Source organism: Streptomyces sp. NPDC001700 (assembly GCF_053596435.1).
In genome coordinates this window covers 397,782-624,517 of the sequence record NZ_JBSFGE010000001.1, presented here as the reverse complement: position 1 = coordinate 624,517, position 226,736 = coordinate 397,782, and the positions used below count along the sequence as shown (strand labels likewise).

At 71.2% G+C, this 226,736-nt stretch carries 208 protein-coding genes, 1 tRNA gene and 1 riboswitch (2 of these 210 cut by a window edge); of the genes, 79 read left to right on the top strand and 130 right to left on the bottom strand.

Annotation, left to right across the window (positions count from 1 at the left end; translation table 11 throughout):
• Positions 1 to 171 carry the final stretch of a BTAD domain-containing putative transcriptional regulator gene (locus ACWC5C_RS02855; RefSeq protein WP_450873016.1) on the top strand. The gene continues 3,021 nt to the left of window position 1, outside the view, so 171 of the gene's 3,192 nt are visible here — the last part of the coding sequence; the start codon falls outside the window, past its left edge; the stop codon is at positions 169 to 171.
• On the opposite strand, the gene ACWC5C_RS02850 is transcribed toward ACWC5C_RS02855, so the two are convergent.
• The 5 genes from ACWC5C_RS02850 to ACWC5C_RS02830 all read right to left on the bottom strand — a co-directional run bounded on the left by ACWC5C_RS02850 (position 137) and on the right by ACWC5C_RS02830 (position 7,914).
• Positions 137 to 1,372 (bottom strand): cytochrome P450, encoded by a 1,236-nt coding sequence (locus tag ACWC5C_RS02850; RefSeq protein WP_450873014.1) that lies wholly within the window; start codon positions 1,370 to 1,372, stop codon positions 137 to 139. The two genes, ACWC5C_RS02855 and ACWC5C_RS02850, sit on opposite strands and share 35 nt — an antisense overlap.
• A gap of 81 nt (positions 1,373 to 1,453) precedes the next feature.
• Complete coding sequence (locus tag ACWC5C_RS02845; protein WP_450873012.1) at positions 1,454 to 3,577, bottom strand: WD40 repeat domain-containing serine/threonine protein kinase; 2,124 nt, start codon at positions 3,575 to 3,577, stop codon at positions 1,454 to 1,456.
• Positions 3,578 to 3,684: 107 nt separating this feature from the next.
• Entirely contained in the window at positions 3,685 to 4,710 is a 1,026-nt protein-coding gene (locus ACWC5C_RS02840) for an MsnO8 family LLM class oxidoreductase (RefSeq protein ID WP_450873010.1), read from the bottom strand.
• Between the two features lie 57 nt (positions 4,711 to 4,767).
• A complete protein-coding gene (locus ACWC5C_RS02835; RefSeq protein ID WP_450873008.1) occupies positions 4,768 to 6,210 on the bottom strand; it encodes an alkaline phosphatase PhoX in 1,443 nt (480 codons plus the stop codon).
• Positions 6,211 to 6,384: 174 nt separating this feature from the next.
• The gene (locus ACWC5C_RS02830) at positions 6,385 to 7,914 is read right to left on the bottom strand and encodes a hypothetical protein (protein ID WP_450873006.1); all 1,530 of its coding nucleotides are present in this window, start codon (positions 7,912 to 7,914) and stop codon (positions 6,385 to 6,387) included.
• A 260-nt stretch (positions 7,915 to 8,174) separates the two neighbouring features.
• Here ACWC5C_RS02830 and ACWC5C_RS02825 point away from each other — a divergent pair, with 260 nt between their 5' ends.
• The gene (locus ACWC5C_RS02825; RefSeq protein ID WP_450873004.1) at positions 8,175 to 9,995 is read left to right on the top strand and encodes an endonuclease/exonuclease/phosphatase family protein; all 1,821 of its coding nucleotides are present in this window, start codon (positions 8,175 to 8,177) and stop codon (positions 9,993 to 9,995) included.
• 597 nt (positions 9,996 to 10,592) lie between these two features.
• Here ACWC5C_RS02825 and dapD read toward each other — a convergent pair.
• The 11 genes from dapD to ACWC5C_RS02770 all read right to left on the bottom strand — a co-directional run bounded on the left by dapD (position 10,593) and on the right by ACWC5C_RS02770 (position 19,275).
• Positions 10,593 to 11,585 carry a 2,3,4,5-tetrahydropyridine-2,6-dicarboxylate N-succinyltransferase gene (gene dapD / locus ACWC5C_RS02820; protein WP_450873002.1) on the bottom strand — a complete coding sequence of 331 codons (993 nt, stop codon included), beginning with the start codon at positions 11,583 to 11,585 and terminating at the stop codon, positions 10,593 to 10,595.
• Positions 11,586 to 11,646: 61 nt separating this feature from the next.
• Positions 11,647 to 12,186: a TetR/AcrR family transcriptional regulator gene (locus ACWC5C_RS02815; protein WP_450873000.1), complete on the bottom strand. Its 540-nt coding sequence runs from the start codon at positions 12,184 to 12,186 to the stop codon at positions 11,647 to 11,649.
• Positions 12,186 to 12,506 (bottom strand): DMT family transporter, encoded by a 321-nt coding sequence (locus ACWC5C_RS02810; protein WP_450872998.1) that lies wholly within the window; start codon positions 12,504 to 12,506, stop codon positions 12,186 to 12,188. The genes ACWC5C_RS02815 and ACWC5C_RS02810 overlap by 1 nt, the downstream gene beginning before the upstream one ends.
• Positions 12,507 to 12,626: 120 nt before the next feature.
• Positions 12,627 to 12,965 carry a metal-sulfur cluster assembly factor gene (locus ACWC5C_RS02805; RefSeq protein WP_385445210.1) on the bottom strand — a complete coding sequence of 113 codons (339 nt, stop codon included), beginning with the start codon at positions 12,963 to 12,965 and terminating at the stop codon, positions 12,627 to 12,629.
• A complete protein-coding gene (gene sufU / locus ACWC5C_RS02800) occupies positions 12,962 to 13,426 on the bottom strand; it encodes a Fe-S cluster assembly sulfur transfer protein SufU (protein WP_385445208.1) in 465 nt (154 codons plus the stop codon). Before sufU ends, ACWC5C_RS02805 begins: the two co-directional genes overlap by 4 nt.
• A 10-nt stretch (positions 13,427 to 13,436) precedes the next feature.
• Positions 13,437 to 14,693, bottom strand: a complete 1,257-nt coding sequence (locus tag ACWC5C_RS02795; protein WP_450872996.1) for a cysteine desulfurase — start codon at positions 14,691 to 14,693, stop codon at positions 13,437 to 13,439.
• Positions 14,690 to 15,454: a Fe-S cluster assembly ATPase SufC gene (sufC, locus tag ACWC5C_RS02790; protein WP_450872994.1), complete on the bottom strand. Its 765-nt coding sequence runs from the start codon at positions 15,452 to 15,454 to the stop codon at positions 14,690 to 14,692. The genes ACWC5C_RS02795 and sufC overlap by 4 nt, the downstream gene beginning before the upstream one ends.
• Positions 15,455 to 15,461: 7 nt before the next feature.
• Positions 15,462 to 15,785 carry a bifunctional 3-phenylpropionate/cinnamic acid dioxygenase ferredoxin subunit gene (locus ACWC5C_RS02785; protein ID WP_385445203.1) on the bottom strand — a complete coding sequence of 108 codons (324 nt, stop codon included), beginning with the start codon at positions 15,783 to 15,785 and terminating at the stop codon, positions 15,462 to 15,464.
• Positions 15,782 to 16,951: a Fe-S cluster assembly protein SufD gene (gene sufD, locus ACWC5C_RS02780; RefSeq protein WP_450872992.1), complete on the bottom strand. Its 1,170-nt coding sequence runs from the start codon at positions 16,949 to 16,951 to the stop codon at positions 15,782 to 15,784. The genes ACWC5C_RS02785 and sufD overlap by 4 nt, the downstream gene beginning before the upstream one ends.
• A gap of 78 nt (positions 16,952 to 17,029) precedes the next feature.
• Positions 17,030 to 18,451: a Fe-S cluster assembly protein SufB gene (gene sufB / locus ACWC5C_RS02775; protein ID WP_450872990.1), complete on the bottom strand. Its 1,422-nt coding sequence runs from the start codon at positions 18,449 to 18,451 to the stop codon at positions 17,030 to 17,032.
• Complete coding sequence (locus tag ACWC5C_RS02770; protein WP_450872988.1) at positions 18,448 to 19,275, bottom strand: helix-turn-helix transcriptional regulator; 828 nt, start codon at positions 19,273 to 19,275, stop codon at positions 18,448 to 18,450. Before ACWC5C_RS02770 ends, sufB begins: the two co-directional genes overlap by 4 nt.
• A 206-nt stretch (positions 19,276 to 19,481) precedes the next feature.
• Here ACWC5C_RS02770 and ACWC5C_RS02765 point away from each other — a divergent pair, with 206 nt between their 5' ends.
• The 3 genes from ACWC5C_RS02765 to ACWC5C_RS02755 all read left to right on the top strand — a co-directional run bounded on the left by ACWC5C_RS02765 (position 19,482) and on the right by ACWC5C_RS02755 (position 22,349).
• Positions 19,482 to 20,408 (top strand): ABC transporter ATP-binding protein, encoded by a 927-nt coding sequence (locus ACWC5C_RS02765; protein ID WP_450872986.1) that lies wholly within the window; start codon positions 19,482 to 19,484, stop codon positions 20,406 to 20,408.
• Complete coding sequence (locus ACWC5C_RS02760; RefSeq protein WP_450872984.1) at positions 20,405 to 21,196, top strand: ABC transporter permease; 792 nt, start codon at positions 20,405 to 20,407, stop codon at positions 21,194 to 21,196. Before ACWC5C_RS02765 ends, ACWC5C_RS02760 begins: the two co-directional genes overlap by 4 nt.
• Positions 21,197 to 21,281: 85 nt before the next feature.
• Positions 21,282 to 22,349, top strand: a complete 1,068-nt coding sequence (locus ACWC5C_RS02755) for a COX15/CtaA family protein (RefSeq protein WP_450872983.1) — start codon at positions 21,282 to 21,284, stop codon at positions 22,347 to 22,349.
• Here the strand turns inward: ACWC5C_RS02755 and ACWC5C_RS02750 are convergent.
• The 3 genes from ACWC5C_RS02750 to ACWC5C_RS02740 all read right to left on the bottom strand — a co-directional run bounded on the left by ACWC5C_RS02750 (position 22,247) and on the right by ACWC5C_RS02740 (position 24,841).
• Positions 22,247 to 23,392, bottom strand: a complete 1,146-nt coding sequence (locus tag ACWC5C_RS02750) for an amidohydrolase (protein WP_450872981.1) — start codon at positions 23,390 to 23,392, stop codon at positions 22,247 to 22,249. The two genes, ACWC5C_RS02755 and ACWC5C_RS02750, sit on opposite strands and share 103 nt — an antisense overlap.
• 83 nt (positions 23,393 to 23,475) lie before the next feature.
• Positions 23,476 to 23,811: a hypothetical protein gene (locus ACWC5C_RS02745; RefSeq protein ID WP_450872979.1), complete on the bottom strand. Its 336-nt coding sequence runs from the start codon at positions 23,809 to 23,811 to the stop codon at positions 23,476 to 23,478.
• A 64-nt stretch (positions 23,812 to 23,875) separates the two neighbouring features.
• Positions 23,876 to 24,841 carry a heme o synthase gene (locus ACWC5C_RS02740; RefSeq protein WP_385445191.1) on the bottom strand — a complete coding sequence of 322 codons (966 nt, stop codon included), beginning with the start codon at positions 24,839 to 24,841 and terminating at the stop codon, positions 23,876 to 23,878.
• A gap of 349 nt (positions 24,842 to 25,190) precedes the next feature.
• On the opposite strand from ACWC5C_RS02740, the gene tkt reads away from it, so the two are divergent.
• From tkt to pgl, 5 genes are read left to right on the top strand one after another with little or no spacing between them, the layout of a single operon-like run.
• Entirely contained in the window at positions 25,191 to 27,269 is a 2,079-nt protein-coding gene (gene tkt / locus ACWC5C_RS02735; RefSeq protein ID WP_450872977.1) for a transketolase, read from the top strand.
• Positions 27,270 to 27,316: 47 nt separating this feature from the next.
• A complete protein-coding gene (tal, locus tag ACWC5C_RS02730; protein WP_450872975.1) occupies positions 27,317 to 28,435 on the top strand; it encodes a transaldolase in 1,119 nt (372 codons plus the stop codon).
• 5 nt (positions 28,436 to 28,440) lie between these two features.
• Complete coding sequence (gene zwf / locus ACWC5C_RS02725; protein ID WP_450873256.1) at positions 28,441 to 29,967, top strand: glucose-6-phosphate dehydrogenase; 1,527 nt, start codon at positions 28,441 to 28,443, stop codon at positions 29,965 to 29,967.
• Entirely contained in the window at positions 29,964 to 31,199 is a 1,236-nt protein-coding gene (gene opcA, locus ACWC5C_RS02720) for a glucose-6-phosphate dehydrogenase assembly protein OpcA (RefSeq protein WP_450872973.1), read from the top strand. The genes zwf and opcA overlap by 4 nt, the downstream gene beginning before the upstream one ends.
• Positions 31,196 to 31,978: a 6-phosphogluconolactonase gene (gene pgl, locus ACWC5C_RS02715; protein WP_450872971.1), complete on the top strand. Its 783-nt coding sequence runs from the start codon at positions 31,196 to 31,198 to the stop codon at positions 31,976 to 31,978. Before opcA ends, pgl begins: the two co-directional genes overlap by 4 nt.
• 67 nt (positions 31,979 to 32,045) lie before the next feature.
• Here pgl and pgi read toward each other — a convergent pair whose 3' ends face one another.
• From pgi to ACWC5C_RS02650, 13 genes are all read right to left on the bottom strand, one after another.
• Positions 32,046 to 33,698, bottom strand: a complete 1,653-nt coding sequence (gene pgi, locus ACWC5C_RS02710) for a glucose-6-phosphate isomerase (protein WP_450873254.1) — start codon at positions 33,696 to 33,698, stop codon at positions 32,046 to 32,048.
• 52 nt (positions 33,699 to 33,750) lie between these two features.
• Positions 33,751 to 34,977, bottom strand: coding sequence for an MFS transporter (locus ACWC5C_RS02705; RefSeq protein ID WP_450872969.1), 1,227 nt, complete (start codon positions 34,975 to 34,977; stop codon positions 33,751 to 33,753).
• Between the two features lie 149 nt (positions 34,978 to 35,126).
• On the bottom strand, positions 35,127 to 35,462 hold the full coding sequence (locus tag ACWC5C_RS02700) for an RNA polymerase-binding protein RbpA (protein ID WP_385445181.1): 336 nt from the start codon (positions 35,460 to 35,462) through the stop codon (positions 35,127 to 35,129).
• A gap of 216 nt (positions 35,463 to 35,678) precedes the next feature.
• Entirely contained in the window at positions 35,679 to 35,906 is a 228-nt protein-coding gene (gene secG / locus ACWC5C_RS02695; RefSeq protein WP_385445179.1) for a preprotein translocase subunit SecG, read from the bottom strand.
• A gap of 128 nt (positions 35,907 to 36,034) precedes the next feature.
• Positions 36,035 to 36,811, bottom strand: a complete 777-nt coding sequence (gene tpiA / locus ACWC5C_RS02690; protein ID WP_385445177.1) for a triose-phosphate isomerase — start codon at positions 36,809 to 36,811, stop codon at positions 36,035 to 36,037.
• Positions 36,812 to 36,816: 5 nt separating this feature from the next.
• Positions 36,817 to 38,019, bottom strand: a complete 1,203-nt coding sequence (locus tag ACWC5C_RS02685; RefSeq protein ID WP_450872967.1) for a phosphoglycerate kinase — start codon at positions 38,017 to 38,019, stop codon at positions 36,817 to 36,819.
• A gap of 122 nt (positions 38,020 to 38,141) precedes the next feature.
• A complete protein-coding gene (gene gap / locus ACWC5C_RS02680) occupies positions 38,142 to 39,146 on the bottom strand; it encodes a type I glyceraldehyde-3-phosphate dehydrogenase (protein ID WP_450872965.1) in 1,005 nt (334 codons plus the stop codon).
• Positions 39,147 to 39,321: 175 nt separating this feature from the next.
• Positions 39,322 to 42,333, bottom strand: coding sequence for a M14 family zinc carboxypeptidase (locus ACWC5C_RS02675; RefSeq protein ID WP_450872963.1), 3,012 nt, complete (start codon positions 42,331 to 42,333; stop codon positions 39,322 to 39,324).
• Between the two features lie 194 nt (positions 42,334 to 42,527).
• A complete protein-coding gene (gene whiA, locus ACWC5C_RS02670; RefSeq protein ID WP_009718797.1) occupies positions 42,528 to 43,517 on the bottom strand; it encodes a DNA-binding protein WhiA in 990 nt (329 codons plus the stop codon).
• Positions 43,508 to 44,521, bottom strand: coding sequence for a gluconeogenesis factor YvcK family protein (locus tag ACWC5C_RS02665; protein WP_385445214.1), 1,014 nt, complete (start codon positions 44,519 to 44,521; stop codon positions 43,508 to 43,510). Before ACWC5C_RS02665 ends, whiA begins: the two co-directional genes overlap by 10 nt.
• Positions 44,522 to 44,523: 2 nt before the next feature.
• Positions 44,524 to 45,462: an RNase adapter RapZ gene (gene rapZ, locus ACWC5C_RS02660; RefSeq protein ID WP_450872961.1), complete on the bottom strand. Its 939-nt coding sequence runs from the start codon at positions 45,460 to 45,462 to the stop codon at positions 44,524 to 44,526.
• Positions 45,459 to 47,543, bottom strand: coding sequence for an excinuclease ABC subunit UvrC (gene uvrC, locus ACWC5C_RS02655; protein WP_450872959.1), 2,085 nt, complete (start codon positions 47,541 to 47,543; stop codon positions 45,459 to 45,461). Before uvrC ends, rapZ begins: the two co-directional genes overlap by 4 nt.
• 40 nt (positions 47,544 to 47,583) lie before the next feature.
• Complete coding sequence (locus ACWC5C_RS02650; protein WP_450872957.1) at positions 47,584 to 48,009, bottom strand: Rieske (2Fe-2S) protein; 426 nt, start codon at positions 48,007 to 48,009, stop codon at positions 47,584 to 47,586.
• Between the two features lie 209 nt (positions 48,010 to 48,218).
• Between ACWC5C_RS02650 and ACWC5C_RS02645 the strand changes: the two genes are divergently transcribed.
• Complete coding sequence (locus ACWC5C_RS02645; RefSeq protein ID WP_450872955.1) at positions 48,219 to 49,298, top strand: LacI family DNA-binding transcriptional regulator; 1,080 nt, start codon at positions 48,219 to 48,221, stop codon at positions 49,296 to 49,298.
• A complete protein-coding gene (locus ACWC5C_RS02640) occupies positions 49,295 to 50,260 on the top strand; it encodes a carbohydrate kinase family protein (protein WP_450872953.1) in 966 nt (321 codons plus the stop codon). Before ACWC5C_RS02645 ends, ACWC5C_RS02640 begins: the two co-directional genes overlap by 4 nt.
• 41 nt (positions 50,261 to 50,301) lie before the next feature.
• Here ACWC5C_RS02640 and uvrA read toward each other — a convergent pair whose 3' ends face one another.
• Positions 50,302 to 53,352 (bottom strand): excinuclease ABC subunit UvrA, encoded by a 3,051-nt coding sequence (gene uvrA / locus ACWC5C_RS02635; protein WP_450872951.1) that lies wholly within the window; start codon positions 53,350 to 53,352, stop codon positions 50,302 to 50,304.
• 339 nt (positions 53,353 to 53,691) lie between these two features.
• Between uvrA and ACWC5C_RS02630 the strand changes: the two genes are divergently transcribed.
• Positions 53,692 to 54,348: an MBL fold metallo-hydrolase gene (locus tag ACWC5C_RS02630; protein ID WP_450872949.1), complete on the top strand. Its 657-nt coding sequence runs from the start codon at positions 53,692 to 53,694 to the stop codon at positions 54,346 to 54,348.
• A gap of 184 nt (positions 54,349 to 54,532) precedes the next feature.
• Complete coding sequence (locus ACWC5C_RS02625) at positions 54,533 to 55,843, top strand: MFS transporter (RefSeq protein ID WP_450873252.1); 1,311 nt, start codon at positions 54,533 to 54,535, stop codon at positions 55,841 to 55,843.
• A 35-nt stretch (positions 55,844 to 55,878) separates the two neighbouring features.
• On the opposite strand, the gene ACWC5C_RS02620 is transcribed toward ACWC5C_RS02625, so the two are convergent.
• The 4 genes from ACWC5C_RS02620 to uvrB form a co-directional block, all read right to left on the bottom strand.
• Positions 55,879 to 56,883, bottom strand: a complete 1,005-nt coding sequence (locus ACWC5C_RS02620; protein ID WP_450872947.1) for a TerC family protein — start codon at positions 56,881 to 56,883, stop codon at positions 55,879 to 55,881.
• A gap of 252 nt (positions 56,884 to 57,135) precedes the next feature.
• Positions 57,136 to 59,148: a TerD family protein gene (locus ACWC5C_RS02615; RefSeq protein ID WP_450872945.1), complete on the bottom strand. Its 2,013-nt coding sequence runs from the start codon at positions 59,146 to 59,148 to the stop codon at positions 57,136 to 57,138.
• Positions 59,149 to 59,267: 119 nt separating this feature from the next.
• Positions 59,268 to 59,846, bottom strand: coding sequence for a TerD family protein (locus ACWC5C_RS02610; RefSeq protein WP_450872943.1), 579 nt, complete (start codon positions 59,844 to 59,846; stop codon positions 59,268 to 59,270).
• A gap of 190 nt (positions 59,847 to 60,036) precedes the next feature.
• Complete coding sequence (gene uvrB / locus ACWC5C_RS02605; protein ID WP_450872941.1) at positions 60,037 to 62,184, bottom strand: excinuclease ABC subunit UvrB; 2,148 nt, start codon at positions 62,182 to 62,184, stop codon at positions 60,037 to 60,039.
• 181 nt (positions 62,185 to 62,365) lie between these two features.
• On the opposite strand from uvrB, the gene ACWC5C_RS02600 reads away from it, so the two are divergent.
• The 4 genes from ACWC5C_RS02600 (at position 62,366) to ACWC5C_RS02585 (ending at position 65,546) form a co-directional block, all read left to right on the top strand.
• Positions 62,366 to 63,244 carry a glycerophosphodiester phosphodiesterase gene (locus ACWC5C_RS02600; protein ID WP_450872939.1) on the top strand — a complete coding sequence of 293 codons (879 nt, stop codon included), beginning with the start codon at positions 62,366 to 62,368 and terminating at the stop codon, positions 63,242 to 63,244.
• A 58-nt stretch (positions 63,245 to 63,302) separates the two neighbouring features.
• Entirely contained in the window at positions 63,303 to 63,881 is a 579-nt protein-coding gene (locus ACWC5C_RS02595; protein ID WP_450872937.1) for a methylated-DNA--[protein]-cysteine S-methyltransferase, read from the top strand.
• A 303-nt stretch (positions 63,882 to 64,184) separates the two neighbouring features.
• Positions 64,185 to 64,826 (top strand): DUF4360 domain-containing protein, encoded by a 642-nt coding sequence (locus tag ACWC5C_RS02590; protein WP_450872936.1) that lies wholly within the window; start codon positions 64,185 to 64,187, stop codon positions 64,824 to 64,826.
• Positions 64,827 to 64,886: 60 nt separating this feature from the next.
• On the top strand, positions 64,887 to 65,546 hold the full coding sequence (locus ACWC5C_RS02585; protein ID WP_385445146.1) for a DUF4360 domain-containing protein: 660 nt from the start codon (positions 64,887 to 64,889) through the stop codon (positions 65,544 to 65,546).
• A gap of 39 nt (positions 65,547 to 65,585) precedes the next feature.
• Here ACWC5C_RS02585 and ACWC5C_RS02580 read toward each other — a convergent pair whose 3' ends face one another.
• Positions 65,586 to 66,233, bottom strand: coding sequence for a uridine kinase (locus ACWC5C_RS02580; RefSeq protein ID WP_450872934.1), 648 nt, complete (start codon positions 66,231 to 66,233; stop codon positions 65,586 to 65,588).
• Positions 66,234 to 66,309: 76 nt separating this feature from the next.
• On the opposite strand from ACWC5C_RS02580, the gene ACWC5C_RS02575 reads away from it, so the two are divergent.
• Positions 66,310 to 66,861: a DUF1697 domain-containing protein gene (locus ACWC5C_RS02575; protein WP_450872932.1), complete on the top strand. Its 552-nt coding sequence runs from the start codon at positions 66,310 to 66,312 to the stop codon at positions 66,859 to 66,861.
• 32 nt (positions 66,862 to 66,893) lie between these two features.
• On the opposite strand, the gene ACWC5C_RS02570 is transcribed toward ACWC5C_RS02575, so the two are convergent.
• Positions 66,894 to 67,355 carry a type II toxin-antitoxin system PemK/MazF family toxin gene (locus ACWC5C_RS02570; protein ID WP_385445140.1) on the bottom strand — a complete coding sequence of 154 codons (462 nt, stop codon included), beginning with the start codon at positions 67,353 to 67,355 and terminating at the stop codon, positions 66,894 to 66,896.
• Positions 67,356 to 67,433: 78 nt separating this feature from the next.
• Between ACWC5C_RS02570 and ACWC5C_RS02565 the strand changes: the two genes are divergently transcribed.
• A complete protein-coding gene (locus ACWC5C_RS02565; protein WP_450872930.1) occupies positions 67,434 to 68,654 on the top strand; it encodes an FUSC family protein in 1,221 nt (406 codons plus the stop codon).
• Here ACWC5C_RS02565 and ACWC5C_RS02560 read toward each other — a convergent pair.
• Positions 68,639 to 69,772, bottom strand: coding sequence for an ADP-ribosylglycohydrolase family protein (locus ACWC5C_RS02560; RefSeq protein WP_450872928.1), 1,134 nt, complete (start codon positions 69,770 to 69,772; stop codon positions 68,639 to 68,641). The genes ACWC5C_RS02565 and ACWC5C_RS02560 overlap by 16 nt on opposite strands.
• Positions 69,773 to 69,888: 116 nt before the next feature.
• On the opposite strand from ACWC5C_RS02560, the gene ACWC5C_RS02555 reads away from it, so the two are divergent.
• On the top strand, positions 69,889 to 70,170 hold the full coding sequence (locus ACWC5C_RS02555; RefSeq protein ID WP_385445134.1) for a DUF6343 family protein: 282 nt from the start codon (positions 69,889 to 69,891) through the stop codon (positions 70,168 to 70,170).
• A gap of 12 nt (positions 70,171 to 70,182) precedes the next feature.
• Here ACWC5C_RS02555 and ACWC5C_RS02550 read toward each other — a convergent pair whose 3' ends face one another.
• The 4 genes from ACWC5C_RS02550 to rpsA all read right to left on the bottom strand — a co-directional run bounded on the left by ACWC5C_RS02550 (position 70,183) and on the right by rpsA (position 74,033).
• Positions 70,183 to 70,551, bottom strand: a complete 369-nt coding sequence (locus ACWC5C_RS02550; RefSeq protein ID WP_385445132.1) for a tetratricopeptide repeat protein — start codon at positions 70,549 to 70,551, stop codon at positions 70,183 to 70,185.
• A 166-nt stretch (positions 70,552 to 70,717) separates the two neighbouring features.
• The gene (gene coaE / locus ACWC5C_RS02545) at positions 70,718 to 71,323 is read right to left on the bottom strand and encodes a dephospho-CoA kinase (protein WP_450872925.1); all 606 of its coding nucleotides are present in this window, start codon (positions 71,321 to 71,323) and stop codon (positions 70,718 to 70,720) included.
• A gap of 47 nt (positions 71,324 to 71,370) precedes the next feature.
• Positions 71,371 to 72,318, bottom strand: coding sequence for a PAC2 family protein (locus ACWC5C_RS02540; RefSeq protein ID WP_450872923.1), 948 nt, complete (start codon positions 72,316 to 72,318; stop codon positions 71,371 to 71,373).
• 206 nt (positions 72,319 to 72,524) lie between these two features.
• Positions 72,525 to 74,033: a 30S ribosomal protein S1 gene (gene rpsA / locus ACWC5C_RS02535; protein ID WP_385445127.1), complete on the bottom strand. Its 1,509-nt coding sequence runs from the start codon at positions 74,031 to 74,033 to the stop codon at positions 72,525 to 72,527.
• A 362-nt stretch (positions 74,034 to 74,395) separates the two neighbouring features.
• Here rpsA and ACWC5C_RS02530 point away from each other — a divergent pair, with 362 nt between their 5' ends.
• Both ACWC5C_RS02530 and ACWC5C_RS02525 read left to right on the top strand, forming a co-directional pair.
• Positions 74,396 to 75,256, top strand: coding sequence for a class I SAM-dependent methyltransferase (locus ACWC5C_RS02530; protein WP_450872921.1), 861 nt, complete (start codon positions 74,396 to 74,398; stop codon positions 75,254 to 75,256).
• 14 nt (positions 75,257 to 75,270) lie between these two features.
• Positions 75,271 to 78,114, top strand: a complete 2,844-nt coding sequence (locus tag ACWC5C_RS02525; RefSeq protein ID WP_450872919.1) for an ATP-dependent RNA helicase — start codon at positions 75,271 to 75,273, stop codon at positions 78,112 to 78,114.
• Positions 78,115 to 78,120: 6 nt separating this feature from the next.
• Here ACWC5C_RS02525 and ACWC5C_RS02520 read toward each other — a convergent pair whose 3' ends face one another.
• From ACWC5C_RS02520 to polA, 6 genes are all read right to left on the bottom strand, one after another.
• A complete protein-coding gene (locus ACWC5C_RS02520) occupies positions 78,121 to 78,495 on the bottom strand; it encodes a hypothetical protein (protein WP_385445122.1) in 375 nt (124 codons plus the stop codon).
• Complete coding sequence (locus ACWC5C_RS02515; RefSeq protein ID WP_234357101.1) at positions 78,492 to 78,710, bottom strand: hypothetical protein; 219 nt, start codon at positions 78,708 to 78,710, stop codon at positions 78,492 to 78,494. Before ACWC5C_RS02515 ends, ACWC5C_RS02520 begins: the two co-directional genes overlap by 4 nt.
• Positions 78,711 to 78,759: 49 nt before the next feature.
• On the bottom strand, positions 78,760 to 79,761 hold the full coding sequence (locus ACWC5C_RS02510; RefSeq protein WP_450872916.1) for a DUF3068 domain-containing protein: 1,002 nt from the start codon (positions 79,759 to 79,761) through the stop codon (positions 78,760 to 78,762).
• A gap of 17 nt (positions 79,762 to 79,778) precedes the next feature.
• Positions 79,779 to 79,913, bottom strand: coding sequence for an SPW_0924 family protein (locus tag ACWC5C_RS02505; protein ID WP_385445119.1), 135 nt, complete (start codon positions 79,911 to 79,913; stop codon positions 79,779 to 79,781).
• Positions 79,914 to 80,091: 178 nt separating this feature from the next.
• Complete coding sequence (locus ACWC5C_RS02500) at positions 80,092 to 81,906, bottom strand: lytic transglycosylase domain-containing protein (RefSeq protein ID WP_450872914.1); 1,815 nt, start codon at positions 81,904 to 81,906, stop codon at positions 80,092 to 80,094.
• 150 nt (positions 81,907 to 82,056) lie between these two features.
• Positions 82,057 to 84,795, bottom strand: coding sequence for a DNA polymerase I (gene polA / locus ACWC5C_RS02495; protein WP_450872913.1), 2,739 nt, complete (start codon positions 84,793 to 84,795; stop codon positions 82,057 to 82,059).
• A 144-nt stretch (positions 84,796 to 84,939) separates the two neighbouring features.
• Here polA and ACWC5C_RS02490 point away from each other — a divergent pair, with 144 nt between their 5' ends.
• The 7 genes from ACWC5C_RS02490 to ACWC5C_RS02460 all read left to right on the top strand — a co-directional run bounded on the left by ACWC5C_RS02490 (position 84,940) and on the right by ACWC5C_RS02460 (position 93,960).
• Positions 84,940 to 87,246 carry an FdhF/YdeP family oxidoreductase gene (locus tag ACWC5C_RS02490; RefSeq protein WP_450872911.1) on the top strand — a complete coding sequence of 769 codons (2,307 nt, stop codon included), beginning with the start codon at positions 84,940 to 84,942 and terminating at the stop codon, positions 87,244 to 87,246.
• Between the two features lie 77 nt (positions 87,247 to 87,323).
• On the top strand, positions 87,324 to 87,794 hold the full coding sequence (locus ACWC5C_RS02485) for a hotdog fold thioesterase (RefSeq protein ID WP_450872909.1): 471 nt from the start codon (positions 87,324 to 87,326) through the stop codon (positions 87,792 to 87,794).
• A gap of 534 nt (positions 87,795 to 88,328) precedes the next feature.
• On the top strand, positions 88,329 to 89,558 hold the full coding sequence (locus tag ACWC5C_RS02480; RefSeq protein WP_450872907.1) for a branched-chain amino acid ABC transporter substrate-binding protein: 1,230 nt from the start codon (positions 88,329 to 88,331) through the stop codon (positions 89,556 to 89,558).
• A gap of 111 nt (positions 89,559 to 89,669) precedes the next feature.
• Positions 89,670 to 90,602 carry a branched-chain amino acid ABC transporter permease gene (locus ACWC5C_RS02475; protein ID WP_385445107.1) on the top strand — a complete coding sequence of 311 codons (933 nt, stop codon included), beginning with the start codon at positions 89,670 to 89,672 and terminating at the stop codon, positions 90,600 to 90,602.
• 12 nt (positions 90,603 to 90,614) lie between these two features.
• Positions 90,615 to 92,357, top strand: coding sequence for a branched-chain amino acid ABC transporter permease (locus tag ACWC5C_RS02470; protein WP_450872905.1), 1,743 nt, complete (start codon positions 90,615 to 90,617; stop codon positions 92,355 to 92,357).
• Positions 92,354 to 93,247, top strand: a complete 894-nt coding sequence (locus tag ACWC5C_RS02465; protein ID WP_450872903.1) for an ABC transporter ATP-binding protein — start codon at positions 92,354 to 92,356, stop codon at positions 93,245 to 93,247. The genes ACWC5C_RS02470 and ACWC5C_RS02465 overlap by 4 nt, the downstream gene beginning before the upstream one ends.
• Positions 93,244 to 93,960 carry an ABC transporter ATP-binding protein gene (locus tag ACWC5C_RS02460; protein ID WP_450872901.1) on the top strand — a complete coding sequence of 239 codons (717 nt, stop codon included), beginning with the start codon at positions 93,244 to 93,246 and terminating at the stop codon, positions 93,958 to 93,960. Before ACWC5C_RS02465 ends, ACWC5C_RS02460 begins: the two co-directional genes overlap by 4 nt.
• A 61-nt stretch (positions 93,961 to 94,021) precedes the next feature.
• On the opposite strand, the gene ACWC5C_RS02455 is transcribed toward ACWC5C_RS02460, so the two are convergent.
• Entirely contained in the window at positions 94,022 to 94,654 is a 633-nt protein-coding gene (locus ACWC5C_RS02455) for an ANTAR domain-containing response regulator (protein WP_450872899.1), read from the bottom strand.
• 90 nt (positions 94,655 to 94,744) lie between these two features.
• Here ACWC5C_RS02455 and ACWC5C_RS02450 point away from each other — a divergent pair.
• Both ACWC5C_RS02450 and ACWC5C_RS02445 read left to right on the top strand, forming a co-directional pair.
• Positions 94,745 to 94,827, top strand: a tRNA-Leu gene (locus ACWC5C_RS02450).
• 85 nt (positions 94,828 to 94,912) lie between these two features.
• Positions 94,913 to 95,692 (top strand): helix-turn-helix domain-containing protein, encoded by a 780-nt coding sequence (locus tag ACWC5C_RS02445; protein ID WP_450872898.1) that lies wholly within the window; start codon positions 94,913 to 94,915, stop codon positions 95,690 to 95,692.
• 36 nt (positions 95,693 to 95,728) lie between these two features.
• On the opposite strand, the gene pyk is transcribed toward ACWC5C_RS02445, so the two are convergent.
• Complete coding sequence (gene pyk, locus ACWC5C_RS02440) at positions 95,729 to 97,159, bottom strand: pyruvate kinase (RefSeq protein ID WP_450872896.1); 1,431 nt, start codon at positions 97,157 to 97,159, stop codon at positions 95,729 to 95,731.
• A gap of 158 nt (positions 97,160 to 97,317) precedes the next feature.
• Entirely contained in the window at positions 97,318 to 98,007 is a 690-nt protein-coding gene (locus ACWC5C_RS02435) for an SIMPL domain-containing protein (protein WP_450873250.1), read from the bottom strand.
• A 185-nt stretch (positions 98,008 to 98,192) separates the two neighbouring features.
• Here ACWC5C_RS02435 and ACWC5C_RS02430 point away from each other — a divergent pair, with 185 nt between their 5' ends.
• Complete coding sequence (locus ACWC5C_RS02430) at positions 98,193 to 99,995, top strand: bifunctional metallophosphatase/5'-nucleotidase (protein ID WP_450872894.1); 1,803 nt, start codon at positions 98,193 to 98,195, stop codon at positions 99,993 to 99,995.
• A gap of 14 nt (positions 99,996 to 100,009) precedes the next feature.
• Here ACWC5C_RS02430 and ACWC5C_RS02425 read toward each other — a convergent pair whose 3' ends face one another.
• From ACWC5C_RS02425 to ACWC5C_RS02410, 4 genes are all read right to left on the bottom strand, one after another.
• Positions 100,010 to 101,470 (bottom strand): lysine N(6)-hydroxylase/L-ornithine N(5)-oxygenase family protein, encoded by a 1,461-nt coding sequence (locus ACWC5C_RS02425; protein WP_450872893.1) that lies wholly within the window; start codon positions 101,468 to 101,470, stop codon positions 100,010 to 100,012.
• On the bottom strand, positions 101,467 to 102,858 hold the full coding sequence (locus ACWC5C_RS02420) for a pyridoxal phosphate-dependent decarboxylase family protein (protein WP_450872892.1): 1,392 nt from the start codon (positions 102,856 to 102,858) through the stop codon (positions 101,467 to 101,469). The genes ACWC5C_RS02425 and ACWC5C_RS02420 overlap by 4 nt, the downstream gene beginning before the upstream one ends.
• 400 nt (positions 102,859 to 103,258) lie before the next feature.
• The gene (gene pepN / locus ACWC5C_RS02415; RefSeq protein ID WP_450872890.1) at positions 103,259 to 105,814 is read right to left on the bottom strand and encodes an aminopeptidase N; all 2,556 of its coding nucleotides are present in this window, start codon (positions 105,812 to 105,814) and stop codon (positions 103,259 to 103,261) included.
• 111 nt (positions 105,815 to 105,925) lie between these two features.
• On the bottom strand, positions 105,926 to 106,285 hold the full coding sequence (locus tag ACWC5C_RS02410; protein ID WP_450872888.1) for a chorismate mutase: 360 nt from the start codon (positions 106,283 to 106,285) through the stop codon (positions 105,926 to 105,928).
• Positions 106,286 to 106,498: 213 nt separating this feature from the next.
• On the opposite strand from ACWC5C_RS02410, the gene ACWC5C_RS02405 reads away from it, so the two are divergent.
• Entirely contained in the window at positions 106,499 to 106,876 is a 378-nt protein-coding gene (locus ACWC5C_RS02405) for a VOC family protein (protein ID WP_450872887.1), read from the top strand.
• Between the two features lie 78 nt (positions 106,877 to 106,954).
• Here ACWC5C_RS02405 and ACWC5C_RS02400 read toward each other — a convergent pair whose 3' ends face one another.
• Positions 106,955 to 107,752 carry a S1 family peptidase gene (locus tag ACWC5C_RS02400; protein ID WP_450872885.1) on the bottom strand — a complete coding sequence of 266 codons (798 nt, stop codon included), beginning with the start codon at positions 107,750 to 107,752 and terminating at the stop codon, positions 106,955 to 106,957.
• A 233-nt stretch (positions 107,753 to 107,985) separates the two neighbouring features.
• Here ACWC5C_RS02400 and ACWC5C_RS02395 point away from each other — a divergent pair, with 233 nt between their 5' ends.
• Together ACWC5C_RS02395 and ACWC5C_RS02390 are read left to right on the top strand one after the other, a co-directional pair.
• The gene (locus tag ACWC5C_RS02395; RefSeq protein ID WP_450873248.1) at positions 107,986 to 108,825 is read left to right on the top strand and encodes a hypothetical protein; all 840 of its coding nucleotides are present in this window, start codon (positions 107,986 to 107,988) and stop codon (positions 108,823 to 108,825) included.
• 59 nt (positions 108,826 to 108,884) lie between these two features.
• Positions 108,885 to 109,364: a PPOX class F420-dependent oxidoreductase gene (locus ACWC5C_RS02390; protein ID WP_450872883.1), complete on the top strand. Its 480-nt coding sequence runs from the start codon at positions 108,885 to 108,887 to the stop codon at positions 109,362 to 109,364.
• Positions 109,365 to 109,368: 4 nt separating this feature from the next.
• Here ACWC5C_RS02390 and ACWC5C_RS02385 read toward each other — a convergent pair whose 3' ends face one another.
• From ACWC5C_RS02385 to hisI, 16 genes are all read right to left on the bottom strand, one after another.
• The gene (locus tag ACWC5C_RS02385) at positions 109,369 to 109,959 is read right to left on the bottom strand and encodes an ATP-binding cassette domain-containing protein (RefSeq protein WP_450873247.1); all 591 of its coding nucleotides are present in this window, start codon (positions 109,957 to 109,959) and stop codon (positions 109,369 to 109,371) included.
• Entirely contained in the window at positions 109,890 to 110,330 is a 441-nt protein-coding gene (locus ACWC5C_RS02380; protein WP_450872882.1) for a GntR family transcriptional regulator, read from the bottom strand. The genes ACWC5C_RS02385 and ACWC5C_RS02380 overlap by 70 nt, the downstream gene beginning before the upstream one ends.
• Positions 110,331 to 110,452: 122 nt before the next feature.
• On the bottom strand, positions 110,453 to 111,913 hold the full coding sequence (locus tag ACWC5C_RS02375) for a glutamate synthase subunit beta (RefSeq protein WP_450872880.1): 1,461 nt from the start codon (positions 111,911 to 111,913) through the stop codon (positions 110,453 to 110,455).
• A complete protein-coding gene (gltB, locus tag ACWC5C_RS02370) occupies positions 111,906 to 116,450 on the bottom strand; it encodes a glutamate synthase large subunit (protein ID WP_450872878.1) in 4,545 nt (1,514 codons plus the stop codon). The genes ACWC5C_RS02375 and gltB overlap by 8 nt, the downstream gene beginning before the upstream one ends.
• Before the next feature lie 313 nt (positions 116,451 to 116,763).
• Complete coding sequence (locus ACWC5C_RS02365; protein WP_450872876.1) at positions 116,764 to 117,495, bottom strand: VIT1/CCC1 transporter family protein; 732 nt, start codon at positions 117,493 to 117,495, stop codon at positions 116,764 to 116,766.
• Between the two features lie 186 nt (positions 117,496 to 117,681).
• Entirely contained in the window at positions 117,682 to 118,647 is a 966-nt protein-coding gene (lgt, locus tag ACWC5C_RS02360) for a prolipoprotein diacylglyceryl transferase (protein WP_450872875.1), read from the bottom strand.
• A 71-nt stretch (positions 118,648 to 118,718) separates the two neighbouring features.
• Positions 118,719 to 119,495, bottom strand: coding sequence for a DsbA family protein (locus tag ACWC5C_RS02355; RefSeq protein WP_450872874.1), 777 nt, complete (start codon positions 119,493 to 119,495; stop codon positions 118,719 to 118,721).
• A gap of 56 nt (positions 119,496 to 119,551) precedes the next feature.
• Entirely contained in the window at positions 119,552 to 120,367 is an 816-nt protein-coding gene (trpA, locus tag ACWC5C_RS02350) for a tryptophan synthase subunit alpha (protein WP_450872873.1), read from the bottom strand.
• Positions 120,367 to 121,602 carry a tryptophan synthase subunit beta gene (gene trpB, locus ACWC5C_RS02345; protein ID WP_450872871.1) on the bottom strand — a complete coding sequence of 412 codons (1,236 nt, stop codon included), beginning with the start codon at positions 121,600 to 121,602 and terminating at the stop codon, positions 120,367 to 120,369. The genes trpA and trpB overlap by 1 nt, the downstream gene beginning before the upstream one ends.
• Positions 121,603 to 121,906: 304 nt before the next feature.
• Positions 121,907 to 122,044 (bottom strand): tryptophan biosynthesis modulator TrpM, encoded by a 138-nt coding sequence (trpM, locus tag ACWC5C_RS02340; protein ID WP_385447467.1) that lies wholly within the window; start codon positions 122,042 to 122,044, stop codon positions 121,907 to 121,909.
• 7 nt (positions 122,045 to 122,051) lie between these two features.
• Positions 122,052 to 122,861 carry an indole-3-glycerol phosphate synthase TrpC gene (trpC, locus tag ACWC5C_RS02335; RefSeq protein WP_385447465.1) on the bottom strand — a complete coding sequence of 270 codons (810 nt, stop codon included), beginning with the start codon at positions 122,859 to 122,861 and terminating at the stop codon, positions 122,052 to 122,054.
• Positions 122,862 to 122,997: 136 nt separating this feature from the next.
• Positions 122,998 to 123,435: a DUF2752 domain-containing protein gene (locus ACWC5C_RS02330; RefSeq protein ID WP_450872869.1), complete on the bottom strand. Its 438-nt coding sequence runs from the start codon at positions 123,433 to 123,435 to the stop codon at positions 122,998 to 123,000.
• A gap of 101 nt (positions 123,436 to 123,536) precedes the next feature.
• Entirely contained in the window at positions 123,537 to 123,776 is a 240-nt protein-coding gene (locus ACWC5C_RS02325; RefSeq protein ID WP_385447462.1) for an HGxxPAAW family protein, read from the bottom strand.
• 100 nt (positions 123,777 to 123,876) lie between these two features.
• The gene (locus ACWC5C_RS02320) at positions 123,877 to 124,554 is read right to left on the bottom strand and encodes a TIGR02234 family membrane protein (protein WP_450872867.1); all 678 of its coding nucleotides are present in this window, start codon (positions 124,552 to 124,554) and stop codon (positions 123,877 to 123,879) included.
• Between the two features lie 173 nt (positions 124,555 to 124,727).
• Complete coding sequence (locus ACWC5C_RS02315) at positions 124,728 to 126,236, bottom strand: anthranilate synthase component I (protein WP_450872866.1); 1,509 nt, start codon at positions 126,234 to 126,236, stop codon at positions 124,728 to 124,730.
• Positions 126,237 to 126,278: 42 nt separating this feature from the next.
• Positions 126,279 to 126,644, bottom strand: a complete 366-nt coding sequence (gene hisI / locus ACWC5C_RS02310; RefSeq protein ID WP_450872864.1) for a phosphoribosyl-AMP cyclohydrolase — start codon at positions 126,642 to 126,644, stop codon at positions 126,279 to 126,281.
• Positions 126,645 to 126,888: 244 nt separating this feature from the next.
• On the opposite strand from hisI, the gene ACWC5C_RS02305 reads away from it, so the two are divergent.
• Together ACWC5C_RS02305 and ACWC5C_RS02300 are read left to right on the top strand one after the other, a co-directional pair.
• Complete coding sequence (locus tag ACWC5C_RS02305) at positions 126,889 to 127,602, top strand: hypothetical protein (RefSeq protein WP_450872863.1); 714 nt, start codon at positions 126,889 to 126,891, stop codon at positions 127,600 to 127,602.
• Between the two features lie 67 nt (positions 127,603 to 127,669).
• The gene (locus ACWC5C_RS02300; RefSeq protein ID WP_385447454.1) at positions 127,670 to 128,302 is read left to right on the top strand and encodes a TIGR03085 family metal-binding protein; all 633 of its coding nucleotides are present in this window, start codon (positions 127,670 to 127,672) and stop codon (positions 128,300 to 128,302) included.
• Positions 128,303 to 128,326: 24 nt separating this feature from the next.
• Here the strand turns inward: ACWC5C_RS02300 and ACWC5C_RS02295 are convergent, their stop codons facing one another.
• Complete coding sequence (locus ACWC5C_RS02295) at positions 128,327 to 128,650, bottom strand: DMT family transporter (RefSeq protein ID WP_385447452.1); 324 nt, start codon at positions 128,648 to 128,650, stop codon at positions 128,327 to 128,329.
• A gap of 119 nt (positions 128,651 to 128,769) precedes the next feature.
• Between ACWC5C_RS02295 and ACWC5C_RS02290 the strand changes: the two genes are divergently transcribed.
• Positions 128,770 to 129,687: a LysR substrate-binding domain-containing protein gene (locus tag ACWC5C_RS02290; protein ID WP_450872860.1), complete on the top strand. Its 918-nt coding sequence runs from the start codon at positions 128,770 to 128,772 to the stop codon at positions 129,685 to 129,687.
• 6 nt (positions 129,688 to 129,693) lie between these two features.
• Here the strand turns inward: ACWC5C_RS02290 and ACWC5C_RS02285 are convergent, their stop codons facing one another.
• Entirely contained in the window at positions 129,694 to 130,713 is a 1,020-nt protein-coding gene (locus ACWC5C_RS02285) for a LacI family DNA-binding transcriptional regulator (RefSeq protein WP_450872858.1), read from the bottom strand.
• A gap of 155 nt (positions 130,714 to 130,868) precedes the next feature.
• Between ACWC5C_RS02285 and ACWC5C_RS02280 the strand changes: the two genes are divergently transcribed.
• Positions 130,869 to 131,903: a Gfo/Idh/MocA family oxidoreductase gene (locus ACWC5C_RS02280; protein WP_450872856.1), complete on the top strand. Its 1,035-nt coding sequence runs from the start codon at positions 130,869 to 130,871 to the stop codon at positions 131,901 to 131,903.
• Positions 131,900 to 132,679: a TIM barrel protein gene (locus ACWC5C_RS02275; protein WP_450872855.1), complete on the top strand. Its 780-nt coding sequence runs from the start codon at positions 131,900 to 131,902 to the stop codon at positions 132,677 to 132,679. Before ACWC5C_RS02280 ends, ACWC5C_RS02275 begins: the two co-directional genes overlap by 4 nt.
• Positions 132,680 to 132,685: 6 nt before the next feature.
• Here ACWC5C_RS02275 and ACWC5C_RS02270 read toward each other — a convergent pair whose 3' ends face one another.
• The gene (locus ACWC5C_RS02270) at positions 132,686 to 133,054 is read right to left on the bottom strand and encodes a hypothetical protein (RefSeq protein WP_450872853.1); all 369 of its coding nucleotides are present in this window, start codon (positions 133,052 to 133,054) and stop codon (positions 132,686 to 132,688) included.
• A 155-nt stretch (positions 133,055 to 133,209) separates the two neighbouring features.
• Between ACWC5C_RS02270 and ACWC5C_RS02265 the strand changes: the two genes are divergently transcribed.
• Complete coding sequence (locus tag ACWC5C_RS02265) at positions 133,210 to 133,851, top strand: RNA polymerase sigma factor (RefSeq protein WP_450872852.1); 642 nt, start codon at positions 133,210 to 133,212, stop codon at positions 133,849 to 133,851.
• Positions 133,848 to 134,864, top strand: a complete 1,017-nt coding sequence (locus tag ACWC5C_RS02260) for a CU044_5270 family protein (RefSeq protein ID WP_450872850.1) — start codon at positions 133,848 to 133,850, stop codon at positions 134,862 to 134,864. The genes ACWC5C_RS02265 and ACWC5C_RS02260 overlap by 4 nt, the downstream gene beginning before the upstream one ends.
• 57 nt (positions 134,865 to 134,921) lie before the next feature.
• Here the strand turns inward: ACWC5C_RS02260 and hisF are convergent, their stop codons facing one another.
• The 8 genes from hisF to hisD form a co-directional block, all read right to left on the bottom strand.
• Positions 134,922 to 135,692: an imidazole glycerol phosphate synthase subunit HisF gene (gene hisF / locus ACWC5C_RS02255; RefSeq protein WP_450872848.1), complete on the bottom strand. Its 771-nt coding sequence runs from the start codon at positions 135,690 to 135,692 to the stop codon at positions 134,922 to 134,924.
• Complete coding sequence (locus tag ACWC5C_RS02250; RefSeq protein WP_450872846.1) at positions 135,689 to 136,126, bottom strand: RidA family protein; 438 nt, start codon at positions 136,124 to 136,126, stop codon at positions 135,689 to 135,691. Before ACWC5C_RS02250 ends, hisF begins: the two co-directional genes overlap by 4 nt.
• Positions 136,123 to 136,854: a bifunctional 1-(5-phosphoribosyl)-5-((5-phosphoribosylamino)methylideneamino)imidazole-4-carboxamide isomerase/phosphoribosylanthranilate isomerase PriA gene (gene priA / locus ACWC5C_RS02245; RefSeq protein ID WP_009718700.1), complete on the bottom strand. Its 732-nt coding sequence runs from the start codon at positions 136,852 to 136,854 to the stop codon at positions 136,123 to 136,125. The genes ACWC5C_RS02250 and priA overlap by 4 nt, the downstream gene beginning before the upstream one ends.
• Positions 136,855 to 136,937: 83 nt before the next feature.
• Positions 136,938 to 137,582 (bottom strand): imidazole glycerol phosphate synthase subunit HisH, encoded by a 645-nt coding sequence (gene hisH, locus ACWC5C_RS02240; protein WP_450872844.1) that lies wholly within the window; start codon positions 137,580 to 137,582, stop codon positions 136,938 to 136,940.
• The gene (locus tag ACWC5C_RS02235) at positions 137,579 to 137,743 is read right to left on the bottom strand and encodes a hypothetical protein (RefSeq protein WP_450872842.1); all 165 of its coding nucleotides are present in this window, start codon (positions 137,741 to 137,743) and stop codon (positions 137,579 to 137,581) included. Before ACWC5C_RS02235 ends, hisH begins: the two co-directional genes overlap by 4 nt.
• Positions 137,744 to 138,337 carry an imidazoleglycerol-phosphate dehydratase HisB gene (hisB, locus tag ACWC5C_RS02230; RefSeq protein ID WP_385447433.1) on the bottom strand — a complete coding sequence of 198 codons (594 nt, stop codon included), beginning with the start codon at positions 138,335 to 138,337 and terminating at the stop codon, positions 137,744 to 137,746.
• Positions 138,334 to 139,440: a histidinol-phosphate transaminase gene (locus ACWC5C_RS02225; protein WP_450872839.1), complete on the bottom strand. Its 1,107-nt coding sequence runs from the start codon at positions 139,438 to 139,440 to the stop codon at positions 138,334 to 138,336. The genes hisB and ACWC5C_RS02225 overlap by 4 nt, the downstream gene beginning before the upstream one ends.
• Positions 139,437 to 140,762 carry a histidinol dehydrogenase gene (gene hisD, locus ACWC5C_RS02220; RefSeq protein ID WP_450872837.1) on the bottom strand — a complete coding sequence of 442 codons (1,326 nt, stop codon included), beginning with the start codon at positions 140,760 to 140,762 and terminating at the stop codon, positions 139,437 to 139,439. Before hisD ends, ACWC5C_RS02225 begins: the two co-directional genes overlap by 4 nt.
• A 155-nt stretch (positions 140,763 to 140,917) precedes the next feature.
• Between hisD and ACWC5C_RS02215 the strand changes: the two genes are divergently transcribed.
• From ACWC5C_RS02215 to ybaK, 3 genes are read left to right on the top strand one after another with little or no spacing between them, the layout of a single operon-like run.
• Positions 140,918 to 142,513 carry an oxidoreductase gene (locus ACWC5C_RS02215; protein ID WP_385447429.1) on the top strand — a complete coding sequence of 532 codons (1,596 nt, stop codon included), beginning with the start codon at positions 140,918 to 140,920 and terminating at the stop codon, positions 142,511 to 142,513.
• Between the two features lie 57 nt (positions 142,514 to 142,570).
• Positions 142,571 to 143,311 (top strand): LON peptidase substrate-binding domain-containing protein, encoded by a 741-nt coding sequence (locus ACWC5C_RS02210; protein WP_450872835.1) that lies wholly within the window; start codon positions 142,571 to 142,573, stop codon positions 143,309 to 143,311.
• 17 nt (positions 143,312 to 143,328) lie between these two features.
• Positions 143,329 to 143,841: a Cys-tRNA(Pro) deacylase gene (gene ybaK / locus ACWC5C_RS02205; protein ID WP_450872833.1), complete on the top strand. Its 513-nt coding sequence runs from the start codon at positions 143,329 to 143,331 to the stop codon at positions 143,839 to 143,841.
• On the opposite strand, the gene ACWC5C_RS02200 is transcribed toward ybaK, so the two are convergent.
• The 6 genes from ACWC5C_RS02200 to ACWC5C_RS02175 all read right to left on the bottom strand — a co-directional run bounded on the left by ACWC5C_RS02200 (position 143,838) and on the right by ACWC5C_RS02175 (position 149,548).
• Complete coding sequence (locus tag ACWC5C_RS02200) at positions 143,838 to 144,521, bottom strand: hypothetical protein (protein ID WP_450872831.1); 684 nt, start codon at positions 144,519 to 144,521, stop codon at positions 143,838 to 143,840. The genes ybaK and ACWC5C_RS02200 overlap by 4 nt on opposite strands.
• An 11-nt stretch (positions 144,522 to 144,532) precedes the next feature.
• A complete protein-coding gene (locus ACWC5C_RS02195) occupies positions 144,533 to 145,276 on the bottom strand; it encodes an SDR family NAD(P)-dependent oxidoreductase (RefSeq protein WP_450872829.1) in 744 nt (247 codons plus the stop codon).
• Entirely contained in the window at positions 145,273 to 146,049 is a 777-nt protein-coding gene (locus ACWC5C_RS02190) for an SDR family NAD(P)-dependent oxidoreductase (RefSeq protein ID WP_450872826.1), read from the bottom strand. Before ACWC5C_RS02190 ends, ACWC5C_RS02195 begins: the two co-directional genes overlap by 4 nt.
• A 25-nt stretch (positions 146,050 to 146,074) precedes the next feature.
• The gene (locus ACWC5C_RS02185; RefSeq protein WP_450872824.1) at positions 146,075 to 147,424 is read right to left on the bottom strand and encodes an MFS transporter; all 1,350 of its coding nucleotides are present in this window, start codon (positions 147,422 to 147,424) and stop codon (positions 146,075 to 146,077) included.
• A gap of 185 nt (positions 147,425 to 147,609) precedes the next feature.
• Positions 147,610 to 148,488, bottom strand: coding sequence for a polysaccharide deacetylase family protein (locus tag ACWC5C_RS02180; RefSeq protein ID WP_450872822.1), 879 nt, complete (start codon positions 148,486 to 148,488; stop codon positions 147,610 to 147,612).
• A complete protein-coding gene (locus ACWC5C_RS02175; RefSeq protein WP_450872820.1) occupies positions 148,481 to 149,548 on the bottom strand; it encodes an asparaginase in 1,068 nt (355 codons plus the stop codon). Before ACWC5C_RS02175 ends, ACWC5C_RS02180 begins: the two co-directional genes overlap by 8 nt.
• 218 nt (positions 149,549 to 149,766) lie before the next feature.
• Between ACWC5C_RS02175 and ACWC5C_RS02170 the strand changes: the two genes are divergently transcribed.
• Positions 149,767 to 150,792, top strand: coding sequence for a LacI family DNA-binding transcriptional regulator (locus tag ACWC5C_RS02170; RefSeq protein ID WP_450872818.1), 1,026 nt, complete (start codon positions 149,767 to 149,769; stop codon positions 150,790 to 150,792).
• 5 nt (positions 150,793 to 150,797) lie between these two features.
• Here ACWC5C_RS02170 and ACWC5C_RS02165 read toward each other — a convergent pair whose 3' ends face one another.
• The 4 genes from ACWC5C_RS02165 to ACWC5C_RS02150 form a co-directional block, all read right to left on the bottom strand.
• Positions 150,798 to 151,475 (bottom strand): ABC transporter permease, encoded by a 678-nt coding sequence (locus ACWC5C_RS02165; RefSeq protein WP_450872816.1) that lies wholly within the window; start codon positions 151,473 to 151,475, stop codon positions 150,798 to 150,800.
• Positions 151,476 to 151,534: 59 nt separating this feature from the next.
• Positions 151,535 to 152,377, bottom strand: a complete 843-nt coding sequence (locus ACWC5C_RS02160) for an ABC transporter permease (RefSeq protein WP_450873245.1) — start codon at positions 152,375 to 152,377, stop codon at positions 151,535 to 151,537.
• 169 nt (positions 152,378 to 152,546) lie between these two features.
• Positions 152,547 to 153,566: an ABC transporter ATP-binding protein gene (locus ACWC5C_RS02155; RefSeq protein ID WP_450872814.1), complete on the bottom strand. Its 1,020-nt coding sequence runs from the start codon at positions 153,564 to 153,566 to the stop codon at positions 152,547 to 152,549.
• 61 nt (positions 153,567 to 153,627) lie between these two features.
• The gene (locus ACWC5C_RS02150; protein ID WP_450872812.1) at positions 153,628 to 154,944 is read right to left on the bottom strand and encodes an NYN domain-containing protein; all 1,317 of its coding nucleotides are present in this window, start codon (positions 154,942 to 154,944) and stop codon (positions 153,628 to 153,630) included.
• 257 nt (positions 154,945 to 155,201) lie between these two features.
• On the opposite strand from ACWC5C_RS02150, the gene ACWC5C_RS02145 reads away from it, so the two are divergent.
• The gene (locus ACWC5C_RS02145) at positions 155,202 to 155,369 is read left to right on the top strand and encodes a hypothetical protein (RefSeq protein ID WP_385448934.1); all 168 of its coding nucleotides are present in this window, start codon (positions 155,202 to 155,204) and stop codon (positions 155,367 to 155,369) included.
• Positions 155,370 to 155,442: 73 nt separating this feature from the next.
• On the opposite strand, the gene dnaE is transcribed toward ACWC5C_RS02145, so the two are convergent.
• Positions 155,443 to 158,988, bottom strand: coding sequence for a DNA polymerase III subunit alpha (gene dnaE, locus ACWC5C_RS02140; protein ID WP_385448933.1), 3,546 nt, complete (start codon positions 158,986 to 158,988; stop codon positions 155,443 to 155,445).
• A 227-nt stretch (positions 158,989 to 159,215) separates the two neighbouring features.
• Between dnaE and ACWC5C_RS02135 the strand changes: the two genes are divergently transcribed.
• The 4 genes from ACWC5C_RS02135 (at position 159,216) to ACWC5C_RS02120 (ending at position 164,080) form a co-directional block, all read left to right on the top strand.
• Positions 159,216 to 160,541: a DUF2252 domain-containing protein gene (locus tag ACWC5C_RS02135; protein ID WP_450872810.1), complete on the top strand. Its 1,326-nt coding sequence runs from the start codon at positions 159,216 to 159,218 to the stop codon at positions 160,539 to 160,541.
• Between the two features lie 124 nt (positions 160,542 to 160,665).
• Positions 160,666 to 161,364, top strand: a complete 699-nt coding sequence (locus ACWC5C_RS02130; RefSeq protein WP_450873243.1) for a hypothetical protein — start codon at positions 160,666 to 160,668, stop codon at positions 161,362 to 161,364.
• Positions 161,365 to 161,428: 64 nt separating this feature from the next.
• Positions 161,429 to 162,259: a thioredoxin domain-containing protein gene (locus tag ACWC5C_RS02125; protein WP_450872808.1), complete on the top strand. Its 831-nt coding sequence runs from the start codon at positions 161,429 to 161,431 to the stop codon at positions 162,257 to 162,259.
• A 171-nt stretch (positions 162,260 to 162,430) separates the two neighbouring features.
• The gene (locus ACWC5C_RS02120; RefSeq protein WP_450872806.1) at positions 162,431 to 164,080 is read left to right on the top strand and encodes an alkaline phosphatase D family protein; all 1,650 of its coding nucleotides are present in this window, start codon (positions 162,431 to 162,433) and stop codon (positions 164,078 to 164,080) included.
• 6 nt (positions 164,081 to 164,086) lie between these two features.
• On the opposite strand, the gene ACWC5C_RS02115 is transcribed toward ACWC5C_RS02120, so the two are convergent.
• Complete coding sequence (locus ACWC5C_RS02115; protein WP_450872805.1) at positions 164,087 to 164,668, bottom strand: dienelactone hydrolase family protein; 582 nt, start codon at positions 164,666 to 164,668, stop codon at positions 164,087 to 164,089.
• A 104-nt stretch (positions 164,669 to 164,772) separates the two neighbouring features.
• Between ACWC5C_RS02115 and ACWC5C_RS02110 the strand changes: the two genes are divergently transcribed.
• Entirely contained in the window at positions 164,773 to 165,894 is a 1,122-nt protein-coding gene (locus tag ACWC5C_RS02110) for a mechanosensitive ion channel family protein (RefSeq protein WP_450872803.1), read from the top strand.
• 734 nt (positions 165,895 to 166,628) lie between these two features.
• On the opposite strand, the gene ACWC5C_RS02105 is transcribed toward ACWC5C_RS02110, so the two are convergent.
• From ACWC5C_RS02105 to ACWC5C_RS02090, 4 genes are all read right to left on the bottom strand, one after another.
• A complete protein-coding gene (locus ACWC5C_RS02105; RefSeq protein ID WP_450872801.1) occupies positions 166,629 to 167,114 on the bottom strand; it encodes a GNAT family N-acetyltransferase in 486 nt (161 codons plus the stop codon).
• Positions 167,111 to 168,052, bottom strand: a complete 942-nt coding sequence (locus ACWC5C_RS02100) for an RluA family pseudouridine synthase (RefSeq protein WP_385449157.1) — start codon at positions 168,050 to 168,052, stop codon at positions 167,111 to 167,113. The genes ACWC5C_RS02105 and ACWC5C_RS02100 overlap by 4 nt, the downstream gene beginning before the upstream one ends.
• A gap of 73 nt (positions 168,053 to 168,125) precedes the next feature.
• On the bottom strand, positions 168,126 to 168,707 hold the full coding sequence (locus ACWC5C_RS02095; RefSeq protein ID WP_450872799.1) for a signal peptidase II: 582 nt from the start codon (positions 168,705 to 168,707) through the stop codon (positions 168,126 to 168,128).
• A 72-nt stretch (positions 168,708 to 168,779) separates the two neighbouring features.
• Entirely contained in the window at positions 168,780 to 169,523 is a 744-nt protein-coding gene (locus tag ACWC5C_RS02090) for a TraR/DksA family transcriptional regulator (protein ID WP_450872797.1), read from the bottom strand.
• A gap of 593 nt (positions 169,524 to 170,116) precedes the next feature.
• On the opposite strand from ACWC5C_RS02090, the gene ileS reads away from it, so the two are divergent.
• Positions 170,117 to 173,248 (top strand): isoleucine--tRNA ligase, encoded by a 3,132-nt coding sequence (gene ileS / locus ACWC5C_RS02085; RefSeq protein ID WP_450872795.1) that lies wholly within the window; start codon positions 170,117 to 170,119, stop codon positions 173,246 to 173,248.
• 338 nt (positions 173,249 to 173,586) lie between these two features.
• On the opposite strand, the gene ACWC5C_RS02080 is transcribed toward ileS, so the two are convergent.
• The 16 genes from ACWC5C_RS02080 to rsmH all read right to left on the bottom strand — a co-directional run bounded on the left by ACWC5C_RS02080 (position 173,587) and on the right by rsmH (position 191,781).
• Positions 173,587 to 174,771 (bottom strand): DivIVA domain-containing protein, encoded by a 1,185-nt coding sequence (locus ACWC5C_RS02080; RefSeq protein WP_450872793.1) that lies wholly within the window; start codon positions 174,769 to 174,771, stop codon positions 173,587 to 173,589.
• Positions 174,772 to 174,820: 49 nt separating this feature from the next.
• Positions 174,821 to 175,117, bottom strand: coding sequence for a YggT family protein (locus ACWC5C_RS02075; RefSeq protein WP_055556344.1), 297 nt, complete (start codon positions 175,115 to 175,117; stop codon positions 174,821 to 174,823).
• Positions 175,118 to 175,191: 74 nt separating this feature from the next.
• On the bottom strand, positions 175,192 to 175,806 hold the full coding sequence (locus ACWC5C_RS02070; protein ID WP_385448279.1) for a cell division protein SepF: 615 nt from the start codon (positions 175,804 to 175,806) through the stop codon (positions 175,192 to 175,194).
• 123 nt (positions 175,807 to 175,929) lie between these two features.
• Entirely contained in the window at positions 175,930 to 176,649 is a 720-nt protein-coding gene (locus ACWC5C_RS02065; protein ID WP_450872791.1) for a YggS family pyridoxal phosphate-dependent enzyme, read from the bottom strand.
• A gap of 3 nt (positions 176,650 to 176,652) precedes the next feature.
• The gene (gene pgeF, locus ACWC5C_RS02060) at positions 176,653 to 177,384 is read right to left on the bottom strand and encodes a peptidoglycan editing factor PgeF (RefSeq protein ID WP_450872789.1); all 732 of its coding nucleotides are present in this window, start codon (positions 177,382 to 177,384) and stop codon (positions 176,653 to 176,655) included.
• Positions 177,385 to 177,427: 43 nt separating this feature from the next.
• Positions 177,428 to 178,663: a cell division protein FtsZ gene (gene ftsZ, locus ACWC5C_RS02055; RefSeq protein WP_385448287.1), complete on the bottom strand. Its 1,236-nt coding sequence runs from the start codon at positions 178,661 to 178,663 to the stop codon at positions 177,428 to 177,430.
• Between the two features lie 277 nt (positions 178,664 to 178,940).
• Positions 178,941 to 179,738 carry a cell division protein FtsQ/DivIB gene (locus ACWC5C_RS02050; protein ID WP_450872787.1) on the bottom strand — a complete coding sequence of 266 codons (798 nt, stop codon included), beginning with the start codon at positions 179,736 to 179,738 and terminating at the stop codon, positions 178,941 to 178,943.
• 13 nt (positions 179,739 to 179,751) lie between these two features.
• Positions 179,752 to 180,846 carry an undecaprenyldiphospho-muramoylpentapeptide beta-N-acetylglucosaminyltransferase gene (gene murG / locus ACWC5C_RS02045; RefSeq protein ID WP_009718661.1) on the bottom strand — a complete coding sequence of 365 codons (1,095 nt, stop codon included), beginning with the start codon at positions 180,844 to 180,846 and terminating at the stop codon, positions 179,752 to 179,754.
• A gap of 6 nt (positions 180,847 to 180,852) precedes the next feature.
• Positions 180,853 to 182,421 (bottom strand): putative lipid II flippase FtsW, encoded by a 1,569-nt coding sequence (gene ftsW, locus ACWC5C_RS02040; protein WP_450872785.1) that lies wholly within the window; start codon positions 182,419 to 182,421, stop codon positions 180,853 to 180,855.
• 60 nt (positions 182,422 to 182,481) lie between these two features.
• Positions 182,482 to 183,915 carry a UDP-N-acetylmuramoyl-L-alanine--D-glutamate ligase gene (gene murD / locus ACWC5C_RS02035; RefSeq protein ID WP_450872783.1) on the bottom strand — a complete coding sequence of 478 codons (1,434 nt, stop codon included), beginning with the start codon at positions 183,913 to 183,915 and terminating at the stop codon, positions 182,482 to 182,484.
• The gene (gene mraY / locus ACWC5C_RS02030) at positions 183,912 to 184,979 is read right to left on the bottom strand and encodes a phospho-N-acetylmuramoyl-pentapeptide-transferase (protein WP_450873241.1); all 1,068 of its coding nucleotides are present in this window, start codon (positions 184,977 to 184,979) and stop codon (positions 183,912 to 183,914) included. Before mraY ends, murD begins: the two co-directional genes overlap by 4 nt.
• Positions 184,980 to 185,038: 59 nt before the next feature.
• Positions 185,039 to 186,466 carry a UDP-N-acetylmuramoyl-tripeptide--D-alanyl-D-alanine ligase gene (locus tag ACWC5C_RS02025; RefSeq protein ID WP_450872781.1) on the bottom strand — a complete coding sequence of 476 codons (1,428 nt, stop codon included), beginning with the start codon at positions 186,464 to 186,466 and terminating at the stop codon, positions 185,039 to 185,041.
• Positions 186,467 to 186,528: 62 nt separating this feature from the next.
• On the bottom strand, positions 186,529 to 188,292 hold the full coding sequence (locus ACWC5C_RS02020) for a UDP-N-acetylmuramoyl-L-alanyl-D-glutamate--2,6-diaminopimelate ligase (protein WP_450872779.1): 1,764 nt from the start codon (positions 188,290 to 188,292) through the stop codon (positions 186,529 to 186,531).
• Between the two features lie 12 nt (positions 188,293 to 188,304).
• The gene (locus tag ACWC5C_RS02015) at positions 188,305 to 190,287 is read right to left on the bottom strand and encodes a peptidoglycan D,D-transpeptidase FtsI family protein (RefSeq protein ID WP_450872777.1); all 1,983 of its coding nucleotides are present in this window, start codon (positions 190,285 to 190,287) and stop codon (positions 188,305 to 188,307) included.
• A gap of 4 nt (positions 190,288 to 190,291) precedes the next feature.
• Positions 190,292 to 190,825 (bottom strand): FtsB family cell division protein, encoded by a 534-nt coding sequence (locus ACWC5C_RS02010; RefSeq protein WP_450872776.1) that lies wholly within the window; start codon positions 190,823 to 190,825, stop codon positions 190,292 to 190,294.
• Positions 190,822 to 191,781 carry a 16S rRNA (cytosine(1402)-N(4))-methyltransferase RsmH gene (gene rsmH, locus ACWC5C_RS02005; protein WP_450872774.1) on the bottom strand — a complete coding sequence of 320 codons (960 nt, stop codon included), beginning with the start codon at positions 191,779 to 191,781 and terminating at the stop codon, positions 190,822 to 190,824. Before rsmH ends, ACWC5C_RS02010 begins: the two co-directional genes overlap by 4 nt.
• Before the next feature lie 409 nt (positions 191,782 to 192,190).
• Between rsmH and ACWC5C_RS02000 the strand changes: the two genes are divergently transcribed.
• From ACWC5C_RS02000 to ACWC5C_RS01985, 4 genes are all read left to right on the top strand, one after another.
• Entirely contained in the window at positions 192,191 to 192,694 is a 504-nt protein-coding gene (locus ACWC5C_RS02000) for a beta-class carbonic anhydrase (RefSeq protein WP_385448309.1), read from the top strand.
• A gap of 205 nt (positions 192,695 to 192,899) precedes the next feature.
• Complete coding sequence (locus ACWC5C_RS01995; protein WP_385448312.1) at positions 192,900 to 193,949, top strand: AAA family ATPase; 1,050 nt, start codon at positions 192,900 to 192,902, stop codon at positions 193,947 to 193,949.
• Entirely contained in the window at positions 193,949 to 195,337 is a 1,389-nt protein-coding gene (locus ACWC5C_RS01990) for a DUF58 domain-containing protein (protein WP_450872771.1), read from the top strand. Before ACWC5C_RS01995 ends, ACWC5C_RS01990 begins: the two co-directional genes overlap by 1 nt.
• Positions 195,334 to 197,763, top strand: coding sequence for a transglutaminase family protein (locus ACWC5C_RS01985; protein WP_450872769.1), 2,430 nt, complete (start codon positions 195,334 to 195,336; stop codon positions 197,761 to 197,763). The genes ACWC5C_RS01990 and ACWC5C_RS01985 overlap by 4 nt, the downstream gene beginning before the upstream one ends.
• A 111-nt stretch (positions 197,764 to 197,874) precedes the next feature.
• Here the strand turns inward: ACWC5C_RS01985 and ACWC5C_RS01980 are convergent, their stop codons facing one another.
• The 3 genes from ACWC5C_RS01980 to ACWC5C_RS01970 all read right to left on the bottom strand — a co-directional run bounded on the left by ACWC5C_RS01980 (position 197,875) and on the right by ACWC5C_RS01970 (position 199,910).
• On the bottom strand, positions 197,875 to 198,270 hold the full coding sequence (locus ACWC5C_RS01980) for a DUF3040 domain-containing protein (RefSeq protein WP_385447802.1): 396 nt from the start codon (positions 198,268 to 198,270) through the stop codon (positions 197,875 to 197,877).
• A gap of 287 nt (positions 198,271 to 198,557) precedes the next feature.
• Positions 198,558 to 199,319: a methyltransferase gene (locus tag ACWC5C_RS01975; RefSeq protein ID WP_385447805.1), complete on the bottom strand. Its 762-nt coding sequence runs from the start codon at positions 199,317 to 199,319 to the stop codon at positions 198,558 to 198,560.
• Between the two features lie 111 nt (positions 199,320 to 199,430).
• Positions 199,431 to 199,910, bottom strand: a complete 480-nt coding sequence (locus tag ACWC5C_RS01970; RefSeq protein WP_450872767.1) for an SAV_6107 family HEPN domain-containing protein — start codon at positions 199,908 to 199,910, stop codon at positions 199,431 to 199,433.
• Positions 199,911 to 200,117: 207 nt separating this feature from the next.
• On the opposite strand from ACWC5C_RS01970, the gene ACWC5C_RS01965 reads away from it, so the two are divergent.
• The 4 genes from ACWC5C_RS01965 (at position 200,118) to ACWC5C_RS01950 (ending at position 205,536) form a co-directional block, all read left to right on the top strand.
• Positions 200,118 to 200,894 carry an ATP-binding cassette domain-containing protein gene (locus tag ACWC5C_RS01965; RefSeq protein WP_450872765.1) on the top strand — a complete coding sequence of 259 codons (777 nt, stop codon included), beginning with the start codon at positions 200,118 to 200,120 and terminating at the stop codon, positions 200,892 to 200,894.
• Positions 200,866 to 202,950, top strand: a complete 2,085-nt coding sequence (locus ACWC5C_RS01960) for a YhgE/Pip family protein (protein WP_450872764.1) — start codon at positions 200,866 to 200,868, stop codon at positions 202,948 to 202,950. Before ACWC5C_RS01965 ends, ACWC5C_RS01960 begins: the two co-directional genes overlap by 29 nt.
• A 35-nt stretch (positions 202,951 to 202,985) precedes the next feature.
• The gene (locus ACWC5C_RS01955) at positions 202,986 to 203,621 is read left to right on the top strand and encodes a TetR/AcrR family transcriptional regulator (protein WP_385447814.1); all 636 of its coding nucleotides are present in this window, start codon (positions 202,986 to 202,988) and stop codon (positions 203,619 to 203,621) included.
• 328 nt (positions 203,622 to 203,949) lie between these two features.
• On the top strand, positions 203,950 to 205,536 hold the full coding sequence (locus ACWC5C_RS01950; RefSeq protein ID WP_450872762.1) for a phytoene desaturase family protein: 1,587 nt from the start codon (positions 203,950 to 203,952) through the stop codon (positions 205,534 to 205,536).
• 46 nt (positions 205,537 to 205,582) lie between these two features.
• On the opposite strand, the gene ACWC5C_RS01945 is transcribed toward ACWC5C_RS01950, so the two are convergent.
• The 5 genes from ACWC5C_RS01945 to ACWC5C_RS01925 all read right to left on the bottom strand — a co-directional run bounded on the left by ACWC5C_RS01945 (position 205,583) and on the right by ACWC5C_RS01925 (position 210,141).
• Entirely contained in the window at positions 205,583 to 206,593 is a 1,011-nt protein-coding gene (locus tag ACWC5C_RS01945) for a hypothetical protein (protein ID WP_450872760.1), read from the bottom strand.
• 39 nt (positions 206,594 to 206,632) lie between these two features.
• Complete coding sequence (metF, locus tag ACWC5C_RS01940) at positions 206,633 to 207,550, bottom strand: methylenetetrahydrofolate reductase [NAD(P)H] (protein WP_450872758.1); 918 nt, start codon at positions 207,548 to 207,550, stop codon at positions 206,633 to 206,635.
• Positions 207,551 to 207,671: 121 nt separating this feature from the next.
• The gene (gene thiE, locus ACWC5C_RS01935; protein ID WP_450872756.1) at positions 207,672 to 208,319 is read right to left on the bottom strand and encodes a thiamine phosphate synthase; all 648 of its coding nucleotides are present in this window, start codon (positions 208,317 to 208,319) and stop codon (positions 207,672 to 207,674) included.
• A gap of 144 nt (positions 208,320 to 208,463) precedes the next feature.
• Positions 208,464 to 208,829, bottom strand: coding sequence for an Rv2175c family DNA-binding protein (locus ACWC5C_RS01930; RefSeq protein WP_398300885.1), 366 nt, complete (start codon positions 208,827 to 208,829; stop codon positions 208,464 to 208,466).
• Positions 208,830 to 208,908: 79 nt separating this feature from the next.
• The gene (locus tag ACWC5C_RS01925; protein WP_450873239.1) at positions 208,909 to 210,141 is read right to left on the bottom strand and encodes an NAD(P)/FAD-dependent oxidoreductase; all 1,233 of its coding nucleotides are present in this window, start codon (positions 210,139 to 210,141) and stop codon (positions 208,909 to 208,911) included.
• Between the two features lie 194 nt (positions 210,142 to 210,335).
• A riboswitch (TPP riboswitch) is annotated at positions 210,336 to 210,449 on the top strand.
• Between ACWC5C_RS01925 and thiO the strand changes: the two genes are divergently transcribed.
• From thiO to ACWC5C_RS01875, 10 genes are all read left to right on the top strand, one after another.
• Entirely contained in the window at positions 210,448 to 211,653 is a 1,206-nt protein-coding gene (gene thiO, locus ACWC5C_RS01920; protein ID WP_450872755.1) for a glycine oxidase ThiO, read from the top strand. It overlaps the preceding riboswitch by 2 nt.
• The gene (thiS, locus tag ACWC5C_RS01915; RefSeq protein WP_450872753.1) at positions 211,650 to 211,862 is read left to right on the top strand and encodes a sulfur carrier protein ThiS; all 213 of its coding nucleotides are present in this window, start codon (positions 211,650 to 211,652) and stop codon (positions 211,860 to 211,862) included. Before thiO ends, thiS begins: the two co-directional genes overlap by 4 nt.
• Positions 211,863 to 211,867: 5 nt before the next feature.
• Entirely contained in the window at positions 211,868 to 212,713 is an 846-nt protein-coding gene (locus tag ACWC5C_RS01910; protein ID WP_450872752.1) for a thiazole synthase, read from the top strand.
• A gap of 46 nt (positions 212,714 to 212,759) precedes the next feature.
• Positions 212,760 to 213,248, top strand: coding sequence for an SRPBCC domain-containing protein (locus tag ACWC5C_RS01905; protein WP_450872750.1), 489 nt, complete (start codon positions 212,760 to 212,762; stop codon positions 213,246 to 213,248).
• Positions 213,249 to 213,335: 87 nt separating this feature from the next.
• Positions 213,336 to 215,243 (top strand): Stk1 family PASTA domain-containing Ser/Thr kinase, encoded by a 1,908-nt coding sequence (gene pknB / locus ACWC5C_RS01900; protein ID WP_450872749.1) that lies wholly within the window; start codon positions 213,336 to 213,338, stop codon positions 215,241 to 215,243.
• A gap of 137 nt (positions 215,244 to 215,380) precedes the next feature.
• Complete coding sequence (locus ACWC5C_RS01895; RefSeq protein WP_450872747.1) at positions 215,381 to 215,740, top strand: hypothetical protein; 360 nt, start codon at positions 215,381 to 215,383, stop codon at positions 215,738 to 215,740.
• A gap of 9 nt (positions 215,741 to 215,749) precedes the next feature.
• Positions 215,750 to 217,567: an alpha/beta hydrolase gene (locus ACWC5C_RS01890; RefSeq protein WP_450872745.1), complete on the top strand. Its 1,818-nt coding sequence runs from the start codon at positions 215,750 to 215,752 to the stop codon at positions 217,565 to 217,567.
• Entirely contained in the window at positions 217,564 to 218,103 is a 540-nt protein-coding gene (locus ACWC5C_RS01885; protein WP_450872743.1) for a hypothetical protein, read from the top strand. Before ACWC5C_RS01890 ends, ACWC5C_RS01885 begins: the two co-directional genes overlap by 4 nt.
• A 34-nt stretch (positions 218,104 to 218,137) precedes the next feature.
• On the top strand, positions 218,138 to 219,016 hold the full coding sequence (locus tag ACWC5C_RS01880) for a deoxyribonuclease IV (protein WP_450872742.1): 879 nt from the start codon (positions 218,138 to 218,140) through the stop codon (positions 219,014 to 219,016).
• Positions 219,017 to 219,091: 75 nt separating this feature from the next.
• On the top strand, positions 219,092 to 219,562 hold the full coding sequence (locus tag ACWC5C_RS01875; protein WP_450872740.1) for a DUF4396 domain-containing protein: 471 nt from the start codon (positions 219,092 to 219,094) through the stop codon (positions 219,560 to 219,562).
• A 17-nt stretch (positions 219,563 to 219,579) separates the two neighbouring features.
• On the opposite strand, the gene ACWC5C_RS01870 is transcribed toward ACWC5C_RS01875, so the two are convergent.
• The gene (locus ACWC5C_RS01870; protein ID WP_385447860.1) at positions 219,580 to 220,203 is read right to left on the bottom strand and encodes a sulfite oxidase-like oxidoreductase; all 624 of its coding nucleotides are present in this window, start codon (positions 220,201 to 220,203) and stop codon (positions 219,580 to 219,582) included.
• Positions 220,204 to 220,373: 170 nt separating this feature from the next.
• Between ACWC5C_RS01870 and bfr the strand changes: the two genes are divergently transcribed.
• Positions 220,374 to 220,856, top strand: a complete 483-nt coding sequence (bfr, locus tag ACWC5C_RS01865) for a bacterioferritin (protein WP_450872738.1) — start codon at positions 220,374 to 220,376, stop codon at positions 220,854 to 220,856.
• A gap of 27 nt (positions 220,857 to 220,883) precedes the next feature.
• Here bfr and ACWC5C_RS01860 read toward each other — a convergent pair whose 3' ends face one another.
• From ACWC5C_RS01860 to ACWC5C_RS01850, 3 genes are all read right to left on the bottom strand, one after another.
• Complete coding sequence (locus ACWC5C_RS01860; RefSeq protein ID WP_450872737.1) at positions 220,884 to 221,123, bottom strand: (2Fe-2S)-binding protein; 240 nt, start codon at positions 221,121 to 221,123, stop codon at positions 220,884 to 220,886.
• A gap of 128 nt (positions 221,124 to 221,251) precedes the next feature.
• Positions 221,252 to 222,601: a class II 3-deoxy-7-phosphoheptulonate synthase gene (locus tag ACWC5C_RS01855; protein WP_385447868.1), complete on the bottom strand. Its 1,350-nt coding sequence runs from the start codon at positions 222,599 to 222,601 to the stop codon at positions 221,252 to 221,254.
• A 65-nt stretch (positions 222,602 to 222,666) separates the two neighbouring features.
• The gene (locus ACWC5C_RS01850) at positions 222,667 to 223,071 is read right to left on the bottom strand and encodes an ATP-binding protein (RefSeq protein WP_450872735.1); all 405 of its coding nucleotides are present in this window, start codon (positions 223,069 to 223,071) and stop codon (positions 222,667 to 222,669) included.
• A gap of 73 nt (positions 223,072 to 223,144) precedes the next feature.
• On the opposite strand from ACWC5C_RS01850, the gene ACWC5C_RS01845 reads away from it, so the two are divergent.
• Together ACWC5C_RS01845 and ACWC5C_RS01840 are read left to right on the top strand one after the other, a co-directional pair.
• The gene (locus ACWC5C_RS01845; protein ID WP_450872733.1) at positions 223,145 to 223,969 is read left to right on the top strand and encodes a helix-turn-helix domain-containing protein; all 825 of its coding nucleotides are present in this window, start codon (positions 223,145 to 223,147) and stop codon (positions 223,967 to 223,969) included.
• Complete coding sequence (locus tag ACWC5C_RS01840; RefSeq protein ID WP_450872732.1) at positions 223,953 to 224,141, top strand: DUF397 domain-containing protein; 189 nt, start codon at positions 223,953 to 223,955, stop codon at positions 224,139 to 224,141. The genes ACWC5C_RS01845 and ACWC5C_RS01840 overlap by 17 nt, the downstream gene beginning before the upstream one ends.
• A gap of 51 nt (positions 224,142 to 224,192) precedes the next feature.
• Here the strand turns inward: ACWC5C_RS01840 and ACWC5C_RS01835 are convergent, their stop codons facing one another.
• Positions 224,193 to 224,732 (bottom strand): LppU/SCO3897 family protein, encoded by a 540-nt coding sequence (locus ACWC5C_RS01835; RefSeq protein ID WP_450872730.1) that lies wholly within the window; start codon positions 224,730 to 224,732, stop codon positions 224,193 to 224,195.
• A gap of 240 nt (positions 224,733 to 224,972) precedes the next feature.
• On the opposite strand from ACWC5C_RS01835, the gene ACWC5C_RS01830 reads away from it, so the two are divergent.
• The 4 genes from ACWC5C_RS01830 to ACWC5C_RS01815 form a co-directional block, all read left to right on the top strand.
• Positions 224,973 to 225,506: a hypothetical protein gene (locus ACWC5C_RS01830; protein WP_450872728.1), complete on the top strand. Its 534-nt coding sequence runs from the start codon at positions 224,973 to 224,975 to the stop codon at positions 225,504 to 225,506.
• Between the two features lie 88 nt (positions 225,507 to 225,594).
• Entirely contained in the window at positions 225,595 to 226,350 is a 756-nt protein-coding gene (locus ACWC5C_RS01825) for a DUF899 domain-containing protein (protein ID WP_450873237.1), read from the top strand.
• Positions 226,334 to 226,441: a trp operon leader peptide gene (locus ACWC5C_RS01820; protein ID WP_450872727.1), complete on the top strand. Its 108-nt coding sequence runs from the start codon at positions 226,334 to 226,336 to the stop codon at positions 226,439 to 226,441. Before ACWC5C_RS01825 ends, ACWC5C_RS01820 begins: the two co-directional genes overlap by 17 nt.
• 104 nt (positions 226,442 to 226,545) lie before the next feature.
• Positions 226,546 to 226,736 carry the 5' portion of an anthranilate synthase family protein gene (locus tag ACWC5C_RS01815; protein ID WP_450872725.1) on the top strand. 1,726 nt of this gene lie beyond the right edge of the window, so the window shows 191 of its 1,917 coding nt (coding positions 1-191); its start codon is at positions 226,546 to 226,548; the stop codon falls past the right edge of the window.

Below are 226,736 nucleotides of genomic sequence, written 5' to 3'. Positions count from 1 at the left end.
GTACGCGGTCTGCGGGACCACTCCCACCCGGACGAGGCCCGGATCGAGCAGACCGTACGGCGTCTCCTCGGCGAGGTGCCGTTCACCGAGGCGGCCCGGGAGGGGACCCGGACCAGCTGGTCGCGGCTGGCTGAGGTCACGCTGTCCCGTCGCTCGGTTCCGTCCAGGTGACCGGCAACGCGTGAACGCCGTAGATGTTCATATCCGTCTTGAGTTTCACCTCATCGGCGGGAATGGCCAGCTTGAGGGTCGGAAAGCGGCGCAGCAGACCGGCGAAACCGGCGCGCATCTCGATGCGGGCCAGCTGCTGGCCGAGACATTGGTGAATGCCGTGCCCGAAGGTCATATGGCCGCGGGCCTTGCGGTGGATATCCAGGACATCGGGGTTGTCGAAGCGCCGGGGGTCGCGGTTGGCGGCCAGCAAGGAGACAACGACGGTCGATCCCTTGGGGATGGTCTCGCCGCAGAGTTCGATGTCCTCCGTGGCGTAGCGATAGAAGGTGTCGGCAATGGACAGATAGCGCAGCAGTTCCTCCACGGCGCCGGGAAACAGCTCCGGATCGGCGCGCAATTCCGCCAGCTGCTCGGGGTGTTCCAGGAGCGCGAAGGTGCCCAGCGCCAGCATATTGGCGGTGGTCTCGTGGCCCGCGAACAGCAGCAGGAAGCCGATACCGGCCAGTTCCTCGATGGTGAGGTCGTCATGGCGGGCCAGGTCGGACAGGAGGTCGTCGCCGGGGGTGGCACGTTTTTGGGTGACCAGTTCGGTCAGATACGTCATCAGTGCGGTGTACGCGGCGATCTTCTCGTCGATCGTCACGTCCTTTTCCAGGAATTTGGCGGAGTTGACCTGGAAGGTCTCCCGGTCCTCGTAAGGGGCACCGAGCAGTTCGCAGATCACCAGCGACGGCACCGGCAGCGCGAATTCCTTGACCAGGTCGACCGGCGGGGCAAGGCGCGCCAGCTCGTCCAATTGCCGCTCGGCGATCTCGGTGATGCGCTCTTCGAGCTGCTTCATGCGTTTGACGGTGAACGCGCCGGTGAGCTTGCGCCGCAGCCGGGTGTGGTCCGGCGGGTCCATGGCGATGAACAGCCCCGGCTCCTGCGGGGACGGTTCGGTGGGGGTCGGCATGCCGGGCGTATCGAACGGCACATGCAGAATGCCGATGTCCTGGCGGGAGCTGAACCGGGTGTCGGCCATGAGCTGGCGGACCGCCTCGTAGCCGGTGACGATCCAGCCCTCGTGACCGTCGGGGAAGACCATGGGGCAGACAGGACGGGCCTCCCGCAGCCGGGTGATGTCGCGAGGCGGGTCGAAGGGGCCCGCGTCGCGCTCTGTGGGGAGGACGCGCAGGGTGGGAACCGTCTCGCTCATCGATGGTCCTTTCGTGGCGGCTGTTGCGACCACGATCACCGAACGGTCTGACATCCCGCTGTCACGCCCCTGACGCGGGGCTCACTTGGGAGTTTTCCACAGCCGTACCGTGTGGGCCCTGGCGTCGTTGCCCGCGACGAGCCGCCCGTCCGGGCTGAAGGCCACGTCCTGGATCTCGTGGTCTCCCCCCTGTGTGTCGACCGACAGGATGGCGCGTGGTTTATGGCTGGCCACGTTCCACAGCAGCACTCCGTTTTTGGCGGGGGTGGCGAGCGTCTTGCCGTCCGGGCTGAACGCCAGGTGCTCGACCGTGCCCTGGTAGTAGTCGCTGAGGATGGCTGTGCGGCGGCCGGTGGCCACGTCCCACAGCCGCACATCGCCGACGGAACTGCCGGTGGCGAGGGTCTTGCCATCCGGGCTGAACGCCACGCTCAAGACCCCTTGGGGCGTGGAGAAGGTGGCACGTGGATCGCCTTGGCCGTGCGGCTCCGGGTCACGGCCCGCCACGTCCCACAGCAGCGCCGCGTGCTTCGGGGTGAGATTGCTGTCGGAGTCGTCACCCGCGGAGACCAGCGTCCGGCCGTCCGGGCTGAAGGCCACATCTTTCACTCGCGTGCCGGGGTCGAAGAAGGCGAGTGACTCGTCCCCGCGGCCGTTGGTGTCCCACAGGTCCACCGCCTTGCTCTCGTCGCCGGTGGCGAACAGCTTGCCGTCCGGGCTGAAGGCCACGCTTTCGCCGCTGCCATAGAGGAACCGGATCTGCCGGTGCTCGGCCACGTCCCACAGGGTCACCCAGCCGGTCGAATTGGCGGCGGCGAGGACCTTGCCGCCACGGCTGAGCGCCACGTCGCGGATCTCAAACCCCTCATTGCCGACGCCGTCGCGTTGGGTGAAGGTGGCTTTGACTTTGCGGCTGGCGACATCCCACAGCCGCACCTTGCCCTCGTAGCTGCCGGTGGCGAGCGTCTTGCCATCCGGACTGAACGCCATGCCCCCGGCCGCCCCGGACTTCCCGGTGGGGCCGATGGAGGTTGTGGGCGCGAACGAGCGATAGGGGAGGCTGGGGCCTCGGTCGGGGGAAGAGTCGGGGAGGTAGACGGCGATCAGGATGATGGCGAGGACGAAGATCCCGACTCCGCCGAGCACGAGGGGAAACCCCGGGGCGGGAACGGTGAGGGGGTCCGCCGGAGCGGGCGGCGGCGGTACGGGGGCGGGGGGCTCGGAGCCGCGCGGCGACCGTGCGGTACGGGTCTCGGCGTCGGGCGAGCCGGGGGCGTGGGGCGCGCCCGGGGCGTTCGGTGTCACGGGCTCGGCCCCTGACAGCGACACGGCGGTACGGGTGTGGGCGTCGGCGATGTCCGCCCCGGACACCCTTCGGCACAGCTCGATGACCTCGGCCGGGGTCGGCCGCCGCTCCGGGTCCTTCTCCAGGCAGCGGGCGGCGATGGCCCGGACGGGCTCGGGGCAGCCGTCGAGGTCGGGAGCCTGTTCCAGGACGCGGTAGATCACGGCGTGGTCGGCGCCGCCGCCGAAAGGGAGCCGCCCGGTGGCGGCGAAGTGGGCGACGCCCCCGAGGGCGAACACATCACCGGCCTCGGTGACGCTCTGCCCCCTGATGTACTCGGGCGCCATATAGGCGGGCGTACCCGTACGCATTCCGGTGGCGGTCACCGACGTGACGTCCGCGGCCCGCGCGATACCGAAGTCGATGACCTTGGGCCCGTCACCGGTGAGGATGATGTTGGACGGCTTCAGGTCGCGGTGGATCACACCGGCCGCGTGGATGGACTGCAGGGCTTCGGCCACCCTGGCGACCAGGCCCACCACCGTGTCGACCGACAGCGGCTCCCCGTCGGCCACCGCCTGCTGCAGCGAAGGCCCGGGGACGTAGGCCGTGGCCAGCCACGGCTCGTCGGCCTGGAGGTCCGCGTCGACCACCGGCACCGTGTAGAGACCCTGCACCCGCCGGGCCGCCGCCACCTCCTGCTCGAACCGCTTGCGGAACGACGCGTCGCCCGCGTACTCGCGGTGCACCACCTTGACCGCCACCGCGCTCCCGGCGGGCGTACGCCCCAGGTACACGCGGCCCATCCCGCCCGCGCCGAGCACCCCCTCCAGCCGGTACGGACCGGTCCGGGCGGGGTCGCCAGGCCCCAGTGGGCGCGGTGTCGGCGGCGCGGTCGGCCAGCCCAGTTGTCGGGACATTCCGACTTTCACCCCCGTTGAACTGCCGCCCCTTGTCCGGGCAAGCGAGCGACAGCGTAAACGAACCCGGGACCCCCGGAAAGATCTACCCCCGGTACGCCGAGGGGCTAGGCGGACACCGGAGCCCCCGCCAGGCCCGCCACCCGGGCCAGCCGCCGGTACGAGTCGAGGAGGGCGTCGCGGTCGTACGTACTCGTCGTCACCAGCACCTCGTCCGCGCCGCTGAGCCCGATCAGCTCGTCCAGGGCGGCGGCCACCTCGTCCTCCGTGCCGTACAGCTGGCCGCTCAGCCCCTCTTCGTAGAAGCCGCGCTCCTTCTCGGACATCTCCAGCGCGGCGATCTCCTCGGGCGGGGTGAGCCGTGGGAAGGTGCCACGGGTGCGGGAGTGGGCCATCGCCCAGGCCTCGGGGGCGAGGAGGCGGCGCGCCTCGTCGGCCGTGTCGGCGACCGCCACGTTGCCGGATACGACGACGTACGGCGCGGACGACCACGCGGAGGGCCGGAAGCCCGCCCGGTAGCGGTCGATCGCGCGCAGCATCCGGTCCCGGCCGCGCAGATCGCCGATGACCAGCCCCAGCCCCGCCTCGGCCGCCACCTCCGCGCCCGCGCCCGTCGCCAGGACGAAGGCGGGCAGGGTCAGGCCCTCCGCCGGGTGGGCGTGGACCTGGGGGTACGCGCGCTGCTCGCCGGTGAACCAGCCCAGCAGCTCGGCCAGTTGCGCGCCGAAGTCCCGCGCGGCGTCCTTCTCGGCGCCGAGCGCCCGCCGGATTCCGTCCGTGAAGCCGACCGAGCGGCCGAGGCCCATGTCGATCCGGCCGGGGAAGAGGGAGGCCAGCACCCCGAACTGCTCCGCCACCACCAGCGGGCGGTGATTCGGCAGCATCACGCCGCCCGTGCCCACCCGGATGCGGTGCGTCGCCGCCGCGACGGCGGCCGCCAGCACGGTCGGCGCCGATCCGGCGACGCCGGGGACGCTGTGGTGCTCCGAGACCCAGAAACGCCTGTAGCCGAGAGCCTCGGCCTGCCGCGCGAACCGCACGGTGTCGCGCAGCGCCTCGGACCGCTCCCGCCCCTGCCGGGTGCGGGAGCGGTCCAGGATGGAGAAGGGGACGTTACGAAGCCACGAGGTCACCTACGCGTCAACGCACACGCCCGCCCGCCGGATTCCCCAGGTCTTGCAGCGACGCACTCAGCCCTGACGGCGCCAGGGGCCGGTGATCGCCAGCATGATGCCGGGGACCTGGATGTTCGCGTACAGGGTCCGCCCGTCGGGCGAGAAGACCACGCCGGTGAACTCGCTGAACTCCGGCTCCTCCGCCGAGCCGATGTTCAGGTCGTTGCGCGCGATCGGGTACGTACGGCCGTCGTCCGTCGCCCCGAACAGGTGCTGGATGCCCTCGCCGTCCTCGGCGATCACCAGACCGCCGTACGGCGAGACCGTGATGTTGTCCGGGCCGTCGAACGCGCCGTCCTTCGACGGGTCCGGGTTGACGCCCAGCAGCACCTTGAGGGTGAGGGTGCGGCGCTTGGGGTCGTAGAACCAGACCTGGCCGTCGTGCTGGGCCGGGCTCTCCTCACGGGCGTACGAGGAGACGATGTACGCGCCTCCGTCGGCCCACCACATGCCCTCCAGCTTGCGCGCCCGGGTGATCTCGCCGTCCTTGAACTGCTTCCGGACGGAGACGGACTTGGCGTCGCGGTCCGGCACCGGCTCCCAGTCCACGCCGTAGACCGTGCCGGTCTTGGTGGCGCGGGACAGGTCGTCCACGAACTTGCCGCCGGAGTCGTAGCACCGGGGCGCCTGGAGCACGCCCGCGTCGTCCTTCAGGGTGCGCAGTCGGCCCCGGCCGTGCTCGAAGCCGTGCGGCGGGACCCAGCGGTAGAGGAGACCGTTCGGGCCGGAGGCGTCCTCGGTGAGGTAGAGGTGGCCGCGCTTGGGGTCGACGACGACCGCCTCGTGCGCGTACCGGCCCAGCGCCTTGATCGGCTTGGGGTCACGGTTCGCCTCGCGGTCGATCGGGTCGACCTCGAAGACGTAGCCGTGATCCTTGGTCATGCCCTTCTGACCGGCCTTGTCCTCGGTCTCCTCGCAGGTCAGCCAGGTGCCCCAGGGAGTGCGCCCGCCCGCGCAGTTGGTGGCGGTGCCCGCGATGCCCACCCACTCGGTGACGTGGTCGCCGTGCTTGGCGACCTCGACCACGGTGCAGCCGCCGGACGCCGCCGGGTCGTAGACCAGGCCGTCGATCAGCGGGACCGGGTGCGGCCAGTCCTTGCGGGGACCGGCCAGCTCGTGGTTGTTGACCAGCAGCGTCGCGCCTCGGCGGCCCTCGAAGGTGGCGGTGCCGTCGTGGTTGGACGGGGTCGTCTCGCCGGACTCCAGCTTTGTCTCGCCGGTGCGGGTGATGATCCGGTACGTGAAGCCCTTGGGCAGGGCCAGGAGGCCCTTGGGGTCGGCGACGAGCGGGCCGTAGCCGAGCCGGGCGGCGCCGCCTCCCTGGTCCGCGTCGGTGTCGGCGACCTCGGTCGCCAGCGCGCCGGGCGCGGTGCCGAGCACACCCGCGCTCCCGACCAGGGCGAACCCGGCCCCGGTGTACGCGGAGCGCTTCGCGAAATCTCTTCGAGTGACGGCCATCTTCATCTCCTGAGCGGCAAGGGCCTGGCGGCGGACGCCATGCTGTGCGCTGCTGCGCACTGCGCGCATAGATTTTCGCCCTAGACCGAACAACAGTTGAACGGAATGAGACATCGACGGACCAAACGGGCCCGTCGATGTCTCGTTATCCGCTATCTGCCTATCTGCCGGCCGTCACGCCCGGGAGCGGGCCTTGAACGCGGCCTTCCGGGCCTCCTTCGCGGCCTTCTTGTCCGGGTGCAGCCGCCCCATCGCCTCCAGCACGTCGGCCGTCGCCGGGTGGTCCACCTTCCAGGCCGACTCGAAGAAGCCGCCGGACTGGTCCACCAGCCCACGCACCAGGTCCCGCAGCTCCTCGGAGTCGTCCTCCGTGGCGAGCTGCGCGGCCAGGGTGTCCACCGTCAGCCAGAAGACCATGGTCTCCGACGGCTCCGGGATGTCCTTCGCGCCGTGCTCGGCCAGCCAGACCCGGGCCAGCCCGCCCAGGTGACGGTCGTCCAGCACCTCGCGCAGCGCGGGCTCGGCCGCGCCGCCGACCAGCGACAGCGTCTGCTGGCAGGTGAGGCGGCGCAGCGGGGCGTCCTCGTCGTCACCACGGGCGGCGGCCAGGAGTTCCCGGGCGGCCTCCTCGGGCGTACGGCGGCCGAGCCACAGCTCGGCCTCGGCGTGGGCGGCGGGCTCGGGGTGGCCGGGGAGGGCGTCCAGCAGGACGTCCGCGCCCTTGTCGGCCAGGTCGCCGACGACCGGGGCGTCGACGCCCGCGTCGAGCATGCGGGAGCGGACCGCGTAGACGCCGAGGGGGGTGAGGCGGACCATGCCGTAGCGGGACACGTCCTCCTCGTCGTCCTGCGGCTGCTCCCGCGCCGGGTCGGACTCCTGGAATCGGACCTCGCCGTCGACCTCCTCGATCAGCGCCTCGTCCACCGGCTGGTAGTCGATCAGGCCGGTCGGGGCGAGCAGCCGGAACTGGTCGTCCAGCCGCACCATCGCCTCCGACACCTCTTCGAGGATGTCGTCGGTCGGCTCGTCCATGTCGTCGGGGACGACCATGGAGGCGACGAGCGCGGGCAGCGGCACCGAGCCGACGGCCGCCTCCTCGTCCATGGCGGTGAGCAGGTAGAGGTTGCCGAGGATCCCGTCCAGGAACTCGCCCTCCTCCTCCGGGTTCCAGTCGATCGAGTCGAGGTCGATCTCGCCGCCCTCGCTGATCTGGTCCACGATGTCGGCGAGGTCGGGTGCGGCGGCGTCGGCGAGGACGGTCTCGAAGCCGTCGAGCCAGATGTCGAGGACGTCCTGCGGGCTGCCGCCGGTGATCAGCTCCAGCTCTTCGCCGCTGATCGCGGTGGCGGTGGGCTCGCTTTCGCCGTCGGCCGCGGTGTCGTCGTCGTCCGCTTGATCGTGGTTCTCCGTGGACTCCTGGATCGCGGACTCCTGGATCGCCACCAGCCCGGTGTCGACGGCCAGCTGCCACGCCTGGGCGACGTGGTCGGGCCCGTCCTCGTCCGCCGCGAGGTCCAGCAGCTCTACGGCCGCCCGCAGATCGTCAGCCGACAGCACGCCCCCCGCCGCCACCGGCTTTCCGGGCTCGGCCCAGCGGGCGAGCCGCACCGCACGGGCGAGGAGCGGCGCGGCGAGCGCGTCCCTGGCGAGTTCCGCGTCGGTGCGGAGCCGCACGGGCGGCATGGTGGGGCGGTCTCCTGGCATATGCGGAAGTCTCCTCGGCGCATGGCGGTACGGGGGTACGAGGCGCGCGGCCCGACCCCCCAGCGTAGACGGAACGCGGGGGCAGTTTCGTCCCGATGTGGCCGCCCACCGCGTTCCCCCACGCGGTGACGTGTCTGTTCATCCGGCGGCCCGGGCCCGTACACCTGACCGGTCTTGACAACTGTTGTGCGGAGACAAGAGATTGACGCGCGTAGAGGCCACCTTGTCCCTCTGTTCACTCCGCACCGGAGGCCATCACCATGTCCCCACGCGCCCGGCGTACGTCTGTCGCCGTCACCGTCACCGCTGTAGCGGCGGGCCTGCTCGTAGGCCCGTCGTCCGCGTTCGCCGCCCCGACCGTGGATGCGACCCGCATCCACGACATCCAGGGCCACACCCGGATATCCCCGCTGGCCGGGAAGCAGGTGACCGACGTCTCCGGCACGGTCACGGCGGTGCGCACCTTCGGCTCGTCGCGCGGCTTCTGGGTCCAGGACCCCCGGCCGGACGCCGACCCGGCGACCAGCGAGGCGATCTTCGTCTTCACCGGCTCGACCACGCCGTCCGTCGCGGTCGGGGACGCGGTGCTGGTCAGCGGGACGGTGAGCGAGTACTACCCGGGCGGGGCGGCGGCCGGTCTCCAGTCCCTGACCGAGATCTCCAAGGCGAGCTGGACGGTCCAGTCGCAGGGGAACGCCCTCCCCGCCGCCTACCGCCTCAACCCCTCCACCGTCCCCGACCGGTACACCCCCGGCGGCGCCCTGGAGGGCCCGGAGCTGCGGCCGCGTTCGTACGCGCTGGACCGGTACGAGTCGCTGGAGGGCATGCGGGTGTCGGTCGCCGACGCGCCCGTGGTCGGCGCGACGACTACGTACAAGGAGCTGTGGGTCACCGCCGAACCGCGCCACAAGCGCACCGCGCGCGGCGGCGCCCTCTACGACACGTACCGCGACCCGAACGCGGGCCGTCTGAAAATCGCCTCCCTCCTCCCCTACGCCGAGCACCCCTTCCCGGCGGCCGACGTCGGCGACGAGCTGACCGGGACGACGGCCGGGCCGCTGGACTACGACAACTTCGGCGGCTACACGATCGCGGCGAGTGCGCTGGGGACGCTGGAGGACCACGGGCTGGAGCGGGAGCGCACCCGCAAGCAGAAGTCCGGCGAGCTGTCGGTCGCGACCTACAACGTCGAGAACCTCTCCCCCAAGACCGCCCAGTCGAAGTTCGACCGCCTGGCGTCCGGCCTGGTCGACAACCTCGCCTCGCCCGACATCGTCGCCCTGGAGGAGGTCCAGGACGACAACGGCGCCACGAACGACAGTGTCGTGAGCGCCGACGCCACCCTGAAGAAGCTCACCGACGCCATAGCCGCCGCCGGTGGCCCGTCGTACTCATGGCGGCAGATCAACCCGGCGGACGACCAGGACGGCGGCGAGCCGGGCGGCAACATCCGCGTCGCGTTCCTCTACAACCCGAAGCGGGTCTCCTTCACCGACGCCCCAGGCGGCGACGCGACAACACCGGTCAAGGTCCTTCAGAAGAACGGGGAAGCAACCCTCTCCACCTCCCCAGGCCGCATAGACCCCGGCAGCGACGTATGGCAGGCCAGCCGCAAACCGCTGGTCGGGCAGTTCGCCTTCCGGGGCCGCCCGGTGTTCGTGGTCGCCAACCACTTCAACTCCAAGGGCGGCGACCAGGGCCTCGACGCCCGCGTCCAGCCGCCGGTCCGCTCCTCGGAGACCCAGCGCACGGGCCAGGCGGGGGCGGTCAACACCTTCGTCAAGTCCCTGCTGGCCGCCGACCCGAAGGCGGCGGTGGTCGTCGCGGGCGACCTCAACGACTACCAGTTCTCCCCCGCCCTCTCCGCCCTGACGAAGGGCGGCGTCCTGACCGACCTGGTGACCCGCCTCCCGCGCGACGAGCGCTACGGCTACGTCTACAACGGCAACTCCCAGGTCCTGGACCACATCCTCACCAGCCGCGCCCTCCGCGCCCCGGACTACGACATCGTCCACATCAACGCGGAATTCACCGACCAATCGAGCGACCACGACCCCCAGATAGTCCGCGTCCGCCCCTGACCGGGTACCGGCGGCTGACGCAGAGGCGATAGTCCCCCTCCCCGCCCCTTCCCGAAACCGGGGGACACCCCCGGCCCCCGGGGTCCTCACATTCGGCTGGGGCCGGTGGGATGGACCCCGACGCGGACGGGACCCGGCGGCGCCGGGCAGACCCACCGCCGCCCGGGGCGAGCTGTCGGAGGCGGGGCCCCATTCCGGGAAGGGGCAGGCTCAGGGGAAAGCCCCCAGCCCCGCCCCACACCAACCGCCCGGGGCACAACCCCAGGGTTGGGAAGGGGGCGCCCTTCGCCGTGGCCCCCGGGCGCAGCCCGGGTTCGGGGGTCCGGGGGCGCAGCACCCGGATACGGGGAGGGGCGGGGTGGGGGAAACTCCCCCGGCCCACCTCACGCCAGCGACCCGGAACGGGCCCGGGCGCAGCCCGGAGACCCGGGGGGCCGGGGGCGGAGCACCCGGGTACGGGGAGGGGCGGGGTGGGGGAGACTCCCCCGGGGCCCGCCCCGCGCCGAAGCGGCCGCTCCCTCCGCGGGCCTCGGGCGCTGCCCGAGGAAGCGGGGGTCCGGGGGCGGAGCACCCGTGGGGAAATCGCCCCCGGCGTCGTCAGTTGTGGGTGTGCAGGGCCTCGTTCAGGCCGCCCCAGGAGCCGGTGCGCGGCAGGACCTCGACCGCACCGGTCGTGGAGTTCCGGCGGAAGAGGAGGTTCGTGGCACCGGACAGTTCGAGAGCCTTGGCGATCTTGCCGTCGGGGAGGGTCACCCGGGTGCCCGCCGTGACGTACAGCCCCGCCTCGACGACGCAGTCGTCACCGAGGGAGATGCCGAGGCCCGCCTCGGCACCCAGCAGGCAGCGCTCACCGATCGTGATCGTCTGCTTGCCGCCACCCGACAGCGTGCCCATGATCGACGCGCCGCCACCGATGTCGGACCCGTCGCCGACGACGACGCCCGCGCTGATGCGGCCCTCGACCATGGACGTGCCCAGCGTGCCCGCGTTGAAGTTGACGAAGCCCTCGTGCATGACGGTCGTCCCGGCGGCCAGGTGCGCACCCAGCCGCACCCGGTCGGCGTCACCGATACGGACACCGGCCGGAACGACGTAGTCCGTCATCCGCGGGAACTTGTCGATGCTCGTCACCGACAGGTGCAGACCCTCGGCGCGGGCGGCGAGCCGGGCGCGCTCGACCTGGTCGGCGGCGACGGGGCCGAGCGAGGTCCAGGCGATGTTGGCGAGCAGGCCGAACTGGCCGTCCAGGCTCAGCCCGTGCGGCTTGACCAGCCGGTGACTGAGCAGGTGCAGCCGCAGGTACACGTCATGCGCGTCGAGCGGCTTGTCGTCGATCGAGGCGATGACCGTGCGGACGGCGACGACCTCGACGCCACGGCGCGGGTCCGGGCCGAGCGCCTTGAGGGCGGTCTCGCCCAGGAGCTGGGCGGTGCGCTCGGCGTCGAGCCGTTCGGTTCCGGCCGGGCCGGGCGCGTCGGCCAGCTCGGGGGCCGGGAACCAGGTGTCCAGAACGGTGCCGTCCTCGGTGAGGGTGGCGAGCCCGGCGGCGACGGCGCCGGTGGTGCGGGTGGTGGTGGCTGCATCGGTCATGGTCAGCACGCTAACCGGAGGCGGGCCCCGGAGGCTAACCGGTCCCAGGGACTAGACAAGGTCAGCCCGTCACGCGGGCGAACGCCGCCCGCGCCTCCTCCCGGTCGAACTCCCGCCCGGTCAGCAGGATCTGCAACAGCATCCCGTCGAACAGCGCGTTCACGGCCCGCGCGACATCCGCGTCGCCGGTGCGCCGCTCCAGCAGCGCGGCCATGCGGTCCAGGAACGCGGCGGCGATCGGCCGCACCGACGCGCGGCGCAGGGCGGCGAGATACAGCTCGTACTCCAGCTCCAGCCGCTTACGGTCGCCCGTCACCATCTGCTCCATCAGCCACGCCAGCTGGTCCGCGAGCGGCGCCCCGGCGGGCGCGTCGCGCTCCATGCGCTCCACATCGTCCAGACACTCGGTGTTGATCTGCTCAAGCGCGGCGACGAGCAGATCGTCGAGGCTCGCGAAGTGGTACGTGGTCGACCCGAGCGGTACGTCCGCCTCGGCGGCCACGGCCCGGTGGCTCAGCCCGCCGATCCCCCGCTCCCCCACCACCGTGATCGCGGCGTCGATGAGCCGCTGCCGCCGATCGGGGTCGTAGCGGCGCCCCATCAGTGGGCCCCGCCGAGGTTGAGCACGACCACTCCGGCGATCACCAGCAGCACCCCGATGACCCTCGCGGCGGACACCGCTTCCCCGAGGAACACCATCCCGATCGCGGCGATGGCGGCGGTCCCTGCCCCGGCCCAGACGGCGTACGCGGTGCCGACGGAGATCGTCTTGAGCGTCTGGGCGAGCAGCACGAAAGCGATCCCGTAGCCGACGGCCGTCGCGACCGAGGGCCAGAGCTTGCTGAAGCCCTCGCTGTACTTCATCGAGGTGGTCGCCAGAACCTCGGCGAGGATCGCACCGGAAAGCGTCAGGTATCCCATGCGTACGATCGTACACAACGATGCGTACGGGTGTACACAAAAAGCCGGGACCATACGAAGCGGCCCCCGCGCTCTACGCGCGGGGGCCGCTTCGAAAGCCCGAAAAGAGCCGAGAAGACCTCAGACGTTGAAGCCGAGTGCCCTCAGCTGCTCACGGCCGTCGTCCGTGATCTTGTCCGGGCCCCACGGCGGCATCCAGACCCAGTTGATCCGCAGCTCCTTGACGATCCCGTCGGCCGCGGACTTCGCCTGGTCCTCGATGACGTCGGTCAGCGGACACGCCGCGGACGTGAGCGTCATGTCGATGGTGGCGATGTTGCTGTCGTCGATGTGAATGCCGTAGATGAGGCCGAGGTTGACCACGTCGATGCCCAGCTCGGGGTCGACCACGTCGTAGAGGGCCTCGCGGACCTCTTCCTCGCTCGCGGGCTTGGTGGTGGTTTCCACGTTCTCAGTCATGCGGTCTTCCCTTCAGCGCCGTCGCTCAGGGCCTGAGCGGTGGCGTCCTTCCATGCCATCCAGCTCAGCAGAGCGCACTTGACCCGGGCGGGGTACTTGGAGACACCGGCGAACGCGACCGCGTCCTCCAGCACCTCTTCCATCGTGTCGTCCGGCTCCAGCTGGCCCTTGGACTGCATCAGCTCCAAGAACGTCGCCTGGATCCTGCGAGCCTCGCTCAGTTCCTTGCCCACCAGCAGGTCGTTGAGCACGGACGCGCTGGCCTGGCTGATGGAACAGCCCTGCCCCTCGTAGCTCACGTCCTCGATCGTCTCGCCGTCAAGCCGCACCCGGAGCGTGATCTCGTCACCACAGGTCGGATTGACGTGGTGTACCTCGGCGTCGCCGTCCCTGAGCCCCCGCCCGTGGGGGTGCTTGTAGTGGTCCAGGATGACGTCCTGGTACATCGAATCCAGCTTCACGTGGCAGCCCCTAGCCGAAGAAGTTCCGTACGTGCTCCAACCCGTCGACCAGGGCATCCACCTCGGCCGGCGTGGAGTACAGATAGAACGACGCTCGCGTGGTCGCAGGAATTCCGTACCGCAGGCAGACCGGACGCGCACAGTGGTGGCCGACCCGGACGGCGATGCCCTGCTCGTCGAGGACCTGACCCACATCGTGCGGGTGGATGTCGCCGAGCGTGAAGGAGATCGTCGCGCCGCGCTCCTCGGCCGTGGTGGGGCCGATGATGCGCAGGTCGGGCACCTCCAGGAGCCTGCCGACCGCGTACTCGGTCAGGGCGTGCTCATGGCGGTAGATGTTGTCCATGCCGATCGAGGACAGGTAGTCCACGGCCGCGCCGAGGCCGACGGCCTGGGCGATCGGGGGCGTACCGGCCTCGAACTTGTGCGGCGCCGGAGCGTAGGTGGAGGAGTTCATCGAGACGGTCTCGATCATCTCGCCGCCGCCGAGGAACGGAGGCAGATCCTCCAGCAGCTCCTGGCGGCCCCACAGCACACCGATGCCGGTCGGACCGCACATCTTGTGGCCGGTGAAGGCCACGAAGTCGGCCTGCAGCGCCTGCACGTCCAGCAGCATGTGCGGGGCGGCCTGGGAGGCGTCGATGACGACGAGCGCGCCGACGTCCTGCGCGCGGCGGACGATCGCCTCGACCGGGTTGTGCGTGCCCAGGATGTTGGAGACCAGCACGAAGGAGACGACCTTGGTCTTCTCCGTGATGACCTGCTCGATCTCGGACAGGTCGAGACGGCCGTCGTCGGTGAGGCCGAACCACTTCAGCTTCGCGCCGGTGCGCTGCGAGAGCAGCTGCCACGGCACGATGTTGGAGTGGTGCTCCATCTCCGTGATGACGATCTCGGTTTCCTGGTCCACCCGGTAGGGCTCATCGGCCCAGCCGAGCATGTTCGCGACCAGGTTCAGCGACTCCGACGCGTTCTTGGTGAAGATCACCTCGTCGCGGCTCGGAGCGTTGATGAAGGCGGCGACCTTGTCGCGAGCGCCCTCGTACAGCGCCGTGGCCTCCTCCGCGAGCACATGGACGCCACGGTGCACATTGGCGTTGGAGCGCTCGTAATAACTGTTCAGCGCGTCCAGGACCTGGCGCGGCTTCTGCGAGGTCGCCGCGTTGTCCAGGTATACGACCTTCTTGCCGTCGTGGACCGTGCGGTCCAGGATCGGGAAGTCCTTGCGGATCGCCTCGGTGTCGAGGAGGCCCGGCAGCTGTGTCACTCGGAGACGCCTCCCTTCACGTACTCCTCGTAGCCCTCTTCCTCCAGCTTGTCGGCCAGCTCCGGGCCGCCGGACTCGGCGATCCGGCCCGCGGCGAACACGTGGACGTGGTCGGGCTTGATGTAGCGCAGGATGCGCGTGTAGTGGGTGATCAGCAGGGTGCCGACCTGGCCCGACTCCCGGACGCGGTTGACGCCCTCGGAGACCACGCGCAGCGCGTCGACGTCGAGACCGGAGTCGGTCTCGTCGAGGATCGCGATGGCCGGCCTCAGCAGCTCCAGCTGAAGGATCTCGTGGCGCTTCTTCTCACCGCCGGAGAAGCCCTCGTTCACGTTCCGCTCGGCGAAGGACGGGTCGATCGAGAGGCGCTGCATGGCCTCCTTGACCTCCTTCACCCAGGTGCGCAGCTTCGGCGCCTCGCCGCGGATCGCGGTCGCGGAGGTGCGCAGGAAGTTGGAGACGGAGACGCCGGGCACCTCGACCGGGTACTGCATGGCGAGGAAGACACCGGCGCGGGCCCGCTCGTCGACGGACATCTCCAGCACGTTCTCGCCGTCGAGGGTGACGGTGCCGCCGGTGATCTTGTACTTCGGGTGACCGGCGAGCGAGTACGCCAGGGTGGACTTGCCGGAGCCGTTCGGGCCCATGATGGCGTGCGTCTCGCCCTGCTTCACGGTCAGGTCGACGCCGCGCAGAATCTCGCGGGGGCCGCCCTCGGCCTCGACGGAGACGTGCAGGTCGTGGATCTCAAGCGTTGCCATGGGTGCCTCAGGACTCCTGGGTGACGGAGACGAGCACGTCGTCCCCTTCGATCTTTACGGGGTATACGGGGACGGGGCGCGTCGCGGGAAGGCCGGACGGCTTGCCGGTACGGAGGTCGAAGCTGGAGCCGTGCAGCCAGCACTCGATCTGGCAGTCCTCCACCTCGCCCTCGGACAGCGAGACGTTCGCGTGCGAGCAGATGTCGTTGACCGCGAACACCTCGCCCTCGGTGCGCACCAGCGCGACCGGCACGCCCTCCAGCTCGACGCGCTTGGGAGCGTCCTCTTCGAGTTCGGTCAGCGCGCACACGCGCACGAAGGCTGCGGTCATACGGACGCCTCCAGCTCCGCCTCGATCTTGGCGATCAGGCGCTCCTCCAGCTCGGGCAGCCCGATCTGCTGGACCAGCTCGGCGAAGAAGCCGCGGACGACCAGACGGCGGGCCTCGTCGGCCGGGATGCCGCGAGCCATCAGGTAGAACAGCTGCTCGTCCTCGAAGCGGCCGGTCGCGCTCGCGTGACCGGCACCGACGATCTCACCGGTCTCGATCTCCAGGTTCGGCACCGAGTCGACGCGGGCGCCGTCGGTGAGGACCAGGTTCCGGTTCAGCTCGTAGGTGTCCGTGCCCTCGGCCGCGGCACGGATCAGCACATCGCCGATCCAGACCGCGTGCGCGTCCTTGCCCTGCAGCGCGCCCTTGTAGGCCACGTTGCTGCGGCAGTGCGGGGTGTCGTGGTCGATGAAGAGGCGGTGCTCCTGGTGCTGGCCGTTGTCGGTGAAGTACACGCCGTACAGCTCGGCCTCACCGCCCGGGGCGCCGTAGACGACGCGCGGGTGCAGCCGCACCAGGTCGCCGCCGAAGGTGACGACCACGGACTTGAAGGTGGCGTCCCGGCCGACCAGCGCGGTGTGCTGGCCGACGTGGACGGCCGAGTCGTCCCAGTCCTGGACGGAGACGACGGTGAGCTTGGCGCCGTCACCGATGAGGTACTCGACGTTGGCGGCGAGCGTGGCGTCACCGGTGTGGTCGATGACGACGACGGCCTCGGCGAAGGCGCCGACCTCGATCACCTGGTGGCCGAAGGCGGTGCCGCCCTCGCCGTGCACGGCGATCCGCACCGGCTCGGTCAGCACCTTCTCCTTGGGCACCGAGACGACCGAGGCCTTCTCGAAGGAGCTGTACGCCTGGGCCGCCACCCGGTCCACCGGCTTGCCGGCCTTGCCCAGGCGGGCGTCGTCACGGCCCACGGTCTCGACGGTGACGCCCTCGGGGGCGGCCACCTCGACCTTGACGCCGCCGTCGGCCACGGCGGTGCCGTCGTGGAGGCCGCGCAGCCGCTCCAGCGGCGTGAACCGCCAGTCCTCCTCGCGCCCGCTGGGCACGGGGAAGTCGGCCACGTCGTACGACGCGGGGGCACTGACCCGCGCGTCGATGGGCTGCTGCCCCACCTGGATGACGCCGTCCGTGGTGGATCCGGCCGGAATGGTTTCAGCCATGGCTGTCGTACTGCTCGCTTTCTGCCTTCTGGGGCTTACACGGGGGTGCCCCGGGGCGGGGCGGGAAGGGCGGTCGGGTCAGCCGACCGAACCCTCCATCTGCAGCTCGATCAGCCGGTTGAGCTCCAGCGCGTACTCCATGGGCAGTTCGCGCGCGATCGGCTCGACGAAGCCGCGCACGATCATCGCCATGGCCTCGTCCTCGGACAGGCCGCGGCTCATGAGGTAGAAGAGCTGGTCATCGCTGACCTTCGAAACGGTCGCCTCGTGCCCCATGGACACGTCGTCCTCGCGGACGTCCACGTACGGGTAGGTGTCCGAGCGCGAGATGGTGTCGACCAGCAGGGCGTCGCACAGCACGTTGGACTTGGAGCCCTCCGCGCCCTCGCCGATCTCGATCAGACCGCGGTAGGAGGTGCGGCCACCGCCCCGGGCCACCGACTTGGAGACGATGTTCGAGGAGGTGCGGGGCGCCATGTGGACCATCTTGGCACCGGCGTCCTGGTGCTGGCCCTCGCCCGCGAAGGCGATGGACAGCGTCTCACCCTTGGCGTGCTCGCCCATCAGGTAGACGGCCGGGTACTTCATGGTCACCTTGGAGCCGAGGTTGCCGTCGACCCACTCCATGGTCGCGCCCTCGTAGGCCACGGCGCGCTTGGTGACCAGGTTGTACACGTTGTTCGACCAGTTCTGAATGGTCGTGTAGCGGCAGCGGCCGCCCTTCTTGACGATGATCTCCACGACCGCGGAGTGCAGCGAGTCCGACTTGTAGATCGGCGCGGTGCAGCCCTCGACGTAGTGGACGTAGGCGCCCTCGTCAACGATGATCAGCGTCCGCTCGAACTGGCCCATGTTCTCGGTGTTGATCCGGAAGTACGCCTGGAGCGGGATGTCCACGTGGACGCCCGGGGGCACGTAGATGAACGAGCCGCCGGACCACACCGCCGTGTTCAGCGAGGCGAACTTGTTGTCGCCCGCCGGGATCACCGTGCCGAAGTACTCCTTGAACAGCTCCGGGTGCTCCTTGAGCGCCGTGTCGGTGTCCAGGAAGAGAACGCCCTGCTCCTCCAGGTCCTCACGGATCTGGTGGTAGACGACCTCGGACTCGTACTGGGCCGCGACACCCGCGACGAGGCGCTGCTTCTCGGCCTCCGGGATGCCCAGCTTGTCGTACGTGTTCTTGATGTCCTCGGGCAGGTCCTCCCAGGAGGCGGCCTGCTTCTCGGTGGAGCGGACGAAGTACTTGATGTTGTCGAAGTCGATGCCCGTCAGGTCCGAGCCCCAGGTGGGCATGGGCTTCTTGCCGAAGAGCTTCAGGCCCTTGAGGCGGAGCTTGAGCATCCACTCCGGCTCGGACTTCTTCGCCGAGATGTCGCGGACGACCTCCTCGGAGAGGCCGCGCTTGGCAGAAGCGCCGGCGACGTCGGAGTCGGCCCAGCCGTACTCGTAGTTGCCCAGACCCTCAAGCTCGGGGTGAGCGGTCTCCGTGGGGAGAGTCATTCGGGGTTCCTCCCGGCCGTGCTGGCAGATGCTGTGGTGGTCTTGGTGATGCGGTGGTCGGTCTTCTCGACCGCGGTGTCGGTCTGTCCGGTCTGGTGTCCGGTCTTCGGAATGAACGTCGTGCACACCCCGTCGCCATGGGCGATGGTCGCCAGACGCTGGACATGAGTCCCGAGCAGCTGGGAGAAGACCTCGGTCTCCGCCTCACACAGCTGCGGATATCGCTCGGCTGCGTGGGCGACCGGGCAGTGGTGCTGGCAGAGCTGTTCGCCGACCGGCGCGCTGCGCGCCGTAGCAGCGTACCCGTCCGCGGAGAGTGCGCCCGCGAGGGCTTCGGTACGCCGCCCGGGGGCGGCGGCCTCGACGGCGCCGCGGTACTCCTCGGCCTGGGCGGCGAGCCTGGCGCGGGCGAACGCCGCGACGGCGGCCCGGCCCTTCTCGCCGCCGCCCGCGCTCTGCTCGATCCAGCGCAGGGCGTCGACGGCGAGATCGTCATAGGCCTGGTCGAAGGCGTCACGGCCGCAGTCCGTCAGGGCGAACGCCTTGGCCGGGCGGCCGCGCCGCCGCGCCCCGTACACCCTCTTCTCTCGGGGCTCGACGACGCCGTCGGCGACGAGGGTGTCGAGGTGACGGCGCACGGCCGCCTGGGTCAGCTCCAGCCGCAGCGCCAGCTCGGCGGCGGTGGACGGACCGTGGTCGAGGATGGAGCGGGCAACCCGGTTCCGGGTGCCGTGCTGCTCCTCGGGAGCGGGCACGGCAGGCACGCCGGACGGCGCGGCCGCCTCGGCCGCGCGTCCCTGGGGAGCCTCGCTCGCGTATTTCACAACGCCATTGTTGCGTAATTCTTCAGCAAGGTACAAGCGAGAGCGGAGGGACCTTCCGGTGGGGTGCGTCACTTAGGTACACCTAAGTGTGACCTGCGAAAACGCGGCTCACGTGCGCGTTGGAGAGGCGCTTCCCGGCAGCTCGCGAGGGGTGCGTTCCGGCCCTGCCGCCCACGGCCCCGCCTGCCGTTCGTACACTGCCGGACATGCGAGAAGAGCCCGCGGTCGACATCGTCGGCCTGGTCAAACGGTACGGCTCCAAGACCGCCGTCGACGGTCTCGACCTGTCCGTCGGCCGCGGCACCGTGAGCGCCGTCCTCGGACCCAACGGCGCCGGAAAGACCACCACCGTCGAGACCTGCGAGGGATATCGCCGCCCCGACGCCGGGACGGTCCGGATATTCGGCCTCGACCCGGTCGCGGACGCCGCGGCCCTGCGGCCTCGGGTGGGCGTCATGCTCCAGTCCGGAGGCGTTTATTCCGGCGCGCGCGCAGAAGAGATGCTGCGCCACACTGCCACCCTCCACGCCCATCCCCTGGACGTCACCGCTCTTATCGAGCGGCTCGGCCTCGGCTCCTGCGGCCGTACGACCTACCGGCGGCTCTCCGGCGGCCAGCAGCAGCGGCTCGCGCTCGCCATGGCCGTCGTCGGCCGCCCCGAGCTGGTCTTCCTCGACGAGCCCACCGCCGGACTCGACCCGCAGGCCCGCCGCGCCACCTGGGACCTCGTCCGCGATCTGCGCCGGGACGGTGTGACCGTCGTCCTGACCACGCACTACATGGACGAGGCCGAACAGCTCGCCGACCACGTCGCGATCATCGACGGCGGCAAGGTGATCGCCCAGGGCACCCCCGAGGAGCTGTGCCGCGGCGGCGCCGAGAACACCCTGCGCTTCTCCGGCCGCCCCGCGCTCGACCTGGCCTCGCTGCTCAAGGCGCTGCCCGTCGACAGCCAGGCCGCCGAGCTGGTCCCCGGCGGCTACCGGGTCACCGGCAAGGTCAACCCGCAGATGCTGGCCACCGTCACCTCCTGGTGCGCGCAGAACGGTGTGATGCCCGACCGCATCTCGGTCGAGCGGCACACCCTGGAGGACGTCTTCCTGGAGCTGACCGGTAAGGAGCTGCGCGCGTGACCGCCACAGGGACCTATCTCCCGAAGCCGGGGGCGGCACCGCTGCTCCGGATGATCCGCGCGCAGGCCGCGCTGGAGACCCGGATGCTGCTGCGCAACGGCGAACAGCTGCTGCTGACCGTCGTCATCCCGTCCCTCGTCCTGGTGCTCTTCAGCAGTGTCGACATCGTGGACACCGGCGACACAGGCGCTACCGGCGGCTCCGGGGACGCCGTCGACTTCCTCGCGCCCGGTGTGCTGGCGCTCGCCGTGCTGTCCACGGCCTTCACCGGACAGGCCATCGCGACCGGCTTCGAGCGGCGGTACGGCGTGCTCAAGCGGCTCGCCGTCTCCCCGATGCCCCGATGGGCGCTGATGGCCGCCAAGACGTGCGCGGTGCTGGTCACCGAGGTCCTGCAGATCGTGCTGCTGACCGCCATCGCCTTCGCGCTGGGCTGGTCGCCGCAGGGCAACCCGCTCGCCGTGGTGCTGCTGCTGATCCTCGGCACCGCCGCGTTCTCCGGGCTCGGGCTGCTGATGGCGGGCACCCTGAAGGCCGAGGCGACGCTCGCCGCCGCCAACCTCGTCTTCCTGCTGCTGCTCGTGGGCGGCGGGGTGATCGTGTCGCTGGACAAGTTCCCGGGCGCCGCGCGCGCCGTCCTGGAGCTGCTGCCGATCTCGGCGCTCTCCGGGGGCTTGCGGGACGTCCTCCAGGACGGGGCCGGGGTGCCCTGGCGCGACCTCGCCATCCTGGCCGTGTGGTCGGTGCTGGGGCTCGGGGCGGCGGCGCGCTTCTTCCGCTGGGAGTGAGCTTCTTCCGCCGGGAGTGAGGGGCCTTCCGGGGTAACGGGGACCCTCGTGAAAAGCTGCACAAGCTCCGTCCTACGATGTCCCCGTGCCGAATTCGCTGAATCCGTTCGAGCTGATCGCCCGGCGCTGGCAGCCCTCCGCGCGCTTCGTGGAGCGGGCGGCGCTGGCCACCGTGGTGATGTCCGTGGTCATCGTCATCACCGGCGGCGCGGTCCGGCTGACCGAGTCCGGGCTGGGCTGTGACACCTGGCCCAAGTGCACCTCCGGGAGCCTGACGCCCACCGCCGACATGGGCATCCACGGCGCCATCGAGTTCGGCAACCGCATGCTGACGTACGTGCTGTGCGCGTTCGTCGGCCTGCTGATCATCGCCGCGCGGGCCCGTCAGCCGGTGCGCCGCTCGATCACCCGGCTGGGCTGGGTCCAGTTCTGGCTGATCATGAGCAACGCGATCATCGGCGGCATCATCGTCCTGACCGGCCTGAACCCGTACATCGTCAGCTCGCACTTCCTGCTGGCCACCGCGCTCCTCACGGTCGCGATGGCGGTCTGGCAGCGCTCCCGCGAGGGCGACGGGGCGCCGCGCGACCTGGTGCCCCGGCCGGTGCGCCAGCTGACCTGGCTGCTGGTCGGCGCGACGCTGACGCTGATCCTGCTCGGCACCGTCGTCACCGGCTCAGGGCCGCACGCCGGAGACGCCCGCGAGGTGCACCGGATTCCGCTGGACTGGCAGGAGATCACCCAGCTGCACGTGGACTTCGTCTACATCGTGCTGGGCCTCACCGTCGCCCTGTGGTTCGTGCTGCGCGCCGTGCAGGCCCCGGCGGGCCCGCGCCGTGCGGTGCGCGACCTGCTGGCCGTACTGCTGCTCCAGGGCGTGATCGGATACGTCCAGTACTTCACGGGCCTGCCCGAAGTGGTCGTCGGCATCCACATGTTCGGGTCCTGCCTGGTGTGGATCGCGGTCCTGCGGGTGCTCTTCGCCCAGCGCGAGCGCCCCGCGCTCGCCGACGCCTCCGGCACCGGCCCGACCGGCGACCACGAAGCGATTCAGCCCGAGAGCCCGGCCGACCCCGAGCCGAACCCGAGCCCAGAGCCGAGCCCGAACGCGGACCCGGAGCCCGCGCCCGCGCCCGCCGCGTCCAGCCGGTAGACCCGGCGCGCCGTCCCGGCCGCCACCAGCCCGGCGATCCGCCGGGCCTCCGCCCCCGTACAGACGCCGTCGGCGACCCACTCGGCCGCCAGCCGGGCCATCGCCCGGCCGAACAGCCGGGCGGCGGTCACATACAGCTCGGGCAGCGCTCGGGCGCCGCTGGAGAACAGCAGCTTGCCGAACGGCGCCTCGCCCAGCGTCTCCGCGGGCTGCGGCCCCGCGTCCGCGTAGACGTGCGGGAACACCGCGGCGAGCTGGGCGGCGCGGCGGTGGTGCGGCCGGTCGGGCAGCAGGACGAGGTCGGTGCCGAACCCGGCAGTGGCGCGCAGGAAGCCGATCAGCGGCTGCGGATCGGCGCAGTGCAGCTGCACCGGCAGCCCGGTCGCCACCGCGCTCCACATCAGATGCTGCGCGAACACCGGGTCGGGCGCCCGGTTCCGTACCGGCCGCGCGGCCAGCCGCCGGGCCGCCGCGCGCCGCACCTCGCCCGGCTCTGGCGGGGTCTCGTCGCAGAAGGTGATGCCCAGCGCGAAGGCGGTGGCGTGCTGGGCGGCGGCGTACAGGGCCTCGGCGGTGTTGCCCAGGAAGGCGTCGACCGTCCCCGAGGTGTCCGCGACCTGCTCGGCCAGCGGTTCGAGCCGTACGACCTCATGGACCCGGCCGTCGGCGGCCGCCGCCAGCTCGGCGGCCGAGGTGAGGTCGCTCGGGGCGCCCGACTCCAGCAGCAGGGTGCCGATGCCCGCGCCGCGCAGCAGCAGCCGGGCGGCGCGGTAGGCACCCAGCTCACGGCGGCGGGCGAGATAGCGCACGGGCGTGCAGTGCGGCTCCAGGCCCAGCAGCGGCGGGCACCAGCGGCGTACGGCGAGCCCGGTCAAGCTGTCGAAGTACGTGGTCCCGGCCGGGGCCGGGCCCGATCCGGCGGCGGTGGCCAGATGCGTCTCGAACGAGCCGAGGCCCAGCTCGCCGTGGACCGTGCCGTGGCTGTGCTGATCGACCAGCGGCGGCAGCCCGAGGGTGCCCGGGGACCCGGTCGCCTCGTCCATCGCCGCCACCTCCTCGCCCTCCGGCATCGCAGGGCTTAACGCCCGGATGCCGCGCGAGGTGTCGCCGGTCGGGGTCCGGCGGTTCAGGTGTTGCGGGGGCCGCCCAGTTGGATACCGGCCATCCGCGTCCATTCGTAGCGGCCCGTGCGGACCTTCGCCGCGAGGTCGCCGTCGAAGTCGTCCTGGAGCGTGACCCCGGCGATCTCGACGGCGCGGCGGGCCGTCTCCTGGGAGCGGGCCACGAGGGTGCCCCACTCGCCGTTGGCGCCCACCAGGGCGATCCGGACGGTGCCCCGGCCGATGTGGGCGAGCTGGCCCTCGGCGCTGCCGCCGTGGCTCTTGGCGAAGGCCGTGATCTGGTGGGCGAGGCGCTGGGCCCGCTTCTCGTCCTTCGGGGACGCCTGCGTGGTTTCTGCCATACCACCGATGCTACCCGCCGGTAATTACGGCCGGAAGGGGATCACCAGAGGAACCGGAAGGGGATCACCGCAGGAAGGGGTCCACCGCGACGGCGACGAAGAGCAGCGAGACATAGGTGATGGACCAGTGGAACAGCCGCATCTCCTTGAGCTTCGCGCCGGTGACCTCGGCCCGGGCGCGCGCCTGGAGCCCGTGCGCCTCCTTGAGCCAGAACGCGCCCAGCACGGTCGCCACGACCGGGTAGAACCAGCCGGTGTAGCCGAGCGGCCACAGCAGCAGCGAGACGCCGACCATGGCCCAGCTGTAGAGGACGATCTGCCGGGCGACCGCCTTGTTGCCCGCGATGACGGGCAGCATCGGCACGCTCGCCCGCTCGTAGTCCTCCTTGACCTTCATCGACAGCGGCCAGTAGTGCGGCGGCGTCCAGAAGAAGATGACCAGGAAGAGGATCACCGCGGCCCAGGAGACCTCATTGGTGACCGACGACCATCCGATGAGCACCGGCATGCAGCCCGCGATGCCGCCCCACACGATGTTCTGCGAGGTACGCCGCTTGAGCCACATCGTGTAGACGACGACGTAGAAGATCAGCGCACCGAGTGCCAGCATCGAGGACAGCGGGTTGACGAGAACCCAGAACCAGGCCGTGGACCCGATGGCGAGCGCGAAGGCAAAGACCAGGCACTCGACCGGCGACACCATGCCGGTGACCAGTGGACGCTGCGACGTACGGTCCATCATCGCGTCGATGTCCCGGTCGTAGTACATGTTGAACGCGGCGGCGCCACCGGCGGACAGATAGCCGCCTACGCAGGTCGCCAGGACCAGCCACAGATCCGGGACGCCCTGAGCGGCCAGGAACATGACCGGCACCGTGGTCATCAGCAGCAGTTCGATGACGCGCGGCTTGGTCAGCGTCACGAACGCCTTGACCCGGGCCCCGAGCGGCCGGCGGCCTGGAAGCCGCTGCCCGAGGCTCGATTCGCTCGTTTCGAGCACCCCCGCAGGACGGGATTCGACGGCCGTCACGCACACCCCTGGTGGAAGCAAGAACCAGCAAGCACCGGAGATGAAACCCCGGTAAAGACTTGCGCGTACCACGCCACTCTAGACGTAGCGGATACGCCGCTCGCCGCCGGGGTCGGCTCGTGTTGATGCCCCTCGAAGACCTGCGCGGACACCCCGTACAACTTCCGGAACGCCGTATTCCATGACCCCCGGAGAGAACTCCGATGGAATGCCACGACCTTGAGATTCGTTCCCTTAGTCGTTGAGTGGAACTCGAAAAGATGACCGTTCTTACAGGGGTAGGCTCGACCTCGCCGGTGTGCACACGGTCACCGGACAGCGACATTGTGGAGAGGAGCCCTGACTCAGGGTGAGCAACAAGCCGACTACCACAGACCTTGAATGGACCGATCTGGATCAGCGGGCCGTTGACACCGCCCGCGTCCTGGCCATGGACTCCGTACAGAAGGTCGGTAACGGCCACCCTGGCACGGCCATGAGTCTGGCGCCCGCCGCCTACCTTCTCTTCCAGAAGCTCATGCGGCACGACCCCTCCGACGCGGACTGGGCGGGCCGGGACCGGTTCGTCCTCTCCCCCGGGCACACGAGCCTCACCCTGTACGTGCAGCTCTACCTGGCGGGCTTCGGCCTTGAGCTGGAGGACCTGAAGTCCTTCCGTACCTGGGGCAGCCTCACCCCGGGCCACCCGGAGTACGGCCACACCAGGGGCGTGGAGACCACGACCGGCCCGCTCGGCCAGGGCGTCGCGAACGCGGTGGGCATGGCCATGGCCGCCCGCTACGAGCGTGGGCTGTTCGACCCGGAGGCGCCCGAGGGCGCCTCCCCGTTCGACCACACCATCTGGGCGATCGTCTCCGACGGCGACCTGGAGGAGGGCATCTCCGCCGAGGCGTCCTCGCTGGCCGGTCACCAGAAGCTGGGCAACATCGTCGCGCTGTACGACGACAACCACATCTCCATCGAGGGCGACACCGCCACCGCGCTGTCCGAGGACGTGCTGAAGCGGTACGAGGCGTACGGCTGGCATGTCCAGCGCATCGAGCAGGCGGCCAGCGGCGACTTCGACATCGAGCAGCTGTACGCGGCGCTCAAGGCGGCGCAGGACGAGACCGAGCGCCCCTCGATCATCGCCGCGCGCACGATCATCGCCTGGCCCGCCCCGAACGCGCAGAACACCGAGGCCTCCCACGGCTCCGCGCTCGGCGCCGACGAGGTCGCCGCCACCAAGCGGGTCCTGGGCTTCGACCCCGAGCAGCACTTCCAGGTCGACACCGAGGTCATCAACCACACCCGCGGCCTGGTCGACCGCGCCCGCGAGGCGCACGCCGCCTGGGACAAGACACTCCAGGAGTGGCGCAACAACAACCCCGCGCGCGCCGCCGAGTTCGACCGCGTCACCGCCGGTGAGCTGCCGGAGGGCTGGGAGAGCGCGCTGCCGGTCTTCGAGGCGGGCAAGGACGTCGCCACCCGCAAGGCGTCCGGCCAGGTGCTCAAGGCGCTCGGCGGAGTGATCCCGGAGCTGTGGGGCGGCTCGGCCGACCTCGCCGGTTCCAACAACACCACGATCGACGCGTCCTCGTCCTTCCTCCCCAAGGACAACCCGCTGCCGGAGGCCGACCCATACGGGCGGACGATCCACTTCGGCATCCGCGAGCACGCCATGGGCTCGACCATGAACGGCATCGCGCTGCACGGCAACACCCGTGTCTACGGCGGCACGTTCCTCGTCTTCTCCGACTACATGCGCCCGGCCGTGCGGCTGGCCGCGCTGATGAAGCTGCCGGTCACCTACGTGTGGACGCACGACTCCATCGGCCTCGGCGAGGACGGCCCCACCCACCAGCCGGTCGAGCACCTGTCCGCGCTGCGCGCCATCCCGGGCCTGAACATCGTGCGCCCGGCCGACGCCAACGAGACCGTCGTCGCCTGGCGCGAGATCACCCGCCGCCACAACGACAACCCGGCCCCGCACGGCCTGGCCCTCACCCGGCAGAACGTGCCGACGTACGAGGCCGACGAGGACGCCGCCAAGGGTGGTTACGTCCTGTTCGAGGCCGAGGGCGGCCAGCCGCAGGTGATCCTGATCGGCACCGGCTCCGAGGTCCAGCTCGCCGTCGAGGCGCGCGAGCGGCTGCAGGCGGCCGGGGTGCCGACCCGCGTCGTCTCGATGCCCTCGATCGAGTGGTTCGAAGAGCAGGACAAGGGGTACCGCGACAGCGTGCTGCCGCCGTCCGTGAAGGCTCGTGTGGCCGTCGAGGCCGGCATCGGCCTGACCTGGTACCGCTACGTCGGCGAGGCGGGCCGCATCGTCTCGCTGGAGCACTTCGGCGCGTCCGCCGACTACAAGGTGCTCTACCGGGAGTTCGGCCTGACCGCCGACGCCGTGGTGACCGCCGCCCGCGAGTCCCTGGACGCCGCCGGGCGGTGACGCCCGCATCCGACTTGAACAGCGACGAGCAACAGGAGACACACCCCATGACAGACGCACTCAAGCGGCTGGCCGACGAAGGCGTCGCGATCTGGCTCGACGACCTCTCCCGGAAGCGGATCACCTCCGGCAACCTCGCCGAACTGATCGACCAGCAGCATGTCGTCGGCGTCACCACCAACCCGTCGATCTTCCAGAAGGCGATCTCCGGCGGCGACGGTTACGAGCAGCAGCTCGCCGACCTCGCGGCCCGCAAGGTCACCGTCGAGGAAGCCGTCCGCATGATCACCACGGCCGACGTCCGCGACGCGGCCGACATCCTGCGCCCGGTGTACGACGCGACCGGCGGCCAGGACGGCCGGGTCTCCATCGAGGTCGACCCGCGGCTGGCCCACAACACGGCCGCCACCGTCGCCGAGGCCAAGCAGCTCGCCTGGCTGGTGGACCGCCCGAACACCTTCATCAAGATCCCGGCCACCCTGGCGGGACTTCCGGCGATCACCGAGGTGATCGGCCTGGGCATCAGCGTCAACGTCACGCTGATCTTCTCCCTGGAGCGCTACCGCGCGGTCATGGACGCCTACCTGGCCGGTCTGGAGAAGGCCAAGGCCGCCGGTCTCGACCTCTCCAAGATCCACTCGGTGGCGTCCTTCTTCGTGTCCCGGGTGGACACCGAGATCGACAAGCGCATCGACAAGTCCGGCACCGACGAGGCCAAGGCGCTGCGCGGCAAGGCCGCCCTGGCCAACGCCCGGCTCGCCTTCCAGGCCTACGAGGACGTCTTCGCCTCCGAGCGCTGGGACGTCCTGGACCGGGCGAGCGCCAACAAGCAGCGTCCGCTGTGGGCCTCGACCGGCGTCAAGGACCCGGCGTACAAGGACACGATGTACGTCGACGAGCTGGTCGCCCCGGCCACCGTCAACACCATGCCCGAGGCCACCCTCGACGCGGTCGCCGACCACGGCGACATCAAGGGCAACACCGTGGCCGGTGGCTACGAGCAGGCCAAGGCGGACATCGAGGCCCTGGCCTCCATCGGCGTCTCGTACGACGAGGTCGTGGGGCTTCTGGAGGACGAGGGCGTCGAGAAGTTCGAGGCGTCCTGGAACGACCTGCTGAAGTCCACTGAGGCGGAGCTGAACCGCCTCGCACCGTCGGAGGCGTGAACACGTTGACCACCAGCAGCAATCCGCTGCGTGACCCGAAGGACCGGCGGCTCCCGCGCATCGCGGGGCCGTCCGGCCTGGTCATCTTCGGTGTCACGGGAGACTTGTCCCGCAAGAAGCTGATGCCCGCCGTCTACGACCTGGCCAACCGCGGCCTGCTGCCGCCGGGCTTCTCGCTCGTCGGCTTCGCCCGGCGCGACTGGGAGAACGAGGACTTCGCCCAGGTCGTCCACGACGCGGTCAAGGAACACGCGCGGACCCCGTTCCGCGAAGAGGTCTGGCAGCAGCTCGCCGAGGGATTCCGCTTCGTACCCGGGGAGTTCTCCGACGACGAGGCGTTCGAGAAGCTGAAGGCGACCATAGAAGAGCTGGACAAGGCCCGGGGTACCGGCGGCAACTTCGCCTTCTACCTCTCCGTTCCGCCCAAGTTCTTCCCCAACGTGGTGCAGCAGCTCAAGAAGCACGGGCTGTCCGACGGGCAGAACCACTCCTGGCGGCGCGCCGTCATCGAGAAGCCCTTCGGCCACGACCTGAAGAGCGCCCAGGAGCTGAACCAGGTCGTCCACGAGGTCTTCCGGCCCAGCGACGTCTTCCGGATCGACCACTACCTGGGCAAGGAGACGGTTCAGAACATCCTGGCGCTGCGCTTCGCCAACACCATGTTCGAGCCGCTGTGGAACCGTTCGTACGTCGACCACGTACAGATCACCATGGCCGAGGACATCGGCATCGGCGGCCGCGCCGGGTACTACGACGGCATCGGCGCCGCCCGGGACGTCATCCAGAACCACCTGCTCCAGCTGCTCGCCCTGACCGCCATGGAGGAGCCCGCCTCCTTCGACGCCAAGGCGCTGGTCACCGAGAAGCTGAAGGTCCTCACCGCCGTCAAGCTCCCGCGCGAACTGGGCAAGCACACCGTGCGCGGCCAGTACGCGCACGGCTGGCAGGGCGGTCAGGAGGTGCGCGGCTACCTCGAAGAGGACGGCATCGACTCGCAGTCGAAGACCGACACCTACGCCGCGGTCAAGCTGGAGATCGACAACCGCCGCTGGGCGGGCGTCCCGTTCTACCTGCGCACCGGCAAGCGGCTGGGGCGCCGGGTCACCGAGATCGCCGTCGTCTTCCAGCGCGCCCCGCACTCCCCCTTCGACGCCACCGACACCCAAGAGCTGGGGCAGAACGCCCTGGTCATCCGGGTGCAGCCGGACGAGGGCGTCACCATCCGGTTCGGCTCCAAGGTGCCCGGCACCTCCATGGAGATCCGCGATGTGACGATGGACTTCCAGTACGGCGAGTCCTTCACCGAGTCCAGCCCCGAGGCGTACGAGCGGCTGCTGCTCGACGTCCTGCTGGGCGACGCGAACCTCTTCCCGCGCCACCAGGAGGTGGAGGAGTCCTGGCGGATCCTCGATCCGATCGAGGACTACTGGGACAAGCACGGGAAGCCCGAGCAGTACACGGCCGGAACCTGGGGGCCGAAGGCCGCGGACGAGATGCTCGCACGAGACGGACGGAGCTGGCGGCGGCCATGAACATCGATCTCACGGACACCACGTCCAGCCGGATCAACTCCGCTCTGGTCCAGGCGCGCCGGGCCACCGGCACCCCGGCCGTGGGCATGGTGCTCACCCTCGTCATCGTCACCGACGAGGGCAACCACTACGACGCGCTGCGGGCCGCGAGCGAGGCGTCCAAGGAGCACCCCTCGCGCATCCTGGTCGTCATCAAGCGGCCCGGCCGCTCGCCGCGCGACCGCAAGATGGCCCGGATGGACGCCGAGGTCCGGGTCGGCGGCGAGACCGGCACCGGTGAGACGGTCCTGCTGCGGCTCCACGGCGAACTGGCCAACCACGCCTACTCGGTGGTCCTGCCGCTGCTGCTGCCGGACGCTCCGGTCGTGGTGTGGTGGCCCGAGGACCCGCCGGAGCACCCCGCCAAGGACCTGCTGGGGCAGCTGGCCCAGCGCCGCATCACCGACGCCCAGGCCACCGAGGACCCGGTCGGCACGCTGAGCCTGCGGGCCGAGACGTACACCCCGGGCGACACCGACCTGGCGTGGACCCGGATCACCCCGTGGCGCAGTGTGCTGGCGGCCGCGCTGGACCAGAAGCACTCGAAGATCACCTCCGCGGTCGTGGAGGGCGAGGCGTACAACCCGAGCAGCGAACTGCTCGCGCTGTGGCTCGCCGAGCGGCTGCGGGTGCCGGTCGACCGGCAGATCTCCGAGGGCCCGGGGCTGACCGCGGTGCGGCTGGAGACGGCCGACGGCGTGATCTGCCTGGACCGGGCCGATGGAGCCCTCGCCGAGCTGGCCATGCCGGGCCAGCCGGACCGGCATGTCGCGCTGCAGCGGCGGGAGGTGTCGGAGCTGATCGCCGAGGAGCTGCGCCGTCTGGACCCGGACGAGATGTACGCGATCTCGGTGAAGTACGGCGTGAACAAGCTGAACGGCGGCGGTAAGGCCGAGCACAGCGCTGCGGCTGGTGGCGGTGGCACGGCCACCGCGACCGCCGAGGCGCCGCCCGCGCCCCCGGCCCCGCCCCGGCCGCCGCTGCCGACGCGGGACCCGGGCACGGCTCCGTCCCCGACGAACACCCCCGCCCCGCCGCAGGCCCCGGCCCCTCCGGCCACACCGGCCCCGGCTGCCCCTTCGGCCCCTCAGGCCCCTCAGGCACCGAAGCCCTCGGACCTGAAGCCGGGCGCCAAGACGGAGGGAAAGCCGGACGGGAAGGCAGCGGGAAACGGCGGGAAGGGGGACAAGTGACCGCCCCGCAGGTCGTCGTCCACCGCGACAAGGAGCTGATGGCCCAGGCGGCCGCGGCCCGGCTGATCACGAAGATCGTCGACGCCCAGGCCGCCCGGGGCTCCGCCTCCGTCGTCCTGACCGGCGGCCGCAACGGCAACGGCCTGCTGGCGGCCCTCGCCACGTCCCCCGCGCGCGACGCGGTGGACTGGTCGCGGCTGGACCTGTGGTGGGGCGACGAGCGCTTCCTGCCGGACGGCCACCCCGACCGCAACGTCACCCAGGCCCGGGAGGCGCTGCTGGACACGGTGGACCTGGACCCGGCGCGGGTGCACCCGATGCCCGCGTCCGACGGTCCGCACGGCGGCGATGTGGAGGCCGCCGCGGAGGCGTACGGCATCGAGCTGGGCCGCGCCGCGCGGCCGGAGAACCACGGCGCGGCGCCGACGTTCGACGTATTGCTGCTGGGCGTCGGGCCGGACACCCATGTGGCCTCGCTCTTCCCCGAGCTGCCCGCCGTCCGGGAGACCGAGCGGACGGTGGTCGCGGTGCGCGGAGCGCCCAAGCCGCCGCCCACCCGGGTCTCGCTGACCCTGCCCGCGATCCGCGCGGCGCGGGAGGTGTGGCTGCTGGCCGCCGGTGAGGACAAGGCGAAGGCGGTGACCATCGCCCTGTCGGGCGCCGGGGAGATCCAGGCCCCGGCGGCGGGCGCGTACGGCCGCAGCCGCACCCTGTGGCTGCTGGACCGGGCCGCGGCGAGCGGTCTGCCGCGCGAGCTGTACCCCCCGGCCTCGCCGTAGGGCTCTTTTCATACAGCGATCCCCCGTGCGCCGCGAGCGCACGGGGGATCGCTGTACGCGCGGGCCCTCAGCGGTCGCGCAGCGAGCGGTACGTGGCGACGAGACGCGCCGTCGAGGCGTCGAGCCCCGGCACCTCGGCGCCCTCGGTCAGCGCGGGCTCGACCCGCTTGGCCAGCACCTTGCCCAGCTCGACGCCCCACTGGTCGAACGAGTCGATGTTCCAGATGGCGCCCTGGACGAACACCTTGTGCTCGTAGAGCGCGACCAGCTGGCCGAGCACGGACGGGCTCAGCTCGGCGGCCAGGATGGTGGTCGTGGGGCGGTTGCCCTGGAAGGTCTTGTGCGGCACCAGCTCCGCGGGCACGCCCTCGGCGGCGACCTCTTCCGGCGTCTTGCCGAAGGCCAGCGCCTGCCCCTGGGCGAAGAGGTTGGCCATCAGCAGATCGTGCTGGGCGACCAACCCGGGACGCAGGTCGTCCACCGGCTTGGCGAAGCCGATCAGATCGGCCGGGATCAGCTTGGTGCCCTGGTGGAGCAGCTGGTAGTAGGCGTGCTGGCCGTTGGTGCCGGGGGTGCCCCAGACCACCGGGCCGGTCTGCCAGTCGACCGGCTCGCCCTCCCGGTCCACCGACTTGCCGTTGGACTCCATGTCCAACTGCTGGAGGTAGGCGGTGAACTTGGACAGGTAGTGGCTGTAGGGCAGGACGGCGTGCGCCTGGGCGTCGTGGAAGTCGCCGTACCAGACGCCCAGCAGGCCGAGCAGCAGCGGTACGTTCTGCTCGGGCGGGGCGGTGGTGAAGTGCTCGTCCACCAGATGGAACCCGGCCAGCATCTCGCGGAAGCAGTCCGGTCCGATGGCGACCATCAGGGCGAGGCCGATCGCCGAGTCGTAGGAGTACCGCCCGCCGACCCAGTCCCAGAACTCGAACATGTTGTCCGTGTTGATGCCGAACTCGGCGACCTTCTCCGCGTTGGTCGACACCGCCACGAAGTGCTTCGCGACGGCCTCGTCACCGGCCCCCAGCCCGCTCAGCAGCCACTCGCGGGCGGAGACGGCGTTGGTGATGGTCTCGATGGTGGTGAAGGTCTTGGAGGCGACGATGAACAGCGTTTCCGCCGGGTCCAGGTCGCGCACCGCCTCATGGAGATCGGCGCCGTCCACATTGGAGACGAAGCGGAACACCAGCTCGCGGTCGGTGTAGGCGCGCAGCGCCTCGTACGCCATCGCCGGGCCCAGATCGGAGCCGCCGATGCCGATGTTGACGATGTTCTTGATGGGCTTGCCGGTGTGGCCGTGCCAGTCGCGGGACCGGATGCGGTCGGCGAATACGCTCATCTTGGTGAGGACCGCGTGGACCTCGGGGACGACGTCCTCGCCGTCCACCGTGATGACCGCCGAGCGGGGCGCGCGCAGCGCGGTGTGGAGCACGGCGCGGTTCTCGGTGGTGTTGATCTTCTCGCCGCGGAACATCGCGTCCCGCAGCCCGGCCACTCCGGTCGCCCGCGCCAGCTCCCGCAGCAACCGCAGCGTCTCGTCCGTCACCAGGTGCTTGGAGTAGTCGACATGGAGATCGCCGACCTGGAGCGAGAGCCTGCTGGCGCGCTCCGGGTCGTTTGCGAACAGCTCGCGCAGCTGCGCGTCGCCCAGCGCCTTGCGGTGCTCGGCCAGCGCGTTCCACTCCGGCAGCTGATCGAGCCTGGTGCGGCCTTCTGCGTTCATCTCGGACATCAGCCCACTTCTCATCGGTGCCTGGCCCCCGTTGGCCACCAACCTAATTGATGACGGTCCGCATTCCGGGCACGAGGGCCAGCACCCCGCCCGCGACGAGCACGGCGCACCCCAGCGCGGGCACGTTCAGTCCCCAGGCGGCGGCTATCACCCCGCCGAGCAGCGCGCCGACCGGGGAGCCCGCGATGGACAGCGTGCGGAAAGCGGAGGTGACCCGGCCGAGCAGGTCGGCGGGGCTGCGCCGCTGGGTCATCGTCACCTCGGTGACGTTCCATATGATCCCCGCGAAGGCGAACACCCCCATGGCGGCGATGGCGGCCGCCAGGCTCCGTATCGTGCCGAGCGCGACCAGGGCACCGGTCTGCGCGGCTCCGCACAGCACCAGCGCGCGGTACTCCCCCAGCCGCTCGGCGACCCGCGCGGCCACCAGCCCCCCGGCCACGCTGCCGATCCCGTACGCCGTGATGACCACCGCGTACCCGGTGTTCCCGGCGTCCAGCCAGCCGGTGACGTGCAGCACCAGGGCGGCGATGAGCGCGCCGATGCCGATATTGCACAGGGTGGTGGAGACGCACAGCCCCCGCAGCGCCCGGTCCCGCCACAGCACACCGATGCCCTCGGCGATGTCCCGGCGCAGCGATCCGCCGGACGGGCGCGGGGCGCGCTCCGGGGCGGCCGCGCCGAGGGAGGCTATGAGCAGCGCGGCGACGAGATAGGTGGCCGCGTCCGCCGCGTACGGCATGGCGACGCCAAGCCCCAGCAGCACGGGCACCAGCGGGGCGCCCACGAACCGGCCCATGACCTCCTGCCCGGTCATCAGCCGGGCGTTGGCCCGGCTCAGCGCCGCCCGCTCCACGACGGACGGCAGCAGGGCCGTCGCGGCGTTGTCGAAGAGGGTCTGCAGAGTGGTGAGGGCGAAGGCGAGCGCGAGCAGCAGCCCGATCGTGGCGTGGCCCAGCCAGACGGCGACCGCGAACCCGCCCATCAGGACGGCCCGTATCCCGTCCACCACCCACATCGCCCGCCGCTGGTCCACCCGGTCGGCGATGGCCCCGCCGAGCAGGCCGAACAGCAGCCAGGGCAGGAAGCCGCACGCGGTCACGAGCGACACCAGCACCGGCGAATCGGTCAGCGACACGGCCAGCAGCGGCAGTGCCGCGCCGCGTAACGCGTCACCGAAGCGGGAGATCACCGCGGCGGTCCACAGCCGCCCGAATCCCCCGCGCCAGGCGGGCACCGCCGCCTGCTCCCCGCCCCGTCGCATCAGCATGCGAAAAACCGTAGCCCGCACCACTGACAACGGGTCCTGAGCAGCGGTCCCTGAGCAGCGGGTCCACGACAACGGCCCGGTCGGGCACCCCTGATGGGTACCTGACCGGGCCGTCGTTCGCGCGCTGTCGCCGGGTGTCCGGGCTCGGCTCAGATCTCGCCGCGGAGCTTGGCGAGCGCCTCGGCGAGGATCGCCTCACCGTCGGCGTCGCTGCGCCGCTCGCGCACATAGGCGAGGTGGGTCTTGTACGGCTCGGTGCGGGGCGGGTCCGGCGGGTTCTCCCGGTCCTTGCCGGCCGGGAAGCCACAGCGGGGGCAGTCCCACGTCTCCGGGATCTGCGCGTCGCTGGCAAAGCTCGGCACGGTCTCATGCCCGTTCGAGCACCAGAAGGAGATGCGCAGACGCGGCGCCGATTCGCCTCGCTCGGCTTCTCCCATCGGCCCCGCTCCGACCCGACTTCCACGGATCGCGTTGCCACTTGCCACGGTCGTAACTCCCTGCGTGATGGTGCCGCGAAGCATCGAATGGCGGCCCCGCTGCCCGGCGCCCCAGACTACGAAAGGCCCAACGCGCGTCCATCGAGAGGAGTTACACCCGCCCTTGAGGACGCCACCCCATGATAGGCCGCGAATCAGCCGCACTGACGACGGTACGTCAGTTATGGGGCCGGATTCGGGCCTCGATCGCGCTTTGGTCGAACGTCAGTCGAGCTTCATCAACAGGCCGAGCACGACGATGACGACGAACCACAGCAACCCGACCACGATGGTAATGCGGTCCAGGTTGCGCTCAGCGACCGAAGAGCCACCGACGGAGGACTGCATTCCGCCACCGAACATGTCGGACAGACCCCCGCCCTTCCCCTTGTGCATGAGCACCAGCATCATCATCAAAAGGCTCAAGACGATGAGGGCGATCGAAAACCCCATGATCACAGCTGGACCAACTCTCTCGGGCTCGTTACGGACGGTTTCTTACGGGAGACGGGGGCCGGGCGGCACATTTCGCGCCACCACGACCCCCGACAGAGTACGACGAGCCCCGGCTCAGGGCCTACTCACTGGTCGCGGAATCGAACGATCTTGACGAATTCGTCCGCGTCCAGCGCCGCGCCGCCGATCAGGGCGCCGTCCACATCCGGCTGCGCCATGATCGCCGCCACATTGCCGGACTTCACCGAGCCGCCGTACTGGATCCGGACCTTGTCGGCCAGCTCCTGGCTGTACAGCTCGGCCAGCCGGCCGCGGATGGCCCCGCAGACCTCCTGGGCGTCCTCGGGGGTGGCGACCTCGCCGGTGCCGATCGCCCAGACCGGCTCGTACGCGATCACGATCGTCTCGGCCTGCTCGGCCGGGACGTCCTTGAGGGCGCCGTCCAGCTGCGCGAGGGTGTACGCCACCTGGTTGCCCGCCTTGCGGATGTCCAGGCCCTCGCCCACGCACAGGATGGGGGTGAGGTCGTTCCGGAAGGCCGCCTTCACCTTGCCGTTGCAGATCTCGTCCGTCTCGTCGTGGTACTGACGGCGCTCCGAGTGACCGATGGCCACATAGGTGCACTTCAGCTTGGAGAGCATCGGACCGGAGATCTCGCCCGTGTACGCGCCGGAGTCGTGCGCGGAGAGGTCCTGGGCGCCGTACTTGATCTTCAGCTTGTCGCCGTCGACCAGGGTCTGCACCGACCGCAGATCGGTGAAGGGCGGCAGAACCGCGACCTCGACGGCCTCGTAGTCCTTGTCGGCGAGCGCGAAGGCGAGCTTCTGGACGTGGGCGATGGCCTCGAGGTGGTTGAGGTTCATCTTCCAGTTGCCCGCCATCAGCGGGGTGCGGTCACTCACGGTGTTCAGTCCTCCAGTGCGGCGAGGCCGGGGAGCGTCTTGCCCTCGAGGTATTCGAGGCTCGCTCCGCCGCCGGTCGAGATATGGCCGAAAGCGGATTCGTCGAAGCCCAGGATCCGGACGGCCGCGGCGGAGTCACCGCCGCCCACCACCGTGAAGGCGGGGCTGTCGAGAAGCGCCTGGGCCACGGCCTTGGTGCCGTCGGCGTAGTCGGGGTGCTCGAAGACGCCCATCGGGCCGTTCCAGAAGACGGTGGCCGTGTCGGCGAGCTTCGAGGCGTACAGCTTGCGGGAGTCCGGACCGATGTCCAGACCCTCCAGGTCGGCCGGGATGGCCTCCGCGGAGACGACCTGCGGATGCGCCGGGGCCTTGGTCTTGAGGTCCGGGAACCCGTCGGCGGCGAGGACGTCGACCGGCAGGACGAACTCCACGCCCAGCTCCTCCGCCCGCCGCAGATAGCCCTGGACGACCGGGACCTGGTCCTCCTGGAGCAGCGACTTGCCGACCTCGTGGCCCTGGGCCTTGAGGAAGGTGTACGCCATGCCGCCGCCGATCAGGATGCGGTCGGCCTTCTCCAGCAGGTGCTCGATGACGCCGAGCTTGTCGGAGACCTTGGCGCCGCCGAGGACCACCGCGTACGGCCGCTGGACGTCCTCGGTGAGCTTCTTGAGGACGGAGACCTCGGTGGCGATCAGACCGCCCGCGGCGTGCGGCAGCCGCGCCGGGAGGTCGTACACGGAGGCGTGCTTGCGGTGCACCGCGCCGAAGCCGTCGCCCACGTAGAGGTCGGCGAGGGCGGCGAGCTGGTCGGCGAACGCGCCGCGCTCGGCGTCGTCCTTGGCCGTCTCACCGGCGTTGAAGCGCAGGTTCTCCAGCACCGCGACCTCGCCGGCGGCGAGCCCCGCGACGGTGGCGCGGGCGCTGTCGTCCACGGTGTCCGTCGCGAACGCGACCTGCTTGCCGAGGAGTTCGCCGAGCCGCCGGGCGACCGGGGCGAGCGAGAACCGCGGGTCGGGCTCGCCCTTGGGGCGGCCGAGGTGCGAGGCGACGACCACCTTGGCGCCCGCGTTCAGGAGCGCGGTGATGGTCGGCACGGCGGCGCGGATCCGGCCGTCGTCGGTGATCGTCTCGCCGTCGAGCGGGACGTTCAGGTCGGCGCGGACGAAGACCCGCCGCCCCTCGACCTGGAGATCGTCAATCGTCTTCACAGAGTGACTCCTTGTTCATGGCACGGACCCATGGCTCGGGATCCATTGCACCGGGCCCACGGCACGGGGCCCGTTACGACGTGTGCCGTAGCGGGCCCCGTTCCTGGCTCATCGCGGCAGGGTCAGAGCCGGCCGCCGACGTAGACGGTCAGGTCGACGAGACGGTTGGAGTAGCCCCACTCGTTGTCGTACCAGCCGACGACCTTGACCTGCTTGCCCTGAACCATGGTCAGGGAGGAGTCGAAGGTGCAGGACGCCGGCCAGTTGACGATGTCCGAGGAGACGATCGCGTCCTCGGTGTACTCCAGGACGCCCTTGAGCTGACCCTCGGCGGCCTTCTGGAAGGCGGTGTTGATCTCGTCCTTGGTGACCTCGCGGTCCAGCTCCAGCACCAGGTCGGTGACCGAGCCGGTGGGGACCGGGACGCGCATCGCGATGCCGTCCAGCTTGCCCTTGAGCTGCGGCAGGACCAGCGCGGTGGCCTTGGCGGCGCCCGTGGAGGTCGGGATGATGTTCTCCGCGGCGGAGCGGGCGCGGCGCAGGTCCTTGTGCGGGAAGTCCAGGATCCGCTGGTCGTTGGTGTACGCGTGGACGGTCGTCATCATGCCCTTGACGATGCCGAAGTTCTCGTCGAGAACCTTGGCCATCGGCGCCACACAGTTGGTGGTACACGAGGCGTTGGAGATGACGTCGTGGTTGGCGGCGTCGTACTTGTCCTGGTTGACGCCCATCACGATCGTGATGTCCTCGTCCTTGGCGGGCGCGGAGATCAGGACCTTCTTGGCGCCCGCGGCCAGGTGCTTGGCCGCGTCGTCACGCTTGGTGAAGATGCCGGTGGACTCGACGACGATGTCGGCCCCCAGCTCTCCCCACGGAAGGGCGGCCGGGTCGCGCTCGGCCATGGTCTTGAAGGTCTGGTTGCCGACCGTGATGGTGTCCTCGGTGTGGCTGACCTCGTACTTCAGCCGTCCGAGGATCGAGTCGTACTTGAGCAGGTGCACCAGGGTGGCATTGTCGGTCAGGTCGTTGACACCGACGATCTCGATGTCCGCGCCCTGCTCCAGGAGCGCGCGGAAATAGTTGCGACCGATGCGGCCAAAGCCGTTGATGCCTACGCGGATCGTCACGAACCGATCTCCTCGTTGGTGTGCCGGTCTGGACGCCGGCGAGCTGTATGGGATGTCCCCGACCGCCTCCGACCCTACCGCTATCACGGAACGTGCGTGACATTGGCGGTCGGCGGCCCACAACCACCGGAAAGGGGCATGGGCCGCCGACTCAGTCACGTTCTGTCACCCTGTGTCAACGGCGCAGCGCACGCAGCGCACCGCGTACGAGCCGCTCCCGCTGGGCGTCGTCCTTCACGTGTTCCAGACCGAAGCCGAGCAGCACGGTGTCCCGTGTGGTGACCCCGGCCGAGGTGCGGAACAGCTCCTTCGAGCGCGTCCAGTCCGCCGCGTTGACGGGGCTGCCCTCCGGCGCCCCCGGCACCGACCAGGGCCCGAGCGCCGTCTCGAAGCCCTCGTTGTCCCGGGTGCCGCCGCCGGTGACGAGCGCGGTGCTGTCGACGAAGGCGCCGCGCCCGGCCGCACTCGAATCGGTGACGTAGGAGAGGGCCAGTTCGACCTTCTCGCCCGCGTAGCGGCTCAGGTCCAGGGAGACCGGCGTCCAGCCGCCGGAGGAGCCCGTGAAGCTGTTCCAGGCGCCCGTGGTGCCCTGGGCGCGGCAGCCGTCGTCCGCGGCGGTCAGATAGCGCTTGAGGAACGGGTGGGTGGTCAGCAGGAAGCCCGCCTCGCACTCGGTCGGGACCTGGTCCGAGCTGGCGCCGCCCGCGTCCGGCAGCGTGGTCCAGTCATCCTGGCCCGTGGTGTGCGCCTCGGCGATCACATGGTCGTAGCCGGGCTCGGTGTCGTAGCTGAGCCGGAAGGTCAGGCTCGGCTTGTCCTCGGCGCTCACCCCGGTGAGGTCGACGGTGCGGGACAGCCGCATCCAGGCGCTGTTGCGGTGGACGGCGGCGGCCATCCACTCGCCCTCGTAGGGCTGGTACGGGGTGCGCGCGCCGGAGTACGCGCCCGCGCCCGCGCTGCGGAACTGCGGGAAGTCCTCCGGCGGCAGTACATCGGAGGTGACGGTGTAGGCGCCCGAGGCGTCCAGGGGGTTGCCGGGCGCGTCGCCGAGCGCCGCGGCGGCGCCGTCGAGCGCCCCGGCGCCCTCGTACGCGGTCGGCGACTTCGCCGTGAGGCGGCCGTCGGCGCCCAGGTAGTACTGGCTGAAGTCGTCGGTGTCGGCCGGACCCACCTCGGAGCTGCCGCCCGCCTGCTCACCGGTGGTGATCAGCTTGCCGCCCTCGTTGAGGTAGTCGCGCACCGCGAGCAGGGTGGTCCCGCCGGGCTTCTCCGCGCCGGTGTACCAGAGCACCGTCCTGAAGTGGTCGAGCACTCCGAGCGCGGACGGCGCTCCCCGGGTCGCGACGTCCCAGACGGCCGCCTTGCGGCCGTTCGCGGCGAGCGCGTCGGTGTACGCGGCGGTGTGCCGGGCCGGGGAGCCGCCGCCCTCCTCGGCGATCACCAGGGTGTCGGCGCGGGGCCGCTCGGCGACGGTGTAGGTGAACGGCTCGCTCGCGGTCCGCTCGCCGTCCCTCGTACGGCCGGTGAACCACACCCGCACCGTGTCGCCGGGGTCGGCGCCCCGGACGGAGGCCCGGTACTGGTCGAAGCGGATGTTGTCCTCGCCGCCGTAGGTCTCGCCGCCCTTCCAGGGCCGCAGGGACGCGGTGTGGGTGCGTCCGCCGTTGACCCGGTAGGCGAGCCTCTTGTCGCGGACGCTCTTGCGCGCGGTGACGGCGACGTCCTGGGCGGCGCCACGGGCGTAGGAGGTGGTGAACGCGTCCGGGGTGAAGTCGGGCGCGGTCATGCCGACCGAGGACGACGGCTGGTCGGGGTGGAGGGCGGTCTCGGCGACGGAGAGCGCGAAGGGGATGTTCTTGGCGAACTCCTGCTGGATCAGCTTCTCGTCGTCCGGGAAGGTGAAGACGGACGCGCAGTCGCGCGGCTGCCAGGGGTCGTCGGGGCTGATGTTGGAGGCCGTCTGGCAGGTCGACATCTCCGGGGTGAACATCATCATCCCGTTGACGTTGGCCGCGTGGCCGTCGGCCTCGCCGTTGGTGGTGTACAGCTCCGAGGACACCTGCGGGTGGTAGCCGGGGATCGCGGAGTGCTCGGGGGTGCCCGCGAGCGCCTCGTAGAGCACGTCGTCGGGGGTCGGGGTGGCGACCTGCCAGCCGACGCCGTAGAGCAGCAGTTCGGCGGCCGAGTGGTAGTTGATGCCGAGTTCGAAGCCGATGCGCTTCTGGAAGCGGTCCAGCGCCTTGGTCTCGGGCTCGGAGCCGGGTCCGGGGCCCCGGTAGGTCTCGTCGGCCGGGTCGGCGGACGACCCCTCGTTGTCGTAGCCCCACTTGTAGGGGAAGTTGCGGTTGGGGTCGACGCCGTCGCCCGGGGTGATCTTGCCGTCGCCGTTGTTGTCGCGCAGGGTCTTGCGCCACTGGCGGTTGGCCGGGCTCTGATGCGTGTAGTCGTAGCCGTCCGGGTTGGCGGAGAGCACGAACCACAGCTCGGTGCGGTCGACGATCCTGGTGACGCGGTCGTCCTTGCCGTAGTTGTCCAGGTAGTAGTGCATCAGCCGCCGGGTCATCTCCGGGGTGATCCACTCACGGGCGTGCTGGTTGGACATGTACAGCACCGACGGCTTGCTGCCGTCACGGCTCTTCGCGGCCCCCTTGGTGAGCTTGAGCGCGAGGATGTCCTTGCCCTGGGTGGTCTTGCCGATGCTGACCACCTTGGTGATCCCGGGGTGCGTCCGGCCGGTCTCGGTGATCTCCTGCCGGAGCCCTCCGTCGCCGCTGTACGGGCGGAAGACGCCGTCGCCCGAGGCCTCGACGCGGTTCAGGGCCCGCTGGGAGAGCTTCTTCTCGGTGAGCGCGACGCCCTGGCCGCGCAGGGCGGCGGCCTGCGTGCCGGTCAGGTACAGCTCGACCGGTCCGGCGCCCTTCTCGGGCACCTGCGTGCCGAGTTCCGTCCCGTCCACGCCCGCCCGCTGCAGCAGCGGGATCTGGGCCCGGGTGACCTGGGCGGTCCATACGGTCAGCGACTCGCCCGCGCTGTCGGACGCGCTGTCGGACGCTGGTTGTGCCTGGGCCGCGGGCGTGGCGGCCAGTCCTGTGAGGAGTAAGGAAGCGAGTGCCGCGATCGAGCCGATCGATCGCGTGGTGCGTCTGTGGCGTGCCGTACGTCTCCGTCCGGCTTCGCGTGACTTCATGAGCCCCCCTGACTGTCGTTCCGACGTGTGGGTGCGCAGACGCATAAGCCTCGTATCGGCCCATGACCATGTCAACAGCGGCTCGCGGACGATGATCTGATGGTGTGACGACTAATTCCGGCGGGGTGATCGGCCGGACGCACCGCGCCCCCGGCTCCGCGCGGGGAGCCGGGGGCGCGCGACGCGGCGGCCGGTCAGCCGACCATGCCCTCGGCCATCTCGTCGGTCAGGGTCGACTCCGTCCCCGGGATGCCCAGGTCCTGGGCCCGCTTGTCGGCCATGGCGAGCAGCCTGCGGATACGGCCCGCGACGGCGTCCTTGGTCAGCGGCGGGTCTGCGAGCGCGCCCAGCTCCTCCAGCGAGGCCTGCTTGTGTTCCATGCGCAGCCGTCCGGCCGCGGCCAGGTGCTCGGGCACCTCATCGGCGAGGATCTCCAGCGCGCGCTGCACCCGGGCGCCCGCGGCGACGGCGGCCCGGGCCGAGCGGCGCAGATTGGCGTCGTCGAAGTTGGCCAGCCGGTTGGCGGTGGCCCGCACCTCGCGGCGCATCCGCCGCTCCTCCCAGGCGAGCACCGACTCGTGCGCCCCCAGCCGCGTCAACAGCGCGCCGATGGCGTCACCGTCCCGGACGACCACCCGGTCCACTCCGCGCACCTCGCGCGCCTTCGCGGCGATCTGCAGTCTGCGGGCGGCGCCGACCAGTGCCAGCGCGGCCTCCGGGCCGGGGCAGGTCACCTCCAGGGAGGACGAGCGGCCGGGCTCGGTGAGCGAGCCATGGGCGAGGAAGGCCCCGCGCCAAGCGGCCTCGGCGTCACAGGTGGCGCCGGAGACGACCTGCGGTGGCAGGCCGCGGATCGGCCGGCCGCGGCCGTCGACCAGTCCGGTCTGGCGGGCCAGCTGATCACCGCCCGCCACCACCCGCACCACGTACCGACTGCCGCGGCGCAGCCCTCCGGGGGCCATCACCACCAGATCGGATGAGTGCCCGAAGATCTCCAGGATGTCCTTGCGGACCCTGCGGGCCGCGATGCCCGTATCCAGCTCCGCCTCGATCACAATGCGCCCGCTCACCAGGTGCAGGCCGCCCGCGAAGCGCAGGATCGCCGAGACCTCCGCTTTCCGGCAGCAGGTGCGGGTGACGGGGAGCCGGGAGATTTCATCCTTCACCGCTGCCGTCATCGCCATGGGCCGATCCTTCCATGCATCCGAAAAATACGGTCGTAGGCGGCCGCCAGAAGCTCCGGGTCGTGCTTCGGGGAACCGTCGGTCGCGGCCACCGGCGCCAGCTCGACCGTGCCGCCCAGTCGTTTCGCGGCATCGCACAGACTGCTCTGGTCGGGAACGGCGGCCTCGTCGGCCAGCACCACGTCGAAGGCGAGTTTAGGGGCGTGTCGGGCCAAAACCTCCAAATGACGCTGCGGGGAGAAGCCATCGGTTTCACCGGGTTGCGGCGCGAGATTCAGCGAAAGCACCCGGCGGGCCTTGGTGTCGGTGAGGGCGCGCAGCAAATCCGGCACCAGGAGATGCGGGATGACGGAGGAAAACCAGGAGCCGGGACCCAGCACCACCCAGTCCGCGTCCATCACCGCCTCGACCGCCTCGGGAACGGCCGGCGGGTCGTTCGGCACCAGGTGGACCGACTGCACCTCGCCGGGGGTGAGGGCGACCGTGGCCTGCCCGGCGACCGTCGACACCTCGTCCGGGCGCGCCGGATCGTGGCCCTTGACGTACGCCTGCAGCTCCAGCGGCACCGCCGACATCGGCAGCACCCGGCCGTGCGCGCCCAGCAGCTTGCCGACCAGGTCGAGCGCGGCCACATGGTCGCCCAGCTGCTCCCACAGGGCGACGATCAGCACATTGCCGACCGCGTGGCCGTGCAGCTCGCCCTCGCTGATGAAGCGGTGCTGGATGACCCGGGACCACGTCTGGCCCCAGTCGTCGTCCCCGCACAGGGCCGCCAGCGCCTTGCGCAGATCGCCGGGCGGCAGCACCCCCAGCTCGTCGCGGAGCCGTCCGCTGGAGCCGCCGTCGTCGGCCACCGTGACCACGGCGGTCAGATCACCGGTGATCCGGCGCAGCGCGGCGAGCGACGCCGACAGGCCCATACCGCCGCCCAGCGCGACCACCTTGGGCTGGGCGCTGCGGCCCGTACGGGCCCCGACGAGCCGCCGCAGCCGCCCGTTCCGCATCGTCACTCGCGCCCCATGTCACGGTGGACGATGACGGTCTCGACCCCTTCGGCGCCGAGCCGGGCGGCCAGCCGCTCGGACATCGCGACGCTGCGGTGCTTGCCGCCGGTACAGCCGACCGCGATCGTCACATAGCGCTTGCCCTCGCGGCGGTAGCCCGCGGCGATCAGCTGGAGCAGCTCGGCGTACCGGTCCAGGAACTCCTTGGCGCCGGGCTGGTTGAAGACATAGCCGGACACCTCCTCGTTGAGCCCGGTGAAGGGACGCAGCTCGGGGACCCAGTGCGGATTGGGCAGGAAGCGGCAGTCCACCACCAGATCGGCGTCGACCGGCAGGCCGTACTTGTAGCCGAAGGACATGACGGTGGCGCGCAGCTCCGGCTCCTCCTCACCGGCGAACTGGGCGTCCATCTTGGCGCGCAGCTCGTGCACGTTGAGGCTGGAGGTGTCGATCACCAGATCGGCGTCACCGCGCAGCTCGCGCAGCAGATCGCGCTCGGCCTCGATGCCGTCCACGATCCGCCCGTCGCCCTGCAGCGGGTGCGGACGGCGCACCGACTCGAAACGGCGCACCAGCGCCTCGTCGGACGCCTCCAGGAACAGCACGCGCCGCTTGACGTTCTTGGCGGCCAGGTCCGCGAGGGATTCGCGGAGGTTGTCGAAGAAACGGCGGCCCCGGACGTCCACCACCACGGCGATCCGGGCCACATTGCCCTGGGAGCGGGCGCCCAGGTCCACCATGGTGGGGATCAGCGCGGGCGGCAGATTGTCCACCACGAACCAGCCCAGGTCCTCCAGACACTTGGCCGCGGTACTGCGGCCCGCGCCGGACATGCCAGAGATGATCACCAGCTCGGGAATGGCTGCCGCCGCCTCGGCGGACTCTCCCGTCGTGCCCGTATTCACCTGCGCTCCGTCTCCGTGGATCTCGTGCTCTGTCATGATCTCGTCCCCCGGCTCGCGGACGGCGCCGACGATGCGGCCTCGTCCTCAATGATCTCTCCTGTGGCGGTGTTCACGGCGGGAGCGGCCGGAGCCGCTCCGGTGAGCGCCGCCGCCACCGTCTCAGCCGTCTTCCGGCCGACGCCCGGCACCTCGCAGATCTGCTCGACCGTGGCGGCGCGCAGCCGCTTGACGGAGCCGAAGTGCTTGAGCAGCGCCTGCTTCCGGCTGTCGCCGAGGCCCGGGACGGCGTCCAGCGGCCCGGCCTTCAGCGCCTTGGCGCGCTTGCTGCGCTGGTAGGTGATGGCGAACCGGTGCGCCTCGTCGCGGACCCGCTGGAGCAGATACAGCCCCTCGCTGCTGCGGGGCAGCACCACCGGGTCGTCCTCGTCGGGCAGCCAGACCTCTTCGAGCCGCTTGGCGAGGCCGCAGACGGCCACGTCGTCGACGCCCAGCTCGTCCAGCGCCCGCTTGGCGGCGGCGACCTGCGGCTGCCCGCCGTCGACCACGACGAGCTGCGGCGGATACGCGAACCGCCTGGGCCTGCCGTCGTCGTCCAGGGGCCCGGAGACCTCCTCAGCGGAGACCTCCTCAGCGGGGGTCTCCTCGGCGGGGGTCTCCTCGGCGGGCGTCTCGGCAGCGTCGTCAGGTGCGGCGCTCTCCTCCCACTCCCCCGACTTCTGCTTCTCCTGCAGATAGCGGCGGAAGCGGCGGCCGACGACCTCGTGCATGGAGCGGACGTCGTCCTGACCGGCGAAGCTCTTGATCTGGAAGCGGCGGTACTCGCCCTTCCGCGCCAGCCCATCTTCAAAGACCACCATGGACGCCACCACGTCATCGCCCTGGAGATGGGAGATGTCGAAGCACTCGATGCGCAGCGGCGCCGAGTCCAGCCCGAGCGCCTCGGCGATCTCCTCCAGGGCCCGGGAGCGGGTGGTGAGGTCGGAGGCACGCTTGGTCTTGTGCAGGGCCAGCGACTGCTGCGCGTTCCGCTGGACCGTCTCCATCAGGTCCTTCTTGTCGCCGCGCTGCGGGATGCGCAGATCGACCCGGGAGCCCCGGCGCTCGCTGAGCCATTCGATGACCGGCTCGGCCGGGTCCGGTACGGCGGGCACCAGGACCTCCTTGGGCACCGCGTCGCCCCGCTCCTCCCCGTACAGCTGCTGGAGGGCGTGCTCGACCAGGTCGGCGGTGTCGACGGCCTCGACCTTGTCGGTGACCCAGCCGCGCTGGCCGCGCACCCGGCCGCCGCGGACGTGGAAGATCTGGACGGCGGCCTCCAGCTCGTCCTCGGCGAGCGCTATCAGGTCGGCGTCGGTCGCGTCGGCGAGGACGACCGCTTTCTTCTCCATGGCGCGCTTGAGCGCCCCTATGTCGTCACGCAGCCGGGCGGCCTTCTCGTACTCCATCTCCTCGGCGGCCTCTTGCATCCGCTGTTCGAGGCGGCGGATGTAGGTGCCGGTGCGGCCCGCCATGAAGTCGCAGAACTCCTCGGCGAGTTCACGGTGCTCCTCGGCGCTGACCCGGCCGACGCAGGGGGCCGAGCACTTGCCGATGTAGCCGAGCAGACAGGGGCGGCCGATCTGGGCGGAGCGCTTGAACACCCCGGCCGAGCAGGTGCGCACGGGGAACACCCGCAGCATCAGGTCGACGGTCTCGCGGATCGCCCAGGCGTGCCCGTACGGACCGAAGTAGCGCACGCCCTTCTTCTTGGCGCCGCGCATGACCTGGACCCGGGGGAATTCCTCGCCCAGGGTCACCGCGAGCGACGGATAGCTCTTGTCGTCGCGGTACTTGACGTTGAACCGGGGATCGAACTCCTTGATCCACGAATACTCGAGCTGCAGCGCCTCGACCTCGGTCGAGACCACGGTCCACTCGACCGAGGCGGCCGTGGTGACCATCGTCCGCGTGCGCGGGTGAAGGTTCGCCAGGTCCTGGAAGTACGAGGAGAGCCGCGGGCGCAGGCTCTTCGCCTTTCCTACATAGATCACCCGGCCGTGCTCATCACGGAACTTGTAGACCCCCGGCGACTCGGGGATCTGTCCCGGCTTGGGGCGGTAGCTGCTCGGGTCGGCCATGGTCACCACCCTACTGGCGGGCGGTGACAGTGCAGGCGGATCAGGCCTCCGGCCCCGCGACGAGCTTTCCGCCCTCCGTCCTGACCGGCACGGACGGCAGCGGGGCGACGGCGGGCCCCTGGAGGACCTTGCCGGTACGGGCGTCGAAGACGCTGCCGTGACAGGGGCAGCTGATCTTCCCGTCCTCGACGGCGTCCACGACGCAGCCCCGGTGGGTGCAGACCGCGCTGAAGGCCGCGTACCGGCCCTCGGCGGTCCGGGAGACGACCACCCGGTCCTCGCGGTAGATCTTCGCGCCATCGGCCGGTACGGCGTCGGCCGGGCCGAGGTCGACGGGGGCGGTGGGGGTCGGGGACGCCTTCTTGCCCGATTCCTCCGGCGAGCAGGCCGCCGCCCCGAGCCCGGCGGCTCCGGCCAGCGCCGCTCCGCACAGCACGGTTCGTCGGGAGGCGGGCTGGCTGGTCATGCGGGGCTCCACGGGGCAGGGCGGTACGGGATGGTGCTGGCATATGACGATACCGGTACGGATCGGGCCGCTCACCGGCGGATCCGGGTTCGTTCGGAGCGGACGTAAACGTTTGCGCAAGCGTTTACGCGCGGTCGCCGATGCGGTACGTTCCCCCACGTTCCCGCAGCACACCGCGAAGGCAGCGCACCGAGGAGAGGGGCGGACGGATGGCGACCATGGTCGACGTGGCCCGGCGCGCGGGGGTCTCCGTGGCCACCGTCTCGCATGTGGTCAACGAGACCCGCCGGGTGCGCCCGGCCACCCGCCAGGCCGTCCTGGACGCCATCGACGACCTCGGCTACACCCCGAACACCCTCGCCCGCTCCCTCGTCACCGCCCGCACCCGGTCGATCGGGCTGGCCGTCTCGGCGATCAGCAATCCGTACTTCACCGAGATCCTGCAGGGCGTGGAGGCCAGCGCCCTCGAACACGGCTACAGCCTGCTGATCGCCGATCCGCACGACGACCCGGACCATGAGCGGAAGGTCGTCCAGCTGCTCCATGAGCGGCGGGTGGACGGGGTGATCGTCGCGCCGTCCGCCGAGCCCACCGAGCTGATCGGCTATCTGACCCGGCACGGGGTCCCGTGCGTCTTCCTGGACCGGCTGGTCGGCGACGGGCACGACCATCCGTACGACCAGGTCGGCGCCGAGAACGCGTTCCCGCTCGAACAGCTGGTGCGCCACCTCGCCGAGCTGGGCCACCGCCGCATCGGCCTGGTCGCGGGCCAACCGGGGCTGAGCACCACCGCCGAGCGGATCGACGGCTACCGCACCGGACTGCACCACAGCGGGCTGCCGTTCAACCCCGGGCTGCTGGCGGACGGCCACTCCGAGGCGCGCGGCGCGGAGGACGCCACCCACCGGCTGCTGGCCTCGGCCGAACCGCCCACCGCGATCATCACCGCCAACAACGCGATGACGATCGGCGCGCTGCGCGCCCTGCGGGCGGCGGGTCGCGCCGTACCGGGCGATCTGGCGCTCGTCTGCTTCGACGACTTCTCCTGGGCCGATGTCTTCTCCCCCGGGCTCACCGCGATCGCCCAGCCCAGCCGGGAGATCGGCAGCACCGCGGTCCGGCTGCTGCTGGACCGGCTGGAGCGGCCGGAGCGCCCGCCGCGTACCGTGCGGCTGCCGTGTGCGTTCGTCCACCGCACGTCCTGCGGCTGCGCCCCCGAAACCGTGCCCGAATCCGCTACCCCGTCCCCCGATCGCCCGCCGCCCTCAGGAAAGGACCCCGTCTCGTGATCGTCGTCGCCGGAGAAGCCCTGATCGATCTCGTGCCCGATCGCGCGGCCCCCGCCGCGACGGGCGACGAACTGCCCGCACTGCGTCCGGCACGCGGCGGCGGCCCCTACAACACCGCGATGGCGCTGGGGCGGCTCGGCGTGCCGACCGCGTTCTGTTCCCGGGTCTCCACGGACGGCTTCGGCGAGGCGCTGCTGTCCCGGCTGCGGCAGGACGGGGTGGACACCGCGCTGGTGCAGCGCGGCCCGGAGCCCACCACCCTCGCCGTCGCGTCGATCGGCGCCGACGGTTCCGCGGGCTACGGCTTCTACGTACAGGGCACCGCGGACCGGCTCTTCGCACTGCCCCCGGCCCTGCCCGAGGGGACCACCGCGCTGTCGCTGGGGACCTGTTCGCTGGTGCTGGAGCCGGGCGCGAGCGCGTACGAGGCGCTGCTGCGGCGCGAGGCCGGGCGCGGCGTCTTCACCGCGCTCGACCCCAACATCCGCACCGGCCTCATCCCCGACCCGGACGCTTACCGGGCCCGCTTCCTCGGCTGGCTGCCGTACGTCGGGCTGCTCAAGCTGTCGGTCGAGGACGCGCGCTGGCTGGCCGGTGCCGGGGACGCCCCGGCGGACTCCGACGCGGCGGTCGAGGCGGCGATACGGGAGTGGGCGGCGGCCGGACCCGGGGCCGTGGTCTGCACCCACGGCGGGGACGGGCTGAGCGTGCTGTGCCAGGACGGATCCCGCTGGGCCGTGCCCGGGGAGCGGGTGGAGGTCGTGGACACCATCGGGGCGGGCGACACCGTGAACGCCGCGCTGCTGCACCGGCTGGCGGCGCACCAGGCGCTGTCGGCGCCCGCGCTGGCCAAGCTGGACGAGGCGGCCTGGCGGGACGTCCTGCGCTTCGCCGCCCGGGCCGCCGCGCTCACCTGCTCCCGCGCAGGCGCCGAGCCGCCGTACGCGGCCGAGCTGGCGTAAGGGGTGCGCCGCGCCCGAACCGGGCGCGGCGCTTCCTCCGCCTACTTGGCGGCTGTCCGCTTCGAGGCGGCCGTGGACCTGGCCGCCGCCTTCTTGGTGACAGCCTTCTTGGCCACGGCCTTCTTGGCCACGGCCTTCTTCGCCGCGGTCTTGTTCGCCACCGTCTTCTTCGCGGCGGTCTTCTTGGCCGCCGCCTTGGCCGGGGCCTTCTTGCCGCCCGTACGGGCGGCGGGCACCGTCGCGTCGCTCACCCGGTCGCCCAGCACCTCCCGCAGGAACTTCCCGGTGTGGCTGGCCGGGACCGAGGCCACATCCTCCGGGGTGCCCTCGGCGATGACCAGACCACCGCCGCTGCCGCCCTCCGGGCCCATGTCGACAACCCAGTCCGCCGTCTTGATCACATCGAGGTTGTGCTCGATGACGATCACCGTGTTGCCCTTGTCGACCAGACCGGACAGCACATTGATCAGCTTGTTGATGTCCTCGAAGTGCAGACCGGTGGTCGGTTCGTCCAGCACATAGACCGTCCGCCCGGTGGACCGCTTCTGCAGCTCGCTCGCCAGCTTGACCCGCTGCGCCTCACCGCCGGAGAGGGTCGGCGCGGGCTGGCCGAGCCGGACGTAACCCAGCCCGACCTCGTTGAGGGTGCGCAGATGGCGGGCGATCGTCGGCACCGCCTCGAAGAAGTCCAGCGCCTCCTCGATGGGCATGTCCAGCACCTCGGCGATGGACTTGCCCTTGTAGTGCACCTCCAGCGTCTCCCGGTTGTAGCGCGCGCCGTGGCAGACCTCGCACGGCACATACACATCCGGCAGGAAGTTCATCTCGATCTTGATGGTGCCGTCGCCGGAGCAGTTCTCGCAGCGGCCGCCCTTGACGTTGAAGGAGAAGCGCCCGGGCATATAGCCGCGCACCTTCGCCTCCATCGTCTCGGCGAACAGCTTGCGCACATGGTCGAAGACCCCGGTGTACGTGGCCGGGTTGGACCGAGGGGTGCGGCCAATGGGCGACTGGTCGACATGGACCACCTTGTCGACCAGATCGTCACCGGCGACCCGGGTGTGCCGCCCGGGGACGGTCTTCGCCCCGTTCAGCTCGCGGGCCAGATGGGTGTAGAGGATGTCGTTGACCAGCGTGGACTTCCCGGATCCGGAGACCCCGGTGACGGCGGAGAGCACGCCGAGCGGGAAGGACACGTCGATGTCCTGGAGGTTGTTCTCCCGGGCGCCGTGCACCGTCAGCTGCCGCGCCGGGTCCATGGGCCGCCGGGCCCCCGGCAGCGGGATGACCTTCTTGCCCGACAGATAGTGGCCGGTCGCCGACTCCTCGTTGACCAGCAGCTCGCTCAGCGGCCCGCTGTGCACCACCTTGCCGCCGTGCTCGCCCGCGCCCGGGCCGATGTCCACCACCCAGTCCGAGGTCTTGATGGTGTCCTCGTCGTGCTCCACGACGATCAGGGTGTTGCCGAGGTCGCGCAGCCGCACCAGCGTCTCGATCAGCCGGTGGTTGTCGCGCTGGTGCAGGCCGATCGACGGCTCGTCCAGCACGTACAACACGCCCACCAGGCCGGAGCCGATCTGGGTGGCCAGCCGGATGCGCTGGGCCTCACCGCCGGAGAGCGTGCCCGCCGCCCGGTTGAGCGAGAGATAGTCCAGGCCGACGTCGACCAGGAACCGCAGCCGCTCGTTGACCTCCTTGAGGACCCGCTCGGCGATGGTCTTCTCGCGGTCGGTCAGCTCCATGTTCCGCAGGAACTCGGCGCATTCGCTGATCGACATCGCGGAGACGTCCGCGATGGACCGCTCCTGCACGGTGACCGCGAGGACGATCGGCTTGAGGCGGGTGCCGTCACAGGTGGGGCAGGGCACCTCGCGCATATAGCCCTCGAACCGCTCCCGGCTGCTGTCGCTCTCCGCCTCCGTATGACGCCGCTTGACGAACGGCACCGCGCCCTCGAACGCGGTGGTGTACGCGCGCTGGCGGCCGTAACGGTTGCGGTAGCGGACCTCGATCTGGGTGCGGTGGCCGTTCAGCAGGGCCTTCTTGGCCCGCTGCGGAAGCCCGGCCCAGGGGATGTCCGTACGAAAGCCGAGCGCGTCGGCGAGCGCGCCGACCAGCCGCCCGAAGTAGTCCTTGGTGTGGCCGTGGGACCAGGGGTGGATGGCGCCCTCGTCCAGCGACTTCTCCTCGTCCGGAATGATCAGCTCCGGGTCGACCTCCATCCGGGTGCCGATCCCGGTGCAGTCCGGGCAGGCGCCGAACGGCGAGTTGAAGGAGAAGGAGCGCGGCTCCAGCTCCTCGAAGGACAGGTCGTCATACGGGCAGTAGAGGTGCTCGGAGAACATCCGCTCGCGCTGCGGATCGTCCTCGTCGAGATCCACGAAGTCCAGGATGATCATGCCGCCGGAGAGGCCGAGCGCGGTCTCCACCGAGTCGGTCAGCCGCCGCTTGGCGCTGTCCTTGACGGTGAGGCGGTCCACGACCACCTCGATGGTGTGCTTCTCCTGCTTCTTCAGCGTCGGCGGGTCGGACAGCTGGATCGTCGCGCCGTCGACCCGGGCCCGGCTGTAGCCCTTGGTCTGCAGATCGGAGAAGAGGTCGACGAACTCCCCCTTGCGCTCGCGCACCAGCGGGGAGAGCACCTGGAAGCGGCTGCCCTCGGGCAGCTCCAGCACCCGGTCCACGATCGCCTGCGGCGACTGCCGGGCGATCGGGCGGGCGCACTCCGGGCAGTGCGGCTTGCCGATGCGGGCGAACAGCAGCCGGAGGTAGTCGTAGACCTCGGTGATGGTGCCGACGGTCGAGCGCGGGTTGCGCGACGTCGACTTCTGGTCGATCGAGACCGCCGGAGACAGGCCCTCGATGAAGTCCACATCGGGCTTGTCCATCTGGCCCAGGAACTGCCGGGCGTAGGAGGAGAGCGACTCGACGTAGCGGCGCTGCCCCTCGGCGAAGATCGTGTCGAACGCGAGGGACGACTTGCCCGACCCGGAGAGTCCGGTGAAGACGATGAGGGAGTCGCGGGGGAGGTCGAGCGAGACGTTCTTGAGATTGTGCTCGCGAGCGCCACGGACGATGAGACGGTCGGCCACGCCGGTCGGCACCTTTCTTGAGGAGAGGTGGGTGCGCCGGGCCCGCTCCCGGTCCCTTCCCGACGGTACCGACGGGCAGGACGGAGCGGAGCGAAGCCCCCGACCCAGGGTATGGGGGCGCCACGGCGATGTCTTAAGGATGCAGCACGCCGAGCCTATAGCACGCACATTCGATTTGCCGGGCCCGCGTGCCTGGTTCACCCGATCGTGTAGCGGGTGCCCTTCGGTTGCTACGGGATAAAAGGCGCATCACGCCCCCGATATTCCCCGCCGGGCAGCGGCCCGTCATCTCGCCCCCGACGCCGCGCCGCCCGGCCCTCCGAGACTAGGCTTGAGGTCATGACCTATAGCGGAGCGGTGACGGTCGGCGGACCGGCGGACGTGCACGAACTGCCCGATCTGATGATCTCGAAGGTCGCGGTCGGCCCCATGAACAACAACGCGTATCTGCTGCGTTGCCGGGCCACCGACGAGCAGTTGCTGATCGACGCGGCCGCCGAGCCGCAGACCCTGCTCTCCCTGATCGGCGAGAGCGGCATCGCCTCCGTCGTCACCACCCACCGCCACCAGGACCACTGGAACGCGCTGCGCGAGGTGGTGGACGCCACCGGCGCCCGCACCCTGGCGGGCCGGTACGACGCCGAGGGCATCCCGGTGCCCACCGATGTGCCGGTCGAGGACGGCGAGACGGTGCGGGTCGGCCGGGTCGAGCTGACCGCCCGCCATCTGGTGGGCCACACCCCGGGCAGCATCGCCCTGGTCTACGACGACCCGCACGGCCATCCGCACGTGTTCACCGGCGACTGCCTCTTCCCGGGCGGCGTCGGCAACACCTGGAAGGACCCCAAGGCATTCGAGAGCCTGCTCCACGACGTCGAGACCAAGCTCTTCGACCGGCTCCCGGACGAGACGTGGGTCTACCCCGGCCACGGCGACGACACCAGCCTCGGCGCCGAGCGCCCGCACCTCGCCGAATGGCGCGAGCGCGGCTGGTAGCGCCCTCCAGTCCCGTACCGCGCTGACTGGTGCGAGCGCGGCTCGTAGCGCCCCCTCCACCCCCGTACCGCGCCGCGTGCCGCCGCGCGCCCCGTAACCGGTGGGGCGCGGCGGCGGTTGGCGCGGCATGCACGACGTCCCGCGCCACGACGACCGCGCCCCGTCCGCCCCTGCCGCCCCGTCCATGGCTCGCCTCGCCGCCGCGTCGCTGGCAGGCACCGCCATCGAGTTCTACGACTTCTTCGTCTACGGCACGGCCGCGGCCCTCGTCCTCGGCCCGCTCTTCTTCCCCACCTTCTCGCCGCTCGCGGGCACCCTGGCCGCCTTCGGGACCTTCGCCGCCGGATTCGTCTCCCGGCCGCTGGGCGCGATGCTGCTCGGGCCGCTCGGCGACCGCCACGGCCGACGGCCGGTGCTCATCGCCTCACTGCTGCTGACCGGCCTCGCGACGGTCGCGGTCGGCTTCGTCCCGACGTACGACACGATCGGCATCGCCGCCCCCGCCCTGCTGCTCACGCTCCGCTTCCTGCAGGGGCTCGGGCTCGGCGGCGAATGGGGCGGCGCGGTGCTGCTCACCGCCGAGCACGCGCCCGCCGGGCGGCGCGGCCTGTGGTCGGGCTTTCCGCAGGTCGGCCCGGCCATCGGCTTTCTGCTGGCCAACGGCACGATGCTGATCCTGTCCGCCACGCTGTCCGACGCCGCGTTCCGCTCATGGGGCTGGCGGGTGCCGTTCTGGGGCGCGGGACTGCTGGTGGCCGCCGGGCTGCTGCTGCGCACCCAGGTGACCGAGACCCCGAGGTTCCAGGAGCTGGCCGAGCGCGACGAGCGGGCCGCCGCACCGCTGGCCGAGGTGGTGCGCGACCACTGGCGGCTGGTGCTGCTCACCGCGGGCGGGCTCGCGGTGGGGTACGCGGTCTTCTACGCGGTGACCACCTGGTCCCTCGCCTACGGCACCGAGCGGCTCGGAGTGGACCGTACGACCATGCTCGGCTGCATCATGGCGGCCGTGGCGGTCAAGGGCGCCGTGACGCCCCTGGCGGCCCATCTCGGCGACCGCTACGGACGGCGGCCCCTGTGCCTGCTGGGCTGCGCGGCCACGGTGGTGTGGACGTTCCCGCTGATCGCGCTGTTGCGCACCGGGGAGCCGCCGCTGATGTTCGTGGGCTTCCTGGGCGCGCTGCTCGCCTTCATCACCATGTTCGCCGTGACCTCGGCCTATCTGCCCGAGCTGTACGAGCCGAGGGTGCGCTGCACGGGCGCGGGGCTCGGCTACAACCTCGCGGGGGTGCTCGGCGGCGCGCTCACCCCCATCGTGGCGACCACGGTCTCCCGGGGCGACGGCCCGCCGTGGGGCGTCGCCCTCTATCTGACCGCGATCGCGCTGCTGAGCCTGGGCTGCTTCGCCCTGCTGCCGGAGACACGGCCGACGGCCGACCGTCCGGCGGGCGGACGATCGGCCGTGCGGCCCCTGGAGGCCGGGGAGGCTCCTGCCTGAGCCCCGGTCTCCTGATGGACAGTGCCGGGTAGGCGTCAGACGTCGGCACTGTCCTTGTCCCGGGACGGGCCCTCCCCGGTCCCCGCCTCCGCCAGGGCCTTCTTCTTGGAGGCGTAGAGGCTGGTGATCGTCGTGACCACGAGCACCCCGCAGATCACACCCAGCGAGACCGGTATGGAGATCTGCGGGACATGCACCCCGGACTCGTGGAGCGCGTGCAGCACCAGCTTGACGCCGATGAAGCCGAGGATGACCGACAGCCCGTACGACAGGTGGACCAGCTTCTTGAGCAGCCCGCCGATCAGGAAGTACAGCTGGCGCAGACCCATCAGCGCGAAGGCGTTGGCGGTGAACACGATGTACGGGTCCTGGGTCAGGCCGAAGATCGCGGGGATGGAGTCCAGCGCGAAGAGGACGTCCGTGGTGCCGATCGCCAGCATGACGATCAGCATCGGCGTCATCAGCTTCTTGCCGTTCTCCATGATGAACAGCTTGGTGCCGTGGTACTGGTCGGTGGAGGGGAAGCGCTTCTCGACCGCCTTGAGCAGGCGGTTCTCCTCGAACTCCTCTTCCTCCTCATCGGCGCGCGCCTCCTGGATGAGCTTCCAGGCGGTCCAGATGAGGAAGGCGCCGAAGATGTAGAAGACCCAGGCGAAGGTCGAGATGATCGCGGCGCCCGCGGCGATGAAGACCGCCCGCAGCACGAGCGCGATCAGCACACCCACCATCAGCACCCGCTGCTGGTAGATCGTCGGCACCGCGAACTTCGCCATGATCAGGACGAAGACGAAGAGGTTGTCGACGCTCAGCGACTTCTCGGTGATGAAGCCCGCGAAGAACTCGCCGGAGGGCTGGCCGCCCGCGAAGACCAGCAGGCCGAGCCCGAAGAGCCCGGCGAGCACGATCCAGACGGCGGTCCAGATTCCGGCCTCCTTGAGGGAGACCTCATGCGGTTTGCGGCCACCTATGAAGAAGTCGACGGCGATAAGGGCGCAGAGACCGACAATCGTCAGCCCCCACATGGCCACGGAAACGTCCACGGATCCTCCGGCATTCGTACGGCAATTTCAGCGTCGTCGCTGCCGGAGGTCTCTTCCGCCCGGGCTCGCGCCACGGACCGGTGTCCCGGGACCGCGCCCGACCCGACTCAAGGTGCACGGGCGCGATCCGTGGTGACGGGAACACCGCTAAGGAGTACTCCCCTCCGCGTAAAGAAGAGTACAGGAACCCCCATGAAATAGTAAAGAGAAAGGCAAGTGCCCTGCTCAGGAGGGACTTTGAGGCAACGGACGTCAGCGTCCGTACGTCTGCCGGGCCCGTGCCACCTGCCCCAGCACCTGCTGCAGCACCTGGCTCCCGGCCGGGGCCAGCGACGGTTCGTACGTCCAGGCGTGGCCGACCCAGGGGTCGGCGAGGTGATCGTCGGCGACCGGTGTGATCCGCAGCAGCGAGCGCCACAGCGGGTCCAGCACCGGCCCGTACGCCTGCGCGTCCTCGCGGTCCGCGACCATCATCAGATGCACCCCGACCGAGGGCCCCTCGTCCGCGAGATAGCGCAGCTGGGTGACGGCCCGGTCGTCGAAACCGTGCGGGAAGTCGTGGACGATCAGCAGCTGCTGGGCGAGGTCCAGATCGGGCGGCAGCGCGTCCGTGGCCCCGCTGCGGACCGCCATCTGCACCAGGTCGACGCGCCGGGTCAGCGCGGCGAGCACCGAGGACACCCCCGCCGCCCCGGCCACCGGCGGCTCACGCAGCGCGCCGGACGACAGCAGCGGGGCCAGCGACGCCGCGGCCGAGCCCGCCGGGTCGATCACATGCATCGAGAACTCGTCCACCGGATACACCGCCAGCAGCCGCGCCGCCAGCGCCGCCGCCGTGTCGGCGGCCAGCCCGCGCAGCTCGGTGGAGTCCAGCAGGGCGCCACGGGCCGAGCCGGTGCGCCCCGCGTCGATCCACAGACCGCGCTCCAGCGGCAGCCGCACCAGCATCGGAATGCGCAGCTCAGTGCGCTCCGGAAGGTGCAGATCGCCCAGGCGCAGCGCCATCGGGACCTCCATCGGCACCTGATAGCCCTGCCAGACCGGGCTGTCCCAGCGGGCGTACGCGGGCGGCAGCGCGGGCTCGACGACCTCGGCCTCGGCGGCCAGCTGCGCCAGGTCGCGGTCGAGGGCGGAGCGGGCCTGCTCGACCAGACCGGCCTGCTTGGCGCGGGCCTGCGCGCGGGCGGCGTCGGCCGCGGGGCCGACCCGGGTGCGCGGATCGGAGAGCACCTTGTCCAGCTCCTGCTCCATCCGGGATTCGGCGAAGTCGACGGCGCTGCGATAGGCGGCGGCGGTGCGGGCCAGGTCCTCGAACATGCCCCAGACCTGGTTGTAGAGCCGCTCGTCCATGGTCCAGCCGGAGGCGTCCCCCGCGACGGGCTGGGCGGGCTGTCCCGGCGTGGCGGGCGGCGCGGCCGGGGGCGGCGTGGGCGGCGCGGCGGTACGGCGGCCGGGGTGCTGGTAGTTGATCGGCCCGCCCGGGGCGGTGTCCCCCGCCGGGGACGACGGCTGAGCCCCCGCCTGGGGCTGGGTCTGGGCCGGGGGCTGGGTCTGGGCCGGGGTCTGGGCCTGGGCCGGGGTCTGGGCCTGGGCCGGGGTCTGGGCCTGGGCCGGGGTCTGGGCGTCCGGCGCGGGTCCGGTGTCCGCCGTGGCCGTACGCACCCGGCCGTCGCCCCCGGCGGCACGCGGCGGGGGCTGGGCCACCGAGCGGGCCATGCCGCGCGCCACCGCGTCGTTGATCTCGGTGGCCAGCTCGACGGCCTGGGGCAGTCCCTGGTCCCGCAGCATCTCGGCCAGCCCGCCCGCGTACCCCTGGCCCACCGCGCGCACCTTCCAGGCGTCCTGCCTGCGGTACAGCTCCAGGGCGACCACCGCGGACTCCGAGTCCAGGTCGGTGAGGGTGTAACCGGCGACCCCGGTGCCGTCCAGGCCCGTCACGGCGACGGACGGCGCGGCCATGGCGCCGAACCGGGCCGGGCCACCGGCCCCGTTCACCAGGGCGAGCAGCACATGCACCCGGTGGACACCCTCGGGCAGCGCGTCGAGGTCGACGGCGAGCCGATGGTCGGCCGCCGCCTGTTTGGACACTTCGATACCGGGCAGCTGGGGCGAGGCGGGGTGCGCGACCCACTCGACGCCCCGTACCGTGCCCTGCTCATCGCCGAGTGTCGCCCCGGCCACGATCGGATTGCCCGCCGAGATCCGGATCTCCAAACGGGTCTCGGGCAGCGGGTGGTTCTGCCCCCGGACCAGCTCGGCCGTCATCGTGCGTCCCCTCGTTGTGTTCCGTTGTGTGCGTGGTGGTGCGGTGGTGCGCCGCCCGCGTGAGCGCGTCGGCCCGGTGGGCAGACGCACCACCGGGCCGACGGGAGAAACCGCTCCGCTTACAGGTGCGGCACGATGTGCGGCATCAGGTCCTGGAAGGTACGGCCGTTGGCGGGCTCGCCCACGGCCTTCATCTGCCAGGCGTTGCCCGCGCGCTGCACGATGGCCATGATCTGCGCGGTGTACTGGCCGCCGCCGGTGAGCGTGTAGCGGGCCAGCTCATCGCCGTTGGTCTCGTCGACCAGTCGGCAGAACGCGTTCTGCACCTCGGCGAAGGTCTGGCCGGTGAAGGAGTTCACCGTGAAGACGATCTGGTCGATGTGCACCGGCACCCGCTGCAGATCGACCAGGACCGCCTCGTCGTCTCCGCCCTGGCCCGCGCCGCCCACCAGGTTGTCGCCGGTGTGGCGCACCGAGCCGTCGTCGCTCACCAGGTGACGGAAGAACACGACGTCGGTCGGCTGCTTGTCGGCGAAGAGCACCGCCGACGCGTCGAGGTCGATCTCACGGGTACGGGAGCCGAACAGTCCCCGGCGGGGCGCCGCCTGCCAGCCCAGTCCCATCCGCACCGCGGTCAGGGTGCCCCCGTCGGCCTTCTGCAGGCTGATGGCCTGTCCCTTGGACATGTTGACCGTCACGCGCTGTCCCTACTCTCGTCTCTCGGTTTCCCCGTGGCCACCGCGCACGGCGCGGCCGAAGCCGCGCCGCCTCGCATGGCCCTCCCGAAAACCCTATGCACGGCGACCAGGGGTCCGGCCAGGCCAGCGCGCTTTTGTGTCGGTCTTGCAACACAGCGGGACCTCGGCGGAACCCCAGCCGCCCCAGGGGTCAGGAGAGCCCGGCCTCCCTCATCTGCCGCAGCTCCTTCTTCAGCTCCCCGACCTCGTCCCGCAGCCGGGCCGCGACCTCGAACTGCAGCTCCGCCGCGGCGGCCCGCATCCGGTCGGTCATCTCCTCGATCAGCTCGGCCAGTTCGGCGGCCGGACGGTCGGTCAGCTCGCCATCCTTCGCCCCCTTCCCGGCCTTGCCGCCCGCCTTGTGGGACGCCAGGGCGGGCACCGGCGCCTTCGCCTGCCCCTTGCCCGCTCCCTTGCCCTGGTCCGCCTTGCGGTAGCCGGTTTCCAGCAGCTCCTTGGTGTCGATCTCCTCGCGCGCGAGGGTCGCCACGATGTCGCCGATCTTCTTGCGGAGGGGCTGCGGGTCGATCCCGTTCTTCTCGTTGAACGCGACCTGCTTCTCCCGGCGGCGGTTGGTCTCGTCGATGGCCTTCTCCATCGCCGGGGTGATCTTGTCGGCGTACATGTGCACCTGGCCCGAGACGTTACGGGCGGCACGGCCGATGGTCTGGATCAGCGAGGTGCCGGAGCGCAGGAAGCCCTCCTTGTCCGCGTCGAGGATGGCCACCAGCGAGACCTCGGGCAGGTCGAGGCCTTCCCGCAGCAGGTTGATGCCGACCAGGACGTCGAACTCGCCCGCGCGCAGCTCGCGCAGCAGCTCCACCCGGCGCAGGGTGTCCACGTCGCTGTGCAGATAGCGCACCTGGATGCCCAGTTCGAGCATGTAGTCCGTCAGGTCCTCGGCCATCTTCTTGGTGAGGGTGGTGACGAGGACCCGCTCGTCCTTCTCGGTGCGGGTGCGGATCTCATGGATCAGATCGTCGATCTGGCCGTCGGTGGGCTTGACCACGACCTCGGGGTCGATCAGGCCGGTCGGCCGGATGATCTGCTCCACGAAGCCGTCGCCTCGGGACATCTCATATGTGCCGGGGGTCGCGGAGAGGTAGACGGTCTGGCCGATCCGCTTCTGGAACTCCTCCCACTTCAGCGGGCGGTTGTCGAGCGCGGAGGGCAGCCGGAAGCCGTGCTCGATCAGCGTGCGCTTCCGGGACGCGTCGCCCTCGTACATCGCGCCGATCTGCGGCACGGTGACATGCGACTCGTCGATGACCAGGAGGAAGTCATCCGGGAAGTAGTCGAGCAGGGTGTGCGGCGGGGAGCCGGTCTCGCGGCCGTCGATGTGCAGCGAGTAGTTCTCGATGCCGGAGCAGGTGCCGATCTGCCGCATCATCTCGATGTCGTACGTGGTGCGCATCCGCAGCCGCTGGGCCTCCAGCAGCTTGCCCTGCTTCTCCATCCGGGCGAGGGTCTGCTCCAGCTCGGACTCGATCCCGGCGATGGCCTTCTCCATGCGCTCGGGCCCGGCCACATAGTGGGTGGCCGGGAACACGTACAGCTCCTGGTCCTCGGTGATCACCTCGCCGGTGAGCGGATGGAGTGTCGACAGCGCCTCGATCTCGTCGCCGAACATCTCGATCCGGACCGCCAGCTCCTCGTAGACCGGGAAGATCTCGATGGTGTCGCCGCGGACCCGGAAGGTGCCCCGGGTGAACGCCATGTCGTTACGGGCGTACTGGATGTCCACGAAGCGGCGCAGCAGCTGGTCGCGGTCGAACTCCTCGCCGACCTTGAGCGGCACCATGCGGTCCACGTACTCCTGCGGGGTGCCCAGGCCGTAGATGCAGGAGACGGATGCCACCACGACCACATCGCGCCGGGTGAGCAGCGAATTCGTCGCGGAGTGGCGCAGCCGCTCGACCTCCTCGTTGATCGAGGAGTCCTTCTCGATGTAGGTGTCCGACTGCGGTACGTACGCCTCGGGCTGGTAGTAGTCGTAGTACGAGACGAAGTACTCGACCGCGTTGTTCGGCAGCAGCTCGCGGAACTCGTTGGCGAGCTGGGCGGCGAGGGTCTTGTTCGGCGCCATGACGAGCGTGGGGCGCTGAAGCTTCTCGATCATCCACGCGGTGGTAGCGGACTTGCCGGTGCCGGTCGCGCCGAGCAGCACGACATCCTTCTCACCGCCGCTGACGCGCCGCTCCAGGTCGGCGATGGCCGTGGGCTGGTCGCCGCTGGGCGTGTACGGGCTGACGACCTCGAAAGGCGCCACCTTGCGTTCGATCTGAGTCACGGGCCGCATGAGACCCACCGTACGACTCGCCACTGACAACGGCCGGACCTCCCGCTCTCCCGGCCGTTCTCCCCGCCGCTCCGGGAGGGGTACGGGATGGATCAATGTACGGCCTTTCTGTGACTGTCCTCGGGGGCGCGCGTCTGGCACGCTTCGGCCGTCCGCGAGTCAGACGACGCGAGGAGTCCGTATGCAGATCCGCCCCGCCGCCGCGTTAACCGGCGCTCTCCTGGGTGTCTCCGCGCTCTTCCTCCCCACGGCGGCCCAGGCCGCCCCTGGCGCATCGCACCACCACCCCACGACGGTGGCGCACCGGGGAGCCTCCGCCTACGCCCCCGAGAACACCCTGGCCGCCGTCGACGCCGCCGATGACCTGGGCGTCGACTGGGTGGAGAACGACGTGCAGCGCACCCGGGACGGCGAGCTGATCATCATGCACGACACCACACTCACCCGGACCACCGACGTCGAGCAGGTCTTCCCGGACCGCGCCCCCTGGAAGATCTCCGACTTCACCCTGGACGAGATCGAGAAACTCGACGCCGGGAGCTGGTTCGGGCCGAAGTTCGCGGGCGAGCCGGTGCCGACTCTGGAGGAGTACCTGGACCGGGTTTCGGACAACCACCAGAAGCTGCTCATGGAGATCAAGGCGCCGGAACTGTACCCGGGCATCGAGCGGCAGACGCTGCGCGAGCTGCGCCGGGAGGGCTGGCTTGACCGCAAGCACCTCAAGCGGCTGATCGTGCAGAGCTTCAGCGCCGACTCCGTCCGGACGCTCCACCAGCTGCGGCGGGACGTCAAGACCGGGTTCCTGGGCACCCCGCCCGTCGCCGATCTGCCGCGCTACGCGGAGTTCGCCGACCAGATCAACCCGAACCACACGACGATCGACGCCGCCTATGTGAAGGAGATCCAGGCGGTGAAGGGTGTGCACGGCCGTCCGCTGGAGGTCTACACCTGGACGGTGGACAACGGCCCGGCGGCGGTCAGGGTCGCGGGGATGGGCGTGGACGGGATCATCACCAACAAGCCCGATGTGGTGCGGGACGCCCTGGACGACGCCCGCTGACGCCCCTGATGCCCGCTGACGGCGGGGCGCTGTCACACCCCCCGCCTACGCTGAGGGTGTGACGAACGAAGAGCGGCAGCCGGAGCGGCGGCCCGAGCAGCAGGAGACCCAGGACTGGTCCTGGGCGGTGTCCGACACGCCCATCGGTCCCCTGCTGCTCGCGGCCACCGGCCAGGGGCTGGTCAACGTGGTCTTCCACGCCGACCCGAAGACGGCGGCCGGGGCCGTCGACCGGCTCACCCGCCGCCTCGGCACCGGGCCCGCGCCCGAGCCCGGCGCGCAGCTCACCGAGGCGATACGGCAGGTGGAGAGCTACTTCGCCGAGCGGACACAGGCGTTCACCCTGCCGCTGGACTGGTCCCTGTCCGCCGGATTCAACCGCCGGGTGCTGCGCGAGCTGGCCGCCCACGTTCCGTACGGCACGGTCGTCGGCTACCAGGACCTCGCCCGCCGGGTCGGCGAGCCGGACGCCGCCCGCGCGGTCGGCGTGGCCATGGGCAGCAATCCGCTGCCGGTGGTGGTTCCCTGCCATCGCGTCGTGGAGAGCGACGGCGGCATAGGCGGCTTCGGCGGCGGGCTGGAGACCAAGCGGACCCTGCTGGCCCTGGAAGGGGTACTTCCGCAACCGCTCTTCTGAGTCGCCAGGAGCCTCCCGGGTCACCGGTTACCGGGTTGGGGAATATTTTGGCCGCCGGAATCCACCGCCATCTTGTCATGGACCCGTTCCGCCCTTACCTTAAGAGCGCTCGCGGGCCCCACCCGGCGAGAATGCTACGCAAGCACATTCAGCTACGCGGTGACGCTCTTTCGTTCTTCCGCTCTTCTCGTTCTTCCCGCTCTTCCCGCTCTTCCCGCTCACGCGTTTCTCCGCTCACACCCGAAAGACGAGCGCGTTCCTTCACGGCTCAACCACGTCCCCCGATGATCGAATTGGAGAGCCATGTCCGGTGTTCTGCTTGCCGGCGGCGCGGCCGCGGCGTTATTCGCCTCCGCCTTTTCCGCCCAAGGTGTTTCCTCGGCCCCCGATGTGCCGCCGGAAAAGATCCAGGTCAGCGTCAAGACGGTGAACGGCTCGGGCTGCCCGAAAGGGACCGCAGCGGTGTCCGTCGCCAGCGACAACACGGCATTCACCGTGACCTACAGCGACTATCTCGCCCAGGTCGGCCCCAGCTCGAACCCCACCGATATCCGCAAGAACTGCCAGCTCAACCTGGGTGTTCACGTACCGCAGGGGTTCACCTACGCTGTCGCGCAGGTCGACTACCGCGGCTATGCCTCGCTGCAAAAGGGCGCGAAGGGCACCGAGAAGGCGAGTTACTACTTCCAGGGGTCGTCGGACACCGCGTCGCGCACCCATGACTTCAGCGGTCCGTACAGCGACAACTGGCAGACCACGGACAGCACGGAATACAGCGCACTGGTATGGGCGCCGTGCGGCCAGGACCGGAACTTCAACATCAACACCGAACTGCGGGTAAACGCGGGCACCTCCGCGACGGGCACCACCAGCTTCATGGCCATGGACTCGACGGACGGCGGAGCCAACACCATTTACCACCTGGCCTGGAAGGAATGCGCCTAGCCGTCCAGCAGGGCGGGCCCCTCCAGCAGGGCTGGTAAATCCACCATCGAATGGAGAATCATGCCCGGTGTTCTGTACGCAGGCGGCGTGGTCGCGGCGTTATTCGCCTCGACTCTCACCTCTCAGGCATACGCGGAACCACCGTTCGAGACCGTGCCACCCGACAAGATCGTGATCAAGGTCGCGACCGTCAATGGCTCGGGCTGTCCGGCCGGAACGGCGGCGGTGGCGGTCTCTCCCGACAACACCGCGTTCACGGTCACCTACAGCAACTACCTCGCCCAGGTGGGCAAGGGCGCCAAGCCGACCGACTTCCGGAAGAACTGCCAGCTGAGCCTGGTCACGCATGTGCCGCAGGGCTTCTCCTACGCCATCGCCAGCGTCGACTACCGGGGCTACGCACACCTGGAGAAGGGTGCCTCCGCCACCGAGAAGGCCTCGTACTACTTCCAGGGCCAGTCGCAGACGACGTCGAACTCGCATGACTTCGCCGGTGCCTACGACGACAACTGGCAGGTCACCGACACGGCCGACATCGCCACTGTGGTCTGGTCCCCCTGCGGTGAGCTGCGGAACTTCAACATCAACACCGAGCTGCGGGTCAACGCCGGAACGTCGAACACCCAGACCACGACGAGCTTCATGACCATGGACTCGACGGACGGCGACGTGAGCACCACGTACCACTTCGCGTGGAAGGAGTGCCCGCAGAAGAAGTAGCGCGCGGGCACGGGCGGGCGCCCGAAGGCCACAAGGCTCTTACGGTTCCGGAAGGTGCCACGCCGGATGCCGGGGGTTGTCCGCCCGCACCACCACATCCGCGCTCTCGACGGGCCGCACCTCGTCCTCGTACCGCGCGAAGGCGGGCAGCGTCCAGCGCTCGTCCTCCTCGGTGCGGCGGCCGAGGGCGCCCGGCGTCAGCCACACATGCACCGACAGATCGAACGGGAACCAGTGCCCCAGCAGCAGCGCCCCGTGCAGCAGGAGCACCCCGCCCGGCGGCAGTTCGGCGTAGGGGCTGCGGGTGGCCCGGTCGGTCGCCGGGTCCCACAGGTCGGGCAGCACCCGCCCGGTGCCGTCCGGGCCCGGCTCCAGCGGGCCGAAGACCTCGCGCCACAGGGCCCCGGTGTCCAGCCAGCGGTCGTAGTACGCGTCGGCGTCCCGCTTCCCGTACTCGTAGCGCAGCGAAGCGGGCCGCAGGAATCCCGCCGCCGCGACCACGAGCACCGGGCGCCCGCGTATCCGCAGCGCCTCCGCCAGGTCCCGGGCCAGCTCCCCGGGGCGCGCCGCGGGGGCGCCGTCGACCGCCACCCTGAGCCAGGGCCCGCCGTCCGCCGCCGTCATCCCGGCGACGCGGTCGGCGGTCGCGTCGGTCAGCCGTTCCCAGGTGATCGCTTCCAGCCGCACGCCCCCATGATGCCGTGCCTCCATCCGGCGTAGTGCGGGTACGCTCCCCGCAGGCGTCACGTCAGGAGAACGGCCCATGACATCCCAGATAGCGCTGCTGCGCGGCATCAATGTGGGCGGCAACAAGAAGTTCCCGATGGCGCGGCAGCGCGCGCTGATGGCCGAGCTGGGGTTCGAGGACGTCACCGTCCACCTCCAGACCGGCAACATCGTCTTCGCCGACCCCGGCACCCCGCCCGGCCGCACGGCCCGCACGCTCGAGGACGCCTTCGCCGCCGACCTGGGCTTCTCCGTACCCGTGATGGTGCGGACCCGCGACGAGCTGGCCGCCACCGTGGACGCCAACCCGTACCCCGCCGCCGTGGCCGAACCCAAGACCCTGCATGTGGTCTTCCTGTCGGACGTGCCCACCGACACCTCGGCGCTGAACGCGCTGGACGCGCTGAACACAGCCGCGTACGCGCCGGACGAGTTCCGGCTCGTCGGGCGCGAGATCTACCTCCACGTGCCGGGCGGCCTCGGCCGCTCCAAGCTGGCCGCGAAGCTCAGCAATCCCCGGCTCGGGGTGACGGCCACCGCCCGCAACTGGAACACGGTCACCAAGCTGCTGGCGCTGGCCGACACCTGACGCCGGTACGGCTCACCTGACGCCGGTACGGCTCAGCGCCAGCCGTACCGCTGCCGCAGCCGCAGCACGACCAGGTCGAAGCGCGGCCGGTCCAGCGCACACGCCTCGCGCCGCATGCCGTCCGGATGCACCCGCAGGACGCGATCCACATCGACCCAGGAGTCGCGCCCGGCCCGGTCCCACGGCCCGGCGCCGATCGCCACCCACTCGTGGTCGCCGTCATGCCGCTTGCTCGACAGCTGTACGGCCAGCAGCGTGCCGCCGCGCTCCCGCGCGACGACCAGCACCGGCCGGTCCTTGCCGCGCCCGTCGTTCTCCTCGTACGGCACCCACGTCCAGACGATCTCGCCCGGATCGGGGTCCCCGTCCGGATCCGGTGCGTACTCGGTGCGTACCCGCCCGACCTGGCGCGGCTCGGCTTCGACGGTGGCGGTGGGGCCGGTGCTCCCGGGCAGCGCCTCGTCGTCTTCGGTCCCCTTGAATGGCCTGATCACGCCCCACACGTTAGCCCGTCCGAGGTGGCCGGGCGGCGTCGCGGTGCCGGTACGCGCGCAGCGGGAAGGGACAAGCATGTGCCTGATGTCCTCGACCCGGTGGCGGACCTCGTCAAGCGCCGCAAAGCCCCCGTCGTCGTCCAGACCCTGCGATCCGCGGCGGCCGCGACCATCGCGTACGTCGTCGCGCTCCAGCTGAGCACCGAAGCGGCCCCGCTGACCGCCCCGCTCACCGCACTGCTCGTGGTGCAGGTGACCCTCTTCGCGACCCTCACCACCGGTATCCGCCGGGTGAACGCCGTGGTGGTGGGCGTCCTGCTCGCCATCGCCTTCTCCATCCTGGTCGGGCTGACCTGGTGGAGCCTGGGTCTGATCATTCTCGCGTCATTGACGGCCGGTCATTTCGCGCGGGTGAGCGAATTCGTCCCCGAGGTGGCGATCAGTGCCATGCTCGTCCTCGGCGTGAGCCAGGTGACCACCACCGCCTGGTCCCGGATTCTGGAAACCCTCATCGGGGCCGTCGTCGGACTGGCCTTCAACTTCCTGTTCGCGCCGCCCGTCTGGGTCCGCACCGCAGGCGAGTCGATCGTGGACCTCGCCCGCCGGATACGTCAGCTCCTGCTGCACATGGCCGAGGAGCTGGGCAGCCCCACCCCGGTCGAACGCGCCGCCGCCCGCCTCCACGAGGCCCGCCGCCTCGACCACGACATCTCCCAGGTCGACGCCGCCCTCCGGCAGGCCGAGGACAGCGTCCGCCTCAACCCCCGCGTCAAGGAGGGCCTGCTGCACCGGGTGGTGCTGCGCACCGGCCTGGACACCCTGGAGATCTGCACGGTCGTCCTGCGCGTCCTCACCCGCACCCTCACCGACCTCGCCAAGACGCGGACGGACGAACCCCTCTTCCCCCCGGACATCGCCGAGGCCCTGGAAGACCTCTTCCGCCACACCGCCGCCGCCGTCGAGAGCTTCGCCATCCTGGTCACCAGCCCGGTCAGCGCCAGCGCCGAGGAGGCCGAATCGCGGCTGGCCACCGAGCTGTCCCGAGCCCACACCAGCCGCGACGAGGCCGCCCAGCTCCTCCTCCGCCGCGTCCAGCGCCACCCGGGCCAATGGCAGCTCCAGGGCGCCCTGCTCGCCGAGATCGACCGCATCCTCGCCGAACTGGACATGGAACAGCGCTCCCGCCGCCTCATGGAAGAACTCGACCGCAGCACCCGCGAGAACCGCGAACGCTTCCCCGCCCTCCACAACCTCCACCGCCGCCTCCGCGGCGGTCGGCGCGGTCAGTTGAGCGGGTAGCGGTCCTGGGGGAAGAGCGGGGTGGGGTGCGGCTCGGTGGAGGGGTGGAACTCGGCGGCGAAGTCGTCGGCCAGCTCGGCTATCGTGCCGCGCCCCTCCACCTGGGCCAGCCAGGGCGGGGGGAGGCGCAGGTCGCCGTGGTGGACGCCCAGGAGGTTGCCGCAGATCGCGCCGGTGGAGTCGCTGTCGCCCGAGTGGTTGACGGAGAGCAGCAGGGCCGCCCGGGGGCTGGGGTGCGCCAGGGCGGCGTAGACGGCGATGGCCAGCGCTTCCTCGGCGATCCAGCCGCCGCCGAGCGACTCGGCCTTCTCCGCGGTGGGGTCGCCCCCGGCCGCCAGGTCGATCGCGCGGCGCAGGGCGGTGGCGGTCTCCTCGTGGCGGGGGTAGCCGCGCAGCAGCTGCAGGGTGCGCAGGGCGGCGCCCTCCAGGGAGTCGCCGTCGAGGAGGTACGCGACCATCGCGGCCAGGGCGCCCGCCGCGAGGTAGCCGGTCGGGTGGCCGTGGGTGATCTGGGCGCAGCGGGCGGCGAGTTCGAAGCAGCCGCGGGCGGGCCCGCCGGTGAGGCCGAACGGGGCCGACCGCATCACGGTGCCGCAGCCCTTGGAGCCGCCGTTCACCGGGCCCGGGCCGCCGTGGAGGGGGAGGTCCGGGGCGGGGGTGTGGTCCACGAGGAGGCCGGAGAGGCAGGCGTTGCCGGGCGCGCGGCGGGCGTACAGCCACGGGTGGGTGCGCAGCCAGCCGGAGCGGGAGACGTGGTCCCCGGTCCGCGGGGGCGGCGGCTCGGGGTAGTTCTGGGTGTCGAGCCAGCGCAGATACGCCTGACGGACGATGGCGATCTCGGCGCCGTCGACGCCCTCGGCCAGCGCGCGGGCGTGGGCCCGGATCAGCCCCTCGGCCGTGAACAGGGTCATCTGGGTGTCATCGGTGATCCGGCCGGTGACACCGCTGTCGTCCGGGACGAGCCCGGTGATGCCCGCCGCGCCGTAGGCCTCGCGGATCCCCGGCAGGGAGCGGAACTCGATCGGGTTGCCGAGCGCGTCACCGATCGCGCCGCCGAGCAGACAGCCGCGTATGCGGGCCCGCCGGGCGGCCGATTCGTCCCATGACTGCTGGATCACGTGCGGCTCTCCTCTTCGTGCGCGGGTGGAGGCACAGCTCCTGTGTGCTCAGCACATGATCGCAGACCACACCGACAGGCCTGTGGCGGTAGCGTCGGAGAGGGAGACGGTGCGACATGTCGATGCGATTCATCCGGACGGGCGATGAGCCCGCACATGCGCGCAGCCCCCTGCGGATGCGGCTGTGGCTGGCCACCTGGGGACTGCTGTGGACCGTCGGCGGCGCGGTGGCGTTCGCGCTGGCGGACCGGCCGGGCTGGGCGGCCGCCTGCGCGGCGCTGGCCGCCGTCACCCTGACCGACCTGGTGCTGGTCATCCGGCACATCCGCCAGGGGCCGCACTACCAGCCGGGGCGGGACGTGCCGCCGTACGCGCCGGTCAGGGGGCGACGGCGCTAGCGGGTGTCCGGCTCAGCCCTGCTCGCCGAACCGCGCCGCCTCCACGAAGTCCGGGCGCGGATCGAGCGCCGCGGCGAGGCGGAAGTGGCGGGTGGCCTCGGCCTTGCGGGAGGCCCGCTCCAGCGTACGGGCGAGGGCGAAGTGGGCGAACGCGTTGTCCGGCTCGCGCTCCAGGACGATGTGGAATTCGAGTTCAGCGGCGCGGAGCTGGGCCGCGCCGAAGAACGCGCGGGCCCGGAGCAGCCGGGCCGCGGTGTTCTCGGGGTGGGCGGTGATGACCGAGTCGAGCAGCTTGACGGCGCCTCGCGGATCTCGGGCGGCGAGCAGCTGCTCCGCGGCGCGGTAGTCGATGACGTGGGTCTCGGGCGTGGGCTCGGGCACAGCCGCTTCCTTCCCCGGGCTTGCGTGATCTTTGGCCCTGCTTGCGGTGATCCCTCGGTGGTTCCTCGGCGGTCGCTTCAGTGATGATCGTCGGTACGGGCAGCACAACAACCACCCGGTGCGCCACATTCCCCCTCGGCCCGCCCCGCAAGCACGGCCCGCCGCCTCAGCCCGTGGCGGCCGCCCGCTCCGCCAGCTCCGTCCAGATCTTCCGGACCCGCGGCTCCAGTTCCTCCAGCGGGCCATCGTTGTCGATCACGACATCGGCGACGGCCAGCCGCTCCTCGCGGGTCGCCTGGGCCGCCATCCGGGCCCGCGCCTCGTCCTCGGTCATGCCGCGCTGCCGGACCAGCCGGTCGAGCTGGGTTTCGGGCGTGGCGTCGACGACCAGGACCAGGTCGTACAGGGACCCCAGCCCGTTCTCGGCGAGCAGCGGGACGTCGTGGACGACCACCGCCTCCGGTCCGGCGGCCGCCTGCAGCTCGGCGGAGCGGTCGCGGACCAGGGGATGGACGATCGCGTTCAGCGCGCGCAGCCGCTCGGGGTCGTTGAAGACGATGCCGCCGAGCTTCGGCCGGTCGAGCCGACCGTCGGCGGTCAGCACCCCGGGCCCGAACTCGTCAACGACGGCGGCGAGGCCGGGGGTTCCCGGCTCGACCACCTCACGGGCGATCCGATCGGAGTCGATCAGCACCGCGCCGTAAGAGACCAAGATTCGCGAGACTTCGCTCTTGCCCGCGCCGATTCCGCCCGTGAGCCCCAGCTTCAGCATGGGGCCCACGCTATACGGACCGCCGCGCAGGCGCCGCCCTCGCGGCCTCAGGCGCCCCCCTCGCCGCCTTCCCGCTCGGCGAGGAAGCGCTCGAACTCGGCGCCCAGCTCATCCGCCGACGGCAGCTCGGCCGGTTCCGCGACCAGGTTGCCACGGCTCTCGGCCCCGGCCACCGCGTCGTACTGGTGCTCAAGGCCCCGTACGAGCGCGACCAGCTCGTCGTCCCCCTCCGAGACCTGCCGCTCGATCTCCTCCTGCGTCTTCAGCGCCTCGTTGCGCAGCGCGTGGGCCGCGCCCGGCAGCACCAGACCGGTGGCCGCGGTGACCGCCTCCAGCGCGGTCAGCGCCGCGTCGGGGTAGGCGGAACGAGCCAGATAGTGGGGGACGTGGGCGGCGACGCCGAGCACGTCGTGGCCCGCCTCGCCGAGCCGGTACTCGATCAGCGACTCGGCACTGCCGGGCACCTGGGCCTCGTCGAAGAGGCCTCGGTGGCCGGGCATCAGATCGGTGCGGTTGCCGTGCGGGGTGAGGCCCACCGGCCGGGTGTGCGGGACGCCCATCGGGATGCCGTGGAAGTTCACGGCGAGCCGCACGCCGAGCCGCTCGATGATCTGCCGCACCGCGGCCGCGAACCGCTCCCACTCCACGTCCGGTTCGGGCCCGCAGAGCAGCAGGAAGGGCGCCGCGGTCGCGTCCCGCACCAGGTGGAGTTCGATCGCCGGGGTCTCGTAGCCCGTCCAGCGGTCGCGCTGGAAGGTGAGCAGGGGGCGCCGGGCCCGGTAGTCGACGAGCCGGTCGTGGTCGAAGCGGGCGACGACCTGCCGCGGCAGCCCGTCGAGCAGCCGCTCCACGATCTGGTCGCCGGTCTCCCCGGCGTCGATGTATCCGTCGAAGTGGTAGAGCAGCACCAGCCCGGCCGAATCCCGGGAGGCTATCGCGTCGACTTCCGCGAGCCCGCTCGGTTCCCACGCGTACAAATCCTGTGGATCAAGCACTGTGACCGCTCCTCCTTGTGTTCCGTACGCGAAAACACCACGCGGGGGCGGGCGCATTCCCGGTCCCCGGCCACAACTCCTGTGCGCATCATGGCCGTACACGACCGGAGACATGCGTGAGGACATGCGTGAGGCCCGCTCCCCCGGAGGGGAACGGGCCTCACACTCGATCAGCCGGTGCCGCTAGCGGTCAGCGGCACAGCGGTTCAGCTCTGGCCACCGGCCAGCTTCTCGCGGAGCGCGGCCAGCGCCTCGTCCGACGCCAGGGCGCCGGAGTTGTCGGCCGACTCCGAGGAGTACGAACCGCCGCCGGAAGCCTGCCCGCCGCCGGGCGCCGGGGCAGCGCTGGTCGCTCCCTCGGCAGCGGCCTGCTCGTCGGCCTCGCGGGACTTGATGACCTGCGCCTGGTGCTGCTCGAAGCGGGTCTGCGCGTCGGCGTACTGACGCTCCCACTCCTCGCGCTGCTTCTCGTACCCCTCGAGCCAGTCGTTGGCCTCGGGGTCGAAGCCCTCGGGGTAGATGTAGTTGCCCTGGTCGTCGTACGACGCGGCCATGCCGTACAGGGTCGGGTCGAACTCGACCACGGACGGGTCGGCACCGAAGGCCTCGTTGGCCTGCTTCAGCGAGAGGCTGATGCGGCGGCGCTCGAGGTCGATGTCGATGACCTTGACGAAGATCTCGTCGTTGACCTGGACGACCTGCTCCGGGATCTCCACGTGGCGCTCGGCCAGCTCGGAGATGTGGACCAGACCCTCGATGCCCTCGTCCACGCGGACGAACGCACCGAACGGCACGAGCTTCGTGACCTTACCCGGGACGACCTGACCGATCTGGTGGGTCCGGGCGAACTGCTGCCACGGGTCTTCCTGGGTCGCCTTGAGCGACAGGGAGACGCGCTCGCGGTCCATGTCGACGTCGAGGACCTCGACCGTGACCTCCTGGCCGACCTCGACGACCTCGGACGGGTGGTCGATGTGCTTCCAGGACAGCTCGGAGACGTGGACCAGGCCGTCGACGCCACCCAGGTCCACGAAGGCACCGAAGTTGACGATGGAGGAGACGACGCCGGAGCGCACCTGACCCTTCTGGAGGGTGGTGAGGAAGGTCTGACGGACCTCGCTCTGGGTCTGCTCCAGCCAGGCGCGGCGGGACAGGACCACGTTGTTGCGGTTCTTGTCCAGCTCGATGATCTTCGCCTCGAGCTCCTTGCCCACGTAGGGCTGGAGGTCGCGGACGCGGCGCATCTCGACCAGGGAGGCGGGGAGGAAGCCGCGGAGGCCGATGTCGAGGATGAGACCACCCTTGACGACCTCGATGACGGTACCGGTGACGATCCCGTCCTCTTCCTTGATCTTCTCGATGGTGCCCCAGGCGCGCTCGTACTGGGCGCGCTTCTTCGAGAGGATCAGGCGGCCTTCCTTGTCCTCCTTCTGGAGAACCAGGGCCTCGATCTCATCGCCGACGGCCACGACCTCGTTCGGGTCGACGTCGTGCTTGATCGAAAGCTCGCGAGAAGGGATGACGCCTTCGGTCTTGTAACCAATGTCGAGCAGGACCTCGTCCCGGTCGACCTTCACGATGACGCCGTCGACGATGTCGCCGTCGTTGAAGTACTTGATCGTCTCGTCGATCGCGGCGAGGAAGGCTTCCTCGGAACCGATGTCGTTTACCGCCACCTGCGGGGTGGTGCGGGTTGCCTCGGTGCTGCTCGTCATGTGGGAAAGGGCTCCGGTACGGACATTGAGTCGTAGGTACTGCTACGCCGAGGACCCTTTACCGCACTGCCGAAGCCGGACAGCCTGTGAGGCGCGGTCTTACGGATCTTCCGAGAGACCGAAAACGCCTCGACAACCGAGGGGACATACAACAGATACGAGCGCGGCCTGCTCCGTCTGAGTCACGCAGGCCCGCAGCGCAACTTGTAGCATACGGGGGCGGCCGGGCATGGTCAATGCACGAAGAGCGCACGTGGGGCCTAACGCCCCGAACCCGGCAATTTGCAAGTCACTGCTGCGACGCGGTCCCTTGCCGTGCCCCGCAGCCACAGGTCGATACAGAGAGTACGACGACGCGCCTGATGGTCCAAGAACACAAGCCCAGCGGTGCCTTCCGGGCCCCCGAGGCCCCCGAGGCCGACGAGCCCACCGCCACCCGCCGGATCGCCGACGACACGGAGAGCAGCCGGGCCAGCCGCGGCTGGTGGGACCGCAACGCGGACGAGTACCAGGAGGAGCACGGCACCTTCCTCGGCGACGACCGCTTCATCTGGGGCCCGGAAGGGCTGGACGAGGAAGAGGCCGGGCTGCTCGGACGCGCGGACCGGCTGAAGGGGCGCGACGTACTGGAGGTGGGCGCGGGCGCGGCGCAGTGCGCGCGGTGGCTCGCGGCGCGCGGCGCGCGCCCTGTGGCGCTCGACATCTCCCACCGGCAGCTGCGGCACGCCCAGCGGATCGACGGGCCCGGCGCTGACGGCATCGCGCTGGTCCAGGCCGACGCCACCGCGCTCCCCTTCCGGGACGGCTCGTTCGACCTCGCCTGCTCGGCGTACGGGGCGGTGCCCTTCGTGGCGGAGCCGGTACGGGTGATGCGCGAGGCGCGCCGGGTGCTGCGGCCGGGCGGCCGGTGGGTGTTCTCGGTGACGCATCCGGTGCGGTGGGCGTTCCCCGACGAGCCGGGGCCCGAGGGGCTGAGCATCTCCGGCTCGTACTTCGACCGCACCCCTTATGTGGAACAGGACGACGCGGGCCGTGCCGTCTATGTGGAGCACCACCGGACCATCGGTGACCGGGTACGGGACGTCGTGGGCGGGGGCTTCCGGCTGATCGACCTCGTGGAACCGGAATGGCCCGCCTGGAACCGTCAGGAGTGGGGCGGCTGGTCCCCGCTGCGCGGCGGGCTCATCCCGGGCACGGCCGTCTTCGTCTGCGAGCGGGATTGAGCGGGGGGCCTGGCATGCGTACGGACGTCCTCGCGCGGCTCCCCGTCCGCGCGGCCGTACCCGAGCTGCTGCGCGCGCTCGACGAGCGGGGGTCGGCGGTGCTGTGCGCACCGCCCGGGACCGGCAAGACCACCCTGGTGCCGCTCGTCCTGGCCGGGCTGCTGGACGGCGGCGGCTCACCGGTTCGCCGTGTCCTGGTGGCCGAGCCGCGCCGGATCGCGGCGCGGGCCGCCGCGCGGCGCATGGCGTGGCTGCTCGGCGAGCGGACCGGCGAACGCGTCGGCTTCACGGTGCGCGGGGAGCGGCAGGCCGGGCCCCACACCGTGGTCGAGGTGGTCACCACGGGTGTGCTGGTGCAGCGGCTGCAGCGGGACCAGGAGCTGGCCGGGGTCGACGCCGTCGTCCTGGACGAATGCCATGAGCGGCACCTGGACGCCGACACGGCGGCCGCCTTCCTGCTGGACGTCCAGGCCGCCCTGCGCCCGGAGCTGCGGCTGATCGCCGCGTCGGCGACGACGGACGCGGAGGGGTGGGCGCGGCTGCTGGGCGGCGATGGCGGCGGCCCCGCTCCGGTCGTCTCGGCCCCGGGCGTGTCGCACCCCGTCGAGGCGGTGTGGGCGCCGCCCGTACGTCCCGTACGTCCACCGCATGGCATGCGGGTGGACCCGGCCCAGCTCGACCACGTCGCGGACGTGGTGCGCCGCGCGCTGCGCGAGCGGTCAGGGGACGTCCTGTGCTTCCTGCCCGGCGTCGGCGAGATCGGCCGGGTGGCGGGGTTGCTGGGCGGCGCCGACGCGGACGTCCTCCAGGTCCACGGCCGGGCCCCCGCTGCCGTACAGGAAGCCGTCCTCGCGGGCTCGGACGGCGGGCGGCGGCGGGTGGTGCTGGCGACCTCGGTCGCCGAGTCGAGCCTGACCGTGCCGGGCGTACGGATCGTCGTCGACAGCGGCCTCGCCCGCGAGCCGCGCATGGACCACGCGCGGGGCCTGAGCGCGCTGACGACCGTCCGGGCGTCCCGGGCCGCGGCCCGGCAGCGCGCGGGCCGGGCCGGGCGCGAGGCGCCGGGCACCGTCTACCGCTGCTGGCCGGAGGCCGAGGACGCCCGGCTGCCGCGCTTCCCGTCCCCGGAGATAGCCGAAGCCGACCTGACGGCCTTCGCCCTCCAGGCGGCGTGCTGGGGCGAGCCGGACGCCTCCGGCCTCGCCCTGCTCGACCCACCGCCCGCCGGGGCCATGACGGCCGCGCGGGAGGTGCTGACCGCGATCGGCGCCGTCGACGCCGCGGGCCGCGCCACCGAGCGCGGCCGCCGCATGTCCCGCCTCGGCCTCCACCCCCGCCTCGCCCGCGCCCTCATCGACGGCGCGGGCGAGGTAGGCGCCCGCCGGGCGGCCGAGGTGGTGGCCCTGCTGAGCGAGGAGCCGCCACGGGAGTACGGCGACGACCTGGCCGCCGCCTGGCACACCGCCCGCCGAGGAGCCGACCCGTACGCCACCCGCTGGCGCCAGGAGTCCCGCCGCCTGGAGCGCGCGGTGACGGGTGACGGCGGCGGCCCCCGTACGGACGCCCCCGGCGGACCGTCGGCGGCGACGCCCGCCGCCACCGCGCCGCCCGCGAGGGCAGAGACGGCCGAGCCCGCGGACACCCGAACCGGCCAGCCGGATGCCACGCCCGGCACCCCAGGCGGGAACGAGGCGGCGGGCTCCGGTGCGGCATCCAGCCGGGCGGCCGCCGGTGCCGAGGCCCGGCAGGCGGGCCGGGGCTCTCCGGTCGCTGGGCCGGATCGCGCCCGGCAGACCGACGATGCCGCTGTCCACGGCCGGGCGGGCGACGGACGCGGGGCGCGGGGGCGGGCGGTCGGGGGCGCTCAGCCGGGGCGGTCCGATGACGCCGTCGCCGGGCTGATCGTCGCGCTGGCGTTTCCTGAGCGGGTGGCTCGGTCGCGGGGTCGGCGGGCGTATCTCATGGCCGCCGGGACCGGGGCCGAACTACGCGACGGGTCGCGGCTCGGTGGGGCGCCGTGGCTGGCCGTGGCCGTCGCCGACCGGCCGGTGGCCGCCGCGTCGGCGCGGGTGCGGCTCGCGGCCGTCACCGACGAGGAGACGGCCCGTACGGCGGCCGCGGTGCTGGGGTCGGACGGCGAGGAGGTGCACTGGGCCGACGGGGACGTCGTCGCCCGGCGCGTGTCCCGGCTCGGGGCGATCGAGCTGGTGGTCCGGCCGCTGGCCGCGCCCGACCCGGCGCTCGTGCACGCGGCGCTGCTGGAGGGGCTGCGGCGCGAGGGGACGGGGCTGCTGCGCTGGTCCGCGCAGGCCACAGCCGTACGGGAGCGGATGGCGTTCCTCCACCGGGAGCTGGGGGCGCCCTGGCCGGACGTGTCGGAGGCGGCGCTGCTGGCGGACCCGGACGCGTGGCTGGGTGTGGAGCTGGGCCGGGCGCGGCGGCGGGCGGATCTGGAGCGGGTGGACGCCGGTCAGGCGCTGGCCCGGCTGCTGCCCTGGGCGACCGGCGACGCGGCGCGCTTCGAGGAGCTGGCGCCGGAGCGGGTCGAGGTGCCGAGCGGGTCGCGGGTGCGGGTGGACTACGGGGACGAGGGCGGACAGCCGGTGCTGGCGGCGAAGCTGCAGGAGCTGTTCGGCTGGCAGGAGTCGCCGCGAATCGCGGGCGGGCGGGTGCCGCTGCTGGTGCATCTGCTGTCACCGGCGGGGCGTCCGGCCGCGGTCACGGCCGATCTGGCGTCGTTCTGGCGGGACGGCTACCGGTCCGTACGGGCCGAGCTGCGCGGCCGCTACCCCAAGCATCCGTGGCCGGAGGACCCGACCACGGCCGAGCCGACGCGGCGTACCAACAGCCGCCGCTGAACGACTTCAGACCGCCCAGGCGCGCAGCCGCCGGGCGGTCTCGCTCAGGCGGAGCCGGTTGTCCCGTATGTCGCGGATGAGGCTCACCATGCCGCCGGACGGCGGGGCGATCGCCTCGCCGGACTCCTCCAGGTACATCTGGGCGCAGGCGGCGCCGATCACCGCGTTGTAGTCGGAGAACGGTTCCAGGATCAGCGAGGTGTGGAGGAAGGTCGCGGCGCGCGCCGCGGCCTCCTCGTAGTACGGCTCGCCCGCGAACCGTTCGTAGCGGTGCCGCTCGCTCATGCAGTGGAGTGCGCCCCAGTCCCGCACGGGGGTGTTCACCGGGGAGACGTCGACCTGCACGTTGAGCACCCAGCCGGCGTCGACATACAGGATCAACGCAGCCCTTCCGGGAACTCCCGCTCGAACTCGGCCTTGTAGCCCATGGCGAACCGCACGGCGCCCTCGACGAAGCGCTGCTTCTGACGCCGCCGCACGACGTCCTCGGTCAGTATGTCGTGGGCGAGGCGCTTGATGGCCACGCCCTTCTCCTTGGCCTCCGCGCGCAGCTCGGCCAGTTCCTGCTCGGTGAACTCGATCGTGATACCCGGCATGGAGCGCATGCTAGCCAGCTAACTACCGAGATCACTACCGGCGTCACTATCAGGAGGGAACGCGCGGACGGAGGTTGACGATCCGTCGCCGCGCCCCCTGCCCGAGCGCCGCCCGGCGGCCGCGCGCCTCCAGCAGCAGCGCGAGCGCGAGCAGTCCGGCGCCCAGCACCCCGAACCCCCAGGGCACATACGTCGTGAAGGCGAGGACCAGCTGCCGCTGCGAGGTGACCAGCTCGACCGTGTGGGCGACGTAGTCCTCGCGCATCTTCACGTGCCCGGAGAAGACGGTCACCCGGTCCCGGCCACCGAGCAGCGTGCCGCCGCGCAGCTCCTCGCGGTGGATCTCCTGCCCGTTGACGGGCGCGCCGGTGGTGGGCTCGACCCAGAACATCCGCTTGGTGGTGTACCAGCGGGAGGTCCCGGCCTTGCGGACGGTCTCCGGGGTGATGCCGTCGACCGGCATGGTCTTGGGCAGCGGGACCTTGGTCCAGGGGATGGTCTGCTCGAAGTAGTACACCGTCAGACCGCGGAACTGGCGGGTGCCCTGGTAGTGGATGGGCGCGGAGGTGCGGGTCTGGGCGTCGAAGTAGCGGTAGTCGCGCTTCTCGGTGAGGAACGGCCACTTGTACTCGATGCCCTCGCGGCGCACGGCGTCGCCGTCGACGTGCTCGCCGCCCGCGTGCACGGGGTCCTGGGTGTGGGCGTCGAAGACGTAGCGCTCGGGGATGCGGGAGACCATCTTGCCGTCGGGGCCCTGGATGTACGAGAGGGCGTCCCAGACGACGACGTCGCGCCCGGTCTCCGCGCCGACCTTCTTCGCCGCGCCCACGTTCCCGCGCAGGGTCTGCACGATGCTGACCTTGGGGACCGTACGGGGCTTCATCGTCGCGTAGTCGAGCAGAGTGGCGGGGCGGGCCTCCAGGACCGCCGTCTGGTACTCGCTGGGCGGGATCTTGGCGAGCCGGGGGAAGGCGTACCAGCGCACCAGCGGCGCGAGGGCGGCGAAGAAGACGGCGAAGGCGAGCAGCACCAGGCTGGCTTTGCGGCGCATGGCGGGGTGTCCCTCCCTCAGGGGCGCTCGGGGACGGTGGTGAGCAGCGGCTTGGGGGAGGTGGTGCCGCTGGGGGCGCCGATGGCCGTCACCGTGAAGACGAGGGCGAGGGCGGCGGCGAGTCCGATCGCGGCGGCGGCGAGGGCGCGCATGCGGGCCTCCCGTGGTTCCAGTGACGACAACTGACAGGGCGTCAGTTTCAGCCGGGGCTGGGCACCGTAGCAACGAGCGGCGCGAATGAGAACACGCAAGCCCGAAACGCGAAACGCGCCGCCCCCGGGCCCGGTGGGGGCTCGGGGGCGGCGCGCTGGGTGCCCTGGCGGCGGCTGCCTAGGAGGCGGCGGCCGGGGTGACCTTCAGCTCGACGTCCAGGACGGCGCCGTCAGCTGTCGTGAGGCGGAGCAGATAGGTGCCCGCGTGCTCGTCGGTCAGGACCTTCGGAAGCATCAGCTGTCCGAGGGCGTTGGTCTTCAGCCCGGTCAGGGTGCGGACCGGCTTGTCCTCGGCGTCGAGGAAGTACGGGCCCTTGTCGTTCGGCTCGGGCTTCTTGGCGTCCTTGATCATGGTCGCGGTGACCGGGACGCCCGCCGCGACCTTGCCCTTGTAGGTCGCCTTGACGGTGAGGAGATCGGTGAAGGAGCCACCGGCCTCGGCCGTCAGGACGCCGTCCCCGAGGCGGGCCAGCGCGTCGGCCTGCGGTACGGGGCGGGGCTTGACGGTCCCGGCGTAGTCGACCGGGGCCACCTTGTCGCGCCCGACGGCCGTGGCACGCAGCGTGAACGAACCGGCCTTCTCGCCCGCGAGCATCTTGGGCGCGGTGACGGTGCCATCGGGGCCGGTGAGCAGGGTGATGGAACGGACGAGGCCGATGAAGCGGGCGCTCGTCTCGCCGCGGATCTCGTACTTCACGCGCGCCGCCGCCACCGGCTTGCCCTTGGCGTCCACCGCGAGGACCTTGGGGGACCGGCTGAACGTCTCACCGGCGGTGGCGGTGAGCTGCTGGGCGCCGATCGCGGTCAGCTTGGCGGTGCCGGTGGGCTTGGGTGCGGGGGTGGTGGGCGGCGTGGTCGGCGGGGTGGGGAGGGTCGGACCGGGCGTCTGCCCGGGACCCTCGTCGCTCGGATCGGGCGAGGGGGAGGTGGAGCCGCCGCGCCCGTCGTCGGTCTCGTCGGGCTCGTCGGGCTTGGGCAGGGTGTGCGCCCCGCCGTTGCCCTTCCCGGGACCCTTGTCCTTGTCCTTGTCCTTGCCGGATTCCTTCGAGCCGGACTGGGAGCCCTGCTTCGAGCCGTCCCCGGACGGCTCGCTCCGCTCCGAGGGCAGCACACCGGCGCCATCGGGAACCTCGTGGGTACCGCTCTTGTAGTACTCGAACCACGACAGGACCGTGTTCAGGTACTCCTGCGAGCGGTTGTAGCCGAGGATCGCGGCGTTCAGGTCCTTCTGGACGGACAGGTCACGGTTGTTGGCACACAGGTAGTTGCCCGCGGCGAGCGCCGCGTCATAGATGTTGTTGGGGTCGCTGCGCCCGTCCCCGTTGCCGTCCTGGCCCCAGCCCGCCCAGGTGGACGGGATGAACTGCATGGGGCCGACGGCCCGGTCGTGGGTGGTGTCCCCGTCGAACTCGCCGCCGTCGCTGTCCTTGATCAGGGCGAAGCCGTCGCCGTTGAGAGCCGGGCCGAGGATGGGGCTGACGGTCGTCCCCTCCTGGTCCACGTTGCCGCCGCGGGCCTGGCCGGACTCGACCTTGCCGATCGCGGCCAGCAGCTGCCACGGCAGGTTGCAGCCGGGCTTGGACTCCCTGAGCGCCGCCTCCGCCTTCTTGTACGCGGCCAGCACGCTCGCCGGGATGCCCGCCTGGGCCTTGGCGCTGCTGCCCGGGAATCCCGGCAGGTCGACCGAGGAGCCCGGCTTGTCCGGCTTGGTCAGGGGCGGCAGATCGGTGTGGTACGAGCCGCCGCCGTCGATGGGCGTATCGGGCGACGGCTGCGCCCCACTGGCCCGGTCCCGGTCCCGGTGATCCCCGTCGCCGTAGTCCTGCGCGGCGAACCCGGGCGCCTGGGATGCGGTGAGGGCGGCCATCGCGGCCGCCGCCACCGCCGTCGTGGCCGCCCCCTTACGCAGACGTCGGCCGATAAGCGGTGCCATCCGTGTGTCCCTCCCGTCGAACACAATGCGCTCCCCCGCGCGTCAACCCTGGTGACACTACGACAACTTAGGGCCCGCGACTACCGCTGCCCACCGCCCGTCAGCGGCCATTCGGAGGCGGCGTGTTGACAGGTTCCACCAGGCGTCGGCTCAGTGGGCGGCCGACTCCCAGTCGGTACCGACACCCACCGACACATCCAGCGGAGCGCGCAGTTGGAACGCACCGGCCATCTCGCGCCGCACCAGCTCCTCCACGCGCTCCCGCTCCCCCGGCGCGATCTCCAGCACGATTTCGTCGTGCACCTGGAGCAGCATCCGCGACGAGAGTTCGCCTGCCGTCAACGCGGCGTCCACCTTCAGCATCGCGATCTTGACGATGTCGGCGGCGGTGCCCTGGATCGGGGCGTTGAGCGCCATCCGCTCGGCCATCTCGCGGCGCTGCCGGTTGTCGCTGGTGAGGTCGGGGAGGTAGCGGCGGCGGCCGAGCATGGTCTCCGTGTAGCCGATGGCGCGCGCTTCCTCCACGACCCGCTGCAGATAGTCGCGGACCCCGCCGAACCGCTCGAAGAAGGTGTCCATGAGGCGGCGCGCCTCGTCCGGGCCGATGCCCAGCTGCCCGGAGAGGCCGAACGCCGAGAGCCCGTATGCCAGGCCGTACGACATGGCCTTGATCTTGCGCCGCATCTCCGGGTCGACCTCGGACTTGTCGACGCCGAACACCTGGGAGGCGACCGTGGTGTGCAGGTCCTCACCGGAGGTGAACGCCTCGATCAGGCCGTCGTCCTCGGAGAGATGGGCCATCACGCGCAGCTCGATCTGGCTGTAGTCGGCGGTCATCAGGGACTCGAAGCCCTCGCCGACGACGAAGCCGCGCCGGATCGCCCGGCCCTCGTCCGTACGCACCGGGATGTTCTGCAGGTTGGGGTCGGTCGACGACAGCCGGCCGGTCGCCGCCACGGTCTGGTTGAAGGTGGTGTGGATGCGGCCGCTGGAGGAGATCGTCTTGATCAGCCCCTCCACGGTGGAGCGCAGCCGGGCCTGCTCCCGGTGGCGCAGCATGATCACCGGGAGTTCGTGGTCGGTCTGCGCGGCCAGCCAGGCGAGCGCGTCGGCGTCCGTCGTGTACCCGGTCTTGGTCTTCTTCGTCTTCGGCAGGCCCAGCTCGTTGAAGAGCACTTCCTGGAGCTGCTTGGGCGAGCCGAGGTTGAACTCGTGGCCCACCGCGGCGTGCGCCTCCTTCACCGCCTGCTGGACGGCGCCCGCGAACTGCTGCTCCATGCCCTCCAGCCAGCCGCGGTCGGCGGCGATACCGGAGCGCTCCAGCCGGGCCAGCAGCTCGGAGGTGGGCAGCTCCACATCGCTCAGCAGCCCGGCCGCGCCGACCTCCTCCAGCCGCCCGCGGAACGCCTCGCCGAGGTCGAGCACCGTACGCGCCTTGATCATCAGGGCGTCCTGCTCGGCCTGTTCGTCGGCGCCGAAGGCGAGCTGCCCGCTGTCGGCGGCCGCCGCAGGGGACAGCTCACGGCCCAGGTACTCAACCGACAGGGCGTCCAGCTCGAAGGAACGGCGGCCCGGCTTGACCAGATACGCGGAGAGCGCGGTGTCCATCGAGACGCCCGCGACGGACCAGCCGTGCTCGGCGAAGACCCGCATGGTGCCCTTGGCGTTGTGCAGCACCTTCGGCCGGTCCGGGTCGGCGATCCAGGCCGCGAAGGCCCGATCGTCGGCCTCGTCCAGCTCGGTCGGGTCGAAGCACACGGCGGGCCCGCCCGCGGTGGCGAGCGCGATCTCGCTGACGCTGCCGCTGCCCAGCGCCCAGGTGTCCACGGTGGCCAGGCCCAGCGGCTCGGCGCCGCGGTCCGCCAGCCAGGGCGCCAGCTCGCCCGCGGCGAGCGTCACCCCGTCGACCTCGACGCCGGGGGCCGCAGCGGCGGGCTCCTCCTCGGCCGCGCCCGGGTCGACGGCCAGGATCCGGTCGCGGAAGTTCTGGTGACGGAACTCCAGCGCGTCCAGAACCACGGACATCGCGGCGCGGTCGTACGGCACGCGCTTGAGGCCGTCGGGGCCAGTGCCCAGCTCCACGTCCCTGACCAGCTCGGTCAGCTGGCGGTTGAGCTTGACGGCGTCCAGGTGATCGCGCAGCTTCTCGCCGACCTTGCCCTTGACCTCGTCGACCCGGTCCACCAGCTCCTGGAACGACCCGAACTGGTTGATCCACTTCGCGGCGGTCTTCTCGCCGACCCCCGGGATGCCGGGCAGGTTGTCCGACGGGTCGCCGCGCAGCGCCGCGAAGTCCGGGTACTGGCGCGGGGTGAGGCCGTACTTCTCCTGGACCTTCTCGGGGGTGAACCGGGTCAGCTCGGAGACGCCCTTGGTCGGGTAGAGGACCGTCACATGGTCGCTGACCAGCTGGAACGAATCGCGGTCACCGGTGACGATCAGCACCTCGAAGCCCTCGGCCTCGGCCTGGGTGGCCAGGGTGGCGATCACGTCGTCCGCCTCGAAGCCGTCCACCGCGAAGCGCGTGACGTTCATCGTGTCGAGCAGCTCGCCGATCAGCTCGACCTGCCCCTTGAACTCGTCCGGGCTCTTGGAGCGGTTCGCCTTGTACTCCGTGAACTGCTCGGAGCGCCAGGTCTTGCGCGAGACGTCGAACGCCACCGCCAGGTGCGTGGGCTGCTCATCACGGAGCGTGTTCGCCAGCATCGAGGTGAAGCCGTAGATCGCGTTGGTCGTCTGGCCGGAGGTCGTGCTGAAATTCTCCGCCGGCAGCGCGAAGAACGCCCGGTATGCCAGGGAATGCCCGTCCAGCAGGAGCAGGCGGGGACGGTCGTCCCCCGTGCGGTCGGGGGCGGGCGCTGCGGTCTTCTTCGATGCTTTCTCTGCCACGCCCCCGATCCTGCCACGCCCCACTGACAACGCTCCCCGCCTCCCACCCCCGGCGGCCTCCCGGGTGACCCCGAAGTCGGTGACTCATGAAAGGATCGAAGGGGAACAGGCCCTGCACACGCCGAGCCAAAAAAGGGGAGCGACATGGCAGCCAAGCCACCCGCAGGCGATCCGATCCAGGACGCGCCCGAGGTCGCACCCCCGAAACACGCCGCCGCCGGGCTCACCGCGGTCGGTCACTCGCTGCGCATCGCCCATCAGCAGATGGGAATCCGCCGCACCGCCCTCACCCTCATGCGGGTCAACCAGAAGAACGGCTTCGACTGCCCGGGCTGCGCCTGGCCCGAGGGCGACAAGCGGCACGCGGCCGAGTTCTGCGAGAACGGCGCGAAGGCCGTCGCCGAGGAGGCGACCCTGCGCCAGGTCACCCCCGACTTCTTCGCCGCCCACCCGGTGGCCGACCTCGCCACCCGCAGCGGCTACTGGCTCGGCCAGCAGGGGCGGCTCACCCAGCCCATGTTCCTGGACGAGGGCTCGGGCGCGTACGAGCCGGTGAGCTGGGACCGCGCGTTCGACCTCATCGCCGACGAGCTGAACGCCCTGGACTCCCCCGACGAGGCTCTCTTCTACACCTCCGGCCGCACCAGCAACGAGGCCGCGTTCCTCTACCAGCTCTTCGCCCGCGAGTTCGGCACCAACAACCTGCCGGACTGCTCCAACATGTGCCACGAGTCCTCGGGCTCCGCGCTGACCGAGACCCTGGGCGTCGGCAAGGGCAGCGTGTCCCTGGAGGATCTCCACAAGGCCGACCTGATCATCGTCGCCGGGCAGAACCCGGGCACCAACCACCCGCGCATGCTCTCCGCCCTGGAGAAGGCGAAGGGCAACGGCGCGAACATCATCTCCATCAACCCGCTGCCCGAGGCGGGTCTGGAGCGGTTCAAGAACCCGCAGAACGCCAAGGGGCTCGCGGGCGGCGGCACCTCGCTCACCGATCTTTTCCTGCAGATCCGGATCGGCGGCGACCAGGCCCTCTTCCGCCTCCTCAACAAGCTGATACTGGAGGCATCCGACAACGCCGCCAGCACAGAAGACGGCGTGATCGACGAGGACTTCATCCGCGAGCACACCCACGGCTTCGAGGAGTTCGCCGCCGCGGCCCGCGCCGCCGACTGGGACGAGACGCTGCGCGCCACCGGCCTGACCCGGGACGAGATCGAGCGCGCGCTGCGCATGGTCCTCGCCTCGAAGCGCACCATCGTCTGCTGGGCCATGGGCCTGACCCAGCACAAGCACTCGGTGCCCACCATCCGCGAGGTCGTGAACTTCCTGCTGCTGCGCGGCAACGTCGGCCGCCCCGGCGCCGGGGTGTGCCCGGTGCGCGGCCACAGCAATGTGCAGGGCGACCGCACCATGGGCATCTTCGAGCGGCCCGCCCCGGCCTTCCTGGACGCCCTGGAGAAGGAGTTCGGCTTCGCCCCGCCGCGCGAGCACGGCCTCGATGTCGTCGACTCCATCCGCGCCCTGCGCGACGGCCGGGCCAAGGTCTTCTTCGCCATGGGCGGCAACTTCGTGGCCGCCTCCCCCGACACCGACGTCACCGAGGCCGCCATGCGCGTCGCCCGGCTGACCGTCCACGTCTCCACCAAGCTCAACCGCTCGCACGTGGTCACCGGCACCCGCGCCCTGATCCTGCCCACCCTCGGCCGCTCGGACCGGGACATCCAGGACGGCGGGCCGCAGTTCGTCACCGTCGAGGACTCGATGGGCATGGTGCACGCCTCGCGCGGCAGGCTGGAACCCGCGAGCCCGCACCTGCTCTCCGAACCGGCCATCGTCTGCCGGCTGGCCCGGCGGGTGCTCGACCCCGAAAGCGCCACCCCCTGGGCGGAGTTCGAGCGCGACTACGCCACGGTCCGTGACCGGATCGCGGCCGTCATCCCCGGGTTCGAGGACTTCAACACCCGGGTCGCCAACCCGTCCGGCTTCGCGCTGCCGCACGCCCCGCGCGACAGCCGCAGCTTCCCCACCACCACCGGCAAGGCCAACTTCACCGCCGCCCCGGTCGAGTACCCCAAGGCCCCGGAGGGGCGGCTGCTGCTGCAGACCCTGCGCTCCCACGACCAGTACAACACCACCATCTACGGCCTCGACGACCGCTACCGCGGCATCAAGAACGGCCGCCGGGTGGTGCTGATCCACCCCGAGGACGCCCGCGAGCGGGGGCTCGCCGACGGCGCGTACTGCGACCTGGTCAGCGAGTGGACGGACGGCACCGAGCGGCGCGCCGCCGGGTTCCGGGTGGTCCACTACCCGACCACCCGGGGCTGCGCCGCCTCGTACTACCCGGAGACCAACGTCCTGGTCCCGCTGGACTCCACCGCCGACACCAGCAACACCCCGGCCAGCAAGTCCGTGGTGATCCGGCTGGAGCCCACCCACCCCGTCTAAGCGTCCGCTCAGCGCGCCTGATAAGAAGCCTGTATACGAAGGTGGACACCGCACACAACCGAACGGAGCCGGTCCCGATGGGCGAGCAGGCCAGCGTGAAGTTCCCGCAAGAGGTCATCGACGAGTACGCGGCGCTCGGCGTCGACCTCCCCGCGCTGTTCTCCGCCGGTCACCTCGGCACCCGCATGGGCGTGCAGATCCTCGAAGCCTCGGCGGAGCGGGTCGTGGGCACCATGCCCGTCGAGGGCAACACCCAGCCGTACGGCCTGCTGCACGGCGGCGCCTCCGCCGTGCTGGCCGAGACCCTCGGCTCGGTGGGCTCCATGCTGCACGGCGGCAGCGGCCGGATCGCGGTGGGCGTCGACCTCAACTGCACCCACCACCGCGGGGTGCGCTCCGGTCTGGTCACCGGGGTGGCCACGCCCGTCCACCGGGGGCGCTCGACCGCCACGTACGAGATCGTCATCAGCGACGAGCAGGACCGCCGGGTGTGCACCGCCCGGCTGACCTGCCTGCTGCGCACGGCGGAGGGCCTGCCGAAGCCGTAACACCCCAGCTCACACACGGCGCCACCCCCGGATCCCGGGGGTGGCGCTTTCGCGTGCGGGGCCTGCGAAACCGGCCTCGCGAGCCTCGGTGAAGTAGGCCGGAATCCCTCCCCCCGGTTGTAACACTCCGTAATACTTGCGCAATACAAGATCAGGCGGCTTCGCCGCGTGACGTCATCGATGATGATCTCCGCTCGCGGGCATGAGCACATCACTCCATGCATCGCTCACGAGTTCCCCTCACTCCTTAGCGGAACTGCAGCTTCTCACTATCCGGACCTCACGGATTGACCGTATACACCCGTTTTGTCCTTTCCGTTCCGCTACACCGACACAAGAACGTGACCTGTGTCATAACAAGACAGTCACATCATGGTCTGCACCTCTGCCACCTGCTGCGCCCCACGCTTAGAGTCACAGCCAGTCACGACCACGACGGGTGTTCGCCAGCACCCGTACGGCTGTTCAAGGTCCACCGGCGCGGACACGGCGTCCCAATCCAGAGGGACGGCCGGGCCAGGGAAAGGATTCTTCGTGCGACAGCGTTCCTTGCTCATCATGACGACCGCGATCACCGCGGGAGCCCTCACCCTCAGCGCCTGCGGTTCGCGCGGCCAGAACGACAGCGAGGACAAGGACAAGAAGACCACCGTCGTCATCGGTGTCGACGCCCCGCTCACCGGGTCGCTGTCGGCACTCGGCCAGGGCATCAAGAACGGCGTCGACCTCGCCGCCAAGGTGGCCACCAAGCAGAACGAGGTCCCCGGCGTCACGTTCAAGATCAAGCCCTACGACGACCAGGCGGTGCCGTCCTCCGGCAAGCAGAACGCCACCTCGATGGTCGACGACGACGCCATCCTCGGCACGGTCGGCCCGCTGAACTCCGGCGTCGCCCAGTCCATGCAGGGCGTCTTCGCCAAGGCGGACCTGGCCGAGGTCTCCCCGGCCAACACCAACCCGGCGCTGAGCCAGGGCGACGCCTGGGCGACGGGCAAGAAGTCCCGCCCGTTCAAGACCTACTTCCGCACCGCGACCACGGACATCATCCAGGGCCGCTTCGCCGCGCAGTACTTCTACAAGGACGCGAAGAAGCGGAAGGTCTTCGTCGTCGACGACAAGCAGACCTACGGCGCCGGACTCGCCAAGATCTTCGCGGAGGAGTTCAAGAGCCTCGGCGGCAAGGTCGTCGGCACCGACCACCTCACCGTCAAGGAGACCGACTTCTCCGGCATCGCGGGCAAGGTCAAGTCCACCGGCGCCGACTCCGTCTACTTCGGCGGCCAGTACCCCGAGGGCGGACTGCTGTCCGACCAGATCAAGCAGGCCGGTGCCAAGGTCCCGGTCATGGGCGGCGACGGCCTCTACGACCCCGCCTTCATCAAGGCCTCCGGCACCAGCAACGAGGGTGACCTCGCCACCTCCGTCGGCTACCCCGTCGAACAGCTCGCCTCCGCCAAGACGTTCGTCAAGAACTACGCGGCCGAGAACTACAAGGACCCGTACGGCGCCTACGGCGGCTACTCCTACGACGCCGCCTGGGCCATCATCCAGGCCGTCAAGGCCGTCGTCGCGGACAACGACGGCAAGGTCCCCGACGACGCCCGCGCCAAGGTCACCGAAGCGCTGGGCAAGGTCTCCTTCGACGGCGTGACCGGCAAGGTCGCCTTCGACGAGTACGGCGACACCACCAACAAGCAGCTGACCGTCTACCAGGTCAAGAACGGCGCCTGGAAGTCCGTGACGAGCAGGACCTTCAAGGACTAGCGCCTTCCCGGGGCACCACCCCCGCCCACCCACGCAAACGCAACCGCGCGAGGGCGCACACCAGCGCCCTCGCGCGGCGTCATATCCGACACGCTCATCGGAGGCCCTGCGGTGCACGAACTGCCGCAAACGCTGGTCAACGGCCTGACCCTCGGCGCTCTCTACGGCTTGATCGCCATCGGGTACACCATGGTCTACGGCATCGTCCAGCTCATCAACTTCGCCCACGGCGAGATCTTCATGATCGGGGGCTTCGGCGCCCTCACCGTCTATCTCTGGCTGCCGAGTGGCACCGCCCTCGCACTGGCCCTGCCGCTCATGCTCATCGGCGGCATCCTCGCCGCGGTCGCCATCGCCACGGCCGCCGAACGCTTCGCCTACCGACCCCTGCGCGGGGGCCCCCGACTGGCGCCCCTGATCACCGCGATCGGCCTGTCCATCGCACTCCAGCAGGCCATCTGGGCCTTCTACCCCGACGCCAAGAAGGCCCGCAGCTTCCCCCAGTTCGAGGGCAGCTCCTTCGAGGTCACGAGCAACCTGCACATCCAGCGCGGCGACGCCTTCCTGCTGATAGCCGCACCGCTGTGCATGCTCGCCCTGGGGCTGTTCGTCTCCAAGAGCCGGGCCGGACGCGCCATGCAGGCCACCGCGCAGGACCCCGACACCGCCAAGCTGATGGGCATCAACACCGACCGCATCATCGTGATGGCCTTCGCCATCGGCGGCGCCTTCGCCGCCGTCGCCGCCCTCTCCCACGGCCTCAAATACGGCCAGATCAACTTCGAGATGGGCTTCATCGCCGGGCTCAAGGCCTTCACCGCCGCCGTCCTCGGCGGCATCGGCAACATCTACGGCGCCATGCTCGGCGGCGTCGTCCTCGGCATCGCCGAGGCCCTGGCCATCAAATACATCCAGGACATCCCCGGGATGGACCAACTCGGCGGCGGAGCCTGGAAAGACGTCTGGGCCTTCACCCTGCTCATCGTCGTCCTGCTGGTCAGGCCCCAGGGGCTGCTCGGCGAACGCGTAGCGGACCGGGCGTAAGGGAGCGAGACGATGACCACCGACACAGCCAAGCCGGCCGCCTCCGACACGGCCCCGGCCGCGCGCACCACCCTGCTCCGGGCGCTCACCGCGGCCGGTGGCCTGGCCACCGTGGCCTCCACCTTCCTCGCCTGGACCTGGACCTCCGACTTCCCCGGCGAGCTCAACGTCTACGGCTACCCCGGCGGACTCCAGGTCCTCACCCTCGCCCTGGGCCTGGCCATCCTGGCGTTCGCCCTCGCCGCCCTGGACATCCGCGGACTGCGCTGGCTCACCCCCACCGGTTCCACCCAGGCCCTGCGGCTGCTGGCCCTCGGCGCCTTCGCCACCACCTGGTTCACCGTCCTCGCCATCGCCGTCGACCAAGGCGGCCTGGTCAACCTGGAACCGGGCGGCTGGGTCGCCGCCGTCGCCACCGCCGTACCCGTCGCCACCACGCTCCTGCTCCCCGACGACACCCGGCCCATCTGCCGCCCGAAGCAACTCCCCTCCTGGGCCGACATCCTCATCATCGCGGCCGTCTTCACCCTCGGCCTCTACGTCGTCAACTACGGCATCCAGACCGACGAGGACCACCCCGAGCCCTTCATCGGCTACCTCATCGCCCTGTGCTTCGCCGCCGCCGCGTTCCTCAAGGCCGGACTCATCACCCGGCTCAGCGGCCTCACCAGCGCCTACCGCTCCCTCACCCTGGTCGCGGCCCTGGTGACCGCCATGGTCTTCCCCTTCACCCAGGACAAGGCCAGCTACACCGAACTCGGCGTCAACATCGCCATCTTCGCGACCGTCGCCCTCGGCCTGAACATCGTCGTCGGCCTCGCCGGACTCCTCGACCTCGGCTACGTCGCCTTCCTCGGCGTCGGCGCCTACACCGCCGCCCTGGTCTCCGGAACCGCCGCCTCCACCATCGACGTCCAGTTCCCGTTCTGGGCCGCCATGCTCACCGGCGCCCTGGCCTCGCTCGTCTTCGGCGTCGTCATCGGCGCCCCCACCCTGCGGCTGCGCGGCGACTACCTCGCCATCGTCACCCTCGGCTTCGGCGAGATCTTCCGCATCGCCGTCAGCAACCTCGACGGCACCTCAGGGCCCTCCGTCACCAACGGCCCCAACGGCGTCCCCAACATCCCGCCGCTGGAGATCTTCGGCTTCAACTTCGACGACGAGCACAGCTTCGCCGGGTTCACCCTCGACTCCAACAGCAACTACTACCTGCTGATGCTGCTGGTCACCGTCGTGGTCGTCCTCATCTTCAGCCGGGCCGGGAACTCCCGCATCGGCCGCGCCTGGGTCGCCATCCGCGAAGACGAGACCGCCGCCACCGCCATGGGCATCAACGGCTTCCGCGTCAAGCTCATCGCCTTCGCCCTCGGCGCCACCCTCGCCGGAGTCGCGGGCACCATCTGGGCCCACGTCCAGACCACCGTCGTCCCCGAGCAGTACGTGTTCGCCGGACCCGTCCCGCCCAACTCCACCTTCCTGCTCGCCGCCGTCATCCTCGGCGGCATGGGCACCATCGGCGGCCCCCTGCTCGGCGCGGCCCTGCTCTTCCTCATCCCCGAGAAGCTGGAATTCCTCCAGGACTACCAGCTCCTCGCCTTCGGCATCGCGCTCATCCTGCTGATGCGCTTCCGCCCCGAGGGGATCATCCCCAACCGGCGGCAGCAGCTCGAATACCACGAGACGGGACAGCTCGACGTGCCCGACCAGGCCGCCCTGAGCGGCAGCGCCGTCGGCGTCACCAAGGCGGAGGCATGACAGACATGACCACGACCACAGTGGCGAAGGCCGCCCCCGTACTCACCGCCACCGGCGTCACGATGCGCTTCGGCGGACTCACCGCCGTACGCTCTGTCGACCTCGACGTCCACCCCGGCGAGATCGTCGGCCTCATCGGCCCCAACGGCGCGGGCAAGACCACCTTCTTCAACTGCCTCACCGGCCTCTACGTCCCCACCGAGGGCCGCGTCTCCTACCGGGGCACCGTCCTGCCGCCGAAACCCCATCTGGTCACCCAGGCCGGGGTCGCCCGCACCTTCCAGAACATCCGCCTCTTCGCCAACATGACCGTCCTGGAGAACGTCCTCGTCGGACGGCACACCCGCACCAAGGAAGGGCTGTGGTCAGCCCTCCTGCGCGGCCCCGGCTTCAAACGCGCCGAAGCCGCCTCCAAGCAACGGGCCATGGAACTCCTGGAGTTCACCGGCCTCGCCGCCAAGGCCGACCACCTCTCCCGCAACCTCCCCTACGGCGAACAGCGCAAGCTGGAGATCGCCCGCGCCCTGGCCAGCGACCCCGGACTGCTGCTCCTCGACGAGCCGACGGCGGGCATGAACCCCCAGGAGACCCGGGCCACCGAGGAACTCGTCTTCGCCATCCGCGACACGGGTACCGCCGTCCTCGTCATCGAGCACGACATGCGCTTCATCTTCAACCTGTGCGACCGGGTCGCCGTACTCGTCCAGGGCGAGAAGCTGGTCGAGGGCAGCTCCGAGGTCGTCCAGAGCGACGAACGCGTCATCGCCGCCTACCTCGGCACCCCCTTCGAGGGCGCGCCCGGAGCGGAAGAAGCCGCAGCGGTCGAGGCGGCCGAGGACCAGGCCGCCGCCCAGCACGGCACCACCGCACGTACGGAGGACGGACAGTGACCGCACTGCTCGAGGTCGAGGACCTCCGGGTCGCCTACGGCAAGATCGAGGCCGTCAAGGGCATCTCGTTCAGCGTCGAGGCCGGCCAGGTCGTCACCCTCATCGGCACCAACGGCGCGGGCAAGACGACCACCCTGCGCACCCTCTCCGGCCTGCTCGCCCCGCTCGGCGGCACCATCCGCTTCAACGGCCATCCGCTGAGCGGCGTCCCCGCGCACAAGATCGTCGCCCTGGGGCTGGCGCACTCCCCCGAGGGACGGCATATCTTCCCCCGGCTGACGATCGCCGAGAACCTCCAGCTCGGGGCGTTTCTCCGCAAGGACGCCGACGGAATCGCCGCGGACGTACGGAAGGTGTACGACCTCTTCCCCATCCTCGGCGAACGCCGCACCCAGGCGGCCGGCACCCTCTCCGGCGGCGAACAGCAGATGCTCGCCATGGGCCGCGCCCTGATGTGCCGCCCGAAGCTGCTGATGCTGGACGAACCCTCGATGGGGCTCTCGCCGATCATGATGCAGAAGATCATGCAGACCATCGCCGAGCTGAAGTCGCAGGGCACCACGATCCTGCTGGTCGAGCAGAACGCCCAGGCGGCGCTGTCCCTGGCCGATCAGGGCCATGTGATGGAGATCGGCAAGATCGTGCTGTCCGGGACGGGGGAGGCACTGCTGCACGACGAGTCCGTGCGGAAGGCATACCTCGGCGAGGACTGAGGGTGCTGACGCGAGGAGGGGAGGCCCGTCCGTGTTCGGATGGGCCTCCCCTCCTCGCTCCCTACTCCTTGCCCTTCTTCTCGGCCGCGTCCGCGATGACCGCCTCGGCCACCTGCTGCATCGACAGCCGCCGGTCCATGGAGGTCTTCTGGATCCAGCGGAACGCGGCCGGTTCGGTCAGTCCGTACTCCGTCTGCAGAACGCTCTTGGCCCGGTCCACCAGCTTGCGGGTCTCCAGCCGCAGGGAGAGGTCGGCGACCTCCTGCTCCAGCGTCTTCAGCTCGGTGAAGCGGGAGACGGCCATCTCGATGGCGGGCACCACGTCGCTCTTGCTGAACGGCTTCACGAGATACGCCATCGCCCCGGCGTCCCGGGCCCGGTCGACCAGTTCGCGCTGCGAGAACGCGGTCAGCATGAGGACGGGCGCGATGCGGTCGGCCGCGATGCGCTCGGCGGCGGAAATCCCGTCGAGGACCGGCATCTTCACATCGAGGATGACGAGGTCGGGCCGGTGCTCCCGAGCGAGCGCGACGGCCGTCTCACCGTCTCCCGCCTCGCCGACGACGGAGTACCCCTCCTCTTCGAGCATCTCCTTCAGGTCGAGGCGGATGAGGGCCTCGTCCTCGGCGATGACGACGCGGGTGGTGTATGGGGGAACGTGCGACTGCTCGTCGACGGGCTCGGTGGCGCTCACGGGGCTCCTCGTTCATGGCAGGTGCTGCACCTCGAGCCTACCTGCGCGACGAGATCGCCCTGTACACGGTAAGCTGTTCGCGCTGCACCGGCCGGGTTGGTGGAAGGGTATACACGGAGGTCTCAAACACCTCTGCCCGAGAGGGCTTGCGGGTTCGAATCCCGCACCCGGTACTTACATCTTTAAGTGGATTTTCACGTTCGCGTGATTCGCTCCCATTTCGGCGTAGCGACACCCCCAGGGTGCGACGCTCAGCGCATGACCGAATACAGCCCGTCGGTGCGCCATGACGCCGTCATGCTGATGCGGCGTGGAGTCCCCAATCGTGAAGTAGCCGAGTTTCTCGGGGTCCCACGGGGCACCGTCGGCTGGTGGCGGCATCAGGACCGGAAACAGCGGGGCGAGGTCTTCGTACAGCCCACCGACTGCCCCTTATGCACCGGCCGGGAAATCGATCGTGCGGCGTATGCGTATCTCCTCGGCCTCTATCTCGGCGACGGTCATATCGTCTCCAAGCCCAAGCAGCACCATCTGTCGGTCTTCTGCGCCGACGCTTGGCCCGGTTTGATCGACGAGGCGGAAGCCGCCATGCGTACGGTGATGGCCCAGCCCAGCGTGAAGCGTCGGCAGAAGAACGGGTGCGCCGAGGTGAAGTCGTACACGAAACACTGGACGTGCATGTTCCCTCAGCACGGGCCAGGGAAGAAGCACGACCGCGTCATAGCCCTGGAGCCGTGGCAGCAGGAGATCGTGGATGCATATCCCTGGAAGTTCATCCGCGGGCTCTTCCACTCCGACGGCTGCCGGATCACCAACTGGACCACACGCATCGTCGCGGGCGAGCGAAAGCGCTACGAATATCCCCGGTACTTCTTCACCAATAAGTCCGACGACATCCGCAAACTCTGTTCCGACACCCTCACCGCAGTCGGCGTCGAGTGGACGACCCTCGCGCGGGGCAGCGATCCGTTCAACATCTCCGTCGCCCGCCGGGGCTCCGTCGCGCTCATGGACGCGCACGTCGGGCCGAAGTACTGAACGCGGTACTTCGGCCCGCACATGGCGGCGCAGCGGTCAGCGGAGGTCGTCGGCGCCGATGTGGTGGACGCGGACCAGGTTGGTGGAGCCGGAGACTCCGGGCGGGGAGCCTGCCGTGATGACGACGAGGTCGCCGCGCTGGCAGCGGCCCAGCCGCAGCAGTTCCTCGTCGACCTGGCGGACCATCTCGTCCGTGGAGTCGACGGTCGGCCCGAGGAAGGTCTCCACGCCCCAGGTGAGGTTGAGCTGGGAGCGGGTGCCCGGGTCCGGGGTGAAGGCCAGCAGGGGGATCGGGGAGCGGTAGCGGGAGAGGCGGCGGACGGTGTCGCCGGACTGGGTGAAGGCCACCAGGAACTTGGCGCCGAGGAAGTCGCCCATCTCGGCCGCCGCGCGGGCGACCGCGCCGCCCTGGGTGCGGGGCTTGCTGCGCTCGGTGAGCGGCGGGAGCCCCTTGGCGAGGATGTCTTCCTCGGCGGCGGTGACGATGCGGCCCATGGTCCTGACCGTGGCGATCGGGTACTTGCCGACGCTGGTCTCACCGGAGAGCATCACCGCGTCCGTGCCGTCGATGACGGCGTTGGCGACGTCGGAGGCCTCCGCGCGGGTGGGGCGGGAGTTGTCGATCATCGAGTCGAGCATCTGGGTCGCGACGATCACCGGCTTCGCGTTCCGCTTCGCCAGCTTGATCGCGCGCTTCTGGACGATCGGCACCTGCTCCAGCGGCATTTCGACGCCGAGGTCGCCGCGGGCGACCATGATGCCGTCGAAGGCGTCGACGATCTTCTCCAGGTTCTCGACCGCCTGCGGCTTCTCGATCTTGGCGATGACGGGGAGCCTGCAGTCCTCCTCCTGCATCACCCGGTGCACGTCCACGACGTCGTCCCCGTTGCGGACGAAGGACAGGGCGATGACGTCGGCCCCGGTGCGCAGCGCCCAGCGCAGGTCCTCGATGTCCTTCCGGGAGAGGGCGGGGACGGAGACGGCCACGCCGGGCAGGTTGAGGCCCTTGTGGTCGGAGATCATTCCGCCTTCGATGACGATCGTGTGGACACGCGGCCCGTCGACGTCGACGACCTCCAGGGTGACGCGGCCGTCGTCGACGAGGATGCGCTCGCCCTTGTTGACGTCGGAGGCCAGCCCGTCATACGTCGTGCCGCAGCGGAAGCGGTCGCCTTCGATGGGCTCGACGGTGATGGTGAACTCGTCCCCGCGTTCAAGGAGTACGGGTCCCTCACGGAAGCGGCCGAGTCGGATCTTCGGACCTTGAAGGTCGGCGAGGATGCCGACGCTGCGACCGGTTTCCAGCGAGGCCTTGCGGACTCGCCGATAACGCTCCTCGTGCTCGGCGTAGGTGCCGTGGCTGAGGTTGAAGCGGGCCACGTCCATTCCGGCTTCGACGAGCGCCTTGATCTGCTCGTACGAGTCGGTCGCGGGTCCCAAAGTACAGACGATTTTTGCTCGGCGCATGCTGCCGAGCCTATGACTTACTCACGGGTAAAGAACCGGAAAGCGGCCACTCCCCCATGGCCTTTGCATGGCAGGTAATCGACAACTAATGAAACGTGCATAGGGGTGCTCCGATGAGCGATTCGGGGCCGTTACACCGGGTCGTTTCACGGCTCCGGTCACAGCTCCGGGCGGGTCATCGTAAAGCGCGCCGTGACGTGCGCGTATACGGTCTGGCGTTCGGGTTCCAGGTCGAGCGCGTCCGCCTCCCCGGGGCCGGAGCGGGCGGAGCGGTTACGCGGGGCCGCCACGGCCATCGGCATCGGCGGGCCCGTCTCCCCCTCCGCCGCCAGGTCGGCCAGCTCGACCAGGGCGACGAGCCGGGCGCCGAGCGCGTCCGCGTAACTGCGGGCGCGTCGTACGGCCTCCCGGACCGCCTGCTGCCGGGCCTGGCCGTGGACGGGTGAGCCGGGGCGCAGCCCCCACCAGGGGCCGTCGACGCGGGTCAGTTCGAGATCGGCCAGCCGGGTGGTGAGTTCGCCGAGGGCGGTGAAGTCGGTGACGGTCACGGCGAGGTGCACCCGCCCGTGGTAGGCCCGCACCCGCTCCTCGCGGCCCCTGGCCAGCTCGGGGGTGATCGCGAAGGCGCCGGTCTCCGGCTTCTCGACCGCCTCGCCGTAGGACGTCACCAGGTCCAGCGCCCGCTGGTTGCGCCGGGTGAGGTCGTCCAGCGCGGCCCGCCGGTCGGCGCCGCGCGCGCTGACGGTGACGGAGAGGCGGGCGATCTCGGGGTCGACCTCCAGCGTGGCCTCGCCGAGCACGGCGACGCGCGGGGTGTCGGGGGTGCCATAGGGGACGTGCCGGTCCATATCCATAGGGAGGCTCCTGTTCGGGGCTCGCGGACGGGGCGCGTGGACGTGGCTTGATCCTGCCCTGTGCCGGGCCCTCGGCGTGCCCTGATCGCAACCTGTCGGGGGTGTTGCGGGTGGGTGCGGCTGCGCCAGAATCTACGCGCGTTGTGCTCATTTCGCAGGTATCTCAGGGGAGTTCAGCCATGCCGCTCAACCGTCGGACGTTTCTGGGTCGCACCGCGGCCACCAGCGCGGGGGCCGCGCTCGCCTCGGCCGCGGCCGCCACTCCGGCGCAGGCGGAGGCGCGCGGCCGTGGGCGTACCCGAGAGCGGTACGAGTTCACCGTCATGGGCACCACCGATCTGCACGGCAACGTCTTCAACTGGGACTACTTCACGGACGCCGAGTTCGACGACGCGGCGCACAACGACGTCGGCCTCGCGAAGATCTCGACCCTGGTCGAGCAGGTCCGTCAGGAGAAGGGGCGGCGCAATACGCTGCTGATCGACGCGGGCGACACCATCCAGGGCACCCAGCTGTCGTACTACTACGCCAAGGTCGACCCGATCACCGGAGCGAACGGTCCGGTGCATCCGATGGCGCAGGCGATGAACCTCATCGGTTATGACGCGGCGGCGCTCGGCAACCATGAGTTCAACTACGGCATTCCGGTGCTGCGGAAGTTCGAGGAGCAGTGCGACTTTCCGCTGCTGGGCGCGAACGCGCTGGACGCGACGTCGCTGCGGCCCGCCTTCCCGCCGTACTGGATGACCCGGCTGCGTACGCCCTGCGGGCGCGGGGTGAAGGTGGCGGTGCTGGGGCTGACGAACCCGGGGATCGCGATCTGGGACAAGGCCCATGTGCAGGGGAAGATGACGTTCCCTGGTCTGGAGGAGCAGGCGGCGAAGTGGGTGCCCCGGCTGCGTTCGATGGGTGCGGACGTGGTGCTCGTCTCGGCGCATTCGGGCAGCAGCGGGACGTCGAGTTACGGAGATCAGCTGCCGTACGTGGAGAACGCGGCGGCGCTGGTGGCCGAGCGGGTGGCGGGCATCGACGCGATCCTGGTCGGCCACGCGCATGTGGAGATGGCCGAGCGCCGGGTGGTGAACAAGGAGACGGGCCGCGAGGTCGTGCTGTCGGAACCGCTCAAGTGGGGTCAGCGGCTGACGCTCTTCGACATCGGTCTGGAGTGGGCGCGGGGCCGCTGGCAGGTGGAGTCGGTGGCGGCGAAGGTGCTGAACTCGGCCTCGGTGGCGGAGGATCCGCGGATCGTGAAGCTGCTCGGCGATGAGCACCGGAAGGTCGTCGGGTACGTCAACCAGGTCATCGGCACGTCCACGGCGGCGATGGCGGCCACGGAGGCGCCGTACAAGGACGCGCCGATCATCGACTTCATCAACCACGTACAGACGGAGACCGTGAAGGCGGCGCTGGCGGGCACGGAGCACGCGGCGCTGCCGGTGCTGTCGCAGGCGTCGTGCTTCTCGCGCACGGCGCGCATCCCGGCCGGTGAGGTCACGATCCGGCAGGTGGCGGGGTTGTATCCGTTCGAGAACACGCTGGAGGCGCGGGTGCTGACGGGCGCCCAGGTCAAGGCGTATCTGGAGTTCTCGGCGCGGTATTACGTGCAGACCCCGGCGGGCGGGGACGTGGACCCGTCGAAGCTGACGAACGCCGGTGACACCCCCGATTACAACTACGACGCGCTGAGCGGTCTGACGTACGAGATCGACATCGCCAAGCCGGTGGGTTCGCGGATCGCCGCGCTGCGCTTCGGCGGCAAGCGGGTCGAGGAGTCGGCGCGGTTCGTGCTGGCGGTGAACAACTACCGGGCGAGCGGCGGGGGCAACTTCCCGCATGTGGCCGCCGCCCAGCAGGTGTGGGCCAACTCGGAGGAGATCCGCAACACGATCATCGGGTGGGTGAAGGCGAAGGGGACGATCGACGGGGCCGGGTTCGCGTCGGTGGACTGGAAGCTGACGCGCGACGGCACGCCGGTGTTCTAGGCACGCCTGAGTTGTCACGTCCGGGCATGGGCGCGGGCGGTGCGCTGATCGGGAAGGTGCATCCGCCCGCTGACCTGGGCGCCCGGCCCGGTCGGCTGGAGCCCGAAAGTGGTGAAGGCGGTGCGGGACGGCAGCGGGTAGACCGGTTCGGCGCTGAGCGAGTTGAGGATGACGGCGGAGCGCCAGGCGGCCAGCCCGAGGTCGGGGGTGCCGACGCCGTGGGTGTGCCGCTCGGCGTTCTGGACGTGCACGGATCCCGTGATGAGGGGGTCGAGGACGAGCCGGTGCCGGTCGTCCACGCGGGGCCGTTCGGAGGAGTCGCGCCGGATGTACGGGTCGAGGGCGGCGAGCAGGGTGTCGACGCGGCGCTCGCGGTAGCCGGTGGCGAGGACGACGGCCTCGGTGGTGTGGCGGGTGCGGGTGCCCTGGTGGACGTGTTCCAGGTGGAGTTCGAGCCGGGCGGCGGCGATACGGCCCGCCGTGCGGACGGTGACGCCGGGGGTGAGGACGGCGCCCGGCCAGCCGCCGCCGTGCTGGGCGCGGCGGTACAGCTCGTGGTGGATGGCGGTGATGGTCTCGTGCGCGATGCCCTTGTAGAGCTGCCACTGCCCGGGGAGGAGCTGGTCGCGGACGGCCTCGGGGAGGGCGTGGAAGTAGCGGGTGTAGTCGGGGCTGAACTGCTCCAGGCCGAGCTTGCTGTACTCCATGGGCGCGAAGGACGGCGTACGGGCGAGCCAGTGCAGCCCCTCGGCGCCGAGCGGTCGGTTGCGCAGCAGATCGAGGAAGACCTCGGCGCCGGACTGGCCGGAGCCGACGACGGTGATGTGGCCGGTGTGCAGCAGCCGTTCGCGGTGTTCCAGGTAGTCGGCGGAGTGGAGGACGGGGACGTTGGGGGCGTCGGCGAGGGGGCGCAGGGTTTCCGGGACGTGGGGTTCGGTGCCGACGCCGAGGACGAGGTGGCGTGCGTGGGCGCGGCCGGGGGCGGCGGCCTCGCCGTCGGGGCCGAGCCTGCTGAAGTCGATTTCGAACAGCTGGTGGTCGTGGTCCCAGCGGACGGCGTCGATCCGGTGGCCGAAGTGGAGGCCGGGGAGCTGTTCGCTGACCCAGCGGCAGTAGGCGTCGTATTCGGTGCGCTCGATGTGGAAGCGCTCGGCGACGTAGAAGGGGAAGAGCCGTTCGCGGGCCTTGAGGTAGCTGAGGAAGCTCCAGGGGCTGGCGGGGTCGGCGAGGGTGACGAGGTCGGCGAGGAACGGGACCTGGACGGTGGCGCCGTCGATGAGCAGGCCGGGGTGCCAGTGGAAGGCGGGCCGCTGTTCGTAGAAGGCGGTGCGCAGTCCGGGGACGCCGTGGGCGAGGGCGGCGAGGGAGAGGTTGAACGGGCCGATGCCGATGCCCGCGAGGTCCAGGGGCTCGTGCGGGGTGGTGGGGTCGGCTTCGGGGGCGGACGGTTGCGTGGGGGGTTGTGCGGTGCTCATGGCGTGTTGCCTTCCACGAGGTCGAGCAGCCGGCGCAGATCGCCGGGCTGGATGTGCGGGTTGAGGAGGGTGGCCTTGAGCCACAGCCCCTCGGGGGTGGCCGCGCGGCCGAGGACGGCGGTGCCGTGGTGCAGGAGGCGGCGGCGCAGCGCGGCGACGGCGGCGGGTCCGGCTCCCGTGGGGCGGAAGAGGACGGTCGAGAGGGTGGGGCGGGCGTACAGCTCCAGGGCGGGGCGGGCCCGGATGAGGTCGGCGAGGGCGGCGGCGTGGGCGCAGACCTGGTCGACGAGGTCGCCGAGGCCGTGGCGGCCGAGGGCGCGCAGGGTGACGGCGATCTTGAGGATGTCGGGGCGGCGGGTGGTGCGGAGGGAGCGGCCGAGCAGGTCGGGGAGCCCGGCGTCGGTGTCGTCGTGGGCGTTGAGGTAGTCGGCGCGGTGGCCGAGGGGGGCCAGGGCGGTGGTGTCGGGTACGGCGATCAGGCCCGCGGCGGCCGGTTGCCAGCCGAGTTTGTGCAGGTCGAGGGCGATGGTGTGGGCGCGGTCGAGCCCGTCGAGCCGCTTGTTCAGGGTGTCGCTGAACAGGAGCGGTCCGCCGTAGGCGGCGTCGATGTGGAGCGTCGCGCCGTGGCCGTCGCAGAGGTCGGCGAGCTGCGGGAGCGGGTCGATGGCACCGGTGTCGGTGGTGCCCGCGGTGGCGACGAGCAGGGTGGGGCGGGTGTTTTCCGCCGTGAGGGCGTCGTGGACGCGGGCCGGGTCGAGCACGCCGGTGGGGGTGGGGAGGGTGTGGGGCGGGTCCAGGCCGAGCAGCCAGGCGGAGCGGTGGACGCTGTGGTGGGCGTTGGCGCCGCAGACGATACGGAGGGGTACGCCGTGCGCCGCTTCGCGCGCCAGCAGCAGGGCGAGCTGGTTGGACTCCGTACCCCCGGTGGTGACGAGGGCGTCGGGATCGGGACCGGACGGGTACGCCAGCTCGGCGAGCGCCCGGCAGGTCAGCGCCTCCAGCTCGGCGGCGGCGGGGGCCTGGTCCCAGGAGTCCAGGGACGGGTTGAGCGCGGAGACGGCGAGGTCGGCGGCGGCCGCGACGGCCAGCGGCGGGCAGTGCAGATGGGCGGCGCAGTGAGGGTCGGCCGGGTCGGCGGCCCCGGCGGTGAGCGCGGTGACGAGGGCGCGCAGCGCACCGTGCGCGCCGTCCCCATGGTCGGGGATGGCCGGTACGACCGCGTCCCGCGTCTGCCGCGCCACGGCGCCGGGCCCTCCGGCGGGCAGCGGCCCACCTCGGTCGGCGGCGCCGTGGGCGAGGGCGTCGAGGACGGTGTCGAGCATCGGGCGAAGCGCGCCTGGCCCCTCGCTCCCCCCGGCGAGGAGGCGGGCAGTGCCGGAAGCGGGCATGGGCGGTGCCTCTAGGAAGTGTGGTGGCGTCGGTCGGATCTCAGAGCTGCCCCAAGCTACTTGGCCCGCAAGCGGTTGGACCGGTGATGCCCCGAAGTGCACCCGTACGTGGTACGGGTGCACATGTGCGGGTTGATCTACCGCTGCCCATGCGCCCGCTGACGCCCCGCCGCCCCGGGCGGCCACGCGCCTGCCGGACGGTCCGGTTCCGGGCGCCCGGCGGCCGTACGACTGCCCCAGCCCGCCGGGCAGTCGTACGGGGCCGCTGGTGCCGGGCGCCCGGCACATCGGTGCGGAGCATGCAGGGGGCGCCCCGCAGGGAGTGCGCCCCGGTGGGCGTACGCCTGGCTCGGCCCGCGGGGCGGGTGCGGGGCCGCCCGCACCACGCCGGGGGCGGACGCTAGTGCGTGGCGTCGAGGCGTACTCGTAGGGCGCGGCGGAGGTCGTCCAGTTGGTCTTCCAGGCGGCGGCGCAGGGCGGGGAGGAGGTTGGGGGTGGCGAGGCATTCCTCGCCCAGCCGCAGGGTCGTCGCGTCCACCGTCGTCGGGAAGCCGTAGCGGACGAGGGCTCCGGCGATGGCGGGGCCCCGGCGGGCGGCGGTGGCGGTGGCGTCGGTGAAGAAGCGCGGGACGTAGTCCGCGAGCAGGCCGTGGTGTTCGGGCTGCCAGAAGCCGGTGGCGGTCGCGGTGACGAGGTAGGTGGACAGTCCGGTCTCGCCGAACACCGCGTCCCAGGCGGCCCGTTTGGCGTCCGGGTCGGGCAGGGCGGCGCGGCAGCGGGCGGCGCCCTCCTGGCCGGTGGCGCTGGAGTCGCGGGCGAGTTCGGCGTCGATGTCGGCGGGGCACGCGGCGCCGAGGACGGCGAGTCGGCCGAGGATCTGCCAGCGCAGTTCGGGGTCCAGGGCGGGGCCGCCGGGGACGGTGTCGCCCTCCAGCCAGTCGGTCAGCTCGGCGGGGGCGGTGGCGCTGGCGATGTACGTGCGTACGGCGGAGAGCCGCAGCCCGGGGCCGGAGCCGTCCTCGGTGCGGCGCAGCAGGTCGCGGCAGGTGGCGGCGATGGTGTTGAGGGCGGCGGGGCGCTGCTCCGCCGGAAGGTAGCAGTCGGCGATCTGGGTGCGGGCGAAGGCGAGGACGCCCTGGACGATCGCTATGTCGGTCTCGTGCGGGAGGTGGGTGCGGGCGGCGTCGAGGTAGTCGGCGCCGGGGAGTTCGCCGTCGCGCACCATGTCGCGGGCGGCGTTCCAGACGGTGGCGCGGCTGACGGCGTCGGGGAGGCCGGAGAGGGCGCGTACGGCGGCGCTCCAGGAGGCGGGGTCGAGCCGGACCTTGGCGTAGGTCAGGTCGCCGTCGTTGAGGAGGAGCAGGGCGGGGCGGGGACCGGTGAAGGAGAGGGTGAGGGCGGGCTCGGCGCCGCTCAGCTCGGCTTCGACGCGGTCGCGCAGCACGAGGTGGTGCGGGGCGGCCGGTGCGTGGTCGTAGAGGCCGACGGCGATGCGGTGCGGGCGCCGGGGGGCCGGGTTCCGGCCGTCGCGGCCGCCGCCGTCGTGGCGGATCTCGGCGCTCCAGCGGTCGCCGTCGGTGGTGATGGCGGGGGTGAGGGTGTCGACTCCGGTGGTGCGCAGCCAGGTGTCGGCCCAGGCGTGGACGTCGCGGTCGGTGGAGCGGGCGAGGGAGTCGAGGAAGTCGGCGAGCGTGGCGTTGCCGAAGCGGTGCCGGGTGAAGTGCTCGTTGATGCCGCTGAGGAAGTCCTTCTCGCCCAGCCAGGTGACGAGCTGGCGCAGCGCGGAGGCGCCCTTGGCGTAGGAGATGCCGTCGAAGTTGAGGCGGGCGGCGGCGGTGTCGGGGACGAGTTCGGGCGCGGGGGCGACGGGGTGGGTGGAGGGGCGCTGGTCGGCGTCGTAGCCCCAGGTCTTGCGGCGGACGCCGAAGTCGGCCCAGGTGTCGGTGTAGCGGGTGGCTTCGGTGAGGATCTGGAAGCCCATGTACTCGGCGAAGGACTCGTTGAGCCAGATGTCGTCCCACCACCGCATGGTGACGAGGTCGCCGAACCACATGTGGGCCATCTCGTGGGCGATGACCATGGCGCGGGTCTGGCGCTCGGCGTCGGTGACGGCGGAGCGGTAGACGAACTCGTCGCGGAAGGTGACGAGGCCGGGGTTCTCCATGGCGCCGGAGTTGAACTCGGGGACGAACGCCTGGTCGTAGGAGTCGAAGGGGTACGGCTCGTGGAAGATCTCGTGGTAACGGTCGAAGCAGCGCCGGGTGATGTCGAAGAGTTCGTCGGCGTCGGCTTCGAGGTGCGGTGCGAGCGAGCGGCGGACGTGCAGTCCGAACGGGATGCCCGCGTGCTCGGTGTGCACGGAGTGGTACGGGCCCGCGGCCACCGCGAACAGGTAGGTGCTGATGGGCGCGGTGGGGGCGAGCGTCCAGCGGCCGTCGGCGGGGTCGCCGTCGCGGGTGGCGATGCCGTTGCCGAGGACGGTCCACCGGGGCGGGGCGGTGACGCGGACGTCGAAGGCGGCCTTGAGGTCGGGCTGGTCGAAGGCCGCGAAGACGCGGGGCGCGTCGGACATGCAGCACATGGTGTAGAGGTACGTCTCGCCGTCGGCGGGGTCGGTGAAGCGGTGCATGCCCTCGCCGGTCCGCGAGTACGCCATGTCCGTCTCGACGCGCAGCTCGTGCTCGCCCTCGGCGAGGCCGGTGAGCGGGAGCCGTCCCTCGGCGATGATCTCGGCGGGGTCGAGCGCGAGGTCGTGTCCGTCGAGCACCGCCCGGTGCAGGGCGGCGGGGTTCAGCTCCACGAAGGTATCCGCCCCGGCCTCGCGGGCGCTGAAGCGGATGGTCGTGGTGGAGCCGAAGCGTGCGTCGCCGCAGGTCAGGTCGAGGTCGACCGTGTAGCGGTGGACCTCGATGAGGCGGGCTCGGATCTGCGCTTCCTCGCGCGTCAGTACGGACATGGGGACATGCTGCCCTACGCGCCATGGGCGGGGCACCGCGCGAGGTGAACGAAGGGGCGTTAAGGGGCGCTCCACCGGTGGTGCGCCCCTCACCTGCCCCGGCGGGTCGGCTCAGGAGCGCGCGATCGTCTCGTGGTGCCGGATGACCTCGGCGATGATGAAGTTGAGCAGCTTCTCGGCGAAAGCGGGGTCGAGTTTGGCGTTTTCCGCCAGTTCGCGCAGCCGGGTGATCTGCCGGGACTCGCGGGCGGGGTCGGCCGGGGGGAGCTTGTGGGCGGCCTTGAGGTGGCCGACCTGCTGGGTGCACTTGAAGCGCTCGGCGAGCATATGGACGACCGCCGCGTCGATGTTGTCGATGCTGTCGCGCAGCCGGGCCAGCTCGGCGCGTACGGCGTCCTCGGCCTCGTCGGCGGTGCTGGTCTGGTTCGGCTGGCTGGGGCGGTCGGCGGGGTCGGTGTCGCTGTGCGTCATGGCCCCCGACCCTATGCCAGCGGGCCGTCCGCCCATGCTCCGGGACCGCCCCGCCCCCGGTGGGGGGTTATGAAGGGGACGGGGCGGTCTCCCGGGAAGGCCGCCCCCGGTAGCGGCGCCTCCACCGTGGAGGAGCCGTAAACGCGAGACGAGGTTCCCTTTGACCCCGGGATTTTCCCCACCACCCGCAGGGGTCGGTCATAGGCTCACGGAATGATCGCAACGCTTCAGTGCACCGTCATCGACTGTCCGGACCCGGCCGCGCTGGCCGCCTTCTACGGCGCGATCCTGGGGTGGGAGGTGAACGACAGCGACCCGGAGTGGGCGTTCCTCACCTCGGCGGACGGGCAGCGGATCGCCTTCCAGCTGGCGCCGGACCACCAGCCGCCGCGCTGGCCGGACCCGGCGCATCCGCAGCAGCTGCATCTGGACTTCGAGGTGCCGACGATCGAGGACGCGGAGCGGGCGCAGCGGGAGGTGATCGCGCTGGGGGCGACGTTCCTGCACGACAGCGGCGGGGAGCGGTCGGGGTTCCGGGTGTTCAGCGACCCGGTCGGGCACCCGTTCTGCGTCTGCTACGGCCAGCCGTAGCGGTGCCAGCGGCCGGACGTGACGCGGACCCGGCGCGCACTGCCGCGCCGGGTCCCGTACCTGCCGCTAGGTGCCGGATCAGCCGCCGAGCTGGGCCGCGGCGGTCTTGATGTTCTGGGCGAAGGTGCTCACCTCGGTGTAGACACCGGGCTTGCCGGGCCGGGCGCAGCCCTCGCCCCAGCTGACGATGCCGACCTGGATCCACTGCCCGGCGTCGTCCTTGCGGAACATCGGCCCGCCGGAGTCGCCCTGGCAGGTGTCGACGCCGCCCTGGGCCATCTTGCCCGCGCAGATCTCCTCACCGGCGACGAGTTCGTTGTACGCCGACTTGCAGGTGGCGTCGTCGACGAACGGCACGGTGGCCTTGAGCAGGTAGCGCTGCTGGCCGCCGCCCTCGACGGCGGCGCCCCACCCGGCGACGGTGAAGTCGCCCTTGTTGTACGCCGTGGTCTCGGCGATCTTCAGGGTGGGCTGGTTGATGGGCGCGGCGAGCTTGATGAGGGCCCAGTCCTTGCCGGTGCCGTTGTAGCCCGGGGCCTGAAGTACCCGGGTGGACTTGACCTTGGTGGCGCTGGAGCTCTGGAGGTCGACGACGCCCGCGGTGGCGGTGATGGAGGTGTTGGCGCCGCTGCCGTTCACACAGTGGGCGGCGGTGAGCACGAGGGTCTGGGTGTAGAGCGCGCCGCCACAGCCCATGGAGAGCCGGACCATGAAGGGGAATTCACCCTGGGCGGCGCGGGTGCCGCCGACGACGGAGGGGCCGGGCTCGGGACCGGTGGGCTGGGCGGTCGCGGTGCCCGGCATGAGGCTGAAGGCGGTGAGGGCGACGGCGCCGAGGGCCGCGGATCTCTTCAGGTGCTTCAGTGCGTTGCGCAACGGAAGTCCTCTCGTGGGGGGTTGTGCAAAAATGTCAGGCCCATGCCAAATCACAAGGACCTGTGTCATGCCCTGTGATTATGTGAAGTCCGCGAACAGGCTGACAAGGGTGGGTTTCCAGCCATCCGCGCGCCCCCGCGCGCCCCGCCCCCGCGCCCGGCCCCCGCCCGTACAGTGGGCCCGTGGCGGCACCACCGGGCAGCGACATCGAACACGGCTATCCGCACCTGGACATGGTCCGGGCCTCGCTCACCGCGCTCTACCGGCGGCTCTCGCGCGACACGGTGGACACCTTCGGGCTCAGCGTCGTCCCCGGTGACGTGGCCTTCTCCGACCAGGACGACCTCCACCTCGGCGTCCAGCGGGTGGCCCGGGTGATGGTGCAGCACATGCGGCTGCCGGACGCCCGGATGATCGTGAGCTTCCGCGAGATGCGGCACGCGGGGAACGTGGAGCTGGCCGCCGGGCCGGAGTACTTCATCGAGCTGAACTCCCGCTTCAAGACCCACCGCCGCGACATCGGGGCGGCCCTCGCCCACGAGGTCACCCACGTCTATCTGCACCGGCTCGATCTCGCCTTCCCCGGCACCCGCGACAACGAGATCCTCACCGACACCAGCGCCGCCTACCTCGGCACCGGCTGGCTGCTGCTCGACGCGTACCGCCAGTCCGCGGTCACCAGCCAGAAGCTGGGCTATCTGACGCCGGAGGAGTTCGGGTACGTCCTCGCCAAGCGGGCCCGGCTCTTCGACGAGGACCCGTCCCCCTGGTTCACCAGCCCGCAGGCGTACGAGGCGTACGCCAAAGGCCGGGAGCTGGCCGAGCGCGACGAACGACAGCCGCCGCTCGCCGCCGCCGGGTGGACCGGCCGCCGCCGGTACGCCAAGGACCGCCGTTCGGCACAGTCCGGCCACCCCTCCCCCACCGGGGGCGACTACGTCTTCGAGAGCGGTCCGCCGCTCAGCGTGTCCTTCCCCTGCCCTACGTGCCGTCAGCGCATCCGGCTCCCGGTGCGCGGCAGGCTGCGGGCGCGCTGCGGACTGTGCCGTACGGTCCTGGAGTGCGACACCTGACGGGACCTCGGCGGGAGGGGGCCGCGTTCGAGCGCACTCCACGTCGTACCCTCGCGTGCATGAGCCCCTCCATCGCCACCAACACCCGCGTCGCCCTGGACGAGCTGCTGGAGTTCGTCCGCCCGCGCCACCGCGCCATCCTGATGACCCGCCGGACCGACGGCTCCCCGCAGGCCTCCCCGCTGACCTGCGGCGTCGACGATTCGGGCCGTATCGTCATGTCCACCTACCCCGAGCGCGCCAAGGTCCGCAACGCCAAGCGCGAGGCGGCCGTCAGCCTGATCGTGCTGTCCGACGAGTGGAACGGCGCGTGGGTCCAGATCGACGGCACCGCCGAGGTGATCGACACCCCCGACTCGGTCGAACCGCTCGTCGAGTACTACCGCAACATCGCCGGTGAGCACCCGGACTGGGACGAGTACCGCTCGGCCATGCGCAAGCAGGGCAAGTCGCTGATCCGGGTCACGCCCGAGCGCTGGGGCCCGATCGCCACCGGCGGCTTCCCCGCCCGGCTGGTGGAGGACTCCCCGGAGGGCTGAGCGGTCAGCAGCGCCCGGGGCGCCCGTAGAGCACGATCCGCATCCCGGGGACGTCCCTGACGGCGCATCGGTGGAAGTACCGCGCCAGCACCTCGCGCTTCACCCGCTCCCGCGGGATGTCGTCCAGCGGCTGCCCGGGCGGGTCGTTCACCGTGACGATCCGCCCGGCCGCCAGCATCCGGGCACGGATGGGCGGTGCGGGCAGCTCGATGCCGTGCGGGGTGCCCGAGGGGGCGGCGTGCCGGGCCAGGGCGAGTTCCCGTAACCCCCGGAAGTCCGCCGGGCTGGACATGATCGGCTCGCGGCGGCGGACGGGCAGGAACAGCACCCCGTCGCCGGGCCGGGTCAGCTCCCGTACGGCGCGGGCGGCGGCCAGCGGGTCCTGGTCGGACATGGGCTCGTCGAGGAGCAGCAGTCCGGCCCGTTTGCCGAGGGCGAGGGCCAGGGCGACGCAGGTGCGCTGGCCGCCGGAGACGGGCGTCGAGGGTGCGTGGCCGAAGATCCGGAGGGTGCCGGTGGTGGGCGTCAGCAGGTCGGCGGCGAGGGATAACAGGGTGCTCTTGCCGGAGCCGTTGGGCCCGACGAGGGCGCAGATACGCCCGGCGGGCAGCCGGAAGGCGGCGTGCCGTCGCCGAACCGCTCGTCGAGCACCGAGGTGACGAGCGCGGCCACGTCCTCGCGGTCGAGTCCGGCGGCGCGGGCCCGGTCCGCCCAGGCGGCCAGCTCGCCGTGGAGCGGCGAGTCGGCGGCGGCTCCCGGCCGGGCCAGCGAGCGGCGTACGAAGGTGCCGAGGCCCGGTCGCGGCTCGACCAGCCCTTCGCGCTCCAGCTCGCGGTAGGCCTTCAGGACGGTGTTGGGATTGATGGCGGTGGCCGCGACGACCTCCCTGGCGGTGGGCAGCCGGTCGCCGGGCTCCAGCAGGCCGAGCCGCAGCGATCCCGGGCGAAAGTCAACCGGGAATATCAACCGGTGGCACACGGCACGAACGCCACGCGGCGCCCTCCCCCGGTCGGGTGGGGGAAGGCGCCGCGCGGCCGGTCCGTACGCCGTTGTACGGGCGGAGCTCTAGGGGTATCGGACCGTGAGCGTCAGACCATGAGCGCCCGGTCCGTGGGGCGGATCGGGGCGGGCAGGGCGCTGGCCCCGGCCAGGTAGCGGTCCACGCCGCGCGCCGCGGAGCGGCCCTCGGCGATGGCCCAGACGATCAGCGACTGGCCGCGACCCGCGTCACCGGCGACGAAGACGCCGTCCACGTTGGTGGCGAAGTCGGCGTCGCGCGCGACGTTGCCGCGCTCGTCCAGCTCCAGGCCGAACTGCTCGACCAGGCCGTTCTCCCGGTCGGTGCCGGTGAAGCCCATGGCCAGGGTGACCAGCTGGGCCGGGATCTTCCGCTCGGTGCCCGGCTTCTGCTCCAGCTTGCCGTCCTTGAACTCCACCTCGATCAGGTGCAGCCACTGGACGTTGCCGTCCTCGTCGCCCTCGAAGTGGGTGGTGGAGACGGAGTAGACCCGCTCGCCGCCCTCCTCGTGCGCCGAGGTGACCTTGTAGAGCATCGGGAAGGTGGGCCAGGGCTGGCCCGACGCGCGCTCCTCGCCCGGCTTGGGCATGATCTCCAGCTGGGTGACGGAGGCGGCGCCCTGCCGGTGGGCGGTGCCGACGCAGTCGGCGCCGGTGTCACCGCCGCCGATCACGACGACGTGCTTGCCCTCGGCCGTGATGGGGGGCGTGGTGAGGTCGCCCTCCTGCACCTTGTTGGCGAGCGGCAGGTACTCCATCGCGTAGTGGATGCCGTTCAGCTCGCGGCCCGGGGCGGGCAGGTCGCGGGAGGTGGTGGCACCGGCCGCGATGACGACCGCGTCGTACCGCTTGCGCAGCTTGGCGGCGTCGATGTCGCGCCCGATCTCGGTCTCGGTGCGGAACTTGGTTCCCTCCGCGCGCATCTGCTCGATGCGGCGGTTGATGTGGCGCTTCTCCATCTTGAACTCGGGGATGCCGTAGCGCAGCAGCCCGCCGATGCGGTCGGCCCGCTCGTAGACGGCGACCGTGTGTCCGGCGCGGGTCAGCTGCTGGGCGGCGGCGAGCCCGGCCGGGCCCGAGCCGATGACGGCGACGGTCTTGCCGCTGAGCCGCTCGGGCGGCTGCGGGGTGACGTCACCCGAGTCCCACGCCTTGTCGATGATGGTGACCTCGACGTTCTTGATGGTCACCGCGGGCTGGTTGATGCCGAGGACACACGCGGACTCGCACGGGGCGGGGCACAGCCGCCCGGTGAACTCCGGGAAGTTGTTGGTCGCGTGCAGCCGCTCGCTGGCCTCGCGCCAGTCCTCGCGGTAGGCGTAGTCGTTCCACTCGGGGATGAGGTTCCCGAGCGGACAGCCGTTGTGGCAGAACGGGATGCCGCAGTCCATGCACCGGCTGGCCTGCTTGCTGATGATCGGCAGCAGGGAGCCGGGGACGTAGACCTCGTTCCAGTCCTTGACCCGCTCGTCCACCGGACGGGTCTTGGCCACCTCACGGTCGGTGGTCAGGAAGCCCTTGGGGTCAGCCATTGGTCGCCGCCTCCATCATCTTCTCGTGGGTCGCGGACTCGGAGAGTCCGGCTCGCTCGGCGGCGTCCTTGGCGGCGAGCACGGCCTGGTACGTAGCGGGGATGATCTTGCTGAAGCGGGCGAGCGCGCAGTCCCAGTCGGCGAGCAGCGCGGCCGCGACGGTGGAACCGGTCTCCTCCTGGTGGCGGCGCACGGCGTCGTGCAGCGCCTGCTTGTCGGTGTCGTCCAGCTCACCGACGGCGTCGAGGAGAGCGCCGTTGACGTTGTCCCGGTCGAGGTCGATGACGTACGCGATGCCACCGGACATCCCGGCCGCGAAGTTGCGCCCGGTCGGGCCGAGGACGATGGCCTGGCCGCCGGTCATGTACTCGCAGCCGTGGTCGCCCACGCCCTCGGAGACCACGGTCGCGCCCGAGTTGCGGACGCAGAACCGCTCGCCGACCTTGCCGCGCAGATACATCTCGCCGCCGGTCGCACCGTACGCGAGGGTGTTGCCCGCGATGGTCGAGTACTCGGCGAGGTGGTCGGCGCCCCGGTCCGGGCGGACGATGACGCGGCCGCCGGACAGGCCCTTGCCGACGTAGTCGTTGGCGTCGCCCTCCAGCCGCAGCGTGACGCCGCGGGGCGAGAAGGCGCCGAAGGACTGACCGGCCGAGCCGGTGAAGGTGATGTCGATCGTGTCGTCCGGCAGGCCCGCGCCGCCGAACTTCCGGGTCACCTCGTGGCCGAGCATGGTGCCGACGGTCCGGTTGATGTTACGGATCGCGACCTGGGCCCGGACCGGCTGGGCGGCCTCGGCGGACTCCGCGTTCAGCGCGTCCGCCGCGAGCTTGATCAGCTCGTTGTCCAGGGCCTTCGCCAGACCGTGGTCCTGCTCGACCACCTGGTGGCGGACGGCGCCTTCCGGCAGCTCGGGGACGTACAGCAGCGGGCCGAGGTCCAGGCCGCGGGCCTTCCAGTGCTGCACGGCCTGGCTGGTGTCCAGCAGCTCGGCGTGGCCGATGGCCTCGTCCAGCGTGCGGAAGCCCAGCTCGGCGAGGAGTTCGCGGACCTCCTCGGCGATGAACTGGAAGAAGTTGACCACGAACTCGGCCTGGCCGCTGTAGCGCTCGCGCAGCACCGGGTTCTGGGTGGCGATGCCGACCGGGCAGGTGTCCAGGTGGCAGACGCGCATCATCACGCAGCCGGAGACGACCAGCGGCGCGGTCGCGAAGCCGAACTCCTCGGCGCCGAGCAGCGCGGCGATCACCACGTCGCGGCCGGTCTTCAGCTGGCCGTCGGTCTGCACGACGATGCGGTCGCGCAATCCGTTGAGCAGCAGCGTCTGCTGGGTCTCGGCGAGACCCAGCTCCCAGGGGCCGCCCGCGTGCTTGAGCGAGGTGAGCGGCGAGGCGCCGGTGCCGCCGTCGTGGCCGGAGATCAGCACCACGTCGGCGTGCGCCTTGGAGACGCCCGCGGCGACGGTGCCGACGCCGACCTCGGAGACCAGCTTGACGTGAATGCGCGCCTTGGGGTTGGCGTTCTTCAGGTCGTGGATCAGCTGGGCGAGGTCTTCGATGGAGTAGATGTCGTGGTGCGGCGGCGGGGAGATCAGGCCGACGCCGGGCGTCGAGTGCCGGGTCTTGGCCACCCACGGGTACACCTTGTGGCCGGGCAGCTGGCCGCCCTCGCCGGGCTTGGCGCCCTGCGCCATCTTGATCTGGATGTCATCGGAGTTGACCAGGTATTCGCTGGTCACGCCGAAGCGGCCGGAGGCGACCTGCTTGATGGAGGAGCGCCGCGCCGGGTCGTGCAGCCGGTCGGAGTCCTCACCGCCCTCACCGGTGTTGGACTTGCCGCCCAGCTGGTTCATGGCGATGGCCAGGGTCTCGTGCGCCTCCTGCGAGATGGAGCCGTACGACATGGCGCCGGTCGAGAACCGCTTGACGATCTCGCTGACCGGCTCGACCTCCTCGATCGGGATCGAGGACCGCTCGCCGTCCTTGAAGTTGAACAGGCCGCGCAGCGTCATCAGCCGCTCGGACTGCTCGTTCACCCGCTCGGTGTACTTCTTGAAGATGTCGTAGCGGCGCGCGCGGGTGGAGTGCTGGAGCCGGAAGACCGTCTCCGGGTCGAACAGGTGCGGCTCGCCCTCGCGGCGCCACTGGTACTCGCCGCCGATGTCCAGCGCGCGGTGCGCGGACGGGATGCCGCTGGCCGGGTACGCCTTGGCGTGCCGGGCGGCGACCTCCTTGGCGACGATGTCCAGGCCCGCGCCGCCGATCTTGGTGGTGGTGCCGTGGAAGTAGGTCTCCACGAAGGACTCGTCCAGACCGACGGCCTCGAAGACCTGGGCACCGCGGTAGGAGGCCACGGTGGAGATGCCCATCTTGGACATCACCTTCAGGACGCCCTTGCCGAGCGCCTTGATCAGGTTCTTGATCGCGGTCTCGGCCTCCATCCCGGGGAGGAACGTACCGGCCCGGACCAGGTCCTCGACCGACTCCATCGCCAGGTACGGGTTGACGGCCGCGGCGCCGTAGCCGATCAGCAGCGCGACATGGTGCACCTCGCGCACATCGCCCGCCTCGACCAGCAGCCCCACCTGGGTGCGCTGCTTGGTGCGGATGAGGTGGTGGTGGACGGCGGAGGTGAGCAGCAGCGAGGGGATCGGCGCGTGCTCGGCGTCCGAGTGCCGGTCGGAGAGCACGATCAGGTGGGCGCCGTCCTCGATGGCGGCGTCGGCCTCGGCGCAGATCTCGGCCAGCCGCGCGGCGAGCGCGTCGCCGCCGCCGCTGACCCGGTAGAGACCGGACAGGTTGGCGGCCTGGAGCCCCGGCATGTCGCCGTCGGCGTTGATGTGGATGAGCTTGGCCAGCTCATCGTTGTCGATCACCGGGAAGGGCAGGGTGACGCTGCGACAGGAGGCCGCGGTCGGCTCCAGCAGATTGCCCTGCGGGCCCAGCGAGGAGATCAGCGAGGTGACCAGCTCCTCGCGGATCGCGTCCAGCGGCGGGTTGGTGACCTGCGCGAACAGCTGGGTGAAGTAGTCGAACAGCAGCCGCGGCCGGTCGGAGAGCGCGGCGATCGGCGAGTCGGTGCCCATCGAGCCGATCGGCTCGGCACCGGCCTTGGCCATCGGCGCGAGCAGGACCCGCAGCTCCTCCTCGGTGTAGCCGAAGGTCTGCTGGCGGCGGGTGACCGAGGCGTGGGTGTGCACGATGTGCTCGCGCTCGGGCAGGTCGGCCAGGTCGATCAGCCCGGCCTCCAGCCACTCGCCGTACGGCTGCTCGGCGGCCAGCTCGGCCTTGATCTCGTCGTCCTCGATGATCCGGTGCTCGGCGGTGTCCACCAGGAACATCCGGCCCGGCTGGAGACGGCCCTTGCGGACCACCTTGGCCGGGTCGATGTCCAGGACACCGACCTCGGAGGACAGCACGACCAGCCCGTCGTCGGTGACCCAGTAGCGCCCCGGGCGCAGACCGTTGCGGTCCAGCACGGCGCCGACCTGGGTGCCGTCGGTGAAGGTGACACAGGCCGGGCCGTCCCAGGGCTCCATCATCGTGGAGTGGTACTGGTAGAAGGCGCGCCGGGACGCGTCCATCGAGGGGTGGTTCTCCCACGCCTCGGGGACCATCATCAGCACCGAGTGCGGCAGCGAGCGGCCGCCGAGGTGCAGCAGCTCCAGGACCTCGTCGAAGGTCGCGGAGTCGGAGGCGTCCGGGGTGCAGAGCGGGAAGATCCGGTCCAGGCCCTTGTCCCCGAAGAGGTCGCTGACCAGCTGGGATTCGCGTGCCCGCATCCAGTTCCGGTTACCCTGGACGGTGTTGATCTCACCGTTGTGGGCGACGAAGCGGTACGGGTGGGCCAGCGGCCAGCTCGGGAAGGTGTTCGTGGAGAACCGGGAGTGGACCAGCGCGATCGCCGTGGCGAAACGGCGGTCGGACAGATCCGGGAAGAACGGCTCCAGCTGACCGGTGGTCAGCATGCCCTTGTACACCACGGTGCGCGAAGAGAGGGACGGGAAGTACACGTCCGCCTCGCGCTCGGCGCGCTTGCGCAGCGCGAACGCCTTGCGGTCCAGCGCCAGCCCGCTGCTGCTCCCGTCCGCGACGAAGAGCTGGCGGAAGGCGGGCATGGTGGTGCGCGCGCCGTTGCCCAGCAGCTGGGGCGCGACCGGCACCTCGCGCCAGCCGAGGACGGTCAGCTCTTCCTCGGCGGCGATCCGCTCGATGTGCTCCGCGGCCGCGTCGTCCCCTTCCTCGGGGAGGAACGCGATACCCACCGCATACGACCCGGCCTCGGGAAGATCGAAGTCGGTCACGTCCCGCAGGAAGGCGTCCGGGACCTGTACGAGGATGCCCGCGCCGTCGCCCGAGTCGGGCTCCGAACCGGTGGCGCCTCGGTGCTCCAGGTTCCGTAGCACGGTGAGAGCCTGCTCAACGAGCTGGTGGCTGGCCTCGCCGGTGAGGGTCGCCACGAAACCGACGCCACAGGCGTCGTGCTCATTGCGCGGGTCGTACATCCCCTGGCGGGCGGGGTGGGATGCGGAACGCATCGGCTCTCCCGTCGTCGTCATGGCATTTTGCGTGTGCCGAGGGACGACGTTGGCCCTCCGCGAGAATTTCGTGCAGGTTACATGATGGGCCGGTTCTCGGGAAGTGGATATTCCGTTTCACCATGCGGACACCCCTGCACGGGGTGAGTCGGGCGATGAGGGACTTAGCGACCTCCGTCGCCCCGGCGCGAGACGGGCCACACTGCCCGAGCGCTACGGCTTTATGCCCGCCGGTTAAGCGATCGAAACCGCCGAGTAACAGCGTAGTTATGCGGTTACTCGTATGGAGGGCGGCGGAGAGGCGTAGGAGAGGTCAGCCTACGGCCGTACCGAAGAGGGCGCCCAGGGCGTAGGTCACACCCGCCGCAGCCCCGCCCAGCGCCAGCTGCCGCAGCCCGCTGAACCACCAGGGCTGAGCGGTCACCCGGGCCACCACCGCACCGCAGGCGAACAGCCCGAGCAGCGCCAGCAGCACCGCGGGCCACAGCGCCACCGCGCCCAGCAGATACGGCAGCACCGGCAGCAGCGCGCCGAGCGCGAACGAGCCGAACGACGACACCGCGGCGACCAGCGGCGACGGCAGATCGTCCGGGTCGATGCCCAGCTCCTCGCGGGCGTGTATCTCCAGCGCCTGTTCCGGGTCCTTCGACAGCTGCGCGGCCACCTCGCGGGCCAGCTTCGGCTTCACGCCGCGCGACTCGTACAGCGCCGCCAGCTCCGCCATCTCGTCCGCCGGATGCTTGCGCAGCTCACGCCGCTCGACCTCCAGCTCGGCCTCGACCAGCTCGCGCTGGGAGGCGACGGAGGTGTACTCACCGGCCGCCATCGAGAACGCACCGGCGGCGAGCCCCGCCAGCCCGGTGATCACGATGGTCTGCCGGTCCACGGCCCCGCCCGCGACGCCGGACATCAGCGCCAGGTTGGAGACCAGCCCGTCCATGGCCCCGAAGACGGCCGGGCGCAGCCAGCCGCCGTTCACATCGCGGTGGGTGTGGTTGTCGCGGTGCGCGATGTGCGGTGAGGCGATGGTGTCGATGACGGACATGTAGCTACGTGCTCCCTTCGCGGGCGCGGACCTGTCGCCCGCCCCCAATGACTCGAAGGTAGCCACGCGATCCCCTGTCCCGCCAGCAAGGAAGGCCGAACTTACCCTTCTGACCTGCACAAACGCGAAGAGGCCGCCGAAACTCGATGGTTCCGGCGGCCTCTCCCACGCACATCAGGACATACGTCAGGGCTTCTTGGTCGCCTCCGGCTCGGCCGAAGCCTTCGCCTCGGCCTTCGCCGTGTCCTCGCCCTCGCTGGCGTCGTCGCTGCCGTCCTCGTCCTCGGCGTCCTCGGCGGCCTCGGCCGCCTCAGCCGCCGGGCCGTCCTCCACCGCCAGGGGCTCGACGACCTCTTCCCGGCCGGGAGCCTTCTTCGCGGAGATCACCAGGTACGCCACCGCGCCCAGGAAGACCACGATCGACGTCCAGTCGTTGAGCCGCAGGCCCAGGATGTGGTGGGCGTCGTCCACCCGCAGGTACTCGATCCAGAAGCGGCCGACGGTGTACGAGGCCACATAGAGGGCAAACGCCCGGCCATGGCCCAGCTTGAAGCGGCGGTCCGCCCAGATCACCAGCAGCGCCACACCGACGCACCACAGCGACTCGTAGAGGAACGTCGGGTGGTACGTACCGGCCACGCGCCCGGTGTCGGGGTCGGCGTCGATCTTCAGGCCCCACGGCAGCGTGGTCGCCTTGCCGTACAGCTCCTGGTTGAACCAGTTGCCCCAGCGGCCGATGGCCTGGGCCAGGGCGATCCCGGGGGCGATGGCGTCCGCGTACGCCGGGAGCGGGATCCCCCGGCGGCGGCAGCCGATCCAGGCACCCAGCGCGCCCAGCGCCACGGCTCCCCAGATCCCCAGGCCGCCCTGCCAGATCTTGAAGGCGTCGACCCAGTTCTGGCCGTCCGTGAAGTACAGCTGGTAGTCGGTGATGACGTGGTAGAGCCGCCCTCCCACCAGGCCGAAGGGCACCGCCCACACGGCGATGTCGGCAACGGTGCCGACCTGGCCGCCGCGGGCGACCCAGCGCCGCCCACCGAGCCAGACGGCAGCGAAGACGCCGATGATGATGCAGAACGCGTAGCCGCGGAGCGGGATCGGACCGAGGTAGATCACGCCGGACGACGGGCTGGGAATGTAAGCGAGTTCCATGACAGGGTCGACGCTACCGTGCCGGGCGGCGGATGCGGCAACTGCCCGGCACAACGTGTGGATAACGGGTATCAGCCTCTCCCCGCCGCCGCGACCAGACGCTTCAGCTTGTTGTTCGACAGCGGGGTGTCCGGACCGTAAATCGACTTCCCGTCGAGCAGCACGGTCGGGGTCGAGGTGAAACCGGAGCGGTTGAAGTCGGCGTGCGTCTTCCTGACCCACCCGTCGTGACGGCCGTCCTCGACGCACGTGCGGAACGCCGCCGTGTTCAGCCCGGGGACCTTGTCGGCCAGCCCGATCAGCCTGGCGTTCTTCGCGTACGCGTCCTTGGTCTCCACCGGCTGGTTGCGGAACAGCACGTCGTGGTACGCCCGGAACTTCCCCGCGTCCTGGGCGCACGCGGCCGCGTTCGCCGCGCGCACCGAGCCGGTGCCGCCCAGGTTGCCGTCGATGATGGCGACGAGGTGGTACTCGACCCGCAGCCTGCCACGCTCCTCCAGCTGGTTCACGGTCCGGTGGAAGACGTCCTCGAACTGCTTGCAGCCGGGGCAGCGGAAGTCCTCGTACACGGTCAGTGTGGCCGGGGCGCCGCGCTTACCGGCCGGGATGACCAGATCGCCCTTCCCCGTCGCGCCGCGCGGCGGCTCGACGGAGCTGCCCGACTTGCCCGAGTCCTGGTTCGCCTTGGTCGCGAACACGCCCACACCACCGGCGACCGCGAGAACGGCGACCACCGCGCCGACCATGCCCAGCGTCCGCTTCCGCTTGCCGCGCGCCCTGTCCTTCTCGCGCTCTTCCCGCAGTCGCTCCCGGGCGCTGCGCTTTCCCTCACGGTTTTTCTGGCTCACGCCCTCGCCTAACGAGGCGGAGGGGCACCGCTCAGCCCCTCCGCCCCGTATTCCCTCTAACGAGCGACGCGCACGCCCTCCGCCAGCTCACCCGCGAGCTGGCGCACGCCCTCCAGACCGGCCTCCGGGGTCTCGGCGTCCAGCAGCCGCTTCACGAAGGCCGACCCGACGATGACCCCGTCCGCGAACTGGGCGACCTCGGCCGCCTGCGCGGCGTTCGACACCCCGAGCCCCACGCACACCGGGAGCGCGGTGGTCGCACGGGTGCGCGTGACCAGCTCGCGCGCCTCCTGTCCAACCGATTCCCTCGTTCCGGTGACGCCCATCAGCGACGCGGCGTAGACGAAACCGCTGCCGACCGCCGTGATCTTGGCCAGCCGCTCGTCCCGGCTGCTCGGCGCGACCACGAAGACCGTGGCCAGCCCGTGCTGCTCGGCGGCCTTCCGCCACACCTCGGACTCCTCGACCGGCAGGTCCGGCAGGATGCACCCGGCGCCCCCGGCCGCGGCCAGCTCCGCGGCGAACCGCTCGACGCCGTACCGGTCGACGGGGTTCCAGTAGGTCATGCACAGGATCGGCGCACCCGTCGCCGCGTGCACCTCCCCCACCGTCCGGATCACATCGCGGATGCGGACCCCGCCCCGCAGGGCGATGTCGTCCGCGGTCTGGATCACCGGCCCGTCCAGCACCGGGTCGCTGTGCGGCAGCCCGACCTCGACGACGTCACAGCCGCCCTCGATCATGGCCGTCATCGCGGCCACGCCGCCGTCCACGGACGGGAATCCGGCGGGCAGGTACCCGACGAGCGCCGAGCGCCCCTCGTCCTTGGCCTTGGCCAGTACGGACCCCAGCAGCTCCAGATTTCCGGCCATCACTTGGCTCCCTCGTCGTAGAGCCCGAAGTACCGAGCCGCCGTGTCCATGTCCTTGTCGCCGCGCCCGGACAGATTCACCACGATCAATCCGTCGGTGCCCAGCTCCCGCCCGAGGTCCAGCGCCCCGGCCAGCGCGTGCGCGCTCTCGATCGCCGGGATGATCCCCTCGGTCTGCGACAGCAGCCGCAGCGCCCGCATCGCCTCGTCGTCCGTGACGGCCCGGTACTCGGCCCGCCCAGTGTCCTTGAGGTACGCGTGCTCCGGCCCGACCCCGGGGTAGTCGAGACCGGCCGAGATCGAGTACGGCTCGGTGATCTGGCCTTCGTCGTCCTGCAGCACGTACGAGCGTGACCCGTGCAGGATCCCGGGCTCCCCCTCGCTCAACGTGGCCGCGTGCTCACCGGACTCCACCCCGCGCCCGGCGGGCTCGAACCCCACGATCCGCACATCCTGATCCCCCAGGAACGCGTGGAACAGGCCGATCGCGTTGGACCCGCCGCCCACGCACGCCGCGACCGCGTCCGGCAGCCGCCCGGTCCGCTCCAGGATCTGCCGCCGCGCCTCCACGCCGATCACCCGGTGGAAGTCCCGTACGAGCGCCGGGAACGGATGCGGCCCGGCCACGGTGCCGAACAGATAGTGCGTACGGTCCACATTGGCGACCCAGTCGCGGAACGCCTCGTTGATGGCGTCCTTCAAGGTGCGGCTGCCCGACTTCACGGCGATGACCTCGGCGCCCAGCATCCGCATCCGCGCCACGTTGAGCGCCTGCCGCTCGGTGTCGATCTCGCCCATGTAGATCGTGCACTCAAGGCCGAACAGCGCGCACGCGGTCGCCGTGGCGACGCCGTGCTGGCCCGCGCCGGTCTCGGCGATGACCCGGGTCTTGCCCATCCGCTTGGTGAGCAGGGCCTGCCCGAGCACGTTGTTGATCTTGTGGGACCCCGTGTGGTTGAGGTCCTCCCGCTTCAGGAAGATCCGCGCGCCCCCGGCGTGCTCCGCGAACCGCGGAACCTCGGTCAGGGCGCTGGGCCGCCCGGTGTAGTTGACCAGCAGATCTTCCAGCTCGGCCGCGAAGGCCGGATCGTCCTTGGCCTTGGCGTACTCCGCGGCGACCTCATCGACCGCGGCGACGAGCGCCTCGGGGATGAACTTGCCGCCGAACGCACCGAAATACCCCTCGATGCTGGGGACCTGACCCTCGGGGTCGGGAATGAAGAAGTCAGAGGACATGAAAGCACTCCGCGAAAGTCTTGATGAACGGAACGACCACCGGACGGATGGCCGCCGACGAGACAGGAGGGGACGGGGTCGCAGGGGTGGGGTCCTGGACACCACGTGTATTTGTGGCGCCGTGGACTTCCGGCTCACTCCGCGCTTCCGGGTGGCGGCGCCGTAAATAGACGGTCCAGGGCCTCGCCCCGGAGGCCACGGCCCCGCACCCGGAAAACGCGTCAGCGCACCCACACACCACGGTCAGCGCACGGCACAACGCACGCTCACCGTATGGAGCGCACCCCGCGACAACCCGCCACGCTCAACGCCATCGGCGCCCGTTGACCTGACCCGGCTCGCATCCGATGTGGTAGCGCACGCGACGCCCGCGCACCCGCCGTGCGGGTGCGCGGCATCCCCGGGGGCGGCACCCCCGCGCCAGGCGCGCGCTCACGTCCATGGTCCGCTCAGTCCCGCCCGTGCCGCAGCGCCGGATGCGCACCGGCGGCCACCAGATCGGCGACCGCGCCCTTCGGGTCGCGCCCCGTCACCAGGGACTCCCCGACCAGCACCGCGTCCGCGCCGTCGTTCGCGTAGGCGATCAGGTCGTGCGGCCCGCGCACACCCGATTCCGCGATCTTGACAATGTGGTCCGGGATCTCCGGCGCGACCCGCGCGAAGTTCCCCCGGTCCACCTCAAGGGTCTTCAGGTTCCGCGCGTTGACGCCGATCAGCCGCGCCCCGGCGGCCACGGCCCGCTCGACCTCTTCCTCGTCGTGCACCTCGACCAGCGGGGTCAGCCCGATCGACTCGGCCCGCTCGATCAGCGAGACCAGCGCCTCCTGCGGCAGCGCGGCCACGATCAGCAGCACCACGTCGGCGCCGTAGGCCCGCGCCTCCCACAGCTGGTAGGAGGTGACGATGAAGTCCTTGCGCAGCACCGGGATGTCGACCTTGGCCCGGACGGCCTCCAGGTCGGCCAGCGAGCCGCCGAAGCGCCGCTGCTCGGTGAGGACGCTGATGAGGGACGCGCCGCCCGCCTCGTAGTCGGCGGCGAGCGCGGCCGGGTCGGCGATCGCGGCGAGCGCGCCCTTGGACGGGCTGGACCGCTTGACCTCGCAGATCACCTTGACGCTGTCGCCCTTGAGCGCCGCCACGCCGTCCTTCGCCGGCCGGGCCTTGGCCGCCCGCTCCTTGAGCTCGTCGAGGGTGACGCGCGCCTGCCGCTCCGCGAGGTCGGCACGGACACCGTCGATGATCTCGTCGAGCACACTCACGCGAGCGGCCCCCTTCCGGGACGGGGATGGAGCTTCTGGTCGAATGCGATGGTAGCTGTCAAAGCACCGAGGTCTTGCATCCGGTTGACGTCGCGTCCCACCACGTGGTCGAACGCCATGTCTCGCACAACAATGATCAGGGAGTCAGTAGTCCCCCGAAGGGGAAATTCCGGACGACGGTGAAGACGAGAACGGCACCCCCGATCACCCAGCCGTGCCACGCGTGCCACGTCCGGCATCCGGTTCCCCGCCGTACGAGCCACGGCCGCCCGAGCGCGCGGGCACACCACACCACCCACCCCACACAGAACACGCCGCCGCACACCACCACCAGCGCGTTGTCCCCCAGGGCGCGCAGCAGCTCGCCGTGCGCCACCGCGTGGGCGCTGCGCAGCCCGCCGCAGCCGGGGCAGTACAGCCCGGTCAGCCGGAACAGCGGGCAGACCGGGTAGTGGCCGGGCTGATGGGGATCGACGGCACCGACGTACCCGAAGGCGGCGGCGACGCCGATGAGCGCGCCCAGGGGAGCGAGGAGCCGACGTGCCGCGGAAGACGCCGCAGGTGACAGGACCACATCGCCGAGTCTCCCCGGGAAACCACGAAGGCGCGGCTCAGGACCGTGCCCGAAGACCCGGATGGGTCATCGGCACCGGCCCCGCGCCGCGCCTCACCGGCTCACTCCTGAGTCTGGACCTGCTTCTCGCCCACCATCCGCAGCGGCTTCGCCTTCGGGGCGCCGAGCCCGGCCGCGCGCATGGCCGCCGTGACGACACCGCCGAGGAGAGCGATCACGATGCCCGCCCAGAAGCCGAGCGGGTTCGCCAGCACGGTGAACGCACCGGCGACGCAGAAGCCGATGAAGGCGATGGTGACACCGGTCCAGGCGGCCGGGGTGTGCCCGTGGGCGTTGGACATGAATTCTCCTCGTAGCTCTACACAGCGCCTGGCCGGGCGCGTGGGGCGAAGCTCCCACGCCATTGTCCCCGATGCCGGAAGCGCCCTTTCGCGGGGGTGCCTACGAGGTGACCGTCGGGTCCTCGCCCCGGTCCAGGGCCTTCCACAGCTCGTCGGGGCGGTCCGGGTCGGACGTCGCGGGGGTGCGGCGCCCGGCGCCCCGGCCCTCGGCCCCGGCCCGCTCGTAGCGCCCGGACATGGCGGGCCAGTAGCGCCCGTACGCCAGCGCGAGCAGGCCCGCGCACAGCAGCAGCACACCACCCGCGAGGGCGACCCAGGGCCAGGGCGTGTACGACACGTCGTGGATGGAGCTGCCCGCCACGCCGGTCACCTTGGACGCCTTCTCCTTGAGCGCCGCCTTGTCGGAGGCCCCGAGCGCGGCGCTGACGGCGATGCCCGTACCGCTGAGGGCGAGCAGCAGGGAGACGACGACGCGGCCGGCGCGGCGTACGGCGAAGACGGCCACGAGCGCGGCGAGGCCGACGACGGCGAGGGCACCGGGCAGCCCGGTGATGTCGTCGCCGTTGGCGCTCTGCGGCAGGGAGCCCTGGGCGACGCTGGCCGTGCCCTCGGCCCACTTGCGGCTGGTGGCGAGCAGGACGAGCGCCGCGCCGAGCGCACCGCACAGCAGCGCGACGGCGAGGCTGCCGCGGGCCGCTCGGCGGCCGCGCGGAGCGGTGACGGCGGGGGCGGAGGGCTCGTTCTCGGCCCGGGGCGGGGGTACGGCTGCTGCACTCACGCCTACCACTATCCCCCACGCCGAACCTGCCCTGACCGGGGGCTCCGCCCCCGGACCCCCGCCGGGCTCCGCCCCGGACCCCGCTCCTCAAACGCCGGAGGGGCTGAGTGGTGGGGCATCACCGTCCCGGGCCCTACTCCTCGAACGCCGGAGGGGCTGGGTGGTGGCCTGGGCTAGCCGAGGCGGTTCGCCGCGTGCACAGCCCTCAGCACCGCCGCCGCCTTGTTGCGGCACTCCGCGTCCTCGGCGGCCGGGTCGGAGTCGGCGACGACACCCGCCCCGGCCTGGACGTAGGCCGTGCCCTCGCGCAGCAGCGCGGTACGGATGGCGATGGCGGTGTCGGAGTCGCCCGCAAAGTCGAGGTAGCCGACGCAGCCGCCGTACAGCCCGCGGCGGCTCGGCTCCAGCTCCTCGATGATCTGCAGCGCGCGCGGCTTGGGGGCGCCGGAGAGGGTGCCCGCCGGGAAGCAGGCGGTGAGGACGTCGAAGGCGGTGTGCCCCTCCGCGAGCTTGCCGGTGACCGTGGAGACGATGTGCATGACATGGCTGTAGCGCTCGACCGACATGAAGTCGACCACCTCGACGCTGCCGGGCTCGCAGACCCGCCCCAGGTCGTTGCGGCCGAGGTCGACGAGCATCAGGTGCTCGGCCCGCTCCTTGGGGTCGGCCATCAGCTCCTCGGCGAGGGCGGCGTCCTCCTGCGGGGTGGCGCCGCGCGGCCGGGTGCCCGCGATGGGGTGCAGCATGGCGCTGCCGTCCTCGACCTTGACCAGCGCCTCGGGGCTGGAGCCGACCACGTCGAAGCCGTCGAAGCGGAAGAGGTACATATAGGGGCTCGGGTTGGTGGCCCGCAGGACCCGGTAGACGTCGAGCGCGCTGGCCGTGCAGGGCGTCTCGAAACGCTGCGAGGGGACGACCTGGAAGGCCTCGCCCGCGCGGATGCGCTCCTTGATGTCGTCCACGGCCTCCTTGAAGTCCTCGCCGCCCCACAGCGCGGTGTACTCGGGCACCTCGGAGGCGGGCAGCGCGGTGGGGTTGGTGGGGACGGGACGTACGAGATCGGCGGCCATCGCGTCGAGCCGGGCCACGGCGTCCGCGTACGCCTCGTCGACACCCGTGTCGAGGTCGTTGTGGTTGATCGCGTTGGCGATCAGCAGCACGGTGCCGTCCCAGTGGTCGAGGACGGCGAGGTCCGAGGTGAGCAGCATGGTCAGCTCGGGCAGCCGCAGGTCGTCCCGCGTGTGCTCGCCGACCTTCTCCAGACGGCGGACGACGTCGTAGCCGAGGTAGCCGACCATGCCGCCGGTGAAGGGCGGCAGGTGGACGAGACCGCCCAGGTCACGCGGGGTGTGCAGGGTCTCGACGGTGGCGCGCAGGGCGGCGAGCGGGTCGCCCTCGGTGGGGACGCCGACCGGCGGGGTGCCCAGCCAGTGGGTGCGGCCGTCGCGCTCGGTGAGGGTGGCGGCGCTGCGGACGCCGACGAAGGAGTAGCGGGACCAGGAGCGGCCGTTCTCGGCGGATTCCAGCAGGAACGTGCCGGGGCGCTCGGCGGCGAGTTTGCGGTAGAGGCCCACCGGGGTGTCGCCGTCCGCGAGCAGCTTGCGGGTGACGGGGATGACGCGGCGGTCGGCCGCCAGCTTGCGGAAGGTCTCAAGGTCCATCGTGGCAGCGTCCTGGGTCATGGGTGAGGAGCCTAGTGGGCGATCTTGGGTCCGGAGGCGGCGCTACTCGCCCAGGGGGAGGACGTCGGCGTCGAAGCAGGTGCGGTCGCCGGTGTGGCAGGCGGCACCGGCCTGGTCGACGCGGACGAGCACGGTGTCGCCGTCGCAGTCGAGCGCGACGGACTTGACCAGCTGGATGTGGCCCGAGGTGTCGCCCTTGACCCAGTACTCCCGGCGGCTGCGGCTCCAGTAGGTGCAGCGGCCGGTGGTGAGGGTGCGGTGCAGCGCCTCGTCGTCCATCCAGCCGAGCATCAGCACCTCGCCGGTGTCGTACTGCTGGGCGATGGCGGGGACGAGGCCGTCGGCGCCGCGCTTGAGGCGGGCGGCGATGGCCGGGGCGAGGGCGGAGGGACGATCGGAGCCGGTCATGCGACCATTCTGCACGTCCCGGTGAGTGATCCTTTTCCCCGCTGAAATGGCCGGGCCCGATGGTCGGATCGTGGGGGCGATGGGGCATGCTTCGGGCATGACGTTTCCGCCGCCGTCGCATGACCACAACCGGCCTGGAAACGGCGGGGGGTTTGGTCCACCGCCGCAGCCGCAGCAGTCACAACAGGAACCGCAGGAAGCACCGCAGCAGGGCTTCGGGCCGCCGCCTCCCGATGCGGCGCCCATGGGGCAGCCCGGTCCGCCCGCCCTCCACGGCGGCTTCGGACCGCCCCCGCCGCCTCCGCCGCCCCCGGCCGGTCCGCCGCCCCGCCGTTCCAGGGCCGCGGGGCTGGTGACCGGCGTGGCCGTGGGCCTCGCGGTGGTCGCCGGGGTGGCCTTCCTCGGCTCGCAGGACGACGACGGCGGCGACAAGGCGGCCGACGCCCCGTCCGCCTCGAACCGTCCCCTCTCCTCGCCCTCGGACGAGGCGTCCGCCCCGCAGGGCCAGGAGGACCCGGGCCAGGGCGCACCGCTGGGCGGCGGGGACGACCAGTCGGCCGCCCCGTCCCCCGACTCCTCGGAGCCCGGCCGCAAGATGCCGTACGCCGTGCTCAAGCCGGGCACGTGCTTCGACCACCCGGCGATGGACAGCAGTGTGACGAAGATCGAGAAGCGCTCGTGCACCCGCGCGCACGACGGCGAGGTGATCACCAACGCGAGGCTGGCCGGGAAGTTCTCCTCCGAGCGGGCGATCCAGCGCAAGGCGCTCTCGCTGTGCGCGGTGGACGCCGAGAAGCGGCTGGAGAGCGTCCCCAACGACGGCCGGGTGTACTACTACTACGCGCTCTACCCGGCCCTGGGCACGTATACGGAGCACGGCAAGGACCGGGTCTCGTGCGCACTGACGGTGAGCACGGGCAAGGACGGCACGAAGCTGAGCGAGCCCATACCCCAGTAGTACCCCTGAGGGATATCCGGGTCGCTTCTCATGGCGGGCGGCGGGCGGCGGCCGTAGGGTGGGCGGTATGTCCACTCACGCGAAGCGCGAACGCCTGCTCCTCGCCGATCTCTTGGAGAACGCGGGCCCCGACGCCCCGACGCTGTGCGAGGGCTGGACCACCCGCGATCTGGCGGCCCACCTCGTGGTGCGCGAGCGCCGCGCCGACGCGGCCGGCGGCCTGGTGATCAAGCCGCTGGCCCAGCGGCTGACCCGGGTGCAGGCCGAGTTCACCGCGAAGCCGTACGAGGAGCTGGTGCAGCTCTTCCGCACCGGCCCGCCGCGGATGTCGCCCTTCGCGATGAAGCAGGTGGACGAGGCGGCCAACACGGTCGAGTTCTACGTCCACGCCGAGGACGTCCGCCGCGCCCGCCCGGACTGGACGCCGCGCGAGATCGACCCGGTCTTCGCCGACGCGCTGTGGTCCCGTATCGAGCGGACCGCGCGGGTGTTCGGCCGCAAGTCCCCGGTCGGTCTTGTGCTGCGCCGCCCGGACGGCCGTACGGCGGTCGCCCACCGCGGCGTCCCGGTGGTCACGGGGACCGGCGAGCCCGGTGAGCTGGCGCTGTTCCTGTACGGGCGGCAGAAGGCGGCCCGGGTCGAACTGGACGGTGACAAGGAGGCGGTGGCCGAGGTGCGGGACGCCAAGCTCGGCATCTGATGTCCTAGAGGTGTCGGCGCCGCGTCACTGCGTGCTGCCGAGATTGAGCGTGACGACGCCGCCGATCACCAGGGCCACGCCGAGCGCCTTCGCCGCGGTGAGCGGTTCGCCCAGGAAGAGCAGACCGATCACCACGATGAGGGCCGTGCCGAGGCCCGACCACAGGGCGTAGCCCACCCCGACCTGCATCCCGTCGTGGATCGCCCGCGCCAGCAGGAAGCACGCCACCGCGTAGGCGGCGAGGCAGGCGAGGGAGGGTCCGAGGCGGGAGAAGCCCGCGGTGGTTTTGAGGAGGCTGGTGCCGATCAATTCGGCGGTGATGGCGGCCAGAAGGAGGAGGTAGGCCATGCGGACAGTCTCCGAGCGGTGAGAAGTGCACGTCAAACCTGTCGGCAGGGGCCTGAGACCCCCGAAATGTGCTGCTCGCCATTGCCCGGCCGACCGGGCGCCGCGTAGCGTCGCGCTACGTGCGTACGCCCCTCCCTCCCCTGCCCGGACTGCTGGCCTACGAGGCGACCGCGCGGCTCGGCAGCATCGCGGCGGCCGCCGATGAGCTGGGGCTGTCGGCTTCGGCGGTGAGCCAGCGCATCCGGGTGCTGGAGACGCGTCTCGGGATCGCCCTGTTCGAGCGCCAGGCGCGCAGCATCCGGCTGACGCCGATGGGCCAGGCGTATCTGCCCACCGTCCGGGGCGCGTTCGACGATCTGTCGGCGGGCACCACCGGGCTGTTCGGCCAGGGGGCCGGGCGCGGGCGGCTGACCGTGCGGGCGCAGGTGTCGTACGCGATGACGTGGCTGGTGCCCCGTCTCCCGGCCTTCCACGACGACTACCCGCACATCGACCTGCGGGTGGTGACGGCGATCTGGGCCAACGAGGTCCCGCCGCACGAGGTGGACCTGGAGATCCGTCACGGCAACGGCCGATGGACCGGGTTCACCGCCGATCTGCTGCACGAGGACCAGGCCGTGGTGGTCGGCTCCCCCGCCCATCTGGAGACGTACGGTCCGCTGACCGGGCCCGCCGACCTGGAGCAGCGGCCGCGGGTGCACGTCATCGGCTACGACGACCTCTGGCAGCGGCTGTTCCCGCACACGCCGCCGCCCTCGCGGGGCGCGGAGGCGACCATCACGCTCGACACCACGGTGGCCGCGACCCAGTTCGCCGCCGCCGGTCTGCACTGCGCCCTGGTCCCCGAGCGCTTCGCGCGCGCCGCCGTGCGGGAGGGGCGGCTCGTGATGCTCCACGACCGGCTGGTGCCGCTGCGTCAGTCGCACTATCTGCTGCAGCGGGAGGGCGAGGCCCATATGACGCCGGAGGGGCGCACGTTCGTGCAGTGGCTGATCCGCCAGGACATCGAGGACCCGCCGCTCCAGCCCGGTGTCTAGTACGTTCTAGCCCTGCGGCTCCCCCGGGGCCGGACCCGTCGTGGCGCGCTCCACCAGGTACGGCGCGAAGACGTGCTCGGCCGCCTCGCGGCCCGCGACCTGGTCCAGCGCCCCGTTCACCGCGGCCTCCGCGAGCCGGGCCGCGTCCTGCGAGACCGTGGTCATCCGTACATGCGGGAACTTGGCCAGCCGCGAGTCGTCGTACCCGACCACCGAGATCTCCCCCGGGACCGCGCGGCCCTCCCGGCCGAGCACGTCCAGCACGCCCGTGGCGCAGCGGTCGTTGAAGGCGACGACGGCCGTGGGCGGGGTCTCGCGGGCCAGCAGATAGCGCATGCCCTCCGCCCCGGCGGTCTCGGTGAGCCCGCCGGTCAGCACCTCGGCCGAGTCCTGGAGCCCGTGCCGCCCCATGGCCTCCAGGAAGCCGAGCCGCCGGTCGGAGCTTCCGGGGGCGCCCGCCCCGTCGATGTGCGCGATGCGGCGGTGGCCGAGGGCGGCGAGGTGGTCGACGGCGAGCGCGACTCCCGCGTGGTCGTCGCCGCGTACGGCGCCCACGCCCGGTACGTCGGTGTGGCGGGCGACCAGCAGCGTCGGCAGTCGGCGGGCCAGCCGGGTCAGCTCGTCCGCGCCGAGGCGGCTGCCCAGCAGGATGGCCGCCTCGCAGCGCTCCCGCAGCAGGGCGGCCACGGCGGTGGTCTCGTCGCGGCTGGGCGCCACGGCGCTGAGCGTCACGTCGTAGCCGCGCCGGGTCGCGGCGGCGTAGATCTGCTCCACGAGGTCGCCGTGGAAGGGCTGCTGGAGTTCGAAGGTGACGCCGAGCAGCCGTGAACTGCTCTGGCGCAGCTTGCGGGCGCGCTGGTCGGGGACGTACCCCATCTCGTCGGCGATCTTCAGCACGCGCTTGCGGGTGGCGTCGCTGGCTCCCGGGACGCCGCGCATCACGATGGAGACCAGCGCGGTGGAGATACCGGCGGCCCGCGCCACATCGGCCATGGTCGGCCGCGCGCCGCCCGCCTCCTCGGTCACTCCCGTTTCACTCCTGTCCTGCCGAAACGCCGTCCTGGTCAGCTCGCCTATCGAGCATATCGATCTCTTGACCGGCCCCCCGTTCGCGCTCTACGGTCCCTGCAACTAGAACGTGCTAGTTCCTTCACCCTACGCGCCCCAGGGGAGAAACCCACATGACGACCACCGTCACCGACACCGTGCGGCTGGCCACGATCGGCGCGGGCCGCATCGGCGGCAACCACGCCGAGATCGTGGCCCGCCACCTGCCCGGCGCCACCCTGGCCGCCGTCGCCGATCCGGTGCCCGGCGCCGCGGAACGCCTCGCGGCCTCCCTCGGCGCCCCGTTCGCCACCACAGAGCCCGGCGCCGTCCTCGGCCGGGACGACATCGACGGGGTGCTGATCACCGCCCCCGCCCGGGCCCACACCGATCTGGTCGTGGCGGCGGCCGCCGCCGGGAAGCACGTCTTCGTCGAGAAGCCGATGGCGGTGACCCTGGCGGACGCCGACCGCGCCATCGCCGCCGCGCGGGACGCGGGCGTCGTCCTGCAGGTGGGGTTCAACCGCCGCTTCGCCCCCGGTTTCGCGGCCGCCCGCGACGCGGTGGACGACGGCCGTACCGGCACCCCGCAGCTGCTGCGCTCCCTCACCCGCGACCCGGGCCCGTTCACGGCCGACCCGGCCCGTATCCCGCAGTGGACGATCTTCCTCGAAACCCTCATCCACGACTTCGACACCCTGTGCTGGCTCAACCCGGGCGCCGCGCCCATCCGCGTCCACGCCACCGCCGACGCCCTGATCCGCCCCGACGCCAGGGACGACGGCCACCTCGACACCGCCGTGGTGACGATCCGCTTCGACAACGGCGCCATCGCCACCGCCGAGGCGTCCTTCTCCGCCCTCTACGGCTACGACGTACGCGCCGAGGTCTTCGGCTCGGGCGGCATGGCCACCGCCGGAAGCGGCCGCAGCAGCGACATGACCTACTACGGCCCCGACGGCCTGCACGCCGACACCGCCCGCCGCGATACGGACCTGCTGCGCTCGGCCTACACCACCGAACTGACCGCCTTCGCCGACGCGGTCCGCCACGGCACGCCCCCGCCCGTCACCGGCCACGACGCCCGCCGCGCGCTCTCCATCGCCCTGGCCGCCATCCGCAGCGTCGAGACCGCGGCCCCGGTCGACCTCGCCGAGGTGACCGCATGACCCCCTTCACCCTCGCCGCCAGCGCCGAGATGCTCTACCTCGACGTGCCGTTCACCGAACGGGTCCGCCGGATCGCCGACCAGGGCTTCCAGGTCGAGATCTGGGACTGGTCCACCAAGGACATCGACGCCCTCGCCGCCACCGGCGCCACGTTCTCCTCCATGACCGGCTACCTGACCGGCGACCTCACGACCCCCGACGGCATACACGCCCTCCTCACCTCGGCCCACACGTCCCTTGAGGTCGCCGACCGCCTGAACTGCCCCCGCCTCAACCTCCACGGCACCGGCCTGAACCCCCAAGGCCTCCCCGTCCACCCCGTCGAGACCGTCACCCCCACCATGTGGCTGACCGCCGCCGACACCCTCCGCCGCGTGGCCGAACTCGGCGCGGCGGCCGACCGCGTCTTCACCCTCGAAAACCTCAACCTGGCCGTCGACCACCCGGGCACCCCCTTCGCCCGCGCCGCCGACACCCTCGCCCTGGTCCGCGCCGCCGACAGCCCCCACCTGCGGATGAACCTGGACCTCTACCACGCCCAGATCGGCGAGGGAAACCTCATCGACCTCCTCGGCCAGGCCCTCCCCTACGCAGCCGAGATCCAGGTAGCCGACGTCCCCGGCCGCTGCGAACCAGGCACCGGCGAAATCCACTACCCCGCCATAGCCACCGCCCTCCAAGACCTCGGCTACACCGGCGTAGTAGCCCTGGAATCCTGGGCCGGCGACTCCCCCGACACCGCCCTGGAGGCTTTCCGTAACGCCTTCACTCTCTGACGCCCGCTACAGGGCGATCGCCCGATACCCCAGCGCCGCGTCGACGACCGCCTCGGCAGTGTTCTCCAGCTCGGCAGGAGGGTGGAAAATCAGCTCACTCACACGTGGATGGGGCACATTGGCCTCCAGGAACCGCAGGTAGTAGTCCGTCGCCGGATCGGCGGTCATGACCCTGCGCACGATCTCGACCAGTTCGTCGCGGGTGACGCCGGGCACCCGCGGCCGCAGCGGCCTCGCTGCCTCCCGAGCGAACTCGTCAAGGCTCCGCGACCCGTCGTACCCGGCGAAGTCGACAGCCGTGTACGCGTGCCCCGTCCGCTGGTTGAACGCGGCGACGCTTACGGACGGCGGAAGCAGCTCCGGGCGCAGGTCCATGCCCCCCCCCATTATCCGCGGACGGTCATACACCCGGACCTGCCTACCGCTGTTCGGCGAACACCTTGTGCATCACGAACGCGACCACCGCGTGGCACAGGTCACAGGAACTCTCCTCGCCCTGCGGAGAGGCAGGGGTGTGAGGTGTAAACGACATGACTGAGGGCCTGCGCGAGCGGATACGGGCGGGGGACCGCGAGGCGTTCGCGGAGTTGTACGCGGAGCATGCGCGGAGCGTCTACAACCATGCCTTCCGGCTGACCGGCAACTGGTCGGTGGCGGAGGAGGTGATGGGGGATACGTTCCTCGACGCCTGGCGCGGGCGGGAGCAACTGGAGCCGGGCGACGGCACGTTGAAGCCGTGGTTGCTGGGCGTGGCGACGAACAAGGCGCGGAACGCCAATCGGGGCATCGGCCGGAGGCTGGCGTTTCTGGCCCGGCGTCCCGCGCCCGCCCCGGTGGCGGACTTCGCGGACGAGGCCGCGGGCCGGATCGACGACGCCCGCCAACTGGCCGCCGTACAAGCGGTGTACGGCCGTCTGCGGCGCGGGGAGCAGGAGGTGCTGGCGCTGTGCGTGTGGTCCGGGCTGGACTACGCGCAGGCGGCCGAGGCGATGGGGATTCCGGTGGGGACGGTGCGCTCGCGGCTGTCCCGGGCCCGCGCCCGGCTGCGCAAGCTCGCCGAACAGCGGCTTACGGAAGATAAGAAGGAACCGCCGCACCGTCGCGGAGAGGTACAGCGCGAGGCCGCGTTCGCGGCCCTGCCCTTTCAGGAGTTTCAGGAGGAAACCCGATGAACGCCGTCGGTCCCGGGTCCACCCGGCCCGAGCGCGAGGACGCCGCGAGCGAGGAGCTTGCCCGGCTGCTTCCTTCCGTCCCGGCCGAACGGGACGTGCCCTCCGCTCCGTACCTCCACCACAAGGACCGTTTGATGCAGCTCATCGATGACGATCAGAAGACCCCCGCCCCGAAGGTCCGGCAGCGGCTGCTGCGCCCGGCCGTGCTGATGCCCGCCGCGGGGCTGGCGCTGGCGGGGGCGCTGGCCGTCACGTTCACCGGGGGCGGCGGTGCGTCCGGCGACGCCACCGCACAGCCCCGCGAGACCGCCACCGTCCTGCTCGACCGGCTCGCGGGGACCGCGGCGAAGTCGGACGTCCAGCCGGTGCGCCAGGATCAGTTCGTCTACATCAAGAGCGTCGGGGCCGGGGCCGAGATGGAGGAGAACGGCGCCTCCAAGCTGGATCCGCAGGACGAGCGCGAGACCTGGAAGTCGCAGCAGGTGAAGCGGATCGACAAGACCGGCGAGTACCACGATGGCGAGGGCTACTCCTCGATGTACGAACTGGGCGGGTCTCCGGCGGGCATCGACCGCCCCACGTACCAGTGGCTGGCGGCCCTGCCGACCGACCCGGACGTCCTGCTCAAGGAGCTGTACCGGATGACCGAGGTGGAAGACGGCCAGGAGAAGGCGCAGGCCGTCTTCGAGCAGATCGGCCGGTTGCTGGGCGACGTGATGCCGCCGGAGAACGCCGCCGCGCTGTACAAGGCCGTCGCGAAGATCCCCGGGGTGACGCGGCACGAGGACGCGGTGGACGCGGCGGGCCGCCACGGGTTCGGCATCGCCCGCGTCGACAAGCGGACGTGGGTCGCGAACGAGTGGATCTTCGACCGGGACAGCCTCGCCTACCTCGGTGAGCGCGAATACCGGACGAAGGACTTCGCGGCGGGCAAGAAGGGGGACGTCCTGGCGGAGTACGCCCTTCTGAAGCACGGGATCGTCGACCACTACCGCGAGCGGCCGACGAGCTGATACGCGATGCGGCGGGGGATCACCATCCGGTGGTCCCCCGCCGCGTTACGTATGTCCTCAGCGGACCGGGTGCCCCGCGTCCCGCAGCGCGCCCTTGACCTCGCCGATGCGCAGGTCGCCGAAGTGGAAGACGGAGGCGGCCAGCACCGCGTCCGCGCCCGCCGCCACCGCCGGGGCGAAGTCGTCGAGCTTGCCCGCGCCGCCGCTGGCGATGACGGGGATGGTGACGTGCTCACGGACGGCCTCGATCATCGCGGTGTCGTAGCCGTCCTTGGTGCCGTCCGCGTCCATCGAGTTCAGCAGGATCTCCCCGGCGCCCAGCTCGGCCGCGCGGTGGGCCCATGCGACGGCGTCGAGGCCGGTGCCGCGGCGGCCGCCGTGGGTGGTGACCTCGTAGCCGGACTCCGTCACCGTCCCCTCGACACAGCGGCGGGCGTCCACCGACAGGACGAGGACCTGACTGCCGAAGCGCTCGGCGATCTCCCGGATGAGGTCCGGGCGGGCGATGGCGGCGGTGTTGACGCCGACCTTGTCCGCCCCGGCGCGCAGCAGCTTGTCGACGTCCTCGGTGGTGCGGACGCCGCCGCCGACGGTCAGCGGGATGAAGACCTGCTCGGCGGTGCGGCGCACCACGTCGTAGGTGGTCTCGCGGTCGCCGGAGGATGCGGTGATGTCGAGGAAGGTCAGCTCGTCGGCGCCCTCCTGGCCGTAGATCCGGGCCATCTCGACGGGGTCACCGGCGTCCCGCAGGTTCTGGAAGTTGACGCCCTTGACGACCCGGCCGTTGTCCACGTCCAGGCAGGGGATAACTCGGACCGCCAGGGTCATGACGCTCGGGCTCCTCGGAATGCTTCGAGTTCGACTTCCACCAGCACGCGCGAGTCGACGAAGCCGGACACCACGACGAGGGTCGCGGCGGGGCGTACGGCGTCGAAGATCTCCTTGTGGGCGCGGCCCACCGCGTCCACGTCGCGCGCGTGGGTGAGGTACATGCGGGTGCGGATGACCGATTCGACGCCGAGGCCGAACTCCTTCAGCGCGTCGAGGGCGTGCCGGAAGGCGGCGTGCGTCTGCTCGTACGGGTCGCCCTCGCCCTCCAGTACGCCGTGCTCCGCGAGCGGCATGGTCCCGGAGACGACCACCAGGTCCCCGGCCTCGACGGCACGGGCGAAGCCGATGCTTTCTTCCCAGGGGCTGCCGGTCTGGACCCGCCGCCCGGTCGTCCCGGGCGACTTGTCGGCTGAGCTGTCGGGTGGGGTCATGCGGATACCGCCTCCAACGCCTCTTCCAAGGTGAACGCCTTGGCGTAGAGCGCCTTGCCCACGATGGCGCCCTCGACACCTTCCGGTACCAGGGTCGCAAGGGCGCGCAGGTCATCGAGCGAGGAAACGCCGCCGGAGGCGACGACGGGCTTGTCGGTGGCGGCGCAGACGTTACGCAGCAGCTCAAGGTTGGGGCCCTGGAGGGTGCCGTCCTTGGCGATGTCGGTGACGACGTAGCGGGCGCAGCCCTCGGAGTCCAGGCGGGCGAGGGTTTCGTACAGGTCCCCGCCGTCGCGGGTCCAGCCACGGCCGCGCAGGGTGGTGCCGCGGACGTCGAGGCCGACTGCGATCTTGTCGCCGTGCTCGGCGATGACCTTGGCGACCCACTCGGGGGTCTCCAGGGCGGCGGTGCCGAGGTTGACGCGGGTGCAGCCGGTGGCGAGGGCGGCGGTGAGCGAGGCGTCGTCGCGGATGCCGCCGGACAGCTCGACCTTGAGGTCCATGGCGCGGGCGACCTGGGCGATCTGCTCGCGGTTGTCGCCGGTGCCGAAGGCGGCGTCGAGGTCCACCAGGTGCAGCCACTCGGCCCCGGCCCGCTGCCAGGCGAGGGCGGCCTCCATCGGGTCGCCGTACGACGTCTCGGAGCCGGACTCGCCATGGACCAGGCGGACGGCCTGGCCGTCGCGGACGTCGACGGCGGGGAGGAGTTCGAGGCGGTGCGTTGGCATGCGGGAACCTTACGGTGCGTTCGGGGCGGGCGGGTGCGGGCGGGGCGGGCCGGTCGGAGCGTGTTGAGCCAGAGCGCGTCGAGTCAGAGCGTGTCGAGCCAGTTGCGCAGCAGGCGGGCCCCGGCGTCGCCGGACTTCTCGGGGTGGAACTGGGTGGCCCACAGCGGACCGTTCTCCACGGCGGCCACGAACGGCTCGCCGTGGGTCGTCCAGCTGACCTTCGGTCCGGGCATGTGCGGGTTGCCGACCTCCAGCTCCCAGGTGCGGACGGCGTAGGAGTGCACGAAGTAGTAGCGCTCCTCCTTGTCCAGGCCCGCGAAGAGCTGCGAGTCGCCGGGCGCGGTGACCGTGTTCCAGCCCATGTGGGGGACGACGGGGGCACGCAGCGGTTCGACGGTGCCGGGCCATTCGTCCAGGCCCTCGGCCTCGACGCCGTGCTCGATGCCCCGGCCGAAGAGGATCTGCATGCCGACGCAGATGCCCATGACCGGGCGGGACCCGGCCAGCCGCCGTCCCACGATCCAGTCGCCGCGCGCCTCGCGCAGCCCCTTGATGCAGGCGTCGAAGGCGCCGACGCCGGGGACGAGGAGGCCGTCGGCGGCCATGGCCTTGTCGTAGTCGCGGCTGATCTCGACGTCCGCGCCGGCGTGGGCGAGGGCCCGTTCGGCGGAGCGGACGTTACCGAAGCCGTAGTCGAAGACGATGATCTTCTTCGCGGAGCCGCTCAATTCCAGACCTCCAGCCGCAGGACCCCGGCGAGCAGCGCCATCCCGGCGCCCACGCCCAGCAGCACGATCACGCCCTTGGGCAGCCCCTGCTTGGCGAAGGAGATGACTCCGCCGAGAAGGAACAGCCCGAGCAGGATGAAAACGGTCGACAGGCCGTTCATTCAGAGGGCGCCCTTCGTGGAGGGAAGGATTCCGGCGGCGCGCGGGTCACGCTCGCTCGCGTACCGCAGCGCCCGGGCGAGCGCCTTGAACTGGCACTCCACGATGTGGTGGGCGTTGCGGCCGTACGGCACGTGGACGTGCAGGGCGATCTGCGCCTGGGCCACGAAGGACTCCAGGATGTGCCGCGTCATCGTGGTGTCGTAGGAGCCGATCATCGGCGCGATGTTCTCCGGCTCGGTGTGCACGAGGTACGGGCGGCCGGAGAGGTCGACGGTCACCTGTGCGAGGGACTCGTCCAGCGGCACGGTGCAGTTGCCGAAGCGGTAGATGCCCATCTTGTCGCCGAGCGCCTGCTTGAAGGCGGCACCCAGCGCGAGGGCGGTGTCCTCGATGGTGTGGTGGGTGTCGATGTGCAGGTCGCCCTCGGTCTTGACCGTGAGGTCGAAGAGGCCGTGGCGGCCGAGCTGGTCGAGCATGTGGTCGTAGAAGCCGACACCCGTCGACACATCGACCTGGCCGGTGCCGTCGAGGTCGATCTCGACGACGACCGAGGTCTCCTTGGTCGTGCGCTCCACGCGTCCCACGCGGGTCATGCGCTTCTCTCCTTCATCAGCTCGCGAACCGCGTCGAGGAACGCGTCGTTCTCGGTGGGGGTGCCCGCGGTGACCCGCAGTCGGCCCGGTACGCCGTTGTCCCGGACCAGGACGCCGTGGTCCAGCAGGGTCTGCCAGGCCGCGTGGGCGTCCTCGAAGCGTCCGAACTGGACGAAATTGGCGTCCGAGTCGGTCACGTCGCATCCCATGGCGCGCAGCTCCCGCACCAGCCGGTCGCGCTCGGTCTTGAGCGCGTCGACGTACCCGAGGAGCGTATCGGTGTGCTCCAGGGCGGCCAGCGCGGTGGCCTGGGTGACGGCGGACAGGTGGTACGGCAGCCGCACCAGCTGGACGGCGTCGACCACGGCGGGGTCGGCGGCGAGGTAGCCGAGCCGCAGCCCGGCGGCGCCGAACGCCTTGGACATCGTCCGGGACAGCACCAGATGCGGCCGCCCCTCGATCAGCGGCAGCAGCGACGGGCGGTGGCTGAACTCGGCGTACGCCTCGTCCACCACCACCAGCGACGGCTTGGCCGCCTGCGCCGCCTCGTACAGCGCGAGCACCGTGTCGGCCTCGACGGCGGTGCCGGTCGGGTTGTTCGGCGAGGTGATGAAGACGACGTCCGGCCTGCGCTCGGCGATCACCTCGCGCGCGGCGTCGACATCGATGGTGAAGTCGTCGTTCCGCGGGCCGGAGATCCAGCCGGTGCCGGTGCCGCGCGAGATCAGCGCGTGCATCGAGTACGAGGGCTCGAAGCCGATCGCGGTGCGACCGGGCCCGCCGAAGGTCTGCAGCAGCTGCTGCAGCACCTCGTTGGAGCCGTTGGCCGCCCACACCTGACCGGGCGCCACCGCGAGCCCCGCCGTACGGGTGAGGTAGCGGGCCAGCTCGGTGCGCAGCTCGACCGCGTCCCGGTCCGGGTAGCGGTTGAGCTGGCGGGCCGCCTCGGCGACCCGCTCGGTGATCCGCTCGACCAGCGCTTCGGGCAGCGGGTAAGGGTTCTCGTTGGTGTTCAGCCGTACGGGCACGTCCAGCTGCGGGGCGCCGTACGGGGTCTTGCCGCGCAGCTCGTCCCGGATGGGGAGATCGTCAATCCCGGTCACTTGCTCCCAGGTACCTTCCAGTCGAACCGTGCCTTCACCGCCGCGCCGTGCGCGGGCAGGTCCTCCGCGTCGGCGAGTGTCACCACATGGCCCGCGACCTCTGCCAGCGCCTCGCGGGTGTAGTCCACGACGTGGATGCCGCGCAGGAACGACTGCACCGACAGGCCGGAGGAGTGGCAGGCGCAGCCGCCGGTGGGCAGGACGTGGTTGGAGCCCGCCGCGTAGTCGCCGAGCGAGACCGGTGCCCACGCGCCGACGAAGATCGCCCCGGCGTTGCGCACCCGGGCCGCGACCGCCGCCGCGTCCTCGGTCTGGATCTCCAGGTGCTCGGCCGCGTACGCGTCGACCACCGCGAGGCCCTGGTCGATGCCGTCGACCAGCACGATGCCGGACTGCCGCCCGGCCAGCGCCGGGCCGATCCGGTCCTCGACGTGCTTGGTGGCGGCGACCTGGACCTCCAGCTCCTTCTCGACCGAGGTGGCCAGCTCCTCGGAGTCGGTGACCAGCACCGAGGCGGCCAGCGGGTCGTGCTCGGCCTGGCTGATCAGGTCCGCGGCGACGTGCACCGGGTCGGCGGTGGCGTCGGCGAGGATCGCGATCTCGGTCGGTCCGGCCTCGGCGTCGATGCCGATCCGGCCCTTGAGCAACCGCTTGGCGGCGGCGACCCAGATGTTGCCGGGCCCGGTGACCATGGCGGCCGGAGGGCACTCCTCGGTGCCGTACGCGAACATCGCGACCGCCTGGGCGCCGCCCGCCGCGTACACCTCGTCCACGCCGAGCAGCGCGCAGGCCGCCAGGATCGTGGGGTGCGGCAGCCCGTCGAACTCGGCCTGCGGCGGGGAGGCGACGGCCATCGAGGCGACCCCGGCCTCCTGCGCGGGCACCACGTTCATCACGACGGACGACGGATAGACGGACCGCCCGCCCGGTGCGTACAGCCCGACCCGCTCGACCGGCACCCAGCGCTCGGTGACCGTGCCGCCCGGCACGACCTGCGTGGTGTGGTCGGCGCGCCGCTGCTCGCGGTGGACCAGCCGGGCCCGCCGGATGGACTCCTCCAGGGCCGCGCGCACGGCCGGGTCCAGCTCCGCCAGGGCGCGGGTCAGCTCCTCGGCGGGCACCCGCACCCGCTCTATCGTCACGCCGTCGAAGCGATGCGCGTACTCGATCAGTGCAGCGGTGCCGCGATGGCGCACGTCGTCGCAGATGGGCCGCACCTTCTCCAGGGCGGCCTCGACGTCGAGCTCGGCACGGGGCAGCAAGTCGCGGTCGATTCCGCCTTCCGGGAAGGCGGCGCCGCGCAGATCGATACGGGAGATCACGCGATCAATTGTCTCAGACGCGTTCCGGCGCCCCGCCCCCCGTATCAGTGAGTGATACGGACCCCCTAAGTTGATCCTGACCGTTGGCGTTCAAGCGGTTACTCAGCGGGAATGTGGATCCGTACGGGGATACGGAGGACAGGAGGCACACGGCTGTGACCGAGCCACACGACGGCGATCCTCCCCCTGGGCTGGACCTGACCACCGCCGAGTGGGGCATGTGGCAGGCGTTCCGCAACGGCAGCACCCACGATCTGCGCACCTCCCACCCCCAGCGGAACGACCCCTCAGGACCGTACGCGTGGGGCCCGGAGCGCAGCGTGCGCGCCCGCGTCGTCGCCCTGCTGCTGCTGGACGGCCCGGCCGCCCAGCCGGGCCGGGTCGCGGCGCTCAAGCTCAACGGGGTGCACATCACCGGCACCCTCGACCTGGCCGGCGGCACCATCGACCCGTACGTGGAGCTGAAGAACTGCCGCTTCGAGCGGGAGATCCTGCTCCCCGAGTCGAACTTCACCACCCTCCGCCTGGTGGGCTGCTCGCTCCCCCGGCTGGAGGCGGCCCGGCTGAGCACCGAGGGCGATCTGCATCTGCCGCGCTGCGTGGTCGACCACGGCATCCGGCTCACCGACGCCCACATCGGCACCGATTTACTCCTGAACCAGCTGATCGTGCGCCGCGACCGCCGGGGCATGTCGATCACGGCCGACGGGCTGACCGTGGCGCAGGACTTCCAGGCCGACATGATCGAGTCGTACGGCGAGATCAGTCTGCGCGGCGCCCAGATCGGCGTGTCGCTCAGCCTGCGCGGCAGCCGCCTGCGCAATCCGTACGGGCGGCGGGCGCTGAACGCGCCGCAGCTGACCGTCGAGCGCAGCCTGTACCTCACCGCGGGCGGGCTGAGCACCTACTCCAGCGGTGGGACGCCGCCGTACGGCACCACCAGCACGCCGAGCCGCGGCACCCGCATCCAGCGCTTCGAATGCGAGGGCGGCATCCGGCTGGACGACGGGCGGATCGGCGACGCCATCGACTTCGACCAGGCCCGCTTCGTCATGGAGAACGACCAGGAGCTGTCGCTGCGCCGGGTGCAGACGCCCGAGCTGCGCTTCCTGGGCGAGCGGCCGCAGCGCGGCCGGGTGATCCTGTCCGGCGCCCGGGTGGTCAACCTGGTCGACAAGTCGGTCAGCTGGCCGGGCCCCGGCGGGCTGACCATGGCGGGCTTCTCCTACGAGAACCTGATCCCGCGCGGTCACTTCCCGCTGTCCCGGCGGCTGGAGTGGGTGGCCGCCGCGACCCCCGAGTACGCGCCCGAGCCGTACGAGATGCTGGCCAACACGATGCGGGCCAGCGGCGAGGACGCCGACGCGCGCGAGGTGCTGCTCGCCAAGCAGCGGCGGCGCCGCGAGACGCTGCCACTCGCCGCGAAGCTGTGGGGCTACCTCCAGGACTGGACGGTGGCCTACGGCTACCGTCCGGGCCGGGCGGCGGTGTGGATGGCGGTGCTGTGGGCGGTCGGCTCGGTGTTCTTCGCGCACAACAGACCGGACGCCATCAAACCCGGTGAGACCCCGTACTGGAACGCCTCGCTCTACGCGCTCGACCTGCTGATCCCGGTCATCAACCTGGGCATGGACGGCTACTGGAAACCGGCGGGCGCGGTCCAGTGGGCGTCGATCGTGATGATCCTGCTCGGCTGGGTACTGGCCACCGCCGTCGCGGCCGGTGCGTCCCGGCTGCTGCGCCGCCAGTGACCGGCCGCGGCCGCCGCCCGTGAAGAGACCCGCGCGCGGCCATTAGGCTTACGCCCCGTGACCTCCGCGCGCCTTCCGCTCTTTCCGCTGAACACGGTGTTGTTCCCGGGGCTCGTCATGCCCCTGAACGTCTTCGAACAGCGGTACCGCTCCCTGATGCGCGATCTTTCGGCGCTCCCCGAGGACGAACCGCGCCGGTTCGGGGTGATCGCCATCCGGGACGGCCACGAGGTCGCGCCCAGCGCGATCGGCCTCCCGGAGTCGGCGCCCGCGCCCGACCCCGGCCCGGCGGCGGGCTTCGGCCCGGACCCGGCCACCTCGTTCTACGGAGTGGGCTGTGTCGCGGACGCGGCCACCATCCGGGAGCAGGACGACGGCACCTTCGAGGTGCTGGCCACCGGCACCACCCGCTTCGAGCTGCTGTCCGTGGACGCCACGGGCCCCTATCTGGTGGGCGAGGTCAACGAGCTGGAGGAGGAGGCGGGCGACGGCGCCGGAGCGCTGGCCTCCGGGGTGGTACGGGCCTTCCGTACGTACCAGAAGCGGCTCGCGGGCGCCCGGGAGCGCACCCTCGCCACCGAACAAGACCTGCCGGGCGAGCCCTCGGTGCTCTCCTATCTGGTCGCGGCGGCGGCCGTGCTCGACACCCCGGCCAAGCAGCGGCTGCTCCAGGCGCCCGATACGGCGTCCCGGCTGGCCGAGGAGCTGAAACTGCTGCGCGCCGAGAGCGCGGTCATCGGTAAGCTCCCGTCCCTGCCCGCCGTCGAACTCACCCGCCGCCCCACCAGCCCCAACTGACGCGAATTCACCCGTCTATGCCGAAGAAGACCAAGAAGAACTCCACCGGATCCGCCGGAACCCCCGCCACCACCGCCCTCACCGCGGCGGGCACGGCCTTCACCGTGCGCTCCTACGACCACGACCCGGCCACCCCCTCGTACGGCGAGGAGGCGGCGCGGGCGCTGGGCGTGGATCCGGGGCGGGTGTTCAAGACCCTCGTCGCGAGCGTCGACGACCGCCTCACGGTCGCGATCGTGCCCGTATCGGCCTCGCTCGACCTCAAGGCGCTCGCCGCCGCGGTCGGCGGCAAGCGCGCCACCATGGCGGACCCGGCGGCGGCCGAGCGCACCACGGGCTACGTGCGCGGCGGCATCTCTCCGCTCGGCCAGCGCAAGCGGCTGCCGACCGCGCTGGACGCCTCCGCCGACGGCCATGAGACGGTCTGCGTCTCGGCGGGCCGCCGGGGGCTTGAGGTCGAGCTGTCGCCGAAGGACCTGGCGGCGCTGACGGACGCGGTGGTCGCCCCGATCGCGCGGTTCGACACCTAGGCCGCGTGGCGGGTCCTGGCCCGGACCACGTGGCCGTCGCGGATCTCCACGTCGTAGTCGGCGCCCGGCCCGAGCGGGCCGCGCGTCGCGCGGGCCGCGCCGTCCAGCCGTCCGGTCTGCCGCGTCCACTCCAGTCGGAGCAGTACGTCGGCGGCCAGTTCGGGGCGCGGTGGGCCGGTGTCGCTCACCGGGTGCCCCCAGGCGGCGCCGACGCCCTCCACGCGCTCCAGGTAGCGGCGCGCCGACCAGCGGGGCGAGGCGAGGGCGGCCAGCGCGGCGCGGGCCGTGGCCTCGCAGTCCACCAGCGCCTCAGCCCCGGGACCCGCCAGCGCCGCGTCGGGGCACCGCGCCCCGCCGGGGCCGACCCGCAGTACGGCCCCGGTACGGCCGTCCTCCTCGTCCGGCACCGACAGCGGCCCGGAGGGCCGGGTGGGATCCAGCGACGCGGGCTCCCCGGCCCAGCGCCGTACCGCCGCGACCAGCGCGACGAGCCCGTCGCAGGCGGTGGTCGCCCCGGTGGGGCCGCTCACCAGCCATCCGCCGCCGTCCGCCACCACCCGCAGGCCGGGTCGGCGGCCCGCCCGCGCCGCCGCGACGGCGACGGTCCGCCGGGCGGTCACGCCGCTGGTCCACGGCCGGGCCCAGTCGAACGCGCCGCGCTCACCACACGCCCCGCACATCCGGTCACCTCCTACGGCATGACGTCGCCGCTGTTCGGGCCGAGCGTCTGGCCCACGTACAGGTTGCCGCCGGGATCGGAGGCCAGGAGGACGGCGGTGGGGGCCACCTCCTCAGGGCGGCCGAAGCGGCCGAGGGGGAGTTCGGCCTGCTTGGCGGCCTTCCACTCGGCGGTGATCCCCGCGACCATCGGGGTGTCGACGGGGCCCGGTGCGATGGCGTTCACCAGGACGCCGCGTTCCGCCACCTCCAGGGCGAGGGACTTGGTCAGCCCGATGACCCCGGCCTTGGCGGCGGCGTAGTGGGACAGGGAGCGGCCGCCCTTGATACCGAGCTGGGAGGCGATGTTGATGACCCGTCCCCAGCCGCGTTCGGCCATCCCCGGTACGACGTAACGGCAGCACAGGAAGACCCCGGTGAGGTCGACGGCGATGGTCTCCTGCCACAGCCGCGGGTCCATCTCGGTCAGGGGCGCCTCGGTGAGGATGCCCGCGGCGTTGACCAGGATGTCGATGCCGCCGTGCTCCCGTGCCACCGCGGCCGTCACGGCCTCGACGGCGGCGGGGTCGGTGACGTCCAGGGCGGCGTGCCCCGCCGCGCCGGTCGCGGCGGCCGCGTCCGCGGCGCGGGGCGCGTCGCGGTCGGCGATCACGACCCGGGCGCCTTCGCGTACGTACGCCTCCGCGATGGCCCGTCCGATACCGCTGGCCCCGCCGGTGACCAACGCGGTGCGCCCGTCCAGCGCCCCGGCGCTCATGCGGGCATCCTGACGGTGAGTCCGCCGTCCACGACCAGGCTCTGCCCGGTGACGTAGGAGGCGTCCTCGGAGGTCAGATAGGCGATCGCGGAGGCGACCTCCTCCGGCCGTCCGACCCGCCCCCACGGGATGGAACCGGCGGCGCGGGCGAGCCCGTCGGGGCCGAGGGAGTTGACCGGGTCGGAGGACTGCGGGGTGACGATGAGCCCGGGGATCACCGCGTTGACGCGGATGCCGCGCGGGCCGAGTTCGACCGCCAGGCTCCGGCACAGCCCCAGCACCCCGGACTTGGCGGCGGCGTAGTGGGCGTGGTCGCCCCAGCCGTAGACGCCGCCCGCGATGGAGGAGACGGCGACCATCGCGCCCGGCCCGGACATGCGCCCGGCGGCGGAGCGCAGGGTGCGCAGCACCCCGGTGAGGTCGACGGAGAGCATGTCGTCCCAGGCCTCGTCGGTGAGTTCGGCGAGCGGCGCCCGGCGCAGCACCCCGGCGTTCGCCACGGCGATGTCCAGGCGGCCGTACGCGGTGAGGGCGGCCTCCGCGAACGACTCGACCTGCGCGGAGTCGCGTACGTCCACGGCGTGCCGTACGCACGCGCCGCCCGCCTCCCGCACCAGGCGTTCGGTCTCCTCCGGGTCGTGGGGGTCGCCGGGGTAGTGACCGAGCACCGTGCGTACGCCGCGCCGGGCGTAGGCGACGGCGAGCGCGCGGCCGATGCCGCTGGCGGCGCCGGTGATGACGGCGACCGGCGGCTGTGGCTGTTCGTTCTGCATCACTGAAAGGACTCCTGGGTGGGGGTCAGGCGTCGACGGTGTCGACCCGGCGGGCCGCGAACATCACGAAACCGGAGAGGAAGGTTCCGGCGGCACCGATGAGGAGCGCGGTCTGGTCCCAGTGGGCGCCGGAGGCGAGCATCGTGGTGGCGAGGGCACCGGCGATGACGGCCCCGGGCTGGCTGAAGGCGTTGATGAAGGAGGTACCGGTGGCCCGGCAGCGGGTGTCGTAGCACTCGCCCATGTAGAAGAGCATCGCCGCGTACGGACCGATCAGGAAGAACATCCCGAGGGAGTAGAGCGCGACCACGGCCGCGGTGCCGTGCGCGACGGTGAGCATGAGAGCGAAGAGGATGCCGGAGAGGATCCAGCCGCAGGCGATGACGTTGCGGCGGCCGAAGCGGTCACCGGCCCAGCCGTGGAAGAGGTAACCGGCGAAGCCGACGGCGTTGATGACGATGAACAGCAGCAGGGAGCCCTCGAAGCTGACGCCCTTGGCCTTGGTGAGCACGGTCGTGCCGAGCACGCTGAAGATCTGGATGCCGAACCAGTTGGCGAGCCAGGCGAAGCTGAGCACCAGGGTGTTGCGCCGCGCCCGGCCGCGGAAGATCTCCATCAGCGGGGTGACGGGGGTCTCGGCCACGCCGTACTCGGCGGCGAGTTGCCGCGCCTCCGCCTCCTTGCCCTCCTTCCGCAATGTCCGCAGCCGCTTCTCCAGTTCGAACTGCGGGGTCTCCGGCAGGCCGCGCCGCAGCAGGGCGATGACGAGGGCGGGGAAGGTGGCGAGCAGGAAGCAGCCGCGCCAGCCGACGAGCGGCAGGAAGACGGCGACGAACGCGGCCGCGAACAGGGTGCCGACGGGCCAGCCGGACTGCACCATGCTGTAGACGAAGCCGCGGCGCTTCTTGATCGCCTCGTCCTCGGTGACGGCGTAGATCTCGTTCAGATAGGTCGTGTTGACGGCCTGTTCCGACAGGCCGAGACCGCCGATCGAGCGGACGCCGACCAGATAGGCCGCGCCGGGGGTGACGGCCGAGGCGGCGGAGGCCAGGGCGGTGCCCGAGACGGTGAGGATCATGCCCTTGCGGCGCCCGAGCCGGTCGACGAGCGGGCCGACGCCGAGGACGACGACGGCGGTGCCGACGGAGATCAGGGTGGAGACCAGCGCCGCCCGCTCGTCGCTCCAGCCGAAGCGGGTGGAGATCTCGGGCAGCAGGGTGCCGAACAGGATGTAGTCGTAGACGGCGAACACCCAGGCGCAGAAGGCGATGGCGGTCGCCTTGCGCGTGGCACGCACCCCGATGCGGGGCAGGCGGCGGGCGGGTACGCGGGTATCGGTGGGGGTGTCTCTGTGCTGGGAGGGGACGGTGGTCATGGCGGATGCCCCTTGTCGGAAGCGGGGTTTCACCGTGCCGTCGCGGGGCGTGGTGAAAGGGGAGGGGATGCTTCTGCGGCCGGGGTGGGGCCGGGTGCCGCGCCCGGCGCGGGGTGACCGCGCATGGGGGCTGATGGCGGAGGAAGAGGAATACGGAAAGCCGAAGGGCGGGGAGGGTGCGGGGATCAGGCCCGTGGGGAGCGGGTCTTGAAGTCGGTGGCGATCTCGTCGAAGGTCGACCAGCGCACACCCTCGTGACCGCTGATGTACTCGATGAGCCGCTCCAGCATGAGCAGCGTCTGGGGGCGGCCGGAGACATCGGGGTGGAGCGTCATGGTGAAGGCCGCGTAGTCCATTTCGCGGTAGACCCAGTCGAACTGGTCGCGCCAGGTCTGCTCCAGCTCGCGCGGGCTGACGAAGCCATGGCTGTTGGCGCTGGCCTTGACGAACATCATGGGCGGCAGGTCGTCGAGGTACCAGTTCGCCGGGATCTCGACCAGACCGGACTCCTCGCCGCGCACCAGCGGCTTCATCCACTCCTCGGCCGGACGCGAATAGTCGATCTTCGTCCAGCTGTCGCCGACGCGCACGTAATAGGGCGTGAAGTCGTTGTGCATCAGGGAGTGGTCGTACGCGATGCCGCGCTCGATCAGCAGCTCGTTCGTCACCGGCGAGAACTCCCACCAGGGGGCGACGTAGCCGGTCGGGCGGCGTCCCGCGACCTTCTCGATCAGCTCGATGCTCCGGTCCAGGATGGCGCTCTCCTGGGCCCGGGTCATCGCGATCGGGTTCTCGTGCGAGTAGCCGTGGGCGCCGATCTCATGGCCGGCGTCGACCACCGCGCGGGTCTGGTCGGGGAAGGTCTCCAGGGAGTGGCCGGGGATGAACCAGGTGGTGCGCAGGTCCTTCCGTTCGAACAGGCGCAGCAGCCGCTCCACTCCGACCTCCCCGGCGAACAGGCCGCGGGAGATGTCGCAGGGCGAGTCCTCGCCGCCGTAGCTGCCGAGCCAGCCCGCCACCGCGTCGACGTCGACGCCGAACGCCACAAAGATCTCTTTAGCCATGCTGGTTCCTCTCCATTGATGTTTCCGATGGGGTTTCCGATGGGGTTTCCGGTGCTGCTTCCAGTGCTGTTCGCAGGGCCTGTTCCAGTGCGGTCCGCACCCGCGCCGGGTCGCCGTAGCACCCGAGCAGGGCGGTGAGCAGGACCCGCGCCTGGGAGGGGCGCAGGGTGCCGGTGGGTACGGCCCCGGCCCGGACCAGGTCGGCGCCGCCGCCGTTGCCGTACACCGCGGCGACCGGACCGGCGTGGACGCGGGTCGAGAGCGCGACCACGACGCCGCAGCGGACGAGCCGGGCGACCTCGGCGGTGACCTGCGGGTTGGCGTTGCCCGCGCCGGTGGCTTCGAGGACCACCGCGCGGGCGCCCGCGTCGGCCACCGCGCGCAGGGCCCGGATGTCGCAGCCGGGGTAGAGGGCGACGATGTCGGTGCGGACGTGCCCGGGCTCCTCGGGGCGGAAGTCCGCGAGGTCGAGCGGTTTGGGGCGCAGCGGAGCCGCGGCGATCTCCACCCCGCCGTCGGCCACCCGCCCCAGCGGGCCGCCGTCGGGGGCGGCGAAGGCGGCCGGGGCCACAGTGTGGGCCTTGCGGGTGCCGCGGGCGGGGTAGATCCGGCCGTCGAAGGAGATCAGCACGCCGAGGTCCCGGGCGCGGGCGGCGTTCGCGACCGCGATGGCGTCGGCGAGGTTGCGCGGGCCGTCGCCGTCCGGGGCGTCCGCCGGGCGCATCGCGCCGGTGAACACCACGGGCCGGGGGTCGGCGTGGAAGAGGTCGAGGAGGTACGCGGTCTCCTCCAGGCTGTCGGTGCCGTGGGTCACCACCACGCCCCGGACGCCCTCGTCGGCCAGCGCCTCGTGGGCGGCCACGGCGACCTCGCGCATATCGGCCGGGGTCAGCAGATAGCTGCCCAGGCAGAAGACATCGCGCGTCTCGACCGGCACCCCCGGGGGCCGTGGAAGCCGGTCCAGCAGCGCGTCCGCCGGATCGGCGGCGAGCCGGGTGCCATGGGCGTCCTGACGGGTGGCAATGGTCCCGCCCGTCGACAGTACGACGATCCTGCGCACCCTGCCTCCTCCGTGATGTGGCGCGAATACGCCGCGGCGCGCGGCCTGAAACCGCGCCTTGGATGGCTCAAAGTTGCGCCCAAACGTTTGGGGCAATCGTTTGGGTAGGATGTGTGTCACCGGCCACAGGTGTCAAGAGGTCCGCTGTTACCATCACGTTCGTTCGCTGTGCCGGGGTCCGGGGGTGCGGCAGTGGGACAACCGGAGGCCGAGCCGAAGTGGGCACGCAGCAATCACGACCGGTCACCCTGCGGACCATCGCCGATCAGCTCGGTCTGCACGTCTCGACAGTCTCCCGGGTGCTGCACGCCAAGCCGGACGAGAGCCTGCGCGCCGCCTCGCCCGGCACCGTGGAGCGGGTCCGCCGGCTCGCCGACGAACTGGGCTACCAGCCCAACCCCCACGCCACCAGCCTGCGCACCCGGCGCAGCAATCTGGTCGGCGTCCTGGTCCCCCGGCTGTCGGACATCGTGCTCGCGACGATCTACGAGGGGATCGAGGAGGCCGCCGCCGAGCAGGGCCTGTCGACGTTCGTCGCCAACACCGGCGACCGGCCCGAGGCCCAGCGCAGCCGCACCAACATGGTCATCGGGCGGCGCGTCGACGGCATGATCTTCGGCGACGCGCACGCGGACGGGCGCTTCCTGGCCGAGGTGGCCGGGCGCGGTATCCCGTTCGTCCTGGTGAGCCGGACCTGCGCCGATCACCCATCGGTGACCTGCGACGACTACCTGGGCGGCCGGCTGGTCGCCGAGCATCTGCTGGAGCTGGGCCACCGCGACGTCGCGGTCGTCGCGGGCGAGCCGTACGCGAGTACCGGCATCGACCGTACGGCGGGTCTGGTGGACCGCTACCGGGAGGCGGGGCTGCCGGTCCCGCCCCACCGGATCGCGCACTCCCGCTTCGACGTATCCGGCGGACACGCCGCCACGGCGCGGCTGCTGGACACGCCGGAGCCGCCGACGGCGGTCTTCGCGGTGAACGACTTCGCGGCCATCGGCGCGATCGGCGCCCTGCGCGACCAGGGCCTGCGGGCGGGCGCCGATGTGGCCGTGGTGGGGTTCAACGACACCCCGCTGGCGGCGGAGTTGCCGCTGCCGCTGACGACCGTCCGCTCCCCCATGCTGGAGATCGGCCGCCGGGGCGTGCGGCTGTTGGCCCGGCTACTGGAGGGCGAACCGGTCGAATCCGAGCGCCTGCGCCCGGAACTGGTCGTCCGCGCCTCCAGCGCGCCGCGACGATAAGCCGCCTACGCGGTGGTCGAGGCCTGGTAGTACGACTCCGGCTCCTCGTCGCGCGGGCCGAACAGACCGGTCAGGGTCAGGTGCACGACCATCGCGGCCACCGACCAGGCCAGCAGCCCGCCCTTCGCGTTCAGCTTCAGCGGCGCGTCGAACGTGACGCCCTTGCCGACCTGCCGGGCGTGCGCCACGACGTCCGTGGACGGTCCGAGCCAGACGCCAAGACGCCAGGCGATCACCGAGCCGAGGATGCCGCCGATGGCCAGCCCGATCACCAGGGCGACCCCGCCCCGGCGGCAGAACAGGAAGGTCAGCAGCGCCGAGACGAGGCCGAAGGCCAGCGCGGCCAGCACGAACATGCCGTCCGCGCCGATCGCGTCCTCGCCTTCCGTGTTCTTGAGGAAGACGGCCTTGCCGTCCGAGATCAGCGGCACCCGGGGCGCCAGCCACAGCCACACCAGCCCGAGCAGCACCCCCGCGACCGCCACCGCGATCGCCACCACGGAGGCCTGCACCATCTCGGTCCGCAGCTCCTCCCCCGGTTCGGAGTGCTCGGCGTGCCCGGCCTCCTCGGCGGGATACGGATCGGGGTGCCCCTGCGCGGCCGGTTCGCCCGGTGCGGGCTGCCCGTGCTCGGAGCCGTCGTGCGGCGAGGGCTGATCATGTGGCGTCAACGGTGCGGTCACTCCGTCATCGTGCCAGTTGGACGGCGTACTTCGGTCGGCGGGAGGTCTGCTGCGGCGCGTCACCGTACGGCGGCCCGACGATAGGCCCAGGTCGCCGCGGCGAGCGAGACCACGGCCACCCCCGCGCACACCCCGAGGTCGGCGCAGACCGCCAGCCAGTCGGGCTGGCCGCCGAAGGACCGGGCCAGGGCCTCCACACCGTACGTCGAGGGCAGCAGATCGCGCGCGTACGACACTACCTGCGGCATCCGGTCGGCGGGCAGCACTCCCAGCAGCAGCGCGGCCGACATCCCCAACTGCCCGCACAGCGTGGCCAGTTCCTGGCGCGGCGCGAGCAGTCCGAGGGCCGCGCCCAGCCCCGCGAGGGCGGCGCCGGAGAGCGGGACCACCGCCGCGAGTACCCACAGGTGGCCCATCGGCAGGTCGAACAGCGCGCTGCCGACGACCGCGGTGACGGCCGTCCCGGGCACGGTGAAGGAGGCGTACGCGGCGGCCGCGCCCAGCACCACCGCGGCGGGCGGCACCGGCAGCGTCGCGTAGTGGTCGAGGCCGCCGCTCGCCCGGAGCTGGCCGAAGTACTGCGCGAGCAGGTTGAGCGCCACGAAGGCCACGACGAGCACGCTCGACCCGGCCACCACGGAGCGCGCCGCGGCGCCGCCCTCGTCCACCACGCCGCGCATCAGGACCATGATCCCGACGGACTGGAAGGTCGCCACGAACAGCAGCGGGATCCGGGCCACCCGCGCCCGCGACAGCTGCGCCCGGTAGACCGCGGCCAGCGCGGGCAGCAGCCGCGCGGAGGCCGCCAGCGGCGCCGGGTCCGCGAGCGGGGCGGGGACGCCGTCGACCGGCCGGGGCGCGGCGACACCGGCCTCCTGGGCCGGCGCACCGGCCTTCGGCATGCCGGGCATGGCCTGCGCGGGCACGACACTCACGTCTGCGCTGCTCCTCTTCCGTCTCCGTGCGGCTTGTGTACGTCTGACCTACGACGTGTCCCTGGCTTGGTTACGGACCTGACCACGTCCGCGTTCACCGGGTGCCGCCCCCTCAAGCCGTACCGCATGCCGTCCCTCACGTCTTCACCAGCCCCTCCGCCCCGTCCGTACGGCCGCCCAGCGCCACGTACACGTCCTCCAGGCTCGGCGTGGCGAGGGTGAAGTCGTCCAGCGCGGCGAAGGCGGGCCCGCCGGTCACGGTGGCGATCGCGGCGCGCGCCGCGTCCGGGGCCAGCCGCAGCGTCCAGCGCCGCCCGGAAGCGTGCGCGGCGTCCCGCAGCGCGGCGACCCCGGGGATGTGCAGCGGCGCCTCGGCGCGCCACACCAGCTCGACCCGCACCTCGTCCGCGACCATCGCCTTGAGCCCGGCGGGGGTGTCGCAGGCGATGACCCGGCCCCGGTCGAGCACCGCGACCCGGTCGAGGACGGTCTCGGCCTCGATGACGTTGTGCGTGACGAGCAGTACGGTCACCCCGCGCTCGGCCCGCCGCCGGTCCACGGCGGCCCAGACGGCGCGCCGCGCCACCGGGTCCATCCCGGTGGTCGGCTCGTCCAGCACCAGCAGCGGCCGCTCCCCCACCAGGGCGGCGGCGACGCAGGCCAGCCGGCGCTGGCCGCCGGAGAGCTTCTTCAGCGGCCGCCCGGCGATCCCGGTGAGCCCCAGCTCCTCCAGCACCGCGTCCCGCTCGGCGCGGGCCGCGCGCACGTCAAGACCGCGCAGCCGCGCGGTGGTCTCGGCGGCGAGCGCGACGGTCAGCTCGTCCAGCGCGGTGGAGTCCTGGCCCAGGTAGCCGAGGAGGCGGGAGGCGCGCTCGGGGTGGCGTACGAGGTCGTGGCCGAGCACCCGGACCTGGCCCTCGTCGGGCCGCAGCAGTCCGGTGAGCTGGCGCACCAGGGTCGACTTCCCGGCGCCGTTGGGCCCGAGCAGCCCGAACACCTCGCCGCGCACCACGTCCAGGTCGATGCCGTCGCTGGCCCGCACGGCGGGCGTGGCGGGCGCACCGCGGCGGCCACGCGCCGCGGGATAGGTCTTGACCAGGCCGCGCACGGTGCACACCACATCGCCTGTCGTCGCCTGTTTCGCGCCCGTCCTCACGAGCTATGAGGGTACGCGCCCAAACACCCGCGCCCGTCCTCGGGGGCCCGGGCTGCCGGGCCTACTCCCCCGCCGGGGCGTGCTCGGCGGCGGTGCGGAGGTCGATCTCGCGCCAGAACCCGGCCCGGATCGCGTAGCGGTCGTGCTCGTCGATCTGGTCGTCCTTGTGGGCGAGCAGACCGAAGCGGGCGGCGTAGCGCAGCAGCTCACCGTCGATGCGGTGCGGGATGCGCGGGTACTCCGTCGACAGCTGGTGGAGGTGGGCGGGCTCGGAGAGCCGCTCGATCCAGCGGCGGGCGAAGACCTGGCCGACCTCGAACGGGTCGCCGCTGACGGCGGTGATGTCCTCCTCGCGGTCGGCCCAGCGCTGCTCGGCGCTGGTGAGCTGGGCCAGCATGGGCAGGTTGGCGGTCTCCGGCGGCTCGCCCACCCCGGAGCCCGGGCCCCGGTCGACCCAGCCCTTGTCGGAGGACCAGCGGAGGGTGGCGCTGGGCGCCGGGTGCTGCGCGGACGGTCCGCCTGCCACGGGCCCACGGCCCAGGCCCGCGAGGTCCTTCGGGGTGGGCACGCCCTTGGCCCCGCCCCCGGTCGTGGTGTCCGGCGCGGTGGCGGGCGCCGGGCCGGGCGTGGCTCTGTCGTCCGCTCCGGCGGCGGGGGCGGCGCCGGGGGCGCCCGCGCCGGGCCGCGCCGTGCCGTTGCGCCCGGCGGGCGCCTCGCTGCCCGCCGCGGCCGCGGCGGCGGCCGCCGCCGCGGTCTCCGGCAGCGGGGCGGCGAGGATGGCGGCGATCTCGGGGCGCGGCTCGGTGGTGGGGGCGCAGGGCCCGGGAAGCTCCTTGGCGCGCACCGCCCCGGTGATCCACGCCCGGTCCAGGACGCGCCGCTCGTCGGCCTCGGCGACCAGGTCCTCGGACTGGTTGTAGTCGCCGTCGGCGGCCTGGACCGCCCACAGGTGGACGGCGACGCCGTGCTCCTTGGCGGACATCAGCCCGGGCAGCAGATCGCCGTCTCCGGTGACCAGCACGATGTCGGAGCAGGCGCGGTTGCGGGCCAGCTCGGTCAGCTCGGCGTGCATGGCGGCGTCCACGCCCTTCTGCGCCCAGCGGCCGTCGCTGCGGGTCAGCGCGCCGAGCCGGACGGTGACGCGGGGCATCACGCGCAGCCGCCGGTGCTCGGGCTGCGGTACGCGGTCGGGGGCGCCGTCGAACCAGTAGATGCGGAGCAGCGGGCGCTCGGTCTCGGCCTCGGCGCGCTCCCGCAGCCCCTGGATCAGGGTCGCGTGATCGACGGAGATACGGGAGCGGGCGGGCTCCCCGGCCAGCAGGCTCGCGGCGGCGCCCAGCAGATAGCCGGCGTCCACCAGGACGACGCAGCGGTCCACGTTCCACCCTCTTTCCTGAAGTCCAGTCGTCGGTCGCCCCCCGACACAGCCGTGCCCCGGATCTCTTCTTCGTCCTCCCTTCGAGTCTGCCCGACCGTACGGGGGTTATCAGTCCGAACTGGATCACCGGCGTGGCGGATACGGTCTCCTCGGCAAGACCGCCCTTCTCACTCACGGTAATTGCCCGAAATGCACGGGTCACCAAGGCGTGTCACTGTTTCTTCCCGGGGGCTGATCCCAACTGGAGGCACACCACCATGGGTAAGAACAAGAACCGCGATCGCAAGCAGCAGCAACAGCAGAACCGCGGTCAGGCCGACCAGACGCAGCAGCCCCCGAGGGAAGCGCAGTCCCAGCAGATGCCGTCGGAGGGGTCCCCGTCGACGGCACGCAAGGGCCGCCAGAAGAGTTTCGGCCACAACTGACCGCCGCCCATGAGCGGTTGAGGGGCGCGCCCGGCAGCCGGGCGCGCCCCTCATGTCGTCCTTCGAGGTGTCCTCAGCCCGCCAGGCAGGAGGCTCCCAGCAGCACCTTGAGGTCGCCGAAGAGTGCCGGGTCGGGGGTGACCCGGTGCCGGTCGAGCCGCAGCACGGTGGTCTTGCGCGCCCCTTGCAGCTTGATCCGCACTTCGGTCGAGCCTCGGTGGTGGGTCAGCACCTCGCCCAGCTTCTCGATCAGCGGCGGGGTGACCTTGACGGTCGGAATGGTGATCGTCACGGGGGCGTTGGTGCCCGCGTCGGACAGGTCGGGGACCATCAGTTCCATGGCGACCAGGCGCGGAATGTCCTCGCGCTTGTCGAGACGGCCCTTGACGAAGACGACGGCGTCCTCGATGAGCTGGGTGGAGACCAGCTGATACGTGGCCGGAAAGAACATGCACTCGATGGACCCGGCCAGGTCCTCGACGGTCGCGATGGCCCAGGCGTTGCCCTGCTTGGTCATCTTGCGCTGCAGGCCGGAGATGATGCCGCCGATGGTGACGATCGCGCCGTCCGCGTGCTCACCGCCGGTGAGCTGGGAGATCGCGGCGTCGGCCTTGTCGTTGAGGATGTGCTCGATGCCGAAGAGGGGGTGGTCGGAGACGTAGAGGCCGAGCATCTCGCGCTCCTGGGCGAGCAGATACGTCTTGTCCCACTCGATGTCGGAGAACTCGATGTCGAGCCCGAAGCCCGGCGCCTCCCCGTCTCCGCTCTCGCCGCCCATGCCGCCGAAGAGGTCGAACTGCCCCTCGGCCTCCTTGCGCTTCACCGCCACCACGTTGTCGATCATCGTTTCGTAGTGCGCGGTGAGGCCCTTGCGGGTGTGGCCCATCTCGTCGAAGGAACCCGCCTTGATGAGCGATTCCGTGGTGCGCTTGTTGCAGACGACCGCCTCGACCTTGTCCAGGTAGTCGGGGAACGAGCTGTACTTCCCCTTGGACTTGCGGCCGCGGATGATCGCGTCCACCACGTTCTGACCGACGTTACGGACCGCCGTCAGGCCGAAGAGGATCACATCGTCACCCTGAGCGGTGAAGTTGGCCTCGGACTCGTTGACGTTCGGAGTGAGCACTTTGATGCCCATGCGGCGGCACTCGTTGAGGTAGACCGCCGACTTGTCCTTGTCGTCACGGACCGAGGTCAGCAGCGCCGCCATGTACTCGGCGGGGTAGTTGGCCTTGAGGTACGCGGTCCAGTAGGTGACCAGGCCGTACGCGGAGGAGTGCGCCTTGTTGAACGCGTATCCGGCGAACGGGACCAGCACGTCCCACACGGCCTGGATGGCCTCGTCGGAGTAGCCGCGCTCCCGGCAGCCCTTCTGGAAGGGCACGAACTCCTTGTCCAGGACCTCCTGCTTCTTCTTGCCCATCGCCCGGCGCAGCAGGTCGGCCTGTCCGAGCGAGTACCCCGCGAGCACCTGGGCGGCCTTCTGCACCTGCTCCTGGTACACGATGAGGCCGTAGGTGATGCCGAGGACCTCCTTGAGGGGCTCCTCCAGCTCGGGGTGGATCGGGGTGATGTCCTGCTGCCCGTTCTTCCGCAGCGCGTAGTTGATGTGCGAGTTCATGCCCATCGGGCCCGGCCGGTAGAGGGCCGAGACGGCGGAAATGTCCTCGAAGTGGTCGGGCTTCATCATGCGCAGCAGGGACCGCATGGGGCCGCCGTCGAACTGGAAGACGCCGAGGGTGTCGCCGCGGCAGAGCAGTTCGAAGGTCTTGGGGTCGTCCAGGGTGAGGTCGAGCATCTTGAGGTCGACGCCCTTGTTGGCGCGGACCATCTTGACCGCGTCATCCATGATGGTGAGGTTGCGCAGGCCCAGGAAGTCCATCTTCAGCAGGCCCAGCGACTCACAGGTGGGGTAGTCCCACTGGGTCACGACCTGGCCGTCGTTCTTCGGCGAGAACACCGGGACGTGGTCGGTCACCGTCTCGCTGGACATGATCACACCCGCGGCGTGCACGCCCATCTGACGGACCAGGCCCTCGATACCGCGCGCGGTATCGATGACCTTCTTCACGTCCGGCTCGTTGTCGTACATCCCGCGCACCTCGCCCGCCTCGCTGTAGCGGGGGTGCTTCTCGTCGGTGATGCCGGAGAGCGGGATGCCCTTGCCGAGGACGTCGGCGGGCATGGCCTTGGTGATGCGGTCACCCATCGCGTACGGATAGCCGAGCACGCGGGCCGAGTCCTTGATCGCGTTCTTCGCCTTAATCGTGCCGTACGTACCGATCTGGGCGACCTTGTCGGCGCCGTACTTCTCGGTGACGTACCGGATGACCTCACCGCGCCGACGCTCGTCGAAGTCGATGTCGACATCGGGCATGGAGACGCGCTCGGGGTTGAGGAACCGCTCGAAGATCAGCCCGTGCTCGACCGGGTCGAGGTCGGTGATGCCCAGCGCGTACGAGACGATCGAACCGGCCGCGGAGCCTCGGCCCGGGCCCACCGCGATGCCGTTGTTCTTGGCCCACATGATGAAGTCGGCGACCACGAGGAAGTACCCCGGGAACCCCATCTGGATGATGACGTCCATCTCGTACTGGGCGAGCTTCTCCCGGTCCTCGGGAACGCCGCCGGGGAAGCGCTGGGCCATCCCCTTGCGGACCTCCTCCTGGAACCAGGTGACCTCCGTGTACCCCTCGGGCACGTCGAAGCGCGGCATCAGGTCGCGCTTCTCGAACCAGCCGGAGGCGTCGATCTGCTCGGCGACCAGGAGGGTGTTGCGGCAGCCCTCCTGCCAGGCGTCCGAGGAGTCGATGGCGTACATCTCCTCCGTGGACTTCAGGTAGTAGCCGGTGCCGTCGAAGCGGAAGCGGTCCGGGTCGGAGAGGTTCTTGCCGGTCTGGACGCACAGCAGCGCGTCGTGCGCCACGGACTCGCGGGAGTAGGTGTAGTGCGAGTCGTTGGTGACCAGCGGCGGGATGCCCAGCTTCTTGCCGACCTCCAGCAGCCCGTCCCGGACCCGGCGCTCGATCTCGATGCCGTGGTCCATCAGCTCCAGGAAATAGCGGTCCTTGCCGAAGATGTCCTGGTACTCGGAGGCCGCCTTGACCGCCTCGTCGAACTGGCCGAGCCGCAGCTTGGTCTGCAGCTCACCGGACGGGCAGCCGGTGGAGGCGATCAGCCCTTCGGACCACTGGGCGATGGTCTCCTTGTCCATCCGGGGCCACTTGACGAAGTAACCCTCCATATAGGCGTCGGAGGAGAGCCGGAACAGGTTGTGCAGACCGGTCTTGTTCGCCGCCCAGATCGTCTTGTGGGTGTAACCACCGGAACCGGAGACGTCATCGCGCTTCTGGTGCGGCTGGCCCCACTGGACCCGTCGCTTGTAGCGCCGCGACTCCGGCGCGACATACGCCTCGATGCCGATGATCGGGGTGACCCCGGCTCCCGTCGCCTGCTGGTAGAAGTCATACGCACCGTGGAGGTTGCCATGGTCGGTCATGGCGATGTGCGTCATGCCCATCTCGTTGCAGGCGTTGAACATGTCCTTGAGCCGCGCCGCACCGTCCAGCAGCGAGTACTGGGTGTGGACATGCAGGTGCGTGAAGGGCGGCTTGGTCACGGTGGCAGACCTCCGGCGAACGGTCGATGACAGCTGGGTGGGACAGGACCGAAGGTTACCCCTCCGGACTGACAGCGGACGGGCGCGGGCGAGTAGCCTCAGACGGTGATCCTCTCGGGATCCTCCAGCCCGTCACGCACGTCGGAATGTACGTCGGACGGGATGAAAAACACCCTGTCGTATGAGTCACCACGCCGTAATCCCCATGCCCCAGGAGGCGCTACGCGATGTCGACCCAGCAGACCCAGGCGGAACAGCGCGGCGAGCACATCCTCGCCGTCTTCGACACCGCCTTCGGCGAGCTGCTCGCCGCCGACCCGGCCGCCTTCCGCGTGAAATTCCGGAAGATGGCCGCCTCGGCGTTCGCCTTCTACCGGGGCACGGCCTGCCTGTTCTACTCCGACGTGGAGCGCGAGCGCGCCGGGGGGCCGTACCTGGACGACCGCACCAGCCGGGTGTGGATCCACGGTGACCTCCACGCCGAGAACTTCGGCAGCTACATGGACGCCAACGGGCGTCTGGTCTTCAACGTGAACGACTTCGACGAGGCGTACGTCGGCCCCTTCACCTGGGACCTCAAGCGCTTCGCCGCCTCCGTCGCGCTCATCGGCTACACCAAGGCGCTCAGCGACGAGAAGATCACCGAGCTGGTGCGCATCTACGCCGCCGCCTACCGCGAGCGGATCCACGCGCTGGCCACCGGCGCCAAGAACGACGAGGTGCCGCCCTTCACGCTGGAGACGGCCGAGGGCCCGCTGCTGGACGCGCTGCGCGTCGCCCGCTCGCTGACCCGCTTCGGGCTGCTCGACTCGATGACCGAGATCCGCGACTTCGAGCGCCGCTTCTCGGCGGGCGGCGGCTCCATCGAGCTGGACGCCGCGACCCGCTACAAGGTGCTGGCCGCCTTCGACGGCTATCTGGAAACGCTTCCCGAGTCCAGTCTCGCGCGTCCTGACTCCTACCGCGTCAAGGACGTCGTGGGCCGCCGGGGCATCGGCATCGGCAGCGCCGGGCTGCCCTCGTACAACATCCTCCTGGAGGGCAACAGCGACGCCCTGGAGAACGATGTGGTGATCTACATGAAGCAGGCGCAGACCCCGGCGGTCTCCCGGCACATCACCGACGAGCAGGTCCGCGCGTACTTCCACCACGAGGGCCACCGCACGGTGATCTCGCAGCGCGCCCTCCAGGCGCACGCCGACCCGTGGCTGGGCTGGACCGAGCTGGACGGGGCCGGGCAGCTGGTCGCCGAGGTGTCGCCGTACGCGGTGGACCTGGACTGGAGCGACATCGACGACCCGGCCGAGATCGCGGCCGTCGTCGCGGACCTCGGACGGGCGACCGCCACCATGCACGCCGCGGCCGACGACCAGAGCGGCCACTCGCTGGTGCCGTTCTCCACCGAGCGCGCCATCGACGCGGTGATCGCCGCCGACGAGGACGGCTTCGGGGAGCTGCTGGTGGACTTCGCCCACACGTACGGCGCCCAGGCCCGCGCCGATCACCAGATCTTCGTGGACCTCTTCCGCAACGGCCGCATCCCGGGGCTCTGAGCAGGGCCGCGGGGCGGCAGCGGGGTGTCCGCCGGGCGGGCACCCCACGGCCTGCTCGGCCCTGGTGCCGCTCTTGATGTCACTCCTACAGGCGAACGTGGCACAATCCGACCTTATGGACGCGATGGGCAGCGCCGCCGTCACGGGCGGCACCGGGCCCCGGCTGAGGGCCCTGCGCGCGGCGCTCTTCACAGCGCTGTGCGTCACCCTGTCCTCGGCGTCCCATGTGCTGCTCTCCCGCGCCCCGCTGCCGCTGTCCACGGTCGCCGTGGTCGCGGTGGCCGTCTTCGCCCTCGCATACGCGCTCGCGGGCCGGGAGCGGGGCTTCTGGGGCATCGCCGCCCTGCTGGTCCCGCTGGAGCTGGCCGCCGACACGGTCTTCACCACGGGCCAGGACGCCTGTTACGGCCAGTCCGGCGGCCCGGTGGCCGGCCCCCTGCGCTCCCTCGGCGTCGACCTGCTCTGCCGCAGCGGTGACGTGGGCACCCCGCTGGCCGGGATCACCCATCCGGGGGGTGGCACTCCCCTGTCCGCCGCCGTCAGCTCCGCCACCCCGTGGCTGCTGCTCGCCGTGCACATCGTCATCGGGCTGGTCGCCTCGGCCTGGCTGCGGCGCGGTGAGGCCGCCTTCGGGCGGCTGCTCGGAGCCCTCGCCGGGTTCGCCTTCCGGCCCCTCCTGCTGGCCGTCGCGGTCGTCACCGCGGCCCTGCGGCCGCGCGAGCCCGCCGTGCTGCCGGTGCGCCCGGCGCGCCCGGCCCCCGCGCTCCCCCTTCTGGTGCACTCCGTCGTGCGTCGTGGACCGCCCTGCTCAAGCGCCGCCTGAGCACAGCGTTTCTCTTCCACGTACGCATCTTTGACCGACGCAGAACGACGGAGATCGATCCATCATGAGCAACCGCAACAGCCACCAGAACAAGCAGGCCGCGCGCGAGCGGCTGCGCGCCGAGCGTGAGCGCCAGGCCAAGAAGGAGCGGACGCGCCGCCAGCTGTTCGTCGGCGGCGCGGTCCTCGCGGTCCTCGCGATAGCGGGCGGCATAGGCTACGCCGTCACCAACATCAACACCGATGACGTCAACCAGAAGTGGCGGACGGCCGCCGAGAAGAAGACGATGGCGAAGCCCGCCAACACCAGCGGCGCCCAGGGCACCACGGTGGTCATCGGCGACAAGAAGGCCAAGAACACCCTGCACGTCTACGAGGACATGCGCTGCCCGGTCTGCGCCCAGTTCGAGAAGTTCACCGGGCCGACCGTGCTCAAGGACATCGAGGACGGCACCTACAAGGCGCAGTTCACGATGGGCACCTTCCTCGACGACAACCAGCAGATGCCCGGCGCCGGCTCGAAGAACGCCCTGAGCGCGCTCGGCGCGGCGCTCAACGTGAGCCCGCAGGCCTTCCTGGACTACAAGACGGCGCTCTACTCCCCGAAGAACCACCCCGAGGAGACCGACGACGCCTTCGCCGACGACCAGAAGCTGATCGACGTCGCCCAGCAGGTCAAGGAGCTGAAGGGCAACGCGGCCTTCGAGAAGGCCGTGAAGAAGGGCACCTACGACCGGTGGGCGCTGTCCATGTCCAAGTCGTTCAACAAGGCCAAGGACGTCGACGGCACCCCGGCCTTCAAGCTCAACGGCAAGGTGCTGGAGACCCCCCAGAAGAACCCGCCCATGACGCCGGACCAGTTCACCCCGCTCGTCCAGCAGAACCTGAAGAAGTAACCGCCGCCGCGCCACCGGGTCCGCACCGCCGGGTCGCCACCGCCGGGTCCACGCGGGCGCGCCCTCCCGGGAACACCCCGAGGGCACGCCCGCCGACCCGGCGGTGACCCCGCGGCGACACATGGGCGAACTTCCCCCGGAAGGCCTGCCCTTCGGGCTTACTTGCCAGTAATGTCGTCGGCCGTGACCGACGCCAAAAACCACATATCCCGCCGCAGCGCCGTCACGGCCGTAGCGGCCACCGCCGCCCTGCTGCCACTGGCCGCCCAGTCGTCCGCCCACGCCGACACCGGCCCCGCCTTCCTGCACGGTGTCGCCTCCGGCGATCCGCTGCCCGACGGCGTCCTGCTGTGGACGCGCGTCACCCCCGCCCCCGACGCCGTGCCCGGTTCGGGGCTCGGCCCGGCCGTCGAGACCGGCTGGGAGGTCGCCACGGACCGGGAGTTCCGTACGGTCGTGGCGCACGGCACCACCAAGACCACCGCCTCGGCCGACCACACCGTCAAGGCCGATGTGCGCGGACTGCGCCCGGCCACCGACTACTTCTACCGCTTCCGCGCGGACGGCGGCGCGTACTCCCCGGTGGGGCGCACCCGCACCGCACCGGCGGCCGACGCCGCGCCCGACGGGATCCGCTTCGGCGTGGTCTCCTGCGCCAACTGGGAGGCGGGCTACTTCTCCCCGTACCGCCATCTCGCCGACCGCGCCGACCTGGACGCGGTCCTGCATCTGGGCGACTACATCTACGAGTACCAGAGCGGCGAATACCCCGATGAGAAGAGCGTCGTCCGCCAGCACGCCCCCACCCACGAGATCACCACCCTCGCCGACTACCGCACCCGGCACGGCAGATACAAGACCGACGCCGACCTCCAGGCGCTGCACGCCGCGGTCCCGGTGATCGCCATCTGGGACGACCACGAGTTCGCCAACGACGCCTGGTCGGGCGGGGCCGAGAACCACACCCCCGGCGCCGAGGGCGCCTGGGCGTCCCGGGTGGCCGCCGCCAAGCAGGCGTACTTCGAGTGGATGCCGGTGCGCCCCTCCACCGCGGGCACCACCTACCGGCGGCTGCGCTACGGCACCCTCGCCGACCTCCACCTGCTCGACCTGCGCTCGTTCCGCTCCCAGCAGGCGGGCGTGGGCAGCGGCGCGGTGGACGACCCGGAGCGCACGGTCACCGGGCGCGCCCAGCTCGACTGGCTCAAGTCCGGACTCTCCGCCTCGGACACCGCCTGGCGGCTGGTCGGCAACTCGGTGATGATCTCGCCGGTCGCCTTCGGCTCGCTCTCCGCCGAGCTGCTCGCCCCGCTGGCCGAACTCCTCGGGCTGCCCAAGGAGGGCCTGGCGATCAACACCGACCAGTGGGACGGCTATACGGGCGACCGGCGCGAACTGCTCGCCCACCTCACCGGGAACGCCATCGGCAACACCGTCTTCCTCACCGGTGACATCCATATGGCGTGGGCCAACGACGTGCCGGTGAAGGCGGCGACCTATCCGCTCTCCGACTCGGCCGCGACCGAGTTCGTGGTCACCTCGGTGACCTCGGACAACCTGGACGATCTGCTCCACGTACCGGCGCACACCGTCTCGCTGGCCGCGGCCGCCGCCCTCCGGGCCGCCAACCGCCATGTGAAGTGGCTGGACATGGACGCGCACGGCTACGGCGTGCTCGACGTCACCGCCGAGCGGGCCCAGATGGACTACTACGCCGTCTCCGACAAGACCGACCCCGACGCCACCGCGTCCTGGTCCCGGTCCTACCGCACCCGCTCCGGCACCCAGCGCGTAGAGCGCGCCGACCGGCCGGTGGCCTGACCCCCGCTAGCTCAGCTCGTCGAGGAAGCCGAGCGCCACCCGCCAGGTGGCCTCGGCGGCCTGCTCGTCGTAGTCCGGCAGCTCCGGGTCGGTGAACAGATGCCCGGCCCCCGGATACCGGAAGACCTCCACATCGGCCCCGATCCGTCCCATCCGCAGATACCAGGCGTTCAGCCAGTCGTGCGGCTCGAACGGGTCGGGGTCGGCGACGTGCAGCTGCACCGGCAGCTCGTCGGTCGTCGTGTCGTCCGCGATGTCCGAGGTCCCGTGCAGCAGAAGCAGCCCGCGCGCCTTCTCGTCGGCCAGCGCCAGGTTCTGCGCGATCGAGCCGCCGAGCGAGAAGCCCGCGTAGATCAGCCCCCGGTCCGAGACCGGCGCGGCGGCACGCACCGCCCGCTTCAGCAGCTCGTCCCCGCCGATCTCCTCCTTGAGGGCCATGCCCTCCTCGGCGGTGTCCGCCGTCCGCCCCTCGTACAGATCGGGTACGAGCACCTCGTGCCCCGCGGCACGCAGCCGGTCCGCCGCCGCGTGCACCGCGGGCCGCAGGCCGTACATGGAATGGAGGAGCAGGATCGGGGAACGGGACACAGTAGTCACTTCCTAGTGGGTGGAACGCGCTTCGCCCATCGTGCCAGGTAAGGCCCGGGAAGGCGGAACCGAAAACCTCCGGCGGAAGGACGAGGAAGATCTTCATGGAGGACGTGCTGCGTCCGCTCATCGTCATCGGCGGCTCCCTCGCCATCACCCTCTTCATCGGCTGGGCAGCCGACTGGCTGTTGCGGCGCATCGACGCCCGGCACCCGGAGACCCCGCTGTGGGACCTGCTGCGCGGCTGTCGGCTGCCGCTCCAGGTGACGGTGTGCACGGCGCTGCTGCGGGGCTCGTACGAGACGATCAACGCGGAGGTCATCACCGCCCACCACACGGCGATCGGGCGACTGCTCACGCTGGTACTCATCGCGGCGACCGCCTGGCTGGTGATTCGCGGCTCCGGGGCCATCGTGGAGTCCTCGTACTCCCGCTACGCCGCCAGCGCGCACGATGCGGCGCGGGTGCGGCGGGTGCGCACCCAGGTGACGCTGATCCAGCGCGTGGTCGCCGCCGTGGTCGGGGTGGTGGCGGCGTCGGCGATGCTGCTGACCTTCCCCGCGATGCGTGCCGTCGGCACGTCGATGCTGGCGTCCGCCGGAATCCTGGGCATCGTCGCCGGTGTCGCCGCCCAGTCGACGCTGGGCAACCTCTTCGCCGGGCTGCAGATCGCCTTCGGCGACATGGTGCGGATCGGCGACACGGTGGTGGTCAACGGCGAATGGGGCACGGTCGAGGAGATCACCCTCACCTTCCTGTCCGTGCGGACCTGGGACGAGCGCCGGATCACCATGCCGGTGTCGTACTTCACCGGCCAGCCGTTCGAGAACTGGTCGCGCGGCGGCGCCCAGAAGACCGGCACGGTCCTCTTCCACCTCGACCACCACGCCCCGATCGAGGAGATGCGGACGAAGCTGCGCGAGATCGTGCAGGAGTCGCGGGCCTGGGACGGGCGGGACTGGAGCCTGGTCGTCACCGACACCAGCCCGAGCACCATCGTGGTGCGCGCGCTGATGACCGCGCGCGACTCCGACGACGCGTGGACGGTGCGGTGCGACGTCCGCGAGCGGATGATCACCTGGCTACGCGAGCAGCACCCATACGCCCTCCCCCGCATCACCACAGCCCCCGCCCCCCAACCCCACCTCCCCACCCAGCCCACCCACACCGACCCCCCACACGAGGACCACTTCGCCCGCTTCGACAACGGCTTCCGCAAGAGCTAGCCCCCCCCCCACAGATCACGCCGCACTCCCGAGCCACGCACAGAGACACGCCCCCGCCACGGGGGTCCAGGGGGGGCGGAGCCCCGACGAGTTCCCGGGTGCCCCCAGGCAAGGTCGGGGCACAACTCCGAGACGGGATCCAGGGCACAACCCCAGGCGCGGGCCGGGGGCGCAGCCCCAGACGGGCGCCAGGAGCACAGCCCAAGGGCAGGATCCGGGGGCGCAGCCCCAGACGGGGCCCAGGGGCACAGCCCCAGGCGGGACCCGGGGGCGCAGCCCCAGGGCAGGATCCGAGGCGCACCCCCAGGCGGGGCCCAGGGGGTACAGCCCCAGGCCGGGCCCAAGGGCGCAGCCCCGGGCAGGGGCCGGGGGCGCAGCCCCAGGGCAGAATCCAGGGCGCAGCCCCAGACGGCGCCCGGGGGCACAGCCCTGGGCGGGACCCGGGGGCACAGCCCCCAGGGCAGAATCCAGGGCGCAGCCCCAGGCGAGGTCCAGGGGCGGAGCCCCAGGCAGGGACCGGGGGCACAGTCCCCAGGGCAGAATCCAGGGCGCAGCCCCAGACGGGGCCCAGGAGCGGAGCCCCGGGTGGGGTCCAGGGGCGGAGCCCCAGGCAGGGTCAGGGGCGCAGCCCCAGGCGGGATCCGGGGGCGCAGCCCCAAGCGGGGTCCGGGGGCGGAGCCCCGGGCGGGGGCCGGGGGCGGAGCCCCGGGGTTCGGGGAGGGGCGGGGTGGGGGCTAAGCCCCCCGCAGCGGACGGCGCATCGCGCGGTGCGGGATGCCGCTGCCCTCGTCGAACTCCGGCCCGAACGCCTCGTACCCCAGCCGCTCGTAGAACGCCAGCGCGTGGGTCTGCGCCTCCAGGTAGACCTGGGTCAGCCCCCGCCGCCCGGCCTCCGCCTCGACGGCCCGGACGAGCGCCGCCCCCAGCCCCGTGCCGCGCGCCGCGGCGGCCACGGCGAGGCGGCCGAGGGCGGCGGTGGTGGCGCCGTTCACCCCGGCACGGCCGTACTTCTTGTCGGCGGCGGCGCCGTGGAGGAACCGTACGGTGCCCACGGGGCGGCCCGCCGAGGAGGCCAGGAGGTGGACGGCGTGCGCGTCGTACGCGTCCATCTCCTCCTCCACGGAGATCCCCTGCTCGACCACGAAGACCTCGCGGCGCACGGCATGGCAGCCCGTGAGATCGCCGTCGGTCACGACCTCGATCACCACCGGCAGGCTCACGCGCTCTCCGACCGCACGATGTCCAGCGACCGCTGCAGATCGTCCGGGTAGGGGCTCTCGAACTCGATCCAGCTGCCGTCCGACGGGTGCTCGAAGCCGAGCCGCATCGCGTGCAGCCACTGCCGGGTCAGCTTGAGCCGCTTGGCGAGCGTGGGGTCGGCCCCATAGGTGAGGTCGCCGACGCACGGATGGCGGTGGGCCGACATATGCACCCGGATCTGGTGGGTGCGCCCGGTCTCCAGCTTGATGTCGAGGAGGCTGGCGGCGCGGAAGGCCTCGATGAGGTCGTAGTGGGTGACGCTCGGCTTGCCGTCGGCGGTCACGGCCCACTTGTAGTCGTGCTGGGGGTGGCGCCCGATCGGCGCGTCGATGGTGCCGCTCAGCGGATCGGGGTGGCCCTGGACCAGCGCGTGGTAGCGCTTCTCGACCGTACGCTCCCGGAACTGCTGCTTGAGCAGGGTGTACGCACGCTCGGACTTGGCGACGACCATCAGCCCGGAGGTGCCCACGTCCAGCCGGTGGACGATGCCCTGGCGCTCGGCGGCACCCGAGGTGGCGATGCGGAACCCGGCGGCGGCGAGCCCGCCGATCACGGTGGTGCCGGTCCAGCCGGGGCTGGGGTGGGCGGCGACGCCGACCGGCTTGGCGATGACCACGATGTCGTCGTCGTCATGGACGATCTCCATGCCCTCGACGGGCTCGGCGACGATCTGGACCGGCGGCGCGGCCTGCGGCATCTCGACTTCGAGCCAGGCGCCGCCGGAGACCCGGTCGGACTTCGCGGCGGTACTGCCGTCGACCTGCACCTTTCCGGCGGCGGCCAGCTCGGCCGCCTTGGTCCGCGAGAAGCCGAACATGCGGGCGATCGCGGCGTCGACGCGCTCGCCCTCCAGTCCGTCGGGTACGGGCAGGGTGCGGATCTCGGGAATGGTACTCACCCGTCGAGTATGACGGACCGCGCGGACCGGTTCGTACGCCCGTCGGATACCGGCCCCGTACCGGCAAGCGCCGTCAGTCCTTGTGGACCGTGCCGTCCGGGTCGAGACCGCGGAACGACAGGATCACGATCAGGAAGCCGCCGCACACGATCGCCGAGTCGGCGAGGTTGAAGACCGCGAAGTGGGCGGGCGCGATGAAGTCGACGACCGCGCCCTGGAGATGGCCGGGCGCCCGGAAGACCCGGTCGGTGAGGTTGCCGAAGGCGCCGCCGAGGAGCATGCCGAGCGCGATGGCCCAGGGCAGGCTGTAGAGCTTGCGGGCCAGCCGCGCGATGACCACGATCACCGCGGCCGCGATCACCGTGAAGACGATGGTCATCGCCTCGCCCATGCCGAAGGCGGCGCCACGGTTGCGGATCACCTCCAGCTGCAGCCAGGTGCCGATCACCTCGACCGGAGCGTGGTGCTCCAGCTTGGCGACCACGGCCAGCTTGCTGCCCAGATCCAGGAGGTACGCGAACCCGGCGACCGCGACCAGCACCCCGATCCGCCGCTTCTTCCCGGCCCCCGCCGCGGCACCGGCGGCGCTGGTCCCGGCGCCCTCCTCGGCCTTCCCCGCATCTGGCGTACCGATGGCCTGCTCCGCCTCTGTCAACGTGTGTCCCTCATCGTCCGGGCCAGTCTCCCCCTGGCTCAGGACGAGGGTACGGCACAGGCGTGCGGACGGTCAGCGGCGCTCCTGGCGCTGTTTGCACTCGACGCACAGCGTGGCGCGCGGGAACGCCTGCATCCGGGCCTTCCCGATGGCGTTCCCGCAGTTCTCGCACAGCCCGTACGTCCCGGCGTCCAGCCGCTCCAGGGCGCGCTCGGTCTGCAGCAGCATCTCGCGGGCGTTCCCGGCGAGGGCCATCTCGTGCTCGCGCGTGATGTTCTTGGTGCCGGTGTCGGCCTGGTCGTCGCCCGCGCCGTCGCCGGAGTCGCGCATCAGCCCGGTGATGGCCTGCTCGGAGGCGAGGATCTCGGTGCGCAGCCGGCCCGCCTCGGTCAGCAGCTCGGTGCGCGCCTCCTCCACCTCCTCCGCCGACCAGGGGTCCTCACCGGGGCGTACGGCCAGCTCGGCGGGGTCCACGGGGCCGCCCGAGACCCGGGCCTTGGGCACGCCGGAGGGCGGGAACGACGGCGCGGCCTGTTTCGCGGTCGGCGCGCCGCCCGGGGTCTTCTTCGCAACCACTTTCCTGGCTCCCGTCTTCTTCGCGGGCACCGCCTTCTTGGCGGGTGCGGCCGATCCGGTCTTCTTGGCCGTGGCCTTCTTGACCGTGGCTTTCGTGGTCTTGGCGGCCGTGGTCTTCGCGGCCTTCTTGGCCGTGGCCTTCTTCGCGGCCTTGTCGTCCGGCGCGGCGCTCTTCTTCGCGGACGCGGCCTTCGTCGCTTTCGCCGTGCTCTTCTGCACGGCGGTCTTCCTCGCCACCATGGCCGCGGCCCCTTCACATATTGTGATCTTGCTCGCGAATCGTTCCGGAACGATAAATCGACTCCGGTCACGCGGCAACGGGGCACGCCGCCCGATTCGCCCGGCTTGCCCGTACGGCAATCCGGTCTCCACCGTCATGCCCCACCCGCCGCCCGGTAATCCGGCCGGGAACCGGTACCGGAGAGTGACGTGCGACGGCTCCCGGGCTGCAGCACCCGGCGTATCGGCATTCGGGTCATCTCGGGTGGGGCCCGTACGCCAGTCGGCGCAGCGGCGTAAAGCGGTCGGCCGCGGCCCGTCCGGCCCCGTACACTGGGCCCAGCGAAAGGCGTGGATGGGGACGAGTAGCGTCGTACGCGGCCACCAGCGACCCGGGGACGGTGTGAGCCCGGGGGCGAGCGCGATGCGAAGGATCACCCCTGAGCCGCCGGAAGAACACCCGCACTGGGCCAGTAGAACCGGCATCGCGACCCCAATGAGGGGGCCGGGAGCGCACTGCTCGCGGCCAAGGAGGGTGGTACCGCGGGAGCGCTGACGGCTCTCGTCCCTCCGACGGAAACGATCGAGACGTATCCGCCGGAGGACGTATTCCGATGACGCAGTACCGCCAGGTGCCCGCCCAGGTCGACCTGCCCGCCCTCGAGCACGCCGTGCTCGACTTCTGGCGCGAGAACAAGATCTTCGCCCGGACCCTCGAGCAGTCCGAGGGCCGCCCGGAGTGGGTCTTCTTCGAGGGCCCGCCCACCGCGAACGGCATGCCGGGCGCGCACCACATCGAGGCCCGCGTCTTCAAGGACGTCTTCCCCCGCTTCCGCACCATGCGCGGCTACCACGTCGCCCGCAAGGCGGGCTGGGACTGCCACGGCCTGCCGGTCGAGCTGGCGGTCGAGAAGGAGATGGGCTTCAACGGCAAGAAGGACATCGAGGCGTACGGCATCGCCGAGTTCAACGCCAAGTGCCGGGAGTCGGTGACCCGGCACACCGACGCCTTCGCCGAGCTGACCCAGCGTATGGGCTACTGGGTCGACCTGGACGACGCCTACCGCACGATGGACCCCGAGTACGTCGAGTCGGTGTGGTGGTCGCTCAAGGAGATCTTCAACAAGGGCCTCCTGGTCCAGGACCACCGGGTCGCCCCCTGGTGTCCGCGCTGCGGCACCGGTCTGTCCGACCACGAGCTGGCGCAGGGCTACGAGACCGTCGTCGACGCCTCCGTTTACGTACGCTTCCCGCTGACCTCCGGCCCGCTGGCGGGCGAGGCGTCGCTGCTGGCCTGGACGACCACCCCGTTCTCGCTGGTCGCCAACCTCACCGTCGCCGCCCACCCCGAGGTGACCTATGTGGTCGCCACGGACGGCAACGAGAAGCTGGTCGTCGCCGAGTCGCTGGTCGAGCAGGCGCTCGGCGAGGGCTGGCAGACCACCGGCCAGAGCTTCACCGGCGCCGAGATGGAGCGCTGGACGTACCAGCGCCCCTTCGAGCTGGTCGAGATCCCCGACGCGCACTTCGTCGTCAACGCCGACTACGTCACCACCGAGGACGGCACCGGCCTCGTCCACCAGGCGCCCTACGGTGAAGAGGACTTCAAGTCCAGCCGCGCCTACGGCGTGCCGATCGTCAACCCGATCCGCACGGACGGCACCTTCGAGGACGATCTTGACCTGGTCGGCGGGCAGTTCTTCAAGAAGGCCGACGAGGCGCTGGTCCGCGACATGGACGAGCGCGGTCTGCTCTTCAAGCACCTGGCGTACGAGCACAGCTACCCGCACTGCTGGCGCTGCCACACCCCGCTGATCTACTACCCGCAGCCGTCCTGGTACATCCGCACCACCCAGGTCAAGGACGCGCTGCTGCGGGAGAACGAGAAGACCAACTGGTTCCCGGACTCGGTCAAGCACGGCCGCTTCGGCGACTGGCTCAACAACAACATCGACTGGGCGCTCTCCCGCAACCGCTACTGGGGCACCCCGCTGCCCATCTGGCGCTGTGAGGAGAACCACCTGACCTGCGTCGGCTCGCTCACCGAGCTGTCCGAGCTGACCGGCACCGACCAGACCGGGCTCGACCCGCACCGCCCGTACATCGACGAGGTCACCTTCACCTGCCCCGCCGAGGGCTGCTCGCTGGACGCCGTGCGGGTGCCGGAGGTCATCGACGCCTGGTACGACTCGGGTTCGATGCCGTTCGCGCAGTGGGGCTACCCGTACCGCAACAAGGAGATCTTCGAGAAGCGCTATCCGGCGCAGTTCATCTCCGAGGCCATCGACCAGACCCGCGGCTGGTTCTACACGATGATGGCGGTCGGCACGCTCGTCTTCGATCGGTCGAGCTACGAGAACGTGGTCTGCCTCGGTCACATCCTGGCCGAGGACGGCCGGAAGATGTCCAAGCACCTGGGCAACATCCTGCAGCCGATCCCGCTCATGGACCAGCACGGCGCCGACGCCGTGCGCTGGTTCATGGCCGCGGGCGGTTCGCCGTGGGCGGCCCGCCGGGTGGGCCACGGCACCATCCAGGAGGTCGTGCGCAAGACGCTGCTCACCTACTGGAACACCGTCGCTTTCCAGGCCCTGTACGCCCGCACCTCGGGCTGGGCGCCGTCCGCCACCGACCCGGCCCGCGCCGAACGCCCGATGCTGGACCGCTGGCTGCTGGGCGAACTGGGCACCCTCACCGAGCAGGTCACCCAGGCGATGGAGGCGTACGACACCCAGCGCGCCGGGCGGCTGCTGTCCTCGTTCGTGGACGACCTGTCCAACTGGTACGTGCGCCGCTCGCGCCGCCGCTTCTGGCAGGGCGACGCGGCCGCGCTGCGCACCCTGCACGAGGTCATCGAGACGGTCACCCGGCTGATGGCCCCGCTGGTCCCGTTCATCACCGAGCGCGTCTGGCAGGACCTGGTCGTCCCCGTCGCCCCGGACGCCCCGGCCTCCGTCCACCTCACCTCGTGGCCGGAGGCCGACCAGGCCATGATCGACCCGGCGCTCTCGGCCCAGATGGCCCTCGTACGGCGCCTGGTGGAGCTGGGCCGGGCCACCCGTGCCGAATCCGGCGTCAAGACCCGCCAGCCGCTCTCGCGGGCGCTGGTCGCCGCGTCCGGCTTCGAGGCCCTGGGCGCCGAGCTGCGCGCCCAGATCGAGGAGGAGCTGAACGTCTCCTCGCTCGCCACGCTGAGCGAGGTCGGCGGCTCGCTGGTCGACACCACCGCCAAGGCCAACTTCCGTGCCCTGGGCAAGCGCTTCGGCAAGGGCACCCAGCCGGTCGCCAAGGCCATCGCGGACGCCGACGCGGCCGCGCTGTCGGTCGCCCTTCGCGAGGGGACGGCCTCGGTCCAGGTCGACGGCGAGACGGTCGCCCTCTCCCCCGACGAGGTCATCATCACCGAGACCCCGCGCGAGGGCTGGTCGGTCGCCTCCGACTCGGGCGCGACGGTCGCCCTCGACCTGGAGATCACCCCGGAACTGCGGCGCGCGGGCCTCGCCCGGGACGCGATCCGGATGATCCAGGAGGCCCGTAAGAACAGCGGCCTCGACGTCGCCGACCGGATCGCCCTGCGGTGGCAGTCGTCCGACGAGGAACTCCGCCAGGCCCTCACGGACCACGCGGAGCTGATCGCCGACGAGGTCCTCGCCACGGACTTCGCCCCCGGCGACCCCGCCCCCGCCTACGGCCCCCCCTTCGAAGACCCGGCCCTGGGCCTCACCTTCCACCTCCACAAGGCGTAACCCCCACCCTGCCCCGGGGCTCCGTCCCGGGGCGGGGTTTCGTCGCCGAGTGCGGCCCGGTGGCCGGGTTGTGCCCACCCGTTCCTCCCCCAGCTACCGCTGGGAGGTGCCCCCTCGCGGAACGATTGCCCACAACCAGCCCAACCCAGCCCGTCCGGCGATTGAGGACCACGTCCCAGCCCGTCCGGCGATTGAGGACCGGGGTCCGGGGCGGAGCCCCGGTTGCGGGGAGGGGCGGGTAGGGGAAAGAGGCGCCGCGCAGCAAAAGGGCCGGGCCCGGGAGCTTCAAGCTCCCGGGCCCGGCCCGTGATTGCCGAGACGCGCTGACGCGCGAAGCGTCAGTTGTCGTCCTCGTCGATGAGGAAGCCCCGCATCGGGCTAGGCGCCTGCTGCATCGGCTGCGGACTCTGCGGCCGCACCGGTGCCATCGGCTGGGTCATCGCGGGAGACATCTGCTGCTGACCACCGTACGACGGCGCGGCGCCGTTCTGCTGATGGCCACCGCCCATCGACTGGTTGCCGCCCATCGTGTGGCCACCCATCGAGCCGGCACCCGAGGAAGCCATGGACCCGCTCATCGAGGGGGACGGCGGCAGCGACGCGGTCGCCGGGGTACGCGGCGGGGCCAGCGAGTCGTCGGACTGGTTCTCCAGCTGGCGCAGCTGGCTCTCCAGGTACGACTTCAGCCGCGTGCGGTACTCGCGTTCGAAGCCACGCAGGTCCTCGACCTTGCGCTCGAGCGTGGCACGAGCGGACTCCAGGGAGCCCATCGCGACACGGTGCTTCTCCTGCGCGTCCCGCTCCAGCGCGTCCGCCTTGGCGCGGGCGTCGCGCTCCAGGCCCTCGGCGCGGCTGCGAGCCTCGCCGACGATCTTGTTGGCCTCGGAACGGGCCTCCGCGATCGCCTGGTCAGCGGTCTGCTGCGCGAGCGAGAGCACGCGCGCGGCGCTGTCGCCGCCCGGACCCTGACCCGGCTGCGGCAGCTGCGGGCCGCCGGGACCGCCCATCGGGCCGCCCATGGGCCCGCCGGGACCCATGGGGCCGCCCTGGCCCATCGGACCGGGACCGCCGGGGCCACCAGGACCGCCGGGGCCGCCCTGACCCATCGGACCGGGGCCACCCTGGCCCATCGGACCGGCCGGCAGCTGCGGGGCACCGCCCGGAAGCTGCGGCGGGCCACCCATCTGCTGCTGCTGTTGCTGCTGTTGCTGCTGCTGTTGCTGCTGCGGCGGGCCAGGCTGACCCTGCTGCTGCGGCGGTCCGGATATGGCAGCGGGAACAGGGGCGCCGGGTCGCTCCTGCTGTTCCGGTGGTTTGCGCATGCCTTGCTGCTGCTGACTCTGTGCGGCGGCCCGGGTGGCTGCGGCCAGCTTGGCGCGCAGGTCCTCGTTCTCGCGTAGCAGCCGGGTCAGTTCGGCTTCGACCTCATCGAGGAAGGCATCGACCTCGTCCTCGTCATAGCCTTCTCGGAGGCGGACGGTCGTGAACTGCTTGTTCCGCACGTCCTCGGGGGTCAACGGCATCTCTACTTCACCTCAACGTAGTCGTCGGCAACCGGCAAGACCGTATCGTTCACACCCTGCTCGCAAAATTGCTCACGACGGTGATCAGGATCCAGACGATGATCATCAGCACGAAGAAGGACAGGTCGAGCGCCACACCCCCGAGACGCAACGGCGGGATGACCCGCCGCAGCAGCTTGAGTGGCGGATCGGTCACAGTGTAGGTGGCCTCGAGGATGACCACCATCGCCCTACCGGGTTGCCACGAGCGTGCGAACTGGAAGACGTAGTCCATCACCAGCCGGAAGATCAGCACGATCAGGAAGCAGTACAGCGCGATGTAGATCACCTGCAGTGCGATGCCCATCTTCGCGCGTCCCTCTCCCCTGTTGCGTACGCGGCCTTACGGCCTCGGATGACTCGGTGTTGCCGTGTTGCGTCTCAGCTCTGGTTGAAGAACCCGCCCTCTGCGATACGGGCCTTGTCCTCCGCCGTGACATCGACGTTAGCAGGAGACAACAGGAACACCTTCTGCGTCACGCGCTCAATGCTCCCATGGAGACCGAACACGAGTCCGGCGGCAAAGTCGACAAGTCGCTTCGCGTCCGTGTCGTCCATCTCCGTCAGATTCATGATCACCGGGGTGCCCTCACGGAAGTGTTCCCCGATAGTACGGGCCTCGTTGTAGGTCCGGGGGTGCAGTGTGGTGATGCGGTACGGCTCCCGCTCGGACACAACCTTGGGCATGATCACCGGTGCGTTCTTCTCCAAGTTCTGACGTTCAGGTGTGATAGACGCCACGGGGGCAATTCGCGCGGGTTGTCTGCTTTCCGTCACAAGCGGAGCTGGTTCACGCTGTGCGGGGGGGTGGACGACTCGCACAGATTCACCCCTCTCCGGCCGCGCTTCGGTCTCCGCTGCCGGATGACGCCGACGCTCCCGCTCAGGCTCCGGCTCGGGCTCGAATTCGTCGTCGGGGTCGAACCCCCGGCCGTCGTACCCATCGTCCTCCACGAGGCCGAGGTAGACCGCCATCTTGCGCATCGCGCCGGCCATTCTCTGCGTCCTCCGCTCTGTGGTGGATCGGCTCCGCCACCGGATGCCCTGGATCCACGTGGCCTGCCCGTCTTTTGACGGGAATGACCATATTTTCTGCTGTGGTCCGACTTCTTCGCGACGTTACCGGAGCCTGGGTCGGACTCCGAGTACCGCGGTGCCGACGCGCACATGTGTCGCTCCCGCCGCAACCGCTTCTTCCAGATCTGAGCTCATTCCCGCGGAGACCATGTTCGCAGCAGGATGAGCCACGCGCAGGCCGGACGAGATTTCCATCAACCGGCCGAACGCCGCCCGCGGCTGGTCCGCGTAGGGGCCGGCCAGCGGCGCGACGGTCATCAGCCCGTCCAGCCGCAGCCCGTCGGCCGCGGCCACGGCGTCGGCGAGCGCGCCCACTCCGTCCGGACCGACGCCTCCCCGCTGACCCCGCTCACCGGAGTCCACATCGAGCGCCACTTGAATCAGGACACCCAGCTCGCGCGCGGCCCCCACGGCCGCACCCGAGAGCGCGTCGACCAATCGCTTGCGATCAACCGATTGCACCACATCGGCATAACTACATACAGAACGCACCTTATTGGTCTGCAATTGCCCGACAAAATGCCAGATCAATGGCAGATCGGCGCATTCCGCAGCTTTCGGGGCGGCCTCCTGATCGCGGTTCTCGGCGACGTGCCGCACGCCGAGTTCCGCGAGCAAACGGACATCGCTCGCCGGATACGTCTTGGTGACCACGATCAGGGTCACCTCTTCGCGCTTGCGACCGGCGGCGGAGCAGGCGGCAGAGATACGTTCCTCCACCGTTGCCAGGTTCGCGGCCAGTTCCGTCTTGCGATCCGTCACAGCTCAGCCGTCCAACCAGACATAGCTCGCGAGCCGCCCCGTGGTGCGGTCGCGCCGGTACGAGAAGTGATCCGCGGATTCCAGCGTGCAGATGTGAGATTGTCCATCCATCTCCACGCCGGCCCGGGCGAGTTGAGCCCGTACCCCGGCCGCCACGTCCACCGCCGGGGTGCCCCAGCTGGTCTCGGCCCAGGACTCGGGCACCGTCTCCGCGACCTCGGCGCGCATCGCCTCGGGGACCTCGTAGCACCGGCCGCAAACGGAGGGACCCGTTCGGGCCACGATCCGGGCCGGGTCCGCGCCCTGAGCCGTCATCGCCTCGACCACCGCCGGGACCACCCCGGCGACCAGCCCCGGCCGCCCCGCGTGAGCGGCACCCGCGACACCGGCGACCGGGTCGGCCAGCAGCACGGGGGTGCAGTCCGCGGTGAGGACGGCGAGGGCGAGCCCCCGACGCGATGTCACCACCGCGTCCACCGAGGGGATCTCACCAGTCGTCCAGGGGCCCTCGACCACGGCCACGTCCCGGCCGTGCACCTGGTTCATCCAGACGACGGACGACGGGTCCAGGCCGAGCGCCTTGGCCGCCAGTTCGCGGTTGGTCCGCACGGTCTGGGGGTCGTCCCCCACCGCGCCGCCGAGGTTCAGCTCGTCATACGGAGCGGCGCTCACCCCGCCCCACCGGTCGGTGAAGGCGAAGTGCGCGCCGCTCGCGTCGTGCTGTTGCGCTATCACTGCTGATTCGCTTCAGGGTCGCCGTGGAGCCATGGCACCCGGCTCACTTCAGGAAGTCCGGCACGTCCAGTTCCTCGGCCTGGCTGTCCTGGTAGGGACGGGCCGGCGGGACCTGCGGGGTGGACACCGGGGGCGGCGGCGGAACCTCGGCGACCGGAGCGGGCTCCGGTGCGGGCTCCTCCTCACGCGGGGTGACGCTGCCGAGGCCACCGAAGGACGGACGGCCGGGCTCCGGGGCGGACTGACGGGGAGCCTGGCTGCTCGTGCTCTCCTCGCGGCCGCCGTTGTACGAGCCGAGCACCTTGTCGCGGTTCTGGCTCTTCGCGGGCGGCTGGCCGCCGTCGAAGCCCGCCGCGATCACGGTGACCCGGACCTCGTCGCCGAGCGCGTCGTCGATGACCGCGCCGAAGATGATGTTGGCCTCGGGGTGGGCGGCCTCGCTCACCAGCTGGGCGGCCTCGTTGATCTCGAACAGGCCGAGGTCGGAGCCGCCGGAGATGGACAGCAGCACGCCCCGGGCGCCGTCGATGGACGCCTCCAGCAGTGGCGAGGAGATCGCCATCTCGGCGGCGGCCACCGCGCGGTCGTCGCCGCGCGCCGAGCCGATGCCCATGAGCGCGGAGCCCGCCTCGGACATCACGGACTTGACGTCCGCGAAGTCGAGGTTGATCAGGCCGGGGGTGGTGATGAGGTCGGTGATGCCCTGAACACCCGACAGCAGCACCTGGTCCGCCGACTTGAACGCGTCGAGCACGCTCACCTGGCGGTCGGAGATCGACAGGAGCCGGTCGTTCGGAATGACGATGAGGGTGTCGACCTCGTCGCGCAGCCCCGCGATGCCGTCCTCGGCCTGATTGGCGCGGCGGCGGCCCTCGAAGGTGAACGGGCGGGTGACCACACCGATCGTCAGGGCGCCCAGCGAGCGGGCGATGTTGGCGACCACGGGGGCGCCACCGGTGCCGGTGCCACCACCCTCACCCGCGGTCACGAAGACCATGTCGGCCCCCTTGAGGACCTCCTCGATCTCCTCGCGGTGGTCCTCTGCGGCCTTGCGGCCGACATCGGGGTTGGCGCCGGCGCCCAGTCCACGAGTGAGCTCACGGCCGACGTCGAGTTTGACGTCCGCGTCACTCATCAGCAGGGCCTGCGCATCGGTGTTGATCGCGATGAACTCGACGCCCTTGAGCCCGACCTCGATCATCCGGTTGATGGCATTCACGCCACCGCCGCCGATGCCGACGACCTTGATGACTGCGAGGTAGTTCTGCGGTGCTGCCACGTCGAAGGCCTCTCGCCTCGAGTTACGTGTCGCCACCCCGCTGTTGCCGCGGTGCGCCGACTGATGCCGAATGGGACGGTTCCGATTGCCGACCCCAACCCTAACGCTGAAGTTTAGGGTTACCAGTGCCTCTGTTTCCCGGAGTCTTCGGAACAGGACACTAAGTCGACAAGTGGCGCGCGTTCAATGAACACGCCGAACCGACCGCTTTTCTTTTCACCCTATGTGATCACCCAGTGGGCTAGCCAACCAGGGTGCTGGCCTGCCGCTATCCCCGTCAACTACGGGACACCGCAGGCGCGCTCGGCGCGCTGACGTCGAAGTGACCGGCGTCGGGCCGCGCTTTCATCAGCGCCGTGAGCGCCTTGGCCTTCGCCGCTCCGCGCTCCTCGCTCCCCCAGGCGACCGTACGGCTCCGGGACAGCTCCAGGGTGATCGAGTCGTACGAACGGACCCGGACCGAGCGTGTGTCCGCCCGGACCTTCGCCGGGAGCCCGGCGACCACCCGGACGGCCTCGCGGCGCAGCCGCGCCGGGCCGAAATGGCGTGAACTCGGCGACCGGTCCGGCTCCATTTCGAGCAGCGGAACGTCCTTCGGCCGCTTGGTCAGGCGGGAGAACGGCACGCCACCGGCGTCCACTTCGCGGAACTTCCCGCCCTCTTCGACAATCACTTCGGCCTTGCGTTCCGTCACATCAAGACTGATGGTGTGCGGCCATGACCGGGATACGTCCACTTTTGCTATCCGCGGCAACCGGTCGCGCAGCCGCTGCCCGATCGCTCCGGTGTCCACCGCGACCAGCGGGGTGTTCAGCGGGACGGCCGCGGCCTCGCGGACCTCGGCCTGGGTGAGTACGTCCGCGCCGGTGACCGTCACCCGCTCGGTCCGCAGCCAGCTCGACCCGTACAGCAGCCAGCCGGTGCCGCCGCCCAGCAGGGCCGCCACCACGGCGGCGACGATCAGAGTGCGGCGGCGGGGCAGGCGGAGCCTGCGCCGCGCCGTGAAGAGGCGCGGGGGCGGGCCGGACGGCGACGCCCGTCGTGAACCGCTCTCGGCGGTCGTCGGTCCGGCCACGCTCCCTGCCTTCTCACGCCTGGCGGCGTGCCGCGATTGCCTCGTACACCATGCCGACCAGCAGCTCGTCGGCGTCCCGGCGGCCGAAATCGGCGGCGCGCCGCGACATCTCGTACAGCCGGTGCGGGTCGCCGAGCACCGGGAGCACATTGCTCTGCACCCATTCGGGCGTCAGCTCGGCGTCGTCGACCAGCAGTCCGCCGCCCGCCTTGACCAACGGCTGGGCGTTGAGCCGCTGCTCGCCGTTGCCGATGGGCAGCGGGACGTAGGCGGCCGGGAGCCCGACGGCGGACAGCTCGGCGACGGTCATCGCGCCCGCGCGGCAGAGCATCATGTCGGCCGCGGCGTACGCGAGGTCCATCCGGTCCACGTACGGTACCGGGATGTAGGGCGGCATTCCGGGCATGTTGTCCACATGCGGCAGTTCGTTTTTCGGACCGACCGCGTGCAGGACCTGAATTCCGGCCCGCTGGAGGAACGGGGCGACCCGCTGGACGACCTCGTTCAGCCGACGGGCGCCCTGCGAACCGCCCGAGACCAGCAGCGTCGGCAGGTTCTGGTCGAGCCCGAAGGCCGCGCGCGCCTCGGGGCGGACCGCGGCCCGGTCCAGGGTCGCGATGGAGCGGCGCAGCGGGATGCCCACGTAGCGGGCGCCCCGGAGCTTGCTGTCGGGGGTGGAGACCCCGACGGACGTCGCGTAGCGCGAGCCGATCTTGTTGGCGAGCCCGGGCCGGGCGTTGGCCTCGTGGACGATGATCGGCACGCCCAGCCGCTTGGCGGCCAGATAGCCGGGCAGGGCCACATAGCCGCCGAAGCCGACCACGCAGTCGGCCTTGGTGCGCTCCAGGATCTGCTCGGCGGCCTTGATCGTGCCGCGCAGCCGTCCGGGGACGGTGATCAGCTCGGGTGTGGGTTTGCGTGGCAGCGGGACGGCCGGGATCAGCCCGAGTTCGTAGCCGCGCTCGGGCACGAGGCGGGTCTCAAGCCCGCGCTCCGTGCCGAGCGCCGTGATCCCCACGGTCGGATCCTGCCTTCGCAGGGCGTCCGCGAGGGCGAGCGCGGGCTCGATGTGGCCGGCGGTCCCCCCACCGGCGAGTACGACATGCACCGAAATTCACCGCTCTCCGGACGGCCGTTCCTTGACGCGCCGTCTCATCGTCTTCCGTCTCACCCGAGCCAGCTTCTTCCGCAAAGCAGGCTGCCGCATGGCCAGTGCCGCCCGTGCAGCGGGCTCGGCCCGTGCGAAGGCGATCAGCAGACCTACGGCGAACATGGTCGGCAGCAGGGCGGACCCTCCGTAGGAGAACAGCGGGAGCGGAACCCCGGCGATCGGCAGCAAGCCGAGCACCGCACCAATGTTGATCACGGCCTGCGCCGTGATCCAGGTGGTCACGCCTCCCGCGGCGTACCTCACGAAGGGGTCCTCCGTGCGTCCGGCCACGCGGATACCCGCATAGCCTAGAGCCGCGAAGAGGACGAGCACCGACAGCGTCCCCGCCAGGCCGAGTTCCTCCCCGGTAATGGCGAAGATGAAGTCGGTGTGCGGTTCGGGGAGTTCGCCCCATTTCTCCATGGAGGCCCCGAGTCCGGAACCGAACCATCCGCCGTTGGCCAGAGCATAGATGCCATGCACCGCCTGCCAGCACTGATCGTTGGCTCCGGGCTCGGTGGCGCCGATGCAGGCGAGCCGGGACATCCGGTTGGCGCTGGTCTTGATCAGCAGAAGGCCGATCACGCCGGCGAAGGCGAGCACGCCCGCGAAGAGCCGGGTGGGGGCGCCCGCCAGCCAAAGCAGGCCGAAAAGAATCGCCGAGAGAATGATCGCGGTGCCCATGTCGCCGCCCAGCATGATCATCCCGAGCAGCAGGGCGGCCGCCGGGACGAGCGGCACCAGGAGGTGCTTCCACTGCGTGAGCAGCCGCTTGTCCTGCTTACGGGCGAGCAGGTCGGCGCCCCACAGGACGAGCGCGAGCTTGCCGAACTCGCTCGGCTGGAGCATGAACGGGCCGCCGAAGGAGATCCAGTTCTGATTGCCGTTGACCGAAATCCCTATCCCCGGCACCTGGACCAGGCACATCAGGAAGACCGAGGCGGCGAGCAGCGGATAGGCGAAGGCGCGGTGCAGCTTGATCGGCATGCGCACGGCCAGCAGCATCAGCGCGGCGCCGAGCACCGCCGCGAAGAGCTGTTTGCGGAAGAAGTACGAGGGCGCCAGACCCGACTGGAGCGCCTTGATCTGGGAGGCGGAGTAGACCATCACCAGGCCCAGCACGGTGATCAGCGCGGCGCCGCCGAGGATCAGGTAGTACGCGGTGAGCGGACGGTCCCAGGCCTTCTTGGCGCGCTGCTGTGTGCCCCGCAGGGCGTCCAGCAGGCTGCCACGGGAGGGGCGGGCCGGAGTTCGGATCACCGGGCGGCGTGGGGCCCCGGGAGCGCCCTGACGGCCCTTGCCCGCCGCCACCTTGCCCACGGCCGCCTTGGTCGCCTTGGCCGCCGCGGTCCTGCCCGCCGCCACCTTGCCCGCCGCAGTCCTGCCCGCCGCCGTCCTGTCCGGTGAGGCCGCCGTGCCCTTGCCCCGCGCTGCGGGCCGTGGCCGCGCGGCGCCGCCCGCCCGTGGGCCTGGGCGGCCGGTGGTCGCACCGGCTGGCCGGGACCGCGGCGCGGCGGGCTGGTCAGGCGTCATGTCGTATCCCCTCCAGGTTCTCCGCGCGAGCGGTGGTCCTCGCGGGGGACCTGCGGGCTCCTACTCGTCCGCGACCGGGCCCGGGGCCAGGTCGTGAACCGCCGCGGCGAAGGCGTCGCCCCGCTTGTTGTAGTTGGTGAACATGTCCATCGAGGCGCAGGCCGGGGCCAGAAGGACCGTATCGCCCGGTCGGGCGAGCCGGGCCGCTTCCCGGACAGCCGCCGCCATCGCCCCAGTGTCGGTCCGGTCGAGGTCCACGACCGGGACATCCGCTGCGTGTCGCGCGAGCGCTTCCCGGATCAGGGCGCGGTCGGCGCCGATCAGCACCGCGCCGCGCAGCCGCCCGGCGGCCGTGGTGACGAGGTCGTCGAAGGTGGCGCCCTTGGCGAGGCCGCCGGCGACCCACACGATGTGCTCGTACGCGCCCAACGACGCCTCGGCGGCGTGGGTGTTGGTCGCCTTGGAGTCGTCCACGTAACTCACGCCCCCGACGTCCGCGACGTGCTCCACCCGGTGCGGGTCCGGGCGGAAGGCGCGCAGCCCGTCCCGTACGGCCGTGGGCGGCACGCCGTAGGCGCGGGCCAGGGCCGCGGCGGCGAGCGCGTTGGCGATGTTGTGCGGCGCGGGCGGGTTGACGTCGGCGACCTCGGCCAGCTCCTGGGCGTTCTTCTGCCGGTTCTCGACGAAGGCGCGGTCGACGAGGATGTTCTCGACGACGCCGAGCTGGGAGGGGCCGGGGGTGCCGAGGGTGAAGCCGATCGCCCGGCAGCCCTCCTCGACGTCGGCGGCCCGGACCAGGTCCTCGGTGGCGGGGTCGGCGGCGTTGTAGACGCAGGCGACCTGGTTGCCCTCGTAGATCCGGCCCTTGTCGGTCGCGTACGCCGCCATGGAGCCGTGCCAGTCGAGGTGGTCGGGGGCGAGGTTGAGGACCGCGCCGGAGTGGGCGCGCAGCGAGGGCGCCCAGTGCAGCTGGTAGCTGGACAGCTCGACGGCGAGCACGTCGTACGGCGTATCGCCGAGCACGATGTCCAGGAGCGAGACGCCGATGTTGCCGACGGCGGCGGTGCGCAGCCCGGCGGCCTCCAGGATGGACGCCAGCATGCGCACGGTGGTCGTCTTGCCGTTGGTGCCGGTGACCGCGAGCCAGGGCGCGGAGTCCGGGCCGCGCAGCCGCCAGGCCAGCTCCACGTCGCCCCAGACCGGGACGCCCGCCTTCTCGGCGGCCAGGAAGAGCGGGCTGGTGGGCTTCCAGCCGGGGGTGGTGACGATCAGCTCGGTGTCCTCGGGGAGCGTGTCTCCGTCGCCGAGCCGGACCGTGATGCCGAGCGGCTCCAGTTCGGCCGCCTGGGCGCGCTGGGGTTCGCCGTCGCTTCCGTTGACGACGGTCACCGTGGCCCCGAGGCCCCGCAGCGCACGCGCTGCGGGGACCCCGGAGACGCCGAGTCCGGCGACGGTGACGTGCCGTCCGGCGAGGTCGGTGACGTCGATGGTCACGAAGCCCGCCAGCCCGCGTAGAAGAGGCCGAGTCCGACGATCACGCACATGCCCTGGATGATCCAGAACCGGACCACCACAAGGACTTCGCTCCACCCCTTGAGTTCGAAGTGGTGCTGGAGCGGTGCCATCCGGAAGACCCGGCGCCCGGTCATCCGGAACGAGCCGACCTGGATGACCACGGACAGGGTGATCAGGACGAACAGCCCGCCGAGGACGGCCATCAGCAGCTCGGTGCGGGAGCAGATGGCGAGCCCCGCGAGGCCGCCGCCGAGCGCCAGCGAGCCGGTGTCGCCCATGAAGATCTTGGCGGGCGAGGTGTTCCACCACAGGAAGCCGAAGCAGGCGCCCATCAGCGCGGAGGCGACGACCGCGAGGTCGAGCGGGTCGCGCACCTCGAAGCAGGACGAGGGGTTGGTGAGGGTCCGCGCGTTGGCGCAGGACTCCTGGTACTGCCAGACGCCGATGAAGGTGTAGGCGCCGAAGACCATCACGGAGGCGCCGGTGGCCAGACCGTCGAGGCCGTCGGTGAGGTTCACGCCGTTCGACATCGCGAGGATCATGAACAGCGCCCAGATCGCGAAGATCACCGGGCCGAAGGACCAGCCGAAGTCCTGGACGAAGGAGAGCCGGTCGGACGCCGGGGTCTGCTGGCGCGCGTCGGCGAAGTTCAGCGCGAGGATCGCGAAGGCGACACCGACGATCAGCTGACCGGCCATCTTGGCCTTGGCCCTCAGGCCCAGGCTGCGCTGCTTGACGATCTTGATGTAGTCGTCGAGGAAGCCGACCAGGCCCATTCCCGCGAACAGGAAGAGCACCAGCACACCGGAGAAGGTCGGCTCACTGCCCGTGATCACCTTCGTCACCGCGTAGGCGATCAGCGTGGCCAGGATGAAGGAGATACCGCCCATGGTGGGCGTGCCCTTCTTGCTGCCGTGCGTCCGCGGGCCGTCATCCCGGATGTACTGGCCGTAGCCCTTGCGGGCGAGCAGCTTGATCAGCAGCGGTGTGCCGATCAGGGTCAGAAAGAGCCCGATGGCCCCGGAGAAGAGGATCTGCCTCATGGCGCCTACGTGTTCTTCTCCCGCGGCGAGGCCATCGGCGAGGAGGAGCTGCCCCATGCTCATCGGCCGGTGACCTCACCCTCGAGCAACGCCTGCGCGAGTGCCTCCAGGCCGACCGACCTGGATGCCTTTACCAACACGACATCCCCCGGTCGCAGCTCGCTCCGCAGCAGATCGACCGCTGCCCGCACGTCGGACACGTGCACCGACTCCTCACCCCACGAACCCTCGTTCTTGGCGCCCATGTCCAGCCACGCGGCCTCCCGGCCGCCGACCGCCACGAGCTTGCTGACGTTGAGCCGGACGGCCAGCCGTCCGACCGCGTCGTGCTCGGCCAGCGACTCGTCGCCCAGCTCGGCCATCGGGCCCAGCACCGCCCACGTGCGACGCCCCGGTGTTGCGGCGCCCATCGCGGCCAGCGCGCGCAGCGCGGCTCGCATGGACTCGGGGTTCGCGTTGTAGGCGTCGTTGACAACCGTCACGCCGTCCGAGCGCTCGGTGACCTCCATCCGCCAGCGGGAGAGCTGCCCCGCTTCGGAGAGCGCCACGGCGATCTCGTCGACGGACATGCCCGTCTCATGGGCGACGGCGGCCGCGGCGAGCGCGTTCGACACGTGGTGCTCACCGTACAGGCGCATGGTCACGTCACCGCACCCGGTAGGGGTGTGAAGCGTGAAGGCGGGACGGCCGCCGTCGGCAAGCCGGACATTCGAGGCACGTACGTCGGCGCCCTCGGACTCGCCGAACAGGACGGTACGGGCCTTCGTACGGGACGCCATGGCGCGCACCAGGGGGTCGTCGGCGTTGAGCACCGCCACCCCGCCGTCCTCGGCGGCGGGCAGCGCCTCGACCAGTTCGCCCTTGGCCTCGGCGATCTGCTCCCGGCCGCCGAACTCGCCGATGTGCGCGGTGCCGACGTTGAGGACGAGCCCGATGCGGGGCGGGGTGAGGTCCGTCAGATAACGGATGTGGCCCTTGCCTCGGGCGCCCATCTCCAGCACCAGGTGCTGGGTCGACTCGTCGGCGCGCAGCGCGGTCAGCGGCAGCCCGATCTCGTTGTTGAACGAGCCGTGCGTCCACACGGTCGGGCCGTGCCGCTGGAGCAGCTGGGCGATGAGGTCCTTGGTGCTGGTCTTCCCGGCGGAGCCGGTGAGCGCGACCACGGTCGTGCCCAGCCGCTCGACGACGGCACGGGCGAGCGCGCCCATGGCGGCGACGACGTCGGGGACGACGATCGCCGGAACCTGGGCGTCCGGTGTGGAGACCGGGCGGGTGGCCAGGATCGCCACCGCACCCGCCTCGACCGCGCCGCGCGCGTAGTCGTGGCCGTCCACGCGCTCCCCGGGGAGCGCGGCGAACAGGCTCCCGGGCCGCACCTCGCGGGAGTCGATCACGACAGGACCGGTGACCTTCAGGTCAGGGTCCGGTATGTCGTGCGGCTGCCCACCGACGAGGCCGGTGATCTCGGTGAGGGACAGTGGGATCACTGATCACCTCCGGCCGTGCGGGAGAGCTGCCTGGAGGGGGCTGGTGCGCGCATGGCGGTCTGTCATCCCTGGTTGTCTTGAGGTGTGTGCCCGTGCGGTTGGCTCGCCTCGGGGTGCCGCGTACCGCGCCCCTTGGTTCGCTCGCTTTGCTCGATGGCTTCCCGCAGGACCTGGCGATCGTCGAAGGCGCGAACCACCCCGGCGATCTCCTGGCCCTGCTCATGGCCCTTGCCCGCGACGATCACGGTGTCACCGGGTTCCGCGCGGGCGACGGCGACGGCGATGGCTTTCTCCCGCTCCTCCTCGACCAGGACGTCGCCGCGCTCGTGCGCGGGCACCTCGGCGGCGCCCGCGAGCATCGCGGCGAGGATCGCGAGCGGGTCCTCGGAGCGGGGGTTGTCCGACGTCAGCACGGCCGTGTCGGAGTACCGGGCCACCGCGGAACCCATCGGTCCGCGCTTGAGCCGGTCGCGGTCGCCGCCGCAGCCGAGGACGGCGTGCAGCTTGCCGTCGGTGACCTTGCGCAGCGCGCGCAGCACCGACTCCACGGCGTCGGTCTTGTGGGCGTAGTCGACCACCGCGAGGTACGGCTGGCCCACGTCGACGCGCTCCAGCCGCCCGGGCACGCCGGGGACGGCGGCGATGCCGTCCGCGGCCGTCTGCGGGTCGATCCCGGCGACGGCGAGCGAGACGAGGGCGGCGAGCGCGTTGGCGACGTTGAACGGGCCCGCGATGGGCGCCTCGGCCCGTACGGTCTCGCCGTTCGGGCCGATCGCGGTGAAGGTCGAGCCGAGCGGGCCGACCTCGACGTCCGCGGCGCGCCAGTGGGCGTCGGGGTGGCCCTCGGCGGAGAACGTGGTGACCGGGACCTCGGACTGCTCGATGAGCCGGCGGCCGTACTCGTCGTCGTAGTTGATCACTCCGGCCCGGCTGCGGGCCTTGGTGAACAGCTGGGCCTTGGCCTGGAAGTAGTCCTCCATCCCCGAGTGGAACTCCATGTGCTCCGGGGAGAGGTTGTTGAAGACCGCGACGTCGAAGACGCAGCCGTCGACGCGGCCGAGGACCAGGGCGTGGCTGGAGACCTCCATGACGACCGAGTGGACGTCGCGTTCGCGCATCACCGCGAACAGCGCCTGCAGGTCGGTGGCCTCGGGGGTGGTGCGCTCGGACTTGATGCGCTCGTCGCCGATGCGCATCTCGACGGTGCCGATGAGCCCCGTGGGACCGCCGCCGGCCTTCGCCGCGGCGGCCCGCAGGCCGCCCTCGACGAGGTAGGCGGTGGTGGTCTTGCCGGAGGTGCCGGTGATGCCGATCTGCAGCAGGCTGTGGCCCGGCTCGTCGTAGATCGTGGCGGCCAGCGCGCCCATCCGGCCGCGCGGGTTGTCCACGACCAGGACCGGCAGCCCGGTGGCGGCGGCGCGCTCGGCGCCGTCCGGGTCGGTCAGCACGGCGGCCGCGCCGAGGTCGGCGGCCTGGGCGGCGAAGTCCGCGCCGTGCAGCCGGGCGCCGGACAGCGCGGCGTACACATCACCCGGGCGCACGGCGCGCGAGTCATGGGTGATCCCGGTGACCGCGGCCTCCGCCGGGACGCCGGAGGCATCGACACCCAGCTGGTCCGCCAGCTCCGCGAGCGGTACGGGGCGGACCTGGAGGGGGCGGGGCGCTCCCGGGTATTCCACAGAAACGTCCTTCTGAGGGGTTTGAGACTGATCAGCTTGGGGCACGGCGGTGAGCGTACCCGGCCCACCCGCTCCGTCGCGAAATCCGGCGCCCGGGCAGCGGCGCACCGGCCCCTGGTTCCCGGGATCCGGCGTGATCGTCGTCACGGCTGAACCCGCTCACTGGCCCGGGCTGTAGCTGACGGGGAGCCGCTTGGGCTGCTTGCCGGTCGGCGGGACCTGCAGCGATTTGAGCGCGAACTCCATGACCTTCTTGTAGACCGGACCGCAGACCTGGCCGCCGAAATAGCTGCCCTTGGTCGGATTCTGCACCGCGCAGTAGACCGTGAGGCGCGGTTTGTCGGCTGGTGCGAAACCGGCGAAGGAAGCGGTGTAGCCGTGGTATTGGCCGGTTTTCGGGTCCACGCGGTTGGAGGTGCCGGTCTTGCCCGCGACCAGATAGCCGGGGATCTTCGCCTTGGTGCCGGTGCCCTCCTGGTTGTCCACGACCGATTCGAGCATCTCGGCGAGCGTCTTCGCGGTCTTCGGGCTCACCACGCGGTTCTTCTCGGGCGCGGGCGCGGGGGTGAAGTCGCCGCCGGGGCCCCGGGTGCCGCGCACCAGGCTGGGGGCGATGCGCTGGCCGCCGTTGGCGACGGTGGAGTAGACGGAGGCCGCCTGGACGGCGTTGAGCGACAGGCCCTGGCCGAAGGGGATGGTGTACCCCTGCGAGGCGCTCCAGTCCTGCGGTTTGGCCAGGATGCCGGGGGTCTCGCCGGGGAGGCCGAGCCCGGTGGGCTGTCCGATGCCGAACTTGCGCAAGTAGGAGTAGAGGATCCGGTTCTTCTGCTTCTCGGTCTTGCCCAGCTGCTCGGTGGCGAGGATGGTGCCGATGTTGCTGGACTTGGCGAGCACCCCGTTGAGCGTGAGGTACCAGGTGGGGTGGTCGATGTCGTCGGCGAAGGCCCGGCCCGCGCGCGGCAGCCGGTTGGGGACCTGCACCTGGGTGTCCCAGCGGGCGGCGCCCTGCTGCAGTACGGCGGCCATGGACATCAGCTTGCTGACGCTGCCCGGTTCGTACGCGTCGGAGATCGCGGCGTTGCCGAGGGCGTCGCCGTCCGCGGTGGAGATGTCGTTGGGGTCGAAGCCGGGGGCGTTGGCCATGGCCAGCAGCCGTCCGGTGCGGGTGTCCTGGACGACGACGTAGCCGCGGTCCGCGCCCGACTTCTCCACCTGGTCGGAGATGGCGCTCTGGGCGGCCCACTGGATGTCGCGGTCGATCGTCAGCTCGACGTCGCTGCCGGGCACCGCGGGCTTTTCGCTGACGTCCCCGGTGGGCACCTGATGACCGCCGGACTGGGCGTAGACGCGCTTGCCGTCCTTGCCCGCGAGCTTCTTGTTCAGCAGCTGTTCGACCCCTGCGGCGCCTCGCCCGTCGGCGCCCACGAAGCCCAGGATCCCGGCGGCGAGGTCGCCGCTCGGGTAGACCCGCTTGCTGTGCGACTCCCGGTTGACCCCGGCGAGGACGTTGGTGCCCTTGCCCTTGGCCGCGGCGTCGTCGAGGTTGTTCTTGAGGTCCTTGATCTGGTTCCAGACCTGCGGGGTCTGCTGCCGGGCCAGCACGACGTACTGCGACTTCGGGTTGTCGGTGAGCTTCTTCTCCAGGTCCGCCTCGTTCTTGCCGAGGATCGGCGCGAGGAGGGCGGCCGCCTGCTTGGGCGCGTCCTTCGTCTTGGCGTTGCGCGGGGTGAGCAGATCGGGGGCGGCCGTGATGTCGTACGCGTCCACGGTGGTGGCCAGGTTGACGCCGTCGCGGTCGGTGATGGACCCGCGCTCGGCGGACAGCTTCACCGGGATGTAGCGGTTGACGTTGGCCTTGGCGGCGTACGCGGACGCGTCCACGGCCTGCACCTGGAGCAGCCGGACGACGAAGGCCAGCATGACGAGCGTGAGGCCGAGGCTGATCAGCCGCAGCCGGGGCCGCGGGCTGCCCAGCCGGATCTGTCCCGGCGCGTTCCCGGGGCGCCCGCCGCGCTGCGCGCCGGGGCGCGGGCCGCGCTCCGAGGGGCGGCGCCGCTCCCCCTGGCGCGGGCGGCGGTCGCGGTCGCCGCGCGGCGCCGCCGGGCCGGGCACCCGTCGGCGGGGGTCCTGGGGTCGCGTCACCGTGTCACCTGCCGGGGGCCGTGGTGGTCGCGGCGCCGGTACCGGACGCCGGGGTCTGGGGGCTCGCCGACGGCAGTACGGCCGGGGCCGGGGACGCCACGGCGGGGGCCGACGGGGCGGGCGCCGGGGTGGGGTCGAGCACCAGCGGGGGCAGCGGGCCGGGGGCGTGCGCCACCGAGGGCTGCCCGGTGGCCGGTGCGGGCACCCCGGCCACGGTGCCGTCCGGGTTGAGGAAGGCCGGGCTGCCGCCGGGCACCATGCCCAGCTCCCGGGCGCGCTGCTCCAGCGCGCCGGGGGCCGAGAGCTGGTCGACCTCCTGCTGGAGCGCCTGGCGTTCGTCGCTCAGCTCATCGGTCTGCTTCTCCAGCTTGCTCAGCTCGAACGACCCCTGGTTGAGGGAGGAGTTCAGCAGCAGCAGCGCGATCAGGCCGGAGCCGAGCAGGACGACGACGAGCAGCACGAACGGCGTACGCCGGGCCGTGGCAGCCCCCGGAGCCGCGCCTGGCGCCCCGGCCAGCTTCCCCCCGGCCGCGCTCACAGGGCGTCCTCCCGGATGCGCTCCGCGCCCCGGAAGCGGGCCGGGGCGGCGCGGCGGTTCTCGGCGATCTCTTCTTCGGTGGGCAGCTCGGCGCCGCGGGTGAGCAGCTTGAGCCGGGGCTGATAGCGCTCCGGGACGACCGGCAGGCCGCGCGGCGCGGTGTTGGCGGCGCCCGCCGCCAGCACCTGCTTGACGAGCCGGTCCTCCAGCGAGTGGTACGACAGGACGGCGATCCGCCCGCCCACCGCGAGCGCCGCCACGGCCGCCGGAACGGCCCGCTCCAGGACCGACAGCTCGCCGTTGACCTCGATGCGCAGCGCCTGGAAGGTGCGCTTGGCCGGGTTGCCACCGGTGCGCTTGGCGGCCTGCGGCAGGGCCTCGCGGATCAGCTCGACGAGCCGGGCACTGTTGCTGAACGGTTCCTTGGCGCGCTCCCGGACCACCGCGTCCACGATTTTCTTGGCGAACTTCTCCTCGCCGTACGCGCGCAGGATGCGCACCAGGTCGCCCGGCGGGTAGGTGTTCAGCACCTCGGCGGCGCTGATGCCCGCCGTCTGGTCCATCCGCATGTCCAGCGGGGCGTCCTGCGCGTAGGCGAAGCCGCGCCCGGCCTCGTCCAGCTGCATGGACGAGACGCCGAGGTCGAACAGGACGCCCTGGACGCGCGGCACCCCGAGCCGGTCCAGGACCTCGGGCAGCTCGTCGTAGACGGCGTGCACCAGGGTCGCCCGGTCGCCGTAGGGGGCCAGCCGCTCACCGGCCAGCCGGAGCGCGTCCGGGTCGCGGTCGAGGCCGATGAGCCGGGCCGCGGGGAAGCTGCGCAGCAGCGCCTCGCTGTGCCCCCCGAGGCCGAGCGTGCAGTCGACCACCACCGCGCCGGGTTCGGCGAGGGCGGGGGCCAGCATGTCCAGGCAGCGCTGAAGCATGACGGGAACGTGGAGAGCGTTGCTGCTCATTGCGCTGCTCGTGCGCCCTTCTGAGGGTCGGGCGTGGCGGGTACGCACCGCCGGGTCCCCACCCGCTCTGAAGGGGAAGTGGCCGACTGGCGCCGGGGAAGTGACGTCAGGCGACCGGAGCGGGAGGAGGCCGAGGGGTACGTACGCACCGCGCTCACGCGAAAATTTCGGGGATCCAAGGGGAGCGTCACGCCTCCCACTTCGCGCCACTTTAGTCCACTCGTCCCTTCGGTCAACCAACCGGCCAGCGCGTCCCGCCGCCGGAGTGGAACGCTCGGCCGAGCGTGCGACGGAAGGGCGCACAGGGGGTGTGGAGTGGCTCACAATCACTCCTTCGGAGCATCTAATGCCCTCGTTTGCGCAACCTAAAGAAAAGACAAAATCCCCTGGTGGGCTTAGGGTCGTAGCCATGTCGATATCTGTCACCGACCGCCTGGTCGAGGCCAACCGCCAGTACGCCGACAAGTTCACCGACCCGGGGATGGACGCGCGCCCCGTGCAGCAGGTCGCCATCGTCGCCTGCATGGACGCACGACTCGATCTGCACGAGGCACTCGGTCTGGAACTGGGCGACTGCCACACGATCCGCAACGCGGGCGGCGTGGTCACCGACGACATCATCCGCTCCCTGACCATCAGCCAGCGCGCGCTGGGCACCCGCAGCGTCGTGCTGATCCACCACACCGGCTGCGGCCTGCTGAACCTCACCGAGGACTTCCGGCACGAACTGGAGGAGGAAGTGGGCCAGCGGCCGTCCTGGGCGGTCGAGGCGTTCAAGGACCTGGACGCCGACGTGCGCCAGTCGATGGAGCGCGTGCGCACCTCGCCGTTCCTGCTCCACCGCGACGACGTCCGAGGCTTCGTCTTCGATGTGACGACGGGTCTGCTGCGGGAAGTCGAGCCCCGCGGCTGAGGGATTTTCCCCTCGTACTCGTACAAGCGTGACAAATAACCCCGGGTTATCCACAGCCGAGTGACGCGAGACGGCGAAGACCGCAAGAATGCGTAGATGACATCGTCCCCCGCAACCCCGCGGGGGACCGATGCCAGCGTTTGCGGTGGGCCGCTCCGTCCTCTTGGGGACAGATCGGCCCTGAGAACGGGCCGAGGAGGGCCGGGTGACGACCTATGACGAACGAGCGAGCCTCAGCGATCTGACCACCACAGCGGAGCGGGTCCGCCGGTCGGTGGAGGGTGTGATCGAGGGCAAGCCCGAGGTCGTACGGCTTTCGCTGACCGTACTGCTCGCCGAGGGGCATTTGCTGATCGAGGATGTCCCGGGCGTGGGCAAGACCATGCTCGCCAAGGCGCTCGCGCGGTCCATCGACTGCTCGGTGCGCCGTATTCAGTTCACCCCCGACCTCTTGCCGTCGGACATCACCGGGGTGAGCATCTACGACCAGCAGCGCAAGGAATTCGAGTTCAAACCGGGTGCGATCTTCGCCCAGATCGTCATCGGGGACGAGATCAACCGCGCCTCCCCCAAGACGCAGTCCGCGCTTCTTGAATCGATGGAAGAGCGCCAGGTCACCATCGACGGGGAGAGCTACGAACTGCCCAGCCCCTTCATGGTGGTGGCCACCCAGAACCCGGTCGAGATGGAGGGCACGTATCCGCTGCCCGAGGCGCAGCGCGACCGCTTCATGGCGCGCGTCTCCATCGGGTACCCCAGCCCGCAGGCGGAGCTGGAGATGCTGGACGTGCACGGCGGGGTCTCCCCGCTGGACGACCTGCGGCCGGTCGCGCACGCCCACGAGATCGTCAAGCTGGTCGAGGCGGTGCGCTCGGTGCACGTCGCCGAGGCCATCCGGCGGTATGCGGTGGAACTGGTGTCCGCCACCCGCAACCACCCCGATCTGCGGCTCGGCGCCTCGCCCCGGGCCACGCTGCATCTGCTGCGGGCCGCCAAGGCGGCGGCCGCGCTGGCCGGGCGGGACTTCGCCCTGCCCGACGATGTGCAGTCGCTCGCCGTCCCGGTGCTGGCCCACCGGCTGCTGCCGACCGCCCAGGCCCAGCTGAACCGGCGTACCTCCGAGCAGGTCGTCGCGGACATCCTGCAGCGCACCCCGCTGCCGACCTCGTCGCAGCGGACCGGCGGACCGATGCCCCCGGTGCCCTCCATGCCCCCGGTCGACTACGGGCAGCAGCCGGGCGCACGGAGGCTGTGATGACCACAGGGGGGACGGGCGCGGGCCCCGGGAGTACCGGAGGCGGGGAGGACCGGGGCACGCTCCGGGCGGCGCTCGGCGGGCTGACCACCCGCGGCCGCTCCTTCCTGGCCGCCGGGGTCGCCGCCGCGGTGTGCAGCTATGTGCTGGGCCAGGCCGACCTGCTGCGGGTGGGGCTGCTGCTGGCGGCGCTGCCCCTGGTGTGCGTGGCCGTGGTCTACCGCACCCGGTACCGGGTGGCGGGCAGCCGGCGGCTCGCGCCCGCGCGGGTCCCGTCGGGCTCCGAGGCCCGGGTGCACCTGCGCATGGACAACGTCTCGCGGCTGCCCACCGGGCTGCTCATGCTCCAGGACCGGGTGCCGTATGTGCTGGGGCCGCGCCCCCGCTTCGTCCTGGACCGGGTGGAGCCGGGCGGCCGCCGCGAGGTGTCCTACCGGGTCCGCTCCGATCTGCGCGGCCGCTATCCGCTGGGCCCGCTGCAGCTGCGGCTCAACGACCCGTTCGGGATGTGCGAGCTGACCCGCGCCTTCAGCGCGTACGACACGCTCACCGTGGTGCCCCGGGTCGAGCCGCTGCCCGCGGTGCGGCTGACCGGCGAGGCCGCGGGGTACGGGGACGGGCGGCACCGCTCGCTGGCCCTGGCCGGTGAGGACGATGTGATCCCGCGCGGCTATCGCCACGGCGACGACCTGCGCCGGGTGCACTGGCGGTCCACCGCGCGCTACGGGGAGCTGATGGTGCGCCGCGAGGAGCAGCCGCAGCGCGCCCACTGCACGGTGCTGCTGGACACCCGGGGCGAGGCCTACGAGGGCGCGGGGCCCGACTCCCCCTTCGAATGGGCGGTGTGCGGCGCGGCCTCGGCCTCGGTGCACCTGCTGGAGCGGGGCTACGCGGTCCGGCTGCTGACCGACACCGGACACTCGGTGCCCGGCCCGGAGGGCGGCGGCGGATTCGCCGGTTCCACGCATGACTCCGCGGAGACGGCCGGGCTGATGCTGGACACCCTCGCGGTGGTGGACCACTCCGACGAGGAAGGGCTCTCCGCCGCGTACGACGTGCTCGGCGGCGGGGGCGAGGGCCTGCTGGTGGCCTTCCTGGGCGAGCTGGACGAGGAGCAGGCGGCGCTGGTCGGGCGTATGCGGCACCGCACCACGGCGGCGGTGGCGTTCGTCATGGACGGACCGGCCTGGTCGCGGGGGATGGAGCCCGCCGACCCACGGGCGCTGGAGGACGGGCTGCGGCGGCTGCGCGAGGCGGGGTGGACGGCGCTGCCGGTCGCCCCGGGCGCCTCGCTGGCGGAGCTGTGGCGACAGGCCGACGGACAGGGCGCCCCCCGGGCCGAGGCGGGGCGTCCGGGCGTCGGCGGCATGACAGGGAGCTGGGGATGAGTGGGAGCGTTCGGCTGGCCATCTGCGCGGCGGTCGCCACGGCCGCGGCCGCGTGCGCGCTGCTGCCGCTGGTGGATCCGGCGGGCTGGCTGCTGCAGGCCGCCCTGCTGCTGGCGGTCCAGAGCACGGCGGGCGTGGCCGCCCGCCGGGTGCCGCTGGCCCGTCCGCTGACGGTGGCGGCGCAGGGCGTGGTGATGGTCCTGCTGCTCACCGTCGTCTTCACCTCCGGGCAGGCGTTCGCGGGGGTGCTGCCGAGTTCGCAGGCCCTGAACGAGTTCGCGCTGCTGCTGCGCGAGGGCACCAGCGACGTCGGGCAGTACGCGACCCCGGCCCCGGTCACCGACGGCATCCGGCTGCTGCTGGTCGGCGGGGTGCTGCTGATAGGTCTCGTGGTCGACGCGCTCGCGGTGACCTACCGCAGCGCGGCCCCCGCCGGGCTGCCGCTGCTGGCGCTGTACTCGGTCGCGGCGGGTCTCTCGGACGACGGAAGCGACTGGGTGTGGTTCCTGGTCGCGGCCGCCGGTTATCTGCTGCTGCTCCTGGCCGAGGGCCGGGACCGGCTCTCGGCCTGGGGCCGCGTCTTCAGCGGCGGCGCCCCGCGCGCGCCGGGCATGCCGTCCTCGGGGCTGGCCGCGACCGGTGACGGCCCGGCGGCGGCCCCGGTCCGGGCCGGTCACCGGATCGGCGTGCTGGCCCTGGGCATCGCGGTCGCGGTGCCCGCCGTGCTGCCCTCCCTGGACGGCGGGCTGCTGGACCGGCAGGGCAGCGGCGGCGGACCCGGCAACGGCGGCGGCACCATCTCGGCGGTGAATCCGCTGGTGTCGCTCCAGGACAGCCTGAACCAGCCGGAGAACAGGGAAGTGCTGCGGTACCGCACCTCCTCGCAGACCACCCAGGACATGTATCTGCGGATCGTGGCGCTCGACAAGTTCGACGGCGCCTCGTGGAAGTCGTCGGAGCGGCATGTCACCGATGTGCCGAGCCGACTGCCGGCGCCGACCGGCCTCGGCCCGGCGGTCCGTACCACCTCCGTCGACACATCCATCTCGGCCGCCGAGTGGTACGCGCAGAACTGGCTGCCGCTCCCCTACCCGGCCGACAAGGTGCAGATCGACGGGCGCTGGCGGTACGAGCCCGAGGGCCGCACCCTGGTCGGCGACCGGGGCCAGACCACCCGGGGCGCCCGCTACCGGGTCACCAGCCTGCTGGTGGAGCCGACCGCCGACCAGCTGGCCACCGCCCCGCCGCCGAACCCGCGGCTGCGGCGCGAGTACACCGAGGTGCCGGACTCGCTGCCGCCCGTGGTCGCCCGGACCGCGCGCGAGGTGACCGGGGGCGCGGCCAACGCGTACCAGAAGGCGGTCAAGCTCCAGGACTGGTTCGCGGTGAACGGGGGCTTCCGGTACGACACCCAGGTGCAGTCCGGCAGCGGCTCGACCGCCATCGCGAAGTTCCTGAAGCAGAAGGCGGGCTTCTGCGTCCACTTCTCGTTCTCCATGGCGGCGATGGCCCGGACGCTGGGCATACCGGCGCGGGTGGCCGTCGGGTTCACCCCCGGCACCTCGCAGGCGGACGGTTCGGTGTCGGTCGGGCTCAAGGACGCCCACGCCTGGCCCGAGCTGTACTTCGAGGGGGTCGGCTGGACCCGCTTCGAGCCCACCCCGAGCCGTGGCACCCAGCCCGACTACACGATGGAGCAGACGCCGTCGGGCGAGGTCCCCGACGAGCCCTCGTCCCAGCCGAGCACCAGCTCCGAGCCCTCGGCCGCGCCGTCCGCCTCGGACAGCTGCGCACCGGAGCTGCGGAAGCAGGGCGGCTGCGAGGCCGCAGCGGTCCCGCAGCCCGGTGACGGCGCCTCGGGCGGCGGGCTGTCGGTGGCCACGGTCACCAGCTGGAGTTCGCTGGCGGTGCTGCTGTTCGTGGTGCCGCTGCTGCCCATGCTGTGGCGGCGGCGGATACGGGCCCGCAGACTGGACGGCTCCGGCGGGCGCACCGAACAGGACGCCGCCGACCGCACCCTGGCGGCCTGGCACGAACTGGTCGATTCGGCCTGGGACTTCGGCGTCCTCCCGGACGATTCGCAGACCTCGCGCAAGGCCGTGGCCCGGATCGTGCTCCTCGCCGAGCTGGACGACGAGGCGAACCGGGCGGCGCAGCGGGTGGCCGCGGCGGTCGAGCAGGTGCTGTACGCGCCGCGACCACGGCCCGTCGCCGGCGTCGCCGACGACGTGCGGGTGGTCCTGGCCGCGCTCCAGTCCGGCGCCGGGCGCCGGGAGCGGCTGCGGGCCCTGCTGGCCCCGCGCTCGGCGGTCCAGCTGCTGTGGGCAGGCTCCCGCCGCTGGTCCACGCTGGTGGACCGCTGGGGAGCCCCCCGCTGGACCCGCTGGGCAGCCCAGCTACGCGCGCCGCGCGGCGAACGAGGCTGAGCGAACGCCGTCCGGGGCCGGGGCAGCCCGGTCCTGGACACGGCTGAGGGGCGGTCGCCTGTGGCGACCGCCCCTCAGCCGTGAGTTCTCAGCCTGTGGTATCTACCGGTATCAGTGGCCCTGCTCGTCGCGGCGGCGCTGCCACCGCTCTTCGATGCGGTCCATCATGGAGCGGCGCTGGCGGCCCTGACGGCTGGGCTGTCCGGCCCCGCCGGCCCGCTGTGCCTCACCTGGTTTGGGCGCCTTGCGCCAGCCCGTCACGGCGAGCACCGCACATCCCAGCATGACGAGGAATCCCACCACGCTGATCCAGATCTGCGGAACGATCACTCCGACCATGAGGAGCGCGATGCCGACCAGAAATCCCGCGACCGCCTGGTATACCCGTCGCCGGGTGTACGTGCGCAGGCCGCTTCCCTCAAGCGTTGTCGCGAACTTGGGATCTTCGGCGTACAACGCTCGCTCCATTTGCTCGAGCATGCGCTGCTCGTGCTCCGAGAGCGGCACGGAGTCCTCCTACTCGTCGGTCGCGGGGGGCGACCGGGGTGCGACCCTTTCAGGATAGGCAGGGAATCGCCCCCGTGAAACCCGCCCCTCAACGCCAATTCGCCCACCGTTACGTGTGTGACGAAAGTTGACGCTGAGACGTCCATTCCCCTCCCGCCGATTCGCCATGCCGGACGGTGTACCCCGATCATACGGGGCCGGACGGCCCAGCGGGTGCCCTGTGGCCTACTCCACCTGCGCCATCCATCACGGAATGGAACGGGAACGGTGTGCGAACGACGGGACCGTCAGTCGCGCTCCGCGAGGACGTGCAGCTGGGTGGCGACCGAATGGAACGCGGGCAGCTCGGCGGCCGCCTCCTCCAGCTTCAGCAGCGCGTCGAGGGCGCCGGGCTCGGTGTCGACCAGCACGCCGGGCACCAGGTCGGCGAAGACCCGTACGCCGTGCACCGCGGCGATCTCCAGCCCGGCCGCGGCCACCAGCCCGGACAGCTGGTCGGCGGTGAAGCGGCGCGGTACGGGGTCGCCCTCGCCCCAGCGGCCATCCGGCCCGGTAAGCGCTTGCCGGGCCTCGGTGAAGTGTCCGGCCAGGGCGCGGGCGAGCACGGCGCCGCCCAGCCCGGCGGCGAGCACGCTGAGGGTTCCGGCCGGACGCAGCGCGTCCGCCGCGTTCCGCAGGCCCTCGGCGGGGTCGTCCACGTACTCCAGCACGCCATGGCACAGGACCACGTCGTAGCCACCGCGCTCGACCACGTCGAACAGGCCGTGGGCGTCGCCCTGGACACCGCGCACCCGGTCGGCGACCCCGGCCTCGGCGGCCCGGCGCTCCAGCGCGAACAGGGCGTTGGGGCTGGGGTCGACGACCGTCACGCGGTGGCCCAGCTGGGCGACCGGCACGGCGAAGTTGCCGCTGCCGCCCCCGGTGTCGAGCACGTCGAGCGCCCCGCGTGCCCCGCCCACGGCCTTGGTCCGCCGTTCCAGGGCGTCTTTCAGGACCTCCCAGACCACGGCGGTACGGAGGGACGCACGGGGGCGCTGCGGGTCTGACACGGCGGGTGGCTCCTCGGCGCGGTGCCGTCACCACCGGGGGCGGCGACGACGGGTTACTGACGTCGGCCCCAGCCTATTGCCTCCGCCGCCCGGGCCGGTCGCGTGGTGGTTTCAGCTGCCCGGCTCGCCGTCCGCCGCCGGGCTCTGCCGGGGCAGCGTGGGCTGGAGCACCAGCATCCGCTCGACCAGCCGCAGGAATATGGCGGCGGCGCGCAGCAGATCGTCCGCGTCACGGCAGGTGGCCGCGCCCCGTATACCGGCCTCGGCGCGGGCCCGGCGCTCGGCGCCGGAGGCGAACAGGGCGCTCCACTCGGTCAGTTCGGGGGCGATCTCCGGGAGCACCTCCCAGGTGCTGCGGATGCGGGCGCGGCGCCGGGCCGAGGTCTCGGGGCGGCCCCGCACGGCGAGCACGGCGGCCGCCGCGCGCAGGGCCGCCAGATGCGCGGTGGCGAACCGCTCATTGGCGGTCTCCAGCCCGGCGGCCTCCTCCAGCCCCTGGTGGGCCTGGGAGAGCAGGTCGAGGGCGGCGGGCGATGCGGCGGAGCGGCGCAGAACGGGATGGACGTCGCTCGCGGCGGCGGTACTGGCCATGACGAACCTCCTGTCGTCGCGTGGCGGCCGGGTCGTGCGACAGAGCGACCGCCGTATGGGCCCATCGTGGGACACCCCACTGACAATCGGCCCTGACCTGCACCTTTCGCCTCTCGCCCCACCCCCGGCGTGGGCGCCCGCTCCGTGATCCCCCATACTGAATTGAACTGACTGGTCAGTACAGAAAGTTGATGATTCACGCAGGGAGTGGTTCTCGTGACGGGCACCCCGGACGGGGTCGCCGGAGCGGCGGTGACGGCCCGCGGGCTCGGCGTCAAGGGCTCACACGGCTGGGCGTATCGCGACGTCGACATCGCCGCTGACCCCGGGTCGCTGATCGCGGTCGAGGGGCCCTCGGGCTCCGGCCGCACCTGTCTGCTGCTCACGCTCACCGGCCGGATGCGCCCCACCGCCGGGGAGGCCGCCATCGGCGGCTTCCAGATCCCCCAGGAGATGCGCCGGATCCGCCGGATCAGCGCGCTCGCCCATGTGCCGGGCGTCAGCGAACTCGAACCGGCGCTGACGGTCGCCGAGCATCTGCGCGAGCGGGCCCTGCTGCAGCGCCGGTTCGGGGACTCGCCGCGCGGGCTGCTGCGGCCGCGCCGGGAGCGTGCCGCCGTCTCCCGGGCCGCGATCGAGGCGGCCCTCACGGCGGCGGGGCTGGACCTGGCGGCGCTGCCCAAGGGCCCTCGTACGGCCGTACGGGACCTGGAGCGGCTGGAGGCGCTGCGGCTGTCGGTGGCGCTCGCGCTGATCTCCCGGCCTCGGTTGCTGGCCGTGGACGACACCGACCTGAAGCTCCCGGACGCCGAGCGCGAGCGGGCCTGGGCGCTGCTGCGGGGGCTCGCCGAGGACGGCACCACGGTCCTCGCGGTGTGCAGCCAGGCCCCGGAGGACGCCGTGGCGGTGTCCACCACCGCCGGGGACAAGCACGACGACGAGGAGGGGGCGGCGGATGCGCTCGCCGAAACTGGCCGCGCTTGAGCTGAAGCGGTTCGGCAGGGGGAAGCTCCCCCGGGCGGCGCTCGCCGCCCTGCTCCTGCTGCCCCTGCTGTACGGCGCGCTCTATCTGTGGTCGTTCTGGGATCCGTACGGCAAGCTCGACAAGATCCCGGTGGCGCTCGTCAACTCCGACGACGGCGCCACCGCGAAGGGCAAGCACCTCACCGCGGGCGACGACCTCACCGAGAAGCTGCTCGGCAGCAAGACCTTCGACTGGCACCGCACCAGCGCCGCCGAGGCGCGCGAGGGCGTGGAGAACGGCACGTACTACCTGTCGCTCACCGTGCCCGAGGACTTCAGCGAGCGGATCGCCTCCAGCTCCGGCAAGAGCCCGGAGACCGGCGCCCTCAGGGTGCGCACCAACGACGCCAACAACTACATCGTCGGCCAGATCTCCCGCAGCGTCTTCTCCGAGGTGCGCGCGGCGGCCTCCACCAAGGCGTCCCGGGGCTTCTACGACAACATCTTCGTGTCCTTCGCCGACATCCACGGCCGGACCGAGAAGGCCGCCAAGGGCGCCGACGACCTCGGACGCGGCATCGGCAAGGCCAGGACGGCCGCGGGTGACCTCGCCAAGGGCCTGGGCACGGCGAAGCAGGGCAGCCACGGCCTGAAGTCCGGGCTGATCAAGCTCAACAAGGGCGCCGGGACGCTGCGGACGGGCGCGGGCGGCGTCGCCGACGGCACCCAGGCCCTGTCCGACACGGTGAACGACGTGTCGGAGAAGGCCGGTCCGTTCCTCAAGAAGCACGGCAAGGAGATCGGCGACGTCGCCCGGCTGGTCGCGGACGCCTCCCAGCGGGCGTCCGACGACCTGGACGACCTCCCCGACGAGGCCTCCACCGCCGCCACGGACGCCCGCGAGGCGTCCGACGAGCTGGCCGCCGACTACCGGACCCGCTGCGAGGGCGCGGTGACCATCGCCCCCGACTGCCCGGCGCTGAAGAAGGCGGTAGGGGCGGCCGATCGCGCCGCCGATGTGGCCGAGGACGTCCATAAGCTCGTGCGGGACAACACCGGCCGACTCGACACCCTCGCGGCCGACTTGAACGATCTGCACGACAAGGCGCGCCTCCTCGCCGACCGCGCCCCGTACCTGGGCACCGACCTCGACTCCGCCGTCAAGAAGGTCAACGCCCTCAACTCCGGGGCGCACAAGGTCGCCAAGGGCGCTGGCAAGCTGCACAGCGGGCTGACCACGGCCGGTTCCGCGGCGTCCACCCTGGACAGCGGGGTCGGGAAGCTGCGCACCGGGTCGACCTCCCTGAAGGGCGGTCTGGTCAAGCTGGCCGACGGCTCCGGCACGCTCTCCGGCGGGCTGCACGACGGCGCCGCGAAGATCCCCGCCTACGACAAGCACGACCGGGACGCCCGTACCGGGGTGATGGCGGACCCCGTCCAGCTCGTCGACCAGGCGCTGCACAAGGCGCCCAACTACGGCACCGGCTTCGCCCCGTACTTCATCCCGCTGTCCCTGTGGGTCGGCGCGATGGTCGCCTACATGCTCATCCCGCCGCTCAACGCCCGGGCGGTCGCCGCGGGCGCCTCCTCCTGGCGCGTCGCGCTCGCCGGATGGCTGCCGGTCGCCGCGATCGGCGCGCTGCAGACGGTCGCCCTGATGGCCGTGCTGCACTGGGCGGTGGGGCTGGAGATGGTGCGGGCCGCGGGCACGGTCGGCTTCCTGATGCTGGTGGCCGCCTGTTTCGCGGCGATCGTGCAGTGGCTGAACGCGCGCTTCGGACCGGCCGGGCGGATCCTCGTCCTGGCGCTGCTGATGCTCCAGCTGACCTCGGCGGGCGGCACCTATCCGGTGCAGACGAGCCCCGGGTTCTTCGGCGCCATCCATCCCTTCCTGCCGATGAGCTACGTCGTGGACGGGCTGCGGCGGCTCATCACGGGCGGCGGGCTCGGCCCGGTGTGGGTCGGCTGCGGGGTGCTGCTCGGCTTCGGCGCGGCCGCGCTCGCGCTCACCGCGTGGTCGGCGCGGCGCAGGCAGGTGTGGTCGGTCGACCGGCTGCACCCCGAGCTGTCCCTGTGAGCGGGACCACTCGGCCAGCGGGCAGAATCGGCGCCATGGACAGCAGCAGCACGCGCCGCCAGGGCACCCGGCAGAAACTCTTCGAAGCAGCGGTCACCCTCATCGCCGAACAGGGCTTCTCCTCCACCACCGTGGACGAGATCGCCGAGCGGGCCGGGGTGGCCAAGGGCACGGTCTACTACAACTTCGCGTCGAAGACCGTGCTCTTCGAGGAGCTGCTGCGGCACGGCGTCGAGCTGCTGACCGCCTCGCTCCAGAGCGCCGCCGACGAGAACGCCGAGCGCGGCGGCAGCCATGTGGACGCGCTGGACGCCATGGTCCGGGCCGGTCTTGACTTCATCTCCCGCTATCCGGCGCTGACCCAGCTGTACGTGGCCGAGCTGTGGCGCACCAACCGGGCCTGGCAGTCGACCCTGATGATGGTCAGGCAGCAGGCCATAACGGTGATCGAGACCGAGCTGCGGGCCGGGGTCGCGGCGCGGGAGCTGAGCGACGACATCGACATCCCGCTGACCGCCTCGGCGCTGTTCGGGATGGTGCTGGTGGCCGCGCTGGACTGGCAGTCCTATCAGCCGGAACGGTCGCTGGACGACGTCCACGCAGCCCTGTCCCGACTGCTGCAAGGGCGGGTAGGCGGAGCCCTGGCCAAGGGGGCTCCGGCTCCGGGCTGACCCGTACGACAACAGAAGGCGCTGTTCCGGAGCGGTTCGACCCCCATCGACCCGCCGCGGAACAGCGCCTCCCCCCGTACTTCCCCCGTTTTCCCCCGTGAGAGCCCCCGGGGCGTATTCCCCGGCGGCTCCCCCGTCCGGAAGGCCACCGTGCCGTTCCGCCGCCCCGTGTCGGCGGTCCGGTCCGCGTCCTTCCGTGTGCACCACTCTCTCGTTTGCGGGGGCGGCCGCCCATCCGCGCGCCTACTCATCTCGCCGACTAGGTACGGGTACTCAGTGCCTGGGGACGGGCGCGGGGCTGTCGGTGGGGCCGGATAAAGTCACTGGCATGGCACGGATTGCGGTGATCGGCGCTGGGATGGGCGCCATGGCGACTGCCGCCCGGCTGGCCGTCGCGGGCCACCGGGTGGTGGTGTACGAGCGCGGGCCGACCCATGGCGGCGGGGTCGGGCTGTTCGAGCGGGACGGATTCCGCTTCGACACGGGGCCGGGGCTGCTGCGGCTGCCCGCCGTCTACCGGGACCTGTTCCTGAAGACCGGCAAGGAAAGCCTGGAGAAGACGGTCCGGCTCACCCAGGTCGACCCGGCGGCGCGGCACCTCTTCGCCGACGGTACGGAGGTCCTGCTGCCCAACGCGTCGCGCGCCGGGGTGCTCCAGGCGCTGGACGGCGCCTTCGGCGCGGGCGCGGGCGAGCGCTGGAGCGATCTGGTCAACCGGGCGCGCGAGGTGTGGGACGCCACCCGCCGGCCGCTCCTGGAGGAGCCGCTGCGCACCGACTGGCGGGTGCTGGGCGGCGATCCGTATCCGGCCGCGCCCCCCGAGCGGCGCGGCTGGTTCGGCGGGCTCTTCGCGCGCGGCGGCGGCCGCCGTCCGCAGCTGCCCACCCTGGCCGAGGTGGCGCGGCGCGAGCTGGCCGACCCGCGGGCCGCCGCCCTGCTGGAGAGCCACGCCCTCGCGCACGGCATGGACCCGCGCACCGCCCCCGCGAGCGCCACCGTGCTGCCCTATGTGGAGCAGACCTTCGGCACCTGGTACGTCGGCGGCGGGATGCGGGCGCTCGCCGACGCGCTGTACGAGCGCTGCGGCAAGCGCAAGGTGGAGTTCCGCTTCGAGTCGGAGGTCACCGGCATCGTCGAGAAGGACGGCCGGGCGGCGGGGGTCGAGCTGGCCGACGGCACGGTCGCCGAGGCGGACGCGGTGGTCGCGGGCATCGACCCGGCGCTGCTGCCCGCCCTGCTCGGCGGCCAGGAGCCATGGCGGGAGGGCGAGGACGTCACGCCCGGGCCGGGGCCCGTCAGCGGCCCGCCCGGCCGCCTCACGGTCCTCCTGGCGCTGCGCGGCGGCCGCCCCGAGGGCGCGGTGCACCGGACCGTGGTGCACGCCCCGGACCGCGACGCGGAGCTGACCGCCGTGTTCGGCTCAGCAGATGAAGGCCAGAGCGAGAGCGGCCTGCGCGCGTCCTGTCCCCGCCCCACGGTGACCGTGCTGCGCCCGGACGACCCCGCGACCCGCCCCGACGACGGCCACGAGGCCGTCACCCTCAGCGCGGTCGTCGCCCCGCACGGACCGGTCGACTGGACCAGCGGGAAGGCGGCCGAGGAGGGCGCGGAGCGGCTCATCACGGCCGCCGAAGCGGCCATACCGGGGCTGCGGGACCGCATCCTGTGGCGCGAGGTGCGCACCCCCCGCGACACCGCCTCGGCCACCGGGGTCGCGGGCGGCGGAGTGCCGGGCCCGGCGCTGGCCGGTGCCGAGGGCCGGTATCTGCGCCCCGCCAACCTCACCCGGCTCCCGGGCCTCTATCTGGCGGGCGGCTGGTCCCACCCGGGCGGCGGGCTGGCCCACGCCGGAATGTCGGGTGCGCTGGTGGCGGGCCTCATCGTCGAAGGCCAGGACTGGCGCGGCTCGCAATGAGCCGCGCCCGTCCTGGCCCTCATCAGACGGAACGGACCGGAGCGGGTCAGAAGCGGTACTGCTCGTCGTACCCCTGCTGGAAGCCCTGCTGGTCGTCGTAGGGGTACGGGGGCTGATCCGGCTGGCCGGGCTGTCCCGGCTGCCCGGGCGGGAGGTCGCCCTCGCGCTGCTGCGGGACCCAGGGCCCGCCCGGCTCCATCGCGTCGGCGCCCGGCATGTACTGCTGCGGCGAGCCGTACGAGGCGTCCGCCGCGTAGTGGTCGCCGCCGCCGAAGGCGTACGGGTCCTGCTGGTAGCCCGCGTACGGGTCGTCGTACTGCTGCTGCGGGTAGGGCTGCTGCTGGGCGTAGCCCTGCTGGTCGTAGGCGCCCGCGTACGGGTCCTGGCCGTAGGCGGCGTACGCCTGCTGGTCCTGGTAGCCGTACTGCGCGGCGTCCGCGTAGACGTCCTGGCCCTGGCCGTAGCCCACGTCGCCGTAGGCAGAGTCCTGGAAGCCCGGCTGGCCCTGGAAGCCGGGGGCGCCCTGGGCGTCCTGCGTGCCGTAACCGGCGTACGTCTCGTACGCGCTGTAGCCCGCGTTCGGGTCAGCGTAGCCGCCGCCGGCGGGGGTGAACGGGGACGGCTCCTCGTAGACGCCGTACTCGCTGGTGTCGTCCGGCATCGGCTCCGGCCGGTAGGTGGGCGGCTCGGGCCGCTCGACCCGGACGTCCTCGACGTCCGAGATCCGCAGGGCCGGTTCGGGCTCCGGACCGTCCGGCAGCGGGTCGCGCTCGCGTCCACGGCCCAGCCCCGGCAGCCCGGGCAGGCCTTCCAGGGCCCAGCCCTTCTCGAAGCCCTGGCGGAAGGAGAGGGTGACGTACGTCTGGCCGACCGCGAAGGCGATCGCGCCGATCGCGATCACCACCACCGCCGGGATCAGCACCCCGACGACCACGCCCAGAAAGCCGACGAAGGCCAGCAGCCGCCAGCGCAGCCGCGCCTTGTACTGCAGCAGTACCTCTCCCAACAGCCACAGCGCCACGACGCCGAAAGCGATGTAGAGGACCGTCCAGCCCATGCCCGCCCCTCTCAGTGCGGCTGCCCCTCGGCCGCCGTATCAGGACCGCTGGTGCAGTCCCAGATTCTTGTAGATTTCCAGCGTCGCCGTGGAGTGGTTCAGGGTAATGAAGTGAAGCCCGGGGATCTCCTCGGCCATCAACCGCGCGCACACCTCTGTGGCGTAGTCGATCCCGATCGAGCGTACAGCCGCCGCGTCGTCCTTCACCGCCAGGATGCGTTCGGCCAGCTCCGGTGGGAAGGCGGCGTTGCTGAGCTGCGCGAACCGCTCGATCTGCCTGACGTTCGTGACCGGCATGATCTCAGGGATGATCGGTGTCGTACAGCCCGAGGCCGCGACCCGGTCGCGCAGCCGCAGGTAGTCCTCCGGGTAGAAGAACATCTGGGTGATCGCGAAGTCGGCGCCCGCGCGGCACTTGTCGACGAAGTGACGGATGTCGGTGTCCCAGTCCGTCGAGCGCGGGTGCATTTCGGGGAATGCGGCGACACCGACGCAGAAGTCCCCGGACTCCTTGATCAGGCGGACCAGCTCGGCGGCGTAGGTGATGCCGTCGGGGTGCTTGACCCAGTCGGCCATCGGGTCTCCGGGCGGGTCGCCGCGCAGGGCGAGCATGTTCCGGATTCCGGCACCGGCGTACTGGCCGATGATGTTGCGCAGTTCGGCGAGGGAGTGGTTGACCGCGGTCAGGTGCGCGACGGGGGTCAGGGTGGTGTCGGTCGCGATCTGCTCGGTGGCGCGGACGGTGCCCTCACGGGAAGAGCCGCCCGCGCCGTACGTCACGGAGACGAAGGTCGGTGAGACAGCCTCCAGTCGGCGGATGGCGTTCCACAGCGTGTGCTGCCCCTTGTCCGTTTTGGGGGCGAAGAACTCGAAGGAATACGATTGCTCACCCGACGCGAGCAGGTCACGCACGGTAAGGGCTCGATCAGTCCTGGTGGAAGCGGTGCCTAGGGCCATACGGGAAGGTTAGCCAGCCGGGTGGTCGGCGCCCACCCGGCAACGTGGTTATGGGGGTTTTGCCGGGCTCCTGTCCGCAATGCGGACGGAAATATCGAGCCGGGCTCAACTCCGACACCTGCTAGACATCTGTCGCTCGCACACGCTTCGCCAGCGCTTCCGTGGCCGCCGCCGGATCCGTGGCCTCGGTGATGGCCCGCACCACGACGACCCGGCGCGCTCCCGCCTCCAGGACCTGGTCCAGGTTCGACGCGTCGATGCCGCCGATCGCGAACCAGGGCCGGGCCGGGCGCCGGGCGGCGGCGTGCCGGACCAGGGAGAGGCCGGGCGCGTGGCGGCCCGGCTTGGTGGGGGTGGGCCAGCAGGGGCCGGTGCAGAAGTAGTCCACGCCGGGCTCGGCGAGGGCCGCGTCGACCTCGGCCTCGGCATGGGTGGAGCGCCCGATCAGCGGGCCGTCGCCGAGGATGGCGCGCGCCGCCGGGACCGGCAGGTCGCCCTGGCCCAGGTGGAGCACGTCGGCGCCGGTGGCATGGGCGACGTCGGCGCGGTCGTTGACGGCGAGCAGCTTGCCGTGGCGGCGGCAGGCGTCGGCGAAGACGGCGAGGTGGTCCAGCTCCTCGGCGGCCTCCATGCCCTTATCCCGCAGCTGGACGATGTCCACCCCGGCGGCCAGCACGGCGTCCAGGAACTCCGGCAGGTCGCCCTGGCGCTTGCGCGCGTCGGTGCACAGGTAGAGGCGGGCGTCGGCCAGCTGCTCGCGTGCGGTCATGGGTGGCTTTCCCCCCGGGTCGTGCGGCGCACGGGCCGGGACGGGCGACCGCCGTCGGATGACAGCGGTCGGCCCGGCCCGTACGCCTGGTGGTGGTTCGGATACGGCGGACGGAAAACGGCGGACAGGAAACGGCGGACGGCGTCAGACGGCGAGCGCTTGCGCGCGCCGCTTCACTTCCGTTCCGCGATTCTCGCGCAGCGCCTGGGCCGGGGTGCCCGGCAGGCTCGGGTCAGGGGTGAAGAGCCACTCCAGCATCTCCTCGTCGCTGAAGCCGTCGTCCTTGAGCAGTGTCAAGGTGCCCACGAGGCCCTTGACGACCTTTCCATCACCGATGAAGTCCTCGGGCACCTGGAGCACCCGGTTCTCGCCACGGCGCACCGCGATCAGCTGGCCCTCCTTGACCAGCTGCCTCACGCGCGTCACCTCGACGCCGAGCCGGTCGGCGATGTCGGGGAGAGTGAGCCAGGCGGGGACGAGAGCATCGATCTTTGCGTCAATCTCGGTCACAGGACAAGCCTGCCATCTGGGACTGACAGTGGGTAGCCGGGCGTCCGCCGTGCGGACCTCCCGGGCCCCTCCGGGGCCGTCACAGAACGGCCGACTTCAGCGGAACGGAAGGATCTGTTGCGCGGGTGCGGTCCAGTCGGGCGCCGCGTTCGATCAGCTTGCGGCCCTGGGCCAGATCGCGCGGACGGCCGACCGCCAGCAGGGCGACCAGGGCCCCGTCCCGCAGCCAGCACACCGACCAGGCGGCGCCGTCCGGGTCGCCCCGCCAGACCAGTTCGTCGGCGTCCGAGTGGTGTCCGGCGTACTGCACGAAGCGCCCGAACTGCTCGGACCAGAAGTAGGGCACCGGGTCGTAGACCTGGCCGGGGAAGTGCGCGGTGCGGCTGCCGACCACATTGGCGGCGACCGTCCGCGGCCCCTGGAGCGCGTTGTCCCAGTGGTGCACCAGCAGCCGGGTCCCGTAGCGGGCGGAGGGGAAGGACGCGCAGTCGCCGACCGCGTACACCTCGGGCGCCGACGTACGCAGCCCCTCGTCGGCGGCGACGGACCGGTCCTCGGCGAGTTCGATGCCCGAACCGGCCAGCCAGCCGGTCGCGGGCCGGGCGCCGATGCCGATGACCACCGCACCGGCCCGCAGCCTGGTGCCGTCGCCGAGCTGGAGTCCGTTCCGGTCGATGCCGGTCACCCGGGCGCCGGTGACCAGGGTGGCGCCGTAGTCCGCGTACCAGCCGGTCATATGGGCCGCGACCTCCGCCGGGAGGGCGCCCACCAGCGGCCGGTCCGCGGCCTCGACGACCGTCACCGCGCAGCCCGCCTCGCGGGCCGCGGTCGCGAACTCCGCGCCGATCCAGCCCGCCCCGACCACCACGATCTCGTCCTGCCGGGCGAGCACCGGGCGCAGCCGTTCGGCGTCGTCCAGGGTCCGCAGGAGGTGGACACCGGGCACGCCCTCGCTGCCGGGCAGGGCGATCGGCTCGGCACCGGTGGCGATCACCAGGACGTCGTACGGGATCGGGCCGGACCCGGTCGCGACCGTCCGCCCGGCCGTGTCCAGCCCGGTCACGGCGACGCCGAGCCGCAGCCCGATGCCGAGCGCGGCGAAGTCCACGTCGAACGCGGACCCCTCGGCCTTGCCGAGCAGTACGGCCTTGGACAGCGGCGGCCGGTCGTACGGCTGGTGGGGCTCGGCGCCCAGCAGCAGGATCTCCCCGCTCCAGCCCTGCTCACGCAGCGCGACGGCGGTCTGCACCCCCGCCATGCCCGCGCCGACGATCACCACCCGCTGTCCGCCGCCACCCGCCGAGGACGCCATCGTCTTCGTCGTCTCATCGCTCACACGATCACTGTATTGCGGCAGGTGGGGCGGACCGGAGAGCGCACGACGAGATCTCGGGCACAGACCGACGGGCCGGACGTCCTGTCGTATCGCGGACACGGGGCCTCCTGCCCGGCCCGCCCGGGACGCTCCCTTCCGGCCGATTCGGGGCGCGTACTAGGGTGGCGGGACAGAGCACTCGCGGGAGCCCGGGCGCACCGGGCTGAGAGGGAGGCTGGCGCGGCCTCCGACCGTACGAACCTGATCCGGGTCATGCCGGCGAAGGGAGGGGGCGACCAGCCCATGCACACACCACAGCGAATAGCCCGGGATGGCGCACCGTACGACGTCCTGGTCATCGGCGGCGGCATCATCGGCCTGGTCACGGCCTGGCGGGCGGCCCAGCGGGGCCTGCGCACCGCCGTCGCCGACCCGGCGCCCGGCGGCGGGGCCGCCCGGGTCGCGGCCGGGATGCTGGCGGCCGTCACCGAGCTGCACTACGGCGAGCAGACCCTGCTCGGACTGAATCTGGCCTCGGCGCGCCGCTATCCGTCCTTCGTGGCGGAGTTGGAGGAGGCGAGCGGCCATGACCTGGCCTTCCGCACCTGCGGCACGCTCTCGGTCGCGCTCGACGCGGACGACCGCGCCCATCTGCGGGAGCTGCACGCCTTCCAGCAGCGGCTCGGTCTGGACGCACAGTGGCTCACGGGGCGCGAATGCCGACGCCTGGAGCCGATGCTCGCGCCGGGCGTGCGCGGGGGCCTGCGCGTCGACGGCGACCACCAGGTCGATCCGCGGCGGCTGGCGGCCGCGCTGCTGACGGCGTGCGAGCGCGCCGGAGTGGATCTCCACCGGGCCGCCGTGGAACGGCTGCTAGTGGAGGGCGACCGGGCCACCGGGGCCGAGCTGGCGGATGGCGCGCGCCTGACCGCCGGGCAGACCGTGCTGGCCGCGGGCAGCCTCAGCGGGCGGCTCCCGGGCGTCCCCGAGGCGGTCCTGCCGCCCGTACGCCCCGTCAAGGGCCAGGTGCTGCGGCTGTCGGTGCCCGGCCCGTACGCGCCCTTCCTGTCCCGGACCGTACGGGCCGTCGTACGCGGCGGGCACATCTACCTCGTCCCGCGCGAGAACGGCGACCTGGTCGTCGGCGCGACCAGCGAGGAGCTGGGCTGGGACACCACGGTCACCGCGGGCGGGGTGTACGAGCTGCTGCGCGACGCGCACGAGCTGGTGCCCGGCATCACCGAACTGCCGCTCGTCGAGACCCTCGCCGGGCTCCGCCCCGGCTCCCCCGACAACGCCCCGCTGCTCGGCCCGACCGAACTGCCGGGCCTCCAGCTGGCCACCGGCCACTACCGCAACGGCGTCCTGCTGACCCCGATCACCGGCGATGCCATGGCCGAGGCGCTGACGGGCGGCGAACTCCCGCCCGAGGCGCGGCCGTTCTCCCCTCAGCGCTTCGCGACTCCCCCCGCAGAAGTCCAGGCAGCAGTACAGGAGCACACCGCATGACCGTCACCCTGAGCGTCACCGTGAACGGCGAGCCCCGCGAGCTGCCCGGCGGGACCACCCTCGACGGGGTCGTCGCGACCCTCACCCAGGCGCCCAAGGGCGTCGCCGCGGCCGTCAACGAGACGGTCGTCCCGCGCGGCCAGTGGCCCGCGACCCCGCTCGGCGACGGTGATCGCGTCGAGGTCCTCACCGCGGTCCAAGGAGGCTGACCCTCATGTCTCACCCCATAACGTCGCACCCCACGACGCTCGATCAGGTCCTCACCGACGCCGATCCGCTCACCATCGCCGGTACGTCCTTCGGCTCCCGCCTGATCATGGGGACGGGCGGTGCGCCCAGCCTGGACATCATGGAGCGCTCGCTGATCGCCTCCGGCACCGAGCTGACCACGGTCGCGATGCGCCGCCTGGACCCCGCGGTGCAGGGCTCGGTGCTGTCCGTACTGAACCGGCACGGCATCCGCCCGCTGCCCAACACCGCGGGCTGCTTCACCGCCGGGGAGGCCGTGCTGACCGCCCGGCTCGCCCGCGAGGCGCTGGGCACCGACTGGGTGAAGCTGGAGGTCATCGCCGACGAGCGCACCCTGCTCCCCGACCCGATCGAGACGCTGGACGCCGCCGAGACCCTGGTGGACGACGGCTTCACGGTCCTGCCGTACACCAACGACGACCCGGTGCTGGCCCGGAAGCTGGAGGACGTCGGCTGCGCCGCGATCATGCCGCTGGGCTCACCGATCGGCTCCGGCCTCGGCATCCGCAACCCGCACAACTTCCAGCTGATCACCGAGCGGGCCCAGGTCCCGGTGATCCTCGACGCGGGCGCGGGCACGGCGTCCGACGCGGCGCTCGCCATGGAGCTGGGGTGCGCGGCAGTCATGCTGGCCTCGGCCGTGACGCGCGCCCAGGAGCCGGTGCTGATGGCCTCGGCGATGCGGCACGCGGTGGCCGCCGGGCGGCTCGCGCACCGGGCGGGCCGTATCCCCCGCCGCCACTTCGCCGAGGCGTCGTCCCCGGGCGAGGGGCTGGCCGCGCTGGACCCGGAGCGGCCCGCGTTCGCGTAACGCCGTCGTCCGGGGCGGCCTACCGTGGAATGCGGAGGTGGTCGCCGTGAGGGAACCGACAGCCGGGCCCGAACCGACAGCCGTGCCCGTGGGCGACCGGATCGAACGTGAGACATACGTCTCCGCTCCCATCGACCGCGTCTGGCGGGTGCTGACCACGCCTGAGCACATCCGTACCTGGTACGCCCCCGGCGGCTGCGAGATCGAGCCGCGCCCCGGCGGGACCGTCCGCTTCCGCTGGGACGAACACGGGGAGTTCCACGGCCTGGTCGAGCGGGCGGTGCCCGACGCCCTGTTCCGCTTCCGGCTGGCCCACGCGCCCGACCGCGCGCCGGACGGCCCCGGGCAGGCCACCGTGGTCGAGTTCACGCTCTCCCCGGAGGGCGCGGGCACCCGCCTCCGCCTCGCCGAGACCGGCATCCGCGCGCTCGACCTCCCGGACGACGCCAAGGCCCGGCACGCCGAGTACGCCGCCCTGGCCTGGACCTCCGCCCTGGAGGAGCTGGCCGCCCTCGCCGCCGCCTCACATAACTGAGGCCCAAGTCACCGTTGTGTCGCAGTAAGGACCGGAGATGGGGCGGGCGGCCCGGAGCGGCCGTGACGGCTCGTAGACTGCCTTCTCGTGGATACGACGCTCCAGGACCCTCTGGTCGGGCAGGTGCTCGACGGCCGCTACCGCGTTGAGGCGCGCATCGCCGTCGGCGGGATGGCGACGGTCTACCGGGCCGTCGATACGCGGCTCGACCGCGTTCTCGCCCTGAAGGTGATGCACCAGAGCCTCGCCTCGGACGCCGCCTTCGTGGACCGCTTCATCCGCGAGGCCAAGTCCATCGCCAGACTCGCGCACGCCAACGTGGTCGGCGTCTACGACCAGGGCACGGACGGCCCGCACGTCTACCTGGCCATGGAGTACGTCGCCGGGTGCACCCTGCGTGACGTCCTGCGCGAGCGCGGGGCCCTCCAGCCGCGTGCCGCGCTGGACATCCTGGAACCGGTGCTGGCCGCGCTCGGCGCCGCCCACCGGGCGGGCTTCGTCCACCGCGACATGAAGCCGGAGAACGTGCTGATCGGCGACGACGGCCGGGTCAAGGTCGCCGACTTCGGCCTGGTCCGGGCGGTGGACACCAACACCAGCGCCTCGACCGGATCCGTGCTGGGTACCGTCTCCTACCTCGCCCCCGAGCAGATCGAACACGGTACGGCCGACACGCGAGCCGATGTCTACGCGTGCGGTGTGGTCCTCTACGAAATGCTCACCGGGTCCAAGCCGCACGGCGGCGACACCCCGGCACAGGTCCTCTACCAGCACCTCCACGAGGACGTCCCGCCCCCGTCCGTCGCCGCGCCCGAGGTCGCGCCCGAGCTGGACGCGCTGGTCGCCTCCGCCACCGCGCGCGATGTCGCCCTGCGCCCCGCCGACGCCGTCGACCTCCTCGGCCAGGTGCGGACGGCGCGGGCCGCGCTCACCGACGTACAGCTGGACGCCGTACCACCACAGGCCCACGCGCTGCCCGACGACGGCTCCGAAGCCCGTACGACGGTGATCCCGCGCCCGGCGGGTTCCATGGCGCAGGACGAGGTCAACCACACCAGCCGCCTGGAACTCCCCCCGGAGCCCCCGGCCCCGCGCCGCCGTATGCCGCGGCGCGGCGTGGTGACGATCGTCGCCGCCGTGCTGCTGGCGCTCGGCATCGGCGCCGGGGTCTGGTACATCAGCGCCGGGCAGTTCACCAATGTGCCGTCCGTGCTGAAGATGACGCGCTCGGACGCCGAGAAGAAGCTTGAGAGCGCCGGTCTGGACGTGAAGGTCGTCCAGGATTACAGCGACGTCGTCGACAAGAACAAGGTCATCAGCTCCAAGCCCGGCGTCGGCGAACGCATCCGCTCCACCGGCACCGTCACCATCCACGTCTCCCAGGGGCCGCCCCGGGCCGAGGTGCCCAATGTGGTCGGCCGCCCGCTCACCGAGGCCAGGCAGAAGATCGCCGACGCGGGGCTGAGGGTGGGCAAGGTGACCCGCACCTTCCGCAACGAGACCCCGCAGAACACGGTCGTCTCCACCACCCCCGGCCCGGACTCCGTCCGCCGCCCCGACACGCCCGTGAACATCCTGGTCAGCAAGGGCGAGCCCATCGAGATCCCCGACCTCACCGGCGACGCCCCGGCCGACGCCCGCGCCGAGCTGCGCGAGGCGGGCTTCAAGGTGAAGTTCGCCGAGCGCCGGATCTTCTCGGAGGAGGACCGAGGCACGATCGCCGCCCAGTCCCCGAAGGCCGAAACCGACGGCGCCAAGGGCGACACGGTGACCCTCACCCTCTCCAAGGGCCAGCAGATGATCGAGGTCCCGGACGTGAAGGGCCTCAGCACGGATGACGCGAAGCGGGAGCTGGAAGACCTCGGCTTCACGGTGAAGGTCGACAAGCCGCTGCTGTTCCCGGGCGACGAGGTGAAGGACCAGTCGGTGTCGGGCGGCGACAAGGCGCCGAAGGGAAGCGAGATCACGATCACGGTAAAGGGCGGCGTCTTCTAGCCCTGCGGGCCCTGTCCCCCGCTCCTCAATCGTGTGTGCACCCGCAGATATGTGCGCATAGAGGCGTCCCATCCGGTTTCCCTACACTCACACCTTTGATCACTGTGAGTCGTGGCGACGCGACAGAGGGGGAGCGCATGGCGACGTTCGACGCCGAGTGGGGAAGGCTGAAGTCCGACAAGAACGTGTGGACGGCAGCGGGCCGGGACGTCGGCAAGCTTCGGGGGAGCATCAGGACCGCCCTCACGAAGCTGGAGGAGGAGCAGAAGGACCTCGGCGCGGGCAGCAAGAGCGGGGCGGCCCAGCGGGAGCTGTACCACTCCTGGACGCACTACCTGAGGGGCGTGAGCGGCAAATGCGGCACGCTCCAGGACCGGCTTGAGAAGGCCGGGGACGGTCACTACAAGAATGACGAGGCCACCCAGCGCACCTTCGACCGGCTGAATGGCCGATACGGGGACACGAAGCCACTCGGCGGCGAGAGCCGGGGCAGGTGACGCGGAGCAGTGGACTACGCGACCCTCAAGTCCCTCAAGCCGTCGGAGTTCGAGGACGCCGCCAGCGGCTATCAGTCCGTCAGCAACATGGCCGACTACGCCAGGGAGAGCGTCGAGCGGCGCATCGCGGGCAAGATGCAGGCAGCCCTGGAGGGCGAGGCCGCTTCGGCAGCCCTCAGCCAGCTGCGGAAATTAGGCCAGAACTTCCATTACGTCCAGGTTGAGTGCGGCCTCGCCAGTACGGCGCTGAACGCCATGGCGAGCGACTTCCGGGAAGCGAAGACCAAACTCGACTCCGCCGTGGCGGATGCGCATGAGCAGAAGCTCACGGTGAACGCGGATGGCTCGGTGAACTATCCGGCAGGAGGCGAGAAGGGCGAGGGCGGCAAGGTCTCCGGAATCGCAGACGTTTCCCCGTCGGCGGATACGGCCAAGTCCGTCGCCCGACAGGCAGCCAACCTGGACCCCAACCCGAACCACGCCCGGGCCCTGGAGTGCGCCAACCGCATCGCCCAGGCCCTCCAGGAAGCGACGGAGGCCGACGAGCTATGGGCTCCGAAGCTGCGGGCACTGAAGGCCGACGACGATCTGACGGTCTCCGCCGACGACTGGATTGATGCCACGAAGGACACCAGGGGCGTTCGCACGGGCGCGAAGGACTACCTGGAGGCCATCGCGGACCGACCCAAGAACGGCGATCCGAAGCTGACCGCCACGTGGTGGAAGGGCCTGTCCAAAGATCAGCAGGAAGCCCTGATCGCCCTGGATCCGGCTGGCCTGGGCAAGACGGACGGGCTTCCCGCCGACGTGCGCGACGAGGCGAACCGCACCGTACTGAGCGAGGCACGTGCCCAGTACCAGGCGGAGCGGAATGCGATCCCAGCGGAGCCGACGAAGTTCAAGAATCTCGGCCCCAAGGTCGAGGCGGTGTACACCGATGAATGGCTCACCTGGCACCACAAATACGAGGATCGAGCCAAGCAGCTGGACAAAGCGTTGGCCGGTATGGACAACATCGAGAGGCGCTTCGAGAGGACGGGGACGAACAACCTTCCCGAGGCATATCTCCTCGGTTTCGACCCCTTCGCGAATACCGACGGAAGGGTCATCATCGCCAACGGCAATCCGGATACCGCCGACCACACCGCAACGTATGTACCGGGCTCGTTGACGGACCAGACCAATATCGGAGACGAGCTGGACAAGAGTGAGACGTTGTGGCGGGAGAGTAGTTCCCGGTCGCCCGGCCAGTCCGTTTCGACGATCACGTGGTTCGACTACAACGCGCCACGCTCAGTGCAACCCATGATCGAGCACGACGTTCTCCCCGAAGCCATGTCTGATAAACAAGCGGCTGAAGGGGCTCCCTGCCTCCAACAGTTCCTCGACGGCAATGCTGCGGCACACGAGACGGCCACGGGAGAAAAGGGCCACAGTACGCTCGTGGGCCACAGCTACGGCACTACGGTCATAGGCGACGCCGCCAAGGTCGATCCCCTGCCGGTGGATGACGTGATGACGGTAGCCAGCCCTGGTGTGCAGGCACAGTCACCCGGCGACATGGGCTGCGACCCCAAACACTTCTGGGCTATGGCCTCCCCGGATGACCCTGTACCAGGCTTGGGCAAGTCGGTCGGCCTTGGTGAGGACAGGATCGTCCCCTCGGATGCAGAGTTCGGCGGCAATGTCATGAAGACGGACACCGAGGGACATGGCGGCTACTGGGATTACAAAGAAAATGGCGCCTCAAACAGCCTGAAGAATCAAGCCAACGTCATTGTGGGCAGGTACGACGACGTCAAACTAAAGCAGGAGGCTCGCGAGTGATTCTGCCTGACGGAAGGAAGGTCTGCACAAGTCTGGCGCTACTGAGCGCCCTGATGTTGATGGTGGGGTGCTCCTCGGTGGACGAAAAGTCGAGCGGACTGGACTACGAACCACAGGTTCGCAAAAGTCGAGCAGTAGAGGACGAAGTCGGTTCTCTCTCCAGCAGGCTGCTCGAAATACTGAAGATCAAGGGAAAGGTGACCGACCTTGCCCCCGCCGCCAGTTCCTGCCGAGTAGATGATGGTGATGCGAAAAAGTATCGCAGCGTTCGGCATCCCTGGTCTATTTACGACGTGGACAACAAGACCCTTGAGAAGGGAATGAACAACCTTGCGGCCCAGTTGTCGCAGCAAGGGTGGCGAGTCGTGGAGGACGGCCCAGACTCAAGCAAGAATCGAAACCGAGAGATTCTGGCCGTTCACACCAAGACACACACCCAGATGGAAGCAACGTGGATGAAGGGACTCGACGGCCACGAACCGCTCATCTCCTTCGCCGTGTACTCCCGGTGCTTCCGCGACCCTGGCCACTCCTGACTGAGGCCCCCGGCCGAGCTGGGATGCTGGAGGGGTGAGTACGTACCGCAGTCGCAATCCCATCGGCGGGCACATCCGCGTCGCCGGTGGCCTCGCCGCCACCGGCCTCCCGCACGCCCAAAAGATCGGCGCCGAAGCCGTGCAGGTCTTCGTCGCCAATCCGCGTGGATGGGCCACGCCGCCCGGCGCACCGGCTCAGGACGAGGCGTTCCGTGCCGCCTGCGCCGAGCAAGCCGTGCCGGTGTATATCCACGCGCCGTACCTGATCAACTTCGGTTCGCACACCGAGGCCACCGCCACCCGCTCCGTCGATTCGCTGCGGCATTCGCTCCGTCGCGGACGGGACATCGGGGCGCTCGGGGTCGTCGTGCACACCGGGTCGGCGACTGGCGGGCGGGCGCGCGCGACGGCTATGGCGCAGGTGCGGGAGCGGATGCTGCCGTTGCTGGACGAGCTGACGCGGGACGACGACCCGCTGCTTCTACTGGAGCCGACCGCCGGGCAGGGCACCTCGCTGTGCGCGCTGATCGAGGACCTCGGCCCGTACTTCGAGGCGCTGGACCGGCACCCGAAGCTCGGCGTCTGCCTCGACACCTGCCACGTCTTCGCCGCCGGTCACGACCTGGCCGCCCCCGGCGGGATGAAGCAGACGCTGGACGAGCTGGTGGACGTCACCGGCAAGGGACGGCTGAAGCTGATCCACGCGAACGACTCCAAGGACGTGGTCGGCGCGCACAAGGACCGGCACGAGAACATCGGCGCCGGGCACATCGGCGAGGAGCCGTTCCGGGAGCTGTTCACGCATCCGGCCACGGAAGGGGTCCCGCTGGTGGTCGAGACGCCGGGCGGGGCCGACGGGATCGAGGGGCACGCGGCGGATGTGGCCCGCCTCAAGGCGTTGCGGGACAGCTAAGGGTTCGGGAATACCCCTGGGGGGTATGGCGTTCCTGTCGTCGAAGGTCCGCTACTACCCCCTGGGGGATTCGGCATGGATCATCGCATGGAGCACAACCACGCGCCCGCACCCGCCAGTTGGCCCATGGCCGCCCAGGCCACCGCGCACTGCCTCACCGGCTGCGCCATCGGCGAGATCCTCGGCATGGCCATCGGCACCGCACTCGCCTGGCATAACGCCCCGACCATGGCCCTGGCGATCGTGCTCGCCTTCGTCTTCGGCTACGCGCTCACGATGCGCGGCGTCCTGCGCGCCGGGCTCGGCATGCGCAGCGCGGTACGGGTGGCCCTGGCGGCCGACACCGTGTCGATCGCCGTGATGGAGCTGGTGGACAACGGCACACTGCTGCTGTTCCCGGGTGCGATGGACGCGACCCTCTCCGACGCCCTGTTCTGGCTGAGCCTGGCACTCTCGTTCGCGGTGGCCTTCGTCCTGACGACCCCGGTCAACAAGTGGATGATCGGGAGGGGGAAGGGGCACGCGGTGGTGCACCAGTACCACTGAGCAGCGGCAGAGCGGATCTACAGCTCGGGGCCGTCGCCCGGCTTCTCCTGGTACGTGTAGCGCTCCTCGCGCCAGGGGTCGCCGATGTTGTGGTAGCCGCGCTCTTCCCAGAAGCCACGCCGGTCGGCGGTCATGTACTCGACACCGCGGACCCACTTCGGGCCCTTCCACGCGTAGAGGTGCGGCACGATCAGCCGCAGCGGAAAGCCGTGCTCGGCGGTCAGCAGCTCGCCGTCCTTGTGGGTGGCGAACATGGCCGCGTCGGTCATGAAGTCCGTCAGCCGCAGATTCGAGCTGAAGCCGTACTCCGCCCACACCATGACGTGCGTGACGTCGGGCGCCGGCGGCGCGAGCTTGATGATCTCGCTCGCCGCGACACCGCCCCATTCCGCGCCCAGCATGGAGAACTTGGTGACGCAGTGCAGATCGGCGACAACCGTCGAGTACGGCAGGGCGGAGAACTCTTCATGCGTCCAGCAGTGCTTCTCGCCGTCCGCCGTCGCGCCGAAGACGCGGAACTCCCAGCGGTCCGGACGGAATTTCGGGACCGGCCCATAGTGCGTAACCGGCCACCCGCGCTGCAGTCGCTGACCCGGAGGCAGCTGCGCAAGCTCTCCCTCACGGTGCTCCGACTGACCCATGGACTCCATGCTCTCAGACCGCCGGGGGTGGTCGGGACCAGGGCAGGGGGCGGCGGGGCGGCGGCGCGGCAACTCGTAGTAAGCGTGCCCTTGCTGGACGCCCGAGCTGCGGCGATGCAACGATGCCGGAACCTGGCATTCCCCCCTTCTGATGGGAAGGAGCCCCTTCGATGCAGGGCGACCCCGAGGTTCTGGAATTCCTCAACGAGCAGCTGACCGGCGAGCTGACGGCCATCAATCAGTATTTTCTGCATTCGAAGATGCAGGACAACAATGGCTGGACACGACTGGCCGCATACACCCGGTCGGAGTCGTTCGATGAGATGAGGCACGCGGAAGTACTCACCGACCGCATCCTTCTCCTGGACGGCCTCCCCAATTACCAGCGGCTCTTCCACGTCCGGGTGGGCCAGACGGTCACCGAGATGTTCCAGGCCGACCGGCAGGTGGAGGCCGAGGCGATCGACCGCCTCAAGCGCGGCATCGAGGTGATGCGGACCAAGGGCGACATCACCTCGGCCAACATCTTCGAGAGCATCCTCGCCGACGAAGAGGAACACATCGACTACCTCGACACCCAGCTCGAACTGATCGAGAAGCTGGGTGAGGCGCTCTACATCGCCCAGCAGATCGAGCAGCCGAGCAGCAGCTGACCCACACCAGACGCTAGAAGCCAGAAGCTAAGCGGCTTCGGCCTCCACCTCGACCGCCGCCGCCGCGGGCAGCGTGACGGGCTCAAGCGGTGTGTCCCGGCGTGGGCACGCGCCACGCCCCAGCAGCGCCTGGATCCTGCGCACGCAGCCGCCGCAGTCCGTGCCCGCCTTGCAGGCACCGGCGATCTGGCGCGGTGTGCACGCGCCCGTAGCCGCGTGCTCGCGCACCTGCTTCTCGGTGATCCCGAAGCATGAGCAGACGTACACGGGCAGACTCTCCAGCGTTGATCGGTGAGGTTACCCTTACCTTACCCACCACGCCGGGGGCTCACAACGCATGAGGGGCACGGATCGTTGTGATCCGTGCCCCACCTGCGTAAACGATCAATTGAGCCTTACTGGTCCCGGTACATCTCCGCGACCAGGAACGCCAGGTCAAGCGACTGGCTGCGGTTCAGCCGGGGGTCGCAGGCCGTCTCGTACCGCTGGTGCAGATCGTCGACGAAGATCTCGTCGCCGCCGCCCACGCACTCGGTGACGTCGTCACCGGTCAGCTCCACGTGGATGCCGCCCGGGTGGGTGCCCAGCTCCTTGTGGACCTCGAAGAAGCCCTTGACCTCGTCCAGCACATCGTCGAAACGGCGCGTCTTGTGGCCCGACGCGGCCTCGAAGGTGTTGCCGTGCATCGGGTCGCAGACCCAGACGACCTGCGCACCGGACGCGGTGACCTTCTCCACCAGGTTCGGCAGCTTGTCGCGGACCTTGTCCGCGCCCATGCGGGTGATGAAGGTGAGGCGGCCCGGCTCCCGGTCCGGGTCGATCTTCTCGATCAGCGTCAGCGCCTCTTCGGGCGTGGTCGTCGGGCCCAGCTTCACGCCCACCGGGTTACGGACCTTCGACGCGAACTCGATGTGCGCCCCGTCCAGCTGCCGGGTGCGCTCGCCGATCCACACCATGTGGCCGGACACGTCGTACAGGTCGCCGGTCCGCGAGTCGGTACGGGTCATCGCCGACTCGTAGTCCAGGATCAGCGCCTCGTGCGACGAGAAGAACTCGACGGTCTTGAACTCCTCCGGGTCCACCCCGCAGGCGTTCATGAAGTTCATCGCGCGGTCGATCTCGCGCGCCAGCGCCTCGTAGCGCTGACCCGACGGGGACGACTTCACGAAGTCCTGGTTCCAGGCGTGCACCTGCCGCAGGTCGGCGTAGCCGCCGGTGGTGAAGGCGCGGACCAGGTTCAGCGTCGACGCCGACGCCTGGTACATCCGCTTCAGGCGCTGCGGATCCGGGATCCGCGCCTCCTCCGTGAACTCGAAACCGTTGACCGAGTCCCCGCGGTACGTCGGCAGGGTCACCCCGTCGCGGGTCTCGGTGGGCTTCGAGCGCGGCTTGCTGTACTGCCCGGCGATCCGGCCGACCTTCACGACCGGGACGGACCCGGCGTAGGTCAGGACGGCGCCCATCTGCAGGAGCGTCTTCAGCTTGTTACGGATCTGGTCGGCGCCGACACCGTCGAAGGCCTCGGCGCAGTCGCCGCCCTGCAGCAGAAACGCCTCACCCCGGGCCACGGCCCCCAGACGGTGCCGCAGCTGGTCGCACTCGCCCGCGAAGACGAGCGGCGGATAGGCCTCGAGCTCAGCGATCACATCGCGCAGAGCCTCTTGGTCCGGCCAGTCAGGCTGCTGCGCCGCGGGAAGGGACTGCCAGGTGTTGCCACCGGCGTGGGATTCAGCGTTCACGGTCACCCGGACAAGGTTACGGGGTCTTCATCCGTGTCCGACCCACGGCCCAAGCTGTGAGACGCCCCGCCTCACGCTTTGAGCTCGAACCACACCTTCTTCCCCGGCTCCCCCGTGTTGCGCTCCACGCCCCACGCGTCCGTGACCTGCTCCACCATCGTCAGCCCCCGCCCGTTCTCGTCCAGCGGCCCCGCGGTGCGCCTGACGGGCACGTCAGGCGAGGCATCGCCCACCTCGACCCGCAGCTTCCCCTCCTGCGCGAGCAGCACCACGGTGCAGCTCCGGCCCGGCACGTGCTTGATCACGTTCGCGAGTAATTCCGTCACGGCCAGCCCGGCGGGCTCAGCCAGGTGAGGCATACCCCACATGGCCAGGTACGTACGGACGATACGGCGAATGTGGCGGGCCGCGTGCGCGGACAGCGCGGTGAAGGTCAGGTGGTAGTGGGGCGGCGGGTACGCAATGTCTTCGTTCACGCCACAAGGGTGGATCCGGACGATTACCGTGGGCTACCGCAAGAACACAACGTGCTGGTTGTTGGGGGCTGTCATGCCGAACATCCGAAAGCTGGACCCGACTACGTCGCCGATGCATCACCTTGGCGCGGAGCTACGCCGATATCGCGAGGCGGCGGGCTTCACGCAGGAACAGTTGGGAGGGAAGGTCTACTGCACCGGTTCGCTCATCGGTCAGTACGAGACCGCCAAGAAGATCCCGACCAATCGCTTCACGATGCAGTTGGACGACGTGCTGAACACAGGCGGCGCGCTGCTGCGCTTGCTGAAGATGGCGCTGCGCTTCGGCGTGCCCCTCGAACTCAAGGATCACAGTGAGCTGGAGGCCGAAGCCACCCAGAAGTTCGTCTTCGAGATGACCGTGGTGCACGGCCTGCTACAGACCCCGGACTACGCACGGGCGGTGCTCAGCGTGCTCCGCAAGGACAAGGTCGAATCGCGGCTGGAGCAGCGACTGTCACGCCAACAGATCCTTCATGGGGAGCGCCCGCCGCTGCTGTGGGCCGTGCTCGGCGAAGGGGCGCTGTGCCAGGAGATCGGCGGCCGGGACGTCATGCGGGCCCAACTGGCGCACCTGTTGAGCTTCCACGACCACCCATACGTGAACATCCAGATCCTGCCGTTCACGGCCGGAGCACATGCCGGTTTTGGCGGGGCTTTCGCGCTTCTGCGGTTCCAAAACAGCCCGCAGCTGGCATACGAAGAGACTCACAAGGCGGGCTACATGACCGCCGATCCGGAGTACGTCGGCGACCTCAGCCTTCGTTACGCTCACTTGCAGGCTGCCGCCCTGTCCGTACAGGACTCGGCGGATCTGATCGCGCACGTAATGGAGGAACGCTATGGAACTCAGTCCTGAGTGGCGCAAGTCGAGCTACAGCGGGGACGACGGCGGCGAATGCGTGGAGGTCGCCTCGATCCCCGGTCGGATGGCGATCCGTGACTCCAAGAACCCGGAGGGTCCCGTCCTGCTGCTCTCCCCCGACGCCTTCGGCGACTTCGTCACGGCCGCCGCGAACGGCACCCTGTAGAAACGGCCGTGACCGCCACCCCACACACCCGGGCGGCGGTCACGGACACCGCTACTTGCTCACGTGCTCCATGCACAGCGTGAACTGCGGCCTGCCGTTCCGGGTCATCTGGTACGTCGCGTTCCCCGGCTGGCACTCGTAGTCGGACACCTGGCGCTCCGTCACCTTGTAGTCCGCGGTGGCGCCACCGCAGTCCACGATGGAGAGGTCCGGGTCGCTCTCGGAACCCTTGTTCTGCAGGCAGTCACCGACATCGGCGGCGGACGCGCTGGTGCTGTCCGTGTTCGGCGACGTGGACGAGGAGGAGGGCGTGTCGTGGCCCATCACCCCGTACCAGACGCCGTAGCCGATCAGCACCAGCGGGACGACGATCATCTGGATCTTCGTCTTGGTGCTGAAGCGGCTGAAGAAGCCGGGCCGGGGCGGAGGCGGCGGAGCGGGGTGGCCGTACGACGGCTGCTGGCCGTACTGGGGCTGACCGTACGGGTACGGCTGCTGCGCCGGGTAGGAAGGGCTGTGGCCGTGGGGCGGCGGTGCGTTCGTGGACAGAGCGGTTCTCCCCGTTGAAGAGCATGGTGATTGACCGCGCATCAGAGCGAGGCGCGGGCTCTGTAACGTAACGGCCCCCACCGACACCCCGGCCTCCCGGGGTCGCGGCCTTCACACCCCGCCCGCATCCCGCCCCCGCGCAAGAGCGGCTATTCGGGCTTCCTGGGGCCACTTACGGCCATGCCATGGAGAAACTGCGATGGAACCGTGCGCTCCTCGGACGCTTGCCGGGTGACCGGCCCGACCGGGCCAGACGTACGACGCCATCCGAAGGAGTGCCCCATGAGGAAGTTGCTCCGCCGCGGTGCCGCCGCCTTCGCGGCCGCCGCCTCGCTCGTACTGCTGTCGCTGGGCGCCACACCCGCTCAGGCGGACTCGTCGGCCATCCCGTCCGGGATGACGTGGACCGTGCTCGCCAAGGGCGACGGCACGGTCCGGGTGGGCGCCGACTCCGCGACCGACCCGTACAACGGCGACACCGTCGCCACCGCGACGCTCCCCATGCTCTGCCTGAGAGTGAACGGCAGCGGAGTGCCGAGCGGGATCACACCGGACTTCTACGCGGGCTGGGCGCGCGGCACGGTGGCCGCGACGCCGCCCGTGCTGGGCAAGTCGCTGACCAGCCGGGCGACGGCGGACGCCGTCTGTGCGCAGTACTACGGCGCGGACTGGCGGATGGCCGAGTTCCACGACGGCCGGTACGGCGCGAACCTGGAGGCCAGCGGTGGCTGGTCGTTCTGGGCGTACGGCTACGTCCCGGACGGCACCCGCTTCTGGGCGGCGATCAACGACCAGCCCGCCAACCCCTGGAACTGAGGGCAGCGCTCCATCCCGCGATGAGTTTCGGCCGGGGCGCGAGTCTCTTCTGATGAGCGCCCCGGCACGAGACACCGTGGAGGACACCATGACGAACGCCAAGCCGCCCATCGTCGACCAGGCCACCTGGCAGGCGGCGCGCGAGGAGCTGCTCGTCCGCGAGAAGGCGCATACCCGGGAGGGCGACGCGATCGCGGCGGCCCGGCGGCGGCTGCCGATGGTCGAGATCGACGGCGCGGTCGAGGTCACCGGCGCGGACGGCCCGGTCCCGTTCACCGATCTCTTCCAGGGACGCGACGAACTCGTCGTCTACCAGCACATGTGGCACGACGGCGCGCCGCACCAGGGGCAGTGCGAGGGCTGTACCACCACGGCCTGGCACATGCAGGACGCCTCCTACCTCAACGCCCGGGGCGTCTCGTACGCCGTCCTGACCGAGGGGCCGTGGGACGAGGTGGCGCCCTACGTGGCGTTCATGGGGTACACCCAGCCCTGGTACTCGGTGCGGGGTGTGGCGGCGCCGGTCGGCGGGGAGATGGGGCACCTCGTCTGCTTCCTGCGCGACGGCGACCGCGTGTTCCTCACGTACTCCACGACGGGCCGTGGCAACGAGCCCGTCAACGGGTCCCTCGGCCTGCTCGACATGACGCCCTACGGCCGCGGCGAGGCGTGGGAGGACAACCCCGAGGGGTACCTGTCCGAGGCCCGCCCGGCCTGCTGGTACTGGCGCACGGACGCGGACGGCGTCGCCACCTGGGGGCCGACCAGCCGTCCCGTACCGCAGTGGACCCGGCCCGGCGCGGGGCCCGTGGAGACACTCGGCAGGCATGGTCACTGCCACTGATACGCATGCCGCACCCTGGGGTAGAGTCCTGACCATGTTCGCGCGACTGACCATGACCTGGTGGTGGACCGCTCATCCGGCGGCCCACTGAATCGCGCGCACTGACACAGACACACGCGAAGGCCGCCCGAGGGGCGGCCTTCGGCGTTTCCGCGGGTCGTTCCTCCTCCCCCTCCGGAAGGAAGACCCTCCGCCATGACGAACCCAGACGCGCAAGCCCTCGTCGCCCGGCTGCTCTCCGACGACTGCCCGCCCTTCGCCCTGCTGCACCGCCGCACCCCAGGGCATGACACCGACACCGTCGACGTGCTCATCGGCCCGGCCGGTGAGGTGGAGCGGCTGACCGATATCCCGCTGCCGACCGGCGCGCCGGAGGGCGGGGAGGC

Bases quoted from the DNA above. Each gene is read 5' to 3' on its own strand.
- ACWC5C_RS02850 (WP_450873014.1), bottom strand. From the start codon at position 1,372: ATGAGCGAGACGGTTCCCACCCTGCGCGTCCTCCCCACAGAGCGCGAC.
- ACWC5C_RS02845 (WP_450873012.1), bottom strand. From the start codon at position 3,577: ATGTCCCGACAACTGGGCTGGCCGACCGCGCCGCCGACACCGCGCCCA.
- ACWC5C_RS02835 (WP_450873008.1), bottom strand. From the start codon at position 6,210: ATGGCCGTCACTCGAAGAGATTTCGCGAAGCGCTCCGCGTACACCGGG.
- ACWC5C_RS02830 (WP_450873006.1), bottom strand. From the start codon at position 7,914: ATGCCAGGAGACCGCCCCACCATGCCGCCCGTGCGGCTCCGCACCGAC.
- ACWC5C_RS02825 (WP_450873004.1), top strand. From the start codon at position 8,175: ATGTCCCCACGCGCCCGGCGTACGTCTGTCGCCGTCACCGTCACCGCT.
- dapD (WP_450873002.1), bottom strand. From the start codon at position 11,585: ATGACCGATGCAGCCACCACCACCCGCACCACCGGCGCCGTCGCCGCC.
- ACWC5C_RS02815 (WP_450873000.1), bottom strand. From the start codon at position 12,186: ATGGGGCGCCGCTACGACCCCGATCGGCGGCAGCGGCTCATCGACGCC.
- ACWC5C_RS02810 (WP_450872998.1), bottom strand. From the start codon at position 12,506: ATGGGATACCTGACGCTTTCCGGTGCGATCCTCGCCGAGGTTCTGGCG.
- ACWC5C_RS02805 (WP_385445210.1), bottom strand. From the start codon at position 12,965: ATGACTGAGAACGTGGAAACCACCACCAAGCCCGCGAGCGAGGAAGAG.
- sufC (WP_450872994.1), bottom strand. From the start codon at position 15,454: ATGGCAACGCTTGAGATCCACGACCTGCACGTCTCCGTCGAGGCCGAG.
- ACWC5C_RS02785 (WP_385445203.1), bottom strand. From the start codon at position 15,785: ATGACCGCAGCCTTCGTGCGCGTGTGCGCGCTGACCGAACTCGAAGAG.
- sufD (WP_450872992.1), bottom strand. From the start codon at position 16,951: ATGGCTGAAACCATTCCGGCCGGATCCACCACGGACGGCGTCATCCAG.
- sufB (WP_450872990.1), bottom strand. From the start codon at position 18,451: ATGACTCTCCCCACGGAGACCGCTCACCCCGAGCTTGAGGGTCTGGGC.
- ACWC5C_RS02765 (WP_450872986.1), top strand. From the start codon at position 19,482: ATGCGAGAAGAGCCCGCGGTCGACATCGTCGGCCTGGTCAAACGGTAC.
- ACWC5C_RS02750 (WP_450872981.1), bottom strand. From the start codon at position 23,392: ATGGACGAGGCGACCGGGTCCCCGGGCACCCTCGGGCTGCCGCCGCTG.
- ACWC5C_RS02745 (WP_450872979.1), bottom strand. From the start codon at position 23,811: ATGGCAGAAACCACGCAGGCGTCCCCGAAGGACGAGAAGCGGGCCCAG.
- tal (WP_450872975.1), top strand. From the start codon at position 27,317: ATGACAGACGCACTCAAGCGGCTGGCCGACGAAGGCGTCGCGATCTGG.
- opcA (WP_450872973.1), top strand. From the start codon at position 29,964: ATGAACATCGATCTCACGGACACCACGTCCAGCCGGATCAACTCCGCT.
- pgi (WP_450873254.1), bottom strand. From the start codon at position 33,698: ATGAACGCAGAAGGCCGCACCAGGCTCGATCAGCTGCCGGAGTGGAAC.
- ACWC5C_RS02705 (WP_450872969.1), bottom strand. From the start codon at position 34,977: ATGCTGATGCGACGGGGCGGGGAGCAGGCGGCGGTGCCCGCCTGGCGC.
- secG (WP_385445179.1), bottom strand. From the start codon at position 35,906: ATGGGGTTTTCGATCGCCCTCATCGTCTTGAGCCTTTTGATGATGATG.
- ACWC5C_RS02675 (WP_450872963.1), bottom strand. From the start codon at position 42,333: ATGAAGTCACGCGAAGCCGGACGGAGACGTACGGCACGCCACAGACGC.
- whiA (WP_009718797.1), bottom strand. From the start codon at position 43,517: ATGGCGATGACGGCAGCGGTGAAGGATGAAATCTCCCGGCTCCCCGTC.
- ACWC5C_RS02665 (WP_385445214.1), bottom strand. From the start codon at position 44,521: ATGCGGAACGGGCGGCTGCGGCGGCTCGTCGGGGCCCGTACGGGCCGC.
- rapZ (WP_450872961.1), bottom strand. From the start codon at position 45,462: ATGACAGAGCACGAGATCCACGGAGACGGAGCGCAGGTGAATACGGGC.
- uvrC (WP_450872959.1), bottom strand. From the start codon at position 47,543: ATGGCCGACCCGAGCAGCTACCGCCCCAAGCCGGGACAGATCCCCGAG.
- ACWC5C_RS02650 (WP_450872957.1), bottom strand. From the start codon at position 48,009: ATGACCAGCCAGCCCGCCTCCCGACGAACCGTGCTGTGCGGAGCGGCG.
- ACWC5C_RS02645 (WP_450872955.1), top strand. From the start codon at position 48,219: ATGGCGACCATGGTCGACGTGGCCCGGCGCGCGGGGGTCTCCGTGGCC.
- ACWC5C_RS02630 (WP_450872949.1), top strand. From the start codon at position 53,692: ATGACCTATAGCGGAGCGGTGACGGTCGGCGGACCGGCGGACGTGCAC.
- ACWC5C_RS02625 (WP_450873252.1), top strand. From the start codon at position 54,533: ATGGCTCGCCTCGCCGCCGCGTCGCTGGCAGGCACCGCCATCGAGTTC.
- ACWC5C_RS02615 (WP_450872945.1), bottom strand. From the start codon at position 59,148: ATGACGGCCGAGCTGGTCCGGGGGCAGAACCACCCGCTGCCCGAGACC.
- uvrB (WP_450872941.1), bottom strand. From the start codon at position 62,184: ATGCGGCCCGTGACTCAGATCGAACGCAAGGTGGCGCCTTTCGAGGTC.
- ACWC5C_RS02600 (WP_450872939.1), top strand. From the start codon at position 62,366: ATGCAGATCCGCCCCGCCGCCGCGTTAACCGGCGCTCTCCTGGGTGTC.
- ACWC5C_RS02590 (WP_450872936.1), top strand. From the start codon at position 64,185: ATGTCCGGTGTTCTGCTTGCCGGCGGCGCGGCCGCGGCGTTATTCGCC.
- ACWC5C_RS02585 (WP_385445146.1), top strand. From the start codon at position 64,887: ATGCCCGGTGTTCTGTACGCAGGCGGCGTGGTCGCGGCGTTATTCGCC.
- ACWC5C_RS02575 (WP_450872932.1), top strand. From the start codon at position 66,310: ATGACATCCCAGATAGCGCTGCTGCGCGGCATCAATGTGGGCGGCAAC.
- ACWC5C_RS02555 (WP_385445134.1), top strand. From the start codon at position 69,889: ATGTCGATGCGATTCATCCGGACGGGCGATGAGCCCGCACATGCGCGC.
- coaE (WP_450872925.1), bottom strand. From the start codon at position 71,323: ATGCTGAAGCTGGGGCTCACGGGCGGAATCGGCGCGGGCAAGAGCGAA.
- rpsA (WP_385445127.1), bottom strand. From the start codon at position 74,033: ATGACGAGCAGCACCGAGGCAACCCGCACCACCCCGCAGGTGGCGGTA.
- ACWC5C_RS02530 (WP_450872921.1), top strand. From the start codon at position 74,396: ATGGTCCAAGAACACAAGCCCAGCGGTGCCTTCCGGGCCCCCGAGGCC.
- ACWC5C_RS02525 (WP_450872919.1), top strand. From the start codon at position 75,271: ATGCGTACGGACGTCCTCGCGCGGCTCCCCGTCCGCGCGGCCGTACCC.
- ACWC5C_RS02515 (WP_234357101.1), bottom strand. From the start codon at position 78,710: ATGCCGGGTATCACGATCGAGTTCACCGAGCAGGAACTGGCCGAGCTG.
- ACWC5C_RS02510 (WP_450872916.1), bottom strand. From the start codon at position 79,761: ATGCGCCGCAAAGCCAGCCTGGTGCTGCTCGCCTTCGCCGTCTTCTTC.
- ACWC5C_RS02505 (WP_385445119.1), bottom strand. From the start codon at position 79,913: ATGCGCGCCCTCGCCGCCGCCGCGATCGGACTCGCCGCCGCCCTCGCC.
- ACWC5C_RS02500 (WP_450872914.1), bottom strand. From the start codon at position 81,906: ATGGCACCGCTTATCGGCCGACGTCTGCGTAAGGGGGCGGCCACGACG.
- ACWC5C_RS02490 (WP_450872911.1), top strand. From the start codon at position 84,940: ATGGCAGCCAAGCCACCCGCAGGCGATCCGATCCAGGACGCGCCCGAG.
- ACWC5C_RS02485 (WP_450872909.1), top strand. From the start codon at position 87,324: ATGGGCGAGCAGGCCAGCGTGAAGTTCCCGCAAGAGGTCATCGACGAG.
- ACWC5C_RS02470 (WP_450872905.1), top strand. From the start codon at position 90,615: ATGACCACCGACACAGCCAAGCCGGCCGCCTCCGACACGGCCCCGGCC.
- ACWC5C_RS02465 (WP_450872903.1), top strand. From the start codon at position 92,354: ATGACAGACATGACCACGACCACAGTGGCGAAGGCCGCCCCCGTACTC.
- ACWC5C_RS02445 (WP_450872898.1), top strand. From the start codon at position 94,913: ATGACCGAATACAGCCCGTCGGTGCGCCATGACGCCGTCATGCTGATG.
- pyk (WP_450872896.1), bottom strand. From the start codon at position 97,159: ATGCGCCGAGCAAAAATCGTCTGTACTTTGGGACCCGCGACCGACTCG.
- ACWC5C_RS02435 (WP_450873250.1), bottom strand. From the start codon at position 98,007: ATGGACCGGCACGTCCCCTATGGCACCCCCGACACCCCGCGCGTCGCC.
- ACWC5C_RS02430 (WP_450872894.1), top strand. From the start codon at position 98,193: ATGCCGCTCAACCGTCGGACGTTTCTGGGTCGCACCGCGGCCACCAGC.
- ACWC5C_RS02425 (WP_450872893.1), bottom strand. From the start codon at position 101,470: ATGAGCACCGCACAACCCCCCACGCAACCGTCCGCCCCCGAAGCCGAC.
- ACWC5C_RS02420 (WP_450872892.1), bottom strand. From the start codon at position 102,858: ATGCCCGCTTCCGGCACTGCCCGCCTCCTCGCCGGGGGGAGCGAGGGG.
- pepN (WP_450872890.1), bottom strand. From the start codon at position 105,814: ATGTCCGTACTGACGCGCGAGGAAGCGCAGATCCGAGCCCGCCTCATC.
- ACWC5C_RS02410 (WP_450872888.1), bottom strand. From the start codon at position 106,285: ATGACGCACAGCGACACCGACCCCGCCGACCGCCCCAGCCAGCCGAAC.
- ACWC5C_RS02405 (WP_450872887.1), top strand. From the start codon at position 106,499: ATGATCGCAACGCTTCAGTGCACCGTCATCGACTGTCCGGACCCGGCC.
- ACWC5C_RS02395 (WP_450873248.1), top strand. From the start codon at position 107,986: ATGGTCCGGGCCTCGCTCACCGCGCTCTACCGGCGGCTCTCGCGCGAC.
- ACWC5C_RS02390 (WP_450872883.1), top strand. From the start codon at position 108,885: ATGAGCCCCTCCATCGCCACCAACACCCGCGTCGCCCTGGACGAGCTG.
- ACWC5C_RS02375 (WP_450872880.1), bottom strand. From the start codon at position 111,913: ATGGCTGACCCCAAGGGCTTCCTGACCACCGACCGTGAGGTGGCCAAG.
- gltB (WP_450872878.1), bottom strand. From the start codon at position 116,450: ATGCGTTCCGCATCCCACCCCGCCCGCCAGGGGATGTACGACCCGCGC.
- ACWC5C_RS02365 (WP_450872876.1), bottom strand. From the start codon at position 117,495: ATGTCCGTCATCGACACCATCGCCTCACCGCACATCGCGCACCGCGAC.
- lgt (WP_450872875.1), bottom strand. From the start codon at position 118,647: ATGGAACTCGCTTACATTCCCAGCCCGTCGTCCGGCGTGATCTACCTC.
- trpA (WP_450872873.1), bottom strand. From the start codon at position 120,367: ATGGCCGGAAATCTGGAGCTGCTGGGGTCCGTACTGGCCAAGGCCAAG.
- trpB (WP_450872871.1), bottom strand. From the start codon at position 121,602: ATGTCCTCTGACTTCTTCATTCCCGACCCCGAGGGTCAGGTCCCCAGC.
- trpM (WP_385447467.1), bottom strand. From the start codon at position 122,044: ATGGACGTGAGCGCGCGCCTGGCGCGGGGGTGCCGCCCCCGGGGATGC.
- ACWC5C_RS02325 (WP_385447462.1), bottom strand. From the start codon at position 123,776: ATGTCCAACGCCCACGGGCACACCCCGGCCGCCTGGACCGGTGTCACC.
- ACWC5C_RS02315 (WP_450872866.1), bottom strand. From the start codon at position 126,236: ATGACCCAGGACGCTGCCACGATGGACCTTGAGACCTTCCGCAAGCTG.
- hisI (WP_450872864.1), bottom strand. From the start codon at position 126,644: ATGACCGGCTCCGATCGTCCCTCCGCCCTCGCCCCGGCCATCGCCGCC.
- ACWC5C_RS02305 (WP_450872863.1), top strand. From the start codon at position 126,889: ATGGGGCAGCCCGGTCCGCCCGCCCTCCACGGCGGCTTCGGACCGCCC.
- ACWC5C_RS02300 (WP_385447454.1), top strand. From the start codon at position 127,670: ATGTCCACTCACGCGAAGCGCGAACGCCTGCTCCTCGCCGATCTCTTG.
- ACWC5C_RS02295 (WP_385447452.1), bottom strand. From the start codon at position 128,650: ATGGCCTACCTCCTCCTTCTGGCCGCCATCACCGCCGAATTGATCGGC.
- ACWC5C_RS02280 (WP_450872856.1), top strand. From the start codon at position 130,869: ATGACGACCACCGTCACCGACACCGTGCGGCTGGCCACGATCGGCGCG.
- ACWC5C_RS02275 (WP_450872855.1), top strand. From the start codon at position 131,900: ATGACCCCCTTCACCCTCGCCGCCAGCGCCGAGATGCTCTACCTCGAC.
- ACWC5C_RS02270 (WP_450872853.1), bottom strand. From the start codon at position 133,054: ATGGACCTGCGCCCGGAGCTGCTTCCGCCGTCCGTAAGCGTCGCCGCG.
- ACWC5C_RS02265 (WP_450872852.1), top strand. From the start codon at position 133,210: ATGACTGAGGGCCTGCGCGAGCGGATACGGGCGGGGGACCGCGAGGCG.
- ACWC5C_RS02260 (WP_450872850.1), top strand. From the start codon at position 133,848: ATGAACGCCGTCGGTCCCGGGTCCACCCGGCCCGAGCGCGAGGACGCC.
- hisF (WP_450872848.1), bottom strand. From the start codon at position 135,692: ATGACCCTGGCGGTCCGAGTTATCCCCTGCCTGGACGTGGACAACGGC.
- ACWC5C_RS02250 (WP_450872846.1), bottom strand. From the start codon at position 136,126: ATGACCCCACCCGACAGCTCAGCCGACAAGTCGCCCGGGACGACCGGG.
- priA (WP_009718700.1), bottom strand. From the start codon at position 136,854: ATGCCAACGCACCGCCTCGAACTCCTCCCCGCCGTCGACGTCCGCGAC.
- ACWC5C_RS02235 (WP_450872842.1), bottom strand. From the start codon at position 137,743: ATGAACGGCCTGTCGACCGTTTTCATCCTGCTCGGGCTGTTCCTTCTC.
- hisB (WP_385447433.1), bottom strand. From the start codon at position 138,337: ATGACCCGCGTGGGACGCGTGGAGCGCACGACCAAGGAGACCTCGGTC.
- ybaK (WP_450872833.1), top strand. From the start codon at position 143,329: ATGCCGAAGAAGACCAAGAAGAACTCCACCGGATCCGCCGGAACCCCC.
- ACWC5C_RS02200 (WP_450872831.1), bottom strand. From the start codon at position 144,521: ATGTGCGGGGCGTGTGGTGAGCGCGGCGCGTTCGACTGGGCCCGGCCG.
- ACWC5C_RS02195 (WP_450872829.1), bottom strand. From the start codon at position 145,276: ATGAGCGCCGGGGCGCTGGACGGGCGCACCGCGTTGGTCACCGGCGGG.
- ACWC5C_RS02190 (WP_450872826.1), bottom strand. From the start codon at position 146,049: ATGCAGAACGAACAGCCACAGCCGCCGGTCGCCGTCATCACCGGCGCC.
- ACWC5C_RS02185 (WP_450872824.1), bottom strand. From the start codon at position 147,424: ATGACCACCGTCCCCTCCCAGCACAGAGACACCCCCACCGATACCCGC.
- ACWC5C_RS02180 (WP_450872822.1), bottom strand. From the start codon at position 148,488: ATGGCTAAAGAGATCTTTGTGGCGTTCGGCGTCGACGTCGACGCGGTG.
- ACWC5C_RS02160 (WP_450873245.1), bottom strand. From the start codon at position 152,377: ATGCCGAAGGCCGGTGCGCCGGCCCAGGAGGCCGGTGTCGCCGCGCCC.
- ACWC5C_RS02145 (WP_385448934.1), top strand. From the start codon at position 155,202: ATGGGTAAGAACAAGAACCGCGATCGCAAGCAGCAGCAACAGCAGAAC.
- ACWC5C_RS02135 (WP_450872810.1), top strand. From the start codon at position 159,216: ATGTCGACCCAGCAGACCCAGGCGGAACAGCGCGGCGAGCACATCCTC.
- ACWC5C_RS02130 (WP_450873243.1), top strand. From the start codon at position 160,666: ATGGGCAGCGCCGCCGTCACGGGCGGCACCGGGCCCCGGCTGAGGGCC.
- ACWC5C_RS02125 (WP_450872808.1), top strand. From the start codon at position 161,429: ATGAGCAACCGCAACAGCCACCAGAACAAGCAGGCCGCGCGCGAGCGG.
- ACWC5C_RS02120 (WP_450872806.1), top strand. From the start codon at position 162,431: ATGTCGTCGGCCGTGACCGACGCCAAAAACCACATATCCCGCCGCAGC.
- ACWC5C_RS02110 (WP_450872803.1), top strand. From the start codon at position 164,773: ATGGAGGACGTGCTGCGTCCGCTCATCGTCATCGGCGGCTCCCTCGCC.
- ACWC5C_RS02090 (WP_450872797.1), bottom strand. From the start codon at position 169,523: ATGGTGGCGAGGAAGACCGCCGTGCAGAAGAGCACGGCGAAAGCGACG.
- ileS (WP_450872795.1), top strand. From the start codon at position 170,117: ATGACGCAGTACCGCCAGGTGCCCGCCCAGGTCGACCTGCCCGCCCTC.
- ACWC5C_RS02080 (WP_450872793.1), bottom strand. From the start codon at position 174,771: ATGCCGTTGACCCCCGAGGACGTGCGGAACAAGCAGTTCACGACCGTC.
- ACWC5C_RS02075 (WP_055556344.1), bottom strand. From the start codon at position 175,117: ATGGGCATCGCACTGCAGGTGATCTACATCGCGCTGTACTGCTTCCTG.
- ACWC5C_RS02070 (WP_385448279.1), bottom strand. From the start codon at position 175,806: ATGGCCGGCGCGATGCGCAAGATGGCGGTCTACCTCGGCCTCGTGGAG.
- ftsW (WP_450872785.1), bottom strand. From the start codon at position 182,421: ATGACGCCTGACCAGCCCGCCGCGCCGCGGTCCCGGCCAGCCGGTGCG.
- mraY (WP_450873241.1), bottom strand. From the start codon at position 184,979: ATGAGGCAGATCCTCTTCTCCGGGGCCATCGGGCTCTTTCTGACCCTG.
- rsmH (WP_450872774.1), bottom strand. From the start codon at position 191,781: ATGAGCAGCAACGCTCTCCACGTTCCCGTCATGCTTCAGCGCTGCCTG.
- ACWC5C_RS02000 (WP_385448309.1), top strand. From the start codon at position 192,191: ATGTCGATATCTGTCACCGACCGCCTGGTCGAGGCCAACCGCCAGTAC.
- ACWC5C_RS01990 (WP_450872771.1), top strand. From the start codon at position 193,949: ATGACCACAGGGGGGACGGGCGCGGGCCCCGGGAGTACCGGAGGCGGG.
- ACWC5C_RS01985 (WP_450872769.1), top strand. From the start codon at position 195,334: ATGAGTGGGAGCGTTCGGCTGGCCATCTGCGCGGCGGTCGCCACGGCC.
- ACWC5C_RS01970 (WP_450872767.1), bottom strand. From the start codon at position 199,910: ATGGCCAGTACCGCCGCCGCGAGCGACGTCCATCCCGTTCTGCGCCGC.
- ACWC5C_RS01960 (WP_450872764.1), top strand. From the start codon at position 200,866: ATGCGCTCGCCGAAACTGGCCGCGCTTGAGCTGAAGCGGTTCGGCAGG.
- ACWC5C_RS01955 (WP_385447814.1), top strand. From the start codon at position 202,986: ATGGACAGCAGCAGCACGCGCCGCCAGGGCACCCGGCAGAAACTCTTC.
- ACWC5C_RS01950 (WP_450872762.1), top strand. From the start codon at position 203,950: ATGGCACGGATTGCGGTGATCGGCGCTGGGATGGGCGCCATGGCGACT.
- ACWC5C_RS01945 (WP_450872760.1), bottom strand. From the start codon at position 206,593: ATGGGCTGGACGGTCCTCTACATCGCTTTCGGCGTCGTGGCGCTGTGG.
- metF (WP_450872758.1), bottom strand. From the start codon at position 207,550: ATGGCCCTAGGCACCGCTTCCACCAGGACTGATCGAGCCCTTACCGTG.
- thiE (WP_450872756.1), bottom strand. From the start codon at position 208,319: ATGACCGCACGCGAGCAGCTGGCCGACGCCCGCCTCTACCTGTGCACC.
- ACWC5C_RS01925 (WP_450873239.1), bottom strand. From the start codon at position 210,141: ATGGCGTCCTCGGCGGGTGGCGGCGGACAGCGGGTGGTGATCGTCGGC.
- thiO (WP_450872755.1), top strand. From the start codon at position 210,448: ATGCACACACCACAGCGAATAGCCCGGGATGGCGCACCGTACGACGTC.
- thiS (WP_450872753.1), top strand. From the start codon at position 211,650: ATGACCGTCACCCTGAGCGTCACCGTGAACGGCGAGCCCCGCGAGCTG.
- ACWC5C_RS01910 (WP_450872752.1), top strand. From the start codon at position 211,868: ATGTCTCACCCCATAACGTCGCACCCCACGACGCTCGATCAGGTCCTC.
- ACWC5C_RS01895 (WP_450872747.1), top strand. From the start codon at position 215,381: ATGGCGACGTTCGACGCCGAGTGGGGAAGGCTGAAGTCCGACAAGAAC.
- ACWC5C_RS01875 (WP_450872740.1), top strand. From the start codon at position 219,092: ATGGATCATCGCATGGAGCACAACCACGCGCCCGCACCCGCCAGTTGG.
- ACWC5C_RS01870 (WP_385447860.1), bottom strand. From the start codon at position 220,203: ATGGGTCAGTCGGAGCACCGTGAGGGAGAGCTTGCGCAGCTGCCTCCG.
- bfr (WP_450872738.1), top strand. From the start codon at position 220,374: ATGCAGGGCGACCCCGAGGTTCTGGAATTCCTCAACGAGCAGCTGACC.
- ACWC5C_RS01845 (WP_450872733.1), top strand. From the start codon at position 223,145: ATGCCGAACATCCGAAAGCTGGACCCGACTACGTCGCCGATGCATCAC.
- ACWC5C_RS01840 (WP_450872732.1), top strand. From the start codon at position 223,953: ATGGAACTCAGTCCTGAGTGGCGCAAGTCGAGCTACAGCGGGGACGAC.
- ACWC5C_RS01835 (WP_450872730.1), bottom strand. From the start codon at position 224,732: ATGCGCGGTCAATCACCATGCTCTTCAACGGGGAGAACCGCTCTGTCC.
- ACWC5C_RS01830 (WP_450872728.1), top strand. From the start codon at position 224,973: ATGAGGAAGTTGCTCCGCCGCGGTGCCGCCGCCTTCGCGGCCGCCGCC.
- ACWC5C_RS01825 (WP_450873237.1), top strand. From the start codon at position 225,595: ATGACGAACGCCAAGCCGCCCATCGTCGACCAGGCCACCTGGCAGGCG.
- ACWC5C_RS01820 (WP_450872727.1), top strand. From the start codon at position 226,334: ATGGTCACTGCCACTGATACGCATGCCGCACCCTGGGGTAGAGTCCTG.